Here is a 230,686-nt window from a genome sequence, read left to right on the forward strand (position 1 = left end):
TTTTTTCCAGATCCTTTGCGAGTTTCAGAGGAGTCTGACCACCGAATTGAATGATCACACCTTCGGGTTTTTCGTTTTGATAAATTCTAAAAACGTCTTCCAAGGTAAGAGGTTCAAAATACAAACGATCCGAAGTGTCGTAGTCGGTCGACACGGTCTCCGGATTCGAATTGACCATGATCGACTCGATCTTGAGATCCTGAAGCGCATAGGAAGCCTGGCAACAACAGTAATCAAATTCGATCCCTTGTCCGATTCGGTTCGGACCTCCACCGAGGATCATCACCGATTTCGCGGGGGTCACCGCCGATTCATCTTCCTCGTCATAAGAAGAATAAAAATACGGCGTATAGGCTTCAAATTCTCCCGCACACGTATCGATCCGTTTATAAACGGGGAGAATTTTTTTAGAATCCAGTTCGGCTTCTATCGCTTCCTCCGTTTTTCGGAGAAGATTCTGAATTTCGGTCTTCTTAAGATCTACGCGGAGCCCGCCGTCCAAAAGTCCCAGGATTTCCTTTTTACTTTTTAAAAAAGCGAGTTGTCGATTGGAAAAGCCGGCCTGTTTCATCTTTTGAAGAATCGGACTTCCTTTTTCGGAATATTCTTTTTCGAGTTTAAGAAGATCTTCCATCTGCCAGAGGAACCAACGATCCACTTTGCAGAGATCGTGGATCTGATCCACGGAATAACCTTCGTCTAAGGCGAGTTTGATATAAAAGATACGTTTGTCGTTTGGACGTTTCAGAAAAGAATCGATCCATTCTTTTCTTTGATCGGAGTTTAAGCTTCTCGAATATAATAATTCTTGAAAATATCCGTCCGAACCGAAACCGTAACGGTCGGTTTCCAGGGATCTAAGAGCCTTTTGAAAACTTTCCTTAAAAGTCCTTCCGATCGCCATAGCTTCTCCGACGGCTTTCATCTGAACTCCGAGGGTGTCGTCCGTTCCCGGAAACTTTTCGAAAGCGAATCTAGGAATTTTAGTGACTACGTAATCGATCGAAGGTTCAAAGGATGCGGGTGTCACACGGGTGATGTCATTCTTAATTTCGTCTAACGTGTAACCGATGGAAAGAAGAGCCGCAATTTTTGCGATCGGAAATCCGGTGGCTTTGGAAGCCAGTGCGGAGGATCTGGAAACCCGAGGATTCATCTCGATCACGATCACGTCTCCGTTTTCCGGATTTACCGCGAACTGGATATTGGATCCGCCGGTTTCCACTCCGATCTCTCGAATGATGGCGATGGACATATCTCTAAGATTTTGATATTCCTTATCGGATAAGGTTTGCTGAGGGGCAACGGTGATCGAATCGCCCGTATGAACTCCCATAGGATCTATGTTTTCGATAGAACAGATGATGACGACGTTATCTGCGAGATCCCGCATAACTTCGAGTTCGAATTCTTTCCAACCGAGAACTGATTCCTCCAAAAGAACCTGACTGATGGGAGAAGCCTTGAGTCCTTTGGAAACGACTTCCTCAAAAGTTTCTTCGGTGAAAGCGATCCCTCCTCCGGTTCCGCCGAGGGTAAAGGCCGGCCGAACGATCAGAGGAAGCCCGAGTCTTTTTTTGATTTCCCACGCGTCTTTGAGATTATTTGCGAGACCGGAATCCGGAACTCTTACTCCGATCTTCTGCATCGCCTTTTTAAAAAGATCTCTGTCTTCGGCTTTTTTGATAGCTTCGACTTTTGCCCCGATCAATTCCACATTGTATTTTTCTAAAAGTCCGGCGTTGTTGCAAGCAAGCGCGAGATTGAGTGCGGTTTGACCGCCGACAGTCGGAAGGATTGCGTCCGGTTTTTCTTTCTCAAGAATTTTCTGAACCACTTGAACCGTCATCGGTTCCACATACGTGGCGTCCGCGAGATCCGGGTCCGTCATGATGGTTGCAGGGTTTGAGTTTAGAAGAATTACACGAATTCCTTTTTCTTTGAGGGCTTTTGCGGCTTGAGTTCCCGAGTAATCGAATTCACATGCTTGACCGATTACGATCGGACCAGAACCCAGGATGAGTACAGAGCGGATATCTTCTCTTCTAGGCATACTGAAAATACAGCTTTTTAGTTCACCGCTATCCTTCAAGCATCAATTTGACGATGGCAACAAATACTCTCCTGCTTTCTTAAATTTTCCGGAAGAAAGCAGAAAGCTATAAAGAAATTCCTTGAGAGAAGAACATTGTGAAATCGGAAGGGAATTCGTATTCCAAGGATCGCCGATTCTATCATAACAAGCCCAGAGAACGCCGTCTTCGGAAGGAATGTAGATGAGTTTGCGATTTCCGTTCTGAAACATTCTATGTTTGGAGACGATGACACTTTCCTTTGCATAAGAATCTCCGATGGAAATAAACGGAAGATCACCCGATTCGATCGAGTGAAGCTGAAGAATGTTAGGATAAAAGATCCTTTGCCTTTGAAAAAAATGATTTCCCCGATCGCTAAACCAAATCCCGGTTTCTCCGTAGACGGCTCGATTGTCCTTCCAAGAAGGGGATTGAAACGCAAAGGAAAGATCTCTTCCCGGTCGACTTCGGACCTCATCCTGAATCAGTTTTTGATCGTCAAAAGTCTCGAAATATTCCGAGACAAAGTTCAGAAGGGTCGGAAACAAATCCAAGGAACTGCTGATACCCGAGAACGATTTTCCAGCCCCCGCGTTCGAAGGATATTTGATGAGAAGAGGAATGCGAGTGACCGCTTCTCCCCTCAGATGTTCTCCGTGTCCGTGGCTGTGATCCGCTTCAAAAAGGGATTCTCCGTGATCGCTCGTAAGAACTATCAGAGTAGAATCGTAAATTCCTTCCTCCTTTAACTTCTCGACGATCTTTCCGACCGATTGGTCAAAGGAAGCGATGGAAGCCTGAAAGAGTCCGTTGATTTGATTCTGATCCTCTTGCTTCAACTCCGAAGAATCGCTCGGGTCCACAAATTTAAAGTATTTAAATTTTCCATAATATTCAGGATTTGTAAATTTTTGATAAAAAGGAAACGGAGGACTGAACGGAAAATGTGTTACTGAGGAAAAGAATACCGTAAAAAAAGGACGTTCCCCTTTTTTTAAACCGGGCAAAAGATCCGGAAGAATTTTAGAATCATCTCCCAAACTCGGAAGGCCTTTGAGGGACGAAAAATATTCTCCAACAAAGGGAATCGAACCCGTTAAAATCGGGAGAAGAAGAATCTGAGATTCTAAAATTCTCTGAGCCGTAAGAGTTCCCGCGTGAAAAATCGGAGCCTTGACGGATTGAAACCCCCAATCGGCCCGGGGAAAAATATCCCCCGCAAAGGAAGAGACTACGGAGGTTTCGTATCCGAGTTCGGTCAAAATCCGAGGAAGAGTTCTCGAAGAAGCCCGGGTCATACCCGAGCGATCCTTTGCATCGGGAAACATATCCTGGATTCCGTGGATAAAACTCGGTTGTCCGGTGAGAAGATCGGCCCAGGCCGGAAAAGTCCTCGGGATCGTCGTATGGTGATCCTGAAATCGAATCGAATCCTTTGCCAATAAATCGATGTTAGGCGTAAGCCCGTCCTTGCCTTGCGAATATCCCATCTTATCATAACGCAGACTGTCTGCGCTGAGAATGAGGATATTCGGAAGATTTTTGGAAACGGGGGGTTTGGTTTGGATTTTAGAATCCTTTCCGCTCCAGGAAATTCCCAACGTTACAAGAAGAACTCCGAACCAGACAAACTTAGATCCTTTGGAATTTTGGAAGATCGCGCTGAGGAGATAAACCGAGGAAACGATCCAAATTCCCAAAACGTTTCCTAAAAGATGAAAACAAAATACGAAAAGACAAAATAGGACAAAAAAACTCAAGGATTCCCATTCTTTCCTGAACACAAAGGAACGGATTCTCCATCCCATAAAACCGCCTAACAATAAAAAGGCGAACATCTGCGGAATCCAAGGAGAAATTCGATCCGTGAGGAAGAACAAAAGAGGACTCAAAAAAGAAAATCGATAAAAGAAAAATTCTCCGTAGAGTTGAGGATAAAAAACAACGGAGTGAATCCAAAGTAAAAAAACAAAAACTGAAAAGACGATGACTTCTTTTTTGAAGGAAAGACGAATCGTATCCTCGGACTCCTCCCCCGCTCCAAAAAAGAGCAATGCAATCGCAGAAAAGAGAATTCCGCTAGAGAGTAAAGTTCCTACGTAGTCTTTTAGAAACAAAGGAAGAAAGGACAAAAACAATGACTTAAATTCGGAAAGATCGACTCCCATAATTTGAAAAGAGGAATTGAGAATCAAAGTTACGAACGAGATTCCCATTCCGATCGCAAAAAAGCGAACGTAACGCTGAAACGAAGCGTTTTTCAGGATATTTTGAATTTTTTCCAAGTTGATTTTTCTCGTTTGTTCTTTAGGGATGAGTTCCATTTTACTTCAAGCGGGACTCAAACTCTTCCGCAAGTGAATCCTTAGATCGAGCTTCAGTTTTTTTTAACGTAGCAATTTTCGAGGCGAAATATTCGATTCTTATAATATAACTTCCCTTTGTATTTACCTTTCGATTTTGTAAGAATAATTTCAAGGTGGGCCATGCTCATATAGAGAACGGCCTGTTCCATTCTTTCCCGCAATACAACTGAACCTTGAAAAGAATCTGTCGTAACAACGACAATCCTCCGAAAAAGTCGCGCCCCGCCCTGATCTAGGGTGGAGGGGCGGGTGGCGGAAAACTCCGGGTGACTTTTCTCTATCATAAAATTCCGCTTCTCGCAAGTAAAAAGTCTCGATGTAGGAACTCCTAAAAAAAATCCTCTTTCGATGTTGACGATTCTGAATAGCTCTACAACCCGTGAATCAGTTTACGCAGAGTTTGACCAAAGTGAACGCGAAACATTAGTATCGAAGGGTCAATCTTCCAACCCCGATTCTTCCGGCTCGGCAACTTCGTCGTCATCCGTTTCTGATTCGAAATCTTCCATTCCTCTTACCTTGTAAGTCAAAAAATTCTTTCCAAACTTGCGGGTCACAAAATCGGGCCAACCCGGTGAAACGGGAGATTGGACAAAAACGACTACGGTGGATTCTTCCTTCAAAAGGGCTTCGGCGAGATTTTTCAATTTTTCATTCTTCTTATCCCAAAAAGAATACGGGGGATCTAAAAAGTAAACCTTCGATTTTTCCGGAATGTCGAGTTTATCATAAAAACGGAATACGTCTTTTCGAAAGATTTCCCTTTGTCCTCCGATCTTATCGAATAATTTTCTAAGGCTGTCCGATCTTTCCCAAGCGAGTTCGTATAAAACCACTCTCGCGAATCCTCTGCTTACGGCTTCCAAAGCCATCTGGCCCGAGCCCGCAAAAAAATCTATAAACGCAGCGTCTTCCGGAATCAATCGTCCCTTCAAGACCAAAGAACCTAACACATCAAAGACGGATTTTTTGATCACCGCAGGAGTGAAGTTCATATTTCCAGCGATTGCAGGAGGCGTTTCTATCGACTTACCCTTCAGCTTCCCGGTTTGCACTCTGAGTAGTTTCATGTCTGTGCCTCCATTTTTTTATCGATGCTCAATTCTAAGATTCGGATTTTCTTATTGAGTTTTTCGGTCGATTTCCATTCTTTCAATTTGGAAAGCACCTGTTTTGCTTCCGAAAACTTTCCCGCTTCAAACAAGATGCAGGCGTATGTGTAGAGACCTTCCGCATAACGCACCGAAGCGGCTCCGTGTTCCGAAAAAATCTTTCCCCAGTGGATTCCGGCGGATTCGTCCTCCAATACCAGACAACGTTCCAAAAATAAAAAAACGGAGTTATAAAAAATTCCGGGATGAGACGACTTTTTTTCGTAGATACTCCTGAGAGTTTTATCGATCTCTTCGGGATCCTTCTCGGCGGCCGTATACAAAAGAAGAATTCGATAGTCCACTTCTTCTTTCCGAAGCGCGGAACGCGATACCTTCACAAGGGTATCATAGTTCCCCTTCTTATAAAAATCATAAACGTCGCTGAAATCTGTGGGAGAGACTGTTTTTTGAGGAGAGAGAAAAAAAAGAATGATTACAAACCCGAGGAACCGGGAGGCAAAATTCTCTTGGAACTGCCTAACCGGCCGGGTATTTTTCAAAGTTCGATTACTGCCGCCGAACCGCACATGGGACAAATGGCCCCTTCCGGACCGTAATCCTCCGCTTCAAAGGCTTCTTCTTCCCAGCGGTGGTCGCAATCCTCACATGCAAACGTTACAACGTCCTCATCCGTAGCATTTTCATCATCTCCGGTTTCCAGTTCAAACTCTTCGTCAAAATCGTAATCGTAGGGCATACATCCAACGGAATCAAAGGTGCCTTCAGTGTCAAGTTTTAGGGCCCGAAACAAATTCAAAAAATACGTGAACCCTGGATAGGCGGGTAAAAACTGGGACGCATTATGCTGTATCAGTCCGGCCTGAAGAGTTACAAAAAAAAAACCAGTTATAAGCCTTATATTCTTACGATTCTTTTGATTACCTTAGGAGGGGTCGGATTTTTTTTCCGGCAGGACATCAAGAATCTCTTCGCGGGAGATCGGAAAATTCTTCTTGAAAAAGAAAGAAAGAACGTTCAGCAGCAAATTCTTTCCGGAAATCTGGAAGAAAGTTCAGTCAAAAATTTTCAGAGTGCGGCGAAGGACTACGTTACCTCAAATCCGACGGACGAACTCGGTTATTTTTACAGTGCATTAGGAAACTATTATTCTTTTTTATTAAACGGTTTTTCTTTCGATTCAGGCACGTTAGTCAAGCTTTCCTATTCCGGTTTTAACGACTTCCTCAAAGAGGACGCTTCGTATCTTCCGATCTTGGAGGAAATGTATCGCAACGGACTTCGCGCCAAAGCGATCGATCCTGCGATGCGCGAGAATCCGGATAACGAGGTTATGATCGCGTTCGGCGAAACGATCAAACAACACCTTTCTCGAAAATCCCTCACGAGTCTTTTGAACTCGATTCCTTACGACAAGGTCAGCCCCGAATTTAAGACGGGTTATACTTGGATCTCCCTTTTGGGAGCTTCCCTTTCCGGAGATACCGAATTTTTAAAGAAGAATTTAGCGAGTCCCGAATCCACAGGCTCGATTCTACTCACGGAAAGAGAAGCACACTTTTTAACGGGACTTTCCGAATTCCGCGCGGGCCAATACGTCTCCTCTTTGAATTCCATCCGAAAAGTGAGAAACGAAAACGAAGACTTTATCACGACCGGATCCTGGATCTTAGAAGCTAAAATTTTCAGACTTCAAAATCTTCACGCAAAGTCGATTACGATCCTGGAGGAACTTTTTCCGAAAGCTGAAGAAAGAAAGGATGAAATCATAAAACTCGCGAGAGAGATTATCGAAGAAAAACCGCTTCTCAAAACGAAACTCAATCTGGAATTGGAAACGGATCAGTAGAATTTCGCTTCAATGAAAATGTTAAACGAAATGAAATTGGATAGAACCTCCTTCGCTTTTCAAAAAATGTTTAGTTTGGCATTCTTTCTTTACGCAACCTTTACAACGATCGCTTGCGGTTTAAAACCGGTTCCCCCTCCCGAAGGAAAGTTCTGCGATACTTGGCACAAACCGGTGGAGTGTGTGGACCTCGATTTTAGAAAAGGGATCGCCGATCTTGGACAAGGCGTCCTTCCGATGGAGATGAAAAGTGTAGTCAATTATAGAATCGTCGTCGACCACAATCAGACTGTCCTCGTGGAAGTCCTTCACGAGCATAGGGTAAGAATCACGTTTCCCGGTGCGGAACCGAGGCTCTATCTTAAGATCAGAGACAAAGAAGATCGTAAGAGAAGATGGGAAAAAGCAAAGGAAGAATGGAACGAGTTTTTTAAGTAAGTCTTGCGTCGCGACCCATAGAGAGCGGAGCATTGAGATCGTGCGGATTCTAAATAGCATTCCAACCGGATAGGCAATTAGGGCGCTGTCCCTTTTGTAAGAAACAAACACTTGTGAAAGAGACTTATATCGAGTAGATTACGAAGCAATCGTATCGAGAGAAAAGTAATTTACCGATCGGAAGCAATCGAAAGAATTAGATGGATGGCCGAACGAAAAGATTCAAAAAAGAGCCATTCGGTTTCGATCATCGAAGACAATCTTCATACGGCCCTCAATCTTCAAGAACTACTTTCCAAATCCAGCGATCTCCAATTCTTAAAACACTATCCGAACGCACAAGAAGCGATTTCAAAACTACCGAACGAAGCGCCGGACATCGTAATCCTAGACATCGGTCTTCCGGGAAAAAACGGTTTGGAATGTATGCGCGAACTCAAAGACAAAACACCTAACACAAAATATGTGGTTTTCACCGTTTTTGAAGACGAGGAAAAAATCGTGGAAGCGATTCGCGGAGGAGCGTCCGGATACCTATTAAAGGACACCTCTCCGGAATTATTTCTCGCGGAACTCAGAGTGATCGTGTTAGGCGGCGCTCCTCTTACTCCCCGGATCGCCGACAAAATCATCCGAGAATTCACAAAAAAAGAGGAAACTAAAAATCCTCCGATCGTAAACACACTGGGTTTAACCGAAAGAGAATTGCAGATTCTAAACTTCGTGGCGTTGGGAATGACCTTCCCCGATATCGCGGATGAATTGGATATTTCCAGTCATACGGTGAGCAGACATATCGAAAAGATCTATAAGAAAATGGAAGTACATTCCAGATCGGAAGCCATCATTCGGGGAAGAAGAATGGGGATCATCAGAGACGTTCCCGGTTATCCTTAGAGGCCGCCGATGAAACGGATCGTATATTCAATTTTTATAATTCTTCTTTTTTTGATCGTGAACCGGTGTTCTCCTTCAATCTCGTCCAAAGAACGTCCGACCGCACAAAAGGGTTTGATCGACCTGAGAAACTTCGATCTCAACGAAAAGAGCACAACTCTCGACGGAGACTGGGAATTTCTCTGGAAAGAACTTATTCCGGGAAATCAAACCTTTCCAAAAAAACCGCTCTACGAACCGGTTCCAGGAATATGGAGGGATTACGATTCTTCTTATACATGGAAAGGTTATGCGACTTATCGTTTGCACGTGTTATGCGATTGGAATCGGCCGAGTATAAAAATTAGAATTCCGAGACTTCCCGGGGTTTACGACGTATATTTTGACGATCACAAAGTTTATTCGAACGGGCTTACGGGAACCGATAAGATCGATACGGTCTTCCTGGCTCATCCTCTGGTTACGAGCGTAGTCGTTCCATCGGGAGATTTTTGGATCACAGTCGTCGTTTCCAATTTTAAGGGAAATTATCTCAAAGGCGGGATCCGTAATTCTTTTCGAATCGGAAACGGAAACTCCGTCGATCTGGAGGAAAGACGAGAAGAATGGTTGGAAATCATTTTAATCACCGTAATTTGTTCCTTCGGGATCTATCATATCGTATTCTTTTTTGCTTATAGAAAGGATCCGGTTCCTCTTCACTTTGCGGCGTTTTGTTTTTTGGTGTCTCTTTATACGTTTATCACTTCCGGAATTCAATACATGGCTCTTCCGAGTCTTTCTCTCGATCTTAGAATCCGAATCGAATTTTTTTGCGAAGTCTCTTTTTTTCCCACGGTCTATCTGATTCTTAGGAGAATGTTTCCCGTTCAATTCGGGAAGAGATGGATTCGAATCGCGATCGCGAGCACGATTGTATTCGTGATCGGGATTCTAGTCTTGGACGAAAACAATCTGGTTCGATTGTATTCTCTGTTTCTCTATATTCCGCCGATGTACGCGATCCCGATTATCGTTCCCGCGTTTTTGGCGTTTCGGAATCGGGAAGATAGATCGAGAACCATCCTACTCACCGGTCTTGTTTTGGCTTTTACGATGATGAACGACGTGATCTACGGTTTGTTCGAGGTTTACGTTTTGTTTCCTTACAGTTTTCCGTTGGGGCTGGTCGTCTTCGTCGCACTGAATTCTTATATCATTTCCTCGAGATTTACGGAGGATCTGGAAAAGGCGAAGGAGTTCGCACAACTTCAAATCAAATATAACGAACAACTCAAACTTCAGGCGGAGGAAAGAACAAGAATCGCGTCGGATATTCACGATACGATCGGTTCCGAACTGACCGCAATCCTATTCGAATTGGAATCCAAAAACAAAGAAGACTCAACTCTCAAAAAACTAAAAGCGGAAGTGACACATCTGATCTCGAACGTAAGAGACATCGTATTTCTTATGCAACATTCGGGAACCCACAAAGAACTCGTGGAGGATGTGATGATCCGATACGCCGAAAGAATCCAAGGCACCGGATCGATCCAAGTAAAAACTGAAATCGAAGAGGTTTCGGACGTTTTACGATTGGATCAGTGTCTTCATATACAGAAAATTTTTCTGGAATTAATGTCCAATATTCTGAGGCATTCCGAAGCAAAGAATATTCAGATTTTCTGGAATACGGATGGGAAAGTCCTTTTTCTAAAAATTATCGACGACGGGAAAAAGTTCGACACGAACGAACTAAATTCTTCCGGAATCGGCTTGAACAACATTCGGATGCGGGCGCAAAAACTAAATGCAAACTATGATTTTCTGAGCAAGAACGAAGAAAACCAATTCGTTCTGTCCATTCCGATTCTTCCGTAAACTCTTTTTATCCTAAGGATTTCTATTGGGACTATTCTTTCCATTGGATCCATTTTACTCCGAGAGAAATTTCTCTCGGAGTAAAAACTTCCCTTTAGAGACCGGAACCGAATTCGTTTGAATTCGCCCCCGTACCTCCAAGTCCACCAAGTAGTCCGGAACCGAGAATGATACTGGAAGCGGCCGCGATATTGTTGGTAACAGGTACCAGTCCCCCCACAGAATGAAGAACACGAACGGAGTTGCCCGAACCGCCGATGATCAGATCCATAAGACCGTCTCCATTGATATCTCCGTTCGAAAGGGCGCGACCTGGACTGGGGACACCCGGTGCGGCTGCGTAACTTCCGGAATAACCGATACTGAAACCTCCGCCCGCTATCGTAATGTCGGCCGCATTTGTATCCACAGTCGGTCCGTTACCGACGGCCGGGGTCATAAAGACCTGGACCGCATTCGGATTTACGGAAGAAAATATAATATCGGCTTTTCCATCGGAATTCAAATCACTCGCAACGAGAGAAGAACCGATCGTTTGTAAGTTCACTACCCCATTGAGGACACGATGAGCGCCGCCGATATTTGCGGTCGTTACTCCTCCGGGACCACCCGAAAGAAAAAGAACAATTCTTCCTTCCATATTGCTCGGGCCGGGAACCGTGCTTGCCTGTATAAAGAGCGGGGCGCTTCCTATTATATCGTAAAAACCATCCCCATTGATATCTCCGAGCGCCACACACGCTCCAAAGAGAGCGGGTCCACCGGGAATTCCGGCAACAGCGTTGGTATTTCCCGTATTGTTCGTGAGCGTATTCGGCGCGGCCGCCGTCAATCCACCCGGAGTAGAGCCGTAATAAGTATAAATTCTACCCCAATCATCCCCGGTGCCATTATTGTAGCCGGGCGAACCCACCGCGATATCATCCGAAAATCCACCTCCCGAATTTCCGTTCATATTTCCCATAGCAAGGGAATACCCGAATCGATCACCGGTAGCCGCGCCCGTTTTAAAGGAGCTCGCTCCGACTCCGGCGCCATTCACGGTTGCGTTTGCGATCCCGGGCCCTCCCGTAGAATGAAAGACATAAATTCTTCCCATGGAAGCATTGTAACCCGGTGCACCTACAACCACATCCGCAAATCCGTCCCCATTGACATCTCCCGCAGCCAGCGCATCTCCGAATTGATCCGCATTTAGATTCCCATTGAGAATCGTATTTGCAAAACCCGAGAAGGAGGTCGTTACGCCCGCGTCTCCGGAAGAATGAAAAACATAAACTCGGCCGACAATACCAGGCACGGGGGGCGTTGCACCTACGATCACATCGGCAAATCCATCCCCATTGACGTCTCCCGTTGCAACGGTTTTCCCAAATCGGTTTGCCGCACTTCCGGTTATTACGCGACTTGCAAACGTGGCATTTGTCGTAGTAATTCCCGCAGTGCCGGAAGAATGGAAAATATAAACAAGGCCCTGACCGTATTCTGCAGTGACCAGATCCACGTAACCATCCCCGTTGACGTCCTTGTTTGTACCTTTTCGTATATTGTTCACGAGCGGGGAAATCGTAGAATTATTCGAAGTATCCGTCACTCGGACTAAAATCGTGTGCTGTGTGTTTGGCAACCAAGCATTCGGACCGGTAGCGGGAATCGGATATTTCCAAGAAGTAGTTCCGATCATTCCCGCAGAAGTATATCCGAGTCCGTCGATGTTAATTTCCACACTTGCGATCCCTCTTGCATCGGCTGCGGTTCCGATCACAAATCCGGATTCTAAAGTGCTATTGTTTCTTACGTTTTGAATTGTCACCGTCGGTGGTGTCACATCTGCAGCCAATCCTGTGGTAAAAGTCCAACTAAATGCGGGGGCCGGTGGAACGGAGACGATCGAATTTCCGACCAAATCTTTTACCGTTACGATGCTCGCAGTATAAGTAGTCCCTGCATTGAGAGGAGTCATCGCATTGGGGACAAAGGTTGCCGTAGCCCCCGAGCAATTTACGATGCCTCCAATTCCATTATCGACTGTAAAATTCAAGGTAGAACAATCTATGGATTCATTAAAGGAAACCGTAAGATTCGCGTTTGTTGCGACACCGGTCGCGGCCGCAGCCGGATTCACGAGAGAAACTTGGGGCGGAATTACATCGGCTGCCGATCCCGTAGTGAAACTCCAGGAATAATCCGCGGTCAGAGCATTGTTGGAACTGTCAGTAACCGTATTTGCAATTTTCACGGTATAAGCGGTGTTGAATGCCAAAGGCGGCAAAGCGGGAGTAACAGTAGCGGAGTTTCCGTTGCAGTTAATATTGACGGGCATTACGGTACCAGGAGTTAAAGGATCATCGTCTAAGGTAATCCCTCCTAAAACGGTACCACAGTTCATCGTTTCGTCAAAAGCGATGTTTATACCGCCGTTGACGGGAACACCTAACGCTGCGTTGGCGGGTGTTACAAAGACGACGTTCGGTGGAACCGCCTCCGGTCCCGGGCCGGTTCTAAAGTCCCAGGTAATGGGGACTAAGGGATTATTGGATGAGTCCAGGGCGCCTGCGTTGACTTCCACAGTATAAAACGTATTGAATGCGAGTGTAGGATTGATCAACGGATCCGGTGTCCAAGTCGCAGAAGTTCCAAAACAGTTTACGCTACCCGCTAGATATACACCCGGAGTAGCTTGCAGTCTCAATCGAAAAGAAGCTATATTTATGGAAGCGCAAGACATTGCTTCGCTGAAAACTACGGTAGGATTGATATTGACTCCAACCCCGACCGCGTTTGCAGTTGGGACGGCGAACGTAACCGTAGGCGGAGTAATATCCGCCGCAGGTCCGGTCGTAAATGTCCAAGGAGGGACTACCCCGATCGAGATTCCGAACAAATCGGTAACCGCATTGGAAATATTCACGGTATAAGTAGTATTGAATGCCAATGCCGCCGTGGGCGTAATGGAAGCCGTGGATCCGGAACAGCTTACCGTTACATTGACCGTTCCAGGTAAAAGAGGATTATCGTCTAAGGTAAAATTGCCGGCAATGGTAGCACAATTGATCGGCTCGCTAAACGCCACACTGACTGCGGCATTTGTAGAAACTCCTTGAGCATTTGCGCTCGGAGACGAAAAGGAAACAGTCGGTGGAGTGATATCGGGTCCGGCGCCGGTCGTAAAAGTCCAGCTCTGCGGCCCCGGGAGCGGATTGTTGGCGAGATCTCTCATGGCCGCAGAAAGGTCTACTCGAAATACCGTATTTGCCGCCAAAGGATTGACCGGACTCAAAGTCGCGCTCGAACCTAAACAGGTTACGGTTGCCGCTTCTGCTACGTTCGTCACATTATTTTTCAAAGTCCAATTGGTATTATCCACCGTTGTACAATCCATCGTTTCCGTAAAAGCGATCTGGATGGAAGAATTATTAGGGACCAGAGCTGCCCCAATCACAGGAGTTCTCAAAGATAAAGCCGGCGCTACCACATCCACGATGTTTGCCGTAGTAAAACTCCAAGAAAAATCCTCTTTCAAAAAAACTCCGGTCGTTGATTTAATTTCTTTAACAATCGTTACCGAATACGTTGTGGAAGCAGCGAGTAAAGAATTTGGAGTAAACACAGCCGCAGTTTCGCTCAGTGCCAAACTTCCCGGGATTAAAGCGCCGTTTTGTTTTAATTGAAACGTGGAAGAATTCACCGAAGACGGATCGAGAGAACTGCTAAACGCGACCTGAATCGCGGTATTTAGAGGGATTCCGGTCACACCGGATCCAGGAGTGATTTGTGAAACTGAAAACAGATTTGTTTTATTGCCAAAATCCAAATAAGCAAGAAAAGGTAAACTATTCTTGTTTCCGCCTACGCAACTTACGTTTGCGATTCCTAATAGAAAAATAAAAATAATTCTTGTGATCGTTTGCAACTGAATCCTCCAACAAAAACCGAGTTCTTTCTATGGATTGACGGCCTTCATCGATAAGATTAACATAAGCGCCCTTCTTTTACACTGCACGTTATAACGTGAATTCTTTAAGTCGCTTTCTAACCGGAAGCATAGATTTCGGCAAAAAAAACCGTCCAAATCCTAATATGAAAAGATTATGATAAAAAATGAAATTAAGCATATCGATTTAGTTACAAAAAAAAGAAGACCCGTGAAACTTCTGGGAGAAATAAAAAGAAAAAATTTTCATTTTATAAAGGCACCCTATTTATAGGAAGGCGAAAAAAGTTTTCAAGTTTTGAAGAATGAAAAGTAAAACTTTCTGAAATCGGAACAAGGGCGCTCGTTCGCATTCCGAACAGCCCAAAGATCATTTTAATTCATTTGCAGGAAGAATAAAAATCGGTTTGTATTACATTTAAATTTAAGAATATTCCATTTCAATCATATAACAGTCTGTCCGATCACCAGATTGCCGGAAAAACGGAGCCCCATTGGCAAAAAAATCGTCCGAATGGAAACGATCCATGAATTTCGTTTTGGAGATTTTTTACAAACAGAAACCGTTAATCCGAATTGGCCTGATTGATCCGAGCTTCCACTGAAATTGGACCGGAAAGAATCGTAATGTTCACGGATCGGATGGAAGGTTCGAAACGATGCAATCGATCCAGTTTCACGAGCAGATCCCGGAGCAACAAAAGGACAACGCGGGAATTGGCGCTACCACATGCCGTATTCGAGGAATGTTTCCAAAAAGTACGAGGTTCTTGCATGTCCCAATCGTGAGGATAAAAAAGTTTTTTAGAGCGGATTGTAAAGGATTCCAGAAGAGCCGAAATCGCTTCCGGATTGCGATCAGCGACGACTTTTACGTCCAAAACAAACCATTCGTAAAATCCCAACTCGGGGTGTTCTAAGATATCCCGGTATCCATTGACGGCGATTACAAGATTCTTAAGTGTTCTTTCAAAAAGAAACTTCCTAAACCATTCAATCCAAAGGATTATCGGCGGAATCAAGGCCAAAACTTTCACCGTCGGCGATTCGAAAACAAAGGGAAGCAAACAAAGAACGTAAAAGGTCGGAAGAGAAAACAAAAGAAGAAATATTACAAAACTATAATTTACGATCCAAAAATCCGCGAGAAAAAATCGAAAATATCGGTTGAGTCCGATCCAAAAAGAACTCCCCGCGATCGATTCCCCAAAGGTCGCGAACGTTTTTTTCAGCCTCCCCGCTTTTTCCGCCCGAGATCGTTCCCGTAAAGTTTCGGTCCGCTCCGATTCTTTCAGTTTTTCCCTTTCTTGAAACGCTTTTTTAACCGGGTCCATAGGGATCTTCCTTTTCAAAAGTCCGCAGACAAAAGATACATAAAGTTTACAGAATATTCTAAAATTTGAATTTTATAAGTTCAAAACCGCCGGCTTCTTTCAACTTTCCGCACTCAGAAACGGTTTTAGAATCGGATCCAAGAAAATTCTCTAACGGCTTCTCATCTCGGGAAAGATAAAGTTGATTCCGAAGATCATACCCTGGGCTTTTACTTCCTCGGGAACCTTTCCGAAATTCTGCCCCCGGATGGAATCCACACAGGCCTGACCTACGATATCCTGACCCTGAGTGGAAATCAGCCTCGTGTCCAAAACCTGACCATTGTCGCTTAACAAAAATTGAACCTTGACCTGTCCCGGAGAAATCCCCGCGCGGATCACGGTCCCCGCCATATCTCGATAGGCGAAGTTCCCGCCTCCGGGCGGAGCGAAACTTCCTTCGATCTGTCTCAGCATTCGTTTAAAGTATTCGTAACCCGCGAGTTTTTTTCTGGGAATGGAAAGAGCCTGACTTCCGTCCCAACGAAAGAGAAAGTCCTGTTCGAAACGATAGTTGAAGGGAATTTTAGTCATCCTTCCGTAAGTTTGAGTGCTTTGTTTCGTATTATCCGTGTTAGACGTTTGTATGGGATCGATTTTATAAATTCCGACTTCGAAAGCCTTTTCGTCGTTTTTTTCAAGGGACTGTTGTTTTTGGGCTTCGGAATTTCTTCTCGCGACGCTCCCCATCACAAATTCACGAAATGGACTCGCGGAATGAAATCCTTCTTTTTTTGTGATCCCGCCGGCTCCGGCCGCATCGACGTTCGAAAGGGCTTTGTATTCGTCTTTGATATGTTTGTCGACAAAGTCTTGTTCCAAAAGTACTTCGTAGATTTTTTCTTTTTCCTCGTTGCTCTCCATTTTTACCAATGGTTCGCTTCCGAGAATTTTCCAGAGCATATTGCGAGTGAGTAAATGAGCGGTGAAAAAAGAAGCTAATGCAAGAACCACAAAGGAAGCGTAGATCAACCTTTTGTCGTCTTCGGGGATTCCGGAATATTCAGAATAAAGTCGGGTCTTGTCCATGATTTCCGGGAAAGTCTCCCATTCGTTTCAGTTGTTGATACGCCTTTTCGGTCGCGACTCTTCCGGCGGGAGTTCGATTGATGAGACCGATTCGAACCATAAAAGATTCGTAAGTATCTTCGATGGTTTTTTCCTCTTCGCCGACCACGACGGCGATCGCTTTCAAACCGACGGGACCACCTTTGTAACGATCGATCATACAACCGAGGATCTGTCTATCCATAACATCCAGTCCCAGATCGTCAATCCCCATCTTATCAAACGCTTTGATACAAAGATCCTTTTTGACGGAAGAATGACCGTCGACTTCGCTGAAATCCCGGATCCGTTTGACGAGATGATTTGCGATCCGAGGAGTTTTGCGGGAACGTTTTCCGATTTCCAAAGCCGCGTCGTCTTCGATAGCAACTCCCAAAATTTTAGAAGAACGTAAAACGATTTCCTTCATCTCTTCGTCGCTATAGTAATCCAGACGAAGTTGAATTCCAAAACGGCTTTTAAGAGGTTCGCTGATCAGTCCGCTTCGAGTAGTAGCTCCGACCAAGGTGAAAGGTTTGAGAGGAATCTGGACCATCTGTGCGGTCACACCTTCGCCGATGACGAGATCGATCATATAATTCTCCATCGCGGGATAGAGAATCTCTTCGAGCTTTTTGTGAAGTGTATGAATCTCGTCTATAAAGAGGATTTCATTCTCACCCATACTCGTGAGAAGACGCGCGAGATCGGCGCCCTTTGTGATCACGGGAGCGGAAGTGATCGTGAGTCTGGTTCCGAGTTCGTTGGAGATAATTCCTGCGAGAGTTGTTTTTCCGAGACCGGGTGGACCGGAAATCAGAACGTGATCCAGAGCGCGTTTGCGTTTTTTAGCCGCTTGGACATAGACGCCTAGATTGTTTAGGACTTCTTTTTGGCCTATAAATTCATTGAGAAGAGACGGGCGTAGACCCGACTCTTCTTCAAATTCTTCTTCAGGATTGAGGGTATGGGATTTGGACAATCAGTTTGGTCTTTCCTTAAGCTGAATCGAAAGTCTCGAAACGTTTCCTTGACGGATGACCGTTACGTTGATTCTATCACCCACCTTATTCTTCTTTACCGTGTTGACCACGTCTTCCGGAGAATTGATCTTTGTTCCGGAAATTTCAGTGATCACGTCCATCAATTGAATTCCCGCTCGATCCGCAGGAGAATCATTCTGGATCTGAACGACCACCGCACCGCCGGAAATTTTCAACTGTTTCGCGTCTTCTTCATGAAGATAATCCACTCCGACTCCGAGCCAAGCCTGCGCGGGGCGTTTTACCTTTCCGGTGGTTTTCAATTCTTCCATGATGGCTTTGGCTTCGTTGATCGGAATGGCAAAACCGATTCCCACCGAACCGCCGCTTTGCGAAGCTATCATTCGGTTGATTCCGATCACACGACCGTTGATGTCAAGAAGCGGTCCTCCCGAGTTTCCCTGGTTGATCGCCGCGTCCGTTTGGAGATAATGAACCCCGCTGTTATCGATTCCCGCACGACCGACGGCGCTTACGATTCCCGCTGTGAGAGATTGTTCGTAACCGAGAGGAGCTCCGATCGCAATCGCCCAGTCTCCCACTTTTACCGCGGAAGAATCTCCGAGTTCGATCGGAGTGATTTCGGAGTCCGGTTTGATTTTTAAAAGAGCCAAGTCGATGGTCGCGTCGGAACCGACGAGTTCCGCGTTGTAGGTTTTACCGGTTTTGAGGCGGACCGTAAGTTTATCCATGGAACGAACCACGTGTTCGTTTGTAAGAATATAACCCTGTGTGTTGAGAATGATCCCGGAACCAAGACCGGTTTGTTTTTGTTTCATCACTCTTCCCCCGCCGCCCTGACCTTTTCCGAAAAATTGATCAAAGAAAGGATCGCCGAAAGGATGAACGGGAACGTTTTGAGTTCTTTCGGTTGCGATGGAGACTACGCTTGGAGAAGCCGTTTGATAGACTTCTTCAAAAGCCTGTTGAATGGTAATCGCCTGACGAGCCGCCGGAGTCGGTTCTCTGTCTCCCTTCGCACTTAAGAAAAGAGGACTGTTCTGATTGGATCCGCAGAACATCACGGGAGATAAGAATGCTCCGAGAAGAAGTGAGATGCTGACGATCGCAAAGTATTTCAGTTTTTCCAAGTTTTTCATTGAATTCTATCCCTCTGAAAATGAATTTCCGATAGGTACTGAAAGGATCGACTCGCTCCTCCGACTGTCAAGTTGGATTTGGAAACAAGTCTTTTACGGAACCATATCGGATACAATTTGGATTTGGACAGGAGGAGAATTCCACTCTGCCTTATCCAGTTAGACCCGGATCCAAAGAAAGAGTTTCCTCGAATTTGAGAGAGAATGGAAAAACGGATCAATGCCGGAGGTGAAGCGGAATTTTCTTTTTCACTTCATTCTCGCGAATTTTTTTGAAAGCCTCTTTTGAGTTCGTATATTTTAGGATCGCTCTTTCCACAATCTGAAGAGAATAAGAATCCAAAACTTCCACGGGAACGATTTCCGAATCCGTCTCCACTCTTAAAATCGCGAGATCGAGTCTTTTATCCAGACCGATGATCTGCGCCTCGTAGAGTTTTCCGGATTTGAGTTTTACGTTCAACTTATCATAAGCGCGAATAACGTGTTCGTTGGTAAGAATATAACCTAACTGATTGATGACGATGCCGCTTCCGAGAACCACTTCCACTTTTTTTGTTTTGGAAGTTCCCTTAAAGTGTGCGATTTGAGAACTCTCATTTTTTTCGGAAGTAATTTGGACGGAACTTTGGGAAGAATCCGGATAAACCTCTTCGTAGATATGATGGATTTTGATAGGATCATCCGAAGAAGAACTGGAATTTCGAGTTTCATTTCTCACCGTAGAATTTTCCGTTTCGGAAAAAAAAGCGCAGAACTGAAAGAAGAGAAGAAAGAACAAAAGAAAAAAAACCGAATTGAAGAAGGGAAAATTATTTTTCATCAGGGAATTTTTACTGGATTCTTCCTTTTAAAACAAATCCATGTATCTAATGAAGAACGGTTTTGAATCCATCCGTCCCTGTCAAGATTGAATTGAAAAAGGTAAAAATGAAAAAAGAATCTCCGCTCTTCGTAGTCTTTGAAGGAATCGACGGAAGTGGGAAGTCCACTCTCTGCAGATCCGTGACGGAACTTCTTCTCAAAAAGCAAATCCCTGCGGTCTCGTTTACGGAACCTACCAACTTAGAAACGGGAAAGTTTTTAAGAAAGTTTTTGAGAGGAGAAATCGAACTTAAGACCGAAGAACAGATCGAAGCCTTTCTTTCCGACAGAGAAGAATCCTTAAAACAAAATATTCTTCCCGCGTTACAATCCGGAAAGAATGTTCTTTTAGATCGATATATGTATTCCACCGCCGCGTATCAGAGCGGGTCCGATCTTTCTCCGGAAACGATTCTACAAAAAAACTTAGAGAGAAATTTTAAAATTCCGGATCTTCTTTTTTATCTAAATCTAAAACCGGAAATCGCTTTGGAGAGATTGAGTCGAAGAAAAGAAGAAAAGGAACGATTCGAAACGTTAGCCCAATTGGAAAAAATTCATTCCGCGTATGAGAGAATTCTTCCTAAAGAAACGATTCGGATCGACGCCGAAAAAGGACCGGACCAAATCGCAAAGGAATGTCTGGATATTTTGTTGGAAAAAATCCGGATTTAAAAAGGAAATTTGACCGTAATAAAATCGGATTTTTATCTTCCGATGAATTTTTCAGAAAAGGGGATCTCCGAATTCTTAAATCAAACTCAAAAGGAATATTCCATTTTTTGAATCAATGGCTTTCGGTGGGTAATTGTCTGAGAGCGGCTTCGTGACGGTCGGCTTGTCGTTCGAGAGAATCCGCCATTCTATGAAGTTTTTCCTTTCGAGCTTGCGCATGGAGAAATTTTTCTCCCCTAGAAAGTTTTGCAAGTTCTCTGAGTTCGTTGGCTCTGTTTCTTTTTGCGATCGCGGTCGCTCTGAGATAATTGCCGACCGCCTGTTTTTGTCCGGGTGTTACCGCACTTTCGACGAGAGCCTTTTCGAGAAGTCTTTCCTCTTCTTCTTCGCTTACTGAAAAAACCGGCGAAAGAACTCCCAAAACTACAAGGAGGAAGAGAAAATACAATATCTTCCCAAAGAAAACTCTCTTCCAATCCAAAAGAAACAAAACCTGCATCTCTACCTCTATCTTTTAGGAAAAGGGTTTCACACCCATTCCCTTTTTCAAGGACTTTCCGCCCTTACTTATCTCAGTCAGGATTTGCATTTGACACCGGCGGCCTTTCCAAAAGACTCATTTGTGAGCGTACCTATAGCTCAACGGATAGAGTACAGGCCTCCGGAGCCTGGGGTCCGGGTTCGAGTCCCGGTAGGTACATTGCGCCCCGTAGGAAGCAATGTAGTCAAAAGCCAGCGGAGCGTTGGCGTTGACTCTTTGCGAAGCAAAGAAATCAAACTTTTCCATAATCATCGCAGGACTCGAAGCGAGCTTTTGGTAAAGCATTTCAAGCGATCCATAGAAGAGAGCGAAGAAATGCTTCCGAGGAACAGATAGGTTTCGACCCTTAGGGAGAAACCTGCTGAGTTTTTTGTTCCGAGGCCAAAGCGAGACGCCGTGATAGATTCTGACCCGTAGGGAAGAATCTGCTGAGTTTATGCTGCACGACGACGAATTGCGTAACGGCGAGTCCCGGATTAACTCTCAGATTTTTATAGGAGTTCCTACATCGATACTTTTTACTTGCAAAAAGTATGATTTTCTGATAGAGCAAAATCTCCCGGAGTCTTCCGCCTCCCGCCCCTCCACCCGAAATTTGGGCGGGGCGCGACTTTAACGGAGGACTGTCGTTGTTACGACAAATTCCTTTAAAGGTTCAGTCCGCTTGTGGGTAAGGTCATTGCTTCCTCTGGGTCGCGTTGACTCTTTGCGAAGCAAAGAAATCAAACTGCGCCTCCCCTACGAAACAACCTTCATCCAGCTTCGCACAAATCCTTCAGCGCCTTTAACGCCTTAGGCCACATATCCTCGAACATGGTCTTGTATTCTTCTGCGGTTTGCATTTCTATGATCAATTCCGTTTTGCCGGAGCCTTGTTCTTTGAACGTGTAATTTTCGAAAGCGGGAGTCCACTTTTTCACTTCTTCGCTTTCGGTATCGACAACCCCGTCGTTGATCATCCCTAAATGTTCGATCGAAATAAACTGATGCGGAATGTTTTCTTTGATCCGGCTGTACATACCGCCTAAGGCGCCGTTTTCGCCCGGTCCCAAAAAACGAATGAAGCTTCCCTTTTCCCAACTTCCTTCATAGTAAGAACCCGCGTGAAACGCTTCCGTCCAAATTCGATAGCTCTTATCGTCGAGCATCTTCTGCCAAACGGTCTTTACGTCGGCGTGAATTAAAATCGTAAATCTTAAAGTTTCCATTTGCAATTCTCCCTTTCTTTAGTTTGCTTTTTTCCAGGAACACGTTTCGGGAAAAACCAAATCCGTTTTTGTTTCGTTCTTTGCAGGAACTTACTGAATAAAATACGAATGTACTCGTTAGGATGGATCGCAAAATTTCAAACGATCTCCAATTCCTTCGCTTCGGCTTCATTCCCTTTTTCTAATGCGATCGCGTAAGGAGTTTGTTCTTCTTCGCTGAGTCTGGTCTTGTCGGCCCCTTTTTTTAAAAGGATATGAATGATTTCTATACTCCCAGGGCGACTCGCCGCGATGTGAAGAGGTGTAATCCTCCCCGGATCTTGGATCGCGTTTACGTCCGCTCCTTTTTCCAAAAGAAGTTCCACAACCGCTTTTCTTCCCGTGGCGATCGCCGAATGTAAGGCGGTGTTTCCATAGGACATCTTACTCTTCGAAGTCAGACTTAGATCGGCGCCGGCCTCGATCAAAGACCTTACGATCTCTAAATGACCGAAATAAGAAGCGAGGTGCAACGCGGACCATCCGTCTTTAGAAAGGGAATTGATCTCTTTTGGAGATTCTAAGATTAGTCTTTTTGTTTCTTCCAGATTTCCAAGCGCCGCGGCTTCGAAAAGATTTCGGTTCGGACTCAGTTCGAAGATTTCTTTTGAGAGATCTAATTTTCCGTAATAGATCGAAAACAAAACAGGAGTGATTCCTTCTTCCGTAAGACTTTGGAACAGGCTCGGATCCCGTTTCAAAAGACCAATCACTTTGGATTTAAGTCCGCCCGCTATCGCCTGAAAGATTTCCTGCATATTCTCACCGTCGCTTTTTGTGAGAGGAATTGAATCTCTTTTAAAAAAAAAATCAAGAGATTTCAAAAGAATTCTTACGACTTCCCGAAAATCAGGATTCTTTTTTTAGAATAGAATCATTGGATCTTGTTTTCGATTTTTAGAATTAGAATCCGGTTGTGAACTATCTCCGGAGTCCTATCTATTTCAATTCGATAATATCATACGGTTGTAAATCTACGGAGATAGGAGTCGGGGTTAAAAGTGAGTTCCCTCTCTCCGTATCAAACATCGTAACACCGGGTTGTTGAAACTGAGTGTTTCCCACATAGAGAATTTTATCGGAAGCAAGTAGAATACTTGAGAGACTTGCATCGTAACTGGAAGGAATGCGTAAGAGAGTGGCAGTATTTTCTCCGTTGCTCGGATTAAAAACCACCAGAGTTTTTGTAAAACTCGAGTCCAACACGGATGCATAACCGACCGTATCGGATTTGATCTGAACGTTCACAATATCGCCGCCGGCAACCGATTCCGAAAACAATAACCTTGGAAGAAAGGAACGGGTTCCGAGCCGAAAGGCGCTTACACCGCCGTCGATCTGACTTAAAAAACCGAATCTCCCGGGAGTTGCGAAAATAAGATGAGGCTCTCCAAAAAGATCCACGAGTTGAGGTTTGTTCAAAGGATTGGATGCGGGAAACGTATAATTTCCGATCACCGCATCGGTCGGAATGTGAATCTCAAGTAAGATCGAAGTCGTATTCGGAGGAAAATAACCGGAAGGATCGTTTCGATCCAATCTCTGAAGACAAACAAAAAGAGAATCTCCTACGATCTTCAGTCCGCTCATCTCCGGAAGCGCGTCCGGAGTTCCTCCGGAAGAAAAAGTTTCCGAGTAACTTCCCAAATCGATCGAACCCGTGATCGTCATAAACGTCGGATCCAAAATCAGAAGTCGACTGGAACCGTAGAGAGTAACATAAGCCTTGGAAGGCCCCGCAAATTCTATGTCCGCGGGATTTACCTTGGATCCGAGAGCGAGTTCGGAAACGGTAATAAAACCGAGATTCGGATCTAAAACTTGAATACTATCCCGATTGAGAAGATTTAAGATATAAACTCTTCCTAGACCGAATCTCGCAAGCGCGTCCGAATGGATCGGAGTCAAACCGGGATAACTGTAAAGGAGAGAAGGATTGAGAACCTTAAATCTTCCCCCGCCGCTAAAGTCGGAAGTGACAACTCCGATGTTTCCGGAAAGATTCTGGGCCAAAAGAAGACTCAAAAAAGAAGGCTTCTGCAGATCTTGACAGGAAACATTCAAAAAATAAAATACAATAAAAAACATAAGTTTCGATTTCATCTCAGAACCTCATACTCAAAGTTGTATACCAACTTCTACCCGGAAGCGGATAACCGATCAGATCGGAAATTCTCTTATCCGTAAAATTTTTAACCTCGAATGTGAATAAGAATTCCTTGGAAGGGGCGGTTTCTCTTATATTCCCCAAAGAATCTTTCGTAGATTCTCCCGGTTCGGAATAAAGAACCCAGGTAAAAAAACAATTCCAGATCTGTCTTTCGGGAATGTAGTTGATGTATTCGTTGGTTCGATCCCGGAACACCGCTCCGATATACAACAATTCCAAACCCGTTTCGAGTCGTTTTCCCTTCCAAGAAAGAGTACTTGAAAATTCGTGCCTTGGTCTCAGAGGGAGCGTCTTCCCGTTGAGATAAGGAGAAGAAGAATTGTTGATCGCGCTCTGATAGGTATAATTGAAAAGAAACTTAAATCCGTATTTCCAATCCTCTCTGTGCGAAAATTCCACACCTCGAATCTTAGCCGAATCGACGTTCTCCGGTCTCAGAGTAAATTGAGAATTCGGAAGAAAAAGAATCATATCTTTGATATCTTTTGAAAAATAAGAAATACTAGTTTTTGTTTTCAGAAAAGAATGATCGGTTTTTAGAACAAGACCGCCGTCTCCGTTCCCGCTCTGCTCCGGTTTGAGATTGGGATTGGCGATGATACTTCCCTGTTCTCCGAACATTTCCAAAAAAGAAGGAATCCTATTTTGTTTGGAAACGTTCGCCTGAAATTGAATGTCCCAGGTTTCTCTTTCATAAATCTTCCAGACAAAACCGAATTTAGGATTTGTGAATGTGTTTTTTTTCTGATCTTTGGCAAGAGGATCTTCCTTTCGATACCAAGGCTCCTCCGAAGGAAAACGATCCTTATAGTGATCCCAGGTAACGGAGGGAATCAAAAGTATCTTCGCATCAAAAAGACGAATCTCGTCTTCCAGACGATAGGAAGAATAAGCTCTCTCCTTGCGAGGTTCTATTCTCGAGACAAAATTGGAAGAAGTCAGCCTCTCCCGATCAAAGGATTCTTTCTCTAAGGAAACAAAACCTCGGAGGATCTGATAATAATCGGTGAGATAAAGAGTGGGCATCAATTGAACTCCGACTTGGCGAATCTCGGCTTTCGAGTTGGGCGCGCCCTTTGAGAATTCGGACCCCGGATCAAAAAGATCGTCCTTGGCCGCAGTATAAAAACTCCGAGTTTCAAGTCGGAACCAATCGGCAAAAAGTCCCTTTGTGTCCGAGGCGAAGGAACCGGTATAACGATCATATTTTCTATGAACTTGATTCGTTTGATTGGAACCCGGCCCCGGAAGCCCGTGAATCCTATGATTGAAGTCGTTTAAAAATTTAAGCTCGGTCTTTCCGATCTGATACTTCAGGGTTCCAAAAAGGGCGGCTCTTTCAAAGGCAGCGTTTTTTCTGCGGTCAATCGTGTCGTCTAACGTGTTTAAAACCACGGTCCCGTGATCGTTCTTAAAGGAAAAGTTCTGATCCGACTTCTCACCGAGAACCAAAAAACTCGCGCCGATTCCGTTGTAAGTTCCGGTATGAGAAACGCTCGCCTTTCCGGTGTTAAACGAACCGCCTCCGATGTTGACTCTTGTTTTGGGTTTTCCGGAATCCTTTCTCGTCACAAGATTCACGGATCCTCCGATCGCGGAACCGGAAAAACCGATCGGATTTCCGGACCGATAAACTTCCACACTTTCCAGACTGTCAAAGGGAAGATCCGCAAGATTGACTTCTCCCCCTTGCGAATTGTTCAGAGGAATTCCGTCCAGATAAATCCGGGATTGATTCGGATTTGTACCTCGAATCGAAAGAGTGGAATAAGAACCGAGTCCTCCGAAAGAACGAACTCGAAGACCCGCTTCCCTTTCTAAAACCTCGGGCAAAGAAGTATAACGTGCCGAAGTATCGTCCAGTTTTATCGCTGTTTGAAAACCGCTAGGATTGGAACGAAAATTCTGGGAACCCGTTTCCGCCGGTTTACCGATAACCTGAACCGTTTCAGCTTTTTTAGTTTTTTGAGAATCCGGATTTTCCTGAGCGTAAAGACCGGCCGTAGAAATAAAAAGCAGCAATATTTTAGAATATTCTAAATATTGAATGTATTTTTTTGATCCCATTTTTCACACGGAACTTCGCAATGGGAAAGAAAAAATCGGGGAACCCTCGAAACTACGAAAGCCAATTTTTCAAACCCGACCTTAGCTCCCGAAAGTCCTATCGTTTGTTATGGCTTGTTAGGTCTTCTGGCTTTCACCGATTTTGCCGCCTTCCCGTGAAACACAGTGGCTATCTTGACAAAACCTCTTTGGAGGTGATTACAGCTGCGGGTTCAGCTCCGGAATTAAACCGGATTCCCTTCCTCTTTTACGAGGACGAACAAGCTACGATTCCAGGATTTCGATCCTGGATCTTGGGGGCAAGTGAATTCCATTGCGAAAAAGGAAAGAATCGAGTCCATACATTTAAGATTACAGGCGATCGATCTCTTTACTATCGACCTAACCCGCAAAATTTTACCATAGCAGCGGTTAATTTGTATTCCATCGCTCCATTTTTATAATAATACAGTCCCGTTTGCGACATGTATTCTTCAACAATATCCTTGTCTAAGTCTTTCAAAACGACGGTAGATAACGATCGACCTTGAAACGTTTTTAATCCAGAGGAAGTTACTACGCTGTTTCCAACTTGATCCCCTTCCCGCAAAGAATCCTTGAGAAACGGGTAAAGTTTATCAATCGATTCATCCACCAGATAAAGAAAACCTCTATAGTCTTTCAGAACCTGTTTCATTACCGTTCTCTTTTGATAGTTGTCAATGATTCTTACGAAGTATCTGACTCCATCCGGAAAATCGGAAAAAAAATCTTTTGGAAATTTTCTACGTTTACTTTCTTCAGGATGATCCTTTAAAACTTCCATCTGCAAAATGCCGACTTTTTTATTCTCCAAATAGATATCGTATCTCCAAATATTTTCAGTTTCCAATGGAAATAGACATTCGATTTCCAACGCCGAAGAATCCTTCCGCACGGGTAAAGCTTGGGAATTCACAAAAGATATGAATAAAAAGAAAATTAGAAAAAACGAAAGTATTTTCATGGGTTACTCCAAAATCATTCTTCTTTCTTTTTGATCTACGAATTCGTCCGATCCCGGAAAATTTATCTTCCTTCCGGATAAATTTTCAAATTCTTTCAGATCGAATTCAGGAAGGGCCGGTTTTGAAGTCAATGTTAACTGGTCGCTCTCTAAACCCATCTCCTTCGCCAATTCCGCCATTTCCTTTTTCAGCTTGTGAGGATCTGTTTCCGTTCCTGTGATTAGATGAGCCTGATTGTTACTAGTTACAAGTTCTTGAATATTCTTGGTTTCGACCTCGATTTTATAAACCGTCCTTTTCGTTTTGGAGTGGTTTTTAACTTCCAATAAAAAATCCCTCTGAGCGAACGGAGCCAGCTTTTCGCCGTTTTTCCTTTCAATCAGAGTGTATTTTTTTTCATCCAATTTGAATAAGGAAATCGTATAAGGATGGGATTCGTAACCCATGTTACGAACCTTACCGGAAATTTTGTTTCCTTGGATCGAAAGATCGGAACTGTAGATCGCGAGATCGGCACCTCTGTATTGAACTCCCGTCATTTTGAGCGAGTTATCCTCTTTGGGATTCTCTTGAAAGAATTTTTCGATCGCCTTTAATTTTTCGTCCCTCAATACTTTCAACTTTTCCAAAAGATTTTTTCCGGCTTCCTTTTTGATTTCATTCGGTTCTTCCGAAATATTCTTTTCCTCTTCACGAATTTTTTCGGAGATCGCGCTTACGTTCAAATCCAATTTCTTTTTCGTACTCACTGGAATTTGAATGGAAGAATAAAAAATCAACAACGTATTTTCCGCATTTACTTGATAGGAAGCTTGGGGTAAATGTTTAGTTACCAGCGTAATCTTATTTTCAGAATATCCGTAAAAATGATTGTCGTTTAACAAATTTAACGGAATCGGTCTCAATCTGGAGCCGGTGGGAATTATATCCTTTTCCGTAGCGATCGATTTCCCGTTAATCTGCACTTCCAAGTCGTGCGGTTTTACGTTGGTTCCGTCGTTAAACGGAAGAAAAGAACTGATCAAATAGATATCGACGATATTCGTTTCATACCATCGATTGTCTTTTTTGAAATAAGCCCGATTTAAAGAACGGTCTTCGCTGTCTCTTTCTCTAAAATAATCGATTTCACCGTCTTCGTCATAATCGTCTCCGACCATCAACGTGGATCCTTTCTCGATTAAAAACCAATGATCCGGTTTTTGATTCCCGTTCGTATCCGAAGCTTGTCCTTTGGAGAGTAGCCATGAAAACTTGGAAGTAAATCCGATATCCGTTACTTCCTTTTTTTCAAAGTAAGGAATCGAATAATCCATACTGATAATGGGGCGATTGGTACAATACCAATCCTTAATTCGGAGACGAACTATCGGATCCAAACTGACCATTTCGATCGAACCCGGTGCGTGAGATTGAAAAACAAAAGGAATCGTTTTTTGTACGCCCGCAGAGGAAAAGAGAAAATCGTCTTTAATCTCCTTATCGATCGCAGCGGTTGTATATAAGGAAACGTCTATCGAACTTCCTTTCGGAAAAAAATAATGATTCACTGAAGGTTCCATTCTTAACGTTTTAGAATTTTTTAGAGAAATCGAGAAGTTGGCCAAATCTTCTCCGTTGTTTTGAATACGATAAGAATGAGCAAGAGGACTTTTTTCCAACTGTTTAACCGCAATTTCCAAAATCGGTTTCGAAACCTCTACAACTCCTTGAATCGTATCGAGAACGTTACCGCGTTCGTCAAAAATTGAATTTTCTATATTATAAAACCCTGGAATACAATCTTGGGCAAAAAAACGAATTGGCAAGGATAGTTTCTTTTTTGCCGGAAGAGTAATGAACGTATCTCCGCCTTCACCTGTGATTCCAACGAGCAGACTTCGATCGGCTTTAGACCCTATTTTGATTTGAACCGATTCTTCTCCGCGATTCTCTATAAAAATTCTTTCCACAACATTGTATGTGGGAGTTATTTTGAATTTGAGACCGTGAGCGTCCTTTGTCGAAAAGAAAACAGACTTTTTATTTTTGATTGAAGGGCTTGAACTCGGAGAATTCGATTGTAACGATGGATCCTCCGAATAATTTATGATTCCGTTTTCTAAATACTTATAACCTCCTTCGGAACCCAGACCGGAAAATGCCGCGACTGTCAAGACCAGAAGTGAAATTGAAAACAGTTTTCGATTCATTATTTGTTTCCTTGAATCCTTGTTCGGATTATATTTCTCAGTTGATGGATTCGCGGATTGATAGTTTCAGAGCTTAGAATTTCAGCTTGATTTAGATCCAAGTCCGCACCCGATAGATTATTCAATTGAAAATAAACATACGCCCTATAAATATAAAGATCGGCGTAATTTGGATTCATTTTGATTCCTCGATCATAGAACGACAATGCTTCCGTATATTTCTTTTGCTGATACAATGTATAACCTAAGTAGAGGTATGTATAAAAAAGATGGGCTTTATTCTCCACCGCTTCCCGAAGGAACATTTCCGCTTTAGAATATTCTTTTTTCTTAATTAATAATATCGAATAGTTTATTTTAGAGGAGAATTCGTTCGAATTCCGAGGTAAAAGATCGATCGCTTTTTTGTAATGGATTTCCGCCGACTGATAATCCTTATCATAAACATAAGCCAAAGCAAGATTCGAGTGATATCTACCGGAATCGTCGCAGAGAATCGCTTCTTTAAAAGCCGCTATAGCCGGTTTGAAGTAATTCATCCCCATATACGCGACGCCCAATTGATTGCATGGATCCCCGACATTTTCCGCTCCCATTTGGGTAATCAATTCTTTGGATTCGGAGTTCCCGCATTTTTCGGAGCAAAGATTCTTATTCATCGAAACAACTTCTTCAAATCGATTCGAATCTAAAAGTTGAACCGGAGATTCTTTCGAAGTCTGAGCGTTGAGAGAATGAGAAGTTATGAGACAAAGGATCACAAATAGAAAATTGAGGAAAACGTTTCTTTGAGCCGGCCTTTTAGTTTTTGATTCTTGAACTTTCATAAAAGTATACGATTGATTCCTGTAAAATGATCTTTTGTTAAACGAATTCGAAGTCTAAAAACTTCAAAATCTTTAGCATCAAACCGCATTGGAATCATCAGTTTGAAGAAAATTGAAACCGTTAAAAACCAGTTTTCCAAGGATTCTAATTTTGAAATCTCAGAGATCTTTTCATTTTTCGGATTTATTTTCTTTTCCTTTATAAGGATTGAATTTATTTTTTTTGAAATCAAAAAATCGGTTCTGAAAGAATTGAATCTGAGAGGAGAGTCGACACTAAAGAGTATCGGTTTATAAAAACGGTCCCTTTTTTAAATCAGGCCGCGCTTTTCTTTTTTGAGAAGGAATTTTCTACAAATAAAGGGTTTTGTGAAACAAAAAATCTGCGGAAAATTCGCTTTATTTCCGCACAATAAGTTAAAAATACTATATTCTAAAAGTTTAAACTTGTAAAGTTTTCTTTAAACCGACTTCAAGTTCCGGGATTCGTTACGAATCCGCGACTATTTCTGAGAGTACGAGTCAACCGCCCCCGGTAAAATCGTTCCGTCTTCCGAAATTTTCGGTCCCTTGGAGGGAAAATCTTCTCTTGTCAATTTTCTCAAAAGATCGATCGTTTTCTTTTCAGGATCGTATTCCGGAATCGAGGCGCTATCTAGTTGTAGAGGAATGATTTTTCCTTTTACAAACTTTCCTTGAGAATCCACTTCGGCCTCTAAGACGAGAGAATAACCTACGATCCCGCGAGAAGAAAGAGCTCTGTAACCCATAAAGTTACCGAGAGAATACGCGATCAATCGTCCTTTATACAATTCCATCGCACGAACGAGGTGAGGACCGTGTCCGATAACAAGATCAGCTCCCGCATCGATCAGAGAGTGACTGAACTCGACGAGATTCCCTCTGTATTCTCCGTAAAAACGTTCCATCTGATTTTTTACGTGAAGAGCCGGGCCGCCTTCCGCTCCACCGTGGAATGAAATAAAAACGAGCTGAGCTTTTCTCTTTGCTTCCTTTACTAAAGCGACACCCTCTTCGATTTCGTTCACATTGTTATGTGACTTCAGGTGCGAGAATCCGATCCACGCGACGGAAACGTTTTTTACGTTCATGTAAGTGATCATTCCCTTTTTGCCGGTATAACGAATGCCGACGTCGGAAAGATTTTTTTGAGTGTCGTCAAAACCCTGCTGATGAAAATCCAAAGAATGATTATTAGCAATGCTTAAAATATCAAAACCTACGTCCTTTAAGACCTTCGCATAAGAAGGAGGAGTTCGAAACGCAAATATCATTTTTCTGGAAGTGTCTTTCGACGTATTCGGATAAGTGGTAAGAGTACTTTCAAAGTTCCCGAAAAGAATATCCGCTCCTTTTAAATGATTCTCCACCTTTCCAAAAAGAAAGGATCTTGGATCCTGAATGTTGAGTGGTTCCGGATAATTCGTACCCGGCACCATGTCCCCTACCGCTTTGATCTTGATGGTAGTGTTTGTTTGCGGATCGGCAAAGAGCGCGGAGGAAATCAAAATTAAGAGGGAAAGAATGGAATGAACTACGACCTGTTTCATGTAGTTTCATGAGTTTCACGAAGAAGATCCGCGTAAAGCAGAATTTATATCAAAGGATTTCGAGCTTAACCCGATAGGAATAATAGAATGGAACGTATCCCCTGCAATACCTGCGGTTCATCGGAATTCAAACCGCTCTTCTCCAAATCCAATCACAAAAAAGAAATCTTTCAGATCGTTCAATGCAGACGTTGTTCTCTCGTGCAGGTAAGCCCGCAACCTTCTCCCGAAGAAGTGGCTTCCTATTATTCGGAAGAATATTTTTTGAAACGGAGCGACCGAGGTTATGATAACTATTTTTCGGACGGAGTAAGGAACGAGATCTCCCGAGTTTTCGCACTCAATCTAAAAGATCTGGACTTTGAATCTTGGGAAAAAAACTTACCTTCCTCAAAGCGTAGTTTGGATGTGGGTTGTGCAGCGGGATATTTCGTGGATTATATGCAGCAAAGAGGATGGGATTCCTACGGAATGGATATCGCAGAGGCCCCCGTAAAATTCGCGAAAGAAAAACTCGGACTCAAAGTGGAACAAAAGGATTTCTTAGAATGGAAGGAAGGCGAATCGGAAAAGTTCGACCTAGTCACCTTATGGGCTTCGATCGAACACTTACACAAACCGAAAGAAACATTAGAAAAAATTTATACACATCTAAAACCCGGAGGAAGGATCATTCTTTCAACCTGTAGATGGGGAATCCTCGCAAAAGTCCAAGGGCCTTTCTGGAGATATCTAAACGTCCCCGAACATCTTTACTACTATTCTCTTCCCGGCATCATTCGACTTTGTGAGTCCTTAGGATTTCAAAGGAAAAAATACGTTACCTATGGAAGCGGGCTGACTGCAAAAAAGAACGCGGGAATACTTTATAAAATTCTGAAATACTTCGCCGATCCTGCCGTAAAACTTTTAAATCAGGGTGACATGATGGCTCTCTGTTTCCAAAAAAAAGAATCCGGATATAATTAGATTCCCCGTCATAAGGTTAGAAATTTCGAGACATAAGGACGAGAACGAGGAGGAAAAGAAGATTCCAGCCGAGTTTAAATCCGCCGATAGATTCGAAAACCTCGAGGTTTCGTCCGTTTCCTCTCGATTTTATAAGAATCTAATATTCCTTTTCCTAAATTTCGAAAGATCCGTTTCTATATCGTTCTTAAAAAAAGAAAACCTTAAAACGTGATAACTGAAAATCTTAAATGAATTCGAAGCAAAAATAATTTCTTGCCTAACTTATTATTAGTATACTATAATAATGAATAGAATCTGATTATTTTTAAGTTTTTCTTGCTATTTTAAAGACATTCAAGTAAAAAAGTTATCTCGATTTTTGGCTTCGGACCAACGCCTTCTCATCCGTTTGGTTTAATTCTTTCCATAAGGTTTAGGGATTTCTTGAAGAGTACGATTGAAAAGAACGTGATCCTTGGAATTATCGTAATCATTCTTCTGAATGTCGTAATCGCGGGTTCCGCATTCTACGCGATCAGTCAATCAGCCGATCTACGGAAATGGGAATCCCATACGCAGGAAGTTCTTTCGAACCTGGAAGAAGCCCTTTCCGCCTTTAGCGAAATGCACGCTTCTCTCAGGAGTTATATTCTTTATAAAGATTCCAATCTTTTAGATGCATATCATGAAAATAAAACCCACCTTGTTGCGAAAATGGAAAATTTAAAATCGTCGACGATCGACAATACGGCTCAGCAAAGCCGGATCTCGATCGTAAAACCTTTGATCGATGAAAAAATAGAATTTATGGAAGCCAACGTACTAAAACAGAATTTAAAACCTGCGGGAAGTTATGCGGCCCCCTTTCATTCACCGAAGGGAAACGACTTGAGCGAGAGGATTCGAATTCTTCTTAAAGAGATGAAAAAAGAGGAGGTTCGTCTATTGCAACTGAGAAGAGAAAGTTCTGAATCCAATCTAAAATTCGCCATCGCTCTTATCTTTATTGCGATTTTCCTAAACCTCGCCTTTATTTCATTTCAATATATTCTAATATATAAAGAGAACACGCGGCGGCAGGAGGCGGAGGTTCTACTCGAAACTTCGAATTTAAACCTCAAGGATTATTCCTCCAAACTCGAAAGATCGAACAAGGATTTGGAATCCTTTTCTTATTCGGTTTCACACGACCTTCGAGCCCCAATTCGAGGTATATCAGGATTTTCTAAAATTCTTATGGAGGATCACGGAGACCTTCTGTCGGACGAGGGAAAAAGAATTCTCGAGATCATCATGCAAAACGCAACAAACATGGGTCAACTCGTAGACGATCTTTTGGAATATTCCCGTCTGGGAAGAAAGGAAATATTGTTTACGACTATCAACATGAAAGATATGGCTCAAAAGGTTCTTGAAGAAGTAGCCAACTATTATCCGAATTCAAAAGTCTTTACAAAGGTCGGAGAGTTTATTCCCAACGCAAAGGCGGATTCCGGACTTCTCAAACAACTACTCTTTAATTTGGTTTCTAACTCCTTCAAATACTCTCGAGAAAAGGAAAAACCGACAATCGAAATCGGTTCTTTCGAACGGGACGGAGAAAACGTCTTTTTCGTGAGAGATAACGGAGCCGGCTTTGATATGAAATATCAACACAAACTATTCAATATGTTCCAGAGACTTCATCATTCCGAAGAATTTGAAGGAACAGGAGTGGGTCTCGCGATCGTAAAAAGAGTCGTCGAAAAACACGATGGAAAAGTTTGGGCGGAAGGCGAATTGAACAAAGGCGCATGTTTTTATTTTACATTGGGAGTTCATGACAACGATGCAAAATCTTCAGGATAATTTAATTTCGATTCTTTACGCCGAGGATAACGCCCAGGATTCGGAACTCGCTTTGAGAAGTTTAAAAAAACATAATCTTACAAATCAGTTGAAACTCGTAAGAGACGGCGAGGAGGCATTGGAATATCTATTTGCGACCGGGAAATATGCGAACCGGGACAAGATGCAACTTCCTTCCTTGATTCTCCTCGATTTAAAAATGCCCAAAGTCGACGGAATCGAAGTTTTAAGAAAAGTCAGAAGCGAAGAACTCACAAAACTCATTCCGGTAGTCATTCTTACCTCTTCCGCAGAGGAGAAGGATATCGTTGAAAGTTATCGATTAGGGGTGAACAGTTACGTGGTTAAGCCGTTGGAGTTTAATAAATTCAGCGACGTGGCTTCCGAAATCGGATTTTATTGGATTCTTATGAACAAACGCGCTTTATGATGATTCAGAGAAAAGTCTACATCGTATGTATAGAGGACAATCCGAACGATCTCGGCTTGATGATCCGCCAAATCAGCACAAGTGGATTAGACTTTTCTTATAAACAAATTCAGACGAAAGAAGAACTCATTCAAGAAGTGCAGGCTAGCGAACCGGACTTAGTTCTTTCCGATTTCTCCTTACCATCCTTTGACGGAATGGAAGCGCTCGAGATTGTCAGGAAATACCATCCTAACGTTCCATTTCTTTTTGTTTCCGGCTGGTTAGGAGAGGACGCGGCGATCGAAGCCTTAAAACAAGGAGCCACGGATTATATTTCGAAAAATAAAATCACTAAGCTCAACTATTCCATCGAAAGAGCTCTAAAAGAGTCGGAAGAAAGAACACTTTTGGAGGAAGCTGAAAAACAAAATGAAACTTTGAAGTCTCAGTTGATTCAAGCTCAAAAATTGGAGGCGATCAGCCTTCTCGCAACCGGAGTCGCTCACGAAATCAACAATCCACTTACGATCATCATCAACTATGCTCAGTTGATTTTAGGGCAAAGTCAAGACGACTCCATTCTTAAATACGCGAGTAATATACTCGAGGAAGGGGAAAGAATTTCGAAAATCACAAAGGATCTCCTGAGACTGGCAAGACAGGAAAAACACGTCTTCTCCAAAGTAAATTTTCAAGAAGTAATTCAAAAGACGGTTTCTCTTTGCGAACAACTTTTTAAAAAAGATACGATCCATATAGAAATGCAGATTCAAGATTCTCTCCCCGACGTTTTCTGCGTACCGCAACAAATTCAGCAGGTAGTCCTCAATCTTTTGAACAATGCAAGAGATGCCCTCAATCAAAAATATCCGAAATACGATTCCAATAAGATCATCGTCATCAAGGCGAAAAAGTTCGAAAAAGATTCCAACCTTTGGATACAGATGAGCATCGAAGATCGAGGTATCGGAATTCCTAAAGAAGAAGCAAAAAAAATATTCAGTCCTTTTTTTACGACGAAAAAAGTGGACAAGGGAACCGGACTCGGCCTCTCCGTAAGTACCGGAATCATAAAAGATCACGGCGGGGAATTATATTACGAAAGTAAGGAAAACGAATATACTCGTTTTTATATCAACCTTCCCGTACGTCCTGAGATAAACAAGGGATCGATTTCTCCCCAGCATAAAAACTTTGCGTAAAAATAGGTTACGATAACATCGAGTGATCCGTTTTTAAGCCCATCCGCACAACGATCGAAATGGAGCTCCCATTCACCGGTACACCGGCTCCTCCGCTCAAGAGTTCGGGCGTTCCCGCTACGCGGGCGGGCTCTCCGCTCCGGTCAAGTTATTGCAGGCTGAATTGTAATACATAAAATCTTTCGAGTCTTCAATAACTTGACCACGCCTCGATCCCTAACGCGGGGATTATCTATATTCCGAAAATCTTATTTATTAAATCATTTTTTTCATTTTTGGAACCACAATTAACGAGATTGATCAGCACAACATCTAAATAATATTGCTCTCCAGACGTTTGATAGCGATTATAACTATCTGCAATTAGATAACCACATTCAAGATCATTACTATCGTTATTGTTCTCAAACGAACAGTTTAAAAAAATCATAATAATACATAATGCTATTCTAATCATCTATAATTTCTCCTAAAAACATCTCTCATATAAAGAGAGGTAATTAATCTTGACTTGTTATTCATGTTATTAAGCACATTTAAATCTAAAACTAATCCATAAACCTCTGGTCTCAAAGCTCCCGATCCATTACCAAACAAAATGCTCCAGGTTCCATAGGAATTGGTTCCTGAGAAAAGTTCAGCTTCAAATTCATCAAACAAGAATTCATCCTGCCAAGTCGTTTCATGTTCATAAAATTGCTGAACATGCCTTAATTCATGGATCTCAGTCAACCCGCCCGATCCTTCCCTCATGTGAACTACGGGTCCGCGTGTTGTCGCTGCAACTCCTGAATCTTCACGACTTTCAAGATAACTATTTTCAATGATTGTCCCATTTCCGACTCGTTTAATATTCGGTAAAGGTGAACCGAGTATCGGGTTCATAATTAAACTCGCAGAGTAATCGAATCCAAGAATCGCATATGACGTCATTGCTTCCAACGGCTTGTGAAAGAAAGCTTTAGGATTCGTTGCAAGTCCATAAGCAACACCTAATACCGGGGAAAGGGGTAGCATAAGCATACCACCAACGCCTGCTCCCACATTCTTGATTCCAGTTCCAAAATCGGACCATCTCTTCTTACTCACAAAAAAAGCATTTTTGAGAGTGTCGCTCGCGCCAATGCTGAAGTTCAACATCCCCATTCCATTTTTGGAAAGGGCATCGCTCAAGATCGAGTTCCCACTCGGATCCCTGTATCGCACTGGATTCCCTTCCGTATACATGTAAAGATCCATCGCCATCGGACGGGTCGTGTCAAACACGCTGTCAGCTTGAGTGAATCTTCCAATGAGAGGATCATAGTATCTCGCTTTGTAGTAATAAAGTCCGGTTTCACGATCTTCTTCTTGTCCCGTGTATTTGTAACGAAAGATGTCTGGGCCGGAAGAATCGTTTCTCTGAATCTCGCCATAAGGTTTGTATGAGATATGAGAAGCTCCGCCCATCTCTCCACCGGCGATTCTGTTTCCTTGTCCGTCTGTTACCATCGTGATCGAACCTAAATGATCCGGGTGAAAGAAGATCATTCCACTCACTGGTACACCCGATGAACCGCCGCCGCTTCCACTCAAAAGTTCGGGCGTTCCCGCTTACGCGGGCGGGCTCTCCGCTCCGGTCAAGTTATTGCAGGCTGCATTGTAATACGTAAAACCTTTCGAATCTTCAATAACTTGACCACGCCTCGATCCCTAACGCGGGGAGACCGTGTGACAAAAGATATTTTTTTTAGCAAAGTCTAATTCGCTTTGGAAAGACAGCTATATAAAGAGATTAAGCTGATGACATCATCAGTAGAATTTTCATTAAACGTCTGCTTCAGAAGATAATAATCCGCAAGACAATCATTCGAATTCTTATCTTTATCACTCTGCTTACAATCCATACTAAATATTAGTAATATTATAATTATTGAAGTTATATATTTGCTCATATTCTTAAGATCATTACCTGCTACTACGTATTTGAAATTTAGTTTATCATAATTTACCATGGTCCGCTATTTGCCTCCACTATTTCTTTAGTGTAATAATTACGTAAAAAATCTAAGTACAAAATTGGTTCATACGTTGACATTCTGCCTGTGAATGCAGCATTTGCAATGCTTATAAACTGTGGATCCCTATATGAAGCTAATCCTGAATAAATTGCAAAGACTTCAGGAGGAAGGATTTTGTATAATAGGTATCGAGTGGCCCCATAATTAAAAGTTCCAGAACGTAAGTCGGAATCCATCTCAACCAATAATTGGTGACTACTCCCTGACCAACCACCACCGCTAAAGGTTTGATCTACATGACCCATTTCGTGTTTAATCGTATCTTGACTTTCACCCTTTTCAATATGAGCAACGCCATTTTGTTCGTACGATCCAGGAGACATGACGCCAGTTAACGATGAGTTTTTAACCGCCCAACCGCCTCGAGCATAGTGGATTGAAGGATTGTTACCGGATAATGCGGATACCGTGTAATCGACGATCCCTTCCAGGATTCCAAGCAAGTATTCCGGATGATAAATAATATTGCTAAAGAATCTTCCTGCTTCGCTTATTTTCCTACCAAACGTTCCGAAACCAGTACTATTATTGTTTTTTGTATGTTTACCACCGCTCGCAATTTCTCTAAAGGCCCCAGAGATTCCTTTTGCAGCACTAGTGAGACCGCCAACCATATGTTTAAATATTTGACCAAACATATGTGAAACATTGACATTCCCACTCGGATCCCTGTATCGCACTGGATTCCCTTCCGTATACATGTAAAGATCCATCGCCATCGGACGGGTCGTGTCAAACACGCTGTCAGCTTGCGTAAATCTTCCGATCAGAGGATCGTAGTATCTCGCTTTGTAGTAATAAAGTCCGGTTTCACGATCTTCTTCTTGCCCCGTGTATTTGTAGCGAAAGATATCGGGGCCGGAAGAATCGTTTCTCTGGATCTCGCCATAGGGTTTGTATGAGATATGAGAAGCTCCGCCCATTTCTCCACCGGCGATTCTGTTTCCTTGTCCGTCTGTTACCATCGTGATCGAACCTAAATGATCCGGGTGAAAGAAGACCATTCCACTCACTGGTACACCCGATGAACCGCCGCCGCTTCCGCCAGGACTGTAAGGTTGTGCGACCGATGGAGTTGTAGCCGGAATTGCGGGTGGGATGAGCCAAGGTGGATCACCGGAACCTTTGGGCATGAACACGGAACAACTCGAAACGCCGAAAGAAAGAAGCAAAAGCGGAGTTGTAAATCGAAGTAGAATCGAATAACGTTTTTCTTCTTTGGTTAAGAGAATAAACCCGATCCCGAATATGAGAATTACCGAATAGAGAACGATCTTTCCCTTCAAAGTGAAAAGTTTTGCAAACGTGTTCGCGGTCGCAATTCGACTGGAAGAAAGAATTTGTAACGTCTTTACTTTAAAGGACGAGATAAAACTCTTTTTGTGATGCGAAGTTTTGTTTGATCCGGGTGTTCCTTGACCGAAACTTTTGTCCGCCGAACCCCCGTCCGAATCACTCGTCCCTAACGTGAACCAAGAAAGCAAAGTTTCCTCTTTTTTAGAATCAACAAACGAAGTAAGGAGAGCAGCATCGGTCCTCGACCACTGAGCGACCAAGTCTCCGGAAAGACCTCGGAAATAAAGGGTATGTTGCGGAGATTGTCCAGGAGTCATTACAATTTCATAAAGACCTCCCAGGCTGATCGTCTTGGTTTGATCGCTCGATCTTATCTTTCGAATCCTCGTTCCCGAGAAATCGTAGTCAAACGTCATCGTTTCTCCGTTTTGAGTATTCATCTTCTTTAATTTTTGAAACGGATTGTATTCCAGGCTCTCTCCGTTTCTGCCGATCATATTCCCCGCAACATCGTAAGAATAATCTACGATCTGATTGAGAGTCGGGTTCACTACCCTTGTAACGGCCGTCTTGTGCAAAGGATCCGTGTAGCTATAAGTCTGAGTTCCTTTTTTAAGAAGTTGTCCGGAATCGTTGTATTGATAGTCTTCGGTTCCGTATTTTCCGATCGCCTGCGTCATTCGGTTGAGAGAATCATAAGTAAAAGTCTGGCTTCGGCCGGGAACGATCTTATCTTCAATCTTTGTAAAGTTCCCTCTCAGATCGTATTCGTAAGAAACGTTCTCATAGACCTCGTTGTCTTTTTTTGTGATGAGTCCCAGAGGTCTCTTTTTAGCGGGATCGAATTGGATGGAAGTATTGACTCCGTTTCCGAGCATTCTTTCGATTCTCACTCCGTTTGTATCCACAAGAGGACCGTTATATTGAACCAGAGGAAGATCGGAACCTTCTCCGTTTCCGGGAGTCAGGGTGATCCCTGAAAGATAACCTCCTTTGGAATAGAGATTTTTCGCAAGAGTACCGTCCGGATATTTCACGCTCGCGATCTGATTTTGAAAGGTAAACGTCTTTTCGATAAAGAACGTCAGATCGTCTTCTCTCAATCTTTTTTTCAAAAGAGTTTGATTTCCTCTTTCGTCGTAGCCGAACTCGGTGGTGCCTAACGCATCAGTGACTTTAGTCAGTCTTCCCTTTCCGTTGGGAACGTTCGGATCGTCGTATTCGTAAACCTGAGTTTCGGTTTCTCCGTTTGTGGCCGTTCCCCTAACGATCGTTACACGACCCAAAGAATCGTATTGAAATTCCACAACCGAACCGTTTCCGTATCTTTGTTCCGTAAGATTGCCGACGGCGTCGTAGACGTATTGAACGGTTCCCGTATTCGGATTTCTGATCTGAGTCTGTCTTCCGATAAAATCGGTGTCGATCGTAGTAATTCCGTTATCAGGATCCGTAATCTTCGAGATCTTTCCGTTTGTCTTGTATTGAAATTTCGTGGATTTTCCCTCGATGACTTTTTCTAAAAGTTCTCCCTTTTCGTTTCCGAAGGAAACGACGGTAGAGACGAGACTTCCATTCTGAGAAACCTTTTGTGTGGAATCAAACCCGTTGACTTCCAACTCAATGACCGTTCCGTCGCTTCCAGTGACTTTTTTCTTTTTCCCTTCGGAATCGTATTCGAATTCGTTCCAGGAGAATGGGGCTTGACCTTGCACGTAAGGCGAAATCGCTTTGATCAATTTTCCCTCCGAGTCGTAGATGGATTCTTCCACGAGGACCGCCGCGTCCACGAGACTACTTTCCTTTCTTGTGGATTGGCCTCGGGAATTAAAATATTGCATAGTCCAGGATTCTTCTCCATCCTCTCTTCTGATTTTTGTTCTAACGGTTTGATCCGTCGGATGACCCGTATTGTTGTATTCGATTTCTTCCAAAGGATCGCTCATCCCCGCCGGAACCGATTCGAGAGTTCTTCCGAATTTGTCAAAGTGAGTTTCGGAACGATTCCCGTTGATATCCACGGAGGCGATCTCCAAACCTCTCGTAAAATCGTATTCTTTAGTAGTCGAGTGTCCGAGCGAGTTCGTGATTCTTACGGGAAACTTGTGAACGACGTTATCGATTTCAATTTGTATGATATTTCCCCTCGGATCTTGAATTCGAACCGGATTCCCATAAGAATCGTATTGAAGAATCAACTGCACCGACCACTGAGATCCGCCCGTATAAGTTTTCTCTTGATTTAAGAATATTCCGGAATAAGAATATTCTTTTTGAGACAATAGCTCCCCGTCTTTGTATGATTCCATCCGAATCGGCTTTCCGATCACCCAAGCAGTCGTATCGTTTTCATAGACGGTTCTTTCCTCGATGACACAACTTCCCATATCGGTAGTCTTGTTCAAAACGTTACCGTAGGAATCGTAACTCAGGGAGATGTTAATCGTCTTGAGAGGAGTTCCGTTTTGATAATCGACTTGAGAACTTCCCGTTTGACGAACTCGAATCGTTCCGTCTCCCAGGACGTTCCTGGAAACGTTATTTGTCGTTTCAGAAAGAAGAATTCCATTCTTGAATGTCGCCGAGTAGTTTGCGACACCCGCAAGTTCGAGAGCGCTGTCCCCGTACTGAGAAACCGTGGAAACGTTTCGAATCAAATCGGTCTGAACGATTTCCGAATATCCTAAGGAACCGATATTTCTAAGACCGTTCCAAAAAAGTTTAGGATATCTGTATTGAAACGTTCTGGACTCGTCGACTTGAGTTCCAGCCTTTTCCACAACTTTGGAAACTACAAAATCGGGATTCACCTGCGGAAGTACGTTCGGTTTGGAAGAATTGTATGAGGTCGGGGTCACCTTTTGTTTGGCAACGTCATACGCGATTTCCGCTCTTCTTCCATACGCGCCGTCCACGGAAGAAAGAAGTCCGTTTGGAACCTCGGGTCGGAATCGAATGAGATTCGGTTTGGAAAAAGTGTGGAACGGAACGTTACGATAAAGAACGGTTCCTATAAAAGGAATATGGCTCGGAATCGGAACCGCCATTCCCAAAGCGCTCGCCTGTAAACCGATGAGTTCGCTTCTTCCGTCCCCGTTTAGATCCGCAGTTTGCAAAAAGGCCTCTGTCGAATATTCAACATCGCTGTTTGCCGAGAAGGTAGGAACTCCGCTCGCGCTCGGTTGGCTAAAGGAGATTCGAACGACCCCGTTGTGATAGCGAATGAAGTCGGCTCTTCCGTCTCCGTTGATATCCGCAAATTCCTTTCGATTCAACCAATTGGAATAGGCGATCGCAGACATTCCGGCTAACGCATTCATGTCAGCGGGAGGTGGAGTCATCGCCGCCGGATTGACGTCAACCGAGTGAAAAGTGTCGTTTGGTCCAAACCAGACGTGAACCTGTTGTTGCCAGAAAAAAGTTCCAGCTCTCACCTTGTCGTCCTCTCCGTCGAAGTTGATGTCCAATACCGTATCATTGGACCAGTTTACATTGAAAGGGGGAAGATAAGAATCCGTGGACGGTTTGTAAATCTCAACTTGATAGTAGTCGCCGAAATAGTAGACTCGATCTGGAGAACCGTCGTTGTTGATGTCGTAGAGCGCGTAACCGCTCGAGGAAGGAAGACTCATATTCTGCAAGTCTTGGCTTGCGACTGTGTTGTTTAGAAAATTACTGCTTCCTCCTCCGGATTCCGGATGAAACCTTCTTCCGTCCGAAAGACGAACGAATAGATATCCTCTTTCCCCGTCCGCCGGTGAAAAATAAGAAAAATCTAATAGACCATCCCCGTTTACGTCCGAGAAAAATTGATCTCCGATCCTACCGAAATTTCCTTCGTTTAATTCGTTAGTTTCGATTTCCTGCAACGTGCTACCGTTGGAATCGAAAAAAGTCACGAGAAGTCTCTGATTGGTCGTTCCGTCGATTCTAACAAAGTCCGGGACTCCGTTCTGGTCCAAATCTATAAACTGCTGAAAGTAGGATCCAAAATCGGAGATCGTAAGTTTCTGAACAAAGTTAAAACCCGATCCGTTGGAGAGATATACGTCCAATCGAAGCTGATCGTCTGCCTGGATAAAGTCGGCTTTCCCGTCTCCGTTGATATCGCTTACGTAGTGTCGATTCCGAGTATCACTTGCAAGATTTGGAATATTTGTTAGCACGGAGGAAACAGAAACCGAGTTGAAGTTAGGACCGAAAAAAATGCGAACCGGTTGACCGTTTCTTTCCAGAACCACGAAATCCATTTTACCGTCTCCGTTTACGTCCCCCGGAAGAATTTTTCCGTTCGCGTTGAGATCCAGTCTGTCGCCTAACGTGTCGTTGTTCACGGAAAGGTTGGCAGTCGAAGCTTCCCAGAGGCTCATTTCCAGTTTGGAAAAATACTGACCGTTGCGATCCCCCAAAACTCGGATAAACTCGGGAACCCCGTCCCCCGAAACGTCCACCGCGGTCGTAAACGAATTTTCAATTCCGTTTTGACAGACGTCTCCAAGGCTTTCCACGCTCGAACGGCAAACTTCTCCCGCCAAACCGAAGGACGCGGCCATACAAGCCGCGCTGGAAGAACAAAGACAGACTAACGCGCCAAAATCACAATCCCTTTGTTTGGAAGAATCGAGAACCCGGTATGTGAGTTGAAAATTTGTACTCGGCGCGGAATAGCTTGTGGCCGAAGCGGCCGAATTCGTGTAAGCAAAGGTAAGAGGTTTAAAATTGTCTCTTTCGATCGTTTTCAGAAGTAAGTCTCCGCCTACGAAATCGTAGGAAAACTCATACTTCGCGGTTTCCCTTTCGGTTCCCGTTTGATCCTTTGCAAAAACACGGATGGTTGAAAGTTGAGTTCTACGTTCTCCGCCTTGAGAAAGTCTAAAAATTTTAAAGAAGCTGTTACCGCGGCTTTCGTATTCAAAGACGATCCTTGCGTTTCCATGAACATAGACGACTTCCTTGGGAGCGAATTCAGGAAGCGTTCTCGAATCGAAATAAGTAATATCATATCCGTTTCCGTTGAGGTCTCGAATCTGATCGACGGCCCACGCAATTTCATTTCCGGAAGAATCGACGGCCTTGGAAAAAGAGCTTGGAATCGAACCAAAAGAGGATTCAAGACCGGTCTTTTCCCGAATCGTCCATCCGTTTGTATTCTTCGTGACCTTTTGAAACGTTTCCGTCTTTGTCATAAAAACCCCCGAGCCGGAACTTCTCAACTCTCCCGTTAGATCGCTCGTAAATTGATCGGTGCTTCCATTATGAATTCCGAATGAAGGATTTTTACTGACCTTAGGAAAACCGGAAAGGCTCCAACCCTTCCCTAAAAATCCCGAATCGGAACTTCCGGACTGATAGCTGAGAGAAATAGACGGAACCAAATCCCCCGCACCGGGAGGCGCTTCTATCGGAATCGAAAAGGATGCCTTACCCGTATGATCCACGTTGATCGCGGGAAGAGGGAGAGGAATCGAACTTTCTTCGTTGGAAATAAGGGAAGAGAAAAAACTAAAAACCGGTCGAAGACTGATCCAATTTAATAAGAAAAGAGAAAGGAAAATAACGGATATGATTCCGGCGATCTTGTTTCGATTCATTCGGGAAAATTCCTAATTCACGTAAAATTAAAGTCACAATTCAATGTAGATGACACAATTTATAGATAAATAGAAATAAGGAATAATTTTTTCCATTCCATGTCTTCTTTTGTTTATAATTCTTATATTAGAAAATAAGTATGATCCAGACAGTTTTTATGAAATTTATTTCATATATAAAATCATTTATGATTATAAATAGACCGTTTTGTAACAAGAACGTTATTTTCCTTGTAAAAATCCCAATAGACTCAACCGCTGGACATAAAAAAATCTGATTCGTTGTTAAACCAGTGAATAAACTCTATATTTCCGTTATTGTCTCTTTAATAGTGTTAGCAACTCCCCTTCTCTCTTCCGAGCTTCTTCTCAAATCAGGCGACGCATTCCTCATCGAAGAGATCAACGAAAGCGCGGACACCGTTAGTCTCCGTTGGAAAGGAAGATTGTATAGAATCCCGAAGTCTGAGATTCAAAGAATCGATTACGCAAGGAAAGGCCCCGAGTCTTCCTATCAATATTCGGAATTCCAACTTACAGACGGAAGTTCCGTTCGCGGGATCATCGTAGAGAGGAAGAAAGACAAAATTACTTTTAAAACTGAACTCGGCTTTGTTGAAATCGAGAAAGCAAAGATTCAAAATTCAAATTCTAAATCTTTAGAGAGCGACAACGAAAGTCCGGATTTGCCTGATAAATATCTTTCGGGTCGGTCGGGCGAGAATCAACTCTATGTCGGCGGTAGTTTTTTTGCTCAGGCAAACCACGGAGCTTGGTTTCAAAGCAATCCAGCGACCGCAGGAGCGGGACTCTTTTTAGAAAAAGGATTTTTAAACCGACCTCTTTGGTTTTTTGGATTTCTTTCAGAATATGCAGTGGCTCCTTCCACGACACAAGGTTCTATCAGCCTCTGGAATCAATCCTTCTATCTCGGAAAACAATTTGGTTCCTCTGCCCCCTACTTCTTGTTTGGCGGAGGAGTTACCGCAATTCAATGGAAAAGTGATTCCAGATCCGTAAACGGAACCGATCCGGAATTGTTAGGCGAAGTTGGATGGGCCTGGGATTTAAACAACGGATCTCGACTTAGGCTCGGAGTTCGTTCACAGTGCACGATTGAATCCGGTGATTCTCTTTGCAGAACCGGTCTTAGAATCTCTTGGGGTTTTCTTTTATGAACTATTCTTTCAAAATTACTTTTTTCTTTCTCCTTTCCTTTTTTCTGAAATGCAAAACTTCTCGTTTTTCCATTTCCTTCACAAGAAAGAGGACTATTAAAAAGATGGGATCACACCTTTTAACCTTGATAAAAAATACATTCCAGAATATGCAAAAATTTATATATTCTATTCTAATCTTATTCCTTGGAATCTTCTTTGTTGAATGCCAGAACTCTCCTCTTTCCAATATTCACGACTCCGAAACGGCAAAGGTAACACTAGCACTCGTAACTCAGTTAGGACCAAAAACGGCAACGATCAGTTGGGAATGTTCGTCTTCTCAACCTGGTTCCGTCGTGTATGGAAGAGGTGGAATTGAATCAGCAAGCATTAGTTTAGAAAATGCAAAGATTCACTCCATGACTCTTCATAATTTAGAGTCGAACACCGATTATATAGCTTCGGTCTTTTGTTCTTCGGATATAAACAATCTCCAAGGGGTTCCGATTGCATTCAAAACTTGGGTAAGCGATTTTCCAAATAGAACCCGAGGACTTTGGGTTGTGGGAGGAATCGGTGCCGATGCAAATCCTGTTTCGCAAATTGATTTTTTTGATCCGGTAACTTCTACTTGGTATCCAGCGGCGTCTTCGATTCCAACTCCTCGCGCATTCGCAAACGTTGTTTCGCACAAAGAAAAGATCTACGTGATTGGTGGTTTGGAAAAACAAGCCGGAATCTATGTTGCTTCTCGAAAAACCGAAGTCTATGACCCCTATTTAGACCAGTGGAAGACGTTAGCCGAAATGCCAACCGCAAATCAAGGCGGAGTCATTGCTTCCGTGGGAGAAGAAATCTTTATCATTGCAGGAACCACAACAACGGACATGACAACGGGAACCGTTTTAAATACAGTATCCAGATTCTTCCCCGGAATCGGTCCAACGGGTGTTTGGCAAAGTTATGTTTCGCTCACTGCGATCTTTGCAAGAATCGATATGGCAGGTTGTGGACTCAACGGTTCAATCCTCTTTACGGGTGGAAGATTCAACGCAGACGGTTCGGCTCAAGTCACAGCAGACGGATACGTTCCTTCCGTAAATTCTACAACAAGTGCTGGTGAACCATCGATCAACTTAGCAAGGCACGGATCCGGTTCCGCTTGTGTAAAACCTCTAAACTTGGACTCATTTCCTACAGATCCAGAATGGTTTGCAGTCATCGGAGGCTCAACGGGAACGAGCACCTTGCAACCCGTTGGCTCGATAACACCTTCGAACCGAACCGACTTTTCTCAAATCGGAACGGGTCTTTTCACCATCGGTCCCATTCTTCCGGTTTCCGTTTATTATCCAGGAACCCAAGCCTCGTATGAAACAAGAAAGTTATTCGTCCTTGGCGGAGCTTCCGCTCTAAATATTCCCACAGATACCGTTTATTCCATCGGTCTTCAAAATCCGATCGCGAGCACTTGGACTCTGGAAACTCAGAAAATGCCAAGAGCGCGATATGCTCACAAAGTCATTCGAATCGACAGGTAAGAAACAATGAAATCGATCTTTCAAATACTTCTCTATTCCCTACTCTTTCTCATTTTTTCGTTTGGCCTCTTTTCCGAAGAAAACGTGATGGCAGGAAGCCATGAAGACGGTGAACGCCTCCTCGAAGAAAGTCAATATTCTAAAGCGGAAAACCTCGCCATCTCACTTCTCACAAATAATCCCTCGGATCCAAAAGCAGAATTTATTCTTACAAGAGCCTGGATCGGAATCGCAAGAGAAGAAAAGAAACGGGGAAATTACGACCGAGCCAAACAGTTTTTTCAGAAAGCATATCTAAAATGGCCGCTCAATCAAGAACTGAAATCAGAAATTGAGAATCTGCGAAAAATGCCAAGCCAGAGAGGGGTTGGGCAAACTTCTTTCGGAAAAGGATCGGGGTCAAATACCGTGATTCTTTTGGATTCGGAGATTTATCGTTCGATTCAGGATATCAAAGAAGAATTGAATTCGATTCTTCCGCAAACAAGGAGCTACCACCAAGAAAACGAAAAGAGCCATTCCAAAGAAAAATTTTATCAGATTGCAGTTATTTTACTCACGATCTTTTCTATTTTGAATTTGATCTTCACCATTTTTCTTTGGAGAAGAAAATAGAAGATTCTTTCTCGGTTTCGTATAACCTGCACCTGAATTCAATCATCTACAAAAGATGGGCACCCGCGAAATTATAAAATAAAGCGGTTACGATAAAATGAGGAATCTCAACTCATACTTCATAGTCTCATTTTATATTATTGATTAATGATTTTTAAATTTGAGTAAAATGAAATCCTTAAACCGCTTGACAAAATCAAAAACTAAACCCGATTTTTTCACAAACTGCCAAACCAGGATCCAAAGTGTCCGCAGTTTGATTCCCTCACAGGAGATTTTGCAAATGCAAAAAAAGAGAAAAGCGCCGTTTAAAATCCTAATATTAGGAATCCTATTCACTTCCTTCGGCTTAACGGCAGAAAACAAAAGAAGTCCGTTCTTTATGGAACTCACTTACGGAGAAGGGATAAAATATTCTAAAGCAAGTCCGCGCAAAATCGATGACAGCGGCGATATTATGGACCGGGAAGTAAAATACGATAACGTGAATATTATCGGCCCTTATTCGACGGAATTCGGAACAACGGAAGACAAGATTGCAAGCGTTTATGCCTTCAACAATGCTCCAAAACCGAAAATCAACGGGCAAAACGTTTCTTTTCTCTTTGAGTATTTGTTTCAATCCAAATTTGGTTTCGGCTTGAGTCTGAACAATTCGGAATACCAAGCCTCGAACCTGTCTTATCCAAAGCTTAGTTATTCTTTTGACCTAGGAATTCTTCGATCCATTTCCCCCGCAATTCAGAATATACCAACAGATCAACTCGTCAAATTAGAGTCTATCCTGCCGTATATCACCTATCAAGATAATTCGTTCTTACGAATCAGAACTTTCAATTTCCATTTCTCATACCACTTTCTTGAAAACTCTGTATTCGATCCTTATATCCGTTTTTCGGCCGGCTATGGGAGAGATTCGATTCAGAATACTAAAATAATACAATCGAGCATTATAATCGGATCTAGATTTTTTATTTCCGAAAAAATCTATCTTTTAGGAGAAGCGGTCGGAAACAATTATGATGCGTATGCGGAGACAGCCGGAAGTTTTCATAATCTGCTCGATGTAAAACAAAGACATATCTGGTCGTTTCAGGAATATTCCGCAAAGTTTGGAATCGGATTCAATCTCTGACAATGCCGCGGTTTCAAAAATTCCTTCTTCAATAGAATATGCATCTATTTGTATATTCTATTTGTAAAATATGCTCAGGATGGCCGTGCCAGATTTTATTTTCGGCTTTGGGAAATTTTAGGTGAATTTCTTGAAAGAGGATTTCACAAATGATTCTTTCCTCTTTGGATTCTAAGCTGTTGTTGTATTTCAGGATATCTTGGTTCATGGCCTTGCAAGAGATTGAATCTTAATACTGACTCGCTACGACTTAGGATGTATAGTAAGAATCAAATTTCTATCTTATTTTGAATTTTGTCTCACTAATCCGAATTCGAACGTTTCCATTTTCAGATAGAATTTCCGGGCCCACCCGAATTTACGAATTTTATAATGATTGAAAGTGACGCATCAAGTCCGTAGAAAAAGTGCTCCTTTCAAAAAAGATTTTCTCCGGAAATCCGATATACTTCTGATCTCTTCCAAAGATAAGTCCATTTTAAGAATATAAACTTTTCTTCAACATTCTAAGAACAAAACGTTCAAAATAAAGAATCATATCTCCGTTCTCAGGAATCAAATTCGGCCGAAATCCTTTTACTTAGACACAAAATCGAATGAGAAAGCGTAAGCCTTTCAAAGACAAGAGGTAAATTTTATGAAGCTCCATTTCTCAAAAACGATCATCGTATCGATAACGATCTTCTTATCGGTTCATTGTACTTCGAATAAAAAAGGTCCGGCAGAACCCTCAATGGAAGATCTTTTAGGGTTTTTATTATTGGCTCCGAAATTCAGCATTTCCGGCGGTTTGAGCGAAACGGGAAAGATTGCTTCGGATAATAGTCAGGCATCCGCAAGTCATATCCACGTTATAACGTCGGATCTTGGGGCAGGATCTCTTTCCATATCCGATCTAGATGTATTGGCGAGTGTGGCGGATCCAAGAATAGGCTCGATTCTAAAAAGTCCCGTAAAACGATCCGCACAAAGTCGAAGTTTTTTTACGATCGACGGCGGAAACGGAGGAACGGATGGAAACGGCACATTCGAGATAGCGGGCGACATCAAAGGAGAATCGATTTCCTTTTTTATGATGGATCAAACCGTAAGACCGTTTTTAACCTGCCCCATTCAGCAAACATTCGTAAGTACCTTCGAAAATTCTCAAGGTTTTGCCACGGTCGCCGACGGAGGCCAGGTTGTCATCGATGGATCTCGTAAACCGTTCCCGCCGTCCGGATCGCAATTTATAGGAACGACTCAAATTTCCGGCTCCTTTACGTTTACAGATTACGGAAAATTAACAACCGATGATGCTGCCTTTGTTCGGGTTTTAACTCCGGAAGGAGTCTCCGAGATTACTTCACCTTACGACGATCCGAACTTAACTCCTTGTGAACAAGCGCAGCAAGCGTTCCATAATGGCGCCAGAATCCTTTCCCGTTATATTATCGTTAAATCGGGAACGGCTGAGATCACGACAAAAACGAGCAGCGTCGAAAACAAAGACGGTTCCACAACTTACGAAAAGATTACGGATATTCATGCGCCGGAAGGATTGCTGATCGAACGCAGAAATTATCCGGAAAAAATAAACGAAGTGTTAGAATCCAAATTGGTTCGTTTTGATCACGTTCGTTTTACGAGTAAAGAAACCTCGGACTATTCTTCGATTTTTACATTGAGGATTGATCGCAAAATTACTGTGGATGGAGTCATCGACGGAAAAACCGTTCACGAGGAACTGCAAGCAAAGATCGGAAGATAAAGGAAAGAATTGGGATTCTATTTTAGATCGATTCCGTTTCTCAAAAGAGTTTCAACATCGAAACAAAAAAATGAAACGTTCTCTGGAAGGAATCCCTTTATCTTAGGAAATAACTTCTCAAACAATCACAGTTGTTCAGGAAGAATTCAGAACTTTCAAGATCAAAGCCGGATCGTCTTAAAAGAGAATCCCTCAAGTTCTCATTTGTGCGAAATCTTGAGAACACGATCCAAAAAAATTCTCAAGCGCATTCAGAATATAGTATGTAAATTTAGAAAAACGGAAGATTCCTCAGAACATTCTTATTCGTGAAGAAAGGAATAGATTCTATCCCATACCTTCGGGTCGTTTAACAAAGAAGAATGCTCAGCATCGGAAAGAAAACTTTTGTAAACGATTTCATCGGGAGGAATCGAACTCGTAAACGTAACCCTTCCGTCGCCGGGCGCTCTCACTGCATTCTTAAAATCCCAAAGCCAATGATCCGGATTTTTTTCGGGTTTCAAAACCCGCATCGTTGGTCGATTCTGAGCGTGAACTACAAGAACCGGAGGATACTGAGTTCCTTTTTTAGGATCGAGAGAATTTCGAAACGCTAGAGCTAAATCCAATCTCGACTGAAACTCTTTCAAAGAAGGCGGAGGTTCGCAATGGGCTTCGTGAGAATACGGCCCCAACTCATACTTCTCCCAATCGGAAGCATTAAAAAAACGGAATGTAATATTTTTATCATCTGCGTCTTTGATCAATTCCTTCGTATCAAAACTTCCCTCCCTCGGGAAAAAAGTATAAACCGAAATAAAACTGGAGACGACACAAGCGCTCGTAATCTCGGGATTGAGTCCGGTGGAAACTCCGGAAACCAGGTCTTCCATAAATCCGATTCCGCCGCGAAAGGGAACGCCGACAAAGATCAACTTCGAAGCTAAGTTCGGTTTACGATTGATAACGGAAAGGACAAGGTTTCCTCCGTTGCTATGACCGACAAGAACGGGCGCGACTCCTGCGTTTTCTTTCTGAACCTTTTCTAAAAAAGTCTCGAGCGCGGATGAAGATTCTCCGTTGTCCTTTCTCCAATCGTACGGAAATACGTATGGTTTAATTCTTTCGGAAGTGGAAAGCCATTGCAACCAAGGTTGATACACTTTTACATCGATCAAAAAAGGAATGAGAGTAACGGATGACAAGACGCCGCCGACTTGAACGTCATCTTTCTTTTTCAGAGTCAAATCGGGAGCCGTAAAATTCAAAGCCTGCCAGGGTGTAAGCCAAATCGGATCCAAAGAACCAGATTCGGTTTTTTGAAAAAGTTCGGAACCTTTATAACCGGGAACAAAAACGAGAGGAATCCGCATCGCAACCATGGAATGACCCCGAAGAGATCCGTCTTCATCGAACAAACCGGGACCAAAATTTTGTTCCTTCCGGCCGGAGCAAAATAAAAACAAAAGTAGAATCAAACTCTTTGCGGTGTATGTCGGTAATTTCACGATACAAACTTTGTGGATCGAAGAAAGTTTGTCTATGGTAAAAACTTTTTCCTCTTTTGAGCGAATCGTATTCTTTTGGAAAAGCGATTCGTTTCTCTTTTTGACTTGTCAACCGGAAGCGTCCTGCTTCTGATTGAGGGATGAATTCGTATTGTAAGATTCTTTTAAGAATTTGGATTCTTCTTGGATCTTTTGTCCTCTTTGATTGTGCGACTTACTCGAGAACCAACTATTCCCAGTTCGAACAGGAAAAGTTAGTCAACATAAGCGGAGTTTCTTCGAACAAACTCAGTCTTCTTACGATGCGTTATCTCAAGAGCAACGATCTCGACGAGAAGTTCGAGGATTCTCCCTTGGTCGTAATCTACGACTTGGACAATCGTCTTCTCGCATATAAGTCCAGAGAACTCGCTTACTATCTTTCGGAACTTTGTTATCTCGCCGGAAATTCTTTGGATACGGAAGATCCCCAGTTTGCGAAAATGTATGCGTCAGCATTAGTATATTCTTATACATATCTTTTTGATTCGAAAGCGACGCCGGCGCCGGATCCGTTTTCCGCGGAGTTCCGTTTTGCGCTTCTTACATACAATCGCTCCTTAGCGCAGTTGGTCCGTTATGCGAAGAAGAATCGAAAATTGGCGAAAGTCACCGATCTAAATCTTCCCCTCATCCGAGGAAGTCTTGTGATGGACGGAGCCGAGGTGGAAACTTCCTGGACTCCGCAAAATTTTTTACAGATCGAAGTCGCTTACGATTATAGAACGAAGGGATTTTCGAACCACATCAGCAAATACGGAATCGGAACACCTCTGATTCTCATCCGAAAATTTCCGGAAAACGAACCTCAAAAAAGAATCCAATACGAGTTTATCAACGGAGTCGGACAAGCCTATCCGGGAACCGCGTTTGTAAGTCTGGAAGAATCCTATCTCGGAAACAGAGACTTGATGAATCTAAAAGCGAAGATTCACGTCTTTGATCCCGTCTTTCGGGATAGAATCGAATTTGAAGGAATGAGTCTTCCGATGGAAAGTGATACCACCACTCCGCTCGCTTATATGCTGACGATCGCACAAAAGCGGGACAGTTTGCTTGCGATCTTCGACGGAGAGACAAGCATTTCGAGAAAGGGGCTTTATCTGGTTTATCCTTATCGTAAGGATAAAATACCAGTAGTCTTTTTACACGGACTCGCTTCTTCTCCGTTTATATGGTTTCCGATGATCAACGAACTTCTCGCGGACCCAGCCATCAAGGAAAAATATCAATTTTGGGTGTATTGGTATCCTACCGTAAATCCGATGCTGCTTTCCGCGGCGGACTTTAGAGATACGTTATATGATTTGAGAAAGGTCTACGATCCGAACCGCGAACATAAAAGTTTCGATCAAATGGTTTTAGTAGGTCACAGTATGGGAGGACTGATCGCGAAGTTGGCCGTAACAAAGGGAAAAAAAGAAGAATGGATGACCGCCGCAAAAGTTCCCAACTCCGCTTATGAATCGATGAGCGACGAGTACAAAAAGGAAATCAATCGAGTATTCGATTTTGATCCCGTGCCTTTTGTAAAAAGGGCAATCTTTATCGCAACTCCGCACAGAGGATCCAGTTTGGCGGAAGGAATATTAGGAACGATCGCAAGATTTCTTTTTATTCTTCCCAAGGAAGTCGCAAAAAAATTCGAAGAAGGTTATAAATTTCTGATCGTAAACCACAAGGAAGGAGATTTGGTTCCCGGAGTTTACGGAGTCGACGGACTCGCGCCGAAAAGTCTTTTTATGAAAGTTACGGGGGAATACAAACCGCTAGTAAAATTCCATTCTATCATCGGAAATTCCAAACTTGCGGATCTGGACTGGATCAGCGATTCGGTCGTTCCTTACGAAAGTTCGCATCTTGAACACCCCGAATCGGAATTACTCATTCAGTCCGAACATTCGGTCCAGAATCACCTTCCCACTTTTTTGGAGGTAAAAAGGATTCTAAACGAACACGTAAAAGCGGGAACTCCTTAGAACCCGCATTAGAATATTATTTTTTTCTTAACTCTTCCGCTTTATCGATACATCTCTGACGGTTTTCCAACATCGCCTTTTCGACCGCCAGACGCGCTTCTTCAAAACCTTTTTCATCCAGTTGTCTCGGAATCAAAATCGGTTCTCCGTAAGAGACGACAAACGTAGTAAACGGTTTCGGAATTCTATGCTTATCCCAGGATCTTTCGGCGATCCATTGACGCGTGCATTCGTAGTGAAACGGAACGATGGGAACCTGAGAAACCTGACCACAGGCGATCAGACCGGGCTGAACCACGAGCGCAGGCCCTCTCGGTCCGTCGGGTGTGATAGCCGCAGGAAGATTTTTTTTAAGATGAACGATAAGAGCTTTCAGAGCTTTGGATCCGCCCTTGGAAGAACTTCCTCGAATGCTATAATTATCGAAACGGTGAACGACTTCGTTGATAAAATCTCCGTCCTTGGATTCGGAAATCAAAACGGCGACGCCCGCCTTACGATTCAGGTAAGGAGAATAAAGAACGTTGGTATGCCAGATCGAAAGGATATAAGGTTTTTTTTCTTTGCGGAGTTTGTCCAAACTTCCGTCTCCGATGTTGACTCTTCGCGAAGTAAAACCGATCAGTCTTTGAAGATTGACCACGAGAAAAGGAATCAACCAAACCAGAAATTTTCTTTTGAACGATTGTTTTTCGTCTAACTTAGAATTTTCTTCCATGTAACACGAGATTTTTTTGAATTCGAAAATCCATCACCTCTTTTTTAGAATCCGATTCGACACAAATCAAGGATAGATTTCACGGGAATCGTATAAGGATACAAACTCCTTATTCCTAGGAAAAAGAATCAGAATTCCGAAAAAGAAAATTCCCATTCCGATCCAATGAATCGGATCCGCGAAGATAAAATAAAAAACTCCGTTGATCGTATAACCGAAATCCAAAAAGATAACCGATAAAATCTTAGATTGAGAATAGGAATTAAATTTGTCTTTGAGTTCCAAGTTCTCCTGAATCAATTTTTTCTTCGCAAAAAAAAGAGGGACATACCAAGCGACGGGTAACAAGAACATGCTTGCACCCAGAACAAAACCGCTCAAATCTTTGGAACGATTTCCGGATACATTGGCTGAAAGAACAAACACGACTCCGAATAGGATTAAGGAGAAAACAAGAGCGAGGTAAGTGATTTTTAAGTTTTTCATCGGTTTTTTCCATAGTAGAAGAAGAACAAGAAATATATTTCCAAAAAATACTTTGTCAAGATATTACAAAAGAAGAACATTCGATTCTGTATAGAATCGAAATCTGCTCCGGACTTTTTGTCATCGAGAGGCCCGAGGGCGGTTTTGGGAAACACCGTCCCAAATTCTTATACGATTTCGCTCAATCGTTCGATAAAAAAGAAATCTGAGTTCCCAAACTAATGTAAAATTTGAAAGAATCAAAAATTCAGTCGACTGGAGACAAAAGTTTTTATACAGAGTTTGAAACAAAAAATAGGTTTATTATTATGGAATCCAATTTGCTAACTGCCGTGTTTCTTCCGCTCGCGTTAGGAATCATCATGCTCGGTATGGGGATGTCTCTGACGATCGACGACTTCAAAAGAATTTTTATCCTTCCGAAAGCAGCACTGACGGGGCTCACCTTACAGTTGTTACTCCTACCCGTTGCGGGATGGGTCATCGCGGACTTCTCGGGTCTTCCGGGGGAATTGGCGGTGGGTCTGATGTTGCTCGCGATCTGTCCTGGCGGAGCCACTTCCAACCTGATCACTCACCTTGCAAAAGGAGACGTCGCCCTTTCCATCACGTTAACCGCAATCACGAGTTGTGTTACCGTCGTTTCCATTCCTATCCTACTCAATCTTTCAATGCACCATTTTTTGGGAAGCGGTCAAATGATCGAACTCAACGTTCCTCAGACGATCCTGCAGATTTTTTTAATCACGGTTCTTCCGGTTTCGATCGGGATGATTCTAAACTCCAAAAAACCGGATCTCTCTAAAAAGTTCGAAAAATCCGTAAAAATTCTTTCCGGAGTCTTTTTAGTTTTGATCATAGCCGGAGCGATCGTAAGAGAAAGACAGAACATCATTCCGTTTTTTATCAAGGTCGGACCTGCCGCATTAGCGCTCAATTTAGTAACGATGGTTCTCGGATTTTTAGGAGCCACTTTGATGAGAGTAACAAAGGCTCAAAGAACTTCGATCACGATCGAAGTAGGGATTCAGAACGGAACCTTGGGAATTGCAATCGCGTCTTCGATTCTGAATAACGCCGCGATGGCGGTTCCTTCCGCAATTTACAGTTTGATCATGTTTGCAACCGGAGCGATTTTTTCGGTTTGGATGCATAGAATTCCGGACGAAACGTAAGAATTTTTTTAAAAAACTACGACGGATTTGATCGAAATCGTTTTGTCTTCGATGATAAAAGTTCTTTGCTAAACCCGGAGACAAAACGATCCATTCCAATTTTAGAATATACTTTCTTACGGGGAAACTATAGCGCAAAATTATTTGAAAATGAAAATCCGATTCCAGTCAGAAAAACCTCGAAGAACACCCGGAAAAAAATTCAATCTTTTTTCTTTGGAGATATTTGTTCCTACAAAGTGTTTTTCTCTTAAAAAATACTTGAAATCGGACTTCAAGTCCACAACTGGAATTATGGGAGATCCTTAACTTTCAATATCCTGAAATTCGATAAAATTTTCTTTTTTACTTGGAAAATTTATCCAAAAAGATCATAAAAGCGAAAGTGATCGTAACTCGTAAATCCAACGACGAAAAAGTTTTTCCGCAAAAACCCTTCGCAAAAATTCTTCTCTTACTTTGTATCTTCACTTTTTCGTGTACGACGGTCGGTTTTCACCGAACTTCGATTCGGGAAAAAATCGATTTCGGAAAGGAAGAAACTCTCAAACTTTGCGTCTGGAAGGACAAAAAAGTTTCCAATGATGAATTGGAAGAACTGATCGGAACCTGGAACGAAGAATTAAAACTTTATAAAATCAAAGTTTTGTTAAGCGAAGTCAAAGAATGGGAACGTCCCGGTTGGACGGGTTCCGCGATCATGGATCAGATTTTCGCCGCGGATCTTCCCATGTCCTGCGACCGGCTTCTCGCCGTTGCCGGTGGAAAGTTAAGCGACACCGCATTCGAACTCGTCGGATTGTTCTTTGCCTTTTTCGGAATTCCGAGCTTTCAAATTTTGGGCGCCGTCGAAACCAAAACCGGAACCAGAGGTTATATACTCGGACAAACTCGAACGCTTTCTCATTGGTTGTCGGGAGGAGCCGAAGGAACCTTGATTCACGAAGGATATCATCTTCTGGGATGCGGGCATTCTTTTTTTCTAAGCAAATGTTATCTACAAATTCAAAAAGTAAAAGAACTCAAACGTAAAAATGCGGAACAAGGAGAACCATTCTTTCCATCGGTCGACGAGGAAGGACGGATTTTTATTAAGAATCCTTGGCATTCTTAAAATTTGTTTTATTTCATTACATCCGTCCCTTTCGAGGATATCCTTACCCACAAAGTTGTTTGAATCTTAAGAAAAATCTGTCGTAACAACGACAATTCTCCGTAAAACGAAAGCCCCGCCCTGAAATTTTGGGTGGAGGGGCGGGTGGTGGAAGCCTCCGGGAATTTTCCTATATCACAGAATTATAATTTTGCAAGGAATATTCTCTCTCAGAGCTTTCGTAGGAACTCCTACAAAAAATCTTACAGGGATCCTTCTTCATTCTAAATAGCTTTAAAACTTGTGGGTAAGGTTATGCCTTTCGAGGATGGGTTTATGGAAGTGTCCGAATCAAAATGGAAACCCTTTTTAGGAGCCGCTCTCGTATTGGTCGGAGCCGTTTTTTTTTCCGCCAAAGCGATCTTCGTAAAGCTCATCTATAGATACGATATAGATTCGATCACGGCGCTGACTCTGAGAATGTTATTCGCGATTCCGTTCTTCGCCTGGATCGCGTTTCGTTCCCGAAAAAAGGAGAATTCGGTAAAACTTTCGAACAAAGACTGGACCCTGATATTTGCGCTTGCGTTTTTAGGATACTACCTCGCAAGTCTTTTCGATTTTATCGGCTTGGAATATATCTCCGCCGGTTTGGAAAGACTTACTCTTTTCGTCTATCCTACCATCGTTCTTGTAATCAGCTCGTTTCTTTACAAAAGAAAGATCAAAGGAATCGAAGTTTTCGCGATATTACTCAGCTATTCCGGAATCGCCGTCGCGTTTTTGGGGGATATTCAAACGGAAGGCCCGGAGGCGATCAAAGGTGTGCTTTTTGTTTTCGCATCTGCGGTCGCTTATTCCTTGTATCTTGTGGGAAGCGAATCTCTGATCCCAAAAATCGGATCTGTAAAGTTCACTTCTTATCTGATGCTTCTTTCGGGTTTGATCGTCGTGTTTCATTTTTTGATTACAAAGGATCTATCGCTCCTAGTCCAATCACGACCGGTTTATCTCTACGGATTGGCCTTAGGGATTTTGACGACGGTCATACCAGCCTACTTCACATCGGAAGGGATTCGAATGATAGGATCGGGTCGTGCGGCGATCGTCGGTTCCGTAGGTCCGATCTCTACCATTCTTCTTGCATGGATTTTCTTAGGAGAGGCCATCACTTCCACCGGAATGGCGGGAACGTTTCTCGTTTTAGCCGGAGTCCTTTCGATCGGAAAAAAGAAACCGGATTCTAAGATCGAGGGTTCGGAAAATAAACCTTCGGAAAGAATCGATATTCCTGAAAATTAGAATTTAAATATATTCTATTTATTTAATATAATATTAAGAATCGCATTTCAACGAAGAGAATGGACCGGATGAAAAAATGACCTTTCACAAAACCGGATAGGCTCCTAATAAGGACGGAGGAGTTCCCGCAAATTACGCGGTTGCGGTTTCTAAATTTTTTACCAGACTTTCCTTGTTAATTTCCGATTGGAATCCGGGATTTTGAGACGAACACTAAAGATAGGACGAAGTTCAAGGCGCGTCCTTGACACAACGTACAGCGAGCGTATAGATCGCGTCGGTTCTTGAAAGAAATGCATAGGGAACGTCGAAGCTAAAAACGCCTAAATTTCCGGCTAACTGACTTACATTGCTCGTCCAATAACTTCCGTTATTGATATTTTCCGGAAATACGTTTAGATCGATGCTATTTGTTCCCGAGAGCAAATCGAACCTTGTTACTGACAAATACTCTCGAACGTTCGGGATTCTCCAGCGGCTTCCCGTCGTCGGCAATCCATTACACTGTGAAAGCGCATCCTGCCAATCAAAGAAAGTTGTCGTCGAGTTTTGACAAGAGGATCCGGACTGTCCGATCGAACATTTTTGCCAGAGAAGATTCGTATTCTTATCCAGAATCGTTCCGTCTCCAAGATCGGTGAATTTTTGGGACGGATAACTTCCACCGGCGACACAACGAACAGGAAGTGTGTTTACTTCATCGATGATTTCGTTCTGACCGTTTGTATAGTTGAAAGCCCAGCGTCTTGGAGTCATAGAAGCCGGGTCGGCCAAAGAACGGGACCAAAAAGTCTCGTTCCCTCCGGGGAATACTGTCATGTTGATATAAGGAGCCGCGCTGTCATAGGAAGCCAGAGTGAATTGTTCTTGAAGATCGGGTATTCTCCAATTTTTCAAACCGGCGTATCCGTTTACGTTGAGACCGGAACAAGCCGTCCCCGCGTTCGAATAATTGAAAAGCGAAGGAGCAGCTAACGCAGTGCAGTCGACGGGATTTGTTCCTTCCTTACAAGTTTTCCAGATCAAACCCGTGATCTTATCGATCACTACCGGTTGTGAAGAATCGTTTGTTAAAGTAGTTCTTTCCAAAACCGGGGCGATTCCGACATGATCGGCGTCTTGTCCGGGAAAGGCTCCTTGTCCACAAACGATCGCCGAAGCGGTTTCGTCAAAACACTCGGTTTGTCCCGCGTCGGCAATCGGAGTGATGACGTTAACCGAAACGGTGTAGGTTTCCTTCTGACCGTTTCCCGCTACAACCTCGTAGATAACGGGAGAAGAAAAGTCGTTGGAGGACACGCCGTTCGTCTGCGCGATACCTCCGACAAAGATCGTAGAACCCGAAGAAGATTCAAAAGTGGCTTTGAGACGAGTGACTGCGCCGAAAGGAAAGTCGGAAACTATGATCTGATTTCCCGAGACGACCCCCGAATAATCCTTCAAAAGATAATTATCTCCGGCGCGAAATTGAAACGAAGTGATCTCCTTTCCGGTGGCGGCATTTCTGAAAAAATCAAAACCCGCATTGAAGAGAAGTCCCGCACTCGAAGAGGAGTCAAAACTCACCCGGTCGGCTTGTGCACAATGGAAAAATAAGAATATAAAATGAAGGAGAAGAATATGGAACAGGATCTTCATTGTTTGTCTTCTTTTTACCTAAAAAATAACCATATGATAAATATTTGATTAGTTTTTTATAATCAGGAAAAAAAAATTCACAGACGTTAGGCGTTAGTTCTCTAAGTTTTCGGGGGATTTATAGGAGTTCTTACGCGGCGAGGGTTTGAACAAATGAATCATTCGAGAAAAAGGGAAATCGCCTCAGCAATTTTTGATCCTCACGGATTCCAGTCCCCTCCCCGGAGAACATAACTTTGCCCACAAATGAACTGAATTTTAAAAAACTTTGTCGTAACTACGACGTTCCTCCGTAAAAGTCGCGCGCCCCGCCCAAATTTCGGGTGGAGGAGGCGGGTCCGCGGGAAAACTCCGGCTGACTTTTCTCTATCAGAAAATCATACTTTTTGCAAGTAAAAAGTCTCGATGTAGGAACTCTTACAAAAAATCTGATGAGACTTGTTGATTCCAAAGACTCCTCAACTTGTGGGTAAGGTGATACTCCAGAGTGAATCCGCCGACCACGGATTTTGTGGGAACTCCCCGCTTTCCGAGAACGAAAAAACCCACTCCTCGACAAAAACTACGACTTTTTCGAAAAGTAGCCCTGGAGAAAATTTGAACTCGAACAACATTTTTTTTTGTGGGAACTCCCGCCAAAAAAAATCAGGCTCAATTCTCGGATTGGAATCAAAAACCCTAGAAACGAAATTTGCTTTTAAATTCCGAATCGATTCCCTTCTTCCATCAAGAATGGTAAAAAAAAGAATACAAAGGAATCAATAGATATCCAGCACCAGAAGCGCGATATCATCCCCAAAGTTCCCGGCCGAATACGCAAAAATATCCGAAACGATCAATTCGATATATTCTTCTATAGTTTCGGCATCGAGATATTCTCCAAGAATCGAAATCAAACCGGGAAGATCCAAAATCTCTCCTTCCGCATTGAAGATCTCATACATCCCATCGGAAAAAAACACGACCCGATCTCCGTGCAAAAGATCGATCGATTGATCGTAGTATTTTGCCCCGTCAAAAGCGAGAAGAGGAAGATTCATTCCGTCGAGTTCCATTTTTTTCCCGTCTCGAAAAAGAAGAATCGGAGGATGACCCGCGTAAGCGTAGATCAGCTTTTTTGTTTCAGGAATGTATTTTACGCGAACCGCGGAAATGTGATGATCCACGACGAGAGACTTTAGATCTTCTACGATTCTTATCAAACCCTCGGCAGGAGAAAGACCGATCCTCGAAGAATTCTTAAATGAAATGACGACCATCCCGGAAACCATCGCGGACGAAATTCCGTGTCCTGAAACGTCGGCAAAAAGAATATCGATACTTCCGTCCAAATTCTGAATCGTACTGATGACGTCCCCGCCGACTTTTTCAAAAGGGCGAAAGTAGGTTTCCATTCTGAAAAATTCGGAATTGGGGAAAGTTCGATCCACAAGAGAACGTTGTGTCAACCTTCCCAACTCGAGGTCGTAGTGCATTCTATCGTAAAAGGCGTTTAACGTTCCCTCTTTGTTTTTTCTATCGAAGGCAAGCAGAATCAAGTCGCCGATCAAACCGAGAATGTTGATCTCCTCTTCTGTCCAAGTCCGGTCCTTTTGAACCATATCCAAACCGAAAAATCCGATTTCCTTTCCTTCGTAAATAAGGCCGATCATAAGAAGAGAACGAATCCCCTGTGGAAGCAATAGATTTCTTACAAACGGATTTTCGTTTTGAATCTCTTCGACGGAATTGAGTGCAAAGTACCCGAACTTTCGGACTCTTTCGAATCTTTCCTTAGGGATTTGTTCCACCGGAATATTTTGAAAGTAATCCTTCTGTGACGAAATTCCTTCCTTACACCATTCGTATGTGTTCGAAAGATATTTGTTGGAACTTGAGTATTCTATAATATACGAACGATCCGCGTCGCAGATTCTTCCGGCCCTTTCCAAAGAATTCCGAATGGCCTGATCCAATTCTCTCGGAGGAACCGTGATAAAACTTTTGGAAATGTCGGTAAGATTACTCTGAAGAAGGAGAGAATATTTCAGTTTGTCTTCGCTCTTTTTGAGAGGTGTGATATCCCTCTGAGAACCCCAGATCTGAGAAAGTTTTCCGTCCTTTACGACGCCGACTACGCTGTTGAGAAAGTATTTCGAATTCCCGAAACGATCCAGTTCTCTGGATTCCACGTCCTTCATATTGTATCCGGATCGGACAAAGGTGAAAAAATGTTCCAAATCCTCCGGAGAATCGGAAGGGATCAACTGAGAAAGGGAAAGTCCCACGACCTCGGAAGCCGCTCCGTATCCGTACATTCTCGCCATAGAATCGTTACAGAGCGTTAGGCGGGCATTTGTTAGAAGAAAGGAAACTTGTTTCTCTTCCGCCAAACGAATGTCAATCGGAGCGCTCAAATCAAAACACCAAATTCCTTCGGCGCTGCTGAGAAAAAAATCCCGATAACGCTCCAATTCGATCGATTCCGTTTTGATCCGCATAAATTTCGATTCCAAGACTACGGCCTTTATTGTTTCCGTCGGCGACAAAGGTCAAAGGTTTTTATTTCGGAAATCCCTAAAACGTCGGCCCATTCAAAAAAAAGAATTCCGATCAAAATCGAAAAAAATCCCCTCTTCCCGTCCTTTTTGTCCCGGGTTCCCTGTATTCTGAATTTAAGATCAAGGAGCAAACGACATGCAAACAAACAATTCAGAATGGATGGACGAAAGAATCGAGGCGATCGCTGAAATTCTCGCGGATAAACTTATAGAAGAAATTCGTAAACGTGCGCTGGCAAAAGACTCGCTTCGCAATTCGGAAGCCGCCTAACCCGAAGACTGCGAAAGAAAAGCGGGAACTCTCACTTTTAGCGATTTTCGACGACAAACAAACGTCCATAGGAGGAAAAGAATATGGCAGAATACGCTCTCAAAGAAAAAAAAGGAAGTCTCTTTAGCAACGCGACCAAAGAAAAGGAAACACAGCCGGATTATACGGGAAAGGTTCTACTCGAAGGTAAAACGTATCGTCTCGCGGGATGGATTCGGAAGTCGGCGACCGGAAGAAACTATCTATCCTTAAGTATCTCCGAACCCAATCCTGAAAAGAAAACGGGTGGAAACCAAATCGAAGAAACCGACGGGAACGACTTTACGGATATAGAAGAAGATTTTCCGTTTTGAAGAAAGAAAATTCTGTTTACGGTCGGGGTCTAAGTGTAAAAGAATTAAACCTCTACAGGAGAAAAGAATTTCTTGAAAACGAAGATTCTATCCAAAGTATTTTTGGTTTTTATACTGGTCCTAACGACCTTGGCTTCTTACAACTGCGGTTACAACACGATCCAGGAAGAAGACGAGGCCGTTACCGCAGCCTGGGCCGAGGTTTTAAACCAATATCAGAGAAGAGCCGATCTCATTCCCAACCTTGTCAACACGGTAAAGGGTTATGCGGCTCAAGAAGAGAAAGTGTTAACCGAAGTGACCAGAGCCCGCGCCGGAGTCGGTTCGATACAGGCCGATGAAAAAACTCTGAACAACCCGGAACTTTTTAAAAAATACGCGCAGGCTCAATCTCAGATGACTTCCGCGCTTTCCAGGCTTTTGGTAGTTGTGGAAAAATATCCCGATCTAAAATCCAACGAAAACTTTCGAGACCTCCAAGCGCAATTGGAAGGAACAGAAAATAGGATCACCGTCGCAAGAAATCGTTATATCCAGTCCGTGCAAAAATACAACGTAACCATTCGACAGTTTCCTAGCAACCTCACCGCAAAGGTTTTCGGATTTCAGACCAAACCTTCCTTCACGGTAGAGAACGAAAAAGAAATTTCCAAACCCCGGAAGTTAAATTTTAAGAATTTTGAATCTACTTCGGACAAACATGAAAGTATTCCTCTTCCTCGGATTTTTTTTGTTAACCGCGGGTTGGAACTTAAGAATTGAAAATTCTTCTTGGATTCTTCAAAACGAAGAATGGAGAGCTGAAGATCCCGAAATTCCTGCGCTTCGAACTCAGATCACGGATACGACCTCCACTCTGACGGATTCTCAAAAATCGGTTCTTACGGGACGTCTCGTTCAGTTTGAAAAAAGAAAAGGAAGTCAGATCGCCGTTTTGGTCGTCGGTTCCACAAAGGATTGGACGATAGAAGAATACGCCGTCAAGGCGTTTGAAAAATGGAAGCTCGGACGAAAAGGGACGGACGACGGAGCCTTGATCGTCGTCGCGATCCAAGATCATAAAACCAGAATCGAAGTCGGATACGGATTGGAAGGCGCCGTTCCGGACGCGATCGCCAAACGGATCATAAGCGATTTTATGATTCCGCAATTTAAGAATGGAAATTATTATCAGGGAATCTCGGACTCCGTCGACCAACTCATCTCCGTTGTCAACGGCGAGGAACTTCCGGAAGGAAGCGGACGTGTCGCAGGCTCGGAATCCGGAACCCGCGGAGAGGAGGATCTCCCCGAACTTCCGAACAAACTCATCACCGCCTTTATCATCTTAGTCGTACTCGGTAAAATTTTCGGATTATTATTCGGGAACGGATTGTCCGGAGGAATCGGCGGAATCATCTTTATCGTGTTAGGTTTGTTCTGGTCGATCACACTCTGGATGTTGATCCCGGGCGCAATTCTTCTCTGGTTTTTTGTCTTAGCGAACGGGGGAGGAATGGGCGGCTCCGGTTCCTCCTGGGGATCCTCGTCCGGAGGCGGAGGTTCTTGGAGCGGCGGCGGTGGAAGTTCCGGAGGCGGAGGAGCCTCGGGAAGTTGGTAAAGAGGAAAGCCATTATGACTTTAAAAAATCGAACCAAAGAAGAATCAAAATTCCTCAGAATCGGAAACCATCTGATAGAATCCTTATTTTCCGCCTTTTCGTTTTCTTTTGATAAAACCAAATCCCGTCTTTTCAAAAAGTTTTTTAGTAAAAAAGACTTAAAAAAAATCGAATCCGCCGTTTCCGAGTCCGAAAAACTTCATACCGGAGAAATCAAGGTGATCTTGGAAGGGAATCTTCCCTTGTTTAGAATTTTGACCGGCCTCGGCGCAAGACAAAGAGCGGAAGAACTTTTTTCCGAAAGAAAAATCTGGGACACCGAAGAAAACACGGGCATTCTCATCTATATTCAGTTAGTCGACAAAAAGATAGAACTGTTAGCGGATCGAGGAATCTACAAAAAAATCGGGCAACACACGTTAGACGAAATATGCAACAAAATGGAGAACGGATTTCGATCCGGAGAATATCTCAAAAGTATCCTCGATGCCGTCGAAGAATTTACAAAACTTCTCCAAAAACATTTTCCGTCTGGGAAAAGAAATCCGAACGAACTTTCCGATCTTCCTGAATTGATCTAAAAATGATAACGATCGTAGTTTCCGATCCTCTATTCGAGCCGATTCGAAAGTTCTCACTTTCCCTTCCTTTTGCAACGGAGGAGATCAAATGGGAAAAGGATCTTGTGTTCTCAGTTCACAAAAAAATGTTCTGCGTTCTTATGATTGAAAAACCGTTTATGATCGGTTTCAAATGTGGTCCAGAGGACGCCGAAATTCTCTCCCGAAAAAAAGGGGTTATCCCCGCTCCTTATCTCGCGAGATACGACTGGGTCCAGTGCGCTTCACTCAAGACGCTTTCCAGGAAAGAATTGGAAAAAAGAATCCGGAATTCCTATCAATTGGTCTGGGAGAAACTTCCCGAAAAACATAAGAAAAACGATTTGTTTCCCATTCTAAAGTCCGTATAAAGTTAAATGCTCTAAGAGTTTAAATACTCAAACGTGTTTTTCAAAAATTCCCCTTTCAATGGAAATTCCCAGGCGTTTGAGCATCGCTGGAATATCAAAGCCCTGTCTTTTATATTCCTCAAAAACTTCCTTTTTGGCATTTTCTAAAGCGACCTCGTCTTTCCAAACCGCAACCGTAACGAAAAAAAGCAGATCGTCTTCCTCTCTAGAATATGCGGAATCTTGAATAAACCCGGGAAGGACTTTGATAAAGTCACGATTGATTTTGACTCTTTGAAAAAATTCTTCCCGTCCCGATTTAGGGACGATAAAACGATCGATTAAAATTTTCTGCATTCTTCTTCTCCTTTGTTAGAATCAGAATATACGAAAATCAAAAATCAAAATTGTAAAAATTCAGGAATTTACCAGAGCGAAGGGGTTCTGAAAAAATCCTTAGGAGATTGACCGGAAAAGGATCGGAAATCTCTGATAAAATGAGCCTGGTCGAAATAACCCGCCTCGAGCGCCGCGTCCGTAAGAGTTCGAAAGGGAGAATAACGTTCGATCAGAGTTTTCATTCTGATTAAATTCGCAAATTGTTTCGGCGAAGTCCCGATCGTTTGTCTGAATCTTTTTTCGTAAGAATCTCTGCTGATCGGCATTCCTTTGAGAAGATCTTGAATTCGAAGATTCCCTTTTGAATTTCGAATTTTTTGAACCGAGTCCAGAACAAGAAGGTCAGCATTGGATTCTTGAAAGAGAGAAAGTAAAAATTCTTCGACGATCCCGATTCTTCCCTCGTCAGTTTTTGCTTCTGAAAGTTTTTCTTCCACATCCGAAGTTTTGGATTTTGGAAGGAGTTGATCCAAGGATAAATTCATTCCAAAAATTTCGTTCATCGGAGTTTTGAAAAATCTTGCCGCTCCGCCTTCTTGAAAATTCACGAGAAACATGGAAGCTTTTTTGGAATAATAGATGAGGCGGGGATTTTTTCTAAGACCTGCAATTCCTAAAATCGGAACTCCATTCTCTTTTGAACGTTCAGTGATACGAACGTTTCCCCGAATTCGAAAAGAAAGAACGATCGAAGAATTGGGAAGGATTCGATTCTCTCTTTCAATTTCACTTTCTATGATCATATAATCTTTGATATACGATTTTAGAAATCTGCTCGGAGTGAAGGTTTTGATGTTCATCGGATCGAAGTTTGAAATTTGTTAAACGAAGTCAAGGCCGAACGAGCCTTCACAGAAATAACGAATCCTGATCCAAAAATGATTTGAATATCAAGACGGGATCTGTCGTAAGACCGACGTCACCGTGAAAGCCGCGCGCCCCGCCCTGTTTTTGGGTGGCGGGGCGGGTGGTGGAAAACTCGGCTGACTTTGCTCTATCATAAAAAAAGACTTTTTGCAAACACAAATTCTCCGCTCCCTTTTGTCGGAATTCCGACAAAAGGGCTACTGGGTTCGTCCTCGCGAGGCCCGCTTCCAACTTCTTTCGAAGGATCTGCAAAAATATAACCGAAGCGAGCGAGTATTCAACTATTTCTAAGAATGTTCACCATGGAATAAAGGCCGTTTCTTCGGGACATGGAAAGATGTTTATCTAGTCCGATCTCTTTTAAAAATTCGAGGGATGCCTTTTTAATCTCTTCTCTGGTTCTTCCTGAAAAAACCCGAATCAAAAGCGCGATCATTCCGCGTGTGATCGCGGAATCGCTGTCCGCTTGAAAGAGAACTTTCCCGTCGGTTTCTTCCGAAACGATCCAGACGCGGGACTGACAACCGGGCACAAGGCGCTCCTGAGTTTTTAAAGAATCGGGAATGGAACCGAGTTCGTCTCCCATTTCGATAAGAAGTTGATAGCGCTCCTGCCAATCCGTACATTCTGAAAATTCGGAAACAATCTCTCTCTGAATTTCTTCGATACTGCCCATAACTTCTCTTTCCAGCTTTTCCAAAAGACGCGGACGAGCAATCAGAAAAAGGGAATCCTTTCTTCCGATGGATCCTTCGTTTTTTAGACGATTCTTATCATTAAGTCGAACGCCCGTTTCCGTTTAAAATGGATTGGAAAGAATTCGAATCGGAACTTACCGAAGTAAAAAGTAAAAAATGAGTTTTCCTGCAAAGGAATTCTCAGAGAACATTCCAAGAGATCCGGGAGACAATCGTTTTTATGAAAGTATATGAAATCCAAAATCAATTCGGACTTGAGAATTTAAGAATCGCGGAACGTCCCGATCCGACTCCGGCGCACGGCGAAGTTTTAGTAAGAATGAGAGCCGCTTCCCTCAACTACAGAGATTATCTGATGGCGATCGGAAAATACAATCCTAAACAGAAACTTCCTTTAGTCCCTCTCTCGGACGGCGCGGGGGAAATCGTCCAGATCGGTCCGGGAATAACAAAGTGGAAAGTCGGAGACAAGGTCTGCGCCAACTTCGCACAGACTTGGTTGGACGGAGCTCCTGACATCGACATGCTCAGAAACACCCTCGGAGGCCCGTTAGACGGAACACTCTGCGAGTTAAGAATTTTCGGAGAACAAGGTTTGGTTCCGATGCCGGAAAATATTTCTTTCGCAGAAGCTTCCACTTTGCCTTGCGCGGCTCTTACCGCTTACACCGCGATCGTAACCCACGGAAATATTCAACCCGGAGCGACCGTAGTTGTGCAGGGAACGGGAGGCGTTTCCATTTTTGCATTACAATTTGCTAAAATGATGGGAGCCAGGGTGATCGCAACGTCTTCGAGTAACGATAAATTAGAAAAGGTAAAGGCTCTCGGCGCGGACGAAGTCATCAACTACAACGAAAAGAAGGACTGGGATCGGGAAGTAAGAAAGATGACGAATAAGAAAGGAGCCGATCTCATCATCGAAGTCGGCGGCGCAGGAACCTTGCAAAAATCTATTTCCAGCACAAAACCTTGGGGGACAATCGCTCTCATCGGCGTTCTCGCGGGTGGAGAAAGTAACGATCTTTCCCTTTTTCCGATTCTTATGCAGGGAATTCGAGTGCAGGGAATCATCGTGGGAAGCAGACGGAACTTCGAAGACATGAACAGGGCCATCAGTATCAACGGAATCAAACCCGTAGTCGATGAGATCTATCCTTTTGAAAAAACTCCGATCGCCTATGAAACTCTCAAAGCGGGAAAACATTTCGGAAAAGTTTGTATCGAAATTTAAGAATTCTCGATAGAAACACATTCGTTTGAATGAATCTACTCTTGTTCGACTTTTTTTTTCGGAGGTTTCCGAATTGTATTTTCTCCGTCAGAACGGTCTTTCGGGGAAGAATAAACTTCCTCGAAATTTTAATCCTTTAGTTCAGATTCTACGACGGAAATCTTCAAACCGAAGGGGAGATCTCCGGTTTCTCCAAAAGGTCTTTTCCAAAACCGAAAAAAAACATTTTGTAAACCCTTAATAAAACGTTAGAGTTCCCACAGATTAGGTCTCTTAGGCGATTTCCCAACTTCCTAAAAATCGATTGTGGTCGGATTTTCGTTAGAGTTCCTACAGATTACTTCCCTTAGGCGGTTTGAACTTTCAAACAAATCGATTGCTGTCAAATTTTTATTGGAGTTCCTACTTTCTGAGAAATTCAGGCCTCGGTTCCTTGGCGCTCTCACTTTTTGGGACAAGTTTTTAGTCACATTTCGATTTTCGATCGAAACAGGATAAACATACCGGAACGTCATCGACTGAAACGATTTTCAAAAAACACGACTCCGAAATTTTAAAAAGAATTTCTCTCTCGGTCGGACCTTACCGAGCAGAAGCGATGTCGGAATTCAACCACTCAAAACGTTGAAAAGAAAAAGGTAGAAACAACCAAAACTTCCCGGGGATCTCTCCGAGATCTTCCATCTCTTGAAGGATAAAATTCTTCTCCATTGGAATGAATTGGAACAATTCAATATCCTAATTCGATTTCCGTTTTCACGAAATTTTTTCCATTTAAGAATCCGATTGGAACGGATGCTCCGATTTTGAAATCGCTTCTACCCAAAATGCAAAAAATTCTTTTCATTCTCAAAATGAAGAGAATTTAAAAGGCCAATTCAAATTTTGAGTTAAAACCCTTCCTTCTATGGACTGAAATGGGAACTGCTGCTCAACGGCCTGATTCGTTTTATTAAATTTTATTCTGTTATAATAAATTCTCCTTGTATTCCGGGAAAACCAGATTCTTATCGTATTTAAAAAATACCTTTTCCAAATAAATCCGTGAGTAGGATCTGGAAATCTTTTCGAGGGACGTTATTCATCATGGCGACAAAAACTCTTACTAAACCGAAGACTAAAGGAAAAACCCAGTCTAAACCGAAATCAAATTCGGTGGCTCCGAAAAAGACGAACTCAAAATCCTCTCCTTCCTTACAAAAAGGTTTTCTGGATTCTAAAAATCCTCTTCCGGTCGTTTATCAACCGGCTTCCTCGGACCAAGCCGACAAATCCGCTTTGATCCAATGGATCAAGTCCAACAAACGTGCGTTAAACGATGATCTTAAGGAATACGGCGCCATCCTTTTTAGGGGTTTCGACGTAACATCGCCTCAGGACTTTGAGGACGTTATCTTAAACGTGGATCCGAATCTAAAAAATAATTATCTGGGAACTTCTCCCCGCAATCAGGTGACGAAGTATGCCTTTACCGCAACCGAACTTCCTCCCGCTTATCCGATCATGCAACACGCGGAGATGAGTTTTTTGGATTCTCCTCCTAAAAAACTTTTTTTCTTTTGCGGCAAAGCTCCCGGTCGATTCGGGGAAACTCCGATCACCGATCTCAGAAAAGTTCTGCAGGAAATGCCCCGATCGATCCGTGATAAATTCGAAAAGGAAAAGATACGGTATTCCAGAGTTTACAACGGCCCTTCCAATCAATCTCGCTTTCAATTTTGGAAAACCAAACGTTGGGATGAAATGTTTCAGACCAAAAATCGGGAAGAAGTCGAAAAGGTTTCTAAAAAACAAAACTTCAAGGTGGAATGGTTCGGAGACGATAATCTTCGACTGATCAATACGACCCTTGCGATTCGAAAACATCCTGAATTCAAAACGCTCGCTTGGCACAATCACTCACAGGTCTTTCATATCGACGCCGCAAGAAAAGAATATTGGCATATCTTCGCTCGTCAAAAAACGATTCGCGGATTTTTTATAGGAATCGCCCTCGAAGTTTTAACTCTTCTCAAAAAACTCACGACGAAAAAAGAATATCTCGATACAAATTGCAGCTACGGTAACGGAGACGAAATTACCTTGGAAGAACTCGTTCAGATCCAAAATACATTTTGGAAAAACATCTCTCTCTTTTCCTGGCAAAACGGAGACGTTCTCGTGATCGACAACTATTCGGTCTCTCACGGTAGACATCCGTTCTCCGGTCCAAGACAAATTTACGTGGCTTGGGCGGATTAAATCGATGCAGGATTTGGACGCGGTTCGGATCAATTTTAACGAAAGCGGATTATTGTTTTTAAATCTTCTTTTGGGGCTGATCATGTTCGGGATCGCCTTGGAGCTTAAATTAGAAGATTTTAAACTTCTTTTTAAAAAACCGAAAGCGTCCATTACGGGAATCGTTTCCCAATTTATCTTATTTCCGTTTGCCACTTTTCTTCTGCTCTGGATTTTAAATCCTCCGCCCGGTGTCGCGTTAGGAATGCTTCTCGTGGCGGCTTGCCCGGGGGGAAATATTTCCAACTTTATCACTTCCCTTGCAAAAGGAAATACGGCCCTTTCGATTTCTCTGACCGCGTTTTCGTCTACATTAGCGATCATTGCGACTCCGTTTAATTTCTTTTTTTGGGGAAATCTTTATCCTCCGGTTCACAACGCGCTGAAAGAAATCACCCTTGACCCCTGGGACGTTTTTAAAGCGATTCTGATGATCCTTCTGATTCCGATCTCGCTCGGACTTTTGACAAACCGCTTTCTACCTTCGATTTCGGCCAAAGTGGAAAAACCTCTCAAACTTCTTTCAGCTTTAATCTTTGCGGCATTTCTCGTGGTCGCTCTCGCCGCGAATTTTCAAGTATTTTTACAAGTCATTCATAAGGTCTTTGTTTACGTTTTTCTAATGAACTCGGTCGGTTTTTTTCTCGGCTATTACTTTGCAAAACTTATGAGACTCGACGAAAAAGACTCGCGGTGTATTTCGATTGAAACCGGGATTCAGAATTCGGGACTCGGCCTCGTTCTGATCTTCGCCTTTTTCGGAGGACAAGGAAGTATGGCGATCATAGCCGCCGTCTGGGGAATTTGGCACGCGATCGCAGGCGTTATTCTCGCTTGGTTCTGGTCCAAACGAACAAAATCTCTAAACGTCTAAACTGTTTTGAATGGATTCTGGATTTTATAAAGTTCGGAAATTTTCGGACGAATTCTCGATTTCGTAAAAAATCGATTATCGTTCAGTTTGCCTTTTCGGATTTCTTTCTGTTTTTCTTTCGGCAAATGAAGAATCGTTTTACATTCTTCGGTACAACAACCTTCGAATTTTTCGGAACAACGCTCGCACTGGATAAAAAGGATATGACATCCGGGGTTTGCACAGTTGACGTGACGGTCGCTTTTCTCTCCGCACTGATGACAGGTCGAAATGATTTCGGTTCCTATCTTTTCCTGCAAACGTCCGTCGAAAACAAAATTCTTACCTTTGAATTTCGACTCCAATCCTTTTTCCGCGACTTCGTGAGCGTAGGAAATAATACCGCCGTGAAGCTGATTTACGTCCTTGTAACCGTGGTGTTTTAACCAAGCGCTCGCCTTTTCACAGCGAATTCCTCCGGTACAATACATTAATATTTTATCATCTTCTTTTCCGTTTAGTAATTCCAGAAGCATCTGAAGTTCTTCCCGAAACGTATCCGATTGAGGAAGAAGCGCCCTTTCAAAATGGCCGATCTCGCTCTCGTAATGATTTCTTACGTCGACTACGATCGTTTTTTCAGATTCTAAATGACGATTGAATTCTTCCGCGGAAAGATGAGTTCCTACGTTAGTCACATCGAATGCGTTGTCGTCCAGTCCGTCCGCGACGATTTTTTTTCTAATCTTTAGATCCAGTTTTAAGAAGGATTCACGATCGTCTTCGACCGCGATCTTGAACGGCATATCTTTGAATTCTTCTCTCGAATCCAAATTCTCCCTAAACTTTTCAAAATTGTCCGAAGGAACCGAAAGTTGCGCGTTGATTCCCTCTCTCGCAATGTAAATTCGTCCGAGAACTCCGAGAGATTCCCATTCGAGATAGAGTTTATCTCTCAGGTTTTCTACATTTTCTAAAATGACATAACGGTAAAAGGATAACGTAGTCCGAGGAAAGTTTTCGGCCTCAAGACGTTTTTTAAGAATTTCCTTTCCATAAATATTATGGAGGGGACGTTTTTTAGTCTTTGTGTTTTTTTCCGTTTCTTCCCGATTTGCCATACTTTCTTAACTCTGGAATTCAAACGGTTTCTGACAAGCCTTTCTTCTCGTAAACGATCTCCTTCCCGCGGCTTTCCTTGTTCTCTAAGGGACAAAGAAGCTAAAAAAAGAAGCCGACTTTTTTCGTTTCGAAGCGGACATAAAACATTCCCGTCCAACCTTTTTTCAAAGATTTGACCGTAGGAACCTTTCGATTTACACTTTACGAAACTTTATAAATTCTTTTCGAGTCCAGCCGATGTCCGAAAAAGGCGATCAAGGTATAAAGAACCAGCGCCTGGATCGCAAACATATAGATGTTATCCGGTACGGGTGCGAACGGGTTGATAAAGATTAGAAGCAAAAAAATACACCCAAGAATCGGCATTCCCCATTTCCCTGAAAAACCTTCTCCACTTTTACTTCCGCTAAAATAATAAACGAAGGAAAGAACGGTCAAACCCGCTTCGATTCCGACGGTGAGCCAGAGATTGTTCCAAAGACCGAAACCCAATTTGGTTCCGGAATCCGAAAAAACAGGAAGATCCGGAGTATGCACCGGTAAATCTAAGACGTAATGCGAAATTACTGAAAGAGAAACCGCAAGCGCCACCTTCCATCGATAGGAAGCCGTCTCCGTTTTCAGATAAAAATAAAATCCTAAAAAGACCAAAAGCGCCCAGAAGATTCCGGCGACAAGGCTGTGAGTATAAGGCATATAATAAAGATCGAATGGATTGCTCGCCGTAAATCCGGGAATCAATCTCATGTGTTCGATTCCGAACATGACAAAAATCATAAATAAAAAATCGACGAATTGGACTCCGACAAGAAGACTCCAGAACGGAGTTTTTGGTACCGTCTTTTTCAAGGCTAAGGCAACGCTGTAATGTCCGATAAACATGGAGTTCTCCTTTTAAGAAAAGTACAATATCGGGCTGAATTCGATCCCTTTGCTAAAACGAAGTCAATCTTTTACTAACATCCCCGATTTAAAAAGAGAGAGGTTCGTTTCGATCTTGAAAACGGATTCTTCGTTCAAAAATAGTATTGCCCTGATAAAGAGGTTCGATACCAAAGAACGATGAAAAATTCAACGCTCGCCGCCGAAAGTGTTCAAGGAGCCTTGCAAAAGTTAGGCGATCCGTCCAAAGCGCAATTCCTTACCCGTTTTTTTAAAACCGGTGCGGGCGAATATGCGGAAGGCGACGTTTTCCTCGGAATCACGGTTCCCAATCAAAGAAAAATCGCAAAACAACACAAAGGACTTCCTCTCAAAGAAATCGAAATTCTTTTGCGATCACCGATTCACGAAGAAAGACTCACTTCCCTTTTTATTCTATGCGAACGATTTAAAAAAGGAGATGAAAAAGATCGAAAAAGTTTCCACGAATTCTATCTCAAAAATTTAAAACACGTAAACAACTGGGATTTAGTCGATCTGAGCGCGAGGGTTTTGATCGGAGAATTTCTTTTGGACAAGGATCGTAAAATTTTGTACCGGCTCGCCAAATCGAAAAATCTTTGGGAAAGAAGAATTTCCGTCCTTTCCACATACGCGTTTATTCGTGTGAACGACTTTCAGGATATTCTCGACATTGCCGAACGGCTTTTGAACGATCAGGAGGATCTCATTCACAAGGCCGTCGGTTGGATGCTCAGAGAGGTCGGCAATCGGGATCAAAAGATGGAAATCGGTTTTTTGGATCGTTTCGCCGAGAAGATGCCAAGAACGATGTTACGTTATGCGATCGAAAAGTTCCCGGATTCTCTGAAAAAGAAGTATATGGCATCGGGGAAAAATCCGAAACAAACTACTAAACAGAACGGACTTATAAAAAAGACAAAACTACGAAAAACAAAAAGGATCTCTAAATAAAAAGATACTTTACCCTTAATAAAGAAAAATTCATTCTAACCTTCGGTACTTCTATGAAAATCAAAACTTACTATATTCTTATTTTATCATATACTTTTTTATCTATCAACTGTGTCGGCAACCTAAAGGGCAAACCCACCCCTCCGGATCCGAATCTGAGCGGTCTTTATCTTTCCTCGGAGACCAACGAATGGAATCGGGACGGAAAATTAAAGATCGAAATTCTCAGCATTTTTCCAAAGGCAAACGGAGATCTCGCGTTCGAACGCAAAACGATCGTTCGTCTCTCCTTTCTTGCAAGCGATAACAGGGAGGAATGGCGAATTCGATCCGGCGGAGTCGTAACGAGTCAAAATGAAATTTTATTGCAGGAATTCTTATATCAGGAATTTCACATTCTCCATATGGGCGAAAGAGAATCCGATCCTAAAAAATGGAAACTCAACGAAATGGGAGCTCCCGCGAAAGTAAGGGAAGTCGGCAACGTCACTTCAAGCGGGAATCTTTTAGGCGAGATTTCTCCGGATGGAAAAGAGCTTAAGTTCTCTAAGGCGATCTACCGCAAAATCGGAAACGCGTTTTTGGGAAGGATTACCACCGGCGTAAATCAGAAAAAAATCACTCTGGATAACGAGATTATGGGAGTTGTTTTTTACAAAGGCGGGGATAACGTAGAAGATAGGATCGTCGCCGTTTTTTCAAAGACGGATTTTATCAGACCCGGAATGATATTCCTTGTGGGAAAGGAAAAGGTTCCTTGTAAGACAGTCGAAGTTTTTCAACAATCGGCGACTTTGGAACCAGTTTCCAAAAAGAATCTTTCGGTTGTGATCGGCGATCCCGTTCTTTTAGATGGAAGCGTGGATATCAAAGCGATCAGTAAAAGAGCCACGGCCGACGATCTCATTCACAAATTAAAATCGGATCCGAACGTAAGTAAGGAAGAATTGATCAGAGAAATCGAAAAGCTGAAAAACGAAAGATAAAATTTTAGAATATTCTAATATATGATTTCTTATTTTGAAAACAGTTTAGCACGCAACCTCTGAAACGGATATTCAATCAAAACGTAGAGCGGAAACGCCAAAAGAAGAATAAAAACGAATACTACCAAGAATTGACCAAAAAATACGGCGTTCGATTCCGGCGCCGACTGGATTCCCAGAATAGAAATTGCGACACCGATCAAAACCAAATGCCAGAGATAAATCGTAAAACTCATCCTTGCTATGGGAACGAATATGGTCAGACTGAGAAATCTGTGCAACAATCCCTCGAAACGAACGATTGAAAGAAATAAAATTCCTGCAAAACCGAGATTCAAAAAATTGTATCGGATCGTGTGGATTAGAATGTTACTTTGTCCTTCGTGAATCCAATGCGCCGCATACCAAAGGCAGACAAAAAATATTAGGAAAGAATAATAGAGTAGACCGTTTTTCTGAAATTTTGCTACGATCCGCTTGTGATTTACGTAAATATCCATCGTGATCACACCTGCCAAGATCGAATCAAACCGAGTGTGGAATGGAAAGTAAATTTCACGAAAGTATTCCGGAGAAGAAGGATAGCTGGTTGTCAAATAAATCCAAACCCGAGTCAGAGTCGGAATCAAAAGAAGGAACCACAAAAATAACTGTCTCACTTTGGCGTTTCTCTTAAACAAAACCCAACCGCAAAAATACGGAAAAACCAAATAGAACTGTTCTTCCATGGAAAGAGACCACGTATGAATGTTAAACCCTTGGACATAGTTACCGAGAAAAACAAAATCCCCCCAAGAATTCATCAGAGATAAACTCAGGCGATTTGTTTGCTGCAACATCTCCTTCTCTTGTGCGATCTTCAGCGCAAACGTCAAAAACGCAAAGCTGATCGTGAGAAAAAGGAAGTAAGGAGGAAAAATTCGAAGCGTCCTTTTTAAATAAAAGTTTTTGTAATTGATTTTTCCATTTCGTTCCCAGCCTTTCCACAATCCCATCGAAATCAAAAACCCGCTAAGAACAAAGGAAAGATCCACTCCGGACCAGAAATAAGATTCGGAATGAAACGTTCCCAATTCTTCCCATACGAGAGCGTAGTGATTCAAGATGACTAATATAATTGCGAAAGCGCGAAGTCCATTGAGAGATCGGATCTCCGTTTCTCGATAAGACCAGAGGTCTTTTATAATCGCCTTCATGCTTTCTCCAATTTTGTTATCGAAACTTTTTTCAATTCGCCTCCCGCAATTCTCCAATCAAAATAAAACGTCTCGGTATTCATACGCACGGTGATTTGGATTCTTTTTATTGTATACGGATCCAACAATGAGGAAGGCCAAAAAATTATGAAAATATTTCGGAATCAATTTCCGTTTTAAATTTTTGCATTCTGCTGCCGTTAGAAACGGAGTTTCGGTTTCAAGTTCCATTCTTCGTTTTTATTATTTCTCGAATATATAGAAGAATATATTCAGATGATAAATCAATATTTCTTTGTTTGGGGAATCTATATTCTAATTTTAGAATATAGATATAAAGAGAGAAAGTATCAAAAGCCGAATCGGCTCAGAGAAAAAAACTGTAGATCGGGAAAATTCTTTAGGGTTGAATGTTGCTCGAAAGAAAAGATAAAACGAAGAATTTTTAAAAACCGGGAAAAACGAAGGAACAAAGTGGAGAGGAAAAAAGAGAACCGCAGGTTCCTTGTTTAGAATCTGCGGTTCTTTGTTTTTACAGCGCGTCCCAAAGCTTAAGTTTACTTTATCAGAAAGATCAAGCCGCAAGAATCTGTCCCAGTTTTGGACAGCTTCTTATTTGTTACGCTTACGCATATTCGCATCGAGGTATTTCTTACGAAGACGTAAGCTCTGAGGAGTTACTTCCAAAAGCTCGTCGTCGTCTAAGAATTCGATATTCTGCTCAAGAGAAAACTTTCTCGGCGGAATCAGACGAATCGCCTCATCCGCTCCGGAGGAACGAACGTTACTCAGCTTTTTCTCTTTTACAGGATTCACTTCGAGGTCATTCTCACGAGAATGGATTCCTATGATCATTCCGGGATACACAGCCGTGTTTGGTCCGATGACCAATTCTCCCCTCTCCTGAATCTTCCAAAGTGCGTATGCGGTCGATTCTCCGGAGTCCATAGAAATAAGAGCGCCGTTCTTACGACCAGGGATCTCTCCTTTGTAAACGTCGAAACGGAGAAAACGAGAAGACATCACACCTTCACCGCGGGTTTCAGAAATAAAGTATCCTCTAAAACCGATAATTCCTCGTGTCGGAATTACGAATTCCACTCGAGTCATTCCGGATGGATGCGCGTCCATCAGCTGGAGTTCACCTTTTCTTCGGTTGAGTTCGGAGATGATCTGACCGGTAAACTGATCCGGAATGTCCATCACCAAATATTCGTAAGGCTCCAACTTCTGTCCTTGTTCATTGGACTTTAAGATTACTTCCGGACGAGAGACTTGGATCTCGAATCCTTCTCTTCTCATGGTTTCGATGAGTACGGATAAATGGAGTTCTCCGCGCCCAAGAACCTTAAAACGATCCTTGTCTTCGGTTTCTTCCAATCTCATCGCAACGTTGGTTTCCAATTCGCGGTCCAGACGTTCGCGGATGTTACGAGTGGTTACGAACTTTCCTTCTTTTCCCGCAAACGGAGAATTGTTTACCATAAAATACATGGAAACGGTCGGTTCTTCGACTTCGATCGCCGGTCTCGGAGCGGGTTTTCCCGGCTCGCAGATCGTGTCTCCGATAAAAACGTCGGGAAGACCCGCGATCGCGATGATGTCCCCCGCTTCTGCGGTGTTGACCTCGTTTCTTCTCAAACCTTCGAAGTTGTATAATTTTGTGATTCGAAAGAGAGTCGTATCCGCAGGCGCCGTCGTATCCGTTTTTTTCGCGGCCAATTGAATCACGTTCATCCCAAGAGCCATCTTTCCGGCGTAAATTTTTCCTACGGCGATTCTTCCAACGTAGTCGTTGTAATCCAAGGAAGTCACTTGGAATTGTAGAGGAGCTTCGTTGTCGGCTTGAACCGGCGGAACGTGACTGAGAACCGTATCCAAAAGAGGATCTAGATTTGAGCCCGGAGATTCGCTGAGGTTGTTCACCGCCCAGCCTTGTTTTGCGGAAGCGTAAACAATCGGAAAATCCAATTGTTCGTCGGTTGCGCCCAAGTCGGAGAAAAGGTCAAAGACCATATCTACGACGGCTTCCGGTCTTGCTCCGGGACGATCGATCTTATTGATGACAAGAATGGGTTTGTGTCCGAGTTGAAGGGACTTTCCGAGGACGAAACGTGTCTGAGGCATAGGTCCGTCAAAGGCATCTACGAGAAGAAGACAGGAATCCGCAGTGGAAAGAACTCGTTCCACTTCCCCGCCGAAATCCGCGTGGCCGGGGGTGTCTACGACGTTGATTCTGGTTCCCTTGTAGACGACGGCGGTGTTCTTTGCTTTGATCGTGATTCCTTTTTCCTTTTCCAGGTCATTGGAGTCCATGATCCGATCCGTGTCTTCTTTGGCAGTGACTGCTCCGGTCTGACGGAGGATTCCGTCTAAGAGGGTGGTTTTCCCATGGTCAACGTGGGCGATAATAGCGATATTGCGGATTTCCATTCTAAGACCAAAAATTTCGGAAGCCTCCTGGTGTAAACCTGGTTTTTTGTCAATTTTTTAAGGAAGGCCGTTTCCGGAGAATTTGACCTTCTTGTAAATGTAGGAACTCCTCTAAAATAAATCCGGGCGGCGAGTTTCCGCGTGTGCGGAATAGTTAGAGCTCCTACAAGATCTTACGGAATAAAGATGGTTTGTATGAGGAGTTCCCGCAAAACACGGAGGAGGTTCCGTGGAAAAATCGGAGGAGTTCCTACTTTTAGAGATTCTCGGGCGAAAAAAGGACACCCTTCGATGAAAGTGTGAGTTCCTACAACGAGAAATCTGAACAGTGAAGTTTAGAGTCCCGGAATAAAATCCGGTTCTAAAATTCTAGGACAATATTGAAAGATCGCGCTGAGATAGTGTCTCGCGATGGAATGAAAGATCCATTCTCCCGCATTCTTGAGTGACTCTTTGAATTCAGGGATGGGATATTCCATTCTTCGAAAGAGAGAATCCAGATCCCAGTCTTCTTCTCCGGGAATTACTTGGATCTTGAGCATCGCGTAGAAGGAATGATTCTCCGGATCGTATCGAAAAACGAGAGAACGGGACGCAAAAGGATTTCGAATCGTAAAGGTGGCCCAACTCCCTTTTGGACCGGATTCTCCTCCGCTCAGAGAATAGAGTTCGTATCCGTGTTCCTTTTCTTCTCCGAAGAATTCTTTGAATTCCGAGTAGAAGGCTTCCGCAAATTCTTTTTGTTTCTTGAGAATGGGATCGGATTCTTCGGACATATTTTGGAAAGAATTTTAGTCCTTTCGTTCTTGGGAAGCCTTTTGAAAAAGAGGGAGTTCCTACTTTTAGACGTTCTTCGGGAAAGGTCTTTGAGGTTCCGTGAAATTTTTGGGAGTTCCCACACCGAACAAATCTCCTTTCACAGAGTGCGATTCTCTTACAAGTGTGAGTTCCGACGTCCTTCTTAAAACGATCAATCCCATTTTTTCCACCCGCAAGGGACAGGGAGGCCTTGGTCTGGTAAATAAAACGGGCGCCTCCCCTTTTTAGAACGCCCTTTTTTACCAGACCGAGCGGGAATCCGCGAGGCCGGACTCGGCCCGGTCCGCCCTCTTAAGAACGCCTCCTTCGTTTTCTCCGTGTTTGGCGGATGCGGCCAAAATTTATTTCTTTCTCCTCCAAAAGAAATCGGATAAAATCCTTGCCGATTTTCAAATTTCGGATTCGATCTACCGGTCTTTTGAGAGGAAAATTTATGAGTCTACAAACACACTTTCGTTCCTGCACTCTCTGTGAAGCCATGTGTGGTCTTCGGATCGAAGTGGAAGACGGTAAAATTTCAGCGATCCGTGGAGACAAGGACGATCCTTTCAGCCGAGGTCATCTCTGCGCGAAAGGCCCCGAACTCAAAAATCTCTATGAAGATCCCGATCGTCTTAAATTTCCCGTTAAACGAACTCCGGACGGTTGGGTCCAAGTTTCTTGGGTGGAAGCCCTCTCGGAAACTGCAAAGGCGCTTTTCGAAATTCAAAACAAATACGGAAACGATTCCGTCGCGGTCTACAACGGGAACCCGAACGTTCACAACTACGGCTCCATGCTCTTCGGTCAGAGATTCTCGAATCGTCTCAAAACTAAAAATCACTACTCTGCGACTTCCGTGGATCAACTTCCTCACCAGCTTCTTTCTTATCTTATGTTCGGTCATCAACTCCTCATTCCGATTCCGGACATCGACCATACTCAATACTTTCTCATCTTAGGTGGAAATCCTTTCGCTTCCAACGGAAGTCTTATGACGGTTCCCGACGTGAAAAAAAGATTAAGAGAACTTCAAGAAAGAGGCGGAAAGTTTATCGTCGTGGATCCTAGGAAAACGGAAACGGCAACACACGCCGACGAACACGTCTTTATCCGTCCCGGCGCCGACGCTTTTTTTCTATTAGCAATTTTGCATGTTTTTTTTGAGAAGAATCTTGTGAAACCTTCCTCTCTTTTTGATTCCAAGGATCTTTCTTTTATCCGCGATCTTGCTTCGGAATATTCTCCTTCCAAGGTGGAGAAAGTGACGGGAGTTTCCGCTTCCACGATCGAAAGAATCGCCTTGGAATTTTCTTCTTCCGAGAACGCGGTTTGTTATGGAAGAATCGGGGTTTCTACTCAGGCATTCGGCGCGCTCTCCCAGTGGCTTATCAATCTTGTGAACATTCTCACGGGGAATTTAGATAAGAAGGGAGGAGCGATGTTCACCCTTCCCGCAGTCGATCCGATCGATCCTAAAGGAGCTCTGAAAAGTTCTCCGGGAACCTTCAATACGTTCCAGACAAGAGTGAGAAAACTTCCCGAGTTTAGCGACGAACTTCCCGTAGCCGCTCTCTCGGAGGAAATGCTCACTCCCGGAGAAGGTCAGATCAAAGCCTTTGTGACCTCCGCAGGAAATCCCGTTCTTTCCACTCCGAACGGTTCGAAGCTCGAAGAGGGTTTGAAGAATTTGGACTTTATGGTCTCCGTCGATTTTTATATCAATGAAACCACTCAATACGCGAATTACATTCTCCCTCCGACTTCCGCGCTGGAACACGATCACTACGACATGATCTTCAACGTCTTCGCGGTTCGGAATACGACGAAGTATGCGCAGCCGATCTTCGATCCGGAACCGGGAATGCTCCACGACTGGGAAATTTTTACCGATCTCACCAAAAGACTCGAATTGTTGAGGGCTGGAAAACCGCTTCCCGATCAACTGATCACCGCTAAACTAGGACCTTCTTCGATCATAGACTTCGCCCTTCGAACCGGTCCCTACGGTGAAAAAGGAAAACACAATCGGATGCTCAACATTCAGTTGTTAAAAGAAAATCCTCATGGAATCGACCTCGGTCCTCTGATGAGTTGTTTTCCCGAAAGACTTCTCACTGAAGATAAAAAAATCCGTCTTCTCCCCAAACCCGTGTTAGACGATCTCCCGAGACTTAGAAAAAAATTCGAAGAATGGTCCGAAACAAAAAGGGGGACAAACTTTCTTCTCATCGGAAGAAGACATCTTCGGAATAACAATTCCTGGATGCACAATATGCCGAAACTCATGACGGGAAAAAATCGTTGTACACTTTTGATCCATCCCGATGACGCTAAGAATTTGGGAATTTCCGAAGAGGAAGAAGTCCAGGTGGAATCCAGGGTGGGAAAAATTCTCATCCCCACCGAAATCACCGATGAGATTATGCCGGGTGTTGTGAGTATTCCTCACGGATTTGGTCACGCGAAGAATGGAGTGCATCTAAATGTTGCAAAACAATTTGCCGGTGTGAGCATCAACGATCTCACCGACGAAGAATCCTTGGACGAACTTTCCGGAAACGCCGCTTTTACGGGAATCCCGGTCAATATTCGAAAAAAGTAAATTTGTTTTTTTGTGGTTTCCTTTTTTGAAAGGAAAAAGGAGTTCCTACTTTTTCAAGCGGAAGGTCTTTTCCGAAAATGTGAGAGTTCCCACACAAGTTTGGTTCATCGATCATTCGAGATTTTAGGGATCGATACCGGAAAAAGCGGAAGATGGGAGTTCCTACTTTTTCAAGCAGAAGGTCTTTTACGAAAATGTGAGAGTTCCCACACAAGTTTGGTCCATCGATCATTCGAGATTATAGGGATCGATGCCGTAAAAAAGCGGAAGATGGGAGTTCCTACTTTTTCAAGCAGAAGGTCTTTTACGAAAACGTGAGAGTTCCCACACAAGTTTGCTCTACCTATCATTCGATGATGATCGGGATCGATGCCGCAAAAAAGCGGAAGATGGGAGTTCCTACTTTTTCAAGCAGAAGGTCTTTTCCGAAAATGTGAGAGTTCCCACACAAGTTTGGTTCCTAAAGAAAAAGCAGAGTCAAAAGTCCGTAAATCCAAATGTGGAAACTCCCTCAACCGGGTAAAGGAATCCGATCCACTTCCCCAGGGACAGCGGGAAATCGCTCTTCTTTCCATTCCAATTTGGCTCTTTCAATTCTTTCCAAAGAAGTAGAAACGAAATTCCACCAGAGATGTCGTCTTTCCGGAAGAGGAACCCCTCCCAGAAGAATGGCCCGAACACCTTCTCTCGAAGAAAAAGAAATTTTTTCTCCCCGATCAAAGACCGCCATCTGTCCGACTTCAACCTTATTTCCATAAACTTCCAAACTCCCCCGAGCTACGTAGAGAGCGGATTCCTGATCAAAAGGAATATCCCATTCTCCTTTTGCCCCTGCTTTTGCTTCCAGATCACCGTAGAAAAGAGAAGAATACACTTTCACAGGAGAACGTTTCCCTGAAAATTCTCCGGCGGCAAGACGGAACTCCCAGAGGTCTCCGGAGAGGACCGGAATCTGATCACGATCGAGATGAAAGAATTCGGGATCCACTTCTTCGGAATCTTTGGGAAGCGCGACCCAGGTTTGAATCCCCTCCAGAAAAGAAAAATGAGGATCCAATTGAGAACGTTCGCTGTGAGCGATTCCCGAACCGGCGGTCATCCAATTGATTTCGAAAGGACGAATTGGCATTTCCGTTCCCAAACTGTCCCGATGGAGAATCACTCCGTCGTAGAGATAAGTAATCGTCGCGAGTCCGATATGAGGGTGAGAACGAACTACAAGTTCCTTTCCGGTGTGGATCGGAACGGGTCCCATGTGATCCACAAAGACAAAAGGACCGACATGACGCGCATCAAAGGAAGGAAGAATTCTTCGAACCCGGAAATTATCTCCGAGATCTTTTAGAACGGAGGAAATGATTTTCATAAGATTAAAACTTAGACTCCTCTTCCAAAAGGAATTTCAACTTTTCATCCTCGAACTCAAGAATGATGCTTTCGCAAAGATCCTACCGCGATCCAAAGACTCAGCGCCGTCAATGCGGTGCCCATCCAAAGCGGAGCCTCCGGAGAATACACAGGTGCGGTCTTCGCCGTAAAATAGGCAAACAATCCGGTCATCAAAATCGGACCGATGATCGCGGTCACGCTCATCAAACTGGTAAGGGCGCCCTGCAATTCTCCCTGTTCATTCGAAGGAACCTGAGAAGACATGATTCCCTGCAGAGGAGGCATCGCGATTCCACCAAAACAATAAGGAATCAAAAAGACGAACATCATCCAACTCTGAGTGGCAAGCGCGAATAATGCGTATCCCAGAGTGCTCAAAGCCAGCCCCAGGTAAATGCTTCGGTTCTGACCCAAGACCGGAAGAATCAATCGAATCAGCACGCCCAAAGTAAGCGCGTAAACAAAACCTACCACTCCGAGAGAATACCCGACCATAGCTTCGTCCCATTGGAACTTTTCCATCGTATAATAATTCCAAGTACCTTGAACCGCATGAGCGGCGGTGTTGATTAAGAAAAATGCAAGGACCAATCCTAAGATCATTGGATAACGTTTGAGATTCAGCAAGGATCCGATCGGATTCGCTTTGGACCACTCAAACGTTCTTCGATTCTCCTTGGATAAGGATTCCGGTAGAATAAAAAAACCGAAAAGCCAGTTGATAAGAGTCAACGCGGCCGCCGCTAAAAAAGGAGCCCTGGATCCAAACTGTCCCAGAGAACCTCCGAGAACCGGGCCGATGATAAAACCAAGTCCGAAAGCCGCCCCTAAAATCCCAAAATTGGCGGCCCTTTTTTCAGGCGGGCTGATATCGGCGATATACGCATAACCGGTCGTAAAACTCGCGCCCATAATGCCGGCGATCACACGCCCTACAAACAACCAAAAGATCGTCGGGGCAAAGGCTAAGAATAAATAATCGAGGGTAAACCCAAACAAAGAAGCGAGAAGAACCGGTCTTCTGCCGAATCGATCGCTCAGACTTCCCACAAAAGGGGCGCAGACAAATTGAACAAAGGAATAAGCAAACATCAACAAACCGCCCGTAAACGCAGCGTCGCTAAGGGACTTGTGCGTTAACTCCTGAATCAATTTTGGAAGAACGGGAATGATGATTCCAAATCCGATCACATCAATGAGAACGGTAACAAAGATAAAACCTAAAGCGGCTGGACGTTTAGCATTCATAAGGAACACTAAACAAATAGTAAGCACGGGATCAAGAAAAAAATAAAAAAAGATAGCTCGAAATCTTGGAATCACCGTTCCATAAAAGAACTTTGGAAAAAAACCTTTCCAAAGTTTTTTTCCAAAAGAAATTCAGCTTTTTGAATTCACTAAGTTCTATTTATGATCCGTAAATTTGACAAAGAAGAATTGCATACTATCTGCGACCGTCTTTTTCGGATCGACTCGGATTTACATTCCATTTTTCTAAAATATGGATATCCTCCCTTTTGGAGTCGAAAACCGAACTTTGAAACTCTGATTCATATCATTTTAGAACAACAGGTTTCCCTAGCTTCCGCCAAAGCCGCCCTCGACAAACTCAAAAAAAGAATCGGAAGCGTAACCGCAAAAAAGATCGTTTTGTTAAACGACGCCGAACTCAGAGAATGTTATTTCAGCAGACAAAAAACGGTTTACGCAAGGGAACTCGCTGATGCGATCCTATCCAAAAGAATCGTCCTTTCTCAGCTGACCGATCTTCCGGACGAACAAATCCGGGACCGCCTAACAGCCGTAAAAGGAATCGGAAACTGGACCGTGGACGTTTTTCTTTTGATGTCTCTCCATCGTTCCGATATTTTTCCGATCGGAGACTTGGCGTTGATTCAATCTTTGAAAAAAGTAAAACGACTTCCCGCTAGGACTTCTCAGGAGAAAATATTAAAACTTGGGAAAAAATGGGAACCGTATCGTTCGATCGCGTCGATGCTTCTCTGGCATTCTTATCTTGAGGAAAAAAAACGGGGTTAAAAAACCGGGAACCGGCCGGATAACGATTTCAGAAACTACTTACTTTTTAATTCTTAAGATCAAAAATTGATTTTGAATCTCCTTACTTTCCAAGGAAAAACCGAAACGACCCTCCATCTGTTTGAGAATGGTAAACAATTTTCCGCCGTTTAAAAGCGCCACGACCTCGATCACCATTCTTCCCTGAGAATCGTTTCCCCTTTCGTTTAAGGAATTCACGCCTCGGATGTTTCGAATCCAATGCGCCAGCTCGCTTTTGGAATATTCTTCGTAACTTAGATTTTCGAAAGTCAAACGGATCGTGTTTCCTCGTTTCCATTTTTCCGCAAGTTGTCTCAAAAGAGAAGGTTTCATCTCCGATAAAAGTTGATCGAGGGCTTTCTCCGAACCGAATCGAAGATCGATCGCGGGTTTTCCGCCTTGCAGATTTCCGGAAACTAAAACTTTACCCGAAGCGGTTTCCAAAAGTTTAAAATCCAGGGAGGCAAAAATACTACGAAGTTCGGTTCCTTGCGCGAGAAGATCGCCCTCTTTAGAAACAAAATCCGCGATCCAGAGCAATTCGACTCCATTCTTCCGGGCTAATTCCAGAAAAGGTCGAGGGTTTGTTTCTTTCGAGTTTTTGAGAACTCCATTCCATTTTTTGAATTCTTCGGGAGCGATGGAAATAAAATCAAAGGAGGGATATCGGGAAATCAATTTTGTTTCGAGAAGGGTTTTCACATCGGATTGTTTTTCGTTTCCGAATGTTTCGGAAGCGATCAAAAGGATTCGCGGTTTTCCTAAAAGTTTATACTGCTCTTCGATCGATTCTCCCAAACGGGTTTCGTCCACAATACCGCTCGCACGAAGAAATATTCTATTTTTTGAATGTTTTGTTTCGAGGGTTTTGTATCTCCGTACCAGACCGACTTCCGAAGATTCTACGATATTTCCCAAGTAAACCGAATCCAAAAGATAAGAATGTGAGACGACTTCCGTTCCCAAAACCTGACGAATCATCTCCATCTTCGCATTTTTTTCGGCGTCTTGAAGATCGTTTCCTTCGGCCTCGACTTCCACATAACCCGGCTCCGAGTCCTTTTTTTGAAAAGAACAAGTCATAAGAAGAATCGAAAAAGAAAGATAAAAAAGCGAAAAAGAGCGGGGGTGCGAGCGAAGCGGTTTCATCTTGTTTTTCCGAGAGAATTTAGAAAATTCTCCAGAGCGTTTGTTCCCGCTTCGGTATAACCTTCTGTTTTTAAAAGAATCCCTTGTTTCTGGTCGAGAAGAATCACGGTTGGCAATCCTGAAATTTTCGCTTGAGAATAACTGGAAGAAAGGGGATCGATCAAAATTTCAGTTTCGTCCTCAAGCTTTAGAATTTTAGAATATTCTTTTCCGGTTTGAAAGTCGTCGCCCACAAAGACGATCCAGAATCGAATCCGAAATTCGCCCAGCGATGAAAGGTTTGCTTTTTTGGCAAGACTCAAAAGAATCGGAACCTGTTCCTTGCAAGGTTTACAGGAAGAACCCGTAAAATTAAGAATCAAAATATCCTTTTTTGAAAATTCTCGAAGAGAATCGGAAAGAACAATTCTTTCTTTTTTTAGATTGTAGAATGCAAAGTTAGAAAGGGGTTCCGAAGAGACAGTTCCCCAAAAGGTCAGAAAAAGAATAAGAAAGGAAATTATTTTTTTTGAAATCAAAAAACCGGGATCGTTCATTGGATTTGATTTCTCCCCTTCCAAGATGGGTTTTGGAAAGAGTTTGTAAATCGCAATTTGAAAAATGGAAATAATTGTTTACAGTCCGAATTTTCGGAATGAGATATTCAAAATAGGATGATCACGATGCGCATTTGGTTTCCTCTTTTATTTTTTATTTTGTGGATTCCATTCTCGATCTTTGCGCAGACAAAACCCTCGAAAATTTACGTTCATAAATTGACGGTCGAGGGAAATTTTGGTTCCGGTTTGGAGAATCGTTTTCGAAACGGAATCATCAACTCGGTCCTTCATAACTTCGAAGGAAGATATACGATCGTGGACGACGAATCCATGCTCATTCTTTATAAACAAGTGGAAGCTCTCCAAAAGACGGGTTGTTCCGATGAGATTTGTATGAAACAAATCGCGGACGCGATCGATGCAAACGAAGTGATTTCCGGAACGATCGCGTCCAAAAACGGGCTTATCTATGTTTCTCTTCGAAATCAGACAAGGGATTCAAAAACGCTTTCTTATTCCATCAAGTCCACGTTTCAGATGGAGTTTCCCGAATTTCTAATGGATTATTATGCGGGAGAATCCGGAAGAAAACTTTTAGATCCGAAATACAATCTCGATCTGGATCACGCACCGACTTCTTCGAGCGGGAACATGAGTGTCGCATTCTTAAAAATCAAACCGGTTCCAGGAACCAACCTCAATTCTATGGAATTCAAAACCTCCGATAAAATTTTAGAAGCCGTTTTGGAAGAAGTAAGAGAAGAATTGGATCAAGCCGCTAAACTTACGCTTTCCAAAGATTACCCGGAATCCACTGAAATTTATATCAAGATCTTAAACGCCTTCGAAGATCGTCTCTCGGAAGAATCCCGAAAGAAACTGGAAACATTCATCAAACAGATTCGGACTAGTATAACGAATAATTATAGTTTAGAATATAAGGAAAAGATAAACGACTTGGATCGCGGGCTTTTCGAGACAAAAAAACAAACTCCTGAAGATTTAGAGAAACATCTAAACGCCTACGTTTCGTTAGCGGAAGAATATTCGACAAAAGTTCCCGAAAAAAACAGACAAATTCAGATCCAACAGAGTATTCAGGAAAGAAAGGATCAAGTAGAATCCGCTTTGTTTTCTTTGAAGGAAAAAGAGGCGGACCAAGCCTATTCTGTTTTTGATTTTTCCCTCGCTTCGAAATTGTATGGAATTCTGTTGAAGGATCTCGGTCAAAAATCGGGATCATATTATAAAATTCTTAAGGAAGTCGTGCAAAAAAAATCGGAGACTTCCGAAAAAACGGGACGTTCTCATCTAACAAATCGGCTTGATACCCTTTTTCTAAGAATCGAAAAAGAGTTTACTGCGGAAGCCTTGGCTTCCAACGAAGAAGAGAAGGAAGAACACCAGAAAGTAATTCACGATGCTTTTCGGGACGGGATCATAACCTTGGCCAAATCCGAATTCGCCAACCTTTCCCAAATTGAAAGAATCAAAAAAGAAATCAAAAGGGTGAACCTAAAACTCCACGAACCGATTTCTATTCAGGAACAATTAAATTCCCTTTTGCACGAAGGTTTGGAAACTCAGAACCCGACTCAGATCATCAACAGCCATCAACTCGGCGCCGACTGGGAGTCTAAAACCGGCCTTTTCTGGGGTTCGGCGAAATCCAAGTTGAGAGATATTTTAGAGATGGCCGTTAAACTTCCGAATCCAAACGGAGAATTCAAAAAACTCTTCAATATTCAATATCAGGAAGGTCGAACAGAACCGTCCAGATCCGGAAAAGATGAATTCAACTCTTCGTATATTCCAAATTTAGAATTTTCTAAAAAGAAAATCAGAAAACAGACGTCTCAGAAAGAAAGCTACTGGGAATCCGTAAACGGTAGTTATAACTGGTATCAAGCTAGTCAAATCTGCGGTTCAAGAGATCTTCGTCTACCGACCATCGAAGAATTGGAAGATTCTTATGAAAGCGGGGAAACGGAATCTTGGACAGCGAAGGACGAAGACAAACGATATTGGTCTTCCTCGATCTCGATGGGTGAAAATGGGGCCTATAATTTGGATGTTTTCAAAGGCGAAATTCGCTGGGATCATCTGAGCAATTACGCAGGAGTTCGTTGTATAAAATAGTCGTTCTCCGGGCGCAAAGCGGGTGCTGAAAAATTCGTTAATAGATATGGCTCCGTGTGACTTGGAAGGGAAAACGCTTTTGACTAATTCGGAAACCAATCTCGGTAATCTAAAACGTAAAAAAGGGAGCCTGGTTCGGTTTGAAGTCGTCGAAAAACAAGATTGTATCGTAGATCGAGATGAAGGATATAACTGTAACAGTTGTGAAATGCGGGAGCTCCCGCATTCACTGTCTCCACGATAGAATCCCCGACTCCCAACTCTTCCAACCACAGCAGATAATTAAAAAGATAACAACGGGAGACACCGTGTGTCTGCGCAAGCATTCCTAAATAAGTCCAGCTCCCGGTGCTCAAACGGATGTTCACTCGTTTCATTTTCTCTTTTCCAGGACTCGGCTGATACAATGTCTTACGCGCGTTTTCTCCAAGGCGTCTCGTCGAGGTAAGATATTTTCCATAGGTTCTCAGCAATTGGGGAATTCTTTTCGGCAATGATTTTGCATCCTTTACGCTTACGCCCAGACGATCCAAAGTATTCTCCGGAATCAACAGAGTTACGGTATCCATTCGACTTTCCTGAAGACTGGACGAAATTTCTTGATCCGCATTGAACGTTAAGTATCCCATATATCATTTCAGTTCCAGGATCACTTTCAATCGGAGGCGAATCCCACAAAAAAAAGTTTTTCCGAGTATTTTCTCGCAGTTTTTTGCGGCCTTTCCGCCTTTTTCCCACAAAAGACTATCTTAGAATTTTCGGCTCCGCCCAACACTCCGAACAAATCCTTTCCCTTTATTAAAACACGGACCGATACAACTTTGAAGATTCCAGAATTTTGAATTCCCTTCACAAACAGGAAGGTCTTCGTTCAAAAAAACAATTCTCCCTGCTCTCCCATTTTTTCAAACGAACGTCTCGATCTAATTTTGCATTTTTGATTTTATTGACTACAGGCCCGTTCTCGTTCAAGTAAAATGTTAAAGGACTTTCCATGCGTGAGCGGGCTGAAGGGCGCCTCCGGCGTCCTCGCAGAGGACGAGCGGGAATCCGCGAGCCCGTAGGCACGCGACTCGAAGCGAGCTCAAAAGAACATTCCACCTTCTGAATATTCCGCGAGAGGCACGCCCAAAATCTTGGCCACAGACTTCTTCTCCTCAAAGGTTAAAATTGGGTTCTTAATACTTTCTTATCAAATTTTCCCACGCTCGTTTTCGGTATCGTCTCGATCTGTCTTATATCCTCATGATTCGGGAGCTGCCAATTCGCAAAATGAACTTTCAATACTTCTAATATAGATTTCTTATCAATGGCCTCGCCTTCCTTTGCAACCACGAACACGACCGGCACTTCACCGCGTATTTCGTCCGGTTTTGCAACGACGGCAGCTTCCAATATTCCGGGAGCTTTTAAAACCTGACTTTCCATTTCAACGCTTGATATCCATTCCCCTCTTGTTTTGATCAGATCTTTTTTTCGATCCGTGATCTGTATGTAAGAATGTTCGTCGATCGTGATCACGTCCCCTGTTCGAAACCATCCGTCCTCCGTAAAAGATTCCCGGCTCGGATTTCCGTAATAAGACGCTGTGATCCAAGGCCCTCTCACTACAAGTTCCCCCGGAGTTTTCCCGTCCTTTGGTATCTCCTTCCCTTGATCGTCGATTCCCTTGAGTTCGACTCCCGCCACAGCAGGCCCTTGTTTGGCGAGTATATGCATTTTTTCTGATTCTTCCATTTCACTCATCGTCGTCTTCAATCTGCAGACGGTTCCCACCGGAGACATCTCGGTCATTCCCCAAGCATGGAGTATTTGAATTCCAAAATCGTTCTTAAATCCCTCGATCATCGACTGTGGCGCCGCCGAACCCCCGACTACCATCGTATGCAATCGACTCAGATCGTAAGAATTCTTTTTGAGATGTTGATAAAGCACATTCCAAATCGTAGGTACCCCGGCGGCGATGCTCACCTTCTCCTCCTCCAAGAAGGAGGCAAGCCCGTGTCCTAATAGATGTTTCCCCGGAAGTACGAGCTTCGCCCCGGTAAAAACACAGGCGAACGGAATTCCCCACGCGTTTGCGTGAAACATCGGGACGACAGGTAGTATAGTTTCCTTTTCACAAACTCCTAAACTATCGGACATACAGATCGACATCGTATGGAGATAAATGGATCGATGACTGTAAACCACCCCTTTCGGATTCCCCGTCGTTCCGGAAGTGTAACACATTCCTGCGGGTTCGTTCTCTCCAACTTCCGGCAACACCACGGTCTTTTCGTTTCCATTCTTTAAGAATATTTCGTAGTCGTCCGCGTCCGGCAAAGCGGCCGCGGCCGTCTCTTCCAAATCATCCATGACGATAAACTTCGGCTTTTTCTTAAACTGCGGAAAAAGTTCCAAAAGAATCTTACTCAAACTCTTATCCACAAAGATTACGGAATCTTCCGCGTCGTTTACGATGTAAACAAGCTGCTCGGGAAAAAGTCTTACGTTTAACGTGTGTAATACGGCGCCCATCGCAGGAGTAGCGAAATAAACCTCAAGATGCCGATAGTGATTCATTCCAAAGGTTGCAATCCTCTCTCCCGAACGAATCCCCGCTTTTTGCAATGCGTCGATCAACTTCGTCACTCGAGTATAAAATTCCGAATAAGTATATCGATGAATCGATTCGTCGTTCATCTTTGTTACGATCTCTTTCTCCGGATGAACGTCCTTCGCCCTTCTTAAGATCGCGGGTACGGTTAACTGATAATTCATCATCGTTGATTTCACTTTTTTCTCCCCGAATTTCGATTTCTCTTCCGTGTTGTCGAAGACGGAATTCTATGTCGTTTTCATAGTTCGTCAACGAAAAGTTATCCGTCTAACATCGGAAAAATAACCGTTTGACAGACAGCTTTTCCGGTTTGAAATGGAATCGGAGCATAGATTTTGGAGTCAAAAGAACCTTCTAAAAAATCGTCCGGTTGGCTACTTTATATCGCGGCCGGAATCCTTTTATTTTCCGCACTCATCTTTCTAATCAGTAAATTCAATCGGACCGGTTTGGAAGAAAAGATCGCCGCCGGGAAACCGATTTATTTTCTCTTTCACGCCGTAGGCGATTCCGAAGAATACGAATTCGGAATTTTGGCGACTTTGTTTCCTTCGAACAATCGTTGTGCGCTCTACTTCATCCATCCCATCACTTCTTTCGATGATCCGGATGATTCTCTCGATCTCCTCAAATCGGGAGCCAAGTCTTCCGTAAAAAGTGCAGTCACTGATTTGATCGGCACCAAACCTCATTATACGATCAGCCTCTCCGCTTCGAATTGGATTCGAATTGTGGATCTTCTCGGAGGCTTGAACATTTATATGGACAATAGGACCGTCCGAAATTCTTCCGAATACAATCGCCAAGACGGAGTTTATACGATGTCAGGACAAGACGTCTACGACTACGCGGTCACGATGGACAAAAAGGAAAATCTCGATTATCTGGATCGTATCAGCAGAGAAGAAAGTGTAGTCCTGACTCTCTACGAAACTCTGAACCAAAGAAAAGAATTCCTCACAACCCCTCTTCTCATCTTCGCACACAGCCTCGTCGAAACGGATCTTTCCAAAGAGGATTTTATCAGCCTCGTCAAGTTCGTTAATTCCAGAAGAATTCAATTCGGCATCTCCGAACTCCCGGGCGAACCCCTCAACGATCCGAAAACAAAAAAAACGTATCTCAAAACCGATATAGCAAGGGCCAGGGTCGCCTTTCGTAAATTTTCAAAAGATATGAACTCCGATGTTTTTGCGGACGCGGAATTCGGAAGAACCGAAGTTTTGAACGGAACCGAAGTCGCAGGACTTGCAAAAGACGTCCGCAGCATTCTTTCCGATAAAAGAATCAAGGTTTTAGCTGCCGACAACGCGTGGAAAAAAGGTTTTCCTAAGACCGTTGTGATAGACCGCTCGGGCAACACGGCGATCATGGATAGAATCTCTACCGTTTTGGAAAAAGCGGAAGTGCACCACGTATTGAGAAAGGATCAAGGCTTAGACGCAACCGTCGTCGTGGGCTCCGATTACGAACCGAGAAAATAATTTTCATGAACTCCGCCCCAAAAGAAATACCCACAACCAAAGAAATTCTTCAGATCATCCACGACATTATGGTGGATAAAAAATGCGAAGAAATCAGCATTCTTAACCTGGAAACCGTAAACAGTTATCTCAGTTATTTCGTGATCTGCACCGTGAACTCCGCAGTTCAGGCAAACGCGGTCGCAAGAGAAGTCAGAAAAACATTAAAAGAATTTAAACTGGCCCACAAAGAAGCGGACAAAACGGGAACTTCGGCGACCTCCGGCTGGACCCTACTTGATTTCGGTGAAATCATCATTCATATCATGACTCCCGAAAAAAGGGAATACTACAATCTGGACAGACTCTGGCGCGATGCCAAGAGAATGGAACTCTAAAGGAGAATTCGTTCCTTTCGGATCGGCCGTTCGAAAATGATTTTTAACTCCGCCGTTTTTATCTATTTTTTTCTGATAGTTTTAGCGGTTTCCTATTTTTTCGCCGCTAAAAAAACTTCGAGAAGAATTCAGAACGTTTTTCTTCTCATCGCTTCTTATACGTTTTACGGTTGGTGGGACTGGATCTTCTTAGTTCTTATCATTTCCACTTCGGTTTCCAACTTTTACATCGCTCTTCTCATAGAACAAAAAGAATCTTCCAAAATCCGAGGTTGGCTTTTGTTTTTAGCGGTCGTCATCGACATGGGGATGCTCGGCTTCTTCAAATATTATAATTTCTTTATAGAGAATATGGGGGTCGCGGTCAAAACCTCGGCGGGACTTTTTGGGGTCGAAGATCCGACCCTTTTCCAAGACTCAACGTTTCTTCAGATCATCCTCCCGGTCGGGATCAGCTTTTTTACGTTTCAAACCCTTTCGTATGTGATCGACGTCTACTTTCGTAAACTAAAGGCCGATACGAACCTCGTCGACTTCTCTCTTTTTGTCTGTTTTTTTCCTCAGTTGGTGGCGGGTCCGATCGAAAGAGCCGGAGATCTTCTTCCTCAGATCAAGGAAGACAGAAAGATCAATCTGGATCTTTTTTACAAAGGTTGTCTTTTGCTCCTCGTGGGTTATTACATGAAAACCTATGTGGCAGACAATCTCGCAGAACTCGTCAATCTCGTTTTTCTGGACAATCCTTTGATCTACAAGGCCAATCCGGATTTAGCGGGAGGACACTCCGCGATTCATACGATTTTGGCTTTTATCGCGTTTTTCTTTCAGATCTATTGCGACTTCGCGGGATATTCTTATATCGCAAGAGGGGCCGCATTCTTACTCGGATTCAATCTCAGTGAAAACTTCATCACCCCCGAGTTTAGCGTAAACTTCAGAGAACTTTTCCGGAGATGGCACGTTACCCTCAACCGCTGGTTTACGGATTACGTCTATATTCCGTTAGGCGGAAGCAAGGTAAGTAAACTCTACAATTTTAGAAATCTATTTATCATCTTCGGGCTTTCCGGGATTTGGCACGGGGCGAGTTGGAACTTCGCCTTCTGGGGTTTGTGCTGCGGTCTTTATATCGTCCTTTACATGATCTTCAGAGAACCGTTTGACCGACTCAAACTTTTTGCAAAATCCAAGTTCCCGATTTTAAACCACGCATTCTTTACCAAAGGGTTTTTCTTTTGGTCCTGTTTTTTTACGACGTTTATGTTCGCGATGACTTCGATTTTTTTCAGAAGTTACGACGGCAACCACGCCAAAATTCTTTTCTTAGGAATTTTCGAAAACTTCTTCACACTTCGAGGACCGAACGACCAGATCAGCGTCTTCAACTATTTTACCGAAATCGTAAAAGTCATCGGGCCTCTCCTCGTATGGGACTACTTTCATTTTAAGAATAATTCAGCATTCTTTATATTCGAAAAACCTGCTGTGATTCGGATTCTTACTTATGTTTTTTTCTTTTACTGTATAGTTCTGAAAGGTGTGTTCGGCAAAAATGTCATTTACTTCGCTTTTTAAGAATAAAGTAGTTCTCACCGTTCTTGCAATCGTGATCGGAGTCGAACTCCTCGCCCGATTTACGAATATCTATTTTTACGAACATACCGAAGTATTTCTCGTAAACAACGTCAGAAAAAAGATGGAATCCGGAACCTTGAACCACAAAGGCCTCATCTTCGGGGATTCCAGAAGTATGTCCTTGGTTCCTTCGAAAGAATCGAACGTCTACAACTTCAGCCTTCCTGCGATGGGAGCAAGATATTATACTCATTACCTCGCAAAATATCTGAAAGCGGGAAATACAAAACCGGAATTTATTCTTTTCGCGTCCAGTCCGGGATTGATCGCCGGCGGATACGGTGATCCGATCGTGGACCCGGCTCTGATCAAATACGTAAAACCGAATATGGGTCTTCCCGAATACCTTGAAACCCGTTTTGTTTCCGGTCTAACACATAAGAATTTCGTAATGGAAGGCCGGAAGGAAAGTATGCAGAAGACGGTTTCCGAAATCAATTGGAAATTCTTTTCGCATAGAATTCTTCATCTTTTTTCCATCGGGGAGATGTTCGGCCAATACAAGGGACCGGAATTACTCTACGTCCTTTCTTCTTCAATTCCGAACGTGTTCTCCACTTATCGATATAGAAAAGCGCTCCTAAACGTATTTTCCTATGAGAATTACAAACCGGCGGAAGCGTCGATGAAACTCGACTGCAACTGTGAAGAGCTTTATACTCCTCAGTGTATGGCGCCGGAAAGTAACTTCCGGGACAATCGTTGGATCGCCGATAAAATCTCCTTTCAAAACGGAGGTTTGAATATTTCGGATCGTATCAAACCTCAACACGCGCTTCTCTATCGGATGAGTCAGGACAAACTCAAAGAAGAAATCCTGGCGCCTTACAAAGGAGAACCTAATTTTGATTTTTCAGCTTTTGAAGACTTTCTGAAATACACTCAGACTCGGAACATTCAGGTTCTTTATATCGTAATGCCGTTTCCGGATTATATCGAAACGACTGGATATTTTCCGAAATTCTGGAAAGCCTTCGAACCCCTCAAAACAAAGTATCCTCATCTCAAAGTGATCGAATTTGAGAAACAGTTTCTGAAGCCTGATTTGTATTCCGATCAAATTCATTTGAACTGTCAAGGAGCCCAGGCTACAAACGAAATGTTCCGCAAATTGGGATATTGAGAAGAAGCCGAATCATTTTCCACTTTTAAACGGCGCGCTCCGCGCGCCTCCCGTCCTCTACGAGACTTAAAAAAAGTAGGAACTCCCCTCTTTTTTCAAGTCCACGGCAGAGTTGAGGTTCCAAACAAAAGTAGGAACTCCTTATTTCAGTTGTTTTTCCAAATCTTCCACAGAGCTCACGGGGAGCTTGCAGGAAAAATTCTCACAAACGTAGACAAGCGCAGAACCTCCACAATCCCGAGCCTCAAAAAGGGAAGAAAGTTTTCTCGCCTCCTCCAACTCGTCTTCGTTGACAACGGCGACCGCCGCTTTTGGGAGATATTTTTTTTGGATCGAGGATAAGAGCTCTTTCCCGGAATCCCGATTCTTACGAATCAAAACGATTTCCTGAGAATGATTTTTATAATTCCAATACGCAGAGAGCATATATGGATAACTCAGAGCATGCGAAGAAAGTTCTTTTGTAAAATACAAAAAGATCGATTCCGCGATTTCACGGTAACGATCCGCGTCGACTCCGAGCGACGACAACCGTACCAAAGAATCCGCCAAAGAACTGTTAGCCGACGGTTCCACACCGTCGTAACCGTCCACACTCCTTCTCAAAAGATTCTCTCCGTCGTTCCCGGTGTCGTAAAAAACTCCGGAGGGGGAACGAAACAAACGGATCACTTCTTCCATCCATCGGACGGCGTTCCTCAAATATCGGATCCCGCGTCCCGCCTCAAAAAGCGCGATCGAAGAGGAAATCATTTCCGCGTAATCATTACTATATCCTAATATACCGGATTCTCCGTCTCGAAATCTGCGAAGAATTCTTCCTTCCTTCGAAATCAGATTTTTTTCTAAAAAGGAATACGTCTCTTCCGCAAGATCCAAAAATTCCTCTTTCTGAAACGCGGTTCCCGCTTTTACGAGCGCCTTGATATAAAGTCCGTTCCAAGAAGTGAGAATTTTATCGTCTCTGAGAGGACGGATTCTCCCGCTTCTTCTTTCTAAGAGTTTTTTCCTTCCTCTTTCTAAGGCGGATTCTAATTTCTTTTTTTGTTCTTCGGTAAAATTCGCGGCGCTGCTTCGAAAACGTTCGTGCAGAATATTCTTCCCTTCGAAGTTTCCGCCTTCACTCAAGTTCCAATATCTTTCGAGGATCGTAGAATCTTCTCCGCAGACCTCGCGAAATTCTTCCAGATCCCAGATATAAAACAATCCTTCTTCCCCTTCCGAATCTGCGTCTTCCGCGCTGCAGATTCCTCCTCCGGGAATTCTCATATCACGATGCAAGTAAGAGATCACATCCATCGCAAACGTTTCCGCCGGAATTTTGGAAGAAACCTGAGAACATTCCACAAGCGTTTCCAAAAACAAGGAATTGTCGTAGAGCATCTTTTCGAAATGAGGAACAAGCCAGTGATGATCGGTGGAATAACGACAAAGACCGCCGCCGATCTGGTCGTAGATTCCTCCCTGTTTCATCGCGAGAAGTGTGTCTTCCGTCATTTCCAGGGCTTTTTTGTTTCCGGAAGAATGATGGTATTTTAGCAAAAAGGAAAGTCCCATACTCGGAGGAAACTTGTTCGTGTGATTCGTTTTGAATCCCCCAAAGTCGGGATCATAGTATCCTTCATACAAAGAGAATCCCGATTCAAAACAATTCTCCGGTGGAAAATCCCCTTCCACTTTCGTGGCGGCACGAGCCTCTCCCGATTCTTTTAAATACTGAGATAACTCGGAAGAAGCCGCGATCAATTCCTGACGTTTTTCACCCCAGACCTTGTTTAAGATATTCAAAACTTCTAAAAAACTCTTTCTTCCGTATTTGGGTTCCGGCGGGAAATAAGTTCCGCCCGTAATCGGCTTTCCTTCCGGCGTCAAAAAAATATTGAGAGGCCATCCGCCTTGCTGATCCATCGCGTGCAATGCGTCCATATAGATTCGGTCGATATCCGGTCTTTCCTCTCGATCCACTTTGATCGATACAAAATGAGAATTTAGACAATCCGCTATAGTTTGATTTTCAAAGGATTCGCGTTCCATCACATGACACCAATGACAGGTCGCATAACCGATCGATAAGAAGATCAATCGATCTTCTTCCCTTGCTTTGGTAAAGGCTTCCTCACCCCATGGAAACCAATCCACAGGATTGTTTGCATGTTGTTGGAGATACGGACTTTTTTCTTTGGAAAGTCTGTTTGCGCTTCGCGGATTTAAATTCATTGAATTGTTCTCTTTTAGACTCTTAAAACTGATTTTTCGATTTGTAAAAAACTTCCTGCATTCAACCATGTCCATTAAGTAGGCACTTACATGGACCACAAAAAGGAAAGGACACGAAGAAAATTTAGAAATATTCTCATTGCCGGAACCATCCTTTTTGCGGCGATTCAACCTGCTACTTCTCAGGAATCAAACGCAAACGAAACCTTTCGGGAAGAAGAAAAAAAATCTTCCGAAGGGAACCTAAACGATTCCAAGAAGGTACTCCGTCTGACCCTAAAAGAAGCGGTCAATCACGTTCTGGAAAAGAACATTACGATCCAAAACGCAAAGATGGAATACGTAAAGGCCGACGGCGGAGAACTGAAAAACGAATCTCAGTTTACTTGGAATTTAATCGGTGGAATTACGGTTTTTAAAACCACTCTTCCCAACAACAGAAATAACGTTTTCTTTGGAACCAAACAAAGCCAAGACAAACTCAGCGTCGGGATCGAGAAAAATTTCAGAACCGGAACCTACGCGAAGCTGGAAGGAAGCACCACTCGTTTTGATACGAGCGCTTTCGAAGATCCGGCTTCTACTCCTTCGAGTTTGTCGTCTCTCGCGATTCCGCCTCAATACACAAGCGCACTCACGATCACTCTGAGCCAGGAACTTTTAAAATACGGTTTTGGAAAAACTCAAAAAGACAAGGACGCGATCCTAAGACAAAACACCGTCATTCGAAGAGATGAATTGATTTATACCCTTTCTCAGTTGGTGGTTCAGACTTTGATCCAATACTGGAGTTTGAACATCTACGATTCCAACGTAAAAACTTTGGAAGAATTGGAATCCAACACGAGAAACATCCGCGATTTGACCGCCAGAAAGCGGAATTTAGGCCTTTCCGAGGGTTTTGAGGTCAATCTCTGGAGTTCCATTCTTTCACAGACTGCGGGGAATTTGGACAAGGCAAAGGTTTCGAGAAGGGAAGCCGAAAGAACTCTGATTCGAATTTTAAACGCGGATCCTTCCTCCAAGATCGAAGGTGTTACCGATCTTCAAGAAACCGTTCCGGTCGATTTTAACGTGGAAAAAGATTATATCTACGCATTGGATCATAGAACCGATCTGAAAAATCTTCGCAAACAAAGAGAAATCGCTGAACTCAATCTGAGAATCAAAGAAGCGGAAGATATGCCTTCTCTGAAAGTTTCAGGCGCGTATTCTACAAGAGGACAAAATATCGTAGCTCCTCAGCAAAACGTGACCGATACAAATCGAGGAATCGCGTCCTTTAAATATCCGGAAGCCTACGCGTCCTTTCAATTTTCTTATCCTCTCTGGGACAAAGGAATCAAAGCCGATATCCGAAACGCAAAATTGGATGTTGAAAATCTTCAGAAAAAAGAAGCCGAACTCAAACTTTCCATCAAAGAAGAATTAGAGAATCGTTATGCATCGATCGTTTCCGGAAAAGATATCTTTGAAGGCGCCAAAAAAAGAAGGGACGAAGCCAATCGATTTTACAGAGGTCTTTCCGAACGTTTCAGACAAGGAAGATTTACGGCAGTTGCGGTTAAGACCGCCCTCGACAATTTGATCCAGGCGGAACTTCAGGTCGCACAAACCAAGATCCAGTTAAACATCGATATTCTTAGATACGAACTCGCGAAAAATCATATTTTTGAAAAGTTCGGAGTGGATCCGCAGGAAATCATCGATCGTCTGATGAAAATGGCCGAATCCAAACAAGCAAATCTGGACACGACCGCTCCTACAAAATGAGCGACTGGAATAATCCTTCTTTCCTCGGTTCGCTTTCTGAACAAGGATCATTATCCGTTCCCGCGAAAACTAATTTTTAAAGCCGAGCTCGATACCGTCCAAAACCTCGAAATACGAGTAGAATCAAACCTGTTTTACAAATTCTAATCTATGTACACAAATTTTGGCTTTGAGTAGTAACTTACCTACAGATGCATTGAAGAATTTGTCGTAACAACGACAATCCTCCGTGAAATCGCGCGCCCCACCCAGATTTCGGGTGGTGGGGAGCGGTGGTGGGAAAAATTCCGTCATTTTGCTATATCAGAGAATTCTACTTTTCGCAAGTAAAATTCCCCCTCGAAGAATTTGTCGGAACTACGACAAAAATTCACGGTCAGATCTCCTATTGATTCCAAAAAGAATTTTCAAACTTGTGACTACGGTTTTTGGTTTTGGAAACTTCTTCATTTGATCGCGATCCCGTAGACATGAGGTCGGATCGGCAGAAAAATCGTAGGAATCGAATTTTTTTCGATTTTCAAATTTGAAAAATTCGCGCTCTGCAAAAGCCGATCCGTATCTCTGTTTAGATGACACCCCTCGAAAAACCAAAGCCAAGGTCTAAAAACGATCCTCTGAATCCATTCGATCCAAGAACCTGGTTCAGCCGCTACGTGTTCTAAAAAGACAAATTTTCCTCCCGTCTTCAATACTCGCTTGATCTCTTTTAGAACTTGATCCGGTTTATCCACGGTGCAAAGAACCAAACTACAAACCACGGCGTCGACGGAAGAATCGGAGAACGGAAGTTTTTCCGCAGACAAATTCATCATCTCGGTTTTGATCGAATACTTTTCAGAGTTCGTTTTCAAAAGAGAATGCATCCCCTCGTTCGGCTCAATCGCTAATAGAGTGGTTCCCGGTTTGAAATATCTCAAATTAGAGCCGACTCCCGGACCGAGCTCGACAACCGTATCGGGAAGATCTTCAAAAAGGATTCTTTTGATCTTCCGATACTTGTAGTGCATATATCCTTGCAAGGTCTGAAAAAAGTAGGCGTTTACGATGCTTAAAGTAGAAATTTTCCGTACACACATGATGGTTATCCGTTTTACTATATTCTATTTTTATAATTCTTTAATATTTTCCGGATTCCAATTTCCTGGAACCATCCATAAAGCTTCCGAATAAGCGACACATTTACGATCCTCAACTCGATAAATCGCCGTCCCCGCGATTCTTTGTCTTCGATTCCTCCCGATTTCCCAGGATAAGATCGCATAAGGAAGCTCGGCAAAAATACTTTCCAACAATCTTCCGCGCAACTTTACGAGCACGATCATAGTCGGATCTACGTAAGAGACCGCAAAACCTCCGGGGCAGTCCAAAGCCGCCCAAACGATCTCGTTGCGGATTTTTCCATCCAAATCGCTTAAATCTTTCCAAGGATTCCAGAAAGCACCGTGCAGATGGGTAAATCCGTCCTGATCCTTTATCTTCGCCGAAAATATTCGCATCCCGTCTTCATGATTTCGTTTCGGACCACATACAAAACAAGTGGGGAAAGGATGTTTCTGAAATCCTAAATATTCCTCTTCAGGATTCTGGATTCCTTCCAAGGTTGAAGAATTCAATTCGGGAAAATCCATAAAAAAATCGGAGTCTTCCTTTGCTTCCGCGATGACTAAGTTGGTCTCTTTGCTCAATAATTTAATTCCTTTCGAGATAGGATCTCTGGAATAATACAAAGACTCGTTCAACGGTCCGGGAGCTTTGATTTTAATCACCGCCGCTTCGTTTTGGATTTGATTCGCGGTAATTCCTGCGATATATCCCCCGTTTCCGCTCATAGGAGGTCCGCAGTATTTTTCATTGATCTCAATACTTTCAAAGTTAAAAATGGATGAAGTTTGTTTCATAAAGATTTGTGTATTCAGCGAACCGGATCGGTCAACGTATTTGATCGTTTGAAGAATCTCCGACGCCGATATTTGCTTTTGGTACAAAGCATTTTTAGGAGGTAAGTCGAATGAGCGTACAGCCGGAAAAAATAGTACACTTGCTCTCCGGGATTACGGAAAGGATTTTCTTTAGCCTTTCTTTGAGTTATAAAAAAGAAGGGTACAAAGATATTAGCCCTCCTCAAGGAGCCGTCCTCTGCGCATTGCGGAATCGAATGCCGGAGTCGATGACTTCTATCTCGAAAAAGATTCTCAGAGATCGATCTACCGTTACACAGATTGTCAAACGATTGGTCGCAAACGGGTATGTGGAACGATTCAAAAATGAAAAGGACTCTCGGATTTCCGAAATTGTCCTAACTGACAAAGGTAAGGCCGCGAGAGCCGCTGTCATTCGGTCCTCTCGAAAAATGTTCACAAGAATTTATAAGAATACGTCCTCTGAAGAGAGAAAAATCCTAATAGCGCTTTTAGAAAAGATCGATTCCGGAAGCTGAGGATTTCCGTAAAATGCGAAGAAACTGGGACTTTCGCGAAAGGATTCTTACAACAAATCGAAAATCATTTTGGTATCGATCCGAATCCAAAAATGGAAGACCTCGTTGCAAAACCCGTACAGCGGAGCGGCAACAAAAGCGAGACACCGAGTTTCACAAAAAAGTAGGAACTCCCATAAAAATTAAACGACAATAGCCCCTTTCGAAAGTTCCTAAACCGCGAAAGGGACGTAATCTGTGGGAACTCCACCGTTTTTAAAAAGAGCTTTTCTTTTCAGTTTCCGATTTTGGGAAAACTTCTCTCCATCCAAAAATTCTAAGCTCTCGGGATCTTCGGCATTTCGAGAGGCTGAGATTCCCCCTCCAAAGATTTCAGAAACTCGATCAGATCTTTTTTTTCTTCCTCCGTGATAGCCGCAGGTTTCAAAAGCGGATCTTCGATGGAACCTTTGGAACCTCCGCTCACAAAATGATTCACAACGTCTTCTAACTTGGTGAATTCTCCGTTGTGCATAAATTCATTCTTTTTGCTGACGTCTCTCAAACTCGGAGTTCGAATCTTCTGAGTAATTCCTTTGAGTCCGGTAGTGTGTTGTGTGGAATCGGAAAAATTAGGACCGTTGTGACACTGATTGCATTTCGCCTTATTCATAAAGACGTTCATTCCCCGGATTTGCGAAGGGCTCAAAGCGGATTCTTCACCCATCACATAACGATCAAACTTTGAATTTTTCGAGATGATAGTTCTTTCAAACGCGGAGATCGCCTTCACGATCCGATCCATCGTTATCCCCGGAGAACCGAAAGATTTTTCAAAAAGTTCCCTGTATTCTTCGACCTGATTGAGCCTGGCGACGATCGTCTTTTCGTCTTTGAGCATCACGGCAGTATGTACTCTTTCTTTTACGATCTCTTCCAGATCGTTCGCTTGCGGATCCGTAAAAACGTCCTTATACAAAGCTACGTTCGTCAACGGAGGCGCGGCGGATTTATGAATTTGATTACGAGGAGCCGAACTAGTTTCCGAATTCTGAATTTCTACGGTATGACAAATTGCACAGTTCGTGTCTCCTTTGAGAGAAAGTCGTTTATCAAAATAGAGCAATTTCCCCAATTCTACTTTATCCTTATTGTAAGGATTGTTGCTGGGATGAATTACGTTCCCTACCACGAAACCTTTCAGTTCCGCTTTCTGAACGGGTTCTTTACAAGCCAGGAGCGCGAGCAAAAGATAGATTCCGAAAAAAATGGACAAAATCCTAAACATATGGACCATCCTGGGTCAATGTTTTAAATTCGAACCTCATCTGTCAATTCGAATTTAAAACAATTCTAATTACATATTCGAAAAAGAAATCTTCGAAAAAAATTCAAACCAAAGAATTTAAGAATCCCTCCAAGGATTTTTTTTCCCTTCCATGTCACGGCCCGGATTCCAAACGCGTCTTCCTTTAATAACGGAGGAAAACATGTCGCAAATCCAAAAGGTATTGATCGCGGGCGGAGGTTATGCGGGAATCATCGCCGCCAATCGTCTCGTTAGAAAGAATATTCCTCTCGAAATCACTTTGGTTACGGCCAAAGAACGGTTTCAGGAAAGAATTAGAAACCATCAAGTACTCGCGGGGACGATTCGAAATAAGTTCTCGACACGATCCCTTCTTCACAAACAAGTCAAATTGATCGTCTCCAAAATTGGTAGAATCGATTCCGAAAAAAAACAAGTAGTTTTAGAAGACGGTTCGATTCTTCTTTACGATTTCTTAATCTATTCTCTCGGAATCCAAGGCGCTAAAACTTCGAATTTTCCAGAACAATACGTTCAACTCACCGATACTGACGATTGCGAGCGAATGCACAAAATTCTTACTAAGAAGAAAAATGCAAAAATTACCGTCTTAGGAGCAGGACTCGGAGGAATCGAAACGGCTTCGGAACTTTCGGAACAATTTCCGAACTCAAAAATTTCTCTCTTGGACGCGAACGAAATCGGGAAAGGATTTTCAGCCGAAGCAATCGTTAAGATCAAAGAATTCTTTTTAAAAAACAAAGTCAAACTTTTCGAAAATTCAAGAATTCTAAAGTATGAAAAGGATCGCCTCGTTGACATGGAAGGAAAAAAATTATTCCACGACGTTTGTATTTTAGCGAACGGATTCTCCGCCTCTCCGATCGGCGCGCTTTCGGGATTGAGATCCAACCCGATCGGTCAGATCTACGTAAATTCGTTTTTGGAAGTGGAAGATCATCCCGAAATTATAGGGGCGGGAGACGCGGTTCAAATCGTTTCCTCGGGTTATGATCATCTTAGAATGGCTTGCGCCACCGCCTTGCCGATGGGAATCTACGCCGCGGAAAGATTGTCTTTTCGACTCGGAGCAAAATCCAAAAAAGGTCAACGTCCGTTCTCCATGGCTTATCTGGGAAGAAACGTGAGTTTGGGAAGAAAAGACGGAGTCATTCAGGAATCGGAACCGGACGATACCCCGACCGGGAAAATTTGGACTTCACGAAGCGCCGTATGGATCAAAGAGTTGATTTGTAAATTCACCGTGTTGTCCTTTCGTTTGGAGAAAAGATTCGATTTTTATTTTTGGAAATCGTTTCCGAATTCCAAAGAAGAATTTCGTGCGGCAAAACTGGCGATTCCATCGGAGAAATAAACTTGGACCGACTCGGACATTTTTTAGAACACAAGTCTCTTGTCTTCGGGATCGCTTACAGAATGACCGGAAGTGTAAGCGACGCCGAAGATATAGTTCAGGAATCCTTTCTTCGTTGGGAAAGATCCGCAAACGAACGAATCCGATCTCCGAAGGCGTTTCTCTCCACGATCGCGACAAGACTTTCTTTGGACACTCTTCGAAAAGCGAAAAACAAAAGGGAAACCTATATCGGACCTTGGCTTCCGGAACCGATTCCGACCGATCCGGCAATGGAAGAGCCGGATCCGGAAACCCTGGATCTTGCATTTCTTCATCTATTAGAAAAATTGAATCCGATTGAAAGGGCTGTTTTTATTCTGAGAGAATCCTTCGACTTGGATTACAAAGTGATCTCCGAGGCGGTGGGAAAAACTCAGGAGAATTGCAGACAAAACCTCAAACGAGCGAAAGACGCGCTCAAATCCGAAAAGAAAAAGTTTTCTCCCGATAAGGAGACTAGAAGAAAACTTCTCCACAACTTCTTACTCGCATCCTCCAAGGGGGAACCGGAACTTCTTCTTCCTTTTTTAAAAGAAGAAATCGTTCTCTGGTCCGACGGCGGCGGAAAAGTTCACGCCGCGCGAATTCCGCTTTTTGGAAAGGAAAGAATCGCTTCCTTTCTTATTCGCACGGGAAAAAATCCGATCTTTTCCGATACCGAACTTTTCTTTACGGAGACCAACGGTTTCGAAAGTATCATTGTCTACCAAAAAAACAAACCAGTTTATCTCCGAAGTTTTTTGATGGATCAAGACGGAATTTCATACATTTATACGATGTTGAACGAGGACAAATTTTCGGCTTATAAAAACAAGGCGGACTTGATCGAGAAAGGAATTCTGATTCCTCTTGAATTCTTTCTTCTTTTTCCAAAGTCCGCCTCCGCAAACCGTCAACCCCCGGTTTGGACCAAACCCCTTTTAAAATTAGTGCATTGGGCCATCACACGAAAAAAGTAAGTTAACGGGAGAGCCGATGATTCTTCTTCATTCCGCCGGACCGGGAGCGACCACAGAGACTTTGATGCGGTAGTTTGACATGGAAGAACTGATCCTTCAGTATCCTATCATTTCTTATCTTGGGATCACTCCTGTTTCTCTCAGTCGCATTCGTTCTAAGATCGCAAAACTCAAGACCTAAAAAATCTAAGGTTTAAGAATCGAATCCATTGTAACAAAATGAAAATAAAAAAGGCGCTCGGTCTTTACGACCGGCGCCTTTTTCGGATTCTAAGTTCCGTGTTTCGAAAATTCGAATCTTACTTTGTAGAAGCAGCCTCGCGAATCACGTATGCAGCAATCTCGTTTTTCTGAATCTGAGTGGTTCCTTCAAAGATACAAAGGATCTTCGCATCTCTCATCAGTTTTTCAACGGGATATTCTTTGGTATAACCGTATCCGCCGTAAATCTGAACCGCATCCAGTGCGCATTTCATCGCAACTTCGGAAGCGTGAGCTTTTGCGATTGCGGAATATTTTGGAAGTCTTGGATCTTCCGCATCGGACATTCTTGCGGCAAGATACGTAACTTGGCGGGAAGTTTCGAGACCGATAGACATATCGGCTAACATGTGTTGAACGGCTTGGAAACTGGAAATCTTAGAACCGAACTGTTCTCTTTGTCTTGCGTATTTAGAAGCATAGTCAAGAGCCGCTTGTGCAACACCGACCCCCATAGCCGCAACGTAAGGACGGGAAGCGTTCAGAGTTTGAAGTGCGTAAATAAAACCTAAGTTTTCTTTTCCGATCATGTTAGCTTCTTCAACGGCACAATCTTCAAAGATGATCTGACGAGTATCGGAAGCGCGGATTCCGAGTTTATCTTCTTTCTTACCGACGGTCAAACCGGGAGTGTCTCTTTTAACGTAGAAACAGCTAACTCCTCTGGTTCCTCTTCCTTTATCGGTGTATGCGAAAACGGTATAAGCTCCAGCGCTACCACCGCCCGTAATCCATTGTTTGGTTCCGTTGATGACCCATTTGTCGCCTTTTTTAACTGCAGTAGTGCTCATACCGGGAACGTCCGATCCTGCACCGGGCTCGGAAAGACAAAAAGAAACTCCATACTCACCTTCCACTACGGGAGGAAGCCATTTTTTCTTCTGTTCATGAGAAGCACCCTTCTGAATAGGAAGGATACCAAGACCGGTGTAACCGAAACAAAGAGAGATTCCCAAACATCCTCTGGAAAGTTCTTCCGTAACGAGACACTGCTCTACGGAACCGAGTCCCCAGCCGCCGTATTCTTCAGGGATGGTAAGACCGTTGACTCCCAATTCTCTTCTCATACGATTGATGAGTTCTTCGGGATGTTTATTTTCTTCGTCCCAGTGAATTGCCACTTCGTGAGTGATTTCTTTTTTCACAAAGTTGCGGATCTGGTCTCTGATTTCAAGCTGCTGTTCGGTATATTCCTGGTACATCGGTTTTTTCCCTTCTTACGAGAGTGTTCTGATCCTACTTTTTTTTTCACGGCGATTAGATCAAACCAAAATATGGTGTAAAAAAAAGTGTTCACACTTGTTTTGAAGATTTTTATCAAATCTAAAGTAAGAATATTCTTATGAAGAATTCTCCCCTGCGTAGAAAAAAGCAAAACGCTCTTACGATACAATTTCCAAAGAACGAACGTTCTGTTTCCAAAATTCCTAAAGATGAATTAGGAAAAATATTTTGATGTCCACATTGTTTCAAACCGATTTCAGATTACTTTTTCCTTTTTCATCGTCTCGATTTCGTCTTTAGAATAGCCGAGAGAATTATAAATTTCGGAATTATGTTCCCCGTGAGAAGGAGGATCAAGACGATAAGTTACCGGTGTTGTGGAGAATGGAAACGGCGCTCCGAACTGAAAGTATTCTCCGAACTCAGGATGTTCCTTATCCAGAATCATACCTCTTTCTTTTAAGACCGGATCCTTGCTGACTTCTTCCATAGTTTTTACCGGAGTCAAACAAGAGTCTTGATTTTCAAAAAGAGAATCCAGATCGGAATACGTTTTGGATTTGAAAAAGGAAGTGAGAATCTCTTTCCACTTGGAAAAGTTTTTTTCTTCCGCGGGAAATTCTTCCAGATGTTTATCCAAACCGGATTGGCGTAAGAATGTTTTAAAAAACATATCTTCCAGCGCGCCGAGGGCGACCCATCTTCCCTCTTTAGTTTCATAAACATTATAATTCGGTAATTTACCGGAAAGGAGTTCGTTTCCTCCCTCCGGATTCTTCCCGGTTGCGGCGAAAATTCCTCCATAAAGAGAAAGAAAAGGAAGAGAGGAATCCATCATCGAAATCGCAATCTTCTGACCCTTCCCCGTTTTTTCCCGAGCGTAAAGAGCAGCCAAAATGGAGGAAAGGGCCGTCATCGTTCCTCCTCCGATATCCGCAAGCTGATATCCGGGAATCTGCGGGGTTTTACCCGTTTGCGAAAGAACTCCCGAGAGAGAAAGATAATTTACGTCGTGTCCCGCAAAGTCTCTGTATTTTCCTTCGGTTCCGTATCCGTAAATTCCGCAGTAGATCAGCCTGGGAAAACGTTCTTTGAGATCCTCGTAACCAAGACCCATTTTAGAAAGCCCGTCAGGACGAAAACCCTCCAATAGTATATCAGCATTTTCTAATAGTTTAAATAAGATTTCTTTCGACTTTTCTTTTTTCAAATTCAGGGTGATTGCTTTTTTGTTTCGATTGAGCATCAAAAAAAGCGAAGGAGCCCCGTTCGCTTTTTTAAACATAACGCGAGTCGCATCCATAGCTCGTGGATTTTCGATTTTGATTACATCGGCCCCCATATCTCCCAAATACATGGAGCAAAGAGGACCGGGAAGAAGAAGACTCAAGTCGATTACCGTAACTCCCGAAAGTGGACCTTTGTTCATTTTAATCATTCCTTCTAAAATAATTTCCATTCCATCTAAGAAATAAGTTCCAAGAGAGAAACCTTTTTTTCCTTCCTTTTTTATTAGATTGAAAATCAAAAACCGGATACTCCGAAATATCAAGAGGATCATCGTATTTTTAAGAAGGGATTCCAGGCGCCGTTTTTGTTTTGGAAATAAATTGCTGGATTCTTAAACTTAAATCCTATATATTTGCAGTGAGCACGGTAACTCCTATGTATAGAATTTTCCTTCTCATCCCGATCCTCCTTTTTTGTTTTTTTGTTCCACTCAATCAACTTATAATCCGAGCGTTTTAATGAGCCAAGCCTGGTTTGAATCGACCGTCTTGGGTTGTATTCTAAAGGATTGCCTCGCCTGTAAACTGAAGATGACGGACAACCCCGTTGTCAGTCATCTTACGGGAACCGGGGTCGCGGCAAGCGCGGATGGACATATTTCCACGGCCTCTTTCAACGGACCTTTTGGAATCGAAGTAGACACGTTCGGTAATATCTTTGTTTCCGATCAAACCGCCAATCGAATCCGAAAGATCGATTCCTTCGGCAACGTCGGCACGCTTACCACCACTCTTACGTTAGGCGCTCCTTCCGGTATTAAATTTGATCCTCTTACGGGAGATAAATACGTTTCCTGCAAGGACAGCGAGCAGATCTATAAAATCGATTTTCAGGAAAACTTCTCTTTGTTTGCAGGAAGTTCAATCGGAACGTCGGGGGTTCAAAACGGAGATCGATCCGTTTCTACCTTCAACGGTCCTTTTTTTATGGATTTAGATCAGAAAAGAAATTTATACATTGGCGAGTTAGGCAACCACGATATTCGAAAAATCGATTTGAATTCCGGAATGGTAACTACTCTGTCAGGCGGAACCTCCGGTTATTTGGATGGAAGCGCGGCGACGGCGCTGTTCAAATCTCCATTAGGAATCGCTTATCATCGCAACGATGATATACTTTTAGCGGCCGACTTACAGGATCATAGAATTCGACAAGTGGACCTGAAAAATCAGGTAGTTTCGACTTTGATGGGAACCGGAACCGGTGCAAGCGTGGACGGCACGGGATCGAGCGCGTCTTTCAACGCACCCGCTTTTATCTCTTTAGACAACGGCGGCTATATGTTCGTCTCCGATTCCGGTTCCAATCGACTTCGAATCGTGGATCCGGCTTTCAAAGTGACCACGATTCCGTTTCCTTTTATCGCCATCGGGACCGTAAAGGTAGACTGCTTAAATCAGAGATTGCTCGTTGCGGATAGTACCGCGAATAAGATCTATCAAGTTCACTTTCAGTAAAATTGTTAAGCGAAGATCCTTGTGCGACCTTTCTTTCGAAACAATACGTCATTTTTGATTCTAAGATTTTATAAACTTAGGACTTCGCTTCAAACATATTAGCGGCACAGAGCCAAACGCCGGCGAGGATAAGAACGATTCCGGCCCATTGAGTCCAAGTGAGCCGTTCTTTGAAAGCGAAAGAGGAAACGATTAAGACGATGATAAAACCTGCGCTTGTAAAAACGGGATACGCGAGCGAGAGTTTGAGTCCCTTTCCTAAAACAAATCGATAACCGAGAAGAGCCAAACCGAAGGAAGCCAAACCTCCGATAAAGATCGGATTAAAGACTACTTGAAGAATTCCTTGGAATCCTTCCGGTTTGGAAGCCTCGTCGCCCAAGGAACTCGCTTTAATGAGAATGTTGGCCAATGCGTTAAACGCAAGAGCGACGATAAAGACGAGAAGAACTTGGATCTGCATAAAAGGCTCCGGTTTTGACTTTACGAAAACCACTTCACCGCAGGAGTTGGAAAGATCAAGGTCAAATCTCTCCAACATGCTTAGAAAAACATTCTCCTTTCGCGGACTCAATCTTTCCTATATCGATACGGACCCGAATTCTAAAACAAAAAAAACCGTTCTTCTTTGTCACGCGAACGGATACAGCGCCCTCACCTATAAATTCTACATCGAAGCTCTTTCAAAAACTCATCGAGTTCTCGCGCTCGATTTCGCAGGCCATGGAGAATCCGAGTCGACCTTACAGTTTAGAAACTGGTATTTTTTTAGAGATCAAATTTTGGCTCTAATCAAGTTGGAAAATCTTTCCGACTTGATCGGAGTCGGCCATTCTCTCGGAGGAGCAAGCCTTCTTTTAGCCTCTTATATAGTTCCGGATAAATTCAAGAAGGTCGTCGCAAACGATCCAGTCGTATTAGATTTTATGAAAGTGACTTACGCCTGGATTTTTCACAACCCTTTAGCAAAGGTTGCGATCAAAAGAAGAAGGGAATTTAAGGATCTCGATGCGGTTCGTAAAATTTACAAAAGAACCCCCTCTTTTTCGAGATGGGATAATTTGATCTACGAAGACTATCTCCAAAGTTGTTTTAGTATCGGTCCGAAAGGAGAGGCATTTCTCCGTTGTGCTCCCGAATTGGAGGCAAAGATCTTTGATTCCATCAGCTATTTAAGTTTGATTCAATATGGAAGAATCAAAACGGAAACTCATCTTACGATTCCGGATCCTCACGAAGTCTGCTCGCCGAAAGGAGCCCGACGAATCATCGGAGGAAATAAAAATTCCACCTTGGAGATCTGGACCGGTTCGACTCATTTTTTCCCGTTCGAAGAAAAAGAAAAAACCCTGCAACGAATAGCAGGGTTGATTTAAAAAAGAATCGATATCTGATCGGCCAAATTATTCTTAAATGCGCCGTCGAATTCTTAGATTACAGTTAATTTCCGCCGAAATGAATCACGTAATGGAACGAAGTGTTTACTGCTTTTCCTCCGATCGTTCCCGTTACAACAACATTGTTTTCTAATACTCCTTTATACTTTCCGGGCAGATATTCAACTTGCTCGAATGTACAGTCTTTCCCTGTAAAGGTTAGGTCGAATTCCGGAAACCTTTCATTATCAACCGTATAATTCGAAGATCTGATCTTATCAGTTCCATTCGTGAGGTATATCGTCTTATTTCCGGAAACCGTTCTCGAAGTAGTCACATTTACCGATCGAATCAAAGTGCCATTATAAGTGACCGCCACCGGAATCGCTATGCCGTTAGCATCCACCGCTACGCCCGCCGTGTTTTGTTTGCAATTATCATAAGTCCAAATGAGGTCCGTAAAATTCAGAGAGGATCCGTTAGACGTCACCGTACCATCGATAGATTGTGTTCCTGACAATTGGCATGGTGATACTGTCGCGGCAGCGAACGGATGAGGGGAGTAACTTACGTCGTCGCTAACTCTCGCAGACGAAGAAGTTGCGTTCGCAGGAGCGGGATACAATGCCGAATACAATAGTTTCGTCTGATCTTGAACTTTTTGCTCGCTCCCAGTCTGAACTAAAACCGCAAGCGCCGCGATATCCTTATTGTCGCCTCCCTTCCCTTGTCCACAAGAGACGATTCCTAAAATCGACAATCCAACGAAAACTAATTTGAGTTGAGTCATGTAAATTCTCCTTTCTGTTTCTAAGAACTCTTACTGAAGAAAAAATAGTCTTCGCCATTTTTATTAAAGATTTTAAGAATAGATAATACACCCGCACCGGTCACAAAGATACTTATCACCCGCCTTAATTTAAAACTTGTTCCAAAACTACAAAGGAATCGTTGCTATGACCACTCGGTAAACTTCGTAATAAAACGCGGGAGTTCCTTGCTCCCTCAAGTAGCCTACGAACTTTCCGGCGACCTGATTGTTGTTACATTCTTATTGGAATCCCTGCATTTTGAGATTTTGTGACAAACTCTTATCAGAATCCTAAGAATCGAACGGGATAGAGAATCGTAAGAGGGAATTTGAAATTTCAAACTTTAAAACCGAATTCGGTTTTCGAAATCCGGGAATCCGAAATAACACATTCAGAGAAGAGAATATATCCGATACGAAGAAGAGTTTTTACAAAAGGTGGAAACTAAAAATAAAGAGGAAAGCGTAAGCGGAGAAAGTAGACTCCCGCAAAAAATACTATGACGATAACTATATAAATTCGAAGGGGATTCAGAAGTGAACGTATCATAAGCATGGATCCTACCAATAACTACGGACTGTTTTTCGATTTACGCCACTTTTTCTTAAAAAAACCAAATAAACGAAAGCGAAGACGTGCTCTCGGCATCCAAAGTCGACAAACTAACACTTTTTAAATCCCAGCTATAATGCTTAGAGTTGCTCGAATCGATATTCACTGCGATCTGAGAGAAGTGTGATTCCATAGATTTCACACACTCGGATCTCCATCACATATAAGCGACTAAATACTCGCTACTCTTCAAGAAGAATGCAGAACGACAAAGCCGTTTTGCACCAATCGCGTTAGATATCCCGTCTTTCTAAAAAGTTCAAGCCTAACTAAAAATCAAAAAAAATGGCAAGGATACTCGCAAGATCCGTAAGAATGATCGGAAAACGTTTCTTCAATGGGTGTTATGATCAGGAAATTTGAGCGCATTCGATTACGATGCGATACGGGGAAAGATCATAATCTACCTCTCCTTTTCATTTCAGACAAATTTAAGAATCATGAATGTTCCGGGATTCGATTCAGAATAATGCGGACGATCCCTTTCCTTCTACTTTCAAAAACACGCTCGGGGAGTCGGAATCTAAATCCCTCTCTACGACTGTAACTCAAATTTAATCCTTCAAAACCGGTAGCTCAATGTGCAAGATATTAAAACATTACTTTTTTGGAATTTTTCAATCGGACCCTAGGGAAATCTCCTCTCTCAACGGAATTCGAAGCCTAGGATTTTTTTTATTGGTCATGGGGCATCTTTACATAGGCTATGAAACATTCATACAGGATCATAATTTTCTGATGAAAAACCTTTTCTATTCATCGAGTCAGTGTATGGACATATTTTTTATGCTGAGCGGATTTTTAATTTCCGGACCTTTGTTTAGGGAAATTGAAAAAAAGAATACGATTCATTTCGGGAAGTTTTTTGTTAAACGGACATTGCGTATTTTTCCTCCCTACTTTTCCTTTTTGTTATTTCAGACTTTCATTATAGCTCCTCTTTTTATCAAAATGCGGCCGGAATATACCGATTACATCACAAATCTTCAGTCAAAGGTAGTTTACGATTTTTTATATCTTTCAAATTATATTACAGGCACGATGCCGCACGGCTGGTCTTTGTCTTTAGAGGAACAATTCTATCTGTTATTTCCGATATTTCTTCTTTTAGTTTTTAGAAAAATTTCTCAAAAATATAAAATCTACGCTTTATTGTCTTTGATAATTGCTCCTATCGTTTATCGAGCAATCATATTCTATACCGTAATCGAACCTGCGGCGCCGGAATTAACTCGAAAACTGTATCTTACTCAGATCTATTATCCGTTACAAGGAAGACTCGATTGTCTTTTTACGGGAATTTTGTTCGCGTATGTCTACAATCGCTATCCAAAAAGAATCGAGGAGTTTTTGAAGGATCGCAAGAAAGTTTTAATCGCTTCGGTCCTTGCCTGGTCCTCTATCTTGGCGTATTCTCTTTTGGTCTGTGAATTTGATAAACATCCGATTTCGATGGTATTTCGATTTACTGTCAACTCATTTGCTTGGGCAATCATTGCCTTGTTATCCATGAGAACCGGCGCCTGGAGCAATCGTATTTTTTCTTGGAAAATATTCTCACCCGTTGCTAAATTGACGTATTGCACTTATCTGATTCACTTTTTCTTTCAGGGAATTTTGTCTCCGGCTTTTATCAACCCTAAGAGCGCAAAATACAGCGATCTATTGATCTATACGATTCCGATCGGAATCGTCTTATTGTTTCTTGGTTATATATTTCATTTACTCACTGAAAGGCCGTTTATGATTCTGAAAGAAAGGGTTTTCGGGAAAGTTGTAGAGATGCAACCCACAATCAAAACAAACTAATTCATTTCTATCACTGCGTGAATCAGAATACCCGATTCCGTGAAAGGGAGTTCCCTTGAATGAATATAGATATATTAGAAATACTTAAATGACTTGAATACAATGCCGCGATCAAAGTCGTCTCTCTGGAACGTTGTTTCGGGACGTGCAAGGGTTCCGTCGGGGACGTAACTCCTATGGACCGTAAGAGGAACTGCAATACCGAAACTCAGCAACTTCAAATGGACCATTATACCGGGCGAACAGACGGTCGAGTAAAGATCGTCCTTCTGCGGATCATAAAGAACCTTACGCGTCACTTCAAAGATATATTCGAAAGACTTATAAGTATAAGAAAACCAGAAATCGAGATACCAAGCTTTCTCAAACTGCTCCCCTTGCCTTTCGCGTAAATAAGGGGTCATCTGAGAATTCCAACGAGCGATCGTAAACAAAGCCCAGGGTCCGTTACGATAAAACAATCCGCCGCTGAATTCAATATTACCAAATTTTTCCGAACCAATCCCTAATCTTTCCTTTCCAGTTGCGAAGTAATAACTGGATCCACCAACCACCGCAAAACCGATTTCGCCTAACGGAAGGAATAATTTAATACCGGCCTGTTGTTGATTCCAGTGTTCTGTCTTTCTTTCACCCGATTCCCTAAGACGTTGATAAGGAAGAATAGCAAATAAGGAAACGTAAGCCCCGATTTTTTTTTCAGCTTGAATGGCTCCGGTGTTAGTTTCTTTTTTCGCGTCAAGGGATTCCTGCTTCAGAATGGAAAGAGAAGCGGCGATACGATCCTTTGGCTCCGGAGAGTTCAAATAAAGATTCTCTCCGAATAGATCGGAAACGGAGAGCGAAAGAATAATGAAGAATATTATATATTTTGAATTCATTGGATCAATACACCCTTAAGGCGAAATGCCTCTTTCACCAAATCGGAAAGTTTTTCATACCCCCGATACGTTAGATGCCCTCCATCCACGAGCATATCGGGAGTTATTTCGGATGAAGGATCCAGAACGAATTCATCCGTAATTTCGACTTTCATCCTGTCGTTTAATTGTCGAACTGCGGCAATAGGCCAGGGAGATTCCACATTCCAAAATGATAAAACCACTATAGAATCGCATTTAGGCTTCAAAGCTTCGATTGCTTGTTTTTGTCTCTGCACGGTATTCCCCAGCAAAGAATCGCTCGCTGGACCCAAGTTACCCAGAAAGTCATTGGCGCCTCCGTTATAGATACACGCTCTGTAATGACCTTCTAAATTTTTCGCGGCTTCGAGTATCGCGGCTGTCGAACGATTTGGGAACGCAGTTTTCGAAGCTAAAAACGGCTCCAATAATTCAGGAGGCCAAAACGAAGAGATGCTGTCTCCAACCAACATCAATGAGGGTTTTTCTAAGATTATACCCAAATAAAAATTTGTATCGGAAGGTTTACGGCTGGCATCACAAGCGATCAAAGAAAGATGGAGAAGAAAAAAGATAGGAAACAAAATTCTATTCATAATTGAAAATCGCACCACTCCTCTTTCATTCTTGAGGTGCAATTTTTACTACGGGATACGTTAAACATCCTCGCCACTTTTACGGAAGATCAGCGTCGCAACTTATAGAGCTTCCTATAAAAGGTTTAATTTTTCGGAAATATCGAGCTGTAATAACCTGTTTCGTCACGGAGACAGATTATTATATGAAAACCTAAACTTCTAAAATCGTCGAATGACGAAAATTATTTATTATATTGAATATATTAAGTAGAAAATACTTAGGGACATTAGCGCTGAAACAATACGCAAGAAAACGACTCTTGGAAAAGAGTTAGTGTATTTTGAAACGAAAATACAAAACGATTTAAGAAACGTTTTTTTATTAAGAATTACTTACTGATCCGTTAATACGAAATCATTCAGTTGGTAACGCCACTTTTTTCTAAAAGACCCAAGTAAACGAAAGTGAAGATGTATTTCCGCTATCCGAAGTCGACAAACGAACGCTCTTTAAGTCCCAGCTATAGAGCTCCGAATTGCTCAAATAGATATTCACAGCGATCAGAGAGAGAAGTGTGATTCCATAGAATTCACGCTGATGGTTAAACTCGGTTTTCTCCATCACATAACCGCGCTGTGTGACTATATACTCGTTGCTTTTAAAAAAGAAAAACAGAACAACGGCGCCGTTTTGCGATCCTATGCTTGCATAATAAGGAATGATCGCTTCCTTTGATATTTCCGATGCAGATCCAAAGAATTCTTTCGGCTTTTGAAAAAAGTCAAAACCACGGTACAAAACATAAAGCTCGGAAGCCGCAATAACACCTCCGGTAATCCATCCACTTCTTTCGTCGGAAAGTAATAAAGGCGACCATCCGGGAATCAAAGCCTGAAGAGTTCGCGAAGTTCTGGATCTGGAGAATGGAATTTCCTCATTCAAAACCTCTTCCTTTTTAATTTCCGGCTCGATTACTTGAGTCGTTTTCGTCTCCGTTTTAGGTTCCGCTTTTATCTCTGTTTTCGTCTCCGTCTTGGGTTCCGATACAACTTGAGAATTGGCAATAGCAGTCGAAGCAGTCCTAACTTTCGGTTTTTTGGAAGACGAATTATCGGGTAAAATCGTATTCACTTTTGAAAATTTGATGACCTTTGTCACAGTTCCAACCCGAAACTCAACCGAATTGCCATTCTTCATCCTGACAGAATCGGCGCGGATTCGTTCCCCATTTTTCAGAATGAGAACATCCGAATGAATCTCGGAGATAAAAACCGAATGTAAAAGAAACAAGGAAAGAAATGCCGTCAAAAAATTTCGAAATTTGATAAAAACAAAAAAAACGTTGGCGAACATCAATTCTCCATGCGTAATTAAATTTGGAAGCGTTTCTCTTCGAATGAGTGTAAGTTTAGACAACGTAGAATACCTTTATAAGAGTTATTATAATAAACTCAAGTTTTTCTTTCTTAAGTCTGGTGTTACAACCGAGACAGCGGAAGAACTTTGCCAAGAAACTTTTATAAAGGTCTACAATCATAGAGAAAAGTTCGATCCTACGAAGGGTTCTGAAAATACGTGGGTTTATGCAATAGCACGGAACGAATTAACAGACTACTTTCGAAAGAACAATAAGGAAAAGAATTCGGTAGAGTTTTCTTCATGGGAAACTTTAATTTCCTCTTATGAATCATCCGCTTATAAACGGGAAGAAGAAAGAATTTTATTGGAGAAATTAACCCAATCGATCCATATGCTGAAAGAACCGGAAAAATCGATTGTTGTACTTCATTGTATCCACGGTAAATCGATAGCTGAAACCTCGTTTCAAACCGGAATCGCACAAAGAACCGTGAGCAGACGATTGGTTTCCGCGTTAACACTCTTAAAAGAAGAATTAAGATCGTTGGGAATAGATAAAACTTGGTTAGAAGGAGTGCAGGAATGAAAGAAGACCCCAAAGAAAATCTAACCCGCGCCCTCGACCCAAAAACTTCTAAAGAAGAATTCGCCGAGCTTATGAAGGATCCCTCTTTGCAAAGGGAATACTTTGAAATCATTCGAATGAAAACGCTTCTGAGTTCTCTCAACCCTGAAGATTTTCCGATTGTGCCTAAATCTACAGTTATCCCTTGGAGACGAGCCGGCGCATTTCTAACTGCCGCGGCTTCCCTATTTATTATTTTTGGAATATTCTTTTTTTATAAAGTTCAAAATAATTCCTATAAGGTCGCAGGAATTCTAAAAGTTTCCCGAGGGATTTGCGAACAAAACGAATCCTCCGATCACCGGATCGGCTATCAGACCAAGGAAAATTCTTATTGCGATTTAGTGTTGGAAGGAAGGGGAACTTTTTCGATTCGTATTTTTCCGAACACACGATTTATCGTAGAAACAAGTCCGGATCATTTAAAACTCAACGTTCAAGAAGGGTCTCTTTTGCTCTCTTCCGTTCACAAAAAGGAAGGAATCACCGTCGAGGCGAATAGTCCTCACATACGTTCGATTTTACTCGGAACTTCTTTGTTTATTTCGGCAAACCCGGATAAGGAAAGAATTTTTCTGATCGAAGGTTTGATTCGAGTCCAAGCGTTAGGCGTCACAGAAGAGGGAAAATCGATTTTGGTGAAAAGCGGTTCCATCGCAGAAACGGCGAACTTGGACGAGTCGTCCCAACCGACTGAAATTCAAGTAAGTCCTATCTCCTCAAAGGAAGAATCGATTCTACAATCGCAGTTCGAATCGATGAAACGGATTCGAGAAAGCAAAACTGCGATCGAATACGAAACTAAGGATATCAAGTCGATCGAAAACGTTCACGAACGGGAGAAATGGTCGAACCGTCCTTACGTTCAAATCAAAGAAAAAAATGGAATCGTTCACGAAGGATATCTGATCGAAATTGGAGACTTCTACTCGATTCAAACGATCGATTCCGGTTTGATCCGGATGCCAAAGACTTCGATCTCTGAAATCTCCACAATCCGAAAGTAAATATTTTCTTACTTTTTTCGATTTTCATTTCTACGATCGGAAAATTCTGAAATAGAATCGTGTAGAATAACTATGCTACCTTTCCGTCGGAGGGATTTGAGACATTTTTTTTACAAACGCGGCGTGTTCAACAAGGTCGATCGGTTTGAATTTTATTTTTAAGCTCGCGGGATATTTTCCGAGATAGTTGTCGCCCTTCCAGTTATACTTAGGACGGATTGGTCGCGGTGCGAAATTCCCTCCGCAGTTCGGGCAGATATCGGAAAGAAATTTCTCATAACAGGAAATACAAAACGTGCACTCGAAAGAACAGATTACTGCTTCGGTAGATTCGGGCGGAAGCGGCTTTTCGCAATTCTCACAGATCGGTCTTAATTCTAACATAGGCTTATCCTAATTTTTCAAAAAAAGGGGAAAGTATTTTTTTCAAACTGAAATGAACGACAAATAACCTAACCCAAACGTTAAACGAATCCGCATTTCGCATTAATTTTCTTCGGTTCCGGAGGAAATTTCTTTATCCACAATAATCAACGATTCTACAATCTTACTCATCGCTTTATAAAATTCCTTTGTCACCTGAATCCCCTCTATGTCGGTCCTCATTGCGTCCAACGTATCTCCGATAAAAGAAAGAAGTGAGTAAGGGTCTCTTTTATTTTCAATCAGACTTTGAATGAGTTCTATATTCTCTTCGTACATGGCGTCTTTCCTTTCGATTTTGATGATTCCATAGCGACGAACTCAGGAAGTCTTCTCAAAGTTAAGAAATGAAATGTTTTTTTTGAATTTTTAGTTTCTTTTCTAAATGCTGTTATCAATACTGGTTTATCATTAGCATTTATTTAGAAAGTGTCAAAAAAAGGTCTTAAAGTCGGAATTCTTTTACTTCTGCTCATCGGCTGGATGGGAAGGGAAATCCATACACACTCCGAAAAAGAATTTAGGATTCTGGTTTCACAATCCAGGCTCGTGTCTCCAGGAGACGCAAAACATTCTCCCGCTTGCCCTGTTTGTCAGTTGCAAAGGAATCTTTCTTCTTTGTGGAATCCCGACTTTTTAGTCAGTGAATCTTCCTTATTTTTCGCAATAGAAAACGTTTCGTCTTCCAGAGTTTTTATTCTTTCTTTTACGATATCTCAAATCCAGCTCGGGCGCGCTCCTCCTCTCCTATTCACAACCTAAATTCCATTTTTATTTTGTTTGATTTAGGACTTTTTGTCCGGGAGCTACCGCTTGAAAAAGCCATTACATTATTATTTTAGAATATTCTTATTTATTATTTTTGTTTCTCCGTTTTCAGTTTTTGCTTTGGACGTCGCCATGTCGGGAACCGTGAAGGACAAGGACGGAAATCCGATTTCCAACGCAAGGGTTTTGATTCAAGAATCCAGAAAGAGCGCCGTCACCAACGAAAAAGGAGAATTCGTTTTGGACCACGTTACTCCGGGAAAATATACTTTTTCCGCAAGTTCAAGCGGATATCAGCCCGAGACAATTTCCGTTTCCGTAGGAGAAAAAGACGAAAAGATTCAGTTTACTCTGATCAAAAGTTCTTTGGACGATTCTTCGATCAACGTTACCGCAAAATCCACGATCTCGGATTTTCTAACTTCCCCACAACCGATCACCGTTTTAACCGGAAGACAACTCGACAGACAAAGAGGTGAAACGGCCATGTCTGCGATCAATAACACACCCGGGGTTTCCAACCTGACAACTGGAGCGGGGACCTCGAAACCCATCATCCGAGGATTGACCGGTCAGAGAGTTCTTGTAATGACCGACGGGATTAGGCAAGAAGAACAACAATTCGGAGACGACCACACAGTTGAATTAGACGCTTTTAATATTCAAAAAATTGAAATCATTCGCGGGCCTGGAAGTTTGTTATACGGTTCGGATGCGCTCGGCGGGGTCGTAAATGTTATCAGAGACAAAGCCCCGCTTTCCGGCGAAGGTGTTCCGAAGATGGCGGGACTTTTTAATTCCAACAGTTATTCCAACAATAAACAGGACGCGGGCAATTTTGCGGTATTCGGCAACATCGACGGTTTCGGTTATCGTGCCAGCGCAAACACTCGTAAAGCCGGAAGAATCACGACGCCGAACGGAACCGTTCCGAACACCGGAATGATCGAAAAAAACAAAAGTGCATCCATAGGATTGGATGGAAAATGGGGAAACTTCTATATCGATTCCTTTCAGAGAGAACAGACTCAGGATCTTTTTGATAACCCGAATGAAAATCCCGGGGCCACAATCTTTCAAAAACTCAAACACGAAAAATCGCATTTTCATTCGTTTCTGATTTTGCCTGCGGGAAACTTAGAATTAGACGTTTCCTACCAAAGAAACAATCGAAGAGAAATCGAATCGAAGAATAAAATTCTGCCGATCAAGGATACGCTCTTGGACGAAACGATAGACAACTTTGACAAATCGTTTCAATACTATCAAGTCACTGCCCGTGAAAAACATCAAGGATTGAACCTCTACTTGGACACCGCGACCGCAGACGCGAAGTTTCATCACAAACCGATGTTCGGAATTTTGAAAGGAACCGCAGGGGTTTCCGGGTTACAACAAACCAACAAAACGATAGGCTCCGAACCTTTGATCCCGTCCTACGGTATCGTAAACATAGCCGGTTTCTTTTTGGAAGAATTGAAGTTGGGTTCCGTCACCCTCAGCGCCGGCGTGAGGGGAGACAAAAGGGCTACCGATATCAGAAACAATGCCGCGTTAGGCGTTAACGAACAAACCAAAAATTATTATGCGACAACGGGTTCGACCGGACTCGTCTGGAGGATCAACAAGTCTTTTTCTTCCATTCTCAACTATGGAAGAGGATTTAGAGCGCCGACTCCTTTCGAACTTTTTTCGAACGGAGTCCACGAAGGAACAGGAAGATTCGAAATAGGAAGAAACACACTCAAACCCGAATATTCAAATAACGTGGATTTCGCTTTGAGATACGCCTCTTCGCGGATTCAGACCGAGATCAGCGTGTTTCAAAATCACATTCAAAATTTTATATATGCCGCGAGCATAGCCGAGATCGACCCCGAATCGGGACTTCCTAAATACAATTACAAACAAGGGGACGCCGTTTTAAAAGGAGGCGAATTCTCCATCCAAGCCGAATTGACGAAAAAGTTGCTCCTTTCCGGAGGAATCGATATCGTTCACGCCAGAAATCAAAACGACACAAATCCGCTTCCAAAAACGACTCCCAATCGAGCGAGAGCAGGTCTTCGATGGACTGAGGATTCTTTGTTAGGAATGAAAAACTTCTATTTTACGATCAACGGAAGATTCTACGATTCCCAATATCGTGTCGATCCGAAAGAAACTCCGAGCAAGGGTTACAATCTTACGGATATCGGGTTAGGTTTTGAGTTACCGTATTTTGGAGACGGAAATTCAAAACCTACGGTGGACTTGAGCGTTCAGAACGTATTCAATGTTTCTTATGTAGATCATCTGAGTCGTTATAAAGAATACGCCCTCAATCCGGGAGTGAACGCGATTCTAAAAGTTTCCTTCCCATTTACACTCATTCAATAGGAAAAAAATCATGAAAAAATACATTCTAATTTTCTTAATCATTCCGATCCTTTTCTGTCAAAAAGATAAGGATGAGCACGACAAAGATCAAACGACTCGTCTTCTTGCTAGCGCTTTTAACGAAACAAAAGCCGACTGCGTCTATTGTACGGACACACAAGCCTTTCAGGGAAATTGTACCTGTTTTACACAGATTCCGGTTTGGAGTTGCCAAGGTTATTCCCAAGGACGCCAGAAATCAAATTCGGTCAAAGTATCCTGCGAGGACTTGACATCCAAAGGGCTCTGGACCAATACCAAGCCGGAAGGGGAAGAAAGTTCGGAAACTGCAGAACCTGTTCCGCCCAAAACTTGCACTTACTTAACCTGCCCGCCTGAGGCTTACAGAGCCGCCTTTACACCGGACGGACTTTAAAAAAAATCACAAACAGGAAATCTCATATCGGAAACGATTCGAAGAATATTCCTGTTTTTTAATATTCTTTCACCGATCCCTGCCGGATCGATTTTTTATTTTCCGAAAAAATTAGCAATCGAGAGTTTTGACCAGGTCTCGATGAAATCGGTTTTCGAGGGGACAAAGAGGGAAGCTCCTTGATCGGTCTCAAGTCCTTGATTGCTTTGAGCGGCGTGACCGTGGTCATCGGTTTTACGGGACCTCCTTGCGAGTTCTGAGTAAATAGGATACATTCTCCCTCTCGATCCCGAACCCATCCGTTTTGATACCAACCGAGACAGACCCCGGAAAAAGAATAAAGATATTCTTTTTCAAAATATGCGACCGGTCTTCCTGAGAAAGTATAGACGTTCACTCCGTCCTGAGAGTAAGCGACCGCCTTTCCTCCCTTATCGTAAAAATCCAGCTCGTCCATCGTATTCTCCTCCTTCGAAGGATATGCTTTGATTATCTTACCGAAATCGATTTTCGCAATTTATTTCCTTCGGATTCGATTGAAAAAGAATCGCCTTCTAAGATCGTTTTGTGCAAAAAAAGTTTTCTCGGAAACAGGACGTTTGTTGAAAATCGGTTCCCGAAAGATTCAAAATCGGCGCCATACCGGAATCAGGAAAACCTGTTTACAAATCCAAGCTGGATGAAGAAATGAAATCCGAATTTAAAACGGAGTGATGAAACGTTATGCCTTATGTAAACTTACAAGTCGCGGGCCTTCTGACGCGAAAACAGAAAGAGGAAATTGTTAAGGAATTTACGGAAACTCTCGAACGAGTTGCGGGAAAACCTCCGGAAGTGACCTACATCGTGATCGAAGAGGTATCCAAAGAAAATTGGGCTAAGGGCGGAAAACTCCTCGAATAAAAGTTCCGCCGGATTCTTCCTTGTGCCTAAAAGTATAATTTCCCAAATTTAATTTTTGATTTTTTTGTAAATTGCTCGATTTTTCCGAAATAAGGAGTTTGCGGCTTCAGTTCCGCGTCAAGATCAATGTCCACAATTCTATTCTCCATTTCAAAACTTGCGACGCTGGTTCTGTTCCCTCTTCCTTTGGTTCTGCTTGTTTTATTGATCGCTGGGCTCAGACTCAGACGATGGAAGGAAAAACTTTCGATTCTCTTACCGGTGCTTTTTCTCTGGATTCTCTCAACGAGCACGGTTTCACAAAAACTCATTCAGTCTTTGGAAATTTATTATCCGCCGATTTCGGTCGACGCGGTTCCGAAGGCGGACGTCATCTTAGTGTTAGGCGGAATGGTTTCCACTCTGAGTCGTCACGACGAACCCGTGGAACTCAACAATACGGCGGAAAGACTGACGGAAACGATTCGACTTTATCAGGCAAAAAAAGCGCCCCGTATTCTTTTTTCGGGAGGATCGGGAAATCTATTCTACCAGGAAGTTCCTGAATCCGAACCTGCAGGACGATTTTTAAGACAACTGGGAATTCCCGAATCTTCTTTGATCTTAGAATCCAAAAGCAGAAACACCGCAGAGAACGTGGCCTTTACGACGGAGTTGCTCAAGGAGAAAGGTTGGAAGTCCATCATCCTCGTGACTTCTTCCTTCCACATGAAACGATCCGTCGAAAACTTTCAGAACAAAGGAATCACAATCATTCCCTTCCCCACAGACTTTCGAGCTCAGAAGGCGGTTCTTACATTGGACAATTTTTTTCCATCCACATTCTGTCTCGAAAATTCAACGATCTCGATCAAGGAATGGATCGGAATTCTCGTTCAAAAGATTAAGAACTCTTGAAAGACCCTTGGTTCGGAGTAAAATAAGGATATTTCCACTTTTCTCCTTCCAATGTCTCGGTTTTTATGGTCTAAAACAGAAACTAGATCGGAACTTTTAACGATGAATATCAAATTTACGATCCTCGCCGGGATCATTCTTCTTTCCCTCGGCTCCATCGCTTACTTCTCTTCCAAGGAAACATCTTACACGCTTCTGGACGCTTCCGAACTCGCGGCTTCTCCCGCACGGTACCAAGACGATCTCCTCCGAGTGAGAGGTTTTGTGAAGTTGGGAACGGTAGTCCGTGAAGGAAAAACCGCAAAGTTTATCTTAGAATTCAACGATAAGGAGATTCCGGTTTTTTTCACCGGAGAAACTCTTCTTCCGGACGCGTTTAAAGAAGGCACAAGAGCGAGAGTCGACGGTTATATGAAGGACGGCGTTCTTGTTTCCGATCACGTGGAAGCGAAGTGCGCCTCCAAATACGAAGCCGATTATTCGGAAGAAAATAAATAAATCTCTGTCGCCTAAAAGCGAAAGGACAATGGACTCTTTGATATGAACGATTTCGGCGCGCTCTGCATTATAACCTCTTTCGCTATTCTTCTCTTTTCCATATTACAAACTTCTTATGGAATTTGGAAACAGGATCGGCAAGCGATCGAACTCGGAAGATATACATTGATGGCGAACTCGGCCGTGATTCTTCTCGCTTTTATCGTCCTTTTGGTTCAACTGTTTAGAACCGATCTCTCCAACTACTACGTTGTGATGCACTCCAACGAACACCTTCCCTTATTTTACAGACTCACAGGGATTTGGTCGGGTTCGTCCGGTTCTCTTCTTTTTTGGAATCTTTTACTTTCCATCTTTACGTTTATCGTTCTCTGGCAAACGAGAGAATTGATTAACGATAGAATTCCCGTGATGATTCTTACGTTAACCGTCATCTCTGCTTTCTTTTCTTATCTCGCGGTTTTTTACTCGGACGCACAACCCTTTCGCGAATTCCAACCCGCGGCGGTCGCGGGAAGAGGACTCAATCCTCTTTTGCAACACTGGGCGATGGTAATTCATCCTCCGATTCTTTACATCGGTTACGTGAGTTTTGCGATCCCGTTTTGTATCGCGACGTCGGCTCTGATCACGGGACATCTTTCGGAAAACTGGTTTCGTTTTGTGAGAAGATGGACGATTTTCTCCTGGTTCTTTCTTGGAACCGGAATTCTTCTCGGCTCGAAATGGGCGTATGAAGAATTGGGTTGGGGCGGTTATTGGGCCTGGGATCCGGTTGAAAACGCTTCTTTAATGCCTTGGCTTTTATCCACGGCGTTTCTTCATTCCATGATCATTCAAGAAAGAAGAGGAATGTTAAAGTTTTGGAATATGCTTTTGATCATCCTCGCTTTCCATTTCTGTTTATTGGGAACCTGGATCACACGAAGCGGAGTTTTAGAAGGCCCTCATAGTTTTTCCAAATCCACGATCGGAACCCCTTTTATCATTTTTATCGGAGTCAGTTTCGCGTTCTTCATCGGTTTTCTGATCTATCGAAGAGACGCGTTAAAGCCTGAAAGAAACCTGGAAGCGATGACTTCCAAAGAAGGAAGTTTTCTTTTTAACAATTTCCTTCTTGTGATCGCGACCCTCGCAATTCTTCTCGGAGTTTTTTCCCCTCTTCTTTATGGAAGAGAATTCAAAGCTCCTTGGTTCAACTCTTGGGGAGTTCCATCCGGGATTCTTCTGATCCTGCTGATGGGATCGGCTCCTCTTCTCGCTTGGAGAAAGGGCGCGGACAAAATTTTCTTTTCCACTCTCTTCAAACCGTTGTTAGTCGGAATCCTCGGAGCGGGGGCTTATATTCTTTTTTATACTCAGAATTTTACGATCAGCGATTACAGCCTCGGAGACGTACTCGGAGAAATTTATTCGGTGGTCGCGGTCGGACTCGGGATCTTTACGATCGCCGGAATCGCGCAGGAATATCACAGAGGAATCGTCGCAAGAAAAGCTACCTATCCTTCGGAAAATTATTTCTTCTCCGGATTCAGAATGCTTTTAAAAAACAAAAGAAGATACGGAGGATATCTCGTTCACTTGGCGATGGTGATTCTTTTTATCGGCTTTGCGGGGAACGCGTTCAAACAAAATACTTCTATTAAATTTTTCTACTTCTTAAACGCGCCTGAAAAAAACGAGATCGTTTATTCCAGTCAAGATACGGGAGTTTTAGGAAACTATCAGATCTCGGCGAGTACTCTCAAAATCAAACCTCTTGTAAACGGAGACGCGAAGAACGGTCTCAACATTCAGAACGTGATCGTTTCCCACGAAGCTACGTTTCAAGTAAAACGGCATCTGAAGGATTTTTCTACGATGGTGACTGAAAGAAGATTTTATCCCCAGATATCCCACCTCAGCGGGGACTTTGAAACTCACATTCCTACGAGCGAACCGGCAATCGCATCGACGCCCAAAGAAGATTTATACATACAGTTAGGCGCGATCGAACACGCGGATCTTTCGGATGAAAATCCCGATCTTCCTCTTCTGTTTATGAACTATCTTTTTACGAACGAAAATCAACCGGTTCGAAAACTTGAGAATTTCAATCGTTTCCCAAGACAGATCGTCGCCAACTTGGAAGTCTGGGTAAACCCGCTCGTAAAATTTATCTGGGCCGGTTCCCTGCTCTTTTTCTTTTCAGGACTTTTGATCCTTCTTCCCATAGGAGAATCCAGAAATTGAAAGCATCAGTTTACAAAATTCTAATATTATTTCCGATCTTCGTTTTATTCCCGTTTTACGGCCCGATCTTCGGAGATTCCACCTTTACCAATCTGAGCGAGCCGGAGCAGATCCGAACTTTTCACGAAGTCACTTCCAGGATTCGTTGTATTTGTATCCCGTCGATCACGATCAAGAGTTGTTCGTTTAACAATTGTACCGTCTCCGCAAAGCTCAAAATTTTCATAGAGAATCGAATCGCAAAAGGTGAAAGCGCGGACGTAATCGTAAACAAGATGGTTCATGGATTCGGTGAAGAGGCCTTGCAAGATCCGGTCGTTCAAAGATTTGTGGAGGCCGGGAACACAGGAATGGCCAACTCCGTCGTTTTCGGTTTTGGAGAAAATATTCTAGCGACTCCGGATTCTACTTGGATCAATTTGAGCTTGGGTCTTGCGGGAGTTCTCGGAATTCTTTTTATATTCTTTTTTATGAAACGTAAGAATCCAAACTTTTCCAAAAAAAACTCGCCGGAATCTCCAAAACAAGAAACTGAAGCTTTCAATCGATATCTTTCAGAAATACAGGAAAAACAAAAATAATGGATCTCCTACTCATTCCATTTTACATCCTCTTGGTCGGAATCGTTGTTCTTCCGTTTCTCTACGTCCGTTTTTCCATCGATCTCAAATCGACTGATGGAGAATCCGAAAAACTGGAACTGATCAATAGAAGAGAAGTCATTTTAGAAAACCTAAGGGACATTAAGATAGAATTCGATACCGGCAAACTGACAGACGGTGAATTTCAATTTATCTCCAAAGGAATCGTAAAAGACTTAGAAGAGTTTGACGAAAGGATAAGGACCATCGCTCAGAACATCCCGCAGCAAACACAAGCTACTCCGAGCTCGAATGAAATTCTTACAAAATACTGTCATGAATGCGGATTTAAGATAGAAATCTACGGAGCTAAATTTTGTCCAGCCTGCGGAACCAAACTGATCGTCTAAGAGGGATTATACGGAAAACGCTTGCCGTTTTCATAATATTCTTTTGTGTCATTTCGCTTGCGGATTGCAAGAGCAAAGATCTCAAACTCCAAGGAGACCTCGTTCGATTAAACGAACTTCCTTTTTACGGAGCCGGATTTTACGTTTCGGCTTCGAAGGTGGATAAAGAGGATCTGGAAGAACTTCGAAAAGATTTGAAAAACGAACTCGCTTCCCGAGCCCCGAAAGATAGAGTTGAAAGGTGGAAAGAAATTTCCGAACTCAACGGTTCGGAAGGGATCTATATCCTTTTCCAGATCGTCCCCGAAACGAGAGTTCTGCCCGAATTCTTAAATTTCCAATTTTTGTTAAACGACCAAACGTCCGAAAAAATTTGGCCTTATTATTTACAGACGCTGACTGCGAAGATTCGGAACTCCCGTTTTTCCGCACTTCCATCCTATGGCGCCGTCGCCCATCCTTACTACACGGTTCCGCCGGGGGTTTATCCGTCCGGAACGATCCTGTATGATTCCGATGTGACGACCGATGTCGAACATATCTATCGTTTTTTGATTCGTTTTCCTAAGAATGCGTTGAATACTAACCCTTCGGGTAAAAACTTTTTTCAAGCGACAACGCCCGCGAAGTCCATTCTTAAATTTGAATATTAGAATAAATCATTGCTCTTGGAATTTGGATCTTCGGTAAAGAACCGGCCTGGACATTTATTTTCCATAAAATGAAAATTTAGTTTTTCATAAAGAGGATTTGATCTGGAGAATATTTTAAGATCCCTTCCCAGTAAAACTTTCAAAGTAAGAAGCTGTTAGAAGATTCGAGTTTAAAAACTCGTCAAAGTCTTTCGGAATAGATTTATATTTTTGTAAAGAAGGAAATTCAGAAAAACCATTGTCGGAACTACGACAAGTGAGAAAATTCTATCTTGCTTTTGGTTTGTCTTTTTGATATGCCGAAATTGTCCAAAACTTCCCGAGAACCCGCCTCCTCCACCCTAGTTCAGCATATCCTTACCACAAGTTAAAAAGCTATTTAGAATGAAGAAGGATCCCAGTAAGATTTTTTGTAGGAGTTCCTACAAAGACAGGAGGAAGTTTTTTACTTGCAAAGATAAGGTTTTTGTGATAGAGCAAAATCTCCCGGAATTTTCCGCCACCCGCCCCTCCACCCAAAATTTCAGGGCGGGGCCGCGCGACTTTTTACGGAAAATCCGTCGGAACTACGACGATCACTCCACTTTCGAGGAAGTCGATTTTTTTGACCCGAAATATTGCCGATTCAATTCTTCTTCTACGTCTTCTTTTTTCCAAGTTGTATAATGAATTCCATAGAGCGTTTTAAGATAAGCCTCCACTACAAAAGAATAACGCAAATCTTCGGGAAATCTTTTCCTAAAATTCCCGCGTCCCAAAAACATAAAATCGAAAACGATCTCCCAACGTTCTCTGCTCCAAATTTCCTCTTCGCTTAACATTCGGATTTCATAATAAAACCGATCGAGTTCGGAACTTTCCAAAACGGAAACGGTTTCCTCGACGTATTCTTTATACCCCTTCGGCAAAAGTCTTATATAGTGACCGGGAAAACCTTTCCCGGGTAACCTCGCCAAAAACGGATCCGTGATTCCCAAAAGATCGATCCAGTGAATCTCCGGCCCGCCGTAATAGCCTGCTAAACCGACATTCGTCGTAACTCGAACCTCCTTGGCAACGAGGAAGACATTTTGTTCGGAATCGGATTCCTCTTTCCATGGGATTCTCCCGGAGGTCCGTCTTAAAAATTCTTCCGGATTTTTTTTTGAGATCTGGATCGCGTACTGAGCCCAAGGATGCGACTCTGGGGTAATTCCTTTCCACCAACTTTTTAAGGAAACGTTATCCTGATACGAAGCTCTTTCATCCACTACCCCTTTTTCGACCCGCACTTCCTGTCTCTGATAAAAATAACGAAACGGAGAGAACGGATGGATAAAAAAATAAACCGCGGTTCCGATTCCGAAAGTATATACTATTTTTCTAATGTATTTCGGATTTGTCCCAAGACGTTTAGACAAAAAAAGAATTTGGGAATAAAGAGAAACCACCAGACACGAGCCGAAAAATCTTCCGGCCATAAAATCTCCTCCAATCCAAAGAAGATAAAAAAATACGGGAAGAATCGCAAACGCTCCAAGCAAAAGAATTCTTTTTTCTTCCTCCGAAAGATTCCATTCCAAATTCTTAAATCGTTTTAGAATGATCTCGGAAAAAATCCAAAATAAATGCAGAAAAAAAATAAAACCCGCGATCGGATCCCATTTCAAACTGATCCTTATATAATTCCATCCCGCGATCATTCTTTCGGAAAGGGAAGAAATCACATTCGTCTTTGCATAAAACGTATTTGGAAAAATGGAACCGTAATACACGAGTGAAAATAGAAGAAAACAAAACCACGGTAATAACCCCAGAATTCCGTAGATTAAAAAAGGGAATTTCTCGTTTCTCGAAATTCTTAAAAAGAGAACGATCAAGGGAATCAACAAAAGAAGCGCCAGATCCAAACGAGTCAAAAGCAAAAGCGCCGTCAAAATTCCGAGCCACAGTCCGTCTTTTTTGGAAATTCTTTTTTCCGAACTCGGATATACGGAATCAATCCGAATAAAAAAAAGAAGTAACAAAAGATTGGAAAGCGGATTTTCCAATCCGGATGTATTATAATCTACGAATATTCGAGAGGAATAAAGAATGATAAAAAAAACAGCTATAATTCCGACCGAATTCTTAAACTTTGAAAAAGTATAAACCGAGACAAAAAGAAATAAGACCCCGCAGACATACGAGAGCAGATAAGCTGAAATCGAAATTTCCCGGACCAAAGCTTGGATCGGAAGGAGCAGAAACATCCAGAGCGGATGTGTGTAAACCTGAACTCTTTCCAACGGATTCCATCGAAGTCCAAAACCGTTTAAAAAATTATCCACAACTCGAAACGTGATAAACGAATCGTCCGAGAGCCAGGCGCTCTCATAAAAAAGAATCGTATAAAGGGGAATGAAAAATAAAAGAAGAAAGGATCGCCCGGAAATTCTTCTTACAAAAGCAATCCCCGGGAAATTCATTTTTTAAGAATGGCGTTTACGAAGTTCTTCCACGATGTCTTGTAAAGAAATTCCTTGTTCGACGAGCAAAACCTGCAAATGAAAAAGTAAATCCGCTGCTTCGTGTGTGAGTTCTTTTTTGTCCGAATTCTTGGCGGCGATGATGACCTCTCCGGCTTCTTCTCCTACTTTTTTAAGAATCCGATCCACTCCTCCGCGAAACAAATCGGCGGTATAAGATTTTTCAGGAAGTTCCTGTTTTCTTTTTTTAAGAATATTTTCCAACTGTAATAAAAATTCCATGAATCCAAGGCTTCCTTTGCGAAATCTCCCCCTAGTTTTCCCAGCCTCCGATTCTCCGACAACCGTATTTTTAAGCTTCCCCGGAAAGAAAACGCTGGCTAAAGCGTTCGCAAAACAGTCCGATGATAGAGAATGAAGAATCTATTTTTCCCAATCTGTATCCTTCTTATCGTTGTTTCCCATTCTTCTCTTGGCGCCGAAATCCAATGGGAAAAATCGGTGAAGACCGCCTTTGAAAAAGCAAAAGCAAACGGCAAACCTATCTTTATCGACGTCTATGCGGATTGGTGCGCTTACTGCAAAACTCTCAAAAAAGAAATCTATCCTAAAAAGGAAGTTCAAAACGAACTTTCCAAATTCGTGACTCTCTCTTTGGACGGCGACACGTTTCCAAATCTCAAAAGAAAATACGGAATCGTCGGTTATCCCTCGATGCTCTTCCTGGATCAGAACGGAAGTCTGATCGATAAAATCACCGGAATGCCGGATGCGAAGATGATTCTCAAATATTTGAAGAATGCTTACGCAAGAAGAAATCTCGAAAAAGAATATCTTGAAAAACTGACAAAGGATCCCGACGGAACTAAAACAAACTTTCAAGCCGGGGTCTATTATTTTGAGGCGAGAGAATACGCAAAGGCGATTCAGTTTTTTAAAAAGGCGATCGAATCCACCGATTCCAAAAACGGCGATAAAAAACACGACGCGCTCTACAACCTCGGGATTTCGTATCTTGAAGTGGGAAACTTTAAGGCTTCGGTGGAAACGTTTAATTCTTATCTCACGAAATATCCGAACGGGGACGCCGCTTCCGCCTTCTTCTTTCGAGGGAACGCTTACGAAGAATTAAACCGAAAAGAAGAAGCGAAGTCGGACTACAAAAAGGCCCTGGAACTCACGAGCGACCAGGAAGAAAAAAAGGATCTCCAACTCAGAATCGATTCGTTAAATTAGAATATTCTAATTTTCTAAAAAATAGGTTCCCCAATTCCGAACGTTTCCCGCCCCAAGCGTGACAAATTTGTCTCCGGGTTTTAAAAAACGGGAAAGTTCGGTTATACCTTCTTCTATTTCTTTGGATAGAATTTTCGCGGGATTTTTCATCGCATTCGCGATGAGTTTTGTCTCCACTCCTTCGATCGGATCCTCTCCCGCCGTATATATCGGCAAAAGATAAACAGTTTCTCCCGTATCCAGACTTTCGGCAAATTCCTTGTATAAATTCTGAGTTCTCGTATATCGATGCGGCTGAAACAGGATCACGGCCCTTCCGTCTTTTTTGAGACCCTCCATCGATTGAATGACGGCTTTGATTTCGGTCGGATGATGCCCGTAGTCGTCGTAGACTTCGATCCCGTTTTTACTTCCTAAATACTCCAATCTTCTGCTTACGCCCGAGTATTCCGGAATCTGTTCGACGAGTTTTTCCAAATCCGCCCCCGCCTCAAAACAGGCAAAAATCGCCGCAAGTGCGTTTTTGAGGTAGTGTTCACCGGGATACTTTAGAGAAAAAGAATATTCTTTTTCTCTAAAGTAGAAGGTTAAAACTCCGCCTTTGATCCGATAGAGCGCCGTGTTGGAATTCTGACTTCTTTCGTCCTTAAAAATCTCTTCCTTTCGCTCGGATGATGTCCTGGTAAATCCGAAAATTTTAGAATGATCTCCGAACAACGGAAGCGCGTCTGCGATCCCGATATCGTCCAGATTTACTATCAATTTCCTCGAAGCGCGTTCCATATAACGCGCAAACGCTTTGAGAAGATTCTCCCTCGTCTGATAGTAATCTAGATGATCCTCATCCACGTTTGTAAGAATTCGAACCTCCGCGTTGTGATTGTTGAAGGTCCCGTCGGATTCGTCGGACTCGAAAACGGCCCATTCTCCTCTCCCCCAAGAGCCGCCCCTTCCGTTTAAAAAAGCGACTTCTCCTCCCACCATCACCGAAGGGAAGAATCCGCATCGTTCCAAAAGAAAAGCCGTCATCGCCGTGGTAGTGGTTTTTCCATGAGAGCCCGCGACCGAAATTTGTTTTTTTTCGGACATCACTTGGTGGAGAAGTTCCGAACGATGTACGATCGAAATGCCCTTCTCACGAAATTTTTTGACTAAAGGATGAGAATCCAATCGGATCGCGGAAGAATAGATTGCAAGATCGTAATTTTCGGCTTCGAACGTCGAAGTTTTATCGAGAACCGTTGCTCCGTTTTGAATCAACTTTTCCACAACCGGAGAATGTTTTCCGTCGTAACCTCCGACCTTCATTCCTTTTTCCAAAAGAAGAAAGGCGAGCGAGGACATTCCCGATCCGCCGATTCCGAGAAAGAACGGTCTTTGAAAGGATTTCCAGTCGGCCTGCATCTTAGTCCAGAGAGAAAAAATATTTCGCGGTGTCTCTTGCCGCGTCCACATGGGAACACTGAAGAGATTTGATCGACATTTCGTTTAACAACGAGACGTCGTCTACGAGTTTCGCAAGAATTCTAAAAAGATGGGATTCGTCTTCGTCCTTTTGATCCAAGACTACCGCGGCTCCGTTGAGTTCAAAGTATCTTGCGTTCGCCATCTGATGATCGTCTTTTGCATAAGGATACGGAATAAGAATCATCGGAAGCGCAAAGGCCGCACACTCGGATAAAACTCCGGAACCGGAACGCGCGATCACGAAGTTCGCCCACTCGTATTGTTCCTTCATATTGTCCGTGTAAGATATGAGCTCCGCGTCCTTTTTTGTCTTTTGCGAAACCTCCTCATACAAAGCCGAACCCGTTAATAAACGAAATCGAAACTGAGTGTTGATTTCGTCGTGATCCATCAGACGAACTACGATATTGTTGATCTGTCTGGCGCCTTGACTTCCACCCATCACAAGAACGTTAAACTGCTTCTTCTTTTTAGAGTCGTATTTTTCGGAGAATTTCAAAGACATCTTCGGAAGTGTTTTTTTCCGAAGAGGATTTCCGATGATCGACCAATCGCAAGGAACTGAATGATTGACGGGAGGAAAACTAAACGCGGCCTTATTGGCAAAACGGAAAAACAAACGGTTCACGTTTCCGGGAATACAATTCTGTTCGCAGAGATAAACCTTCTTCCTAAAAAGAACTCCGTATAAAATCGAAGAAACCGTCGAATAACCGCCCATTCCGATGACGACGTCCACGTTGAGTTTTCGAAAGAGTAGGAATGTTTTTAGAATCTGAAACGTATAACGAAAGGGAAAAAGAAGAATATTGCTGGAGAGCGGAGGAAGATTGTGCCAGAGAACGTCACACGGAGCTTGTTCCAAATCCGGGTTGTTTCGATTCCGTTCGAGAGAATAGAGATATAAATTCTCATAACCGATCTGTTCTTTTAAGTCGGTCAAAACTTCGGCAAGAGCGACTCCCGGTGATATATGTCCTCCGGTCCCGCCGGCTGCGATTACAATCGATCTCATAGACCTAGGTTTTCCTTTCTCGTTATATTGACAAGAATTCCAAGAGAAATCAATACGATGAGAATGGAAGATCCTCCGTAACTCACAAAAGGTAAACTGATCCCTGTGATCGGAAAGATTCCCGTAACGACGAACATATTGATGATAAATTGTGTTCCCAAGATGATCAAAATTCCGGCACCCAAATAAAAACCGAACGGATCCTTTACCTTCTGCACAAGATAAAAAGACCGGAACAGAAGTAATAAGATTAGAAAGATAAAAATCATAAATCCCACAAACCCGAAATCTTCGACAAACGTCGCCAATACGAAGTCCGTATGACTGTAAGTCAAATAACGATGCGCGTAACCCGAAGCGAGTTTGTTACCGAACCACCCTCCGTCCAAAAACGCACGAAACGAAGTTACGAGCTGATGACCTTCGTCAAAACGGTATCGATAGGGATCCAGCCAAACTTCCACCCTCTTCTTCCGATAACCGACCCGATCGATCAAAATGTAAATCAGAGGAAGGGATACGATACCTACGACGAGCAAATTTCGAAAAGGAAATCCGAATAAAAAAATAAAACCTAGAATTACAAAAAGAATTTCTAATGTGGTTCCGAATGCGGGTTCCACAAGAATCAAAACGATCACCGTGAGCAATAAGACGGACGGAACTAAAAGTTTTTTGTAATCAAGCGCGGATTCTAACTTTAATTTTTTAAAAAGCGAGGCGAGATAGATCAAAACGGCCACTTTAGCGACTTCAGAAGGCTGGAGTTGATACGGGCCGAGCGCGATCCATCTATGAAAGTTTCTTCCGTAATATGTGGACACCGATTTCCCAACGCCGGGAATAAACACGAGAATGAGAAGACCGATGGCGACTAACATTCCTAAGGCGGCGAGTTTTTCGAGTTTTTGGTAAGGAAAAACAGAGAAAAAAAAGAAAAACACAAGACTCACACAGATCCAGATCGCCTGTTTTTTGAGAAAGTATTCCGAATCCTTAAATTCTCTCCAAGCGGTGATACTCGAAGAAGAATACATAACGCAGAGCCCCAAAAAAAGAAGAAGAAAGATCGTAACGATCAAAAGAACGTCTAAGGAACTTTTTCCCGGTCCCCAGAACTCTCTCCACTTCCTTCCGATAGAATCGATCATTGAATTTTGAGAGTCGATAAGGAGATGATCGCGAGGATGACGGCGATGATCCAAAATCGAATCACGATCTTGGTTTCCTTCAATCCTCCCAATTCAAAATGATGATGCAGAGGAGCCATCTTAAAGATTCTTTTTCCGGTGAGTTTAAAAGAACCAACTTGAAGAATTACGGAAAGGGCTTCGCTTACAAAGATCGCACCCAAAATCAAAAGAAGAATTTCTTTTTTCAGAAGAATCACTACCATTCCCAAGGTCGCGCCTAAAAAAAGAGAACCGGTATCTCCCATAAAAACCTGGGCAGGATGCGCGTTGAACCAAAGAAATCCTAGAAGAGCTCCTGCGAGCGCGGATAAAAACACCGAATATTCGTGAGCTCCGGGAAGATAGGGAATGTTGAGATAGTTCGCGACGATCGGGGTTCCCGAAAAGTATGCGATGATTCCTAACGTAACGACTGCGATCGCGACCGTTCCCGTCGCGAGTCCGTCGAGTCCGTCCGTCAAATTCACCGCGTGAGAGGAACCGATGATCACGACGATCGAAAACGGAATCGCAAGAAGTCCTAACGCTAAAACCGGACCCTTTACAAAAGGAAAAAACAAATCCGTCAATTGAAACGGAATTTTACCGGAATGTCCCGGAGGAGTATGACCCGTATAATAAAAGAATAATATACAAAACCCGAGTGAAATCAGGATCGAAAGAAGAAATTTCGTTCTCGCGCGCATCCCGCCCTTGATCTTTTTTACCGACTTCATATAATCGTCGGCAAAACCGAGAGCCGAAAAAAACAGGGAAAAAACCGCGAGCATTACGATGTTCGGATTTTTAAGATTTCCCCAGAGAAGAACTGAAAAAAGAAGAGAACCGATGATCAAAAGACCTCCCATCGTCGGGGTTCCTTTTTTTGCTTCGTGGGATTTCGGACCGTCGTCCCGAACGGATTCCCGGAACTTGAGTCCGTATAAAAAATCGATCACACGATGACCGAGCCAAAACGTGACCAACATCGATGTAAGTCCCGCCATCAAAGCGCGAAACGTAACATAGCTAAAAATGCGAAGGGAATCCAGATGGTTGAAGTAAAGATCGTAGAGATAATAAAACATGTACCCGTCCTAGTTTCAAAAAAAAGGAGTGTTCTTTATTTGTATCGGAGAATTTTAAAAAAGGCCGAAGGCTTTTTGAACCTGCTCCACGTCGCTGAAGTGACGTTTTTCTTTCCCGATGATTTGGTATTCTTCATGACCCTTTCCTGCCACAAGAAGACAACCGCCTTCCGGCAAAACCGCCACTCCTTCCGCGATCGCCTTGGCTCGATCCACTTCCCTGAGAAGCGGAAGAAATCCTTTGGAAAAACCGGTCTGGATCTCATTCAAGATGGATTCCGGTTCTTCCGTTCTCGGGTTATCGGAGGTAAGAATGACCTGATCCGAAAGTTCTTCCGCGATCCGCGCCATCTTAGGACGTTTGGATCTATCCCGATCTCCTCCGCAACCGAAAAGAGTGATCAATCGTTTCGGTTGAGAATCTCTCACACTTCGGATGATATTTTCCAGAGCGTCCGGAGTATGCGCGTAATCGACGACGGCCATTCTCGAACGATCCTTGCTGTAGACGATTTGAAAACGTCCCGGAATCTGAGGAATTCTTTCCAAAGAAGAAGACATCTTTTGCGGATCCAAACCGATCCCGATTCCCGTGATCCACGCGAGGGCCGTATTGCGGACGTTAAACGAACCCAGAAGATTGGTATGAATCGAATGAGAATGATCGCCCTCGGTCAAAGTATAAGAAGTGCCTTGCAGATTGAGAGAAGAATCTCCGATCTTCCATTCTCCGCGAGGACCGTCTAACGCGTTCACTTTCAAACTCGGAAGACGGGATTGAATTCTTTCTAAGAGTTCTTTTCCGCCGGGAGAAATGTAATCCAAAACCGCAAACGAAGAACGGAAAGAATCCAAAATTTCAAAAAGACGAAACTTACTTTCGAAGTAATCTTCCATATCGGGATGAAAGTCGAGATGGTCCTGGGTAAGATTGGTGAAAACTCCGGCCCTGACGGAGATCCCGTTCAGTCTTCCGAGTTTGAGACCGTGAGAACTCGCTTCCATAAAAACGGTATCCACACCATGATCCTTCATTTCTTTGAGAATGAGATTGAGAGAAGAAGCGTCCGGAGTCGTGTAACCCGTATCGATCAGATTATCTCCGAATTTGACTCCGATCGTACCGATCAAACCGCAGTTGCGTCCCTGTTCTTTTGCTAATGCGAAGAGAATGTTCGTGAGGGAAGTTTTCCCGTTCGTCCCGGTCACGGCGACGATCTCCAAAGTTTTCGAAGGATGACCGAGAAGAAAGGAAGCGATCCTCCCTTGGAGTTGTTCCGGATCGATCTTTGTTTCCAAAACGATCTTGGAATCCGGAAGGACGATCGAAGAACCGCTTCGAATCAGAATCAAAGAGGCATTGGTCTTGGAAATATATTCTTCTTTTTTAGAACCCAGAGAATCGGAAACGCAGAAGATATCTTCTACGTTCGTCTTCCGAGAATCGGATTGGATATAACCGAGTTCGACTCCATCGGGCGATTTGCTTTGAGGAACGATCTTAAGTTCGAGTTCCGGAAATTCACGGAGAAGATGCGTTAGGTTCATTCTCGTCTTCATTTTTTTCAGGAGGTAGATTTAGAGTTATGATTCTATCTCCCACGGTGATGGGAAGATAGTTGTATGTTTTTCTGTATAACGTTTCGATTCTTCTTGCGGAAGTATAAGTGGCGACTCCGATTTTTAAGTCGTCGTTCTTTTTGATCTGTTTGATCTTTTCACCGGTGGCGATGCTGATCTCACGATTGAGTCTTGCGACCTGAACGTTCTGCCAGACGTAGAGAAAAAAAAGACTTAGGAAAAGAATCACCTTTCCCAGATTGAAAAAAAGAATCCCGAGATCCTTCCAAACTGGATTTTCCAACCAGGCTCCGATCTTAGACATCCGATTCTTCCTCTTCCTCGAAATCTTCCTTTCTATATTTCTTATCGACCGATTTCGTTTTTTTGAGCACTCTCAATTTTGCGGAACGAGAAGCCGGATTCTCCCTCGTTTCGTCTTCGGAAGGAAGAATCGGTTTTTTTGTAAGAAGAGTAAAACCGTTCTCCTTCGCATAATCTCGAAGAGCGTTTTTTACGATCCGATCCTCGAGAGAATGAAAGGAGATCACCTGGATCAGTCCGTCTTTACGAAGAAGATCAAGAAGGGATTTCAAACCCGTTTCGATATGTGAGAGTTCTTGATTGACTTCGATACGAAGCGCTTGAAAGATCCGGGTCGCAGGATGTCTTCCCGGAGGCCAAAATTTTCGAGGAATGATTTTGGAAATGAGTTCCGCCAATTCTCCCGAAGTTGTGATCGGATTCTGTTTTCTTCGATCGATAATCACTTCGGCGATTTTTTTGGACCAACGTTCTTCTCCGTATGTATAGAAGATGTTGAGGAGTTTGTCTTTCGGATATGTGTTGAGAACGTCTTCCGCGCTCAAACCCATATCGGGAGAAAGTCTCATGTCGAGGGGTTCGGATTCCCGAAAACTAAAACCTCTTCCCGAATGAAAAAGATGAAACGTGGAAATTCCAAGATCGAGAAGAATTCCTTGCGGCGCCTCTTCCACTCCGTGCGCTCTTAAAAGCTCCGCGTCGATATCCGAAAAATTGGTTTCGATCGGAATCACTCTTTCCTTGAATTCGGAAAGACGAACGCACGCGCGCGATAACATGACCGGATCCCGATCGCAGAGAATCGCTTTGGAATTCGGAAATTCTTGTAAGAAGAGAAGGCTGTGTCCGCCTTCTCCTGCGGTTCCGTCTAAGAAGAGAACGGATTCTTCTTTTGAAAAATTCTCATGAAAGATTCGGAGAATGTCCTTTCCTTGAACTGAATAGTGAACCGGTTCCAATGTCTCTCCATCCTTTTTCGAAGATCCGGTCCTGCAAGGAGATTCTAAGGAAGATCCGTCAAACCGCCCGCGTTGATCGCGTTTGCATATCCTTTCGACTGAAGCGTCTGTAAGGCATGAAAACTACGACGACCCGAACGACAATACAAAACGATCTTTTGATCGACGGAACCGAATTCTGCGAGCCGAGAAGAAACCTGATCCAGAGGAATGTTCACCGCGTTTGTATAATGACCGCTCTCGAATTCCTGAGGAGTGCGAACGTCCACAACGAGAGCGTTCTGAGAAATCCATTCTTTCACCTGGCTTTTGTCTGCCTGTTCTTTTGTCTTTCCACAAAAAAACAGAAGGACAAATCCCAAGATAAGAATCCAGAGACTCAATTTCCGTTTTCTAAAGAGACCTTTTCTATTTATATACCGATCCATCATACTTCTCCCGGCTTTTGTATTCCGTTCTGTTCCGATTTGAGTTCTTGTCAATTTTAGAATTTAGTTTTTCTCTTTTGCACAAAATGTCTGATCGAAAAATCGATGGAGGACGCCGTTTCCGATCGACGAACTTCTTTTTTGGAGAATTTTATATTCCAAGGAATCAGCTCCTCTTCTCCAACCGAAATACGGGGACGATCATTTTTCCTTTCGATCCGCCGCGCTAATTTTTTGACAGCCCGGGAGACCGGAATAATTTAGGGTTCATGGAAGAATCCAATTCTACTCAATGGGACGAACCCAGGAAAAATCTTTTTTCCATTCACAAACTGGATTACGCGAGAGGAAAAAGACCCGAGGTAGATTGTATTCTCTGCGGAATTTGTAGAAAAGATCCGGACGTTCCAAACCTTACAGTTTCCGAAACCGATCTCACCGTTGTTTCCGTAAATTTATACCCTTACAATCCGGGACATCTAATGATCTTTCCAAAAAGACATATCCTCGCTTACGAAGAGATGACTCCGGAAGAAGCCCTGGAAATCCACGAAGGCGCTTCCAAAACGATTCGGATTCTTAAAAAACTATGGAACGTTCAAGGATTCAATCTGGGTTACAATATAGGAAAAAACGCGGGCGGCTCGATCCCTCACATCCACCAGCATATCGTTCCTAGATTTCCGAACGAAGCCGGTTTTTTAGACGTATTAGCAAATTCAAGAATTGTAATCTACGAACCCTACGAAATGCAGAAAGAATGGATTCGTATCTGGAAAGAATTTTCGTAAGAACCGGTTTTTCGTTATACTACCGGTTTTTTCTGATAAATCGTGTGACCTAAAAATTTGTAACTTTCGGAAATGCCGAATAACGTTTCCGAATGTCCGATAATCAAAAGTCCTCTGTCTTTGAGAACCTTTTCAAAATTTTCGAAAATTTTCTTCTGAGTCGGTTTGTCAAAATAGATGATTACGTTTCTGCAAAAAACACAATCCATCTTATCCGGAATCGGATACGGAGTTTCCAAAAGATTTACTTTTCTAAAATCGATCAGAGCCTTGAGTTCCGGTTTTGCCTGATAAGAAATATCGCCGCGTTCCGGATCTTTGATCTTGATAAAATATTTGTTCTTTAATTTCTCATCCACGGGAAGAAGGCGATCCTCTTTGTAGATTCCTTCTTTTGCGGTGTTGATTACGTTCGTATCGATATCGGAAGCGTAGATTTTGATGTCCCAACCGGGTTTAAACGCGAAGTGGTCGAGACAGGTCATCGCGATCGTGTAGGGTTCTTCTCCCGTCGAACACGCGCTAGACCAGATTCTTAGAATCTTTTTTCCGTTTTTCGCGGCCTTCTCCTCCACCGAAGGAAAAAAAGTGGACTTCAAAAATTCGAAGTGGTGATTTTCCCGATAAAAGTCGGTTTTGTTCGTGGTGATTCTGTTTATAAGTTCGGTGAGTTCGCTGTTAAAAAAAGCGTGGTCGATGCGGAGTTTGCCGATATATTCCGAGACCGATTTTAAACCGAAATGCCTGGCTCGTCCGTTGAGGCGGGATTGAACCATAATCTTCTTATGATCGGCTAAAAAAATCCCCGTCTCTTTGTACATAAGAGATTTTACAAATTGAAACTCTTCGTCGGAAATCGTGTTCAGGCCGGACTGAATATCTGTCATGGTTAAGATGTTTTATAAAGTACCGAATACTCTGTCAAGAGATACAAGTTTAAGAATCTGTTTCAGACGTTGCGAAACGTTTACGGTTTCCACGTCGATCCCCAAACTGCGGACGCGATTTGCAAAACTCACCAACACTCCCAGCGATACCGAAGAAATGACCTCGATATTGGAAAAGTCTAGAACGATGCAAGTTGGATTTTTTTCTAAAAAAGAATTGAGGTAATTTCTAAGTTCCTCGTGTTCCAAAGTAAGGTCGTTCAATTTTAAAGATATGTAAACTTTCTCATTGAAAACCATTGAGGAAATTAGACGATATAATAATTAGAATTCAACCCTAATATTTTTTGCGAGATTTATGGAACCCTTTGAAAAAGAACAGGACGATTCGGACGGATTTTCGGCCCGATTTGAAACTTCGGATCCGATTTTACTTTCCATAGTGAAATCGTTTTTGGACGCGAACGAGATCCACTATTTTGTCACCGGAGAGGAATTGTTTTTTCTGGAAGGGGCGGCGGTTCCGGCCGCAACACATTTTGCAATCGTGTATCTGATGGATCAAGACTATCCGATCTTAAAAGAGTTTTTAGAAAGAGAGAATCATTGAAAATAGGAATCGTTAAACATTTAAACGCAAGACCCCTAACCTGGGGATTCGAAAAGGATAATAAGAATCAGATCGTTCCCGACAACCCCGCAATACTCAAAGACTATTTGTTAAACGACAGGATCGACTTAGGACTCATCTCTTCGATCGAATGTATTCGGAATCGGGAAATTTTCAACACGTATCAAACGACCGGCGTCTGTGCAAAAGAGAAAGTGCGTTCCATTCTTTTTTTTAAAAACTTAAAGGAAGAATATCCTCCAAAAGTGATCCTAACCGACAGCGGTTCCAAAACGAGTATGTCCCTTGTTAGGGTTTTGGTCCATGAAGAAACGGGAAAAATTCCGGATGTGATTCCCACGGATTCTAAAATGATCCAAAAACAAATCGAAAACGGAATCGGTTCCCATATGCTTTTCGGAGACAATGCTCTATTAGCAAAATGGAATCCCGATTTTTACGATGTCCGCGACCTCGCTCAGTGGTGGAACGAACTTACGGGTCTCGGTTTTATCTTTGCGCTCTGGGCCAGTAAAAAACCGCTTTTAGTGGAAGAGTCTTTGTTTATTCAATCTTTGGAATATGGAATTTCTCATTTTGAAGAAATCATTTCTCAAGAATCCCGTCTTCCGGAAACGGTAGTGAGGGAATATCTCACAAAAGAACTCCACTACAAAGTCACGGAAGAAGACCATAAAGGTTTTTTTCTTTTCGGAGAAAAGTGTAAAAATCTCGACCTATTGTAGAATCGAAAACATCCCTTTGTTTCAAAGGGAGCTAACTTAGTTTTGATGAAAATTTCCGAAACGAATAACAAAGAAACAGATCGGAATCAAAAAGAGGAAGAATGGGGAAAAAAATCAAAAAAGAAGAATTCGAATTTTTCCATCCTTTGAGAGTGCGTTACGCGGAATCGGACCCGCAGGGTATCGTATTCAACGCGAATTATCTCACGTATTTCGACGTCGCGATCACTGAGTATTTTAGATGGTGTGGACTTCCGTATGGGGAACTGGATTCTAAATTCGAGGCGGACTTTCACGTCGTCCACTGTGAAATCGACTACAAGGCTCCCGCTCGTTTTGACGAAGAGATCCAAATCTATACAAAGGGAAGTTTTTCCGGAGTGAAGGTTTTTTGGGAACTTGCGGTTTTTCGAGAAGAAGATCTTCTTTGTTCCGGACAACTCGTCTACGCTTGCGTGGATTCCGGGTCGGGAAGTCTCAAAAAGATCGATCCGGAACTTGCAGGTTTTCTAAAGTGGACTCACGTCCCGGCTTCTTCGGAATAATTTTGGATCGTTTTCTTTTGGGCCGTCTTCCGTCTTCAAATTACTTGAGAGTTTTTCCCAAAACCTCGAAACAACGAAGAATCCGTCAGCTCTTCTTAAAAACGATGGAGTTCCTACGTATTACGTCTCTTAAAAGGTTTATGAATGCTCTAAAGGATTGATCGTTGATAAATTTTATGGGAGTTCCTACGGATTACGTCTCTTACAGTGTGTATATGAACTTTCTAAAACATGAATTGCGGATCAATTTTTATGGGAGTTCCTACTTTCCGAGAAACTCAATGTCTCGCTTCGATTGAACGCCGCCGAAAAATTTTGGGAAAAGTCCTTATTCTTTTATGAGATGTTTTCGACGGAAACGGTCAGATCGAGTCCAGGATATTCCATTCTTCTTCCGTACGCGCTCCAAAATCCTCTCCGTTTTTTTTGCTCCACCGATAAGCGCGGGCCTTGTAACGTTTTGCTTGAATCCGATTTCCGATTCGATGGGAATTGATCGCAAGACCCGCGAGAAGATCGTGCAGGAAACGATTGCATTCTTCCGACATCCTCGCCTCGCAATGGTTGAGAAGAATTTTTCCGGTCTCCACCGCAAAAGAAGGATCGGGGTCGATTTCTTTTAGATCCGGATCTGCGAGCATATAAGCGCTGATAAAATAATCCCTCCTTTCCATCTTTCCGATCGACTGAAGAATACAACGTTTCAACGCGGGAATTTTCGAAGTTTTTAAATACTCGCGAAGATCGTCTCGGAAGAGTTCGAAAAAATCCGGATAAGAATCGTCATACCAATTTTTAAGGGAGGCGAAATAAGCGCTCACACGAGCTAAACAGTGCTCGGGCTTTTTTTGAAAACCGGCCTCCGGCTTGGAAATACGAAAAAGGAAAAAAAGAAGAATGAAGAATAAAAAAGATTTTTTTGTAAACAATCCCATCTCAAAAAAGTACAACAAAGGGAAGACGCTGATTCGATTGATTAAAAAGAACGATTTCTATCTTCCCAAGTTTCGATAGACTCAGAAGAATAGAGGCGTCTTTTGAGAAATTCAAAAAAATCTTCCAAATATTTCTCAAAAAGAAAAAAGCAAAAATTTTCAGCGCCATTTTAGCTTGATCGGACTTTCCATCCGTTTTCAAGACCTTTTTTCGGAGGAGGATTTGTCGGACCAAATGTCCGGTGTTTTGGGTCTTATCGTGAATTTTTGAAAAAGTAGGAACTCACACTTTCTAGTAGATCACAGTGATTCTATAATCCCAGGAATTGTTCCCGGGTTTCTCAATGGTATCCGCTAAAGGAAGGCGATAACTCAGCTTTCCAAGATTCACGTCTCCTCGATTGGACCGACAAATGGAAGCAATCGGAAAGTTCACTTTAAAAAGAATAGAACTCGTCCGAAGTAAACGAAGCGTTTCGGAGTAGATCTTCTTTTCCCCGTCTTTTTTGAGAGTTTCAGGGCCGCGACTGATGGTCGGAATTTCTCTCTTCACGTAGATCGTGTTTCCTTTTTTTCGAACCTGAACCTTTCCTAACATCGCGTCCTCGATCTGAGAAAGATCCTGAAATTCCACCTTATAATAGACCTTTGCCTTTTCGCGAAACAAACTTGGATCCGTTTCAGGCGTTATAATCTTTTGGAATGTATAATCTTTGAGAACGATATTTTTGGAAAAAAAACCTTTGTTGAGACGGTCCGAAATTTCGTCTTTCTGAGTCGGGAGAAACTTAATCAGAGATTCGTCGGAATTCCTACGGGTCGGAACTACATAAGAAACCTCTAACGTTCCGGTAAAATCGTGGTTGATCGTGACCGTTTCTTCGTAATCAAAGCAGTTTGAAAAAAAAAGAAGGACAAAGGAGAAGAATAAAAACTTGGATAATCGGCCGTAAAAAAGGCTCATGCATCAAATTTGAGACGGAAAAGGATTCCGTCAATGGAAAAGAGATTTTGAGAAGAATCCGGATTCGACGACTTTTAGCGCTTCCTTGAAAAAAGTAGGAACTCTCACAAAATTTAGCAAATGATCCCTTGACAAAAAATCCCCAAACGTGGCCGAAAAATGTCTCTCGATTCTCCCCAAAAAAAGGGGCTTCCGGAGTTCCGACTCGTCCCTTCTTCTCGAAAATACGTTCGATCCTCACCGCAAAAGTTAAAAAGAAATAGAATGAGAATCATGCGAGTTGGTTTTTGTGAGAGTTCCTACACGGGATCTTTTTACATACAAAATCATGATTTTTCCGATCAAGAAAAAACATCCGAATCTTCCATCGCCACCCGTCTCCAGCATAGAACTCCCAATCATAACCTTAACCACAAATTGAGGAGTTCTTTGGAATCATAAGGGCCCTTTTGCAGGAGTTCCTACATTCGAGACTTTTTACTTGCAAAAAGGGTGATTTTCTGATAGAGCAAAGTCTCCCGAATTTTTCCGCGCCCGCCCCTCCACCCAAAAAAACTCAGCGCGTCGCTCTCTATGGATCGCGCCGCAGGGCGGGGCTTTCGTTTTACAGCGGACCGTCGTTGTTACGACAAATTCTTTTAAAGATTCAGTCCGCTTGCGGGTAACGTTAGGCGGCCGCTTTCACGGAACGGGGACGACTTTTACGGAAGGAGCACGGAGCTCCTCCCTCCTTTATTTCGAAATCGGATATGCCTCGTTTCCGTGTTCCAGGATGTCCAAACCGGTAATCTCTTCGTCTTCGGAGACGCGCAATCCGACCGTGTATTTTAGGGCGAGAAAGATGATAGAACTCGCTCCAAAAGACCAGACAAACGCGATTCCGATCCCTGTAAGTTGAACCAAAACCACCGACAATTCACCGCCGAAAAAAAGACCGTTGACTCCGCCAAAGGATTCTTGAGCAAAAAGTCCGGCCGCCAAGGTTCCCCACGCGCCACAAACTCCGTGAACCGAAACCGCACCCACGGGATCGTCGATGTGAATTCTATCGAAGAATAAAACGCTCAAGACCACAAGAATTCCCGCGATCAGACCGATGATCACCGCGGAAGAAATACTTACGTTCGCACAAGGGGAAGTAATCGCGACCAGCCCCGCAAGAGCTCCATTCAAAGAAAGACCGATGTCCGGCTTCTTAAACATGATCCAAGTAACGATCATCGCCGCAAGGGCTCCCGCAGCCGCGGACATATTCGTTGTGACGGCGATCACGGCGAAGTTCCCTCCGTTCACGGAAGTCGTAGAACCTGGGTTGAACCCGAACCAACCGAACCAGAGAATAAAAACTCCCAAGGCCGCCATCGACATATTGTGTCCCAGAATCGGAAAAAGTTTTCCGTCCTGATACTTACCGATCCGAGGTCCGAGAATCAGGGCTCCCGCAAGACCGGCCCAACCACCGACCGAGTGAACCACCGTCGAGCCTGCAAAGTCTATAAAACCCTGTTGTTCTAAAAATCCCTTACCCAAACCCCAGAGACCGGCCCAAGCAAGACTTCCGAACATCGGATAGATAAACGCCGTAATCAATGCAGAAAAGATAATATACGAAACGAATTTCGTTCTCTCCGCCATTGCTCCGGAAACGATCGTCGCCGCAGTAGCCGCGAACACCATCTGGAAGATTAAGAATGCGAATCCCCACTTGTCAGGAGTTCCGTCCTTCACGATCAGAGAATCCGCGAGTCCCGGAATTCCGATTCCGAAACCCGGAAATATCTGAGGACCGAACATAATGGAGAATCCGATCAGCCAGAAAAAGATAGAACCGAAACAGAAATCGATGAAGTTTTTCATCAAGATGTTCACTACGTTCTTAGCTCGAGTAAAACCAGCTTCCACATAAGCAAAACCGGCTTGCATAAAAAAGACCAGAAACGCAGCGATACAAGTCCAGAGCCAATTTGTCTCGGACCTCAGAGTGGCCAACTCGTCGCTCACTGCTTTGAGAGCAGGATCGGGAACGGCGGCCGCGGCTTCGGCTATAGGAGCGTCTTGGGCAAAGACTCCTGTAGACAACAGAGCGAGGATTAAAACAAAATACCAACGCATAGTATAACTTATCTCCTTTTTTTATTTAAATCATTCCAGTCAAACAGCCATCTTTGTATCATCGTCGTCCTCTCCCGGAAGGGAAGGATCTTCTTTTTTCCGCATTAAGTCTTCCAACTTCTTGAGAGAGATCTTAAGATACTCGTTTGTAGGCGCGCTTTTGATTCCTTGTTGAAGAACCTTGATCGCCTTCGGACTTTGATTGTCTTTCAGATAACATCTCGCCAGACGAAGACTCGCTTTCGAATACGTGTGATCGATCGCAAGCGAACGTTTGAGGGAACGTTTTGCTTCGTGAACGTTCTCCGTTTCGTAATAAGCTCTTCCGATCAGATAGTGAATATAAGCCGAATCTTCACCGGAAGTTTTTACGAACTTGTCCAGGAATTGAATCGACTTGGGAAAGTTACGGTCCCTGTAATACATCCTTCCGAGAAGAAGAAGGCTGTCCTTAATCGAATCGTCCAAAGAATAAACGTCCAGAGCCTTATCGTAAGCGAGAGAATCGTTCTTCTCGCGGGCCGCGGTTTTCGCGACGTTCATCATGGATTTTGCCTTGTTCAAAAGCGGATTACACTGAAGAGCCATGATGGAGATATCGTCACCGTTTCTAGCTTCTCCCTTGTATCTCTTAAATCTGGAAATCAAAGAATCGACCAAATCACCCACGTAGATACGGTCTCTTTGTTCTTCGAGGGTTTGTTTTTCCTGTCTCACCCAATCCAAAAAACGGGCGTTGCCGAGTTCTTGACGTTCCGGATTTTTTTGTTCCACGATTCCATCGGAAGTAAGAATGAGAATGTCACCCGGATTGATACGTCCGTGTTTTTCTTCGAAGTTGTTCCGATTGACTTCGAAAATTCCCATCGGAACCCCGTTCGAGTCGAGTTCGTCGATCACACCCGTATCGTTTCTAAAATGAATCAACTTTTGATGAGCCCCGTTTACGTAAGAATAAGAATAGTCTCCGTAGATTCTTAAAATAAACGCGGTGAAATAAGTTCCTTCCGGAAGTTGAGGGCGAATCGATTCTCCCAACTCAGTAAGAATTTCGGTGAGACCGAGCCCGAGAGACGTACATCTTCTGAATTGGTAGTGAATCGACATCGTAACGAGCGCCGCGGGAATCCCGTGACCGGAAACGTCCGCGATGATTACGGTGACCGCGTTCCCGTGTCGCACAACGTCGAAATAATCGCCCGAAACTTCGGTCATCGGTTCGTAATACGTTCCGAAGTGAATTCCGTTCCAGGGAGCGATGTTCGTATTGATGATCTGACTCTGAACGTTCCGTCCCATCCTCATATCGAACTCGAGTTGTTTTAAAATTCCCGCCTCTCTCTGATTGGCTTCCACAAGACCTTCGATCAAACGGACCGAAGTAAGGGCGAGCGCCAACTGCGAAGCCAAGGCTTCGAGAATTTCGATATCGTCTTCGATGTAAAAAAAGCTGTGCTCGGATTCTACCGCGATCGTTCCTAAAACCTCGTCCTTATAAAGAATCGGAACGCACATAACGGAAAGAGTCGCTTCTCCTTCGTCGATATATTCAGGATGATACTCAAGATTCTGAACAAGAAGAGACGTTTTTGTTTTGAATGTATGACCGGAATAACCTTCGTTCTCGGTGACGCTTCTACGGGGAGGAGTTGTCTCGCGAAGATACCGAACCGGATGTAACATACCGTCTTTCCAGATTCTTAAAGTAGTATTATCACATTCAAAGATGTCCTTACAAATGTTTGTTACCGAATTATAGAGTTCGTCGTGTTTATCGACCGAGGCAAACTCCTTGCTGATATAAAGGAGAATGTCGATTTTATTTTTTTCAGTCAAACCACCTACGACCTTGTGGTTTCCCCGAAAACTGACTACCTTACGTTGACCAAGTTTTAGTTCTATCATATCCCGCACACTCCAAGGAAAGGATTCACTCCTTGAATTCGCTTCTCTTTGCATTTCTTTTGCAAGAAACGTACCAGGCTCAAAATGGCGGAAATCTGCCCTCTTTTTATAAAGAACGAATGCTAAAAAGGCCGAGCGCAAAAATATGCCCATTAAATAGGCATGACATAATCCATATTACGTAAAATTACAGCAGAATTAGGGAGAAAAGGGTTTGCGAAGTTTAGAAAAAACGGAAAGAAAACCTTCTTTGATCTTATTGGCCAAACCCGGTTGAGTCTTCGTTCCGTATTTGTGGAGAAAGGATTCCACGTATTGAAAGACGTCGTCGTCGGCCCGATCCCCCATTACGAGACAAGCGTGTCCGTAATCATCCGAAGATCCGTTCGACTTGGAGATCACTCGAAATTCTTTTTTCTTTGTTCCCGCATTTTCAAAAACGGAACGAACCGAATCCGGAGTTGCGATCACGTCTTTTTCACCCGCGATAAACAGAGAAGGAACGTTGATATTTTTTTGAAGACGAACGTAGTCGTAAAAACCGTTGAGAGAATGCATCTCTTTGGTTTCGATCCAATTCATAAATTGTTCGGTCACTCCGTCGCTGATATTCTCGATCGCATTCTTCATGATCTTCTTCACAGTTTTGGAAGAAGTCACCTTCGGGTTGTAAAGAATTTCGTCGATCGGAGTATAAAGTTCTCCCGCTAAGGGCGCGAGAATCGAAGCTCCGAATTTCAAATCCAACATCTTTCTCGCGCGAGGAAATCGGGAAAGAAGACCGATCAACGTGATTCCGATATGATTTAAGTTTCCCGGTCCTCCTAAAGAAACAAAAGCCGCGATGTCCTTTGTGTCCTTTGGTTCGGAAATACAAAAATGAGAATAAAGAATCATCGCACCCATAGAATGACCCACGTAAGAAATTCGATCGGCTCCCGTGATCTTCTTCACTTTATCGATCATCGCGGGAACGTCGTATTTTACGATATCGTCAAACGTAAAGTCTTCGTAACGAGTCGGACTTTCGTGATACGATCTTCCGCAGCCCCGAAGAGAAACCGCAAATACCTCGTAACCTCTAAGTTTCAGATAATAAGGAAGAGAATGCCTTCTGTCTAAATCGACCACATACTTATTCGTCGCGATTCCGTGAACCACAAGAACCGGCGCGAGTTGACGATTCGGTTGCGGAGGAATATGTCTGTGAAGCGCGAGATTCCATCCGTCCTTTGTCTTTGCAAAATGAACCTCGTCCGCGATGTCTTCTTGTCCGTACAACTTACCGATCCAATTCAAAAGCAGAGGATGGATGAGAAGAATTAAGATTAAAATTCCTGTAAAGATAAACGCGAGCGTGGAAGCGAGAAGCGCGAATAACAACAAGATGAGAAATGTGGTGGCTAAGTAGAAAGGACTTCTACGATTCTTTAAGATCGCGAGCACAGAGTTAAAAATAATCGAAATTCCGAATTGTCAAGAATTAGAAGCTGCTTGCCCGAAAATTCCAAGAAAAGATCCTGGTAGAAACCATCCGAGTTCTTCATGTCTCAAGGCCCAGAATACAAACTCTACAAATCGCCGAACGGATGGTATTCCATGGTCGTTCCCGCGCACTGGGTGCAGATGGTCATCGAAGGAATTCCAGCGTTTTTCGAGGAAAACGGAAGCGGCGCCCTTCAGGTTTATGCGTTTGAAAACAAAGTCGGAAGTTATATTCTCAAAGAAGAATTGGAACGATATCTCAAAACCCATGAAATCGACTTTGAAGAAGATAAGGTCGCGGATTTTGAGAACGAAGAAGGGAGCAAGATCATGGCCTGCGAGTTTGTCAAAGAAGACAGATTCTGGATGGTCTATATGATCGCAAATAAAAAAAGGATGATCCTACTTACCTATAACAGCGATGAGGTGCCGGCGGAATATCTCGTAAAAGAACTCACCACCGTCATCAGTTCGATTCGTTTTGCTCAATAGGAATTAGTTTCTTTCAATTCGTCTTCCGGATTCTTTTTTCAATTCGGCTTTTTGAATATATCTTCAAATAAACGCTTTTCAGAGATTTTCCAATTCTCTTTTCAGATTTTCCCTTGCCCGTTTCTCATAACGTTCAAAAAAGAAATCAGTTTTGTAGATTCTTTCCATATTTAGAAAATGTTTTAAAACTTTTCCACGGCCGATTTTGTAATCGCCATCGGAGTAAATGGAATATTCTTTTCTAATATTCTTACAATAGTCGGAATACAAATTCCATTCTTCTCCAAGAATCGATAGATCCGCGTCCAAAAATAAATTCGTATCCAAGTCCTCGCTCGTAGAATGGCCTTTAGTCGCAACGATCTGCGACGCGCATTTTGCGATTTGATCCTTCGGATAACCGATGGATTGAAGTCGATCTTTCGCAATCACTGCGCTTTTTTCCTCATTCTCGTGAGAAGAAACGTCGTAGAGGATGTCGTGATATACGATGGAAAAAAGAATCGTATCCCAATCTTCAATCCGATCTTTTATTTGATAGAGAAGGTTGAAAAGATTTTCGATATGACTGAGATCGTGATAAAATCGATGTTTTTCGGAATAATGTCGAACGATTTCGTTCCAGTAGTTCTCACAGACTTGAAAATCGTCCGAATACTTCCGAATCGTTTCTTGAAACTTTTCTTGGATCATAGATGTTAAAATTACCGCTCTTTCAAAGGATGACTTGCATCCTTTCCATGTTCTAAAAAAGGGAAAAAGAACGAAGATCGCCGAATAGAAGAAAGGCCTCGCAAGAAGGAAAGAATCATTCTATCTCTACATTCTTTCTCCAGGAATCAAAAATTCTCAATCCTGTTTCGAAGGCTTGAGAATCTTGTCGAATACCGAACGTTCAGAGTTGATCGAAATCACTTCGAAAAAAATTCCCGTAAAACCTGAATTCCTCAATCGAAAAATAGGAATTCAGGTTCATAAAGAATGTAAAAATTCATTCGATCGCGAGAGTCGCGGCGACCGCCTTCTTCCAACGTTTTAGTTTTTGAGAACGTTTTTCGGGATCCATCTTCGGTTCAAAGGTCTTATATCCTTTTTGTAAGGACTTGAGTTCTTCCGTGTCTTTCCAAAAACCGACGGCAAGTCCGGCAAGATAAGCCGCGCCCGTCGCCGTCATATCCGGTTCCGGAGCCCGATTGACTCTCATGTTGGAGAAGTCGGAGAGACATTGAAGAAGAATATCGGACTGAGAGACGCCGCCGTCGACCTTGATCTCTTTGATCTTCACCTTTGTATCTTTTTGAATTCCTTCCAAAACTTCGAAAAGACTCAGAGCGATTCCTTCCAAAACGGCTCTTGCGATATGCCGTCTGTGAGTCGCGAGAGAAAGACCGCTGATCGAAGCCTTTGCCCTCGGATTAAAATAAGGAAAACGAGCGCCCGTTGGATACGGAATAAAAACTACACCTTCGGTATCTTCAGCTTGAGCGGCGAGTTCGTTTAAAACTTTCGGAGTATCGGAAAGACCAATCCCCTTCCCCAACCAATCGATCAGAGTTCCCGCGGTAGCGACAAAACCTTCCAGCATATAAGTAGTTTGTCCGTTGAGTCTCCAAGCGATCATCGGGAAAAGACCTCTTTTGGAAAGTTTTGCCTTGGGTCCGATATTGATGTCGACAAAGGCCCCTGATCCTTGGGAAATTTTCACTTCTCCCGGTTCGAAACAACACTGACCGAAAAGAGCGGCCATCTGATCTCCGATCGAAGCTCGGATCGGAACCGAATTCCCGCCAAGAAATTCGGGAAGGCTGTGACCGAAATCTCCGTTGCTATCCTTAACTTCCGGAAAGAGATTTGCCGGAATTCCAAAAATGGAAAAGATCGGTTTGTTCCAGATCAATTGAAAAGGATTGAACATTCCCGTAGCGACAGCGTTAGACGAATCTGTGAGATGATTCTTGCCGCCCGTAAGTTTATAGATAAACCAAGTATCCAGGGTTCCGAAAAGGACTTCTCCGTTTTTACACCTTTTTTTGAGTTCCGGATTCTCATCCAAAACCCATTTCAAACGACAGGTTGCGTGATCGGTCGTAAAACGAAGCATGGAAGTCGCGATCATCATCGGATGATTGGTAAGGTTTCCGATTACTGTGGAAATGAGACGGATCAAACGCCAGACAAAATTCCGATTCATCGCGTCTGCGGTTTTATAAGAACGGACATCCGCCCAACTGATCAGAGGAGTCAGGGGTTTTCCCGAAGATTTTTCCCAGAGAAGAAAAGAACCGCGTTGATTACAAATTCCTAATACTGCGATTTCTTTTGCGAGGGCCTTTTTCTTTTGAATTTTTTTCAGAAGCGAAAGAAGAGCCTTCCAAAGAACTTCGGGATCGTGTTCGAGGGCGCCCGGAGCCGGAATGTTCGGAGGAGTTTTTTCATACTGTCTTTCGACGATTTTGCCTTTGCGATCGAGTAAAAAGGCTCGAATCCCGCTTCCTCCGCTGTCGATGGAAAGGACGTATTTTCCTTTTGGGTTGGTCATTCAATTCTCCGAAATATTCTTGCTGGATAAAAAAAGAAGAATCCGTATCATCTCGCAAAAGAAAAATTCAAAGAGATAAAACGAAATCAAAAAAATAGATAATCGAAAGCAGAAGATTCTGTCTATGTTTTTTGCGAAAAGGAAAGGACAAAGAAGAGGGTTTTCATTCTTAAAAAAAGAAATCCCGGGGACAAACTCGAAAAAAACGCCCCGAAACCGGGAGCAGGATAAGAATCCGGGATCGATCTTAAGAATCAAACCTGCCTCCTTAAGATCGAAAACGGATTCCAAAAAAAGGAAATAAAAACTTTCTAAACTAAGATTCCTCTTAGATGAGAAAGAATTCCTTTATTATCGGACGTTGGAATGTCCTTCGCCATCTTATGAAAGATCATCGATTGGGATTGGCGATCCAATTTATCCATAAGCATTCCGAGAAAACGAGGTTCGGAAACAAGGACAAGACTTAGGAAACGATTGGATTTTCTTCCCTGAGAAATTCGATCCGAAATCTGACTCGCAAACGTTTCCGCGACTCTGCGTTTCGGTTCCTGGACGGATTCGGTATCAAAGGCCACTCTTTGCGCCTTTGCACTTTTACCGGGGCCGGAAGCTTGGAGGATGAGCTCCCGATTTTTCATTCTTCCTTTCGGATTTTCGATACTTTCCAAAAGTTCCAGACCATTTCGAGAACCTTTGTACTCGTAAATTTTCGCTTCGGATCGATTTGCGACCACAACCCATTTGTTTTTCATACACAACTCCTATCGAGCGACCCATAGGGAGCGAGATAGCCAAAAGCCGCGAAGCGGAAGCGTTGGCTCTTTGCGAAGCAAAGATGAGCGACAAACAATCCTTATTCTCAGCAAATTCTATTTCAGAAAAAACTTCCTCAAATCACTCAAAATCATTCCAAACAAAAATAAAGCCATTACAAAGAAAGTAATCCGAGATAGCCAAAAGCCGCGAAGCGGAAGCGTTGGCTCTTTGCGAAGCAAAGATGAGCGACAACAATCCTTCTTCTCAGCAAATTCTATCTCAAAAAAACTTCCTCAAATCACTCAAAATCATTCCAAACAAAAATAAAGCCATTACAAAGAAAGTATCCGAGATAGCCAAAAGCCGCGAAGCGAAACTCAGTGCCTCACTCCCTAAGGGTCGTTCGCACAATGTTGGCTCTTTGCGAAGCAAAGATGAGCGACAAACAATCCTTCTTCTCAGCAAATGCGATCTCAAAAAAAACTTCCTCAAATCACTCAAAATCATTCCAAACAAAAATAAAGCCGTTACAAAAACATTAACGAAGGAGAATCGAATCCAACCGCGGTAGCCAACTCAAAGGTGAACTTGTTCTATACGAATGAAAAGAAAAGTTCAATCTCTTTTTGTGAATCAGAAAACAAGAACTTCCGTTGTATAACAATTGTTTTAGTATAAGATAAGAATCCGCCATTACTGGAAGAATAAACACCGGATCGGATTTCGATACGATACGAATAAAAAAGAACGATTTGGATCCGAAAGCCCAGAACAAACCGGAGATATATTATTTAATCATAATATATCTCATTCTCAAAATCCTTCAAAACAATCGAAACATTTCATAGAACAAGTCATAGAAATAAACGACTCTGAAATCAAGGCTCAGATTTTTGTTAAGCGACAAAATATGCCATTCGGACAGGTAATAAAGAATGAGTTCTTTTCTGAATTTCGAAAAAGACAAGGCCAAAAGAGGAAAAAAATATTTTACCGGAAAGCCTGGAAAAAAAGCCTGTAAAAAGAGATATCCGCACTGGATTTAGCAGAAACGTAAAAGTAGGAATTCATTCAGTTGAAAGATCATAGCAAAATAGCATTCAGACTTCTTACGTCTTTGACACAAATGGATTCATTTCTGAATTTCTTTGCTCAGACTTCTCTTCGCTTAACAATTTGTGACTTCGAAATATCAAGAAAGAAAATTATTTATAAATAGAATTGAATCATGAAATCCACACTGGCTTTTCAGTTTATATACTGAAAGGATTTTTACGGCAAATACTTATATGTTTATCAAAGAAATCTTTGATCTTTGAATTCATTCTCAAACAAAAACAAGAAGAATGAAAATAGAGAACTCAGGTTTTGTTTTTTATAAAGGAAACTTTTTCTTTTTAAAAAACGCTGAAGAAGACGTTATCTCCGCTTCGAAATTCAAAGGGCACGAGAGTAACGAAAGACAAGACAGGAGTGTTTACGATGGGTTTTTTTCCAGATTTGGATTTATTGAATTATCTCGGCTCTTTAAACAACGGGATCAATCGATATTTAGAATTTTTTTATTCGTCGAGTATTGCAATCAGCCTTTTAACCGGAATTTCCGGCTTGTATAAAGGAAGATCGAATCATCTCAACTTGGTTCGTGGGATATTTTTATTGAGCGTGTTTTTCTGCATCATCGGTCAAGGAAGAGCTTTTTCTTATATCATTCTACCGACCGACACCTTGCTTACCATGGAACATCGAATCTTCTATTCGTATTTTTTCGGGTTTGCGATTTGTGCAAGTTTATCCACGACATTCTATTCTCTTCACGTGATTGGATATTTAAAAGATCCTTTAAAACCGAGCCTTTGGGCCTTTCTCGGTTTTCCGGTTGTCTTTATCCTTTCTTTATTTTTAGAAAATCTGCATTCGATAACCTATTTAGGCAAGGGTTTGATTTTTTCAATGCAGGTGACTGGCGGGATTTGGTCCTTTTCCTATATCAAAAAACAAAAACTAAAACGAATCTACTACAACTATCCTTTGCAAAATTTTGCTCTGAGTTTTGCGATATCCGGTCACACCATCGGACTCTGGATCGGTTCGATGAATTTAGTCATACTTGCTCTGGCAGCGCCGGCGCTTTTTGTGATCTATTTTTTTATTCTAGAATACAACTATCCTGAGATTTTGAGAAAAAGCATTTTTAGACCCAAGAATTCGGAAATTGAAACGGAACTAGAAACTGAGAGCATCCAAGAGGAAGCTCAGATCCTCAATCAGTACATCCCTCGCAATCTATTGGAAGGAGTGAATATAACAAAAATCGACGAGAACGTCGAACGATTTGTTTTAAATCGAGAATTTTTAGACGAAGAGATTCGTTTGCCGGATTTTTCAGCTTACATTGGATTGTCAGTCCATCAAGCCTCTTATTATCTAAACAATTATAAGAAGCTAAGCTTTTCCGACTTTCTCAATTACCATAGATTACAAGCTGCAAAGGAAATGATTTTAAGAAATCAGGAAATGAACCTTTTGGAAATCGCCTTGGCTTGCGGATTCAATTCTCCTTCCTCTTTTCGAAGGGCTTGTCTCAAGTTTGAAGAAAATTCTCCAAAAGAACTTCGATTCAAACTGCTTGGGGAAGCAAGACCGATCCAAACTCTGGAACTACAAGCTCAAATCTGAGCTTGTGGATTCTTATTTTCCATCTACACGTTTCCCAAAGTATTCATTTATTTTGCAGGAGATGGCAAACAATGTGGTTCTGTTCCCGAATGGAGCAGAACCTTTTTCGAATCGGATTCTCCTCCTCTAAATCAGAAACTTACCCGCAAGTTTGAAAACTGCCGGGATCCAATCCACAAAGATCCGAATTCCAATAAGAATTTTTGTCGAAGTTCCGACTGAGAAACTTTGTATTTGCAAAAAGTAAATTTAGAATGCAAAAATGATTCATCCTGAACTCTAATTCGTATTTTATATTTTTATAATATTCTCATCCTCCCCCACTCAGTGACCGGCACTCACTTAAATGCCACTTAAAGCGACATCTCATATTATCAACTGAATAGTTGATTCTGTAAATATTACTTCACAAGAATGGAATTGGAAGGTATTAGAGCCTATTCCGATGATTCTTCCATGCTCATATATTTCTTAAAAAAATCAGGTTATCTCCAAAGAGGTTTTTTATGTTTCGGATAATGATTCTTCTTCCAGTTATTTTTGTTCAACTGACCTGCAAAGGTCCTCCCGAGAAACCGGATCCACCGTTGACCTTATTTAAGTTCTTAGTCGAGCCTCCAGTCAATGTAAATGAGGACGCAACTTCTCAACCCTCCGTGACAAACCCATCTTATAATTCGAATAGGATCAGTGATACGGGACAAACCTTATGTTATACCAATGCAGGAGGTGTTACGGCTTGTCTTAACACAGGACAAGACGGAGAATTTAACGATATTCCAAGCCAACGGTCCTTTACCGGTCCGACGCAACATTCTCAATATACGAATGATTATACGACCCTGGATAACAATCGTGGCCTTGTATGGAAAACCTGTCCGGAAGGCCAAACGGGGCCAACCTGCGCCGGAGCGGCTACGCCTTTCAGCTGGAATACTGCAAGTTTGGGCGGCCCTGGAACCTGCAACGCTCTCAATGCTCAGAATGGAGGGAACGGCTACGCGAGAAGAACAAACTGGAGAATTCCGACCGCAAAAGAATTACTTTCTATCTATCACTATATGAACGCTCCCGCACATATGGAAACAGCACCTTTCCCAAACGCCGATCAAAGTAATGTTTATTTAACGAATACCGATTATCCTTTGAATACGACGATGGAATGGGTTGTAGACTTTATCAATTCTCCGCCCATTCAGCCTTTTGTAAAGGGAGCTAACGGACTTCTTCGATGTGTTTCCGGAACTCCGGAATCGGCTTTCAATTTTACGGATAACGGGAACGGTACCGTCACCGATCGAAACACAAATCTCCTTTGGTCTAAATGTCCATTTGGAAAATCAAACACTACGTGTTTGGCGGGAGTTTTGTTTTCAGGAAACCGAAACAGCGCGCTTGCAAACTGCAACGGCTTGGTTCTTGCGGGAAGAAGTGATTGGAGACTTCCAAACGTAAACGAGCTTTTAAGCATCGTGGACTACGCAGGAGCTGGTAATCCCGCGATTCAAACAGCAACTTTCCCCAATTTTCCTTCCGCCCTTTTTTGGACTTCTACAAGTGATATAAATGCCTTAACTACAAGTATAGTCATTAACTTCGGAGGCGGCGGGACATTGACAACGACCGCAAAAACGAACCCAGCAAGCGCTATCTGTGTAGCTACAGCACAATAAACTTAGAATGTTCTATTAAAAATGAAGAGCTTGTCCGAAAACTTGAAAGGGACCACTGAAGATACTCCGTAATCTCTTGATAAAACGCAGGAGTTCCCACGGATTTCGTCCCTTAGTCAGCTTTTGAATTTTCTAACAAACCGATTGCCGTCAAATTCTCATTGGAGTTCCTACATTTTGGGGTTTTGAGACAAGCTCCGAATACTTTGAATATAAAACTTAGCGTCTTTCTTCGAGTATTGAATTCATAAAAAAATCGTCCTCTTTAGAAAATAAAAAAAGAGAATCCGTTTATCGGATTCTTTTGCGATTTCCATTCAGTTCTAATCCATATTCTCATTTTCAAACTTCCCAAGAATAAAACCAGTCAACATACCTTTTGTCTTGGAAGCTCTTCCAAAATCATTCGATCTTATCGGAAGAGCAACAAATCCCGGCAATGGTTTTGAGCCATAGAACAAAGTTTGGATTCCAAAGCCAGAGTCCCGACAAAACAAGGATTCTTGTTTTCAAGATATAACCTGAATAATTCGATCCTCGAATTTGAATTTACAAAATCAAAGAATGGCCGAGCAAAGTTACATCTACTCATTCTATACAAAATAAGAAAAACAAAGGGAAGAATTGTTTTGTATAGAATCGAGTTCTATTTTTGAATCCATGGATTCAGGAATATCGGTAATTTTTATAATTCAGAAAATCTTAATTCTATAATATGTTTTTAACTAAAAACGGGGAAACGCACATGCAATTTCGTTTTATTTTATGTATTTTGAATCTATTCTTTTTCTTCTGTGTAAATGCTCCGGAAAAACCGGATCCGCCATTTGTAGCATTACAATATTTGAATAAGGTAGACACCCCGGAAATTCAAGAAGAATCAAGCGGCTCCGATTCCTGCCCTTCCGGGTTCTCCAATTTTAATCCGAACGCTATATCCGATACGGGACAAACCAACTGTTATTTAGGATTGGCTTCCACCCCCTGCTTGGGAACCGGACAAGACGGGGAATACGCCAACATACCGAATGCGAGAAATTTCGTAGGACCGACTCAACACTGTAGATATCCTTCCGATTACACGACGTTAGACACGCTTCACGGCCTTACCTGGAAATCCTGCGCACAGGGTCAAAGTGGTTCCAATTGTGCCTCCGGAGCCACCGCTCCCATCAGCTGGACTAACGCAAACGGTGGACTTCCCGGAAGTTGCTCGGAGTTGAATACTCTAAACGCGGGCAAGGGTTATGCGGGAAAAACAAATTGGCGAATTCCGACTTTACGAGAACTTGCTTCTCTGCTCCATTACACGAACAATCCGCATATCAATGGTCAATTTCCGAATACCTTTTCAGGTATCAGCTACTGGAGCAATACTCCGGATCTTTTAAATTTTGGGAACAATTTCGTAATTCGTTTCGACGCGCCCAATCTCGGCTTTTACTCTAACGTTCAGGCCGTGAATATCAATCTCCGTTGTGTTTCCGGAAGTTCTTTGTCTGCACCCGCATGGATCGATAATGCAAACGGAACGATTACCGATTCCAATACCGGTCTTCTTTGGATGCAATGTCCCGATGGAGTGGCTTGGCCGACCTGCGCGGGAGCGCCTAACAACGAAGATTGGAACACCGCGATCAATACCTGCGAAATGCTGAATTTTGCAGGGAGAACGAATTGGAGATTACCGAACGTAAACGAACTTTTGAGCATCGTCGATTATACACAGCCTGCTCCCCGGATCAATCCGATCTTTCCGAATACGCCTCCCAACCCACACTGGACCTCGACTACGTTTGATAATTTGAAAACCTCCGCTATGCTGATCGACTTTGCCAGCGGACAGTTGTGGGTGAACGATAAATCGAGCGCCCTCCGAGTTCGTTGTGTAACGACAAATTGATCCGAACTCGAAGCTCGACCGTATCTTGTTCTTCAAGTTTTTACGAGCGGTTTTCAAAGTAAAAAACGGAATCGATAAGAATCGGCTTATGGGTGGAATTCCGGATCAAACTTCAAGGATTATGATCGTAAATAAGGTTTGAAAAGGCGTCGCCCTTTCTTTGTAATCGGATCTATTTTCAAAAAAGTTCGATCTTTATTCTTCCAGTTTGTATCCCATCTCCGGGGTTAAGGCGATCGCGCTTTTTGCAAAGTTCCCGATTCCTCTGCCGATTTCTCTTCCCTTTTCGTCAACAAGAATCGATTCCGCAATGATCTGGTGAGTCGCGTTTTGAACCACCGATCCCTTCGCGGTTAAAATCCCGGATTGAATCGGCCTAAGAAGCGTTAGGTGAAACGTAGAAGTGAGAACAAAGTTTCCCTTCACGAGAGAATTGGCGGCAAAAAAGGCCGCGTCGTCCGCCGCTTTGAAATAGACAACTCCGTGCGTGGAGCCCGCTGCGTGAAAAAAATCTTCTCGAATTTCTATCTTGAGTTCCGCCGTTCCTTTTCCGATCGTTAGCAACGGTTTAAAATATACGTTCACCGGAGCGCCGTGATACATGTTCTCCAGTTTTCGGTAGTGTTCGAGTGAGTGCTGATTCGTAACTTCTGACATAGCTTCAGATAAAATCGGTTCACCCAAGAAGAGAATCCTTTTTTTGAACAGACGAATGTCGAATTTGAAATCCGGAATATTTCGATCCTTTTTCCTACCTTCCTTTGAAGGTTTTATATAGGAACTATTTACGAATGAGTATAACTATAGAGACTTCCTAACGGCCCTGGACGAAGGAAAAATCCGCTTTATAAAATTCCAAACATCCGTTAGAGTTCCCACAAATTACGTCTCATTATTTTTTGTAGAATTTCTAATTTTTCTTTTCTTATCCCAAATTGAAATGAGTTCCCGCGTTTCAAGGTCTTGAGAGCCGGAGCAGGTATGTTTGTCTTTTGAATCCGAATCGAACTCTTGCCTTCCAATGGCTTACATTCTGAAAGTTGAATCGATCCAAGCCATTGGAAAACCTAACGAACCGTTTCGCGATATTCACTCGGAGTCATTTCCTCTTCTTCTTTAAACGCTCGCAAAAAACTCGTCTTCGAATTAAAACCCGCGTCCAGGCCGACTCTCAAAACGGGATGATCCGTGGTTTTAAGAAGTTCTTTCGCTTTTCGAATTCTATATTCTCTGCAGAGTTCTAAAAAACTCTTTTGAAAATATCTACCGATCGCCTGCGAGACCGTATGCGTGGAAATACCGAGTTCCTCGGCTAAACTTCCGAGATCGAACTCGGAATCCAGATAAGATTCTTTTGAATTTAGAATTTTAAAAATTCTCTCACCGATTTCATGAACGCTCTCTTCGCTTAACAAAGATTTTTTATATTTGAATTCTTCTTTTTCATACAAAGTCAAAGGGACCGTTTCCGAACTTTCAGCGTAAACTCTAAACCAAGCAAATCCGATCACCCAAAAAGAAAGCGCTGCGTTGGATATCGTTTCGGCCCTAAATCCGGAATCGATGAGAAAGAGAAAAAAAGAAAACAAAAGAAGAATCACACAAAGAATCACAAACTTTCTAAATACGAAAATTTCACGAAACACCGACGCCGGAAATTCTTTCCCAAGTTCTCCGAGTCTTACGTAAATTCTTCCAAAGATCACGATGTTGGAAAGAAGAGTCGCCAAACTCATTCGAATACATTCCGCGTGAGGAGTGATTCTATCTTCCAAAATGTATTTTAATTTTTCTTCGGGGCTTAGGAGATAATGAGGAATCGAATACAAAAAAAGAATCAAAGGCGCTAAAAAAGAAAAACGGGTCCAGATTTTATCCTTTGGATATCCGAAATACTTCTGAAGCGCTATGGCGAAGATCGGGGCCGCGAGCGCTCCCAAAGGAAATCCGACCCTCGAAAGATGCGGGAACTCCAAAACCCAACCCGTCTGAAATCCCAAACCGAGACCGAATAAAAGAGAAAGATGAAGAAAAGCCCAACCAAGATATCGGCTATCGTTTCCTTTTTGTTTCAGACGAAAAAAGAATAAGGAAAGAAGAATCGACTGAAGCAAGCCGCCGACGATGGCAAAGGATCCGAAATCCAAATTCATCTTTTTCTCCTTAAAAAACGGGTTCCACCCAATGGGGTGGGGCGACCGGACCTTGGTTTCGAGATAAACTAAACTCCATTCGGAGGAACCTGAATGTCAAGAATCTTAATCAAAACCCTATTTTCAGTTTTTCTTTTCACGTTTCTTTCTTCTTTAAACGCGGAAGGTATTTCACTTCAAGGAGGACTTTCTCAACCGCTTCTGGGAGGTTGGAACCTCGCAGGAACCTACTACGGAAAAAATCTCGTATTCGAATATTCTCACGGCTCGAATCTCAATTTCGACGCCGCCGGCGGAGTCGGTTTAAACGAAACGGAAAGGGAACAAGGTCTCAGGGTCAATGCTCCTTACACGACTGGTTTCGGCGTCGGTTATCTTTTTACTCCCAACTTGGATCTTCGTCTGGAAGTGAAAGAACATTTCTATCGCGTTCAATCAAAGACAAGTCCGGACGAACTCTATCTTTCACAATCCCTGGGAATTCGATCCGATCTTCCGATTCAGGGAAACGGTTTTGAAAACTGGGTTCCTCCCCTTTCTTCTTCCGAGAATTTTTTGGATCTCACGGTTCGAAAAACGATCGAAGCCGAATTCTTATACGGCGCCAAATACGTTTCTCCCGGTTCCACTCACCGTTATAGAACTCGCTCAGTTGGATTCGGTCTCTACTATCGTTTTTTTCCTCTTGGTGGAAGCGAAGGTCTTATGTTCGAACCGTCGATTCGTTTTTGGCCGAACGCTTGGAGCGATTCCCCGAATGCTGTCGCATTTGAAAATCAGTACGGTCTTTTAGGTCTTCATAAGGCCCACGATCAAGGACTCTTCGTAAACGTCTCGATCGGTTATTACAAGAGGTTGGAGTAATTTAAGAATTATGGCATTCTCGGAGGAAATTTCAGATTTAAGATTTCCCGCATCGCGTTTTCCAATTCGACACGAAGAGATTTTTCAGTTTCGGAAACGTAAGCTTCGAACAAGGAAGGAAGGCTTTCCGGATCGTTGATCGTCCGTATGGTCGCGACGGCTTCGAGTCTCAAATTCAGTTTTTCTCTCGGGTTTCTCGCAAGAACGAGTAACGCAGGCACCGCGTTCTTATCTTTGAGTTCCCCCAAAGAATGAATCAATTGCCATTTAACCATATTCTCTTTTTCTTCGGAAAGAATTTTGGTAAGTTCGATCGCACTCGTATTCGCGCCTAACTTTCCCACGGCGTAAGCGGCCTTGGTCCGAAGTTCGGTTTCCTCTCCGTTAGTCAACACGGCGAGAATTCCCTGCCCTCCCCCGTTGCTTCCGAGGTCGAGCAATAGATCGATCATCCTCGCTTTGAGAAAAAGAACGTCTTCCTTAGTCAATTGTTCGGATACCGCTTTCGCTCCTTGTTTATCCTGAAAGACAAGAAGCGCCTCCAAAGAAACCCTTCTGATATCCGGATTCGGATCGCTCAAACCCTTGTAAAAAAGAGAGATGTTCTGACGGTTTTTTTTGTTTTTAAGAATTTCGAGAGCCACAAGACGAACGTCGTCGTCCGGATCGCTCGTCGCCGATTTTTGAAACTGAGAAAATTTTTCAGTCATTCCCAAACGGTTGATCACGATGAGATATTTTTTTCGCACACCCGAACTTTCGTCGTTCACCAATTTATGAATCTGATTCTGAATTCTTTCGTCCTTTATGATCAGAGAGGACTCTAAAAAATACAACCTCTGAACCGAATCTTTGGAAAGAGACATGTCCAAAAGAATCGGCAACGCCCGATCGTCCTTTAAAAGTTGCATGAGTTTATAACTCAAAAGTCTTACTTCGGTCTCCGGATCCGCAAAGGCGGCGATCACGGAATAGATCAGTCGTTTCTCCTTTTTCTTTTCGGCCAAAAGAAGAATCTCTTTTTTCAGAATTACGTTAGTCGTCTTTTGGAAGGTAGAATCCAAAACGTTTACCCAATTCGGTGCAAGACCGTCCAAGTCTTCGAGTTCGCCGAATAGTTTTAAGATCGCAAGTTGAACCTTTTCGTCCGTAGAATCGTTCTGAAAAATCGGAACCAATTCCTTAACCAGATCCAACCGGCTTCGAGATCGAATTTCGGAAATGGCCGAAATTTGAGCCTTTCCGGCGCTCAAGACCTTTTCTTTAAATTCGTCTTTGGGAGTTTCTGCCGCTACGATCGGAATGGTAAGTAGAATCAAAAGGAAAACGTTTGTGAAGAAGATCCTCAGAAAAATCCCTCCCTTCGAGTGGATTCTTCCAGCGCTGCGGAGGCGGCGCGTTTGTTTTCATAAGCTTCGGAAAGAGAAGGGTCCAAGTCGATAGAACTCTGGAACGAACGAACCGCTCGTTTGTATTCTCCGTTTTTGTAATAACAGATTCCGAGATAGTTGTATGCCGTGGCCGCGGTCTTCGGTCTTACGTCCGAACGAACGATCGCGGTCAATTCGTCGATCGCTTTCTCACGATCCAAAATCGAATTGGAATCTATTAGAATTTTTGCAAGTACCAGTCGGCCTTCCATGTCCTCGGGATCCATATGAGCCGAACGAAACGCTTCGTCCTTGGCGCGGTTTTTGAGATCGGGGTCTTTGGACCTATTGTAAAGAAGCGCCAGTTTTTTGTGGGCATTCTTCAGATCGCTTCCGTCTCTGGAAGTATTCAAAACTTTTAATAGGATTTTTTCGGCGTTGGAATCGTCCTGCATTCCCATATAGGCTTCGGCCATCTTGAGATAGACCTTGTAAGCGTCTTCCTTGTGTTTTACCACACCCGTGTATTCTTCCACGGCTTCACGGAAGAATTTATTCTCCAAGAGATAGTCTCCCAGAGCTTCCCTGCTTTGTACGTTTTCGGGTTCGAGCGCAGCGGACTTTCTCCAGTTTTCGATCGCCAAGGTTCCGTTTCCGGAATGTTTGTAGACGAGCCCGAGCGTATGATACGCCTTTGCGTTTTTCGGATTGAGTTCGAGTACACGATTTAGGGCCGTGATCGCTTCTCCGTAACGTTCCATCTGATCCAGAACGACTCCGAGATTGATAAGCGCAGTTTCGGTAAAACTATCACCCGGAGTGGAAGACACGATTCTTCTATAAGTTTCTTCGGCGGAAAGAAGATCGCCTTTGTTGTAATACGCTTCCGCGAGTTGAAAGAGAGAATCCAAATCGGTAGGATTGTATTTCAGACTTTTCTGAAGAGCGGAGATCGACATTTCTCCTTGATTCAAATTGGAGAATCCTTCCGCGATCAATCTATAAATCTCCGGATCGTTCGCGCCCGCGTCTCTTGCAAGTTCCAGATATTTCAGAGCTTCTTCTTTTTTTCCATTCTTCTGAAGAACGACGGCGAGGTTATAAAGATACTTCGCTTCGTTTGGAGAAAGCGAGCTCGCCTGTCGGAAATGATATTCCGCGCTCGGATAATCCTGTTTGTTGTAGGCGATGTTTCCCAGATAAGAATGCGAAAGAGCGGCCAGCCTTCCGGAAGGAGACTTCATTACAACTTTCTTAAATTCTTCTTCCGCTTGCGGAATCTCGCCTTTTTTAAAATAACTCACCGCCAAGTTGTAAGTGAGATACATATCGTCCGGAGATTGAGCAAGTCCTTCCTTGTAAGCGTCGATCGCCGCGTCGGGATCGTTCAACTCGTTGAAAAGATTCCCCGCGAGCAAGGAAATCCTAGGATCGTTGGGCGCGATTTCCTTTGCTTTGAGCGCCGCCATTCTCGCGTCGGCGAATCTTCCCGCGTGTTTGTATGCGAGTGTAAGATTGTAATACGCGTAAAAATTCTTCGGATCAAATTGAACCGCTTTCTGGAGACGTTCGATCGCCTGCGGATAACGTCCGCTCTCGTCGTGTATTACGCCTAACACTGTGAGTGCGATGGACTTCTCTTCCTGAGTTCCGGTAGAATCCAAAAATTCATTACAATAATCGAATGCTTGTCTTGTGAATCGTTCCTTATAAAGATTGATACACTTCGCGAGTTGCGGATTCGCATTTCCGTCAGGAAGATAAGGTCTTTCGAGAAGACGATTGATATCGGATTTATTTTGTACGAGATCTTTGTTGAAACCGCCGGCGAACTCGGAACCGGGAGAAGAACGGAAGAATTGATAGTAAACCGCGAAACTCAAAGCTCCCAAAACGAGGGCTCCGAGAAGAATCCAGAATATTAGAAGTTTATTGTATGATCTGCGAATCCGAATGGGCTGCTCCTTATCTTCGGGGAAATAGAGTTCTTTTTCCTCTATTCCTTCTAAGAACAGCCTGTTTTTTCGGATTTCTTTTTCATCCATCGGATTTGATTTCGTTTTTGAGAATTGCGTCTAAGATTCCATTTACAAACCGAGCCGATTCTTCACTCTCGAATTCTTTCGTGAGCTCCACCGCTTCGTCGATCGTAACGTTCTTCGGAACTTCCCAGGTATACAACAAAGCATAGACTGACAGACGAAGGATCGCCTTATTGACGACGCTGATTCTGGAAAAGTCCCAGTTTTTGGAATACTTCTTTATCAGAGTATCGATCTGTTCCTGATTTTTCACAACCCCATTTACGATAGAAATGGCGAAATCCCTTTCTTCTTGTTCTGTTTTTTTATCATACCACTTGAACTTCAAAACGTCCTTGAGAGGAGGTTTTGTAAGTTCCAATTGGTAAAGTGCCATTACGGCGATTTCGCGGGAAGTACGTCTGGCTGACATTTAGAGAAGGGAAAGCAGGTTGACCATTTCGATAGCCGTGGTAGCGGATTCCGCACCTTTGTTTCCGGCCTTGGTCCCTGCTCTTTCGATCGCCTGTTCAATCGTATCCGTGGTTAAAACTCCAAACACAACCGGAATGGAATACTGGACGCCGATCGAACCGATCTTTGCGGATTCTCCCGCTACGAAATCAAAGTGAGCGGTCGCGCCCCGGATCACCGCGCCCAAACAGATGATCGAGTTGTATTTTTTGGAAGCCGCCGCCTTCGCGACTACCACTGGCATTTCATAAGCGCCTGGAACTCTTACCACGGTGATATCTTCTTCTTTGACTCCGTGCATCCGGAAGGATTCAAGAGCGCCTTTCAAAAGGCTTTCGGTGATGAATTCGTTAAAGCGGGAAACAATCACGCAGTGTTTTTGTCCCTTGCCGTTTAGATCTGCTTTCAGTTCTTGGATCATAGATTCCTGATTGATTCTATTGTTGAGAAATCACATGTTACCTATTGTGGCAAATCAAAAAGTCCTCTCAGGATCGTTTTTCTCCCTTTCGATACGTTTCCTCTTATTTTCGTCCCTGATTCTTACCTTGATCGATTGTTCCGTCTATCGAAGAATCTTTCAGAAGGAAGACGTCTTTTTAAAATCCTTAAATCTTCCCGAATGGGTTTTGGAATCTTCGATCAAACTGAGAGTTTTGTCCGGTCTTTTGGACGTACCCAATCCTGAGGATTCTCTTCCGGAAGACGAGATCGCAACGTTTGAAAACGGAGCGAGAAGAATTCTTGCAACTTCACCGCAGGCGATGAAGGATCTTTTTGAAGCGACCGGCTGTGTGGACGGTTCGAAACTCGCGGGGATCCGCGCCAACAGAATCACGGAAAGAGAAGAAGACGTCTGGTATGGAATCTGTCAGAACGGAAAAGAAGACGCGATCATCTTTCGATTGTTTCAGATGGGGAATGTGGATCTTTATAGAAGATATGAAAAGGAAACCGTTCCCGCCTGGGAAGAAGCAAGAAAACTCGCGGCTAACAATCCGGACAAGGCCGTACGTCTCGCCAATCAAGTCATCGAGTTGGAACCGGCTCATCCGGGGGCGAGAAAACTTTTAGGCAATCTTTATCTCAAGGGCGGCTACTGCAAAGGGTCGGTTCGGAATTATAGAATTTACTTACGCGTTATGCCTCTCGCCGGAGACAAGTGGAAAGTTCACGAACGACTTCAGGAGAAATGCCCGGACTTTCTAAAACCGGAACCCAAAAAAGAAGAAGTGGAACTTCCGGAAAGCGATCCGGATTCTTTTTAACTTCATATCTATGAGAGTTTTATAAATTATATTTTTTTGATATACAAAGCGCTTTTCCAAAATCTTAAAAAAGCGACTACAACAACTCTGTCAAACTCGCAATCAAAACGCTGGAGCTCCCGCTGACCAAGTTTTCTTAAGCGGGCTATGAACTTTCCAAAGGAATTATTTTTGTAAAATCCGGATTGGAGTTCCTACATTTGAGATTTGGGGACAAACTCCCGATAAAGGTTATTGTCTTCAGAACACACAAATCGCATTCTCATTCTCACGCTCACAAGGACATCGATCGAAATGTTCTCATTTTTTCGATTTAAGAATGCAACTCCGAGTAGAGTTCCTTTCTCGTCCGGAAAGATCCTTTTTGTCTCCATTCTTCCAGGAAAGAATCAATTCCTTTGATAAATAAACTATTTAAGAATTTTCTAATTTGCTAAAAAAATCGACAAAAAAAATTCAAAAGCCGCCACCTCGCACACTCCTTTGGAACCGTTCCGGATGAGAGGTAAAAAATAATGCTTGAGCAGTCTCCGTCAAAAGTTCATTCTAATCCTATGATCTGGGTACACAAAATTCCGAATAAACTCGAAGAAATTCTCGGTCTGGATGGTTCACTTCAGTTTCGTAAATTTCTCAACACCACTCTGAACGAGTTCCGTAACGAAATCGTCGGTTTTTCTTCCAACCGTTTTGAAAGGAGACTTCACAAAGAAGCTTCCGCTCTCAATGAGGAAATCAAAGAACTCCGCGGTATACAATCGCAAACCAAAGAAGAAATTCATCTTCTCCGGGGGGAAATGAACCAATGGAAGTTGGAGACCACTCGAGAATTTTATTTATTCCGTTCGGAGATTCAGGATTCTCAGAGTAAGTTTCGAGAAGAGGTGTTCAGTCACCACAACGAACTTAAGGTGGAATTGAAAACGGAGATTTCGGAAATCCATAAAACGATCTCGACACAAACTCGTTGGATTTTAGCGGGAATGTTAGGCGTGGGGAGTTTTTTACTCGGTCTGGCAAAGTTTGTCTAACTTTGTTTTTCCTTTCCGACACGGATCACGAGAGTGATCTTTCCGTCCGGTTTTTCCACCACTTCAAAACCCTCTTCTCTGAGAGTTTTTTTGATCTTATAAAGTCCAAAGTTTACTACTTTGGACTGAGAAACCGTTTTTGGAGTAGATCCTTCCATCTCTAAGAGTATCGGATTTGACCGGACTTGATCTTAAACCCGAATAACGGTTTTCTTTCCGTCGGAAGGTTTCCTTGACAAAGTCAGGCAAAGAATCTGTCATGAATTCGAATGGCATTTCGAACGGTCTTTTTTTCGATTCTTCTGGTCTTTCTTTCCGGATTGGCAATCGTTGCCTACGATCCGGATCTTCTCCAATGGGAGACCCTCGAATGGATCTACGAAAAACGGACTTTCTTTCTTTTTTCCCTCATTTTTATCATCTCGGCAATACTTATCTATTGGATCTATTTTAAGGCGAAAAAAGGGATTCTCGATTCTAAAAACAAAACCGTAGCCCATCTTCAAGAATCGTTAAACGAAGTGATCCAAGACAACCAATCCCTTTTTTCCTTTTTAAAAACTGCAAAAGACGGACTCGAAAAACAACTGGAATCCTCCAAATCGAAATTTTCTCCCGAATTCTATTCCTCCTGCTCTGCGGAATATCGAAAACTCACGATGGAATTTTCTTCTTCTTCGGAAATTTTCAAAGAAATCCCTTTGGGACCGGAAGAGGAAAAGAACAAAAAGAATGGGAATAACTTTAGAATTTCAGAATATTCTGATCTAATCAATCGCCATAGAAAACTTTCCAGGTCCTTGGAAAAACTGAGAGAGGATCTCACCCGTCTCAGGGAAAAGGTTTCCGAGATATGACTCCGTTCAGGACATTTTTCTTTTTTCTTTTTTTCCTCCTGTTCGGTTGTTCCGCGTCAGTCGACAAGGTATCGGCTTCCAAGGGAAAGAATTCGATTCTTCCGTTCTTAACCTTAGGTTTTGATCAAGAATCCTTGAGTTCCATCGGCAAAAAACGCTGGTCCTTTCGGGTAAAATCGATTCTTCTCCATCACACAAACGCCCTCAAGGCCGAAGAATATCTGGAAAAAAGCAGAACTTCCGGTTGGATGGTGCACTTTCTTGTTTTGGAAAACGGAGCCGTTTACGGCGTGGAAGATCCCGCCAAAATTCTTTATAGGGCCGCGCCGGGAATGGACGACGTTGCGATTCACGTTTCCTGGGAAGGCTCTGGAGAATCCATTCTTAAAAATGAAAGTCAACTCAAAGCTCTCAGCGATCTAATTCAAAATCTTTCCAAAGAATATTCAATTCCTCTAAACAACTTTGACATCGCGTCCGGCAAAGGTGTCTTTACCCATTCTCAGAGTAAAAAGAAATTCGGAAGATTTATGGATACGAGCGATTGCGGCGGTGAAAAAATCCTTTCAACGGTGTTTTCCAGAATCCAAGGCAAATTTTTCCCGGAAGCCGAATGGAAGGATCGATTTGTCCAAGGTTGGGTGATTCGAAAAGAAAAGTTCGTAGACGCGACCGGCAAAAAAATCGTTCCGATCTATTCGCACGGACGAGGAATCACCCCCTCTCCCTCGATCGAATTGAGTTCGATCGAAAAAACATCGGACGGAAAGGCCTTCGAAGACAAAAGACTTCGTTACAATCACCGGGGAACGATTCGACCCGATTGTATAGTTTTACATTACACGGCAATTCCTGATTATCAAAAAACTTTGGAAGTATTAGAAAAACGGAATTTATCCGCGACTTTCCTCGCGGACAAAGACGGCAAGATCTATCAACTTCTGGATTCTATCTTGGACACAGCCGCAGCCGCGACCGGAACCAACACGAACTGTTTTCAAATAGAGATCGTTGGAAAAGATACGGAGATGCTCCTATCAAATCAGGAACAAACCGAGGCCGTCGTCCGTCTTGTAAAAGAACTTTCCGAGAAATATAAAATTCCCCTGAGTAACGAAAGAGTGGAGTCCTTAAGGGGTGTTTATTCGCATACACAGGCGAAAAAAAAATGGGGCGGTTCGATCCATTTGGACGGCAAGGACTTCGATCCGGGTGAACCTTATATGAAAGCGGTTTTAGAACTCGCGGGCGGAACTTTTTTTCCGGAAGAGAAATGGTACGAAAGACTGAGTAACGATTGGATTCTTCTCTTTAGCGCCTTTCAACCCTAATAACTCTTTTGCCATCATTAGGTCATCATTCATACTGATTTTTGTTTTGTCGCAAATTTAGAATCGTTTTTATTCCCAGTTTATAATTCAAAGTTATCAAGTTCTCCGAATTACAGACGTTATACAACATTGATCGCTAAAAAATCGGCGTATTCTTCGCCGACTAACAAAAATTTACGCTCGCTCGATTAAATCATTGATCGTAAGATCCTGTCCAAATTCTTTCCTTACTAAGAGTCAAAAAACTCTTCACGATTCGCTTAAAAATAAAATCCAGAGTTATGTGGATGAAAGACTTCTTTCGAAACACTACCAACGGATCGGAACTTCGCTTTCCACTCACTTCCTGTATGAATCGAATTTGATTCCTGAAACTTCGAAACAAAACGAAACGAGCAAGTTAAAAATAATATAGAGTTACCCTTCTCGATTTCGGAAACACCTCATCCAAGGAGCGGTTTTCAATCTTGATCGAGAGGTAAAATAGTTAGAACCTATGAAACACGTTAAGAATCATTTGAAAAAGAGATTTCTCCTCCTCATCCTTTTGTTAGGAATCCAAATCCCGCTCTTTGCGGATTCTCCGGCGCAAGAACTCTCTAAAGGCGCGGATCCGATCTGGTTGATCATCTGCGCTGCCTTAGTATTTTTTATGCAGGCCGGTTTTTTGATGTTGGAAACGGGTCTTTCAAGACTTAAAAACACGATCAACGTCGCCGTCAAAAATCTGATGGATTATATCGTCGGTACCGTGGCCTTTTTTTGTATCGGCTTCGGCCTTATGTTCGGTTATTCCGATAACGGCTGGATCGGAACCAACCACTTCTTTCTGGAAGGACTTAAATCCGGTAAGGAGTTTGCCTTTTTCCTTTTTCAAGTCGCGTTTATGGGAACTGCGGCTACGATCGTTTCGGGAGCCGTCGCGGAACGTATTAAATTTTCTGCATATTTGATCGTTTCGGTTCTTGTCTCCATATTTATCTATCCCACTTTCGGCCACTGGACCTGGGGCGGAGGATGGATCGCAAAACTCGGATTTGTCGATTTTGCGGGCTCTACCGTCGTACACTCATTAGGCGGTTGGATTTCTCTTGCGGGTGTGATCGTCCTCGGCGCGAGAAAGGATAAGTTTAGAGAGGACGGTTCACCTCGTAAAATCCACGGACACAATCTTACGTTTTCGGTCCTAGGCGTTTTTATTCTTTGGTTCGGATGGTTCGGGTTTAACGGAGGAAGCACCCTTTCCTTTTCGGAAGACGTTCCTTTGATCATTCTCAACACAAGTCTCGCCGCAAGCGCCGGTGGAATCCTAGCGATTTCGGTTTCGTGGATCTTTTACAAAGTCGCTTCCGTCGAGGATTGTATGAACGGCGTTCTCGGAGGACTCGTCGCGATCACGGCGGGTTGCCACGCACTCGCACCTTCCGCGTCACTCCTTTTGGGCGCGATCGCCGGAATTTCCGTCGTCGTCACGGCTTGGGTTTTGGAAAAGGTGTTTAAACTCGACGACGTAGTCGGCGCGTTCCCCGTTCACGGAGTTTGTGGAATCATCGGCACTTTGTTTCTCCCTCTTCTATCAGAAAATCAAGATATTCGAATACTTCCTCAATTGATCGGTGTCTCTACTTGCGCTGCTTGGGCTTTTGGAATCGGTTTATTCCTTTTTTGGATTTTAAAAGTTTCGATCGGAATCCGAGTCAACGAAGAGTTCGAAGAAAAAGGTTTAAACATTACGGAACACGGCGCGGGTTCAAGCTGGATCGACTTGATTCATTCCTTAAAAGATCTTTCCAAAGGCGGAGGAGATTTAACCCGCAAAATCCACGTAGATTCCGGAACCGAAGCGGGTGCGATCGCATTCCTGATGAATCGATATCTTTCCAATCTTGGAGAAATGATTTTTACGATTAAGGAAAAATCCGGAGAACTCGAAAACTCCGCCTCCGAAATTTCCTCCGCTTGGGGAAATATGAGCCAAAACATTCAGGAACAGGCCGCCAGCTTGGAAGAAGTCACCGCCATTTTCGATTCATTCCGAGATTCGTTTCAGAAAATTTCCAATTCCGCCTCCGAACAAAAGGCGATTGAAGCAAAAGCAAAGAAAATGTTAAACGAATTGGTTTTCGGATTCCAAAAATTCGATCTCGATCTCAAAGAGAGTTCAGAAAAGTCGGAACGTTCGGTGGAAAACATCAACCTGAGCACAAAGGAACTAAATCACCTCGAGTCGGATATAAACGACATCGGCGCTTCCGCCAAAAAAGTCGAGAGTTTGGTTAAATTGTTAAACGACATCTCTGCAAAGTTAGCAATGCTTTCCATCAACGCGTCCATCGAAGCCGCACGTTCGGGTAGTTCCGGAAAAGGTTTCGGAGTGGTGGCTGAGGAAATCAACAAACTCGCTTCCAGCACGCAAGAAAGTACAAAAAAAGCGACCGAAATTTTAGGCGAGATTCAATCCGCAGTTTATCGCGGGAAGTCAACGGTCTTGACCACGGTCGACTTTTTTAAAAATTTAACTGAAGAATTTAGGACGCTCGCTCAGACACAAATTTCGATCCGTGAAAACAGCGCACACTATTCCAACCTTATCGAAAGTTTGAACCGTCTCAACATATCGGTCACGGATCAAAGTGAAATTATCATGAGCAATATCGTGGATCGTTCCACCGAAATCAGAGGACTTTACGAATCCATCGAATTTGTCAGTACGGCGTTTCACGAAATTTCGGCCCAATCCGAAGAATTGACCGCAACCGGCGATTTTCTAAAACAACTCTCGGCCATTCTACATTCTTTGGTTAGAAACTTTAGAGTCGAAAAGGAAGTGGTTCCGGAACTGATAACGGGATGATTCAATTTTCTCTCTATCTTTAATATTTCTTATAACGCAGATCCCGATAAGCGGTCTGCTTTGATTTCATTCTAATTGTTCGTTCAATTCTTTAGATCTGAATTGTTATTCAATTATGATTAAACAATGGTCGATGGATCGGATTCAGGAAACGTGGAAATTGGCTTCCTGTTTGCACGACGGGCAAAAATACGACGGCTTCCATAGAGACGAAAAAAAGAAACCTTGATGTCACTGAGATTCTTTCTGATATCTTCTTTTCGGTTGTTCCTGATTTTAAGCTCGCTCCAGTTTTTTTCCTGTATTTGGCTTTCTACGGATACACAAACCGTCCCTCTCAAGGAAAAAATTTTCCAATCGGACAAAGAGATCGTGTCTAAACCGGTCCTGATCCGAATTTCCGACGGAGATTCTCAAATCGTCGGAGATCAAATAGGCTTTTTGAATTGTGTTAACGAAAACGGCCAAAATAAAATTACCGTCTTTGATATTTACGACAGAAACGAAACGTTTAACACAAAACCTTCGGATAAACTTCGAACTTTGATCCAAAACGCGATTCCGAACGTCTTGTTTAAATCCGACTATTGTTCTACCGTCGAAACCAAAGAAGCCGTTTCTCTGGATGATACCCAATGGAAATTCCAACTCGAGAAATACGCCGAGATACAAAATGAAAAACCACATCTCTGTGATAAGATTCGGAACGTAAATTCGAAAAATTTAATACGATCTAAATTTTCGGAAACTTGCGTCCAAATTCCAAAATCAGTGATCACCGTAGACATTAGCCATCAAGAAGCCGTTCTCTTAGCCGAAGGAAAAATTAAATTCAAAATCGATTATACGACTCTAAGTTTAGGTTACGGCTTGGGATGGATGTTCAACATCCTTTCGCTCGGTTTTATGAGTTTGGATTCTACCATCTATGCAGGTTCCACTTTCAAAAATGAACCTGTCGCAGAAGATAAAAACGCAGCATACGTTATGCGCTATCGCGGAGGGATGAGTAAATCGGTTTGGAACTATTTTATCTGGCCGATTTGGTTATTCAAACCGAATGAAAGAATCCGATTTGGAACCCCTTTTTCGGATCCCGATGATACGATAGGACTCGACGACTTTAAGCAAGAATCGGCGAGACAGGCGTTGATCGTAAACTTTTTGGAAAACCGTTTGATAAATCGGAAATAATTTCCATCAAATCCGCCTTTTAATCAAACGAAGTCGGTTTCGATATCAATCAAAGAAGCGGTCGTCTCAAAAATCGGATTCTCAAAAAATGAAGAATCCGAGTTCGGAAAATGCCCCGTCTTTTGCACTTCCATACTCGAACTCGGAAACGATGTATAAAGAATATCGAATGAACTCCGATTCAGACCGTAAACACCTCTGTGAATGAGATGGGCCGAAAACACGAGTAAATCGCCGGGCTCCAGCGGGATTCTTACGGAATCGGGAAGCTCATCGGAATGTTTTCGTCCTTCTAGTTCCAATCTTGTATTCCGTTCCGATTCGTTATCCCATCGAAGATGGGATCCTGGAATGAATTCCATTCCGGGGTCGGGCTGAAACGGAATTCTAAAATGCAAAACGATATCCTTTTCGATGATCCTTTTTTGTATCTCTTCTTCAACTCCCAAATATTGGACGTCCCGGTGCCAATACGGTTTTTTCAAATCGGATTTTGGATTAAAAAAAAGCTGAGTATTTAGAAAAAATACTTTAGAATTTGCTAAATTTTCCGCGATCGAAACGAGCTCGGGTTTTGATATAAATTCGAACAGTCTCTCTCTATCTTGAAAGTTTGGGAGAAATTTTTTTCCGGTCAGATAAGCGCTGTTTACGTTTTCGGGGAAGTCGTGATCCGCACGCCATCTGGAATCGGCGTCTAAAACGATTTCGGAAAGAGGAACAAGTTCTTCTTCGGAAAAAAAATCCCTAAAAAGAAAATATCCGTTTGTCGAAAATTCTTTTCGATAGAACACGATTCATGTTGAGAGGAAGAAAAGTTTTGTAAAGAAAAATCCTCACGAAAACTTGAACTGTGAAAGAATCGAATTCAATTCATTAGCCTGGTGTTGAATTTTTTCGGCCACCCTTGATACTTCGTCCGAATTGGATGCGATCGTTTGTGATTCCGTCGTGATCAATTGAATCGTCTCCGCAATCTGATCCGTGGATAATTTTTGTTCTTTGGTGGCGGTTTCAATCTGCAATGACTCCGAAGAGACCTTTACGATCGTTTCCGTGATTTGATCGATTCGAATCGTGTTTTCTTTTACGTTGTTCACGAGGTCCACAACTTCCTGCTGGTATCGGTTCGTGTTTTCGATCAATTCCAAAAGAAATGTAACGACCGTGTTTACGTTGTTGGAGCCTTTGTCGACGGCCTCGTGAGTATTCGAAACAAGTCTTTCGATATCGCGAACGCTCGATACGGACCGATCGGCCAGTTTCGAAATTTCTTCGGCGACCACCGCAAATCCTTTTCCGGCTTCTCCCGCTCTCGCGGCTTCGATCGCCGCATTCAAAGACAACAAGTTCGTTTGATCCGAAATTTCGGTGATCAAAACCGTAATCGAATTGATCTGTTTCGCCATTTCCCGAATTTCATCGATGGCCTTTGTCGCCTGAAGAATCGTGTCCTTTCCTTCCACGGCCGCATTCGCAGTTTTTCTTACGGAGTCGCTAAGACCGATCAATCTTTCGCCGGCAAGTCCCATCGAAGTTTTTAGTTGCCCCGATCTTACGCTGAGGTCTTGTGCGTCTCTGGCTTCTTCTTCCACGGAATACAAAACATTCTGCAAGGACGCAGCGATCTCTTCCAGCGCCGCCGAAGATTCTTCAGTTCCCGCCGCCTGCGATTGCGCGGATTGATTTAGATTTTGAATCGAGTCCGTCAATTGACTTACGATCAGATTCGAGTTATGCGCCATTCTTGAAAGATTTTGAAAAAGAGAGGCAAGATAATTCAGGAATTCGTTGGCGGTATCGGTAATCTCGCCGATTTCATTCCGATAGAGCGCATCGATCTGAATCGTAAGATCCCGTTCTCCCATTGCTTGTTTTAATCCGCGGGTGATTTTATGAACCGGGTCGATGATGGATCGAATCACGATATAACAAAATATCGTCGTAACCGAAAGTAAGACTAACAAACCGGTAAGAGCAAAAACGATTCTGAGCCGATCGGTTTTTAATCTTTCTTCGAGTAGCTCCTGCGTAGTAAGGAGAAGATCCCTTTCCAACACCTTATATTCTTCAACGAAGGAAAGCATACGTTGTAAAAAGACGTCAGGCGTTTCAACGGATTCTCCCGTGAAGGTTTTTTTGCAAAGATCCAAGTTCAACTTTACGTTCTTATCTAAACGTAGAATCCGCTCTTCAAATTTGTTTCTTATGATTCCGTTCTGATCCAAAGATCTTTTGAGGAGCGCCGTAACTTCCTTTTGATTACTTTCGATATGATGGATTTTATTTAGAATCTGGATCGCCTCCTTGGAATGTAAATCGGGTTTTTTCTGTTCCAAAAGCTGATACCCGGTCCCTCGAATGATCGCGAGATCGCTGATGATGTTCGGAATATACAAAATGTTAACCGAAAGAACGTAGAAAGTTTCAGGATGAGAATCCAAGATCAGATTTGAATCCTGTGCGACGTATTCTTGATACTCCATTAACAATTTAAAAAGCGGTTCGTGAGATTTGAGAATAACGTCGATATCAAGATTAGCCTCTGGAATCCTGGGAATGGCCTTCCATTCTTTTCTCATCGATGCAAGATATTCGGGGGAGCGTTCCATAAAGCCGATCTCTTTTTCCAAATTCTCCAATTTGATCAATTGGTCTTCCATCGCTTGATTACTCTTTTTTAAAGTTTCGATCGAAGTTTTTCCTTTCATGGAATAGAAGAAATCTTTTCTACGATCTACGAGTTTGGAATAAAGTTCTATGGATCCAAAGAAAAAATCGATTCCGCCGACCTCCCGTTTTGTAAATTCGCTCTTATCCGAAAATTCCTTTAAAAAGAAAAAACTAGATAAAAGAAGCGGAATGAGAGTTGGAAGAATTACCAAAGTGAGTTTTTTTAGAAGGGAAAGATTGTAGATTTTTTTTATCACGGTTTCTATTCCTCGGAGGAGAAGAGTAGAACCGTTTTTTATTTCTTTTCAAGAAATTATTACCTGAATAAAGCTAAAATGAAACGAAGAATTCCGTCTATCAGGCATGTCTCACTCTTCTAAAAAGGATAAGACTTTGCTAAAGAAGAAATTATTACTCCGAACCGGAATTCTTAGTTTAGAATATTGTAAAAAGGGAAAGATAGAATGTGGACTGAATCGGGCTTATCTTTTTAAGGAGCCGGCCCGATAAACGATGTCGCTTTAAATCGAAATCAAGGTTTGCTGACTTCCAGCATACTCCTTAACATCCAAGCCGTTTTTTCGTGCACTTCCAATCTTTGTGTGAGAAGATCCAGAGTTACCTCGTCCCCACCTTCGTCGGCGGAAGGTAAAAGCGCTCGAGCGGTCCGAATCACGGTTTCATGGCCGGCGACGAGATGACGAATCATATCGTCCGCATTGGGAACTCCGCTCTCTTCGGATATCGAAGTCAACTTTCCAAGCTGATGAGAAGAACTCGGTGCAAAAAAACCCAAGGACCGAATTCTCTCCGCGATCAAATCGATAGAAAGCCAAAGTTCGTTGTATTGGGTTTGAAACATGAGATGAAGCGTATTGAATTGTGGTCCGGTCACGTTCCAGTGATAACTGTGAGTTTTAAAATAAAGAACGTAAGTATCCGCCAAAAGTTTTTGTAAGCCTGTGTTGATCGTATCTCGATTTTTTTCGGAAATTCCTATATCTATATTCATCGTCAGCTCCCTATTTTTATACAGACCTTATACAAGAAAGGAATAGAGAATTGCCGCGAACTTCCGCAAATTCTCCGTCTTACTTTTTAAGATGAAAGAATTATAAGAGTGTGTGTTTGGAAGACAAGTGTTTTTTAGAAAGATATAAGGAGCGGACTTCTCCGCCCCTTAAGGGTTGAGAATTTATTTTTTTCGGGAATTATATTCTCGAATCGCTGCAAAAACTTCTTCCAGCTCCTCGTCTTTCATATAAGGAAAGAGCGGATAGTTGAGAATAGAAGCGCAGATTCTTCCCGTAGTATGTTTATCACCGAACTTGCCCTTGATATAAGGCTTGGCTCCGGGTTGATCGCTCATCGCTCCTGGGTAAATATTTGCGAACCCGATTCCCTTTTCTTTGAGAACTTCCTGTATATTCGGTCTTTCTTCAGGAGCGGAAAGAGTCACGTTGCAATAACCGTTTTCTTCGTAGTCCTTCGGAGGATGAATCGCTTGGACCCCAAGGTTTGGGAGTATTTCATAATATTTTTGTGCGGCTATTCTACGGGATTTGATTCTCGCATCCAAATATTTAAGATTGATGTTTAAGAATGCGGCCTGAAGGGTATCTAGTCGCGAATTCCAACCTACGTCGCCGTATGCGTAATGGGAAATTCTCCCGTGATTTGCGAGCATTCTTACCTTATTGGCAAGTTCTTCGTCGTTTGTAAATACGGCGCCGCCGTCTCCCGCTCCACCTAACACCTTCGCGGGATAAAAGGAAGTCGTGCTGATTACGGCGTCCTTGTAAATTGATTCTCCTTTGTATTTCACTCCGAAACACTGAGCCCCGTCTTCCAAAAGCGGAATCCCTTTGGATTTACAAAGTTTACGGAAGTCTTCGATTCTGGAAGAACCCCAACCGTAGAGATGAACGATCATCGCGGCCTTGGGTTTTACTTTTTCAACCGCCTTTTCGAATTCCACAAAGTCCATCTGAAGATCGTCGGGATTCGTATCCACCGTATAAGGATCGGCTCCCACGTTTACGACTGCTTCGAAGGTGGCCCAAAACGTGGAATCCGGAAGCAACACCGCGTCGCCCTTTCCCACGCCTAATGCTCTCAAGGCCAACTGGAGCGCATCCGTTCCGTTCGCGCAGGCGATCGAATACTTTGTTTGAGCGTAAGACGCAAGATTTTTTTCCAGGAGGGAAACTTCTTCACCTCCGATAAAACTCGCATTCTTACTGAGAACTTTTACCTTCTCTTCCCATTCTTCCAATAGTCCCGGTTCAAACCTTTTGATGTCGATAAATGGAACGCCCATTAGGCCCCCTACTTTTTAAAATTTATATTTAAGAATATTCTAAAATACTACTTCTTCTTTTTTCGATCGCCTGTCTTCTTTTTGGAAGGAGAAGTTTTTTTGCCGGAAGTTTTCTTTTTCGCCGATTTTTTTGTCGGAAACGGCTTTGTTTGAAGAGCGTCCTCGAGCAAAGGATTTGCTTTTATAAGAACCTTCTCGTCAAACATCAACTTTGCCACTTCTTCGAAACGACTTACCGGGAAAAAAGACATTCCTTTTTTAACGTAGTCGGGAATTTCTTCCAAGTGTTGGAGATTGTCTTTTGGATAGATGATCTTGTGGACGCCGACCCTTTTTGCGGCGACGATCTTTTCGCGAAGACCCCCGATCGCAAGAACTTCTCCGGTAAGAGTGATTTCTCCCGTCATACCAAAACCCGGCTTTACACGAATTCCCAAAGCGAGAGAAAGAATGGCGGTCGCCATCGTGATTCCCGCGGAAGGTCCGTCCTTCGGAGTAGCTCCGTCGGGGACGTGCAAATGAACCATCTTTTCCGAAAAAAGATCTTCTCTACTTAAGAAATTCTTAATATAACTCAAGGCGATGCTCGAAGATTCTTCCATCGTCTTTCCGATCATTCCCGTAAGAAGAATCCCGCCTTTTCCTTTTACGAAAAGGGCTTCGATCAAAAGTGTGGCTCCGCCGACCGAAGTCCAAGCAAGCCCGAGCGCAGTTCCGGGAACAAGAGCCTTGACCATTCTTTCATCGGTAAATTTCGGAACTCCTAAGAAGGTTTCCAGATCCTTTTCCTGGATCACTTTCGGAAAAGGATCCTTTTTTACGATTCTCATCGCGATCTTGCGTACGAGTTTGTCGGTCACTTTTTCCAAACCGCGGACTCCGGACTCGCGGGAATAAGAATCGATGAGGGCTATGATCGCCTTTTTTTCGAAATCGATTCCGTAGGGTGCGACTCCGTTTTTTGTTAAGACTTTTTTCCAGAGATACTTTTGGAAAATCTGCACTTTTTCATCAGTGATATAACCGGAAAGATTGATGATCTCCATTCTATCCAAAAGGATTCGAGAAATGGAATCCAAAGTATTCGCAGTCGCGATAAAAAACACATTCGAAATATCGAATGGAAGATCCAGATAATGATCCCTAAAATTTTTATTCTGCTCCGGATCCAAAACTTCCAAAAGCGCCGAGGCTGGATCTCCTTGGATTCCGACGGCGAGTTTGTCGATCTCGTCCAGAAGGATCACACAGTCCTTTTCTTTTGTGATACGAAGCGCCGAGATGATCTTTCCCGGCATGGAACCGATATAAGTTCTTCTGTGTCCTTTGATCTCGGCCTCGTCCCTCATTCCGCCCACGGAAAAACGAAAAAACTTTCTTCCCATCGCTTCCGCTATCGACTTGGCTATGGAAGTTTTACCGACTCCGGGCGGGCCCACAAGAAGAAGAATGGTTCCCTTCTCGTCCGCTTTCAACTTTTTAACCGCGAGGAATTCTAAAATTCTATCCTTAACGTCTTCGAGTTTGTAGTGATCCCTGTCTAAAGTACGTTTTGCTTTGTCCAGATCGATTTCTCTGGAAGGCGCAGATTCCCAGGGAAGGGATTCTAAGATATCAAGGTAATTTCGGATAACGTTGTAATCGCCCGTGTTCGGATCCGCGTAGGAGAATTTATCGATTTCTCTCGTAACCTCTTCGATCACTTCCGGTTCCGCTTGGATCGATTTGAGACGTTCTAAAAATTTTTCGTATTTTTTTTCGAACTTATCGTCTTTGATTCCGAGCTCGTTCTGAATCGCTTTGAGTTGTTCTCTTAAGAAAAACTGTCTTTGTTGTTTATCGATCTTATCCTGGATCTGATCCGAAATTTCCCTTTGGATCGAGACGAGTTCAATTTCTTTTTTTAAAAACAGAAGAACCTTTTCGATTCTTTCCTTCAAGACGTTGGATTCGATTACGGATTGATATTCCTCTTTTTCGAGATTGAGGATGGAACAGACGAAGTCCGCCATCTTTCCGGGCTCGTTTACGTTGAGCATCGTGAGTTTCATCTCTTCGGTAAAAAGGGGATTGTTCTGCGCGAGTTCGCGGGTCATAACGAGCAGGGTTCTCATCATCGCCTTGATCGTGTTTTTTGGAGCGCCCGGCTCCTCTTCCGGATAAGAGACTTTAGCGATGAGGGGATCGTTGCTCGTGTAAGAATTGATTTTAAATCGACGTACGGTGTTGATGAGAATGTTGACCGCGCCGTCGGGTAGATGCACTTTTTTTAATATCTTTGCAACCACTCCGAATTGATAGATGTTTTCGGAAGTTTCTTTTTCGTTCTCTTCGTCTTTGAGAAGAACGAGTCCGAGGAAAGAATTGCCTTTGAGAGATTCCTCCACCGCCTTTGCGAATTTTCCACTGGGAACGATCAGAGGTGTGATGATTCCGGGAAAAACGGGACGCGACTTGATAGGAATTAAAAACAGTTCCGGCGGTAAGATCGAATCCAACGGGATGATCAGGTTCTCATCGATTCCAGATAAATCCTCTAATGGTTCCAAAAGGTCTCCTATTCCCTAAAAAGTTCCGACAAGGGCCGGATTTGTCCAGGTTCCTACAGAGGAAAGGATTCTCAAATAAAATCCGATTCATTTTTCTTCTAAAATCGTCCGGAAGAGAAGACGGAGGTCCCCTTTTTGAGATGGAGAATGTGAATTTTTGGGAGTTCCTACTTTTGTCCCCAGGCAAAACCAAATTTTCATGTCCGAAGAGATTCCGGTTTTGAGTCTTGAATTCTTCCCCAACCTCGAATCTCAAACTCTCAATCTGAAAACGACCCGGAGTTCCGACCTAAAAACGTTTCCAACCCAAAGAGCGATCGGAAAAAAAGAAAAATCAAAAGCTCACAAAAGATTCTTACCCGACTTTTTTTTGCTAACGTGCGCACCTGGAGAATTCTTAAAATGAGAAAATCCGGTTCGCGGAAATTCTAATCTCTTGGAAAGAATTCGAAACGTGGGAACTCCTTCTTTCATTCGGATTCTAAAACCAAAAGAACTCCATCGAACGATTTCGAATTTCAAAAAAGACCATTCTCAAAAAAAGGAGAATCGGAAACGGACCTTTTCTTCCTTTTTGATTTTGCGGTATCGGTTGACTTTCATTCCACCTCACTTTATAATTGGCGAGTTCAAAAAAGACGATCCCGAGTGAAAGATGAGGAGTTCAAGAGATGAGTAAAAAGATTCTATGGATCATGGCATTTTGTCTTATTTTCGCTTCCAGCGCGTGCAAAAAAAACGACGACGATGAGGATATAAAAATACTGGGACTTGTCGTCGCGAATTTTTTATACACCCCTTATGAGAAGGTCACTCCGATCGCGGGAACGATCACGGTTGCCGGAGCGGCTTATACAAATCGTGCCTTCGATCCTTCCTGTACGGGGATCGAAGGAAACACAACGTTCTCCTTATATAGAAAAAAAGTGGCGACTTCCAATAAAAAACTCCTGATCAACTTTATGGGAGGAGGAGCTTGTTGGAGCGGCTACAACTGTTTCGGAAACAACACGACTACGTATTTTAACGCTCTCAACGTCGTCCCGGATCAGTTTGTAAAAATCGCGTTTCAAGGAGTGATGAACGCGGGAAATCCATCCAATCCCTTCAAAGACTACGACGTCATATTCATTCCATACTGTACTGGAGATTTGCACATCGGTTCCAAGGATATGACATACACAAATCCGAACACCGGCTCCGCGAGCGTCATCAAACACCGAGGATACGATAACGTCTTAGCGACTTTAAAATACATTCAAACTGAATATCCGGGGGTGGAAAACGTATTCGTAACCGGACAAAGTGCCGGAGGATACGGAGCCCTTTTGAACTATCCGATCGTGAGAGAAACGGTTCGAGGACTGAATGCATCCGTAAAAGTGAATATGCTTTCCGACGCCTCCAATGGAATCGTTCCGGCGGGATTCTTCGCAAACTTGAGCACACAATGGGGAGCCGATGCGAATCTTCCAACCTGGGTGACCGGAATTGCGGCCAATTACTTAACCGTAGGAGCTCCTTCGATTCAGGATTTTTTCACAAAGGTATCCACATTCTATCCCACAGATATGACGGGACAATATACGGCGCTGTTTGATGGAAATCAGAGATTCTTCTACAAGGTAATGAACATCATCAACGCGGCCCCGACGTATTCGGATTCTAAGACGACGGATCCGAATGATTCTTCCAGAAGTTATTCCGCGTTATTCGGAGACAGCGACGGAAGTACGGTTCCGGACGGAACTCCCGCTTCCACGGACGGAGCGTCTTGCGGATGGGCTCAACAAATGGTCACCTCGATGAATGGAATTTCAGGAGGAGCTACCAACTATTCCTACTACATCGCGCCGGGAGACGTTCATACGATCACCACTTCCGAAGATATGTATGGAGTAAATGCGGGGGGAACGAATTTTGTGACCTGGCTGACAACCCTCGCTTCCGGAACCAAACCGGGAAATACTAAATGTTCCGGGAACGGCGGAAGTTGTGTGAATTCGAATCTGACAAAAAACAAGATCAATCTTACGCTTGGAGTAGCGACTTCCGATCAGTCTTATGTGAACGCGAAAGATCTTCTCACAACCTGCGGAACGATCACGGGACTCTAACTAAAATCAAAATCCGCGCGATTCTTCACGAGAAAAGCGCGGATTCATTCTTCCATTTTTTTTTCGACTCTAAAATCCGAAATCTCAGAGACGAGTGATCGTCAGAAGCGCAGCTCCCGTGGAAACGGAGGCTCTCAACCCTTGACAAGTGTAAGGAGAAGAACTGGACACTCCGCTTACGGTGAGCGTATAAACGCTGTTAGCCGCCGCAGTGATATCCAAAGTAACCGCGGTCGCGGCGCTCGTCAAAATCAAAGCATTGGAAGGATCCTTGACCGTAATCGGAAAACTGGAATAGATCGAGTTACACTTGCTTGAACTATGTGTCTGACTTCCGCTGGTTGCCGTAAGTTTATAAGAACCGGCCTCTGCGAAAGTAAGGGTCGGAGTGCCGTTTTGATCCCCGCAAATCGTAAGACTCTGACCGGCGGGAACTGTGATGTTAGTAGGCGCGCTGCTAAAACGAACTCCGCTATTACAAGGATTCAGAAGAACGCTCGCCATAATTAAATTCAAAAAAAGCTCGTCGGACTTTTCCTCGTCGGTTTTCGGTTTACAAGAAACCGCGATCGCCAAAATCAAAAAACTCAATATTAGAGTTTTAGAATATTTTATAATTCCAAAAGAAAAAGAGGATTCTCCTTTGGATGAAATTGAGCGGGATACTTTATTTATTTCCTTCATTCTATTGTTCCTTAAAAGGTTGATACCGTTGATAGCCCCTTCGCGGGCGGACACGGTCAGAACTTTGAAGAAAAAACGGATTCTTAAAAAAATAATTCTAATGCGACTTTAGATATTTGGAATACGGATTCGGGCGGCGGACGGGCTCTCCGCTCGAGTCAAGTTATTGAGTATTCCTGAAGTAAGGCGCGGGTTAAACTACTTTCAATAACTTGACTTCGCATCGATCCCTGCCGCGTAGTAAACGATCGATATTTGGAGAAAAAATTAGATATCTTTGATAATCAAATCCACGATGCGGATAAAAACCTTTCGAATATCGTCGCGGGCTTCCTCGGAGGGAAGAACCTTGTGATTCCAGATTTTGAGCCCGAAACGGATGAAAAAATTATCCAAAAATTCTGATTCTACATGGGTTTTCATCATCGTTTTCCCGGATTCTCTGTTCCAGGAAAGGGCCACTTTGGTTCCTTTCTCGCCGTTTGCGTGGACGAGAGTTTCGGTGAATTCATGGATGATCGATTCCAAATTTCCAGGAATCACCAAGTTGATCGCCCATGCCGGAATCACATAGGAAAAACCTCCGGAAACGTCGAACTTTTCGATCTTTGTAATCTTAAACAAAAGAGAGGCGTTTTCCGGATGATTTACGAAAAGACCTGAAAGAAGGATCTCCGGATTTTCGAGCAAAAGGCCGTAGAGATTCGCTTCCAGAGAAACCCGAACTTGAAACGGGAAATTACTGAGGGAAACGATCGAAAAAGAATCTTCGGGAAATAGATTTCCTTTGGAATCGTAGGGAAGAATTTTTCCGTGTTTGGTGACAAACTTAAACGAGATATCCGGCGTTTTGGAGTTGAGACGAATTTCGGCGAGAATCTTGCCTTTCGGATTCTCCAATTTGATATTCACCCAACCCAGATATTTGATGGAATCGAGATAATCGCCTAACTCTTCGTAGTCGTCCGAGAGGTTTCTGGAGATGGAACCTTTGAAGTTAAACTTCGTGAAAGAACCCTCTCCGTTTGCGGATTTATCCTCGCTCAAAACCAAAAGAGAGTCCAAACCGAAATAGTAGTTTAGAAATCTGCCGAGATCCGGAAAAGACTTCGAAAGGTCGTTTAACACTTTTCGAGCTTCAGGATGATTCACTTTTTTGAATATAAGAGTCGCAGGAGCTTCGATTTGTTTTACGTTCTGGGGATCCAAAAATTTGAGCGACGATTCCATCGCCATTACGCCGTGTTTGTGAGTAAAGGGTCCCAAGTGAGTCAGGAGATCCAAGTTCCCGGAATAGGAAGTTCCTCTGTAGAGAGGTTTCGGATTGTGTCTCAAATCGAACTCGGCGCTAAAATCCCCGAAAGAGGAAACTGAAATCGCCTTTATCCTCTTATCTTCAAGATTGATCTTATAACCTTCGGGTGAAAATTTTCCCTTATAACTCACCCAGTGGGTTCCGTCCTCTTCCTTTTGAAGAAACTCGGAGTTGTAGAGTTTTTTCAATTCGAATTTTTCCAAGGAGGCTTCTATATAATTATGAAATTCTAATGCTCTTCCGTCGTATTGAACCTTTTTGGCGACCCCTCTCAAAAAACCGAGAAACTGTTTGGAAAGTTCTCTTCCGTCCGGTCCGATCGAATGCGGAATATCCTTGAGGGAGAAAGCTCCTAAAACGGGCAGAACAAGAAGAATGGAAAAAAGAACAAAACCGGAAATTGCGAGTTTTCGAATCTGAGTTTTCACAGGATCACCTTTAAATAACAAATGATATATATTGCGGAGGAATTCTCCCTACCCTAAATCTCGATTTTTAAAAAGCAAGGTTTTTATAGCGATCGCTACAGTAAACTTTTGACAGAATCGTAAAAAAGAGGAGTTCCTACTTTTCCAGAAACAAGGAAAAACTACCGTTTTCTCGCACCCTGAGCCTCATCGTCGAAATTCCAGGCTTTGGATTTAGCTCGAGCTCAAAGATATCGAAAGTCCGTCCAAAACAAGACTTGATTTCGAAATCCTTTTCCAATTTGGAGAATTCAAAACTTTCGTCTTCAGATTCGGCATGACCTTACAAACGAGTTGAAAAAAACTATTTAGAATCAAGGAGTATACCAGTAAGATTTTTTATAGGAGTTCCTACAAAGCTCTGAGAGAGAATATTTCTTGCAAAATTATGATTTTGTGATATAGGAAAATCAGCCGGAGTTTTCCACCTCCCGCCCCTCCACCCAAAATTTCGGGCGGGGCTTTCGTTTTACAGAGGACTGTCGTTGTTACGACAGATTTTTCTAAAGGTTCAATCACCTTTGTGGGTAAGGTTTATGCAGATTCGGAGGCGGCCTCGCAACTCCAAAAACTTACGAAGAATAGGATTCCTAAAATCCAAGGCTGAAATTTTCCAGAAGCGGTTTTATTTTAAGATTCTATTTTTAAAACGAATTCGATTACACGAAGTCCGAACTAAAATTCAACCCGGTTGAATGATAAATCGGATCGGGTTTCCTTTTCTTTCGTCCAATGCTTCCAGGCATTCATTCAATTCTTCTAATGGATGATGGGAAGTGATGGAATGTGTGAGGTTGATTTTTCCCTTTAGATACAAGTCGATCAACTCGGGGATCGCTCTCCTATCAGAGCCGTAAGATCCGGAAACCGAAATCATCTTTTCTATGAGTATAAAAGGAATCTGAAATTTCAAAGGTTGTCTTCCGATTCCTACAAGAACGATTTTTCCTCCCGGATTCATCGCTCTTAAAGATTCCTCAATATTGGACATATAACCCGAAAAGTCAGCGAGCAAATCCACTCCTTTGCTCACTTCTTTCAAAGCCTTACCCGGATTTCTCACTTCTTTTAGATTGATGACTTCGTCGGCGCCGTATTTTACCGCGTTTTCAAGAGGCCCTTTGTCCACGTCGAGGGCGATCACCTTTCCGCTCGTAAGAGCTCTTGCGACTGCAACCGCGTGAATTCCCAAACCGCCGCATCCGAAGATCGCAACCGTATCTCCGTCCACGATGTTTCCCCGATAACGAATCGCGTGATACGGAGTGGAAACAGCGTCGGCAAGAATCGCACCTTGATCGAATGGAATCTCATCCGGCAATGAATAGAGATAACGATCCTCCACCACGTTGTATTCGGCGAAACTTCCGTCCCGATCAAAACCAAAAACTCCCAAGTCTTTACAAAGATTTTCATGACCCGCTTTACAATAAGCGCAGACTCCGCAGGAAGTTCCGGCGGCGATCACAACACGATCTCCTTTTTTAAACCGACTTACATTCTCTCCAACTTCTTCGACAACGCCGGAGGATTCGTGACCGGGAACTCTCGGAAAGTGTTTACACTTGAGCGTTCCATGAACTACAAGATGGACGTCGGAACCGCAGATTCCACAGGCTTTGATTTTTACTTTTACCTGGTTCGAACCTACGTTGGGAACGGCGACGTCTCGGATCTCTAAACTTCTTTTTCCGGATTCTAAGATTGCGGCTTTCATGAAAAATTCTCCCTTGATGAAACGCAACGTAGAATAAGATCGCAAAGATCGCAGTCAAGGTGAATTGAGGAAGAATCAAAATTCCGGTCCGAACTTCTTCCGATCGAAGAAAAGAACAACCTCCGATCTTTGAAATTTTCTTCCTTTTCTCACTTGAATCCATATCCTCCGATTTTTTCATGGAAGAAGAATCGTTTCCTTTGCTAGAACGAAACTAAGATAAGAATCCAAATTCCTTCCGGAGGAAAATAATGGAACCTGAGACAATCTACCGGGAGATCAAAGCCAGTCAAAACGGACAAGACTGGCATCACAAAAACTGTTTTGGTTGTGGTCCTGATAACCCCAAAGGGATCCACGCAAACTTTCCTTTTCACGAAGAAAGCGGCGAAGTTCGTTTTCCTTTTAAAATAGAAAAATCATTCGAAGGAGCTCCCGGTTACGCGCACGGCGGCGTTCTCGCAACGCTTCTCGACGAAGCTCAAGGTGTCCTTTGTTTTCATCTCGGCCATTTTGTTATGACCGATCAATTGTATATGCGTTATCACAAAGCGGTTCCTCTTCAAGAAGATGTCGAAGTTCGTTGTTGGGTGACGATGGTAAGAAGAAGAAGGCTTTATACAAAAGCGACCATTCATCTCGTCAAAACGGGGGAACTCCTGGTTTCGTCCAAAGCCCGCTGGTATGATATGTCCGAAAGAACGATGAAAAGAATGTTCCAAGGAACCGTCTTTCCGATCGATATCCTTCTTCAAGTTTTGGAAGTAAATCAGAAACGCGGAAAGGAAATCCGAAAACGTCTCAAACTTATCAAGGCAAACGCGGAACTAAAAGAAACATAAGTCGTCTGCAGAGAGACTTTGGCTTTACCACAATCCGCAAAAAGCCGAAGTCTCGAAAAACTTGTCTAAAATATAAATTTTAGAATATTCTAAGTTTATAATATTTCTTAGGATAAGGACGGATTCGAATCTACTCGGCTACGAGAAATTTTAAACCCAGAACGGAAAGAATCAAGGTGGAAAGAAAAAATCCTCTCCAAAAATCCATCGGCTCCCCGTGAAGTAGGATTCCGACGAGAACGGTTCCCACTGCACCCAATCCCGTCCAAACCGCGTATCCCGTTCCCATAGAAATCGTCTGAATTGTTTTGTTTAAAAATACAAGACTCAAAATCGCGGAGATTCCGAAACCTATGGTCCAAAACGGTTTTGAAAAATTTTCGAAAAGTTTCAGACAAGTAGTAAAGCCGATTTCAAAAGCGGAAGCGACGATGAGATAGATCCATGCCATACCGCCTATTTTAATAAGAATTCCCGGATTTCAAACGATTGCCCGCACCAACAAAATTGTTGGTCGAAAACCGCGTCAAAAAAAATCAATGATCGCCTTCTATTTGTAACTTTTTAAAATACATTTATACTGGAACGAGTCTAATAAAGATAGTCCTCTCGGATTTCAAAAATCAAAGGAGAATGTCATTGATAGAATTATATACGGCCTCGACGCCAAACGGAAGAAAGGTTTCGATTCTTTTGGAAGAATTAGAAATCCCTTATACGGTTCATCCCATCGATTTCGGAAAACTGGAACAAAAGGAAGAATGGTATTTAAAAATCAATCCAAACGGAAGGATTCCGGCCATCATCGATAAGGACAACGGCGATTTCGCGGTCTTTGAATCCGGCGCGATTCTTCTTTATCTCGCCGAAAAAACCGGCAAACTTTTACCAAAGGATCCGAAAGAAAGGAGCGTCGTCATTCAGTGGCTGATGTTTCAGATGAGCGGTGTCGGTCCGATGCAAGGTCAAGCCGGCGTTTTTTTAAAATACGCACCGGAAAAAATTCCCTTTGCGATTTCCAGATATCAAAATGAAACCAAACGCCTTTATTCGGTACTAAATCGAAGATTAGGAGAAACAAAGTATTTAGGCGGAAAAGAACTCTCCATCGCCGATATAGCGACCTGGACCTGGGTCAACGTTCACGACTGGGTCGAAATTTCTTTGGACGAATTTCCGAATCTAAAACGTTGGGATGAAGAATTGGCAAAACGGCCCGCTTTTATAAAAGGCCGGGATATCCCCAACAAGGTAGAATATAAGAAAGACGAAGAAGAACTCAAAAAGAAAGGTCAAGCCATATTAGGGAAGTAGGATTTTCTAATGCTCTTATGGAACCTTGTTTTCGACAGTAATTGTCTGCGGTTCCTCGATCGGCAAGGAAACGAAAAAAGTGGTCCCTTTCTCGGAAGTTTCAAAAAATATTCTTCCGTTATGATCTTCTATGATTCTTCTACAGATATCAAGACCGAGTCCGGTGCCTGCGCCGGACGGTTTTGTCGTAAAAAAGGGTTCAAAGATACGATCACGAATCGTGTCTTCGATTCCGCATCCGCTATCGGAAATCGATACCACACAACTCGTCGCAGTTTTTTTACAGCCGATTTTCATCTTTCCCTTATAATTCATCGCATAAAGCGCGTTACCGATGATGTTCGTCCACACCTGGGTGAGAGCCTCCGCGTTTCCCCAAACCGTCGAAGTTTCCGGCATATCCCTAATAATTTCGACCTCGGTCTTGTATTTCGAATAATAAAGGGTAAGAACCGTCTCCAATTGTTTACGAATATCCACCGGGCCCATTGAAGTTCCGGAACGATCCCTGTATGCGTATTCTTTCAACGCTTGAATCACGAGAGACGCTTTTTCCGCGGCCTTTTCGATCGTAAAACTCGCTCTGGCAAGACTCGAAAGAGAAAGCGCGTTTTGCGCGATCAATAGAAGATTGTTTTCCTTGTTTAATAGTTTCGAAATTTTTACAACGTCTTCCGGACCGAGCCCCAAGTCTGTAAGAATATCCGCAATGCGCATCCCTTCCGCGATTCCCTGTTCGCCTAACAAAACTGAGATTTTTTTTCTTTTGTTTCTCTCTTCCTTTGTATCATAAAATTCTCTCGGAGAAATTCCTTTGGCGAATAACGTTTCCCAAATCGTTTTTTGAGATTCGGTAAAACTCGAATAGTCCCTCAACAACCGTTCCCAAGAATCGTATAACACGGAACGAATTCCTTCATTGGAGGAAACGATCGCACCGAGAGGAGTGTTCAACTCGTGCGCGATCCCGGCGACCAACTGTCCGAGTACGGCCATCTTTTCGGAGCGAATGAGTTGTTTTTGCGCGTTTCTCAATTCTTCCATTGCGCTGACTACTTGTTCATTCTTTGAAGTAAGATATTGATTTACTTTTCTTAATTCTTCAGTGCGGTTCGCGACGATTCCTTCCAGATCTTCATTGATCGAACGAATCTGCTGTTCAGTTTCGGTCATCTCGCTGACAAGAAGACTTTGTCTAACACTCGCAATCACTACGACGATCGTAGTCCCTGTCCAAGCAACAATTCTTACTCCCTCCGGAAGACCCGGAAGAGTTCCCGCTAAAACGATCGTGATAGAACTCGCGACAACTTCAAACAGGGGTAAAAGCCGAAGAGCGGCTTCGTATCTTCTTTCCCAAACAGGACTATCATTGTATTTGGGAAACCAAGTCAAAGAACCGTAACCCATTACGAGCGCGGAAACTGAAAAGCCCGCGTTGAGCAAGGTTCCGTCAGGCGGAATATCGGATATAAAAAACGCGTTCCACACCAACCAGCTAAATCCGGTTCCCCCCATTCCTAGCAGAAATAAAAACCAATATCGATCCGGCTGAAGACGAAGAAGCGGAATCAAAAGAATCCCAAGCGAGGCCGCGGTCAAAAACGAAACGGGATGATTGATCAAAGGAAGAAGTTGAGGAATACTCACACCTTCTCTTTGAGGTAAATACAACGCCAAAGAAAGAGTAAGAATCGCGGTCGTCAAACCGAGTGCGTCGAGAATCACAGCACGGGCGCTTTCCCTATTACATTCGATAACTATAATATAATAGCCGGCGACAAAAGAAGGAGCGACCAGAGGAAAAAGATAATCGCTCGGAGTGGGAGTTACGTAGTAATCGAAATAAACTTGAATCGCCCAGGAAAATTGTCCAAGGGCGTTTGCCGTGAGTCCAAGGGCGAACCAAAGCCGAAAACGGTGGATCCCACCTTCGGCCGCGATATAACCGATCCACGCGAGGGCCGCCGCACAAAGATAAGAAATCGTCCAATGAATATTATCGATAAGTCTGTCCGTGTTTCTTTCTTCGTAGTAATAGTTTCCGAAAAAAGAAACGAATACTAAGACGGTGCTGATCCAGAATATCCAAATTCCGGATTTCGGTATCAACGGTCGAGAATGACTTTGTTGTATTGTCATCAATCGCTCACAAACAAACGACGGACATTATGGAAGTGAATCGTTTTTTCCGTCGATCCATTTTCTCATAGAAAGGACTCACAAAACGAAATTCTAAATCAAATAATTCCCAAAATAAACTAAAATAGGGTGCGATCGTTTTTTTCGAACAGATGAGGGACGCCGTTGATTGAAACCGGCAGATATTTTCCTCTCACCCAGCGAAACGTATTTACCGAAGTGTTCCATATCCAAGGCATCCAGGCAAAACTATCCTCGTCCTGGCGAAGGAGACGATTTAACACTAAAGATATCGGAGTCCCCGAAGTAAAAATGAAATTTCTTTCCTTATCGGAAGGCGAAAACAAAACATTAGAAGAATTGAATACCCTTTCCTCAAAACTTCGATACGTTTCGATCCCTGCCGGAGCCTCCTTCCCTTCCCTCCAGACTCTGAGAATTTCCTCGGTCAATTTGAAAAACAGAGCCGCAGATCTGATTCCGCCTTTGAGTCTGACTTTTCCGAATTGATTGAGGGTTTTTTCGAATTCCGGTTTTTGCGAGGCGATCAACTTGGAATAGGAACCCCAGAGTTCCGGAGCAAATTCGTTCCAACCAGCATCTCTACGAATAAAAGAATCTATGGAGAATTTTGTCTGTTCTCCCACGATCGATTTTACACCTTCCAAAAAGGATTCTCCGGTTTCCAAATGTCTTCGCATCGTTCCGGTTATGATACGATCGGGAATTTCTCCGTTAGTCGCCATATACTTTCCGAGTTCGAAGGCTTGTTTTTTGCCGTGAGGAGTGAGAAGATCGTAATCCGATCCTTGGGAATTGGCCTGACCGTGGCGAACGAGATAGACTACGGACATGAATTTTTACTTAACTTTCCGTCGTAAATCTTGGATTGGTGACTTCTACTTTTTCCCGCACCGTTTCCTTTACGTGATTCCAATATTCGGAATTCTCGATGGATAAATTTTCTTTTCTGATCTTATCGCGGAGTTCCAAGTTCCATGTATTTGCGAGAACCTTCTTTTCATCGAGAGTGGAAGGAAAAGAGCCTTCTTTTTTTAAAAGTTTCGAGAGTCTGGCGATTTCTTTGTCGAGCAATTCTTCTCCCGAACGGATCTCACGCGAGACCACTCCCAACATATTCCAACTTACTAATGTTTTATAGGAAAGGAGATCCTTCTCTTTAAACTGAGGAAGAACTTCCTTCATTAGAAAATCCTGAATCGCTTCCAAAAGATCCGTCGAACTTGGTTTATCCTGCATTTTCTATGATCCTCATCGCTTCGTATTCCATCTCGCAGGCCCTTCTTCCGATGGCTGCGAGTTCGATTCCTTTGTCCTTTCCGGAAAGATGCCTTTCCGCTTGACCGATACAACCGATCGCCCATCGGAGGTTTCCCATAACTTCCCAATATGTGATCATAGCGGGATCTAAAGTGACACCCGAGAACTTTTCATAGGCTTCGTAGAATGCGGAGCGATCGGCAAAGCCGCCCGCTTCCTTATTCAATTTTCCGAATCTCCAGTCCCTCATACAAAGCCACGTAAGATCTTCGTGGCGATCTCCCCAGTGTGCAAACTCCCAGTCGACGATTCCCTGCAAACCCTCGGGGGTAACCATAAAGTTTCCGGTTCTAAAATCTCCGTGAATCAAAACGACGTCGTCCGACGGTTTCGCTTTTTTTTCCAACCAGTTGAGAATCATCTCCATGGCGGGATAACTTTCCTTCATTCTATCCAATTCCAAACGAAGAGAATGAATCGATCCGGTCGCGACCACTTTGTCTTTCGGATCCTGTCCCATCCAGAGAACTTTTTTTAACTTCTCGTCCTTGCAACTTTCCGGTTTTACGGAATGGATCTTCGCTAAATTCTCGGCGAGATCGACGGCGAGTTGTTTACGGATTTTGTTAAGCGAAGCGTCCTTTACGATATATCGCCCCGTGGCCTTTCCGGAAATCTTTTGCATAAAGTAAAAAGGACTTCCGGTAACGGAACGATCCGTCTCCAACCAAAACGGTCTCGGAGTTTTAACTCCGGCGTCGTATGCGAGATTGCACACTCCGAACTCGTCTTCTCGACTCAAAGAAGCCAATAAGGCGGCGCCCTTGTCCGTTCGGAATACCGTTTCGTAGGACCCCTGTTCCGGTCCGCCTAAAACCTTGAGCTCCGCCAGAAAGTTTTCCTGGCAGGCCCCTCCGCTCAAAGAGACCATCGTGTGAATTTCGGCTTTTCCCTTCAATCGTCCGGAAAGATAATCTTCCAAAACATTCTTTAATTCTGTATCGTTCATAGTTTTAGTAGATTCTAATATTCTAAAATTCGTGTTTCCCGCTCACCAAATTTCTTCCGATCACCATCTTGTGAACCTCGCTCGGTCCGTCGGCGATCCTTGCGGCCCTCGCATCCCTATAAAACAGTTCCAATTTCATATCTCTTCCGTATCCGTGAGATCCGCAGATTTGAATCGCACGGTCGATCACCTTACAAAGAGTTTCGGAAACGCTCCATTTTGCCATGGAAATGATTTGTCTCGCGTCTTCTCCGGCTCTGAGAGTGTGAGCGGCTTTTAGAGTGAGCATATATCCCGATTCAATCTCGAGCGCGGATTCCGCAAACATCCATTGAATTCCCTGATGATCCGCGATTCTTTGTCCGAAAACCTGTCTTTTGAGAGCGTATTCTCTCGCGATTTCAATCGACCTTCTTGCAAGTCCGAGCCAGCGCATACAGTGTGTTAGACGAGCGGGACCGAGACGTTCTTGGGACCATTTAAAACCTTCGCCCACTCTTCCGAGAATCGCGGATTCGGGAACTCTTACGTTTTCAAATTTTAATTCGCAATGACCGCCCGGTCCGTGAGAACCCATCACTCCTATCTCTCTCACCATCGTATATCCCGGAGCGTCGGTCGGAACGAGAAACATCGTAGTCCTTCTAAAAGAATCCGCGACCTTGGACATCACGATCAAAAAAGCCGCGCCGTTCGCGCCCGTACAATACCATTTGTGTCCGTTGATGACGTATTCGTTTCCGTCTTTGACCGCGTTTGTAAAAAGAGTTTGAGGATCGGCTCCCGCACCCGGAGGAGGTTCGGTCATCGCGAATGCGGAACGAATCTTACCTTGTGTTAGCGGATAATAATATTTTTCTTTTTGTTCTTTGTTGGCGGCGATATGCAAAAGATGCATATTCCCCTCGTCGGGCGCGTCGCAGTTGCAGAGATAAGGCGCGATCGGAGACCTACCGAGTTCGGAGAATATGATCGCCGTTCCGACCATATCCAAGCCGAGTCCACCTTCGGATTTTGGAAGATGCGGAGTCCAGAGCCCGAGTTCTTTAACTTTTTTTCTCAGTTCTTCGGTGACTTTCTCGGGCATTCTTCCATGATCGTAATCGTAATGATCCTCTGCGGGAATCGCATAGTTTTCTACAAAATCCCGAATTCTTTTTTTAACCTCTTCCACTTCCGGTGGTATTGAAAAATCCATCCTTTCCTCCCTTAAAAATCGGCGCCCTATATTTTTATATGTTCACACTCATCGACATATCGCAATCCTTTTAGGTTTCCAAAAATTTTACAACTTCTTTTAGAGTATCTACGATCAGGGTTTTATCAACGGAGTAATAGATCTCCTTTCCTTCCTTTCGGGAAGAAACGAGATTTAGAAGTTTCATCTTGTTTAAATGATGGGAGATTGTAGTTCTTGAAATGTCGAATTCCTTCGCGATATCGCCCGCTTTAACTTCCCGGTGACAAGAAAGAATTTTTGCGATCTTGAGTTTCACCGGATCCGAAATCGCCGACATCAACTGCAAGGTCGCCTCCGTCTCGAAAGGAAATTTCTTTTTTTTCTTCATTCTTTTTTCTTGATGGAATCGTTTTCCGCAATCGTGTTCGACTACGGATTCAATTTGTATTTTCCGATTCGATCATTGTGAAGACTCCCTAAATAGAGAAAACCATTTTTATATTTTACCGAAGTAATTGCTTTCAGATGTTTTCCGCTCGGCTCTTGAAAACTCCTAAGAGGAATCCCTTTCTCATCCAGAAGAAGAACAAATCCGTAAGGTTGAGCTTTCGGCCAAAGAAATTTCGGAAGTTTTGCGATAAAGGATTTGAGACCCGGACGCGGATGTAAGACGGAATCCATCAAAGAATTCCGAACCGTAAAAAGCGCGAGATAAAAGGTTCCGTTGCCGTCCGAGGAAATATTATCCGGAAACCCGGGAAGATTCTCTATAAAAAAATCATTCTGACCCGCTTTCGGTCCTTTGAGCCAATAACGTCGAATTCTATACCGGTAAGTTTCATTGACCAAAACGAAATCCTCATTTTGAGAAAGCGCAATCCCATTAGCAAAGTATAATTCTTTTAACAAAACATGGGTCTTTCCGGTGGACGGATCGTATTTCAAGAGTCGTCCGTTCGGTCTCGCTTCCATCAAGTCATAAAGATACTCCCCGCTTCCGTATTTATCCGATGCGTCCGAAAAATAAACGGTTCCGTCCTTGGCCACGTCGAGATCGTCCGTAAAACGAAACGGAAGACCGTCGACTTCCGTACTCAGAACCCTGATCTCCCCCTTCCTGCCGATCTCCAAAAGACCCTTGTCCGCATCGGCAACGATCAAACGCCCGTCCGCCAGAAGTTTACTTCCCAAGGGTCGCCCTCCCGTTGCCGCGTGCGCTTTAATGGTCCCTTCGGGAGAAATGAGTAGGATCTTTCCATTCTCGCAAGAAGCGTAAACGTTACCAAGATCGTCCACTTCCATATCTTCAGGGCCTTGTATTTTTCCCGGGGCGATCCATTCCGCATCGGCTAACAACTGATTGGGGGCAAAGGCTCCTTCCATCGCAGGAGGTGGCGGCGGCGAGTAAGCCACCGGATCAATCGGAGAAGATTTGAAAGTATAAAATACAATTCCAAATAAAATGAGAATTAAAAACAGAGAGAGAATCCGATTCCTGCTCATGCTTCCTCCATCGTGGGTTCTAAAGACCCCAAAGAAATAATGGAGACCAACCAAGAGTCAACATGAATTTCCACTATTATAAGTTTCAACTCATCTTATGATTCGCCTTAATTTCTTATAAAATCAAAATACGGGATTTTGCCATTTTCACTGCAAAAATCCGTCTATAGATTTTGATTGATTCTGGTTCGACAACGAATGAAGCTGGTGCAGACCTCTCGGAAAAATTTCAAATCGCACTTAGATCAAAATTCTTCTTAAATTATAAATAAGGTCACCCAAGAACTATGAAAATATCTGAATCCATGGTCCATAAACTGGGCGTTGAATACAAAGAATCGGACATTATCTTTGAAGAAAATCAGGATGCGGAAGTAATGTATCTGATCGTAAAAGGAAAGGTAGGCATTCACAAAAAAGTAAAGGAAGCTTATAAACTCCTCGTAGAATTAAAAGAGGGAGATATGTTCGGCGAAATGGCACTGATCGATAAAACCCCTCGGAGCGCGAGAGCGGTCGCACGAACCGACGTTTCGCTCATCGCGATCAACGAAGGCGCCTTTTTTAATCTTATAAAAACCAATCCAGGTTTTTCGATGAAGATCGTGAAAATTCTTTCTTCACGATTGAGAGAGACCAACAAAACCATCGCGTCTTTGTTAAAAGCCGACAAGAAAAATTTAGTAACTTCCGCTCTTATCAATTTTTCTCAGACACACGGAGAACAAGACGGAGCCTCGTATCGAATTCATCTCAATCATTTTATGAAATGGGCGATATTAAGAGTGGGCCTGGAACATCAAGACTTGGTTCACGCCATCAGTCTATTGGTAAAAGACAAGATGGTGGAACAACGAAAAGAGGATCCTTCCACATTGATTATACGCGAAGCGCTTTTTAAATATACGGTGGATGCTTGAACCGAAATCAATCCTTAGTAGTGAAAGAAAATAATAGAAAACGACTCTTTTACTTAGACAATCTTCGATCCTTTGCCCTTTTGCTCGGACTTGTATTTCACGTAGCGATCGTCTACGCGGCCGAAATTAAATATCCGCTCCGAAACGAAGAACGATCCGAAATCTTCGACGTATTCGGAGAATGGGTGCACATTTTCAGAATGCCGCTGTTCTTCTTTTTATCCGGATATTTTACGGAGATCATCTTCCGATCCAAAACTCTCAAAGAATTTTTAAGAATGCGGATCTTTCGGATCTTCATCCCGACCGTGATCGGAATCCTGCTTTTTGCTCCGATGCAGTCTTACATCTCTCTTTTGCAAGCGGGAGAGAATTACTCCTATTTGGATTTCTATTTTAGAATATTCTTAAATGGGAATATTCGCCCTTCCCATCTTTGGTTTCTTTACTTTTTGATCCTGTTCACAGTCTTACATCTTTTAATCCGAAAAATCACTCTTCCGTTCTCGTCGTTCCTAAAAAAAGAACCCGATCAAAAAACGTTCTTTCAAGAATTTAAGACGATCTCGATTTTTACTTTGATCAGCGTCGTAGGAACCTGTGCGATCAATCTTTTTTATATGAAAGACGATTCCTGGTATGCGATAGAACCTGTGAACTTCGTTTACAACTATACTTTCTTTCTTTGCGGAAGTCTTCTCGTTTCAAAAGAGATTCTTCTTCTGGAACCTCAATCGGACAAATTTTGGATCTGGGGAAGCCTTGCCTTCTTTAGCTTCTGGGGTTTTTACGAGATCAGTAGAATCGATCCATTTTGGTCTTACTTCGGTTATACGGGAAGTTGGAGAAGAATTCTTCATATCTTCTTGAAGTGTGCGGCGGGTTGGCTAATGATTCGACTTTTGATCGGAATTTTTCAGAAGTTTTTCGACTTTAAGAACAAATATACGGAATACATGAGGACGGCTAGTTTGCCCGTTTATCTCGTACACCACCCCGTTTCATTGCTCGCGGGTTTTTACGTGGTTCACAGTTCTTTTGGAGTCGCCGAAAAATTCTTTCTTCACCTCGTTTTGGTACTTTCCATAACATTAGCATTTTATCATTTTCTAATCCGTCCTTTCCGATGGGTGAATATCATCCTTGGAAATCAAATTCAACCAAAAAAGAACCCTTACCAAGGAGTGTCAGGTGAGCTCAAAATTTAGAAAGTCGTTTTTCAAACCGAACGTATTTTTACTGATTCCGATTTTTCTGTTTCTCGTTTGTTGCGAGAGCGGAAATTCTTCGCTGATTTCCTCTCCGGCCAATCGGGAGAAGAATGGAACCTCTTCAGTAAAGTTCAGCATCCATCCTTACAAAGGAACCGTCGTAAAGGTGGGAGACGAGATTCTTCCTTTTAAGGTTTTGGAGACCGATAAAAACATCGCGCTCGTCGAAATGGAAGTTCCGGTTTATACGGACGGAAAAGGAATCGAGTTAAAACTTTCTTCTCCCGGTTTTCAAAATTCTTCTTATCACGCGAAAAACGCCGCGGACTTAAACGAGAAGCTGATCGCTTTGGACAAGGAGGGTGTAACCCATCGTTTTACGATGCGTCTAAAAACGGGAATACAACCCAAGAGCGTCCGTTTTATCGATAATACAAGACTTGCGATTCCACTTTTGGAAGACGAAGGAATGGACGTTCTCGATATCAAAACCGGCGAAACGGTTCGTCTTTCTCCGCCTGAAAAATACAAAAAAAAACTCGGCTTTGTGGAAACGATTTCGATTCCGGAACACAACGAACTCTGGGTGAGTCAGATGCAGGCGAACGCCGTACACGTCTTCGATTTAAAAACTCTCGCGTATAAAGCGACAATCGATCTTTCGGGAAAGTGGTCCAAAATTCTTCTCTACGATCCGACGAGAGATCTTGTCTATTGTTCCAATTGGATCAGCGAAGACATATCGGTGATCGATAGAAAAACAAAAACCGAAATTCGTAAGACTGATAAGATCGGACTTCCTAGAGGGCTTCTTCTTTCCAAAGACGGAAAGGAGTTGTATATCGCCCAGTTCTCAGCAAGCAATCAGGAATCGAGCGGCGGAAGATTGGGAATCTATTCGATGGAAAAAGAAAAACTCATCGATACGATCGGCCCTCCCGGCAACAAAAGACATATCGTTCCGGGCCGGGAAGAAAATAAAATCTACGTCTCCGATATGTGTTGTAGCAAAGTTGAAGTCTACGATCTCAAGGAAAAAAAAGTTCAGAAGTCGATTCCAGTATTCGATAAACCGAATACGATTGCTCTCTCTCCCGATGGAAAGTATCTTTATGTTTCTTGCCGAGGCCCGAACAATCCAACCGAAGGTTATCTCAAAAAAGGGCACGTCCTTGGAAGGGTCTATGTCATCGACACAACAACCGATACGGTCAAAGAATTTTGGGAAGCAGGGAATCAACCCACCGGTCTCGATGTTTCGCCGGACAATCGTTATCTTGTGATTTCGGATTTTTTAGATCATCAGATCCGAGTTTATCGAAGAGACGGGTTTTAGTTTCAAAACCGAGAACGTTTTTTTCTTAAAAAACTGTTGCTTTTGAGAACTCAATTAAAAACATGTCTCTTACCGGGCCTGTAGCTCAGCTGGTTAGAGCACACGCTTGATAAGCGTGGGGTCATGTGTTCAAATCACATCAGGCCCATCCGGTATTGAAAAAGGGGCTTTAGCTCAGCTGGGAGAGCATCTGATTTGCATTCAGAAGGTCGTCGGTTCGATCCCGACAAGCTCCATACCGAATTTCCCCGCAAAATTCGGCGATTTTCCCTTTTCTTCCTTTTTAGTTTAGAATTTCCGGAGTTTTTTAGTGCAGAAATATATTCACTTTTCTGAATGTATTTTTGAAATTGAAAAAAGAGGGTGTTCTTACTTTTTGATCCAAAAAAGAACGGACTTTCTAACCTCTCCATAACGTCGACCATCGTTTCGGCAAAGTTCCGTAAAATGGCCTGCTGCAACTGGAAACCCGTCTCAGGATAAAATCGAATCGCCCCCTCGTTCCAAAGGAAAAAGCCGCAACAAACTCCGTTCTTTCTTGAACCAAAAATCAAAACATTGAACAAACTGCCTGGTATATTAGAATTTTCTAAATATCTTTCTTTCCAGAAGAAACCGTTTTTGAAAAAACCTTGTAACTTTTAAAGAATGGAATAGAATCATAAAACGAAAGCGACCTTCGGTTATTGGAAGCAAAAACGATTTGAAAACGGCATCCGATCCCCGAACAAAAGGCAAAACCATGAAGATACAGATTCCCTTCCTCTCCCGTTACTTTTCCTGGTTGTACAACGACGCTCCCGAAGGACCGGTCGAAATCTATCCGGAGGTGACCGATTCTTTCGAGAGTTCGGTTCCCGGAATCCGTGTGATCGGAGATCTTACCGGATTACCTCTTCTTAAATTCGCCGTGGAAAGCGGATACAAAGTGGTTCAAGAAATTGAAAAGAAAAACGGAAATTACTCGCGATCTAAAAAAGAGGAAAATCCGGCCTACGACGTTCTGATTATCGGAGCTGGACCATCCGGAATTTCGGCCGGAATCGAATTCAAAAAACTAAATTATAATTTTCTAATATTAGAATCCAATGATCCGTTTCACACGATCAAAAGTTATCCGAAAGGAAAGCCGATTTTTGCCGAACCGGAGGATGTCGAAACTCACTCTGAAATTCAAATTCACAACGGAACAAAAGAAAGTCTTTTGGAAGACCTTCAATCCTCTCTCAAAAAATGGGATCTACCTCTGGAAGTCGGAGCCAGAGTGATCCGGATTCGGAAGGAAGAATCAGGCTTTTCTGTCTTCTGTGAAAATGGAAAAAAATTTCTTACAAAGGAAATCATCCTCGCGATCGGTAAAAGCGGTGACGCAGGAAATCTCAAAGTACCGGGAGAAGAATTACCGAAAGTCTATCATCGGCTGATCGACCCGAAGGACTTTGAAGGAGAAGACGTTCTCGTGGTCGGCGGCGGAGACTCAGCCGTAGAAGCTGCGATCGCAATCAGTGATTATGCGAACTCGACTCGTCTTTCCTACCGAGGAAAAGAATTGGTCCGTCCCAAGTTTGAAAATAAAGAACGTTTTGATTCCCTCGTCCAAAAGGGAAAGATAGAATTCTTAAATCAAAGCGAAGTGGAAGAGATCGCCGCAAAAGAAGTAAAACTCCGAACGATCGATTCCCAAAACAAGAACGTCGGCACCCGGACGATTTCTAATTCAAACGTATTAGTCCAAATCGGGTCCGGAGCTCCGATCGAGTTTTTAAAAAAAATCGGACTCAGAATTCAAAATCAGAAACGATTTTGGGATTGGATCGGTTTTATTGAAATGCTTCTTTTTGCAAACGTCGTCTATTTTGGAAAGGCTTCGTTTTATGGGAGCGCTACTTATTCCGCGATCGCTTTCGGATCCCTGTTTGCCTTTTTAACGCTTGGAATTCCGTTCGGAATTCACCTATTTAGAAAAAGAAAAGAATTGTTTTCGGATTATTGGAACACATTCAAAAATATTTATATATTTTCTGCGGCTGCATATTTTATTACGGTCTATGCAGGAGGTAAGTATTTCGATTTTCTATTTTTAGGAAAACAACCGGGCTTTCACTATACTCTTTTGTATTCCCTCACCATTCTTACTTTCGGATTGAGAAGAATAAAAGTGAGACCGACAAAGTATATCCGCAGGCAAACCTGGACCTTAATTCTAATCCAAGTATTTCCCCTCTTTCTTTTACCCGAAATCATCCTTCCATTCTTAGGACAAAACAATCTTTTAGGAGATCCGAACGGATTCTTACTGACTCAAGTTTTTCCCTACGGCGCATATTGGAACGCATACGGACTCATTCTCGCGTGGCCTCTGAACATGGGAATTTTCTACAATACCGGGATTACCACCTTCTGGTTGTTATACGGAATTTTACAAACGTTCGCTGTGATCCCGTATCTCGTCTATCGTTTCGGAAAGGGCGCCTACTGCGGATGGATCTGTTCCTGCGGCGGGCTGGCCGAGACCTTGGGAGACGAAACAAGAACAAAGATGCCTCATGGAAAACTCGCAAACCGATTGGAAAACGCGGGACAATGGATTCTTCTTTTTGCGACGATCATTACGATTTTAAAGTTAAGCGAAATTTTCCTTTCTTCTTGGTTTCCTTTTACACACGTTTTAGGAAGTATCGGAGATCACGGAAAAAAAGTCTACGACGTCGTCGTCGATTTGATGTTAGCCGGCGTAGTCGGAGTAGGCGCTTATTTTTTTCTAAGCGGTCGAGTTTGGTGCCGTTTTTTTTGCCCGCTTTCGGCGCTCATGCATATATATGCAAGATTTAGCAGGTTTCGTATCTTTTCCGAAAAGAAAAAATGTATTTCCTGCAATATCTGCACAAAGGTCTGTCACCAGGGAATTGACGTTATGAGCTACGCGAACAAAGGAATCCCGATGGACAATGTTCAGTGCGTCCGTTGTTCGGCTTGTGTCGTAAACTGCCCTACAAAGGTTCTTTCTTTCGGAGAATCGGAATAACGCAGATTTTTTAGAGATAGATGGAACAAACTTTCAATTCGTTTAACAAAACAAAAACCGCCAAAGTAAAGATCAAAGAATCGAAGCGGTCCAAAATCCCGCCGTGACCCGGAAGAAGATTGGAATAGTCTTTGATCTTAGCTTTTCTCTTTAGCCAACTCGCGCTTAAATCCCCGCTCAAACTCGACAACGCAATTCCTATTGTAAACGGAAAAGAATCGATTCCATTCTTACCGATAACCGAGAAGAAAAAAACTCCGAACAACATCGCAAAAAATGTTCCGCCAGCAAATCCTTCCCAGGTTTTGTTCGGACTGATTCGAGGGGCCATTTTAGTTTTTCCAAAACTCTGACCAGTAAGCTGACTGAACGCGTCAAAAACGGCGACACTGAGATAAGTCAAAACCAGAACTCGATTTGAAAATAGAAAACCGCTTCCGCAAAATAAAAGCAGTATAAACAATCCGATCCATATCGTAAGGATTCGTAACGGTAACGAAAAATTTAAAACGGTTTTTCCGATTTCAAAAATCGCGCCGATCGAAATCAAAAAACAAAAAAGAAACCAATATATTCCGCCTAACGTAGAAAGAAACGTTGCACCGACTACGATTCCCGCGTAAGACCAATACTTTGCGGTCCTTTTTTTCCTTTCTGCACTATCTCGATTTCGTCCGGAAATAAAAAACCAAATACCGCCGGTCAAAAAACTTCCGAGGATAAAAAGAAAAATCGGTAAAACTTCCCTATCCAAGCGAATGAATCCTCAAGGCTCCCGGCAGAATTTTTACGGAAAACTCCATTACATTTTCATAAATTTCTCCGTCCACCATCAGAAGACCGGGACGTTCGTACTTTACGGTAGAAGCGATCGCCTTTAGACGGTTTGGCGGATCGTAAAGATAAGTTTTGCTCAAGATGGAAAGATTGTGGATGGATTGTTTGATACTTCCTGCGTCGAGTTCGGCGACGTCGAATTTTCCATCCCAAAGTTCCGCGTTCGGAAAGGCGACAAAGTTTGCGACGTGTTTACTGTTATTGATAATTCCTCCGGAAAGAGATTTTTTCTCCGCAGGAAATCGATCGTAAGATATCAGATAAGATTCCCGAGTATTCACAAAAGATCCGAGACCGGCCGCAATCGGATAACAGAATTTTCGAAAACGTTTAAATGATCGATTCGCCATCTGAGTCACCTTCGCAGGAAATCCAAAACAAACCGTACTCGCCGAAACACACAAAAAAGATTCTTCCATTGTCTTTATTTTTAAACTCATCAAATCGATCTTTAATTCCTTGCCCCAGACCAATTTTTCTAAGGACATTCTCCAACTTCCAAGACCAAGATCTCTCGCAAGAGAATTTCCCGTTCCTGCGGGAACTAAGCGGATTTTTGGAAAAGGAAAACGTAAAGAGGAAAGAACCTCGTGTAACGTTCCATCGCCTCCTACCACTATAATTTCATGAACATCGGATCTTTCTCTAACGATCTCTTTGGCGTGTCCGGGAAAATCGGTTATTCTGCAGGGAATTCCGTTTCCTTCCAAATAGGTTCTTAAAATAAGATTTTCGGTTTGGTTCTTTGAACCGCTCTTCCCGTTTAAGATTGCAAAACGTTCTTGTTTTGTTTCCATATCCAATACATTCCTCGAACGTTCGGTTTTAGTTCTTTTAGATAAAATAGAATCACGATTTCTTCCGCGTAAGCGAAACAACAAAGAAAAAAGGAAAGATAGAGGAGCGGACTCCAAGCTCCGAACCAAAACAACGTCATAAATAAAATTCCAAGCGCATATGCCGCCACCCGGCTCGCATACGTGTGGAAACTGGAAATGGATGAAAATTTGATAAGCGAATAAATCATCTCAGCAAAATACAAACCCAATACGGTCGCAATCCACGAAAGATAATTCGACACAAAAGACGGTTCGAATATTAGAATTCCGTAAATTCCAGAAACAAAAGTCAAAAGGTCCGCGATCGAATCCAATCTCGCGCCAAAAGCCGATTGTACTTTTAAAACTCTCGCGAGAAGGCCGTCTAGGATATCGGACAATAAGGCAAAAAAGAAAATCCATGAAAAAAGAATTCTTTCTTCTCGGAAGACAAAATAAATCAAAACGGGAAACAGGAGAACCCGGCAAAAGGTAATCGAATTGGGAATATTTTTTACCCAAGATTTTTCAGACATATCTCAACTTCCTTATCGTTTACGGCCGCGTTATACGAATTCCCGAGGTCCGTCTTGATTAAAGAATTCTTATCCGATTGCAATCTTTTTTTGAATCCCAAAACGGAAGTTCGGTTTAAAAAAGACCGACTCTGTTTCAGAATACGTTTTAATAAAACGTGATTTGCTTATGAACTCGACTTTGCTTTTATATCGCCGAACGGGAGAAAGTCAGACATTGAATCGATTTAATTGCATCCGGAAATTAAGATCCGTAATGGATGTATTCAGGATTCGACCAAATTCCTCGGAGGCAATTTCGGATACCGGTGGTCTTGATTCTTCTTCTTAGACCGAAGCTTAAGGAAATCCAGGAAAGACTCGGGTCTGCGTGATGTGTTTCGTGATTTCCGATTCCCATTCCCAGAGGAAAAGAAAAGGTATTACTTTCCAAATCGGAACGAGAACCCGTATGCTCGCACCAATGTCTCAGGGAACCCCAGACATTCGCAAAAAGAAAGGAACCGAAAACGAACCAAAGATTCGGTTTTAATTCGATGTAGAGAAGAATGGAAATCGAAAATGAGAAACATAAAAACAAAATCGAACGCACCTTCGAATGCAATTTTACCGAAGAGGAAACTTTTTTTAGATCGGCGGTATCACGTTTCGTAAAAAGAATCGCCGCCACATTGGAAAATAAAGGAATCAATTCCACAAAAACGTAAAGTTTTCTCCGCTTTTGAAAAAGATTTCTTTTCCATTCCGGCCAAAGCGGATCGTCCGCGGCGTTTGTATGGGCGTGATGATAAAGATGGATCTTTCGAAACGGTTCCCCGTAAAAAGGAAGAAAGACCAAGGCGGAAGCCAAATTCAAAATCCACCGATCCAAATAAGACCGCGTTAGATTTCTATGGGCGCCCTCGTGTACCAGAAGAATCATCCACGCATGAAGAAACAAACCGGAAAACGGAAGAACAAAATAAAAACCGCTTTGAAACAAAAAATAGAAACCCAAAATTCCGGCAAACAACCCCGAGGCCGCCAACAGACTCAAAACCAATACAAATCCTCTGTGTTTTCTGATTTTTTTTTCAAAATTCCTTTCCCAATCGTCCTTTGGAAACGGAATCGAAGAATATGAACTCTGTAACATCATATAAATTGAATATTATAATTTCCTATTTTTTAGTTTAAAAACTCTACGAAACTTGATTTGCATGAGTTCTTTCGGATCGAAAAAGACCTATCTGGATTTTCAAAACTTAGATTCTTTGTTATTTGAAAAAGGATCGACTTTCCTTTCTCTTGATTATGAATTTCAAATAACCTCAACATTGTGATTCGTCGTTTAGTATCAGTGTTCTTTATTGACTGATACTCTTCGCGTAGTTTTGAACTCGCGTCAAAAAGGAAGGATCCTCTAGGAAGACCTCAAATTCGTCGAACTCTTTTCTTAAATTTTCGTATAAATCGCCGATAAAGTAATGATTCGAAATTCCCTTTAAAATCTTCAACATCCTGAGATTCCACTGCGAAAGCCTTGAGGCGGTAAGAATCGCATGTTTAAGAATATTCTCACCCTCGTAGATTTCGTCAATAATACCGAGTTCCAGCGCGGATAAGGATCGTATCGGATCTCCTTTTAACGTCAAAGACAAAGCCTTGGTCGGACCGACTTTTCTGACAAGCGTCGTCAAAAGCGGAGGCGCTCCGAATCTGATTTCCGGACGGAAAAGCATCGCCTTTTTTTCCGAAATGATATAATCTCCGCAGAGGGCGAGGTCAAAACCTCCCGCCGAAGCAAACCCTTTTAGATCGGTGACGACCGGTTTCGGAAAACTATAAAGAGAATTATGATATTCTAATATTCTATGACGAAAGGACTCAAGGTTGGTCTGAACGACTTCCTCAAGATCGTAACCGCTGGAAAAATGTTTTCCGGAAGAATTTAAGACGATCGCACGAACCTCCTCGTTCTCCCTATTTGAGTCAAAGACGTCTTCGAGTTCGTCTCTTATCCGCATATTAAGAGCGTTGGATTTTTGGGGACGATTCAAAGTAACGACGAGGATTTGATTTTTCAGATCCGTCAATAAACACTCGTAACTCATTTATATACCCGTTAGAATTAAAATAGGCGACGATCTTAATTCTATGGAATCATTAGGCAAGAAGAATTCGACTTCCATTCTGCTCGAAACTTAGGCGACCGCAAGTCGATTCAAAGTCGGTCATTGATTCCATTTTGGGAAGTTTGCAATATCACTTTGCGCGACGGAGTCGTGAGCGGGAACGACGACGATTTCCGGCTTTTTAAGAATCAAATCGTGAACCCTCTTGAGCTCTTTTCCAAGAGACTCCGGATCTTTATCGGCAATTCTTCTGGAGAGTCGAGGTTTGTGGGCGGGAAGTAAAAAACCTTCCTTGGACCAGCTAATATCTCCGGTAAAGAAATATCGTTTTTTAGAAGAGAGATTGAGAAAGAGTCCGATCGAACCTCCCCCATGTCCGTCCATCGGAACAAGGACTATACTTCCATCCTGAAAGAGATCCAAACTTTTTGAATACGTTTCATAAGGAACGTCCTTAAAAATCAAGTTCTCCCATTGAATCCGATCTCCGTCAAATTGACTTTGAATATAACCGTGTCTCGCATTAGAAGCGAATGCCGCGTAACGTTCTTCTTGAGTTGTAAAAATTTTGGCCCAGGGAAAATCCTTAATCCCGCTCGCGTGATCCCAATGCATATGCGAAAGAAAAACCTTTCCGATTTGTTTGGGATCGTATCCTTCTCTTTTAAGAAGATCGACCGCGGGGATATGATCCTTATAAGCCATAAGAATCTGAAGGTGGATCGGTTTTAATGCGAATTGCGCCTCGATATCGGTGCCAAGTCCGGTATCAAATAAGAATTTTCCTTTAGGATGTTCTACGAGCAATGCGGAATGGGAGATGATTCTCTTTTTGAAAAGATCTCCGCCCTCAAACAAAAAAGCCTCCGATGTATCTGCGCTCGCGGTTCTCAAAAGGGTAAAACGAATACCGGGATTTCTAAGTTCCACGGAATTTTCATTCTTAAATTGCGCAAGAGTTAAACTATCGATCTCTAATTTAGGATATCCTAATGCAATAACTATCAAACCGAAAATGACAAACCCGAAAAAAACAAAAAATATCCAAAATCGTTTCATACAGTCTCTCCTTGTTGTATCAATAGTTTCGCCGCTTTAGCGGCGGATTTCATCGGTCCCGGATCTCGATTGGTTCGAGACAATAAGATCGCACCTTCGAGAAGACAGAGAATCGGAGTCGCCAACTCCGAAGCCTCTTTTTTCTCCCATCCCTTTTCGACAAAGTAATCTTCGAGTTCGCCGCTCCATTCTTCGAAAATAGTTCTACAAGCATCGTTGACCGGATTGGATAGAGAGGCGGTTTCGGAAGCGGTAGTCGCCACAGGGCACCCTTGACTAAAATCCGTCTCGATCAGCTTCCGCTCCAGGGCTTTAAAAATCGCTGCGACCCCCGAAACCGGTGTTTTAGAAGAATGTAATAGAGCTTTTAACATCGCTTTCATCTCCCTCCCGGAAGACGTGATCGCTTCTGCCGCTAAGTCTTCCTTTCCACCTGGGAAATGAAAATAGATGGAACCCTTAGGAGATCCCGAAGACTCGACTATGTCGTTTAATCCAGTTCCATTGTAACCGCGAGTCTCGAGCGATAAGGCCATCGCCCTGATCATCCGCTCCTTTGAAACCGTTCCCTTTTCGCCCATTCTTGGAATGGATCATAATTAAATAGACCGGTCAACATATTTTCCATTAAAATTTTGAATTTTATGAAATAACAAACGCTCCATAGAAAAAACTTGAAGCTGATTTTGGTTCAAAAAGTGCGAACCTAGTCCGACGATCTACCGGTTTTGGACTCCGCTTTCGGAAATTTGAGAGAAAATCGGTCTTTCATTCAAGGAAGTTTCGGTTACGGCAAATTCGTCTTATCTCATGAAAAATATTTTTAGTATATTAGTAAATACTAATCCAATAGATTGCTAAAGTAGGCTTGCAAACAGATCACGATTTGAAAATTCCAGGACGGCTTTTGAGCCGAGCTCGTTCGAATCAAATCGAAAGGTTCCCTTTAGTTGTTGTGTCATGATGGAAATCAACGTAAAGCCGGTTGTCTTCGGTTGAGACCAGGTCGAATTGTCTTGGATACCGGGTCCGGCGTCCAAAACGATAAGTGTATATCGACTATTTGAAAAGTTCAGCTCAATCGTAATTTTATTTTCTTTACTCTTTTTGCCGGAATGCCGGACCGCGTTGTTCAACAACTCAAATACGATCATCGCAAAGGGAACCGAAATTTCGATGCTCAGGGGCGCTCCGTTTCGGCTTCGCCGAAACTCTATCGAAGAGGCGTCTTGGATTCTTATCAAACTAACGATTTCTTCCAAAACTTTATTGAGATCGACTTCATAATCCGTCTCGGACTTGTAGATCGCGTCGTGAATCTTCGATAACATAAGAATTCTTTCGTTAAAACTTTCGATCTGTTGATCGCCGCTCTGACGGTGTAAATTCGCGAATCCGCTCAGAATCTGAAGATTGTTTTTGACACGGTGGTGAATTTCCCGAATAAAAACTTCTTTTTCTTTTTTGTGGCTCGTTAGCACTCGAACGGTGATGATCGCAAGAGTACAAAAAAGTATGAATTTAAGGATAGTATCGAAAATAAATGCGGAACTCAATTCTCCTCTGCCCCAATACTGATACATCCGAATCGCCATGAGAAGACCCGTATAACAAGAAACGGCGATCGTAAGTTTACTATTGGAAAAATGTAAGAAAAGTATGATAATCGTCGCCATCGAAAAATAGATATTTCCGGTTTGCATTCCGAAAAAGATTCCGAACGTCAACGCGGTAAGACTCAAGTAAAGAATCGAATAGATTGCTGTCTCCAATCGATCGATCATTAGAAAAAGGATCGATATAAGCGCGGATACTGCAAAGATCAAAAAACCGATTCTAATTCCCTGACGAATATAAAGAAGACAAGCTGCGATCGAAACGATAAAAATAACGAGGTCGGTTACGTAAAGATGATACGCTTTTTTGCGAGTGAGATAGTCTCTTCTTCCGTAGATTCGGTTTATTTTTTCAAAAAACATTATAGCTTAGAATTTTCTACGGAGAATGGTCCCCCGAAACGTGGGACATCATTCTCCAGCGCCTAACAAAATACAAATGTTTTTCTAAAATGCAGGTCTCCTTACGTTTCCCGTGGAACTCGATTCTTTCCATTTTTTAAAGGCGAGAAAAAAGTAAGAAAACTTCCTTTTAACAAACGTTGATAGAAAGGCAAACGAATCCTTTGGACAACGCGGCCTTTTAGGATCCGATCGAAAGATTGCTCAACTCATCCAAGAACGCGACTGCAAAACTTCCGGTTCCTTTCGATTTTTGCGCCGCCCTCGAACCCGCGATCGCAAACACGGCCGAAGCAGAAACGGTAGCGCGTAACGGATCTTTTTGAACCCCTAAAAAAGAGGCGATCAAAGCCCCCAAAGAACAACCGACTCCCGTGACCTTCGTCATAAGCGTATGGCCGCCCGGGACCGCGATCGTATCGTTTCCGTTCGTAACGTAATCGACTTCTCCGCTGACGGCAACGATAGCTCCTGTTTTTTCGGAAAGTTCTTTTGCGAAAGGCAAGGCCTCGAAGGATCGGACCGTAGAATCCACGCCCTTCCCTCTTCCCGCTGTTCCGACTAACGCAAGAATTTCGGAAGCGTTCCCTCGGATAACCGTCGGCTTTTGGTCCAACAACTCTTTAGAGAGTTCGGTTCTAAAACGCAAAACCCCCGCGGCAACTGGATCGAGAACCCAAGGAGTTCCCGCTTTGTTTGCCGCCTTAGCCGCTATTTTCATCGAGTTTGCGTCGATGGCAGTGACGGTTCCTACGTTGATCAAAACTCCGCTCGCAATTGCGGCGAAGTCCGCGACTTCTTCCTCTGCGATCACCATCGCAGGAGAAGCCCCGATTGCGAGAAGAACGTTCGCGGTCCAATTTGTGACCACGATATTCGTTATAACATGCGTTAGGGGAGCATTCTTTCTGAGTTCGGAAAGATCTTCCACGATCTCGGGAGAGGGCCACATTCTTTCAATCATTGAGGTTGTTGACATCCGGTGTTTTTCTTCATCAATACATAACACGAAAATCGAAACTGTAAAGAATTTTAGCGACGTCGAATCGTCTCCATTCCATTTTTAAAATATAAGACCGTTTCTTTCATAAGAGAGTTTTTGCGGCGGCGACAAAAACAAACAAAAGAAAACGGAGGACCGATGGATTGTCTCAAATCGCACGAAAACGAGTTGAACGTAAAATGTAAAGAGGCGCTGCCTCCGTCTCCATCGGATAAACGATAAAAATTTGGGCATTCCCCGCTTGCAAAATTTTCGATCAAAAAAGTCCCCAAAAAAAGCAAGCGGGTCGGGCTACTCCAAGTTCGTCGCGAAGCGACTCATCTCGAACGGAAACGCCGAAATCACGGATCAACTCGACGACGTTCGAGACGCTGCGCGCTTTTCGTATCCCTAATGCGGGCGGTTCCTAAAACTGGAAATTACTTGACTCAAGGAAGAAGAATTCAAGAATCACTCAGCCTTCAAACTTCGGAAACCACAATGCAGCTCAAAACAATCCTTCTGATCTTTTACGTATTTCAAATTCTATTTACGCTTGTGATGAAATATCTATCGTATCAGGGCGATAATTCACCGCAACTACATGAACAAATTCTAAAATACTTCACGGATGCAGACGTTCAAAAAGGGATCGAATACGCGAGAAGCGGCTTTTTCGCCTCGGTTCTTTCGGATCTTTTGGATTTTGTAGTCGCGGGAATTTTTGTTTTCTCCCCGATTTCAGCGAAATTGGAATCCTTTTTGGAGAAAAAAACGGGGAATCGTTTTTATCTCACGGTTTTATTTTTCTTTTTGATCTTTAGCGCCGTTCAATTTTTGATCTCGATCCCGTTTCAATACTATTTCGGATTCGTATTGGAACACCAATTCGGCTTTTCTAAAATGACTTTTTTGGATTGGGTTGTTTATACTGGAAAATCCCTCGGGATCGCCGCGTTAGGCGGAAGTATAGCGGTCGTCGGAATCGCATTCTTACTCAAAAAATTCCAGAAGATTTGGATGTATTTGCTTCCCGTCGTTTCCTTAATCTTCGGACTTTTACTTTCGATTTTATTTCCGATCGTAATCACTCCTCTCTTTTACGAATATAAACCGATCGAGGAAGGAAGTCTCAAAACAAAGATCATTTCACTCTGTGAAAAGGCGCAAATCAGGGTCGAGAACGTCTATGTGATCAACGAAAGCAAATACTCGGGTCATACAAACGCGTATTTTACCGGTTGGGGAGAAAACAGGAAGATCTTTCTTTACGATACTCTCATTCAAAATCATACCGAAGAGGAAATTATAAGCGTACTCGGACACGAGATCGGACACTGGACCCACAATCATCAGATCAAAGACATTACGATCAGCACGATCGAAACCTTAGTTTTATGTTTTTTATTGGGTTATCTTTTTCAAAAATTCAAAACGGAAGGAGCCGTTTCATTGCGGGAATTTTATTCTCCATCCACGCTTCCGTTTTTATTTTTACTTCTTTCCCTTTTTAGTTCTTTGACAAGACCGGTTTGGAGCGCACTGAGCAGAATGCAGGAAACCGAAGCCGATATCGAAGCGCTCGTTCTAACAAAGGATAAGAAGTCGTTTATCAATACGGAAATCAAGTTAGCAAAGGACAATCAGGGAAGGTTGAATCCGCATCCTGCCGAAGTATTCTACTACCATTCTCATCCGACCACTCTGGAAAGAATTCGATTAGCCGAGGAATGGAAGGAATAAATTTTCGGATCATAAAACGTCTTCCAATTGGAAGAAACTTGTTACTAAGAATTCACATAAATCCTATTTTTATGGTTTCCAATTCTCTAATTTTGGGGATCATAAGAATAGATGATTGCAGATTCGTCCGAAAGTATCGAACTCAAGACAAAAACCTTGGGTATGCAGATTTTCAAAGATGACGAAAGTCATTCTTCGCGTTATCTTTCCAAACATTTTTGGATCAAGGCGTTCCTAAAACTTTCCTTTCGTTACCCTAATCTCAAAGTGGAAATGTTCCGCTTTGTGGACGTTCTTCCCTCGTTAGGTTCGAAAAAAGAGATTACCGAACATTTTGTGCTCTATCTTTTAAACAAAGATACTGAAATCCCGAATTGGATCCGGCCTTTCCTTCGAACCGTATTATCCGTATTTCCCGTCTCCTACCTTTTCGGAATTTTCATTCGGACGGCGGTTCTTAGAACTTCCGGAAATTTTATCGCGGGAAAAAATTTCGAAAAAGCAAAAAGAAGGCTGCAAAACTTACGAAAAGCGGATTCAGTCTTTACTCTCGACGTATTGGGCGAGGCGGCCCTTTCCGAAAAAGAGGCTGTCGCTTATCAAAAACAATATCTCGACATCCTAAAAAGTCTGGATACTTTTGCGGGATTTGAAACCACTCGTTACGGAACCTGTCCGTTCGTAAACGTATCCGTAAAATGTTCGAGTTTGTATTCCCAAATTTCTTCGTTGGCAATGGAAGAATCCGTATCTGCTCTCAAGGAAAGACTAAGACCCATCCTGCGGCTTGCGATGGAAAAAAACTATTTCGTAAATTTAGACGCGGAACAGTACGATTATAAGGAAATTCTAATATCGCTCGCGGAAGGAATTTTTTCCGAACCGGAGTTTGAGGACTACGCTCATTTCGGAATCGTGATCCAAACCTATCTAAAGGACTCTCAAAAAGATCTAATTCGTATTTTAGAATATTCTAAAAATAGAAAGACTCCGATTACGGTCCGTTTGGTTAAGGGAGCCTACTGGGAATACGAAGTGATCCGATCCAGGGAAAAAGGTTGGGAAATTCCGGTTTTCGAAAACAAAATGGAAACGGATCTTAACTACGAAGAATGTGCGAAAATTCTCCTGGATTTTTATCCTCGGATTCTTTCAGCGTTTGCGTCGCATAACATTCGAAGTCTTTCGGCGATTCTTGCTTACGCCGAAATCAAGGAAATTCCAAAAAGGGATTTTGAAATTCAGATGTTATACGGAATGGGAGACTCCTACAAAGTTGTCTTAAAAAGGATGGGATACCGCATTCGCGAATATACGCCGTTAGGCGAAGTTCTTCCAGGAATGGCGTATCTGGTCCGAAGACTTTTGGAGAACACGTCCAATCAGGGCTTTCTCCAAAACTTTATCACCGGAAGAATGGAGTACTCCCATCTTTTGAAAAACCCCAAGGAATCAATCCATGCAAAACTTTAATAACGAACCGATTCGAGATTTTTCCAAAGAAGAAAACAGAAAATGGATTTCCGACTCGATTCAAAAAATCCGAAATAAATTTCCGATTTTTGTTCCAACGATCGTTTCGGGAAAAGAAATCAAAAATCTTTCAAAGGAAAAACATTCAAACCCCGCGAACAAAGACGAGATCACAACGGAATATTCGCTCAGCAACGCTTCCAATCTGGAAAACTCAATCCTGATTTCGAAAAAACATTTTTCCGATTGGAGCGATCGTGATCCCGCGGAAAGAATTTCGATTCTTTCGAAAGTGGGAACTCTGATCGGCGAAAACAAAGACGAACTCTGCGCGCTCATTCTTTTGGAAACCGGAAAAAACATTCCCGAAGCGGAAGCGGACGTCATAGAAGCGATCGACTTTTGCAAATACTACGCGTGCGAATATGAAAGAATTTTCCAAGGACAAAGGGTCGATCTTCCGGGCGAAGAGAATCTCTATTCTTATAAACCGAAAGGAATCATAGGAGTGATCGCACCTTGGAACTTTCCCGCGGCGATCTTGACCGGAATGTGCGCGGGGCCTCTTGTTTGCGGAAACGCGGTCCTCTTAAAACCCGCGGAACAATCTTCCGCCGTCGCCCTTTATCTTTTTCGTCTTTTTTTAAAAGCGGGAGTCCCGAGCGAAGTTTTCCATTTTTTGCCGGGTAAAGGAGAAGAGATCGGCGCGGAAATCGTAGAACATCCGGAGGTTGCGTTGATCAATTTTACGGGATCCAGAGAAGTCGGAGTTTCGATTCTCAAAGAATGCGGAAACATAAAACCCGACTCAAAAAGGATCAAACGTGCGTTATGCGAAATGGGCGGGAAAAATCCGATCATCGTCGACGGAGACGCCGATTTGGATCTTGCGGTCGAAGGGGCGCTTCACTCGGCGTTCGGATTTCAAGGTCAAAAGTGCAGCGCCCTTTCTAAACTGATCGTATTAGATTCTTGTTATGAAACTTTCAAGTCCAGATTTGTAGAGGCGGTTGCGTCCTTAAAGATAGGACCTCCTGAGATTCTTTCGGCAAAAATCGGGCCGGTTATCAACGAAGAATCGAAGCTGAGGTTGGAAAAAATCATTTCGGAACATAAAGATAAGATTCTATTTCGCGCGAATATTCCGGAAGAGTTAACGCTAAAAGGTCATTACGTTCCGCCGACGATTTTTGAAGAAAAAGATTGGAATAGCGATCTTGCGAAGAAAGAATTTTTCGGTCCTCTTGTCGCAATCTTCCGGACTAAAACATTTTCCGAGGCGATCGAAAAGGCCAACGATTCCGATTACGCTCTTACGGCGGGTCTTTATTCCCGCAACCCGGAACATATCGAAGAAGCAAAACGAAAAATCGAAGCGGGAAATTTCTATATCAACCGGGCGATCACGGGCGCGGTCGTTCAAAGACAACCTTTCGGAGGTTTTAAACTCTCCGGAGTAGGTGCAAAAGCGGGAGGCCCCGATTATCTCAAAAGTTTTTTAGAGCCGGTAACGATCACCGAAAATACGATGAGAAGAGGTTTTACGGCGGATCTGATTCAATAAACGGGGAATCGTTAGGACGATAGTCGATACAAAGAATCGCGATGTCGTCGTCGGGAGTTTTTCCTTTCATAAACTCCTCCAAATCGAACATCATAAGATCCAAAAAAGCTCCTGCGGGTTGTCTCGCGTTCGCCAAAAGAAATTCTTCAAAACAGGATTCTCCGTAATCCCTTCCCATCTTGTTTTTTGCTTCTATCAGTCCATCGGTGAAGAGTATGAGTTTATCATTCTTTTTTAATCGATGTTTCGAAGAATAATACTTCCAGTTCGGTTCGATTCCTAAGATAAACGTATTCTCGCTTTTTAATTCGTGGATCTCCGTATAATTTCCGCGAACCACCAAAGCGGGTTGATGTCCGGCGCTAGCGTACTTTAACGTTCCGTCCTTATCCAAGATACAATAAAAAGCTGTCACAAATAGATCCTGCTTTTCCAAAATTCCGCACAAGGATCGATTGACTAAACTCAGAAGCAGATCCGGTTCTTTTACATCGTGGCAGTGATTTCGAAACGCGGCTTTGGTCATCATCGTCACCAACGCAGAAGCCACCCCGTGTCCGGAAACATCGGAGATAAAAAATCCGACTTGATCGTTTCCCAGGTCGACCACGTCGTAAAAATCCCCTCCGATTTTTTCCAAGGAAAAATACTTAGCTGCGAGAATCAGATCCGGCCGTTTAATTCTTGTTAGGTCCGGAAGAGTGTCCTGTTGTAGTCTCCTCGCCAGAGTCAGATCAAGCGTCTGAACGCGGTTTAATCGCTGAATGTTCCGTTTGTGTTTTTTGGTTTCGACGAGATGACGGGTGAGCTGATTCCCCATATTGCGTACGTTTTCCGAAGCGCGCAAAAGCCAAACATGCATAAAAAAGAATACGATCAAAAAGACGAAAATCGATTTGATATGAAGTTGTAAATATTCCTGATTAAAAACGAGAAGCAATCCGAAAAAGACGAAGTAGTATGTTACAAACCAAAACGTTAGATAGACGCTCCTCGCGAGACCCAGAACGGGAAGTTGAATGCTGATCACAAAGATAAACATCACCGGAAAGTATTCGGGTGCAAGAAACGTAAAGTATCCGTAAAATGCGGGCAAAGGCAAAGAAAGAAGGAGAGACCGGTTGGCCCAGAGAAGCGCCGACCAGCGCCCGGTTATCAGTCGAAAATTGCTGTAAAGGGTGACGGCAACGGTGTATAAAAAATTGAAAACGACCCACTGCGGCTCGGGTGTAACGGAATCACGAAGATAAAAGCGTAAGACGATCCAAAAGACTACAACTCCAAAAGCTCCCTGAAGAAGGGAAAAAGTGATTTCGCTTTTCAGAGTTTTTTTCAACTGAAGAAAAAACTTATTCATATCTTCTTGAATTTCATCCTCTGATCAAAAAACTTTACTCAACTTTTCAGACTCGATTCTCGACGGGAATCAAACGATTCTAAGATCCGATTCTTAAATTCTAATCCTTAGACGAATCGACAAACGGTCTTTTAAGTATCATAAATTTTACGATATGCACTCTTTTCTTTGAGTATTGAGTTTAAAATGCACTCGAGAATCCAAGTTTGTGAAACGGTTTTTTATCTTTTCGAAGTCCATTCTAAGTTCCGCTCAAAGAGATTTCGATGAAGAAGAAGATCAAAATAAAATCTCTATTGAGGGAAATAACAAAAGGATAAAAGACGGATCAGTCCGGTTTTTTTGCGACGGCAATATAAGCTTCGGAAGAGAGGGAAATCGGGAGTTTGGTAAGTTGTGCCTCGATGTGCTCCAACATGATTCTTCTTTTTTCGTTCCAGACCGATTCTTCCATTTTGCTTTTCATCCATTGAAGCGGGGCCCCCCCTTCTATCATGGAATCTAAGAATTCTTCCGCGCCTTTCACTTCGATCGAATTGGAAAATGGAAGGATATCGATCTCTTGAAAACCGGCCGCGTCCAATTGTTCACGAAAGAATTCCGGATTTTCAAAACTGGAAACATTGGTCTGAGGTTCGGGGATTTCCGGATTCGCCTTACGAAGTGCGTCGAATAAAAATTGCATCAGGGGAGAATTTGCAACGGGAGCCCATCCGGAAACCGCCACCTTTTTTCCGGGTTTAAGAACCCGATGAATTTCTTTAAGACCTTGGAGTTTGTCCGGAAAAAACATTAAACCGAACATGGAAAAAGCGCCGTCGAATCGATTTTCAGGAAACTCCAATTTCTGTCCGTCCATCACAAAAGGAAGAACATTCTCGACGTTTGCCTCTTTCATTGCTTTCTTGAGTTGTTCTATCATCGCATCCGAAAAATCGATCGCGTAGATTTCCTTTACGGATTTAGAAAGAGGAATCGCGAGCGTACCCGGACCGGTTGCGACGTCTAAAACTACGTGATCCGATTTTAATCCGAGCAAATCCATCGCCTTAAGGGAATAAAATTCCAAGAATTGTTTTGTGGATTTTGTGTATCCTTCCGCGACTAAGGACCAAGGTTGAACGGTTGAGAGTGGATTGGACATGATTCCTATTCTTTACGCGATCCGTAAAATTTTACCAGCAAAATCCCGGATTCTTACTTTGTTTTCCTCGGAATCCGGAGGAACTAACAACGATATGACGAGAAGAATCAAATCCGATCCATAAATTATTTCCAGGTTTTGGATGAATGGAACGGCGAGACTTCCAGGGACGTTAATCTCTCGCGTCTCGATCTCCTCGGATCTTCGGACGGAAAATCCATTCTTACGTTTTTAAACTGATAAAACAAAATGAATCCCGTGTGGAAGATTTTGTTCTTCGGTTTTGGACGATTGTGATTCGTTTTTCGAAAAATGAGAATTCTTCCTATATTTTGTCTCCGAGGAAATGGAAGTCCGATTGCAAGCCTCTTTTTGATGCAATCGTTTTGTCGGGACAACTAAGAGGATTCACGTTCCCGGGAAATTTTATTTTGTATCCCATTCAAAGTAGGAACTCCCAAAAAAAGGGACTCTCTTTCTATTCGGAAGAAACCGGACTCATTTCGAATGCCTTTAACAATTCATCCGAATACTTCCAAGGTCTTTTTTTGGTAAAATCAAACAAAATACAAAGGGAAAGAGAATCGCAAGCGACCTTTTCGTCGGATTTTCGAATGAGTTTCTGAAAGATTTTACAACGAGAACCCTGAAATTCTCCAAAACGCGTAGTCACGAGAATCGATTCCGGATATCGAATCTCCGCTTTATAATCCGTTTCGGAGCGAAGAATCATCGGGCCAATGTTTGCCTCTTTCATCTTAGAATAACCGAAACCGGCTTCTTCGAGAGCGATCATTCTCCCTTCGTGTAAATAAACCTGAAAATTCCCGACATTCAAATGCCCGTTTGGGTCGCACTGACTCCAAAGCACAGGAATCTCATATCGAAACTCTCTCGAAATCAAACTCATAAACTTACTCCATTTATAATCCAGTATTCATAAAACAGAAGGAATCGTTCTGTTTCCAGAAGAATATTAGTTTGATATAAAATTATCAATTTGTCCGTAAAACTTTAGAAACCGGTGGACATTTCGATTTCCAGAGGTTATTCTTTGCTCCTCTCATTTCCCGGTCTTTTTTTCCCGTTTTTTTTTCGGCAATCGGTTGACAAACCTTGCCTTAAGGGATAATTTAACCTAAAGGTTAATTAACCATATGGTTCAACAAGAAGCTACAGAAGATCATCTCAGCCTTACATTTGCGGCTCTGGCCGACCCTACGCGGCGAAAGATTTTAGCCACGCTCCGTTATGGGGATATCACCGTGAAGCAACTTGCAGAACCCTTTGCCATGAGTCTTCCCGCGATTACCAAACACTTAAAGGTTTTGGAAAGAGCAGGACTGATTTCCCGCGGCAAGGAGGCACAATGGAGACCTTCTCGTTTAGAAACGGGGCCCTTAAAAGAAGTGGCTGATTGGATCGACGAATACAGACAAATCTGGGAAGCCAGACTGGATCGGCTGGATGAGTATTTGCGGGAACTCCAGCAGATCGAGAAAAACGAACAAACAAATCAAAGGAAATTCGACAATGAACAAGGAAAAAATTAAAACTATCATCTATTGGGTGGTGACCGTCCTCGTCGCAGCAAACTACGCGTTTGCCGCATACGCATATACGGTGCAGGGACCGGAAGTCGTGGAAGGTATGTCTAAACTCGGTTATCCGCTCTACTTCGTGACTCTTCTCGGAGTTTGGAAACTCCTCGGAGCCATTGCAATCAGCGTCCCTAAATTTCCTCTCGTCAAAGAATGGGCTTACGCGGGTATGTTTATCAACCTCACCTCAGCGTCCATTTCCAACGGTATTTCCGGCTTTGAAACCGTTCATATCGTTATGCCTCTCGTTGGTCTTGTGTTAGTCGCTCTTTCCTGGGCGCTTAGACCCGAAAGCAGAAGACTTCCCGGAGTCTGGAGTTTATAAGAATATTCGAATCTATTCGGAACCTCCGCAAAAAAAGAAAACTTAAGAATTCCAAAAGGATCGATGCAATGACAAAAAATAATCAGACTTTAAACGAAATCGTTATCACAAGAATTTTCGACGCGCCGAGAGAACTCGTTTTCAAAGCGTGGACGGAACCGGAACATTTGATGCGCTGGTGGGGACCGAAAAATTTCACTTCCCCCGAGTGTAAAATCGACTTTCGTATCGGCGGAAAGTATGTCTTCTGCATGCGTTCTCCCGAAGGCCAAAACTTTTGGACCACCGGAGTCTTTCGCGAAATCGTAATCCCGGAGAAGTTCGTTTACTCGGATTCATTTGCCGACGACAAGGGAAATCCGGTTCCGGCTTCGCATTACGGATTTCAGGGAGAATTTCCCGACGAAACGACCGTCTCTCTTACATTTGAAACGGTCGACAACAAGACAAAACTTACCTTGAGACATATCGGACTCCCTGCGGGAGAGATCAGCGAAATGACCAAGGTTGGTTGGAACGAGATGATCGATAAACTTAACGAAAGTTTAAAATAGATTTTTTTGTCACTGTCGATTCGGAATCGGCGCGGAGTAAACTATGAACGGACCTTACAATCACAAATCGAACACGGCGGATCGTGAAATATCCGCCTCACGCGTGTTTGACGCACCAAGGGAATTGGTCTGGACCGACCCGAATCACATCGGTAACTATATTACAAAGTTCGCAAACTCATAAACGGAGAATTTTATGTCTATGTTAAAACTCATTCTACTTTCCATCGTCGGTCTTTTGATCGTCGTCACCGTGATCCTTCTCGTAATCGCGAGCACAAAACCGGACGATTTTCGTTATCAAAGATCGATCTCTATCCAAGCGCCGCCTGAGAAAGTGTTCCCTTTGATCAACGATTTTCGCACATGGGCAAAATGGTCCCCTTGGGAGAACGTGGATCCTTCCATGAAAAAAACTTACAGCGGTCCGGCAAACGGAGTCGGTACGATCTACGAATGGGATGGAAACAAAAACATCGGAAAAGGCCGTATGGAAATTACGAACTCGAACTCTCCTTCTAAGATCACGATTCAACTCGACTTTATCGCTCCCTTTGAGGCTCACAACACCGCGGAGTTCACCTTGGACAAAAAGGGCGATTCGACTCAGGTGACTTGGGTCATGTTTGGAAAAAATCAGTTCATTTCAAAGGTGATGGGCTTGTTCTTAAATATGGATGAAATGATCGGAAAACAATTCGAAACCGGCTTAAACAATCTAAAAACGATCGGCGAAGGCAAATGAGCGAAAAAAGTAACATTATAATTCCTGAATTTACTTATTCACGGACCTTCGACGCTCCGCGTAAACTCGTCTGGAAAGCATGGACGGAGCCTGCAAGACTCGCCGAGTGGTGGGGACCGAAGGGGCTTACGATGGGCGTCACTAGTCTGGATCTGAAACCGGGCGGCTTGTTTCATTACAGCATGAAAACTCCGGACGGACAGATCATGTGGGGAAGATTCGTTTATAAAGAAATCTCTCCTCCCGAAAAACTTATCTATGTGGTCTCCTTTTCGGATGAGAACGCGGGTATGGTTCGTCATCCGATGGCCGAAGGATGGCCTTTGGAAATGCTCAATACGGTTACGTTTACGGAAGAAAAGGGAAAGACGATTATCAACCTGAAAGGATCGCCTATCAATGCGACGGCCGAAGAAATCAAGATTTTCGGAGACAACTTCCCGTCGATGAATCAGGGATTCGCCGGAACGTTGGATCAACTCGAAACGTATCTGTCAAAACTATAAATTAGGAAAACGGAATGTGGGTCGTTCAAATACTTTTCCAAGGAGGCCCGCTCCAGGAGAATCATACTATGAAAAAAAACGAACAACTTTCGGCGACGATCGGAGAAAAGGAAATCGTAAGCAGAAGGATATTCGACGCGCCCAGAGATCTGGTTTTCAAGGCTTGGACCGAGCCTGAACATCTAAAACTCTGGTGGGGGCCCGAAGGATTTACGAACACGTTTCACGAATTTGATCTAAGGCCGGGAGGCAACTGGAGATTTGTGATGCACGGACCGGACGGAACCGACTATGAAAATCATAGCGTTTTTGTTGAGATTCTCAAACCGGAACGAATCCTATTCGAACACGTATCGCAACATCACTATGTAGCTACGATTCATTTTGAAGAAGTAGGAGATCAAACCCAGGTCGACTTTAAAATGGTGTTCGACACTTCGGAAGAATTCGATAGGGTCAAAAAATATATCGAGGTAGGAAACGAACAGAACTTCGACAGATTGAAAGGAGAACTCGCAAGAATGGCCGGCTGATCCTTCTGCGAAAAAATCCCTATACATCGAGTCGACGGATATGTTCCGAAATATATTAAAATTCCTGAATAAACCAAAAATCAAAAAAGAGATATGAGAAAGATTATTTTTCAAATGATGGTCTCCGTGGACGGATATTACGAAGGACCGAACAAGGAAATCGATTGGCATGTCGTGGACGATGAATTTAACGAATACGCTTTCGATTTTC

At 43.0% G+C, this 230,686-nt stretch carries 201 protein-coding genes, 3 tRNA genes, 3 pseudogenes and 1 riboswitch (2 of these 208 only partly in view); of the genes and pseudogenes, 96 read left to right on the forward strand and 111 right to left on the reverse strand.

Features of this window, described 5'->3' with window-relative positions; translation table 11 throughout:
• The 5 genes from carB to JWG44_RS01835 all read right to left on the reverse strand — a co-directional run.
• Positions 1-2,053: the 5' portion of a carbamoyl-phosphate synthase large subunit gene (gene carB / locus JWG44_RS01815; RefSeq protein WP_205273255.1), read on the reverse strand. 1,268 nt of this gene lie to the left of the window's left edge; only the first 2,053 of its 3,321 coding nucleotides appear in the window; the start codon lies at positions 2,051-2,053; its stop codon lies off the left edge, out of view.
• Positions 2,054-2,095: 42 nt separating this feature from the next.
• Positions 2,096-4,399 (reverse strand): sulfatase-like hydrolase/transferase, encoded by a 2,304-nt coding sequence (locus tag JWG44_RS01820; protein WP_205273256.1) that lies wholly within the window; start codon positions 4,397-4,399, stop codon positions 2,096-2,098.
• 479 nt (positions 4,400-4,878) lie between these two features.
• The gene (locus JWG44_RS01825; RefSeq protein WP_205273257.1) at positions 4,879-5,511 is read right to left on the reverse strand and encodes an RsmD family RNA methyltransferase; all 633 of its coding nucleotides are present in this window, start codon (positions 5,509-5,511) and stop codon (positions 4,879-4,881) included.
• Positions 5,508-6,095, reverse strand: coding sequence for a hypothetical protein (locus JWG44_RS01830; RefSeq protein WP_205273258.1), 588 nt, complete (start codon positions 6,093-6,095; stop codon positions 5,508-5,510). Before JWG44_RS01830 ends, JWG44_RS01825 begins: the two co-directional genes overlap by 4 nt.
• Entirely contained in the window at positions 6,092-6,292 is a 201-nt protein-coding gene (locus JWG44_RS01835) for a hypothetical protein (RefSeq protein WP_205273477.1), read from the reverse strand. The genes JWG44_RS01830 and JWG44_RS01835 overlap by 4 nt, the downstream gene beginning before the upstream one ends.
• A 105-nt stretch (positions 6,293-6,397) precedes the next feature.
• Here JWG44_RS01835 and JWG44_RS01840 point away from each other — a divergent pair, with 105 nt between their 5' ends.
• From JWG44_RS01840 to JWG44_RS01855, 4 genes are all read left to right on the forward strand, one after another.
• On the forward strand, positions 6,398-7,402 hold the full coding sequence (locus tag JWG44_RS01840) for a hypothetical protein (RefSeq protein ID WP_205273259.1): 1,005 nt from the start codon (positions 6,398-6,400) through the stop codon (positions 7,400-7,402).
• A gap of 18 nt (positions 7,403-7,420) precedes the next feature.
• On the forward strand, positions 7,421-7,840 hold the full coding sequence (locus JWG44_RS01845) for an LIC12806 family lipoprotein (RefSeq protein ID WP_205273478.1): 420 nt from the start codon (positions 7,421-7,423) through the stop codon (positions 7,838-7,840).
• 204 nt (positions 7,841-8,044) lie between these two features.
• The gene (locus JWG44_RS01850) at positions 8,045-8,737 is read left to right on the forward strand and encodes a response regulator (RefSeq protein ID WP_205273260.1); all 693 of its coding nucleotides are present in this window, start codon (positions 8,045-8,047) and stop codon (positions 8,735-8,737) included.
• A gap of 9 nt (positions 8,738-8,746) precedes the next feature.
• Complete coding sequence (locus JWG44_RS01855; RefSeq protein ID WP_205273261.1) at positions 8,747-10,600, forward strand: sensor histidine kinase; 1,854 nt, start codon at positions 8,747-8,749, stop codon at positions 10,598-10,600.
• Positions 10,601-10,694: 94 nt separating this feature from the next.
• Here the strand turns inward: JWG44_RS01855 and JWG44_RS01860 are convergent, their stop codons facing one another.
• From JWG44_RS01860 to JWG44_RS01885, 6 genes are all read right to left on the reverse strand, one after another.
• Positions 10,695-14,513: an Ig-like domain-containing protein gene (locus JWG44_RS01860; protein ID WP_205273262.1), complete on the reverse strand. Its 3,819-nt coding sequence runs from the start codon at positions 14,511-14,513 to the stop codon at positions 10,695-10,697.
• 587 nt (positions 14,514-15,100) lie between these two features.
• Entirely contained in the window at positions 15,101-15,868 is a 768-nt protein-coding gene (locus JWG44_RS01865) for a hypothetical protein (protein WP_205273263.1), read from the reverse strand.
• Positions 15,869-16,018: 150 nt separating this feature from the next.
• A complete protein-coding gene (locus JWG44_RS01870; protein ID WP_205273264.1) occupies positions 16,019-16,936 on the reverse strand; it encodes an energy transducer TonB in 918 nt (305 codons plus the stop codon).
• A complete protein-coding gene (gene ruvB / locus JWG44_RS01875; RefSeq protein WP_205273265.1) occupies positions 16,911-17,936 on the reverse strand; it encodes a Holliday junction branch migration DNA helicase RuvB in 1,026 nt (341 codons plus the stop codon). The genes JWG44_RS01870 and ruvB overlap by 26 nt, the downstream gene beginning before the upstream one ends.
• Complete coding sequence (locus tag JWG44_RS01880; protein WP_205273266.1) at positions 17,937-19,097, reverse strand: S1C family serine protease; 1,161 nt, start codon at positions 19,095-19,097, stop codon at positions 17,937-17,939. It lies immediately after the preceding gene.
• A 217-nt stretch (positions 19,098-19,314) separates the two neighbouring features.
• Complete coding sequence (locus JWG44_RS01885) at positions 19,315-19,920, reverse strand: trypsin-like peptidase domain-containing protein (protein ID WP_232371435.1); 606 nt, start codon at positions 19,918-19,920, stop codon at positions 19,315-19,317.
• Between the two features lie 92 nt (positions 19,921-20,012).
• On the opposite strand from JWG44_RS01885, the gene tmk reads away from it, so the two are divergent.
• On the forward strand, positions 20,013-20,636 hold the full coding sequence (gene tmk, locus JWG44_RS01890) for a dTMP kinase (RefSeq protein ID WP_269752188.1): 624 nt from the start codon (positions 20,013-20,015) through the stop codon (positions 20,634-20,636).
• Positions 20,637-20,748: 112 nt separating this feature from the next.
• Here tmk and JWG44_RS01895 read toward each other — a convergent pair whose 3' ends face one another.
• On the reverse strand, positions 20,749-21,135 hold the full coding sequence (locus JWG44_RS01895; RefSeq protein WP_205273268.1) for an LIC10421/LIC12816 family protein: 387 nt from the start codon (positions 21,133-21,135) through the stop codon (positions 20,749-20,751).
• Between the two features lie 129 nt (positions 21,136-21,264).
• Here JWG44_RS01895 and JWG44_RS01900 point away from each other — a divergent pair.
• A tRNA-Arg gene (locus tag JWG44_RS01900) sits at positions 21,265-21,336 on the forward strand.
• Between the two features lie 593 nt (positions 21,337-21,929).
• Here the strand turns inward: JWG44_RS01900 and JWG44_RS01905 are convergent.
• The 8 genes from JWG44_RS01905 to JWG44_RS01940 all read right to left on the reverse strand — a co-directional run bounded on the left by JWG44_RS01905 (position 21,930) and on the right by JWG44_RS01940 (position 32,237).
• Positions 21,930-22,385 (reverse strand): hypothetical protein, encoded by a 456-nt coding sequence (locus tag JWG44_RS01905; protein WP_205273269.1) that lies wholly within the window; start codon positions 22,383-22,385, stop codon positions 21,930-21,932.
• 137 nt (positions 22,386-22,522) lie between these two features.
• Positions 22,523-23,182 carry an ankyrin repeat domain-containing protein gene (locus tag JWG44_RS01910; protein ID WP_205273270.1) on the reverse strand — a complete coding sequence of 220 codons (660 nt, stop codon included), beginning with the start codon at positions 23,180-23,182 and terminating at the stop codon, positions 22,523-22,525.
• A 181-nt stretch (positions 23,183-23,363) separates the two neighbouring features.
• Positions 23,364-24,527, reverse strand: coding sequence for a YncE family protein (locus JWG44_RS01915; protein ID WP_205273271.1), 1,164 nt, complete (start codon positions 24,525-24,527; stop codon positions 23,364-23,366).
• 1 nt (position 24,528) lies between these two features.
• A complete protein-coding gene (locus JWG44_RS01920; protein ID WP_205273272.1) occupies positions 24,529-26,661 on the reverse strand; it encodes a TonB-dependent receptor plug domain-containing protein in 2,133 nt (710 codons plus the stop codon).
• Between the two features lie 99 nt (positions 26,662-26,760).
• A riboswitch (cobalamin riboswitch) is annotated at positions 26,761-26,940 on the reverse strand.
• Positions 26,941-27,034: 94 nt separating this feature from the next.
• Positions 27,035-27,646, reverse strand: coding sequence for a hypothetical protein (locus JWG44_RS01925; RefSeq protein ID WP_205273273.1), 612 nt, complete (start codon positions 27,644-27,646; stop codon positions 27,035-27,037).
• 3 nt (positions 27,647-27,649) lie between these two features.
• Complete coding sequence (locus JWG44_RS01930) at positions 27,650-29,839, reverse strand: hypothetical protein (RefSeq protein ID WP_205273274.1); 2,190 nt, start codon at positions 29,837-29,839, stop codon at positions 27,650-27,652.
• A complete protein-coding gene (locus JWG44_RS01935; RefSeq protein ID WP_205273275.1) occupies positions 29,839-30,666 on the reverse strand; it encodes a tetratricopeptide repeat protein in 828 nt (275 codons plus the stop codon). The genes JWG44_RS01930 and JWG44_RS01935 overlap by 1 nt, the downstream gene beginning before the upstream one ends.
• A 503-nt stretch (positions 30,667-31,169) precedes the next feature.
• Positions 31,170-32,237 (reverse strand): CapA family protein, encoded by a 1,068-nt coding sequence (locus tag JWG44_RS01940; RefSeq protein WP_205273276.1) that lies wholly within the window; start codon positions 32,235-32,237, stop codon positions 31,170-31,172.
• Between the two features lie 87 nt (positions 32,238-32,324).
• On the opposite strand from JWG44_RS01940, the gene JWG44_RS01945 reads away from it, so the two are divergent.
• The 4 genes from JWG44_RS01945 to JWG44_RS01960 all read left to right on the forward strand — a co-directional run bounded on the left by JWG44_RS01945 (position 32,325) and on the right by JWG44_RS01960 (position 36,650).
• A complete protein-coding gene (locus JWG44_RS01945) occupies positions 32,325-33,206 on the forward strand; it encodes a class I SAM-dependent methyltransferase (protein WP_205273277.1) in 882 nt (293 codons plus the stop codon).
• Between the two features lie 426 nt (positions 33,207-33,632).
• Complete coding sequence (locus JWG44_RS01950; RefSeq protein ID WP_205273278.1) at positions 33,633-35,036, forward strand: sensor histidine kinase; 1,404 nt, start codon at positions 33,633-33,635, stop codon at positions 35,034-35,036.
• Positions 35,017-35,466 (forward strand): response regulator, encoded by a 450-nt coding sequence (locus JWG44_RS01955; protein ID WP_205273279.1) that lies wholly within the window; start codon positions 35,017-35,019, stop codon positions 35,464-35,466. The genes JWG44_RS01950 and JWG44_RS01955 overlap by 20 nt, the downstream gene beginning before the upstream one ends.
• Positions 35,463-36,650, forward strand: a complete 1,188-nt coding sequence (locus JWG44_RS01960) for a hybrid sensor histidine kinase/response regulator (protein ID WP_205273280.1) — start codon at positions 35,463-35,465, stop codon at positions 36,648-36,650. Before JWG44_RS01955 ends, JWG44_RS01960 begins: the two co-directional genes overlap by 4 nt.
• A gap of 1,173 nt (positions 36,651-37,823) precedes the next feature.
• Here JWG44_RS01960 and JWG44_RS22605 read toward each other — a convergent pair.
• Together JWG44_RS22605 and JWG44_RS01970 are read right to left on the reverse strand one after the other, a co-directional pair.
• A pseudogene (locus JWG44_RS22605) lies at positions 37,824-38,198 on the reverse strand (RHS repeat-associated core domain-containing protein); the annotation flags it as partial.
• 439 nt (positions 38,199-38,637) lie between these two features.
• The gene (locus tag JWG44_RS01970; RefSeq protein WP_205273281.1) at positions 38,638-45,597 is read right to left on the reverse strand and encodes an RHS repeat-associated core domain-containing protein; all 6,960 of its coding nucleotides are present in this window, start codon (positions 45,595-45,597) and stop codon (positions 38,638-38,640) included.
• A 293-nt stretch (positions 45,598-45,890) separates the two neighbouring features.
• Between JWG44_RS01970 and JWG44_RS01975 the strand changes: the two genes are divergently transcribed.
• From JWG44_RS01975 to JWG44_RS01990, 4 genes are all read left to right on the forward strand, one after another.
• The gene (locus tag JWG44_RS01975; protein WP_332460763.1) at positions 45,891-46,775 is read left to right on the forward strand and encodes an LA_3334 family protein; all 885 of its coding nucleotides are present in this window, start codon (positions 45,891-45,893) and stop codon (positions 46,773-46,775) included.
• Positions 46,776-46,924: 149 nt separating this feature from the next.
• Positions 46,925-48,298: a Kelch repeat-containing protein gene (locus tag JWG44_RS01980; protein WP_232371437.1), complete on the forward strand. Its 1,374-nt coding sequence runs from the start codon at positions 46,925-46,927 to the stop codon at positions 48,296-48,298.
• Between the two features lie 6 nt (positions 48,299-48,304).
• Entirely contained in the window at positions 48,305-48,913 is a 609-nt protein-coding gene (locus tag JWG44_RS01985; protein ID WP_205273283.1) for a Tom20 family protein, read from the forward strand.
• 283 nt (positions 48,914-49,196) lie between these two features.
• Positions 49,197-50,048, forward strand: coding sequence for a hypothetical protein (locus JWG44_RS01990; RefSeq protein ID WP_205273284.1), 852 nt, complete (start codon positions 49,197-49,199; stop codon positions 50,046-50,048).
• A gap of 28 nt (positions 50,049-50,076) precedes the next feature.
• Here the strand turns inward: JWG44_RS01990 and JWG44_RS01995 are convergent, their stop codons facing one another.
• On the reverse strand, positions 50,077-50,256 hold the full coding sequence (locus JWG44_RS01995; RefSeq protein WP_205273285.1) for a hypothetical protein: 180 nt from the start codon (positions 50,254-50,256) through the stop codon (positions 50,077-50,079).
• A gap of 429 nt (positions 50,257-50,685) precedes the next feature.
• On the opposite strand from JWG44_RS01995, the gene JWG44_RS02000 reads away from it, so the two are divergent.
• The gene (locus JWG44_RS02000; RefSeq protein ID WP_205273286.1) at positions 50,686-51,798 is read left to right on the forward strand and encodes a hypothetical protein; all 1,113 of its coding nucleotides are present in this window, start codon (positions 50,686-50,688) and stop codon (positions 51,796-51,798) included.
• Between the two features lie 302 nt (positions 51,799-52,100).
• Here JWG44_RS02000 and JWG44_RS02005 read toward each other — a convergent pair whose 3' ends face one another.
• The gene (locus tag JWG44_RS02005; RefSeq protein WP_205273287.1) at positions 52,101-53,288 is read right to left on the reverse strand and encodes a lipase/acyltransferase domain-containing protein; all 1,188 of its coding nucleotides are present in this window, start codon (positions 53,286-53,288) and stop codon (positions 52,101-52,103) included.
• A gap of 140 nt (positions 53,289-53,428) precedes the next feature.
• On the opposite strand from JWG44_RS02005, the gene JWG44_RS02010 reads away from it, so the two are divergent.
• The gene (locus tag JWG44_RS02010) at positions 53,429-55,306 is read left to right on the forward strand and encodes an esterase/lipase family protein (RefSeq protein ID WP_232371438.1); all 1,878 of its coding nucleotides are present in this window, start codon (positions 53,429-53,431) and stop codon (positions 55,304-55,306) included.
• Between the two features lie 16 nt (positions 55,307-55,322).
• On the opposite strand, the gene JWG44_RS02015 is transcribed toward JWG44_RS02010, so the two are convergent.
• Together JWG44_RS02015 and JWG44_RS02020 are read right to left on the reverse strand one after the other, a co-directional pair.
• Entirely contained in the window at positions 55,323-56,024 is a 702-nt protein-coding gene (locus JWG44_RS02015) for a lysophospholipid acyltransferase family protein (RefSeq protein WP_205273288.1), read from the reverse strand.
• Between the two features lie 66 nt (positions 56,025-56,090).
• Positions 56,091-56,510: a hypothetical protein gene (locus JWG44_RS02020; protein ID WP_205273289.1), complete on the reverse strand. Its 420-nt coding sequence runs from the start codon at positions 56,508-56,510 to the stop codon at positions 56,091-56,093.
• A 308-nt stretch (positions 56,511-56,818) separates the two neighbouring features.
• Between JWG44_RS02020 and JWG44_RS02025 the strand changes: the two genes are divergently transcribed.
• The 3 genes from JWG44_RS02025 (at position 56,819) to JWG44_RS02035 (ending at position 60,080) form a co-directional block, all read left to right on the forward strand.
• On the forward strand, positions 56,819-57,685 hold the full coding sequence (locus JWG44_RS02025) for a bile acid:sodium symporter family protein (protein WP_205273290.1): 867 nt from the start codon (positions 56,819-56,821) through the stop codon (positions 57,683-57,685).
• Between the two features lie 349 nt (positions 57,686-58,034).
• Positions 58,035-58,799 carry a hypothetical protein gene (locus tag JWG44_RS02030; RefSeq protein ID WP_232371439.1) on the forward strand — a complete coding sequence of 255 codons (765 nt, stop codon included), beginning with the start codon at positions 58,035-58,037 and terminating at the stop codon, positions 58,797-58,799.
• Positions 58,800-59,114: 315 nt separating this feature from the next.
• Positions 59,115-60,080: a DMT family transporter gene (locus JWG44_RS02035; protein ID WP_205273291.1), complete on the forward strand. Its 966-nt coding sequence runs from the start codon at positions 59,115-59,117 to the stop codon at positions 60,078-60,080.
• A gap of 231 nt (positions 60,081-60,311) precedes the next feature.
• Here the strand turns inward: JWG44_RS02035 and JWG44_RS02040 are convergent, their stop codons facing one another.
• Both JWG44_RS02040 and JWG44_RS02045 read right to left on the reverse strand, forming a co-directional pair.
• Entirely contained in the window at positions 60,312-61,718 is a 1,407-nt protein-coding gene (locus JWG44_RS02040) for an Lcl domain-containing protein (RefSeq protein ID WP_205273292.1), read from the reverse strand.
• A gap of 758 nt (positions 61,719-62,476) precedes the next feature.
• Positions 62,477-64,198 carry a SpoIIE family protein phosphatase gene (locus tag JWG44_RS02045; RefSeq protein WP_205273293.1) on the reverse strand — a complete coding sequence of 574 codons (1,722 nt, stop codon included), beginning with the start codon at positions 64,196-64,198 and terminating at the stop codon, positions 62,477-62,479.
• Between the two features lie 196 nt (positions 64,199-64,394).
• Here JWG44_RS02045 and JWG44_RS22420 point away from each other — a divergent pair, with 196 nt between their 5' ends.
• From JWG44_RS22420 to JWG44_RS02070, 6 genes and pseudogenes are all read left to right on the forward strand, one after another.
• Positions 64,395-64,529 (forward strand): hypothetical protein, encoded by a 135-nt coding sequence (locus tag JWG44_RS22420; protein ID WP_269752186.1) that lies wholly within the window; start codon positions 64,395-64,397, stop codon positions 64,527-64,529.
• An 83-nt stretch (positions 64,530-64,612) separates the two neighbouring features.
• On the forward strand, positions 64,613-64,882 hold the full coding sequence (locus JWG44_RS02050; protein WP_205273294.1) for a DUF736 family protein: 270 nt from the start codon (positions 64,613-64,615) through the stop codon (positions 64,880-64,882).
• A 72-nt stretch (positions 64,883-64,954) separates the two neighbouring features.
• Positions 64,955-65,554 (forward strand): annotated as a pseudogene (locus JWG44_RS02055) (LemA family protein); the annotation flags it as partial.
• A 28-nt stretch (positions 65,555-65,582) separates the two neighbouring features.
• Positions 65,583-66,482, forward strand: coding sequence for a TPM domain-containing protein (locus tag JWG44_RS02060; RefSeq protein WP_205273296.1), 900 nt, complete (start codon positions 65,583-65,585; stop codon positions 66,480-66,482).
• A 14-nt stretch (positions 66,483-66,496) separates the two neighbouring features.
• A complete protein-coding gene (locus tag JWG44_RS02065) occupies positions 66,497-67,063 on the forward strand; it encodes a TPM domain-containing protein (protein WP_205273297.1) in 567 nt (188 codons plus the stop codon).
• 2 nt (positions 67,064-67,065) lie between these two features.
• A complete protein-coding gene (locus tag JWG44_RS02070) occupies positions 67,066-67,452 on the forward strand; it encodes an MmcQ/YjbR family DNA-binding protein (RefSeq protein WP_205273298.1) in 387 nt (128 codons plus the stop codon).
• 27 nt (positions 67,453-67,479) lie between these two features.
• Here JWG44_RS02070 and JWG44_RS02075 read toward each other — a convergent pair whose 3' ends face one another.
• The 3 genes from JWG44_RS02075 to JWG44_RS02085 all read right to left on the reverse strand — a co-directional run bounded on the left by JWG44_RS02075 (position 67,480) and on the right by JWG44_RS02085 (position 69,373).
• Positions 67,480-67,788, reverse strand: a complete 309-nt coding sequence (locus tag JWG44_RS02075; protein WP_205273299.1) for an antibiotic biosynthesis monooxygenase family protein — start codon at positions 67,786-67,788, stop codon at positions 67,480-67,482.
• Positions 67,789-67,856: 68 nt separating this feature from the next.
• Positions 67,857-68,630 (reverse strand): helix-turn-helix domain-containing protein, encoded by a 774-nt coding sequence (locus tag JWG44_RS02080; RefSeq protein ID WP_205273300.1) that lies wholly within the window; start codon positions 68,628-68,630, stop codon positions 67,857-67,859.
• Between the two features lie 344 nt (positions 68,631-68,974).
• Positions 68,975-69,373, reverse strand: coding sequence for a SufE family protein (locus JWG44_RS02085; RefSeq protein WP_205273301.1), 399 nt, complete (start codon positions 69,371-69,373; stop codon positions 68,975-68,977).
• Between the two features lie 242 nt (positions 69,374-69,615).
• On the opposite strand from JWG44_RS02085, the gene JWG44_RS02090 reads away from it, so the two are divergent.
• From JWG44_RS02090 to JWG44_RS02100, 3 genes are all read left to right on the forward strand, one after another.
• Positions 69,616-70,629 carry a zinc-dependent alcohol dehydrogenase family protein gene (locus JWG44_RS02090; protein WP_205273302.1) on the forward strand — a complete coding sequence of 338 codons (1,014 nt, stop codon included), beginning with the start codon at positions 69,616-69,618 and terminating at the stop codon, positions 70,627-70,629.
• Between the two features lie 1,086 nt (positions 70,630-71,715).
• Entirely contained in the window at positions 71,716-72,870 is a 1,155-nt protein-coding gene (locus JWG44_RS02095; protein ID WP_205273303.1) for a TauD/TfdA family dioxygenase, read from the forward strand.
• A gap of 4 nt (positions 72,871-72,874) precedes the next feature.
• Positions 72,875-73,783, forward strand: coding sequence for a bile acid:sodium symporter family protein (locus JWG44_RS02100; RefSeq protein WP_205273304.1), 909 nt, complete (start codon positions 72,875-72,877; stop codon positions 73,781-73,783).
• On the opposite strand, the gene trhO is transcribed toward JWG44_RS02100, so the two are convergent.
• Positions 73,780-74,883 (reverse strand): oxygen-dependent tRNA uridine(34) hydroxylase TrhO, encoded by a 1,104-nt coding sequence (trhO, locus tag JWG44_RS02105; protein ID WP_205273305.1) that lies wholly within the window; start codon positions 74,881-74,883, stop codon positions 73,780-73,782. The genes JWG44_RS02100 and trhO overlap by 4 nt on opposite strands.
• A 202-nt stretch (positions 74,884-75,085) precedes the next feature.
• Positions 75,086-75,766 carry a hypothetical protein gene (locus JWG44_RS02110; protein WP_205273306.1) on the reverse strand — a complete coding sequence of 227 codons (681 nt, stop codon included), beginning with the start codon at positions 75,764-75,766 and terminating at the stop codon, positions 75,086-75,088.
• 180 nt (positions 75,767-75,946) lie between these two features.
• On the opposite strand from JWG44_RS02110, the gene JWG44_RS02115 reads away from it, so the two are divergent.
• Complete coding sequence (locus tag JWG44_RS02115) at positions 75,947-76,741, forward strand: DNA alkylation repair protein (protein ID WP_205273307.1); 795 nt, start codon at positions 75,947-75,949, stop codon at positions 76,739-76,741.
• A gap of 53 nt (positions 76,742-76,794) precedes the next feature.
• Positions 76,795-77,727, forward strand: a complete 933-nt coding sequence (locus JWG44_RS02120) for an LIC12353 family lipoprotein (RefSeq protein ID WP_205273308.1) — start codon at positions 76,795-76,797, stop codon at positions 77,725-77,727.
• Positions 77,728-77,756: 29 nt separating this feature from the next.
• Here the strand turns inward: JWG44_RS02120 and JWG44_RS02125 are convergent, their stop codons facing one another.
• The 3 genes from JWG44_RS02125 to JWG44_RS02135 form a co-directional block, all read right to left on the reverse strand.
• Positions 77,757-78,923, reverse strand: a complete 1,167-nt coding sequence (locus JWG44_RS02125) for an acyltransferase family protein (RefSeq protein WP_205273309.1) — start codon at positions 78,921-78,923, stop codon at positions 77,757-77,759.
• A gap of 612 nt (positions 78,924-79,535) precedes the next feature.
• Complete coding sequence (gene typA, locus JWG44_RS02130) at positions 79,536-81,356, reverse strand: translational GTPase TypA (RefSeq protein ID WP_205273310.1); 1,821 nt, start codon at positions 81,354-81,356, stop codon at positions 79,536-79,538.
• 335 nt (positions 81,357-81,691) lie between these two features.
• Positions 81,692-82,132, reverse strand: a complete 441-nt coding sequence (locus JWG44_RS02135) for a hypothetical protein (protein ID WP_205273311.1) — start codon at positions 82,130-82,132, stop codon at positions 81,692-81,694.
• A 521-nt stretch (positions 82,133-82,653) separates the two neighbouring features.
• Here JWG44_RS02135 and JWG44_RS02140 point away from each other — a divergent pair.
• Positions 82,654-84,759, forward strand: coding sequence for a molybdopterin-dependent oxidoreductase (locus JWG44_RS02140; protein ID WP_232371451.1), 2,106 nt, complete (start codon positions 82,654-82,656; stop codon positions 84,757-84,759).
• A gap of 511 nt (positions 84,760-85,270) precedes the next feature.
• On the opposite strand, the gene JWG44_RS02145 is transcribed toward JWG44_RS02140, so the two are convergent.
• On the reverse strand, positions 85,271-86,125 hold the full coding sequence (locus JWG44_RS02145; RefSeq protein WP_205273313.1) for a pirin family protein: 855 nt from the start codon (positions 86,123-86,125) through the stop codon (positions 85,271-85,273).
• Positions 86,126-86,181: 56 nt separating this feature from the next.
• Positions 86,182-87,396: a TCR/Tet family MFS transporter gene (locus JWG44_RS02150; protein WP_205273314.1), complete on the reverse strand. Its 1,215-nt coding sequence runs from the start codon at positions 87,394-87,396 to the stop codon at positions 86,182-86,184.
• A 162-nt stretch (positions 87,397-87,558) separates the two neighbouring features.
• Between JWG44_RS02150 and JWG44_RS02155 the strand changes: the two genes are divergently transcribed.
• On the forward strand, positions 87,559-88,188 hold the full coding sequence (locus JWG44_RS02155; RefSeq protein WP_205273315.1) for a DNA-3-methyladenine glycosylase family protein: 630 nt from the start codon (positions 87,559-87,561) through the stop codon (positions 88,186-88,188).
• Between the two features lie 39 nt (positions 88,189-88,227).
• Here the strand turns inward: JWG44_RS02155 and JWG44_RS02160 are convergent, their stop codons facing one another.
• Complete coding sequence (locus JWG44_RS02160) at positions 88,228-89,358, reverse strand: hypothetical protein (RefSeq protein WP_205273316.1); 1,131 nt, start codon at positions 89,356-89,358, stop codon at positions 88,228-88,230.
• Entirely contained in the window at positions 89,355-89,894 is a 540-nt protein-coding gene (locus JWG44_RS02165) for a TlpA family protein disulfide reductase (protein WP_205273317.1), read from the reverse strand. The genes JWG44_RS02160 and JWG44_RS02165 overlap by 4 nt, the downstream gene beginning before the upstream one ends.
• Positions 89,895-90,020: 126 nt before the next feature.
• Here JWG44_RS02165 and JWG44_RS02170 point away from each other — a divergent pair, with 126 nt between their 5' ends.
• Entirely contained in the window at positions 90,021-92,036 is a 2,016-nt protein-coding gene (locus tag JWG44_RS02170) for a cag pathogenicity island protein CagA (protein ID WP_205273318.1), read from the forward strand.
• 83 nt (positions 92,037-92,119) lie between these two features.
• Here JWG44_RS02170 and JWG44_RS02175 read toward each other — a convergent pair whose 3' ends face one another.
• Together JWG44_RS02175 and JWG44_RS02180 are read right to left on the reverse strand one after the other, a co-directional pair.
• Positions 92,120-92,665 (reverse strand): DUF1564 domain-containing protein, encoded by a 546-nt coding sequence (locus JWG44_RS02175; protein ID WP_205273319.1) that lies wholly within the window; start codon positions 92,663-92,665, stop codon positions 92,120-92,122.
• 535 nt (positions 92,666-93,200) lie between these two features.
• On the reverse strand, positions 93,201-94,814 hold the full coding sequence (locus JWG44_RS02180; RefSeq protein WP_205273320.1) for a long-chain fatty acid--CoA ligase: 1,614 nt from the start codon (positions 94,812-94,814) through the stop codon (positions 93,201-93,203).
• A gap of 159 nt (positions 94,815-94,973) precedes the next feature.
• On the opposite strand from JWG44_RS02180, the gene JWG44_RS02185 reads away from it, so the two are divergent.
• From JWG44_RS02185 to JWG44_RS02200, 4 genes are read left to right on the forward strand one after another with little or no spacing between them, the layout of a single operon-like run.
• Positions 94,974-96,122, forward strand: a complete 1,149-nt coding sequence (locus tag JWG44_RS02185) for an LCP family protein (protein WP_205273321.1) — start codon at positions 94,974-94,976, stop codon at positions 96,120-96,122.
• 5 nt (positions 96,123-96,127) lie between these two features.
• Complete coding sequence (gene rsfS / locus JWG44_RS02190) at positions 96,128-96,499, forward strand: ribosome silencing factor (protein ID WP_205273322.1); 372 nt, start codon at positions 96,128-96,130, stop codon at positions 96,497-96,499.
• A 36-nt stretch (positions 96,500-96,535) separates the two neighbouring features.
• Positions 96,536-98,074, forward strand: a complete 1,539-nt coding sequence (locus JWG44_RS02195) for an MBOAT family O-acyltransferase (protein ID WP_205273323.1) — start codon at positions 96,536-96,538, stop codon at positions 98,072-98,074.
• Complete coding sequence (locus JWG44_RS02200; RefSeq protein WP_205273324.1) at positions 98,052-99,257, forward strand: hypothetical protein; 1,206 nt, start codon at positions 98,052-98,054, stop codon at positions 99,255-99,257. Before JWG44_RS02195 ends, JWG44_RS02200 begins: the two co-directional genes overlap by 23 nt.
• 141 nt (positions 99,258-99,398) lie before the next feature.
• On the opposite strand, the gene JWG44_RS02205 is transcribed toward JWG44_RS02200, so the two are convergent.
• Entirely contained in the window at positions 99,399-101,543 is a 2,145-nt protein-coding gene (locus JWG44_RS02205; protein WP_205273483.1) for a thioredoxin domain-containing protein, read from the reverse strand.
• A gap of 21 nt (positions 101,544-101,564) precedes the next feature.
• Between JWG44_RS02205 and JWG44_RS02210 the strand changes: the two genes are divergently transcribed.
• On the forward strand, positions 101,565-103,247 hold the full coding sequence (locus tag JWG44_RS02210; RefSeq protein ID WP_205273325.1) for a TolC family protein: 1,683 nt from the start codon (positions 101,565-101,567) through the stop codon (positions 103,245-103,247).
• Between the two features lie 446 nt (positions 103,248-103,693).
• Here the strand turns inward: JWG44_RS02210 and JWG44_RS02215 are convergent, their stop codons facing one another.
• Together JWG44_RS02215 and JWG44_RS02220 are read right to left on the reverse strand one after the other, a co-directional pair.
• On the reverse strand, positions 103,694-104,326 hold the full coding sequence (locus JWG44_RS02215; protein ID WP_205273326.1) for a class I SAM-dependent methyltransferase: 633 nt from the start codon (positions 104,324-104,326) through the stop codon (positions 103,694-103,696).
• A 30-nt stretch (positions 104,327-104,356) separates the two neighbouring features.
• Complete coding sequence (locus JWG44_RS02220) at positions 104,357-105,148, reverse strand: hypothetical protein (RefSeq protein WP_205273327.1); 792 nt, start codon at positions 105,146-105,148, stop codon at positions 104,357-104,359.
• Positions 105,149-105,258: 110 nt separating this feature from the next.
• Between JWG44_RS02220 and JWG44_RS02225 the strand changes: the two genes are divergently transcribed.
• Positions 105,259-105,687, forward strand: a complete 429-nt coding sequence (locus JWG44_RS02225) for a MarR family winged helix-turn-helix transcriptional regulator (protein ID WP_205273328.1) — start codon at positions 105,259-105,261, stop codon at positions 105,685-105,687.
• A 316-nt stretch (positions 105,688-106,003) separates the two neighbouring features.
• Here the strand turns inward: JWG44_RS02225 and JWG44_RS02230 are convergent, their stop codons facing one another.
• Positions 106,004-106,954 (reverse strand): cytochrome-c peroxidase, encoded by a 951-nt coding sequence (locus JWG44_RS02230; protein WP_205273329.1) that lies wholly within the window; start codon positions 106,952-106,954, stop codon positions 106,004-106,006.
• 202 nt (positions 106,955-107,156) lie between these two features.
• Between JWG44_RS02230 and JWG44_RS02235 the strand changes: the two genes are divergently transcribed.
• Together JWG44_RS02235 and JWG44_RS02240 are read left to right on the forward strand one after the other, a co-directional pair.
• Positions 107,157-108,350, forward strand: a complete 1,194-nt coding sequence (locus tag JWG44_RS02235; RefSeq protein WP_205273330.1) for an NAD(P)/FAD-dependent oxidoreductase — start codon at positions 107,157-107,159, stop codon at positions 108,348-108,350.
• Positions 108,351-108,352: 2 nt separating this feature from the next.
• A complete protein-coding gene (locus tag JWG44_RS02240) occupies positions 108,353-109,351 on the forward strand; it encodes a sigma-70 family RNA polymerase sigma factor (RefSeq protein ID WP_205273331.1) in 999 nt (332 codons plus the stop codon).
• 299 nt (positions 109,352-109,650) lie between these two features.
• Here the strand turns inward: JWG44_RS02240 and JWG44_RS02250 are convergent, their stop codons facing one another.
• Together JWG44_RS02250 and JWG44_RS02255 are read right to left on the reverse strand one after the other, a co-directional pair.
• Positions 109,651-110,814 (reverse strand): acyl-CoA dehydrogenase family protein, encoded by a 1,164-nt coding sequence (locus JWG44_RS02250; RefSeq protein WP_205273332.1) that lies wholly within the window; start codon positions 110,812-110,814, stop codon positions 109,651-109,653.
• Positions 110,815-111,092: 278 nt separating this feature from the next.
• Positions 111,093-112,265 (reverse strand): CaiB/BaiF CoA transferase family protein, encoded by a 1,173-nt coding sequence (locus JWG44_RS02255; protein ID WP_205273484.1) that lies wholly within the window; start codon positions 112,263-112,265, stop codon positions 111,093-111,095.
• A gap of 274 nt (positions 112,266-112,539) precedes the next feature.
• On the opposite strand from JWG44_RS02255, the gene JWG44_RS02260 reads away from it, so the two are divergent.
• Positions 112,540-113,583 carry an NHL repeat-containing protein gene (locus JWG44_RS02260; protein WP_205273333.1) on the forward strand — a complete coding sequence of 348 codons (1,044 nt, stop codon included), beginning with the start codon at positions 112,540-112,542 and terminating at the stop codon, positions 113,581-113,583.
• A gap of 76 nt (positions 113,584-113,659) precedes the next feature.
• On the opposite strand, the gene JWG44_RS02265 is transcribed toward JWG44_RS02260, so the two are convergent.
• Positions 113,660-114,046: a DMT family transporter gene (locus JWG44_RS02265; protein WP_205273485.1), complete on the reverse strand. Its 387-nt coding sequence runs from the start codon at positions 114,044-114,046 to the stop codon at positions 113,660-113,662.
• Between the two features lie 76 nt (positions 114,047-114,122).
• Between JWG44_RS02265 and JWG44_RS02270 the strand changes: the two genes are divergently transcribed.
• Positions 114,123-114,959, forward strand: coding sequence for an alpha/beta fold hydrolase (locus tag JWG44_RS02270; RefSeq protein ID WP_205273334.1), 837 nt, complete (start codon positions 114,123-114,125; stop codon positions 114,957-114,959).
• 64 nt (positions 114,960-115,023) lie between these two features.
• Here JWG44_RS02270 and JWG44_RS02275 read toward each other — a convergent pair whose 3' ends face one another.
• On the reverse strand, positions 115,024-115,749 hold the full coding sequence (locus JWG44_RS02275) for a hypothetical protein (RefSeq protein WP_205273335.1): 726 nt from the start codon (positions 115,747-115,749) through the stop codon (positions 115,024-115,026).
• A 1,213-nt stretch (positions 115,750-116,962) separates the two neighbouring features.
• On the opposite strand from JWG44_RS02275, the gene JWG44_RS02280 reads away from it, so the two are divergent.
• Positions 116,963-118,192: an acyltransferase family protein gene (locus JWG44_RS02280; protein WP_205273336.1), complete on the forward strand. Its 1,230-nt coding sequence runs from the start codon at positions 116,963-116,965 to the stop codon at positions 118,190-118,192.
• 74 nt (positions 118,193-118,266) lie between these two features.
• On the opposite strand, the gene JWG44_RS02285 is transcribed toward JWG44_RS02280, so the two are convergent.
• From JWG44_RS02285 to JWG44_RS02295, 3 genes are all read right to left on the reverse strand, one after another.
• Positions 118,267-119,073, reverse strand: a complete 807-nt coding sequence (locus JWG44_RS02285) for a hypothetical protein (protein WP_205273337.1) — start codon at positions 119,071-119,073, stop codon at positions 118,267-118,269.
• Positions 119,070-119,690 carry an SGNH/GDSL hydrolase family protein gene (locus JWG44_RS02290; RefSeq protein ID WP_205273338.1) on the reverse strand — a complete coding sequence of 207 codons (621 nt, stop codon included), beginning with the start codon at positions 119,688-119,690 and terminating at the stop codon, positions 119,070-119,072. The genes JWG44_RS02285 and JWG44_RS02290 overlap by 4 nt, the downstream gene beginning before the upstream one ends.
• Positions 119,691-120,114: 424 nt before the next feature.
• Positions 120,115-121,089, reverse strand: coding sequence for a hypothetical protein (locus tag JWG44_RS02295; RefSeq protein ID WP_205273339.1), 975 nt, complete (start codon positions 121,087-121,089; stop codon positions 120,115-120,117).
• Here JWG44_RS02295 and JWG44_RS02300 point away from each other — a divergent pair.
• Positions 121,070-121,618 carry an RNA polymerase sigma factor gene (locus JWG44_RS02300; protein ID WP_205273340.1) on the forward strand — a complete coding sequence of 183 codons (549 nt, stop codon included), beginning with the start codon at positions 121,070-121,072 and terminating at the stop codon, positions 121,616-121,618. The genes JWG44_RS02295 and JWG44_RS02300 overlap by 20 nt on opposite strands.
• Positions 121,615-122,664 carry an LIMLP_03685 family anti-sigma factor gene (gene rsx / locus JWG44_RS02305; RefSeq protein WP_205273341.1) on the forward strand — a complete coding sequence of 350 codons (1,050 nt, stop codon included), beginning with the start codon at positions 121,615-121,617 and terminating at the stop codon, positions 122,662-122,664. Before JWG44_RS02300 ends, rsx begins: the two co-directional genes overlap by 4 nt.
• 75 nt (positions 122,665-122,739) lie before the next feature.
• Here the strand turns inward: rsx and JWG44_RS02310 are convergent, their stop codons facing one another.
• A complete protein-coding gene (locus JWG44_RS02310) occupies positions 122,740-123,048 on the reverse strand; it encodes a DUF1272 domain-containing protein (RefSeq protein ID WP_205273342.1) in 309 nt (102 codons plus the stop codon).
• 102 nt (positions 123,049-123,150) lie between these two features.
• Positions 123,151-123,366: a hypothetical protein gene (locus JWG44_RS02315; RefSeq protein ID WP_205273343.1), complete on the reverse strand. Its 216-nt coding sequence runs from the start codon at positions 123,364-123,366 to the stop codon at positions 123,151-123,153.
• A 150-nt stretch (positions 123,367-123,516) separates the two neighbouring features.
• Here JWG44_RS02315 and JWG44_RS02320 point away from each other — a divergent pair, with 150 nt between their 5' ends.
• Genes JWG44_RS02320 through JWG44_RS02330 form a run of 3 tightly spaced genes read left to right on the forward strand, consistent with a single transcriptional unit; the run spans position 123,517 to position 126,649 of the window.
• On the forward strand, positions 123,517-123,849 hold the full coding sequence (locus JWG44_RS02320) for a DUF2946 domain-containing protein (protein ID WP_205273344.1): 333 nt from the start codon (positions 123,517-123,519) through the stop codon (positions 123,847-123,849).
• Positions 123,850-123,900: 51 nt separating this feature from the next.
• Positions 123,901-126,234, forward strand: a complete 2,334-nt coding sequence (locus tag JWG44_RS02325) for a TonB-dependent receptor (RefSeq protein WP_205273345.1) — start codon at positions 123,901-123,903, stop codon at positions 126,232-126,234.
• A 10-nt stretch (positions 126,235-126,244) separates the two neighbouring features.
• The gene (locus JWG44_RS02330; protein ID WP_205273346.1) at positions 126,245-126,649 is read left to right on the forward strand and encodes a hypothetical protein; all 405 of its coding nucleotides are present in this window, start codon (positions 126,245-126,247) and stop codon (positions 126,647-126,649) included.
• A gap of 58 nt (positions 126,650-126,707) precedes the next feature.
• Here JWG44_RS02330 and JWG44_RS02335 read toward each other — a convergent pair whose 3' ends face one another.
• Positions 126,708-127,106: a 4-fold beta flower protein gene (locus JWG44_RS02335; RefSeq protein ID WP_205273347.1), complete on the reverse strand. Its 399-nt coding sequence runs from the start codon at positions 127,104-127,106 to the stop codon at positions 126,708-126,710.
• A gap of 266 nt (positions 127,107-127,372) precedes the next feature.
• On the opposite strand from JWG44_RS02335, the gene JWG44_RS02340 reads away from it, so the two are divergent.
• From JWG44_RS02340 to JWG44_RS02370, 7 genes are all read left to right on the forward strand, one after another.
• On the forward strand, positions 127,373-127,552 hold the full coding sequence (locus JWG44_RS02340; protein WP_205273348.1) for a tautomerase family protein: 180 nt from the start codon (positions 127,373-127,375) through the stop codon (positions 127,550-127,552).
• A gap of 126 nt (positions 127,553-127,678) precedes the next feature.
• On the forward strand, positions 127,679-128,449 hold the full coding sequence (locus tag JWG44_RS02345) for a YdcF family protein (RefSeq protein WP_205273349.1): 771 nt from the start codon (positions 127,679-127,681) through the stop codon (positions 128,447-128,449).
• Between the two features lie 102 nt (positions 128,450-128,551).
• Positions 128,552-128,947, forward strand: coding sequence for a cytochrome c maturation protein CcmE domain-containing protein (locus JWG44_RS02350; RefSeq protein WP_205273350.1), 396 nt, complete (start codon positions 128,552-128,554; stop codon positions 128,945-128,947).
• Positions 128,948-128,989: 42 nt separating this feature from the next.
• A complete protein-coding gene (locus tag JWG44_RS02355; protein ID WP_205273351.1) occupies positions 128,990-131,179 on the forward strand; it encodes a heme lyase CcmF/NrfE family subunit in 2,190 nt (729 codons plus the stop codon).
• Positions 131,176-131,760 carry a cytochrome c-type biogenesis protein gene (locus JWG44_RS02360; RefSeq protein WP_205273352.1) on the forward strand — a complete coding sequence of 195 codons (585 nt, stop codon included), beginning with the start codon at positions 131,176-131,178 and terminating at the stop codon, positions 131,758-131,760. Before JWG44_RS02355 ends, JWG44_RS02360 begins: the two co-directional genes overlap by 4 nt.
• Complete coding sequence (locus JWG44_RS02365) at positions 131,760-132,170, forward strand: zinc ribbon domain-containing protein (protein WP_205273353.1); 411 nt, start codon at positions 131,760-131,762, stop codon at positions 132,168-132,170. The genes JWG44_RS02360 and JWG44_RS02365 overlap by 1 nt, the downstream gene beginning before the upstream one ends.
• Before the next feature lie 32 nt (positions 132,171-132,202).
• Positions 132,203-132,823: a hypothetical protein gene (locus JWG44_RS02370; RefSeq protein WP_332460767.1), complete on the forward strand. Its 621-nt coding sequence runs from the start codon at positions 132,203-132,205 to the stop codon at positions 132,821-132,823.
• Between the two features lie 575 nt (positions 132,824-133,398).
• Here the strand turns inward: JWG44_RS02370 and JWG44_RS02375 are convergent.
• Both JWG44_RS02375 and hisE read right to left on the reverse strand, forming a co-directional pair.
• Positions 133,399-135,270 carry a hypothetical protein gene (locus tag JWG44_RS02375; RefSeq protein ID WP_205273355.1) on the reverse strand — a complete coding sequence of 624 codons (1,872 nt, stop codon included), beginning with the start codon at positions 135,268-135,270 and terminating at the stop codon, positions 133,399-133,401.
• Between the two features lie 3 nt (positions 135,271-135,273).
• A complete protein-coding gene (hisE, locus tag JWG44_RS02380) occupies positions 135,274-135,552 on the reverse strand; it encodes a phosphoribosyl-ATP diphosphatase (RefSeq protein WP_205273356.1) in 279 nt (92 codons plus the stop codon).
• Positions 135,553-135,684: 132 nt separating this feature from the next.
• Between hisE and JWG44_RS02385 the strand changes: the two genes are divergently transcribed.
• Positions 135,685-136,506: a tetratricopeptide repeat protein gene (locus tag JWG44_RS02385; RefSeq protein ID WP_205273357.1), complete on the forward strand. Its 822-nt coding sequence runs from the start codon at positions 135,685-135,687 to the stop codon at positions 136,504-136,506.
• Between the two features lie 6 nt (positions 136,507-136,512).
• Here JWG44_RS02385 and murC read toward each other — a convergent pair whose 3' ends face one another.
• From murC to JWG44_RS02425, 8 genes are read right to left on the reverse strand one after another with little or no spacing between them, the layout of a single operon-like run.
• Positions 136,513-137,910: a UDP-N-acetylmuramate--L-alanine ligase gene (murC, locus tag JWG44_RS02390; RefSeq protein ID WP_205273358.1), complete on the reverse strand. Its 1,398-nt coding sequence runs from the start codon at positions 137,908-137,910 to the stop codon at positions 136,513-136,515.
• 1 nt (position 137,911) lies between these two features.
• The gene (locus JWG44_RS02395) at positions 137,912-138,988 is read right to left on the reverse strand and encodes a UDP-N-acetylglucosamine--N-acetylmuramyl-(pentapeptide) pyrophosphoryl-undecaprenol N-acetylglucosamine transferase (protein WP_205273359.1); all 1,077 of its coding nucleotides are present in this window, start codon (positions 138,986-138,988) and stop codon (positions 137,912-137,914) included.
• Entirely contained in the window at positions 138,985-140,139 is a 1,155-nt protein-coding gene (locus JWG44_RS02400) for an FtsW/RodA/SpoVE family cell cycle protein (protein ID WP_205273360.1), read from the reverse strand. Before JWG44_RS02400 ends, JWG44_RS02395 begins: the two co-directional genes overlap by 4 nt.
• Complete coding sequence (gene mraY / locus JWG44_RS02405) at positions 140,136-141,248, reverse strand: phospho-N-acetylmuramoyl-pentapeptide-transferase (RefSeq protein ID WP_205273361.1); 1,113 nt, start codon at positions 141,246-141,248, stop codon at positions 140,136-140,138. Before mraY ends, JWG44_RS02400 begins: the two co-directional genes overlap by 4 nt.
• A gap of 54 nt (positions 141,249-141,302) precedes the next feature.
• Positions 141,303-142,796: a UDP-N-acetylmuramoyl-L-alanyl-D-glutamate--2,6-diaminopimelate ligase gene (locus JWG44_RS02410; protein ID WP_205273362.1), complete on the reverse strand. Its 1,494-nt coding sequence runs from the start codon at positions 142,794-142,796 to the stop codon at positions 141,303-141,305.
• Positions 142,771-143,133, reverse strand: a complete 363-nt coding sequence (locus JWG44_RS02415) for a hypothetical protein (RefSeq protein ID WP_205273363.1) — start codon at positions 143,131-143,133, stop codon at positions 142,771-142,773. The genes JWG44_RS02410 and JWG44_RS02415 overlap by 26 nt, the downstream gene beginning before the upstream one ends.
• Positions 143,126-144,091: a 16S rRNA (cytosine(1402)-N(4))-methyltransferase RsmH gene (rsmH, locus tag JWG44_RS02420; RefSeq protein WP_205273364.1), complete on the reverse strand. Its 966-nt coding sequence runs from the start codon at positions 144,089-144,091 to the stop codon at positions 143,126-143,128. Before rsmH ends, JWG44_RS02415 begins: the two co-directional genes overlap by 8 nt.
• 44 nt (positions 144,092-144,135) lie before the next feature.
• Complete coding sequence (locus JWG44_RS02425) at positions 144,136-144,474, reverse strand: rhodanese-like domain-containing protein (protein WP_232371440.1); 339 nt, start codon at positions 144,472-144,474, stop codon at positions 144,136-144,138.
• Between the two features lie 314 nt (positions 144,475-144,788).
• Between JWG44_RS02425 and JWG44_RS02430 the strand changes: the two genes are divergently transcribed.
• Positions 144,789-145,310, forward strand: coding sequence for an HIT family protein (locus JWG44_RS02430; protein WP_205273366.1), 522 nt, complete (start codon positions 144,789-144,791; stop codon positions 145,308-145,310).
• Positions 145,311-145,324: 14 nt separating this feature from the next.
• Here JWG44_RS02430 and JWG44_RS02435 read toward each other — a convergent pair whose 3' ends face one another.
• On the reverse strand, positions 145,325-146,197 hold the full coding sequence (locus JWG44_RS02435; protein ID WP_205273367.1) for a CheR family methyltransferase: 873 nt from the start codon (positions 146,195-146,197) through the stop codon (positions 145,325-145,327).
• A 12-nt stretch (positions 146,198-146,209) separates the two neighbouring features.
• Entirely contained in the window at positions 146,210-146,461 is a 252-nt protein-coding gene (locus JWG44_RS02440) for an STAS domain-containing protein (protein WP_232371441.1), read from the reverse strand.
• Positions 146,462-146,555: 94 nt separating this feature from the next.
• Between JWG44_RS02440 and JWG44_RS02445 the strand changes: the two genes are divergently transcribed.
• From JWG44_RS02445 to JWG44_RS02455, 3 genes are all read left to right on the forward strand, one after another.
• Entirely contained in the window at positions 146,556-146,807 is a 252-nt protein-coding gene (locus tag JWG44_RS02445) for a putative signal transducing protein (protein WP_205273369.1), read from the forward strand.
• Positions 146,804-147,553 (forward strand): menaquinone biosynthetic enzyme MqnA/MqnD family protein, encoded by a 750-nt coding sequence (locus tag JWG44_RS02450; RefSeq protein ID WP_205273370.1) that lies wholly within the window; start codon positions 146,804-146,806, stop codon positions 147,551-147,553. Before JWG44_RS02445 ends, JWG44_RS02450 begins: the two co-directional genes overlap by 4 nt.
• A gap of 101 nt (positions 147,554-147,654) precedes the next feature.
• Positions 147,655-148,098, forward strand: coding sequence for an acyl-CoA thioesterase (locus tag JWG44_RS02455; RefSeq protein ID WP_205273371.1), 444 nt, complete (start codon positions 147,655-147,657; stop codon positions 148,096-148,098).
• Positions 148,099-148,460: 362 nt separating this feature from the next.
• Here the strand turns inward: JWG44_RS02455 and JWG44_RS02460 are convergent, their stop codons facing one another.
• The 5 genes from JWG44_RS02460 to JWG44_RS02480 form a co-directional block, all read right to left on the reverse strand.
• Positions 148,461-149,027, reverse strand: coding sequence for a hypothetical protein (locus JWG44_RS02460; RefSeq protein WP_232371442.1), 567 nt, complete (start codon positions 149,025-149,027; stop codon positions 148,461-148,463).
• 298 nt (positions 149,028-149,325) lie between these two features.
• Positions 149,326-149,997 carry an LIC11874 family lipoprotein gene (locus tag JWG44_RS02465; protein WP_205273373.1) on the reverse strand — a complete coding sequence of 224 codons (672 nt, stop codon included), beginning with the start codon at positions 149,995-149,997 and terminating at the stop codon, positions 149,326-149,328.
• A 732-nt stretch (positions 149,998-150,729) separates the two neighbouring features.
• Entirely contained in the window at positions 150,730-152,109 is a 1,380-nt protein-coding gene (locus JWG44_RS02470) for an ammonium transporter (protein ID WP_205273374.1), read from the reverse strand.
• A 39-nt stretch (positions 152,110-152,148) separates the two neighbouring features.
• A complete protein-coding gene (locus JWG44_RS02475) occupies positions 152,149-154,014 on the reverse strand; it encodes a SpoIIE family protein phosphatase (protein WP_205273375.1) in 1,866 nt (621 codons plus the stop codon).
• A gap of 198 nt (positions 154,015-154,212) precedes the next feature.
• Positions 154,213-155,460 carry an alpha/beta hydrolase gene (locus tag JWG44_RS02480; RefSeq protein ID WP_205273376.1) on the reverse strand — a complete coding sequence of 416 codons (1,248 nt, stop codon included), beginning with the start codon at positions 155,458-155,460 and terminating at the stop codon, positions 154,213-154,215.
• A gap of 13 nt (positions 155,461-155,473) precedes the next feature.
• On the opposite strand from JWG44_RS02480, the pseudogene JWG44_RS02485 reads away from it, so the two are divergent.
• Positions 155,474-155,991, forward strand: a pseudogene (locus JWG44_RS02485) (hypothetical protein).
• A 78-nt stretch (positions 155,992-156,069) separates the two neighbouring features.
• Here the strand turns inward: JWG44_RS02485 and JWG44_RS02490 are convergent.
• The 3 genes from JWG44_RS02490 to JWG44_RS02500 all read right to left on the reverse strand — a co-directional run bounded on the left by JWG44_RS02490 (position 156,070) and on the right by JWG44_RS02500 (position 159,285).
• On the reverse strand, positions 156,070-156,684 hold the full coding sequence (locus JWG44_RS02490; protein WP_205273378.1) for an HD domain-containing protein: 615 nt from the start codon (positions 156,682-156,684) through the stop codon (positions 156,070-156,072).
• Between the two features lie 298 nt (positions 156,685-156,982).
• Positions 156,983-158,530 (reverse strand): glycerol kinase 5, encoded by a 1,548-nt coding sequence (locus JWG44_RS02495; RefSeq protein WP_205273379.1) that lies wholly within the window; start codon positions 158,528-158,530, stop codon positions 156,983-156,985.
• Positions 158,531-158,841: 311 nt separating this feature from the next.
• Positions 158,842-159,285 carry a host attachment protein gene (locus JWG44_RS02500; protein ID WP_205273380.1) on the reverse strand — a complete coding sequence of 148 codons (444 nt, stop codon included), beginning with the start codon at positions 159,283-159,285 and terminating at the stop codon, positions 158,842-158,844.
• Here JWG44_RS02500 and JWG44_RS22610 point away from each other — a divergent pair.
• From JWG44_RS22610 to JWG44_RS02520, 5 genes are all read left to right on the forward strand, one after another.
• Complete coding sequence (locus JWG44_RS22610; protein ID WP_408611863.1) at positions 159,252-159,476, forward strand: hypothetical protein; 225 nt, start codon at positions 159,252-159,254, stop codon at positions 159,474-159,476. The two genes, JWG44_RS02500 and JWG44_RS22610, sit on opposite strands and share 34 nt — an antisense overlap.
• A 54-nt stretch (positions 159,477-159,530) precedes the next feature.
• Positions 159,531-159,860: a hypothetical protein gene (locus tag JWG44_RS02505; protein ID WP_205273381.1), complete on the forward strand. Its 330-nt coding sequence runs from the start codon at positions 159,531-159,533 to the stop codon at positions 159,858-159,860.
• A 911-nt stretch (positions 159,861-160,771) separates the two neighbouring features.
• Positions 160,772-161,968 carry an AraC family transcriptional regulator gene (locus JWG44_RS02510; protein WP_205273382.1) on the forward strand — a complete coding sequence of 399 codons (1,197 nt, stop codon included), beginning with the start codon at positions 160,772-160,774 and terminating at the stop codon, positions 161,966-161,968.
• Positions 161,969-162,474: 506 nt separating this feature from the next.
• Positions 162,475-163,641 (forward strand): Lcl C-terminal domain-containing protein, encoded by a 1,167-nt coding sequence (locus JWG44_RS02515; protein ID WP_205273383.1) that lies wholly within the window; start codon positions 162,475-162,477, stop codon positions 163,639-163,641.
• Between the two features lie 745 nt (positions 163,642-164,386).
• A complete protein-coding gene (locus JWG44_RS02520) occupies positions 164,387-165,544 on the forward strand; it encodes an Lcl C-terminal domain-containing protein (RefSeq protein WP_205273384.1) in 1,158 nt (385 codons plus the stop codon).
• Positions 165,545-165,739: 195 nt separating this feature from the next.
• Here JWG44_RS02520 and JWG44_RS02525 read toward each other — a convergent pair whose 3' ends face one another.
• Positions 165,740-166,201, reverse strand: coding sequence for a PaaI family thioesterase (locus JWG44_RS02525; protein WP_205273385.1), 462 nt, complete (start codon positions 166,199-166,201; stop codon positions 165,740-165,742).
• Between the two features lie 410 nt (positions 166,202-166,611).
• Complete coding sequence (locus JWG44_RS02530) at positions 166,612-167,697, reverse strand: AraC family transcriptional regulator (protein ID WP_205273386.1); 1,086 nt, start codon at positions 167,695-167,697, stop codon at positions 166,612-166,614.
• A 93-nt stretch (positions 167,698-167,790) separates the two neighbouring features.
• Between JWG44_RS02530 and JWG44_RS02535 the strand changes: the two genes are divergently transcribed.
• A complete protein-coding gene (locus tag JWG44_RS02535) occupies positions 167,791-168,561 on the forward strand; it encodes a hypothetical protein (protein ID WP_205273387.1) in 771 nt (256 codons plus the stop codon).
• Between the two features lie 8 nt (positions 168,562-168,569).
• Here JWG44_RS02535 and JWG44_RS02540 read toward each other — a convergent pair whose 3' ends face one another.
• Genes JWG44_RS02540 through ribH form a run of 4 tightly spaced genes read right to left on the reverse strand, consistent with a single transcriptional unit; the run spans position 168,570 to position 172,847 of the window.
• On the reverse strand, positions 168,570-169,859 hold the full coding sequence (locus JWG44_RS02540; RefSeq protein WP_408611864.1) for a HEAT repeat domain-containing protein: 1,290 nt from the start codon (positions 169,857-169,859) through the stop codon (positions 168,570-168,572).
• A gap of 47 nt (positions 169,860-169,906) precedes the next feature.
• A complete protein-coding gene (locus JWG44_RS02545; protein WP_205273388.1) occupies positions 169,907-171,976 on the reverse strand; it encodes a tetratricopeptide repeat protein in 2,070 nt (689 codons plus the stop codon).
• Positions 171,969-172,385 carry a transcription antitermination factor NusB gene (gene nusB, locus JWG44_RS02550; RefSeq protein WP_118983560.1) on the reverse strand — a complete coding sequence of 139 codons (417 nt, stop codon included), beginning with the start codon at positions 172,383-172,385 and terminating at the stop codon, positions 171,969-171,971. Before nusB ends, JWG44_RS02545 begins: the two co-directional genes overlap by 8 nt.
• On the reverse strand, positions 172,386-172,847 hold the full coding sequence (gene ribH / locus JWG44_RS02555; protein ID WP_118970049.1) for a 6,7-dimethyl-8-ribityllumazine synthase: 462 nt from the start codon (positions 172,845-172,847) through the stop codon (positions 172,386-172,388).
• 34 nt (positions 172,848-172,881) lie between these two features.
• On the opposite strand from ribH, the gene JWG44_RS02560 reads away from it, so the two are divergent.
• A complete protein-coding gene (locus JWG44_RS02560) occupies positions 172,882-173,694 on the forward strand; it encodes a tetratricopeptide repeat protein (RefSeq protein ID WP_205273389.1) in 813 nt (270 codons plus the stop codon).
• Between the two features lie 554 nt (positions 173,695-174,248).
• Entirely contained in the window at positions 174,249-174,725 is a 477-nt protein-coding gene (locus JWG44_RS02565; RefSeq protein WP_205273390.1) for an LA_3696 family protein, read from the forward strand.
• On the opposite strand, the gene JWG44_RS02570 is transcribed toward JWG44_RS02565, so the two are convergent.
• The gene (locus tag JWG44_RS02570) at positions 174,722-174,883 is read right to left on the reverse strand and encodes a hypothetical protein (RefSeq protein WP_205273391.1); all 162 of its coding nucleotides are present in this window, start codon (positions 174,881-174,883) and stop codon (positions 174,722-174,724) included. The genes JWG44_RS02565 and JWG44_RS02570 overlap by 4 nt on opposite strands.
• 111 nt (positions 174,884-174,994) lie before the next feature.
• Between JWG44_RS02570 and JWG44_RS02575 the strand changes: the two genes are divergently transcribed.
• The 4 genes from JWG44_RS02575 (at position 174,995) to JWG44_RS02590 (ending at position 180,961) form a co-directional block, all read left to right on the forward strand.
• The gene (locus tag JWG44_RS02575; RefSeq protein ID WP_205273392.1) at positions 174,995-175,582 is read left to right on the forward strand and encodes a hypothetical protein; all 588 of its coding nucleotides are present in this window, start codon (positions 174,995-174,997) and stop codon (positions 175,580-175,582) included.
• On the forward strand, positions 175,579-176,913 hold the full coding sequence (locus JWG44_RS02580) for a peptidoglycan recognition protein family protein (protein ID WP_205273393.1): 1,335 nt from the start codon (positions 175,579-175,581) through the stop codon (positions 176,911-176,913). Before JWG44_RS02575 ends, JWG44_RS02580 begins: the two co-directional genes overlap by 4 nt.
• A gap of 496 nt (positions 176,914-177,409) precedes the next feature.
• Positions 177,410-179,767 (forward strand): ammonium transporter, encoded by a 2,358-nt coding sequence (gene amt, locus JWG44_RS02585; protein WP_205273394.1) that lies wholly within the window; start codon positions 177,410-177,412, stop codon positions 179,765-179,767.
• Between the two features lie 372 nt (positions 179,768-180,139).
• On the forward strand, positions 180,140-180,961 hold the full coding sequence (locus tag JWG44_RS02590) for a hypothetical protein (RefSeq protein WP_205273395.1): 822 nt from the start codon (positions 180,140-180,142) through the stop codon (positions 180,959-180,961).
• A gap of 23 nt (positions 180,962-180,984) precedes the next feature.
• On the opposite strand, the gene JWG44_RS02595 is transcribed toward JWG44_RS02590, so the two are convergent.
• The 5 genes from JWG44_RS02595 to lon form a co-directional block, all read right to left on the reverse strand.
• A complete protein-coding gene (locus JWG44_RS02595; protein ID WP_205273396.1) occupies positions 180,985-181,755 on the reverse strand; it encodes a phytanoyl-CoA dioxygenase family protein in 771 nt (256 codons plus the stop codon).
• Positions 181,756-181,797: 42 nt separating this feature from the next.
• Positions 181,798-183,891 (reverse strand): methyl-accepting chemotaxis protein, encoded by a 2,094-nt coding sequence (locus JWG44_RS22525; protein WP_205273397.1) that lies wholly within the window; start codon positions 183,889-183,891, stop codon positions 181,798-181,800.
• 275 nt (positions 183,892-184,166) lie between these two features.
• Positions 184,167-184,646 (reverse strand): Dps family protein, encoded by a 480-nt coding sequence (locus tag JWG44_RS02605; RefSeq protein WP_205273398.1) that lies wholly within the window; start codon positions 184,644-184,646, stop codon positions 184,167-184,169.
• A gap of 183 nt (positions 184,647-184,829) precedes the next feature.
• Entirely contained in the window at positions 184,830-185,954 is a 1,125-nt protein-coding gene (locus JWG44_RS02610) for a DegT/DnrJ/EryC1/StrS aminotransferase family protein (RefSeq protein WP_205273399.1), read from the reverse strand.
• Positions 185,955-186,001: 47 nt separating this feature from the next.
• Positions 186,002-188,503: an endopeptidase La gene (gene lon / locus JWG44_RS02615; RefSeq protein WP_205273400.1), complete on the reverse strand. Its 2,502-nt coding sequence runs from the start codon at positions 188,501-188,503 to the stop codon at positions 186,002-186,004.
• A gap of 199 nt (positions 188,504-188,702) precedes the next feature.
• On the opposite strand from lon, the gene JWG44_RS02620 reads away from it, so the two are divergent.
• Both JWG44_RS02620 and JWG44_RS02625 read left to right on the forward strand, forming a co-directional pair.
• The gene (locus JWG44_RS02620) at positions 188,703-188,909 is read left to right on the forward strand and encodes a hypothetical protein (protein WP_205273401.1); all 207 of its coding nucleotides are present in this window, start codon (positions 188,703-188,705) and stop codon (positions 188,907-188,909) included.
• A gap of 265 nt (positions 188,910-189,174) precedes the next feature.
• A complete protein-coding gene (locus JWG44_RS02625; protein WP_205273402.1) occupies positions 189,175-190,620 on the forward strand; it encodes a pectin acetylesterase-family hydrolase in 1,446 nt (481 codons plus the stop codon).
• An 84-nt stretch (positions 190,621-190,704) separates the two neighbouring features.
• Here JWG44_RS02625 and JWG44_RS02630 read toward each other — a convergent pair whose 3' ends face one another.
• The 3 genes from JWG44_RS02630 to JWG44_RS02640 form a co-directional block, all read right to left on the reverse strand.
• Positions 190,705-191,304: a hypothetical protein gene (locus tag JWG44_RS02630; protein WP_205273403.1), complete on the reverse strand. Its 600-nt coding sequence runs from the start codon at positions 191,302-191,304 to the stop codon at positions 190,705-190,707.
• Between the two features lie 267 nt (positions 191,305-191,571).
• Positions 191,572-193,047 carry a hypothetical protein gene (locus JWG44_RS02635; protein ID WP_332460764.1) on the reverse strand — a complete coding sequence of 492 codons (1,476 nt, stop codon included), beginning with the start codon at positions 193,045-193,047 and terminating at the stop codon, positions 191,572-191,574.
• A gap of 721 nt (positions 193,048-193,768) precedes the next feature.
• Positions 193,769-194,803 carry a zinc-binding dehydrogenase gene (locus tag JWG44_RS02640; protein ID WP_205273404.1) on the reverse strand — a complete coding sequence of 345 codons (1,035 nt, stop codon included), beginning with the start codon at positions 194,801-194,803 and terminating at the stop codon, positions 193,769-193,771.
• Between the two features lie 251 nt (positions 194,804-195,054).
• On the opposite strand from JWG44_RS02640, the gene JWG44_RS02645 reads away from it, so the two are divergent.
• On the forward strand, positions 195,055-195,645 hold the full coding sequence (locus JWG44_RS02645; RefSeq protein WP_205273405.1) for a PaaI family thioesterase: 591 nt from the start codon (positions 195,055-195,057) through the stop codon (positions 195,643-195,645).
• Between the two features lie 130 nt (positions 195,646-195,775).
• Here JWG44_RS02645 and JWG44_RS02650 read toward each other — a convergent pair whose 3' ends face one another.
• The gene (locus JWG44_RS02650) at positions 195,776-196,096 is read right to left on the reverse strand and encodes a DMT family transporter (protein ID WP_205273406.1); all 321 of its coding nucleotides are present in this window, start codon (positions 196,094-196,096) and stop codon (positions 195,776-195,778) included.
• A gap of 188 nt (positions 196,097-196,284) precedes the next feature.
• Here JWG44_RS02650 and JWG44_RS02655 point away from each other — a divergent pair, with 188 nt between their 5' ends.
• Positions 196,285-196,959, forward strand: a complete 675-nt coding sequence (locus tag JWG44_RS02655) for a glutathione S-transferase family protein (RefSeq protein WP_205273407.1) — start codon at positions 196,285-196,287, stop codon at positions 196,957-196,959.
• 15 nt (positions 196,960-196,974) lie between these two features.
• Here the strand turns inward: JWG44_RS02655 and JWG44_RS02660 are convergent, their stop codons facing one another.
• The 7 genes from JWG44_RS02660 to JWG44_RS02690 form a co-directional block, all read right to left on the reverse strand.
• Positions 196,975-199,101, reverse strand: a complete 2,127-nt coding sequence (locus JWG44_RS02660) for a sensor histidine kinase (protein ID WP_205273408.1) — start codon at positions 199,099-199,101, stop codon at positions 196,975-196,977.
• A 119-nt stretch (positions 199,102-199,220) separates the two neighbouring features.
• Positions 199,221-199,955 carry a histidine phosphatase family protein gene (locus tag JWG44_RS02665; protein ID WP_205273409.1) on the reverse strand — a complete coding sequence of 245 codons (735 nt, stop codon included), beginning with the start codon at positions 199,953-199,955 and terminating at the stop codon, positions 199,221-199,223.
• A 10-nt stretch (positions 199,956-199,965) separates the two neighbouring features.
• The gene (locus tag JWG44_RS02670; protein ID WP_205273410.1) at positions 199,966-200,361 is read right to left on the reverse strand and encodes a DUF6285 domain-containing protein; all 396 of its coding nucleotides are present in this window, start codon (positions 200,359-200,361) and stop codon (positions 199,966-199,968) included.
• A complete protein-coding gene (locus tag JWG44_RS02675) occupies positions 200,351-201,391 on the reverse strand; it encodes a phosphotransferase family protein (RefSeq protein ID WP_205273411.1) in 1,041 nt (346 codons plus the stop codon). Before JWG44_RS02675 ends, JWG44_RS02670 begins: the two co-directional genes overlap by 11 nt.
• A gap of 22 nt (positions 201,392-201,413) precedes the next feature.
• The gene (locus JWG44_RS02680; protein WP_205273412.1) at positions 201,414-202,589 is read right to left on the reverse strand and encodes an acyl-CoA dehydrogenase family protein; all 1,176 of its coding nucleotides are present in this window, start codon (positions 202,587-202,589) and stop codon (positions 201,414-201,416) included.
• 70 nt (positions 202,590-202,659) lie between these two features.
• On the reverse strand, positions 202,660-202,959 hold the full coding sequence (locus tag JWG44_RS02685; protein WP_205273413.1) for an ArsR/SmtB family transcription factor: 300 nt from the start codon (positions 202,957-202,959) through the stop codon (positions 202,660-202,662).
• A 41-nt stretch (positions 202,960-203,000) separates the two neighbouring features.
• Positions 203,001-204,074, reverse strand: coding sequence for an SMP-30/gluconolactonase/LRE family protein (locus JWG44_RS02690; RefSeq protein WP_205273414.1), 1,074 nt, complete (start codon positions 204,072-204,074; stop codon positions 203,001-203,003).
• 287 nt (positions 204,075-204,361) lie between these two features.
• Here JWG44_RS02690 and JWG44_RS02695 point away from each other — a divergent pair, with 287 nt between their 5' ends.
• From JWG44_RS02695 to JWG44_RS02720, 6 genes are all read left to right on the forward strand, one after another.
• Positions 204,362-204,994 (forward strand): Crp/Fnr family transcriptional regulator, encoded by a 633-nt coding sequence (locus JWG44_RS02695; protein ID WP_205273415.1) that lies wholly within the window; start codon positions 204,362-204,364, stop codon positions 204,992-204,994.
• A 20-nt stretch (positions 204,995-205,014) separates the two neighbouring features.
• On the forward strand, positions 205,015-206,202 hold the full coding sequence (locus JWG44_RS02700; protein WP_205273416.1) for an acyltransferase family protein: 1,188 nt from the start codon (positions 205,015-205,017) through the stop codon (positions 206,200-206,202).
• Positions 206,186-207,541 (forward strand): YncE family protein, encoded by a 1,356-nt coding sequence (locus JWG44_RS02705; protein ID WP_205273417.1) that lies wholly within the window; start codon positions 206,186-206,188, stop codon positions 207,539-207,541. The genes JWG44_RS02700 and JWG44_RS02705 overlap by 17 nt, the downstream gene beginning before the upstream one ends.
• 74 nt (positions 207,542-207,615) lie before the next feature.
• Positions 207,616-207,689 (forward strand) — tRNA-Ile (locus JWG44_RS02710).
• A gap of 15 nt (positions 207,690-207,704) precedes the next feature.
• Positions 207,705-207,777: transfer RNA gene (locus JWG44_RS02715), tRNA-Ala, on the forward strand.
• A gap of 506 nt (positions 207,778-208,283) precedes the next feature.
• Positions 208,284-210,566, forward strand: a complete 2,283-nt coding sequence (locus JWG44_RS02720) for an NAD(P)-binding domain-containing protein (protein WP_205273418.1) — start codon at positions 208,284-208,286, stop codon at positions 210,564-210,566.
• 10 nt (positions 210,567-210,576) lie between these two features.
• On the opposite strand, the gene JWG44_RS02725 is transcribed toward JWG44_RS02720, so the two are convergent.
• The 9 genes from JWG44_RS02725 to thiM form a co-directional block, all read right to left on the reverse strand.
• Entirely contained in the window at positions 210,577-211,272 is a 696-nt protein-coding gene (locus JWG44_RS02725; protein WP_205273419.1) for a phosphatidate cytidylyltransferase, read from the reverse strand.
• 40 nt (positions 211,273-211,312) lie between these two features.
• A complete protein-coding gene (locus tag JWG44_RS02730) occupies positions 211,313-212,200 on the reverse strand; it encodes a diacylglycerol/lipid kinase family protein (protein WP_205273420.1) in 888 nt (295 codons plus the stop codon).
• Positions 212,167-212,757: a CDP-alcohol phosphatidyltransferase family protein gene (locus JWG44_RS02735; RefSeq protein ID WP_205273421.1), complete on the reverse strand. Its 591-nt coding sequence runs from the start codon at positions 212,755-212,757 to the stop codon at positions 212,167-212,169. The genes JWG44_RS02730 and JWG44_RS02735 overlap by 34 nt, the downstream gene beginning before the upstream one ends.
• A 244-nt stretch (positions 212,758-213,001) precedes the next feature.
• A complete protein-coding gene (locus JWG44_RS02740; RefSeq protein WP_205273422.1) occupies positions 213,002-213,895 on the reverse strand; it encodes a fatty acid desaturase family protein in 894 nt (297 codons plus the stop codon).
• 208 nt (positions 213,896-214,103) lie between these two features.
• Entirely contained in the window at positions 214,104-214,850 is a 747-nt protein-coding gene (locus JWG44_RS02745; RefSeq protein WP_205273423.1) for an enoyl-CoA hydratase/isomerase family protein, read from the reverse strand.
• Positions 214,851-214,970: 120 nt separating this feature from the next.
• Positions 214,971-215,930 (reverse strand): MBL fold metallo-hydrolase, encoded by a 960-nt coding sequence (locus JWG44_RS02750; protein WP_205273424.1) that lies wholly within the window; start codon positions 215,928-215,930, stop codon positions 214,971-214,973.
• Entirely contained in the window at positions 215,927-216,466 is a 540-nt protein-coding gene (locus JWG44_RS02755) for a TetR/AcrR family transcriptional regulator (RefSeq protein WP_232371444.1), read from the reverse strand. The genes JWG44_RS02750 and JWG44_RS02755 overlap by 4 nt, the downstream gene beginning before the upstream one ends.
• A gap of 321 nt (positions 216,467-216,787) precedes the next feature.
• On the reverse strand, positions 216,788-217,909 hold the full coding sequence (locus JWG44_RS02760) for a sensor histidine kinase (RefSeq protein ID WP_205273426.1): 1,122 nt from the start codon (positions 217,907-217,909) through the stop codon (positions 216,788-216,790).
• A gap of 220 nt (positions 217,910-218,129) precedes the next feature.
• Positions 218,130-218,927, reverse strand: a complete 798-nt coding sequence (gene thiM / locus JWG44_RS02765; RefSeq protein ID WP_205273427.1) for a hydroxyethylthiazole kinase — start codon at positions 218,925-218,927, stop codon at positions 218,130-218,132.
• Between the two features lie 504 nt (positions 218,928-219,431).
• On the opposite strand from thiM, the gene JWG44_RS02770 reads away from it, so the two are divergent.
• The 3 genes from JWG44_RS02770 to JWG44_RS02780 all read left to right on the forward strand — a co-directional run bounded on the left by JWG44_RS02770 (position 219,432) and on the right by JWG44_RS02780 (position 223,710).
• Positions 219,432-220,673, forward strand: coding sequence for a M48 family metallopeptidase (locus JWG44_RS02770; RefSeq protein ID WP_205273428.1), 1,242 nt, complete (start codon positions 219,432-219,434; stop codon positions 220,671-220,673).
• 111 nt (positions 220,674-220,784) lie between these two features.
• Positions 220,785-222,146: a proline dehydrogenase family protein gene (locus JWG44_RS02775; protein ID WP_205273429.1), complete on the forward strand. Its 1,362-nt coding sequence runs from the start codon at positions 220,785-220,787 to the stop codon at positions 222,144-222,146.
• The gene (locus JWG44_RS02780) at positions 222,133-223,710 is read left to right on the forward strand and encodes an aldehyde dehydrogenase family protein (protein WP_205273430.1); all 1,578 of its coding nucleotides are present in this window, start codon (positions 222,133-222,135) and stop codon (positions 223,708-223,710) included. Before JWG44_RS02775 ends, JWG44_RS02780 begins: the two co-directional genes overlap by 14 nt.
• Here JWG44_RS02780 and JWG44_RS02785 read toward each other — a convergent pair.
• Both JWG44_RS02785 and JWG44_RS02790 read right to left on the reverse strand, forming a co-directional pair.
• Positions 223,688-225,067: a PP2C family protein-serine/threonine phosphatase gene (locus JWG44_RS02785; protein ID WP_205273431.1), complete on the reverse strand. Its 1,380-nt coding sequence runs from the start codon at positions 225,065-225,067 to the stop codon at positions 223,688-223,690. The two genes, JWG44_RS02780 and JWG44_RS02785, sit on opposite strands and share 23 nt — an antisense overlap.
• Positions 225,068-225,395: 328 nt before the next feature.
• The gene (locus JWG44_RS02790) at positions 225,396-226,211 is read right to left on the reverse strand and encodes a class I SAM-dependent methyltransferase (protein ID WP_205273432.1); all 816 of its coding nucleotides are present in this window, start codon (positions 226,209-226,211) and stop codon (positions 225,396-225,398) included.
• On the opposite strand from JWG44_RS02790, the gene JWG44_RS22425 reads away from it, so the two are divergent.
• The gene (locus tag JWG44_RS22425; protein ID WP_269752187.1) at positions 226,210-226,335 is read left to right on the forward strand and encodes a hypothetical protein; all 126 of its coding nucleotides are present in this window, start codon (positions 226,210-226,212) and stop codon (positions 226,333-226,335) included. The genes JWG44_RS02790 and JWG44_RS22425 overlap by 2 nt on opposite strands.
• 354 nt (positions 226,336-226,689) lie before the next feature.
• Here the strand turns inward: JWG44_RS22425 and JWG44_RS02795 are convergent, their stop codons facing one another.
• The gene (locus JWG44_RS02795) at positions 226,690-227,121 is read right to left on the reverse strand and encodes an acyl-CoA thioesterase (RefSeq protein ID WP_205273433.1); all 432 of its coding nucleotides are present in this window, start codon (positions 227,119-227,121) and stop codon (positions 226,690-226,692) included.
• 247 nt (positions 227,122-227,368) lie between these two features.
• Between JWG44_RS02795 and JWG44_RS02800 the strand changes: the two genes are divergently transcribed.
• The 8 genes from JWG44_RS02800 to JWG44_RS02835 all read left to right on the forward strand — a co-directional run.
• Entirely contained in the window at positions 227,369-227,764 is a 396-nt protein-coding gene (locus JWG44_RS02800; RefSeq protein ID WP_205273434.1) for an ArsR/SmtB family transcription factor, read from the forward strand.
• On the forward strand, positions 227,745-228,137 hold the full coding sequence (locus JWG44_RS02805) for a DoxX family protein (RefSeq protein ID WP_205273435.1): 393 nt from the start codon (positions 227,745-227,747) through the stop codon (positions 228,135-228,137). Before JWG44_RS02800 ends, JWG44_RS02805 begins: the two co-directional genes overlap by 20 nt.
• Positions 228,138-228,205: 68 nt before the next feature.
• Positions 228,206-228,691: an SRPBCC family protein gene (locus tag JWG44_RS02810; RefSeq protein ID WP_205273436.1), complete on the forward strand. Its 486-nt coding sequence runs from the start codon at positions 228,206-228,208 to the stop codon at positions 228,689-228,691.
• 43 nt (positions 228,692-228,734) lie between these two features.
• Positions 228,735-228,875, forward strand: coding sequence for an SRPBCC family protein (locus tag JWG44_RS02815; RefSeq protein WP_232371445.1), 141 nt, complete (start codon positions 228,735-228,737; stop codon positions 228,873-228,875).
• Positions 228,876-228,887: 12 nt separating this feature from the next.
• A complete protein-coding gene (locus JWG44_RS02820) occupies positions 228,888-229,436 on the forward strand; it encodes an SRPBCC family protein (RefSeq protein WP_205273437.1) in 549 nt (182 codons plus the stop codon).
• A complete protein-coding gene (locus JWG44_RS02825; RefSeq protein WP_205273438.1) occupies positions 229,433-229,942 on the forward strand; it encodes an SRPBCC family protein in 510 nt (169 codons plus the stop codon). The genes JWG44_RS02820 and JWG44_RS02825 overlap by 4 nt, the downstream gene beginning before the upstream one ends.
• 68 nt (positions 229,943-230,010) lie before the next feature.
• A complete protein-coding gene (locus tag JWG44_RS02830) occupies positions 230,011-230,475 on the forward strand; it encodes an SRPBCC family protein (protein ID WP_205273439.1) in 465 nt (154 codons plus the stop codon).
• Positions 230,476-230,568: 93 nt separating this feature from the next.
• Positions 230,569-230,686, forward strand: partial view of a dihydrofolate reductase family protein gene (locus tag JWG44_RS02835; protein ID WP_205273440.1) — the 5' end (the start) only. The gene runs 437 nt beyond the window's last position; only the first 118 of its 555 coding nucleotides appear in the window; its start codon is at positions 230,569-230,571; its stop codon lies beyond the right edge, outside the window.

Origin of the sequence: Leptospira ainazelensis, assembly GCF_016918785.1 — a bacterium.
Taxonomy (GTDB): Bacteria; Spirochaetota; Leptospiria; order Leptospirales; family Leptospiraceae; genus Leptospira; species Leptospira ainazelensis.

Bases quoted from the DNA above. Each gene is read 5' to 3' on its own strand.
- JWG44_RS02410 (WP_205273362.1), bottom strand. From the start codon at position 142,796: ATGAACCTAACGCATCTTCTCCGTGAATTTCCGGAACTCGAACTTAAG.
- JWG44_RS01935 (WP_205273275.1), bottom strand. From the start codon at position 30,666: ATGAAAGTTCAAGAATCAAAAACTAAAAGGCCGGCTCAAAGAAACGTT.
- JWG44_RS01895 (WP_205273268.1), bottom strand. From the start codon at position 21,135: ATGCAGGTTTTGTTTCTTTTGGATTGGAAGAGAGTTTTCTTTGGGAAG.
- murC (WP_205273358.1), bottom strand. From the start codon at position 137,910: ATGCAGGCCGACTGGAAATCCTTTCAAAGACCGTTCTTTCTCGGAATC.
- JWG44_RS02825 (WP_205273438.1), top strand. From the start codon at position 229,433: ATGAGCGAAAAAAGTAACATTATAATTCCTGAATTTACTTATTCACGG.
- JWG44_RS02775 (WP_205273429.1), top strand. From the start codon at position 220,785: ATGATTGCAGATTCGTCCGAAAGTATCGAACTCAAGACAAAAACCTTG.
- JWG44_RS02430 (WP_205273366.1), top strand. From the start codon at position 144,789: ATGGAAGAATCCAATTCTACTCAATGGGACGAACCCAGGAAAAATCTT.
- JWG44_RS02530 (WP_205273386.1), bottom strand. From the start codon at position 167,697: ATGAATTTGGATTTCGGATCCTTTGCCATCGTCGGCGGCTTGCTTCAG.
- JWG44_RS02065 (WP_205273297.1), top strand. From the start codon at position 66,497: ATGACTTTAAAAAATCGAACCAAAGAAGAATCAAAATTCCTCAGAATC.
- JWG44_RS02100 (WP_205273304.1), top strand. From the start codon at position 72,875: ATGCAGGATTTGGACGCGGTTCGGATCAATTTTAACGAAAGCGGATTA.
- trhO (WP_205273305.1), bottom strand. From the start codon at position 74,883: ATGGCAAATCGGGAAGAAACGGAAAAAAACACAAAGACTAAAAAACGT.
- JWG44_RS02695 (WP_205273415.1), top strand. From the start codon at position 204,362: ATGAAAATATCTGAATCCATGGTCCATAAACTGGGCGTTGAATACAAA.
- rsx (WP_205273341.1), top strand. From the start codon at position 121,615: ATGAAAGAAGACCCCAAAGAAAATCTAACCCGCGCCCTCGACCCAAAA.
- rsfS (WP_205273322.1), top strand. From the start codon at position 96,128: ATGAACTCCGCCCCAAAAGAAATACCCACAACCAAAGAAATTCTTCAG.
- amt (WP_205273394.1), top strand. From the start codon at position 177,410: ATGAAACACGTTAAGAATCATTTGAAAAAGAGATTTCTCCTCCTCATC.
- JWG44_RS02470 (WP_205273374.1), bottom strand. From the start codon at position 152,109: ATGCGTTGGTATTTTGTTTTAATCCTCGCTCTGTTGTCTACAGGAGTC.
- JWG44_RS02040 (WP_205273292.1), bottom strand. From the start codon at position 61,718: ATGAAGATCCTGTTCCATATTCTTCTCCTTCATTTTATATTCTTATTT.
- JWG44_RS02560 (WP_205273389.1), top strand. From the start codon at position 172,882: ATGTTACCTATTGTGGCAAATCAAAAAGTCCTCTCAGGATCGTTTTTC.
- JWG44_RS02730 (WP_205273420.1), bottom strand. From the start codon at position 212,200: ATGGAAACAAAACAAGAACGTTTTGCAATCTTAAACGGGAAGAGCGGT.
- JWG44_RS01980 (WP_232371437.1), top strand. From the start codon at position 46,925: ATGCAAAAATTTATATATTCTATTCTAATCTTATTCCTTGGAATCTTC.
- JWG44_RS02345 (WP_205273349.1), top strand. From the start codon at position 127,679: ATGTCCACAATTCTATTCTCCATTTCAAAACTTGCGACGCTGGTTCTG.
- JWG44_RS01985 (WP_205273283.1), top strand. From the start codon at position 48,305: ATGAAATCGATCTTTCAAATACTTCTCTATTCCCTACTCTTTCTCATT.
- JWG44_RS02790 (WP_205273432.1), bottom strand. From the start codon at position 226,211: ATGTCCAATCCACTCTCAACCGTTCAACCTTGGTCCTTAGTCGCGGAA.
- JWG44_RS02680 (WP_205273412.1), bottom strand. From the start codon at position 202,589: ATGGATTTTTCAATACCACCGGAAGTGGAAGAGGTTAAAAAAAGAATT.
- JWG44_RS02025 (WP_205273290.1), top strand. From the start codon at position 56,819: ATGGAATCCAATTTGCTAACTGCCGTGTTTCTTCCGCTCGCGTTAGGA.
- JWG44_RS01955 (WP_205273279.1), top strand. From the start codon at position 35,017: ATGCAAAATCTTCAGGATAATTTAATTTCGATTCTTTACGCCGAGGAT.
- JWG44_RS01940 (WP_205273276.1), bottom strand. From the start codon at position 32,237: ATGAAACAGGTCGTAGTTCATTCCATTCTTTCCCTCTTAATTTTGATT.
- JWG44_RS02770 (WP_205273428.1), top strand. From the start codon at position 219,432: ATGCAGCTCAAAACAATCCTTCTGATCTTTTACGTATTTCAAATTCTA.
- JWG44_RS02070 (WP_205273298.1), top strand. From the start codon at position 67,066: ATGATAACGATCGTAGTTTCCGATCCTCTATTCGAGCCGATTCGAAAG.
- JWG44_RS02365 (WP_205273353.1), top strand. From the start codon at position 131,760: ATGGATCTCCTACTCATTCCATTTTACATCCTCTTGGTCGGAATCGTT.
- JWG44_RS22420 (WP_269752186.1), top strand. From the start codon at position 64,395: ATGCAAACAAACAATTCAGAATGGATGGACGAAAGAATCGAGGCGATC.
- JWG44_RS01840 (WP_205273259.1), top strand. From the start codon at position 6,398: ATGCTGTATCAGTCCGGCCTGAAGAGTTACAAAAAAAAAACCAGTTAT.
- JWG44_RS02315 (WP_205273343.1), bottom strand. From the start codon at position 123,366: ATGTACGAAGAGAATATAGAACTCATTCAAAGTCTGATTGAAAATAAA.
- JWG44_RS02785 (WP_205273431.1), bottom strand. From the start codon at position 225,067: ATGAATAAGTTTTTTCTTCAGTTGAAAAAAACTCTGAAAAGCGAAATC.
- JWG44_RS02720 (WP_205273418.1), top strand. From the start codon at position 208,284: ATGAAGATACAGATTCCCTTCCTCTCCCGTTACTTTTCCTGGTTGTAC.
- JWG44_RS02515 (WP_205273383.1), top strand. From the start codon at position 162,475: ATGTTTCGGATAATGATTCTTCTTCCAGTTATTTTTGTTCAACTGACC.
- JWG44_RS02200 (WP_205273324.1), top strand. From the start codon at position 98,052: ATGTCATTTACTTCGCTTTTTAAGAATAAAGTAGTTCTCACCGTTCTT.
- JWG44_RS02035 (WP_205273291.1), top strand. From the start codon at position 59,115: ATGGAAGTGTCCGAATCAAAATGGAAACCCTTTTTAGGAGCCGCTCTC.
- JWG44_RS01960 (WP_205273280.1), top strand. From the start codon at position 35,463: ATGATGATTCAGAGAAAAGTCTACATCGTATGTATAGAGGACAATCCG.
- JWG44_RS02290 (WP_205273338.1), bottom strand. From the start codon at position 119,690: ATGAATAGAATTTTGTTTCCTATCTTTTTTCTTCTCCATCTTTCTTTG.
- JWG44_RS02505 (WP_205273381.1), top strand. From the start codon at position 159,531: ATGAGCGACAACAATCCTTCTTCTCAGCAAATTCTATCTCAAAAAAAC.
- JWG44_RS02620 (WP_205273401.1), top strand. From the start codon at position 188,703: ATGTCCGAAGAGATTCCGGTTTTGAGTCTTGAATTCTTCCCCAACCTC.
- JWG44_RS02780 (WP_205273430.1), top strand. From the start codon at position 222,133: ATGCAAAACTTTAATAACGAACCGATTCGAGATTTTTCCAAAGAAGAA.
- JWG44_RS02750 (WP_205273424.1), bottom strand. From the start codon at position 215,930: ATGAAACGATTTTGGATATTTTTTGTTTTTTTCGGGTTTGTCATTTTC.
- JWG44_RS01885 (WP_232371435.1), bottom strand. From the start codon at position 19,920: ATGAAAAATAATTTTCCCTTCTTCAATTCGGTTTTTTTTCTTTTGTTC.
- JWG44_RS02045 (WP_205273293.1), bottom strand. From the start codon at position 64,198: ATGCGGATCAAAACGGAATCGATCGAATTGGAGCGTTATCGGGATTTT.
- JWG44_RS01970 (WP_205273281.1), bottom strand. From the start codon at position 45,597: ATGAATCGAAACAAGATCGCCGGAATCATATCCGTTATTTTCCTTTCT.
- JWG44_RS01915 (WP_205273271.1), bottom strand. From the start codon at position 24,527: ATGAAATCGAAACTTATGTTTTTTATTGTATTTTATTTTTTGAATGTT.
- JWG44_RS02580 (WP_205273393.1), top strand. From the start codon at position 175,579: ATGACTCCGTTCAGGACATTTTTCTTTTTTCTTTTTTTCCTCCTGTTC.
- JWG44_RS02805 (WP_205273435.1), top strand. From the start codon at position 227,745: ATGAACAAGGAAAAAATTAAAACTATCATCTATTGGGTGGTGACCGTC.
- JWG44_RS02830 (WP_205273439.1), top strand. From the start codon at position 230,011: ATGAAAAAAAACGAACAACTTTCGGCGACGATCGGAGAAAAGGAAATC.
- JWG44_RS02665 (WP_205273409.1), bottom strand. From the start codon at position 199,955: ATGTCCGTAGTCTATCTCGTTCGCCACGGTCAGGCCAATTCCCAAGGA.
- JWG44_RS01920 (WP_205273272.1), bottom strand. From the start codon at position 26,661: ATGGGATCAAAAAAATACATTCAATATTTAGAATATTCTAAAATATTG.
- JWG44_RS02685 (WP_205273413.1), bottom strand. From the start codon at position 202,959: ATGAAGAAAAAAAAGAAATTTCCTTTCGAGACGGAGGCGACCTTGCAG.
- JWG44_RS02095 (WP_205273303.1), top strand. From the start codon at position 71,716: ATGGCGACAAAAACTCTTACTAAACCGAAGACTAAAGGAAAAACCCAG.
- JWG44_RS02090 (WP_205273302.1), top strand. From the start codon at position 69,616: ATGAAAGTATATGAAATCCAAAATCAATTCGGACTTGAGAATTTAAGA.
- JWG44_RS02230 (WP_205273329.1), bottom strand. From the start codon at position 106,954: ATGTTTAGGATTTTGTCCATTTTTTTCGGAATCTATCTTTTGCTCGCG.
- JWG44_RS02395 (WP_205273359.1), bottom strand. From the start codon at position 138,988: ATGAGATCGATTGTAATCGCAGCCGGCGGGACCGGAGGACATATATCA.
- JWG44_RS02220 (WP_205273327.1), bottom strand. From the start codon at position 105,148: ATGAAACAAACTTCATCCATTTTTAACTTTGAAAGTATTGAGATCAAT.
- JWG44_RS02565 (WP_205273390.1), top strand. From the start codon at position 174,249: ATGATCTGGGTACACAAAATTCCGAATAAACTCGAAGAAATTCTCGGT.
- JWG44_RS02675 (WP_205273411.1), bottom strand. From the start codon at position 201,391: ATGAACGATACAGAATTAAAGAATGTTTTGGAAGATTATCTTTCCGGA.
- JWG44_RS02350 (WP_205273350.1), top strand. From the start codon at position 128,552: ATGAATATCAAATTTACGATCCTCGCCGGGATCATTCTTCTTTCCCTC.
- JWG44_RS02355 (WP_205273351.1), top strand. From the start codon at position 128,990: ATGAACGATTTCGGCGCGCTCTGCATTATAACCTCTTTCGCTATTCTT.
- JWG44_RS01825 (WP_205273257.1), bottom strand. From the start codon at position 5,511: ATGAAACTACTCAGAGTGCAAACCGGGAAGCTGAAGGGTAAGTCGATA.
- JWG44_RS02435 (WP_205273367.1), bottom strand. From the start codon at position 146,197: ATGACAGATATTCAGTCCGGCCTGAACACGATTTCCGACGAAGAGTTT.
- JWG44_RS01820 (WP_205273256.1), bottom strand. From the start codon at position 4,399: ATGGAACTCATCCCTAAAGAACAAACGAGAAAAATCAACTTGGAAAAA.
- JWG44_RS02020 (WP_205273289.1), bottom strand. From the start codon at position 56,510: ATGAAAAACTTAAAAATCACTTACCTCGCTCTTGTTTTCTCCTTAATC.
- thiM (WP_205273427.1), bottom strand. From the start codon at position 218,927: ATGTCAACAACCTCAATGATTGAAAGAATGTGGCCCTCTCCCGAGATC.
- JWG44_RS02605 (WP_205273398.1), bottom strand. From the start codon at position 184,646: ATGAATATAGATATAGGAATTTCCGAAAAAAATCGAGATACGATCAAC.
- JWG44_RS02110 (WP_205273306.1), bottom strand. From the start codon at position 75,766: ATGTTTATCGGACATTACAGCGTTGCCTTAGCCTTGAAAAAGACGGTA.
- JWG44_RS02415 (WP_205273363.1), bottom strand. From the start codon at position 143,133: ATGTCTAAGATCGGAGCCTGGTTGGAAAATCCAGTTTGGAAGGATCTC.
- JWG44_RS02250 (WP_205273332.1), bottom strand. From the start codon at position 110,814: ATGTACCAGGAATATACCGAACAGCAGCTTGAAATCAGAGACCAGATC.
- JWG44_RS02630 (WP_205273403.1), bottom strand. From the start codon at position 191,304: ATGAAGGAAATAAATAAAGTATCCCGCTCAATTTCATCCAAAGGAGAA.
- JWG44_RS02610 (WP_205273399.1), bottom strand. From the start codon at position 185,954: ATGGGCGTTCCATTTATCGACATCAAAAGGTTTGAACCGGGACTATTG.
- typA (WP_205273310.1), bottom strand. From the start codon at position 81,356: ATGGAAATCCGCAATATCGCTATTATCGCCCACGTTGACCATGGGAAA.
- JWG44_RS02375 (WP_205273355.1), bottom strand. From the start codon at position 135,270: ATGAATTTCCCGGGGATTGCTTTTGTAAGAAGAATTTCCGGGCGATCC.
- JWG44_RS02670 (WP_205273410.1), bottom strand. From the start codon at position 200,361: ATGCAGGATAAACCAAGTTCGACGGATCTTTTGGAAGCGATTCAGGAT.
- JWG44_RS22425 (WP_269752187.1), top strand. From the start codon at position 226,210: ATGATTCCTATTCTTTACGCGATCCGTAAAATTTTACCAGCAAAATCC.
- ribH (WP_118970049.1), bottom strand. From the start codon at position 172,847: ATGATCCAAGAACTGAAAGCAGATCTAAACGGCAAGGGACAAAAACAC.
- JWG44_RS02135 (WP_205273311.1), bottom strand. From the start codon at position 82,132: ATGTCCGAAGAATCCGATCCCATTCTCAAGAAACAAAAAGAATTTGCG.
- JWG44_RS02625 (WP_205273402.1), top strand. From the start codon at position 189,175: ATGAGTAAAAAGATTCTATGGATCATGGCATTTTGTCTTATTTTCGCT.
- JWG44_RS01880 (WP_205273266.1), bottom strand. From the start codon at position 19,097: ATGAAAAACTTGGAAAAACTGAAATACTTTGCGATCGTCAGCATCTCA.
- nusB (WP_118983560.1), bottom strand. From the start codon at position 172,385: ATGTCAGCCAGACGTACTTCCCGCGAAATCGCCGTAATGGCACTTTAC.
- JWG44_RS01945 (WP_205273277.1), top strand. From the start codon at position 32,325: ATGGAACGTATCCCCTGCAATACCTGCGGTTCATCGGAATTCAAACCG.
- JWG44_RS02810 (WP_205273436.1), top strand. From the start codon at position 228,206: ATGACAAAAAATAATCAGACTTTAAACGAAATCGTTATCACAAGAATT.
- JWG44_RS02160 (WP_205273316.1), bottom strand. From the start codon at position 89,358: ATGAAACCGCTTCGCTCGCACCCCCGCTCTTTTTCGCTTTTTTATCTT.
- JWG44_RS02500 (WP_205273380.1), bottom strand. From the start codon at position 159,285: ATGAAAAACAAATGGGTTGTGGTCGCAAATCGATCCGAAGCGAAAATT.
- JWG44_RS02545 (WP_205273388.1), bottom strand. From the start codon at position 171,976: ATGGATGAAAAAGAAATCCGAAAAAACAGGCTGTTCTTAGAAGGAATA.
- JWG44_RS02085 (WP_205273301.1), bottom strand. From the start codon at position 69,373: ATGGGCAGTATCGAAGAAATTCAGAGAGAGATTGTTTCCGAATTTTCA.
- JWG44_RS01855 (WP_205273261.1), top strand. From the start codon at position 8,747: ATGAAACGGATCGTATATTCAATTTTTATAATTCTTCTTTTTTTGATC.
- JWG44_RS02165 (WP_205273317.1), bottom strand. From the start codon at position 89,894: ATGAACGATCCCGGTTTTTTGATTTCAAAAAAAATAATTTCCTTTCTT.
- JWG44_RS02210 (WP_205273325.1), top strand. From the start codon at position 101,565: ATGGACCACAAAAAGGAAAGGACACGAAGAAAATTTAGAAATATTCTC.
- JWG44_RS02285 (WP_205273337.1), bottom strand. From the start codon at position 119,073: ATGAATTCAAAATATATAATATTCTTCATTATTCTTTCGCTCTCCGTT.
- JWG44_RS02490 (WP_205273378.1), bottom strand. From the start codon at position 156,684: ATGATCCAAGAAAAGTTTCAAGAAACGATTCGGAAGTATTCGGACGAT.
- JWG44_RS02820 (WP_205273437.1), top strand. From the start codon at position 228,888: ATGTCTATGTTAAAACTCATTCTACTTTCCATCGTCGGTCTTTTGATC.
- JWG44_RS02740 (WP_205273422.1), bottom strand. From the start codon at position 213,895: ATGATGTTACAGAGTTCATATTCTTCGATTCCGTTTCCAAAGGACGAT.
- JWG44_RS02575 (WP_205273392.1), top strand. From the start codon at position 174,995: ATGGCATTTCGAACGGTCTTTTTTTCGATTCTTCTGGTCTTTCTTTCC.
- JWG44_RS01925 (WP_205273273.1), bottom strand. From the start codon at position 27,646: ATGAAAATACTTTCGTTTTTTCTAATTTTCTTTTTATTCATATCTTTT.
- JWG44_RS02225 (WP_205273328.1), top strand. From the start codon at position 105,259: ATGAGCGTACAGCCGGAAAAAATAGTACACTTGCTCTCCGGGATTACG.
- JWG44_RS02150 (WP_205273314.1), bottom strand. From the start codon at position 87,396: ATGAATGCTAAACGTCCAGCCGCTTTAGGTTTTATCTTTGTTACCGTT.
- JWG44_RS02015 (WP_205273288.1), bottom strand. From the start codon at position 56,024: ATGGAAGAAAATTCTAAGTTAGACGAAAAACAATCGTTCAAAAGAAAA.
- JWG44_RS02815 (WP_232371445.1), top strand. From the start codon at position 228,735: ATGAACGGACCTTACAATCACAAATCGAACACGGCGGATCGTGAAATA.
- JWG44_RS01905 (WP_205273269.1), bottom strand. From the start codon at position 22,385: ATGGAAACTTTAAGATTTACGATTTTAATTCACGCCGACGTAAAGACC.
- JWG44_RS01845 (WP_205273478.1), top strand. From the start codon at position 7,421: ATGTTAAACGAAATGAAATTGGATAGAACCTCCTTCGCTTTTCAAAAA.
- JWG44_RS01990 (WP_205273284.1), top strand. From the start codon at position 49,197: ATGCAAAAAAAGAGAAAAGCGCCGTTTAAAATCCTAATATTAGGAATC.
- JWG44_RS02115 (WP_205273307.1), top strand. From the start codon at position 75,947: ATGAAAAATTCAACGCTCGCCGCCGAAAGTGTTCAAGGAGCCTTGCAA.
- JWG44_RS02385 (WP_205273357.1), top strand. From the start codon at position 135,685: ATGAAGAATCTATTTTTCCCAATCTGTATCCTTCTTATCGTTGTTTCC.
- JWG44_RS02570 (WP_205273391.1), bottom strand. From the start codon at position 174,883: ATGGAAGGATCTACTCCAAAAACGGTTTCTCAGTCCAAAGTAGTAAAC.
- JWG44_RS02455 (WP_205273371.1), top strand. From the start codon at position 147,655: ATGGGGAAAAAAATCAAAAAAGAAGAATTCGAATTTTTCCATCCTTTG.
- JWG44_RS01865 (WP_205273263.1), bottom strand. From the start codon at position 15,868: ATGGACCCGGTTAAAAAAGCGTTTCAAGAAAGGGAAAAACTGAAAGAA.
- JWG44_RS02060 (WP_205273296.1), top strand. From the start codon at position 65,583: ATGAAAGTATTCCTCTTCCTCGGATTTTTTTTGTTAACCGCGGGTTGG.
- JWG44_RS02205 (WP_205273483.1), bottom strand. From the start codon at position 101,543: ATGGTTGAATGCAGGAAGTTTTTTACAAATCGAAAAATCAGTTTTAAG.
- JWG44_RS02520 (WP_205273384.1), top strand. From the start codon at position 164,387: ATGCAATTTCGTTTTATTTTATGTATTTTGAATCTATTCTTTTTCTTC.
- JWG44_RS01910 (WP_205273270.1), bottom strand. From the start codon at position 23,182: ATGCAGGAAATCTTTCAGGCGATAGCGGGCGGACTTAAATCCAAAGTG.
- hisE (WP_205273356.1), bottom strand. From the start codon at position 135,552: ATGGAATTTTTATTACAGTTGGAAAATATTCTTAAAAAAAGAAAACAG.
- JWG44_RS02640 (WP_205273404.1), bottom strand. From the start codon at position 194,803: ATGAAAGCCGCAATCTTAGAATCCGGAAAAAGAAGTTTAGAGATCCGA.
- JWG44_RS02310 (WP_205273342.1), bottom strand. From the start codon at position 123,048: ATGTTAGAATTAAGACCGATCTGTGAGAATTGCGAAAAGCCGCTTCCG.
- JWG44_RS02275 (WP_205273335.1), bottom strand. From the start codon at position 115,749: ATGACTCAACTCAAATTAGTTTTCGTTGGATTGTCGATTTTAGGAATC.
- JWG44_RS02010 (WP_232371438.1), top strand. From the start codon at position 53,429: ATGAATTCGTATTGTAAGATTCTTTTAAGAATTTGGATTCTTCTTGGA.
- JWG44_RS02525 (WP_205273385.1), bottom strand. From the start codon at position 166,201: ATGTCAGAAGTTACGAATCAGCACTCACTCGAACACTACCGAAAACTG.
- JWG44_RS02280 (WP_205273336.1), top strand. From the start codon at position 116,963: ATGTGCAAGATATTAAAACATTACTTTTTTGGAATTTTTCAATCGGAC.
- JWG44_RS02000 (WP_205273286.1), top strand. From the start codon at position 50,686: ATGAAGCTCCATTTCTCAAAAACGATCATCGTATCGATAACGATCTTC.
- JWG44_RS02400 (WP_205273360.1), bottom strand. From the start codon at position 140,139: ATGATCGATTCTATCGGAAGGAAGTGGAGAGAGTTCTGGGGACCGGGA.
- JWG44_RS02760 (WP_205273426.1), bottom strand. From the start codon at position 217,909: ATGTTTTTTGAAAAAATAAACCGAATCTACGGAAGAAGAGACTATCTC.
- JWG44_RS02140 (WP_232371451.1), top strand. From the start codon at position 82,654: ATGTGTGGTCTTCGGATCGAAGTGGAAGACGGTAAAATTTCAGCGATC.
- JWG44_RS02265 (WP_205273485.1), bottom strand. From the start codon at position 114,046: ATGCAGATCCAAGTTCTTCTCGTCTTTATCGTCGCTCTTGCGTTTAAC.
- JWG44_RS02800 (WP_205273434.1), top strand. From the start codon at position 227,369: ATGGTTCAACAAGAAGCTACAGAAGATCATCTCAGCCTTACATTTGCG.
- JWG44_RS02335 (WP_205273347.1), bottom strand. From the start codon at position 127,106: ATGGACGAGCTGGATTTTTACGATAAGGGAGGAAAGGCGGTCGCTTAC.
- JWG44_RS02445 (WP_205273369.1), top strand. From the start codon at position 146,556: ATGGAACCCTTTGAAAAAGAACAGGACGATTCGGACGGATTTTCGGCC.
- JWG44_RS02125 (WP_205273309.1), bottom strand. From the start codon at position 78,923: ATGAAGGCGATTATAAAAGACCTCTGGTCTTATCGAGAAACGGAGATC.
- JWG44_RS02465 (WP_205273373.1), bottom strand. From the start codon at position 149,997: ATGAGCCTTTTTTACGGCCGATTATCCAAGTTTTTATTCTTCTCCTTT.
- JWG44_RS02660 (WP_205273408.1), bottom strand. From the start codon at position 199,101: ATGACAATACAACAAAGTCATTCTCGACCGTTGATACCGAAATCCGGA.
- JWG44_RS02690 (WP_205273414.1), bottom strand. From the start codon at position 204,074: ATGAGCAGGAATCGGATTCTCTCTCTGTTTTTAATTCTCATTTTATTT.
- JWG44_RS01870 (WP_205273264.1), bottom strand. From the start codon at position 16,936: ATGGACAAGACCCGACTTTATTCTGAATATTCCGGAATCCCCGAAGAC.
- JWG44_RS02255 (WP_205273484.1), bottom strand. From the start codon at position 112,265: ATGAACAAAGGTCCACTTTCGGGAGTTACGGTAATCGACTTGAGTCTT.
- JWG44_RS02475 (WP_205273375.1), bottom strand. From the start codon at position 154,014: ATGATAGAACTAAAACTTGGTCAACGTAAGGTAGTCAGTTTTCGGGGA.
- mraY (WP_205273361.1), bottom strand. From the start codon at position 141,248: ATGTTTTATTATCTCTACGATCTTTACTTCAACCATCTGGATTCCCTT.
- JWG44_RS02755 (WP_232371444.1), bottom strand. From the start codon at position 216,466: ATGGCCTTATCGCTCGAGACTCGCGGTTACAATGGAACTGGATTAAAC.
- JWG44_RS02735 (WP_205273421.1), bottom strand. From the start codon at position 212,757: ATGTCTGAAAAATCTTGGGTAAAAAATATTCCCAATTCGATTACCTTT.
- JWG44_RS02120 (WP_205273308.1), top strand. From the start codon at position 76,795: ATGAAAATCAAAACTTACTATATTCTTATTTTATCATATACTTTTTTA.
- JWG44_RS02535 (WP_205273387.1), top strand. From the start codon at position 167,791: ATGTCAAGAATCTTAATCAAAACCCTATTTTCAGTTTTTCTTTTCACG.
- JWG44_RS02795 (WP_205273433.1), bottom strand. From the start codon at position 227,121: ATGAGTTTGATTTCGAGAGAGTTTCGATATGAGATTCCTGTGCTTTGG.
- JWG44_RS02495 (WP_205273379.1), bottom strand. From the start codon at position 158,530: ATGACCAACCCAAAAGGAAAATACGTCCTTTCCATCGACAGCGGAGGA.
- JWG44_RS02745 (WP_205273423.1), bottom strand. From the start codon at position 214,850: ATGAGTTACGAGTGTTTATTGACGGATCTGAAAAATCAAATCCTCGTC.
- JWG44_RS01995 (WP_205273285.1), bottom strand. From the start codon at position 50,256: ATGAACCAAGATATCCTGAAATACAACAACAGCTTAGAATCCAAAGAG.
- JWG44_RS02270 (WP_205273334.1), top strand. From the start codon at position 114,123: ATGCTTAGAAAAACATTCTCCTTTCGCGGACTCAATCTTTCCTATATC.
- JWG44_RS02175 (WP_205273319.1), bottom strand. From the start codon at position 92,665: ATGGGATACTTAACGTTCAATGCGGATCAAGAAATTTCGTCCAGTCTT.
- JWG44_RS02340 (WP_205273348.1), top strand. From the start codon at position 127,373: ATGCCTTATGTAAACTTACAAGTCGCGGGCCTTCTGACGCGAAAACAG.
- JWG44_RS02195 (WP_205273323.1), top strand. From the start codon at position 96,536: ATGATTTTTAACTCCGCCGTTTTTATCTATTTTTTTCTGATAGTTTTA.
- JWG44_RS02510 (WP_205273382.1), top strand. From the start codon at position 160,772: ATGGGTTTTTTTCCAGATTTGGATTTATTGAATTATCTCGGCTCTTTA.
- JWG44_RS02215 (WP_205273326.1), bottom strand. From the start codon at position 104,326: ATGTGTGTACGGAAAATTTCTACTTTAAGCATCGTAAACGCCTACTTT.
- JWG44_RS02330 (WP_205273346.1), top strand. From the start codon at position 126,245: ATGAAAAAATACATTCTAATTTTCTTAATCATTCCGATCCTTTTCTGT.
- JWG44_RS02235 (WP_205273330.1), top strand. From the start codon at position 107,157: ATGTCGCAAATCCAAAAGGTATTGATCGCGGGCGGAGGTTATGCGGGA.
- JWG44_RS02145 (WP_205273313.1), bottom strand. From the start codon at position 86,125: ATGAAAATCATTTCCTCCGTTCTAAAAGATCTCGGAGATAATTTCCGG.
- JWG44_RS02300 (WP_205273340.1), top strand. From the start codon at position 121,070: ATGAGTGTAAGTTTAGACAACGTAGAATACCTTTATAAGAGTTATTAT.
- JWG44_RS02155 (WP_205273315.1), top strand. From the start codon at position 87,559: ATGATCCGTAAATTTGACAAAGAAGAATTGCATACTATCTGCGACCGT.
- JWG44_RS02075 (WP_205273299.1), bottom strand. From the start codon at position 67,788: ATGCAGAAAATTTTAATCGATCGTTTTATCGTCCCTAAATCGGGACGG.
- JWG44_RS02170 (WP_205273318.1), top strand. From the start codon at position 90,021: ATGCGCATTTGGTTTCCTCTTTTATTTTTTATTTTGTGGATTCCATTC.
- JWG44_RS01930 (WP_205273274.1), bottom strand. From the start codon at position 29,839: ATGAATCGAAAACTGTTTTCAATTTCACTTCTGGTCTTGACAGTCGCG.
- JWG44_RS02645 (WP_205273405.1), top strand. From the start codon at position 195,055: ATGGAACCTGAGACAATCTACCGGGAGATCAAAGCCAGTCAAAACGGA.
- JWG44_RS02050 (WP_205273294.1), top strand. From the start codon at position 64,613: ATGGCAGAATACGCTCTCAAAGAAAAAAAAGGAAGTCTCTTTAGCAAC.
- JWG44_RS02650 (WP_205273406.1), bottom strand. From the start codon at position 196,096: ATGGCATGGATCTATCTCATCGTCGCTTCCGCTTTTGAAATCGGCTTT.
- JWG44_RS02080 (WP_205273300.1), bottom strand. From the start codon at position 68,630: ATGAACATCAAAACCTTCACTCCGAGCAGATTTCTAAAATCGTATATC.
- JWG44_RS01835 (WP_205273477.1), bottom strand. From the start codon at position 6,292: ATGCCCTACGATTACGATTTTGACGAAGAGTTTGAACTGGAAACCGGA.
- JWG44_RS01850 (WP_205273260.1), top strand. From the start codon at position 8,045: ATGGCCGAACGAAAAGATTCAAAAAAGAGCCATTCGGTTTCGATCATC.